Source organism: Streptomyces venezuelae, assembly GCF_008642275.1.
GTDB lineage: Bacteria > Actinomycetota > Actinomycetes > Streptomycetales > Streptomycetaceae > Streptomyces > Streptomyces venezuelae_E.
The window spans coordinates 4,419,339-4,645,627 of sequence record NZ_CP029189.1; the positions used below are offsets into that span (position 1 = coordinate 4,419,339).

Genomic DNA, 226,289 nt, shown 5'->3' on the forward strand with positions numbered 1-226,289 from the left:
TCCCGAAGCCGCTAAGGCGTACGGCTACCCCGATGTGATCGCTCCGCCGACTTTCGTGTTCGCGATCACCTTCAAGGCCGCCGGCCAGGTCATTGAAGACCCGCAGCTGGGACTCGACTACAGCCGCGTCGTGCACGGTGACCAGAAGTTCGCGTACGCGCGCCCGGTGCGAGCCGGTGACCGGCTGTCGGTGGTCTCCACCATCGAGGCCGTGAAGTCGCTCGCGGGCAATGACGTCATCGACATCCGCGGCGAGGTCCACGACGAGACAGGCGAGCACGTCGTGACGGCGTGGACGAAGCTCGTCTCCCGCGCCCCCGAGGAGGCCTGACCATGGCAGCGCAGATCCAGTACGCCGACGTCGAGGTCGGCACCGAGCTGCCGGCGGCGTCCTTCCCCGTGACGCGCGCGACGCTCGTCCAGTACGCGGGCGCCTCGGGCGACTTCAACCCGATCCACTGGAACGAGAAGTTCGCCAAGGAGGTCGGACTGCCGGACGTGATCGCGCACGGCATGTTCACCATGGCCGAGGCGATCCGCGTGGTCACCGACTGGGTCGGCGACCCGGGTGCGGTGGTCGAGTACGGCGTGCGCTTCACCCGGCCGGTCGTGGTCCCCAACGACGACCAGGGCGGGCTGATCGAGGTCACGGCGAAGGTCGCCGCGAAGCTGGACGACAACCGCGTCCGGGTCGACCTGACGGCCATGAGCGCGGGCCAGAAGGTCCTGGGCATGTCCCGAGCGGTGGTCGAACTGGCCTGAGCCGCCGAGGCGAGGCGGGCGGGGCGGGGGCACCTGGACGGTGCCTTCGCCCCGCCTTTTCGCTGGGCGGGGGCGGGGCGGCGGGGGCTGCGAGGGCCGGGGCCGTGAGGTGGGGCGGTGGCTTCGGGTGGGCGGGAGCCGCCGGGGCGGTGGTGGGTGATGCGGGTGGGGTTTCCCGGCAGTCCCATCGTCCCTCCGGGGCGGGCCGGTCCCTCAAGGGCGCTCCTCCTACGTCGTCGCGTCGCTACGCGATGGCCTTCGGCCACCCTTGACCGACCGACCCGCCCCGGAGAAACGAAAGACTGCCGGGAAGCCCCCAGAAGAACGGGCCGGACCATCAGGACAGGGACGGGGCGGTCGACGATGCCCGGCCTGGTCGGGCGCCGGGACGACCGAGAGACGGGCCCGTCCAGACCCGGGACCGGGGGTGGTGCCGGGGAGGCGCACCAGATCGCTACGCGCTTCTCATGGCTCGGCGTCCGACGACCGTCTTGGGCTGGGCATAGGCCGCCCACGAGCCCCACGCGCTTCTCGCCGACCGCGTCCGACGACCGTCTGGGGTTGGACATAGGCCGCCCACGGGGCGAGAGACTTCGCGTCGACCGCGTCCGACGACCGTTTGAGACCGGGCCTCCGGTGGGCCGCCCCCGATGTCGGTGCCACGCTCGACCCGCGTCCGACGATCGTCCGGAGCCGGGCACACCGAGCGGATCCCGCCCCCCGAAGCCTCCGCCCCACCCCCGCCCCGTCCCGTCCCTTGACATGGTTAGTGATTGAGCAATAACTTTGTCTCATGGTCAGGATGAGCGCAGATGAGCGGCGTGAGAGCGTCATTCGGGCGGCGATGCACGAGTTCGCGCGTGGGGGTTACCACGGGACCTCCACCGAGGCGATCGCCAAGCGGGTGGGCGTCTCGCAGCCGTACCTCTTCCGGCTCTTCCCCAACAAGCAGGCGATCTTTCTGGCCGCGTCCGAGCGCTGCCTGAAGGACACGCGCGAGCTCTTCGTCACCGCCGTCGACGGACTGCACGGCGAGGAGGCCCAGCAGGCCATCGCCAACGCGTACACCCGCCTGATCACCGAAGACCCCGACAAGCTCCAGATGCAGCTCCAGATGTACGTCGCGGTGGCGGCGGCCGAGGCGGCCGGTGACCACGAGTTCGGCGAGGTCGTCCGGGCCGGGTGGATGGAGCTGTGGGACACCGCCCACCTGCCGCTGGGGGCGGACCAGGGTGAGACCACGACCTTCATGGCCTACGGGATGCTGATCAATGTCCTGGCCGCCATGGGGTTCCCGCTGGACCACCGGGTCTGGGAGGGGTTCTATCCCTCGGCCCGTGCCACGGGCCGCCTGGAGAAGTAGCAGGGGTCGCGCGATCCGTTCGCGCGCTCTCGTATGGCCAAGAAAGTTAGTCATCAATAACTAACGAACCGCAGGGGGAAAACGTGCAGACGCAAGACACCAAGCTCCGCGGGCCCGCCGTCTGGGCCCTCGTCCTCACCGGCGTGGCCAGCTTCATGGCCGCACTCGACAACCTGGTCGTCACCACCGCCCTCCCCGCCATCCGCGAGGACCTCGGCGGCAAGCTGGAGGACCTGGAGTGGACGGTGAACGCGTACACGCTCACCTTCGCCGTCCTCCTCATGTTCGGTGCCGCCCTCGGGGACCGCTTCGGCCGCCGCCGGCTCTTCATCGCCGGCCTCGCGGTCTTCACCGGCGCCTCGGCCGCGGCCGCCCTCTCGCCCGGCATCGACGCGCTCATCGCCGCCCGCGCCGTGCAGGGCGTCGGCGCGGCGATCATGATGCCGCTCACCCTCACCCTGCTCACCGCCGCCGTCCCGGCCGCCCGCCGGGGCGTGGCCCTCGGGATCTACGGCGCCGTCACCGGCCTCGCCGTCGCCAGCGGCCCCCTCATCGGCGGCAGCCTCACCGAGCACATCTCCTGGCAGTGGATCTTCTGGCTCAACGTGCCCATAGGCCTCGCCCTGATCCCGCTCGCCCGCCTGCGCCTCGCCGAGTCCACCGCCCCCGGCGCGCGCCTCGACATCCCCGGCACCCTGCTCATCAGCGGCGGGCTCTTCGGCATCGTCTACGCCCTGGTCAACGCCAACTCCGAGGGCTGGACCAGCGCCACCGTCCTCACCGGCCTGATCGTCGGCGCCGCGCTCGTCGGCGGCTTCATCCACCACGGCTTCAACAACGCCAACCCCATGCTCCCCATGCGGCTCTTCCGTGACCGTGGCTTCCTCGGGATCAACCTCGCCAGCCTGCTGATGTTCCTCGGCATGTTCGGCTCGATCTTCCTGCTCAGCCAGTTCCTCCAGGGCGTCGCCGGCTACTCGCCCACCGAGGCCGGCCTGCGCATGCTCCCCTGGACCGGAATGCCGATGATCGTCGCCCCGCTGGCCGGGATCCTCTCCGACCGCATCGGCGGCCGCCCCGTCGTCGCCGCCGGGCTCGCCTTCCAGGCCCTCGGCCTCGGCTGGTTCGCGGCGATCCTGAGCGCGGACGTCTCGTACGCGGCCCAGCTCCCGCCGCTGATCCTCAGCGGGATCGGTATGGCCCTCTACTTCGCCCCCGCCGCCAACGTCCTGATGTCCACCGTCGGCCCGGCCGACCAGGGCAGGGCCTCCGGCGCCAACAACGCCCTGCGCGAGGTCGGCGGAGCCCTCGGCGTCGCGGTCCTGGCCTCGGTCTTCTCCGCCCAGGGCGGCTACGAATCCCCGCAGGCCTTCACCGACGGCACGGTCCCCGCCCTGTGGATCGGGGCCGGCGCGGTCGCCCTCGCCGCCGCCCTGGCCCTGCTCGTGCCCCGTAAGGCCAAGGCCACCCCGGTGCTCACGGGCCGGACCACCGCCGTCCCGGACAAGGTCTCCGCCGTCGGCTGAGCCGGCCCCGCCCAGGAACGCCCAGACCGCCAAGGAGTGCCCGTCATGCCCGACATCCCCTGGTCCACGCCCACCCAGGCCGCCCCCGGCGCCGAGGTCTACGTCATGGCCTCCCGCTTCGAGACCGCCACCCTCGCCGGTGCCGTCAGGTTCTTCCTCAAGGCGCCCGGCATCGTCCTCCAGATCCGCAAGGCCCCCGGAGCCCACGGCGTCGCGCTGCGCGCCCGTGTCCTGCGCCGTACCTTCCTCACCCTCTCCGCCTGGGAGGACCGCGACGCGCTCCACCGGTTCGCGCGCAGTGAGCCCCACCGCTCCAGTGCCCGCGCCGCCAGCGCGTACATGCAGGAATCGGCGTTCACGTACTGGACCGTGCGCGCCGAAGAGCTCCCCCTGAGCTGGGCCGAAGCCGAACGCCGCCTCGCCGCGCAGAAGGCGGGCCACTGACCCGGCCGGTACGGGGGACGAGTGAGTACGGTCCGTGGCCCCGCAGGGATGCGAGGGGCACGGACCGTACTCTTGTCCACGTGCAGGAACTCCACGATGCCCCCCTCGCCCCGCTGACCACCTTCCGTCTCGGTGGTCCCGCCGCCCGCCTGGTCACCGCGACCACCGACGCCGAGGTCGTCGCCACCGTGCGCGCCGCGGACGAGAGCGGCACGCCGCTCCTGGTCATCGGCGGCGGCAGCAACCTGGTCATCGGCGACCGCGGTTTCGACGGCACCGCCCTGCGCATCGCGACCACCGGTTTCGACCTGGACGGGACGCGGCTGGAGCTCGCCGCCGGCGAGAACTGGAGCGACGCCGTCGCCCGTACCGTCGAGGCCGGTCTCGCCGGCATCGAATGCCTCGCGGGAATCCCCGGATCGGCCGGCGCGACCCCGATCCAGAACGTCGGTGCGTACGGCCAGGAGGTCTGCGACACCATCACCGAGGTCGTCGCCTACGACCGCACCACAGGCGAAACGGTCACTCTGAGCGCCGCCGAGTGCGCCTTCCGGTACCGCAACAGCACCTTCAAGGACCAGCCCGACCGCTACGTCGTGCTGCGCGTGCGCTTCGCCCTGGAGGACGCCGGCGGCCTGTCCGCGCCGGTCAAGTACCCCGAGACCGCCCGCGCCCTCGGCGTCGAGGCCGGCGACCGGGTCCCCGCCGCGACCGCCCGTGAAACGGTGCTGCGGCTGCGCGCGGGCAAGGGCATGGTCCTCGACCCCGCCGACCACGACACCTGGTCGGCCGGCTCCTTCTTCCACAACCCGATCCTGACCGACGAGGCCTACGCCGCCTTCCTCGCCCGCGCACAGGACCGCCTCGGCCCCGACACGGCTCCGCCCGCCTACCCCGCCGGCGACGGCCGTACGAAGACCAGCGCGGCCTGGCTGATCGACAAGGCCGGCTTCACCAAGGGCTACGGCACCGGACCGGCGCGCATCTCCACCAAACACACCCTCGCCCTCACCAACCGCGGCGAGGCCACCACTGAGGACCTCCTCACCCTGGCCCGCGAGGTCGTCGCGGGCGTCCACGCGGCCTTCGGCGTCACCCTGGTCAACGAGCCGGTGACGGTCGGCGTCAGCATCTGAGGAGCCCCGGCCGCCCATGCTCTGTCCCCTGCACGGGGCCGGTACGGACCCCACCCGTCTCGTGGGGCGCACGCTCAGCCGAGTCGTCGCGTCCTGGCACGTCAGTGACGGCGAACGTTCCGAGGCGCCCCTCGACGTCTGGCTGATCGACAGCATCGGTGACACCATCCGGATCACCACCGGGTCCGACTGGTGCCTGATCGTCGAGTCCGCCACCCCGCACGCCGCCTACGACATGGGGGAGTGGGGCCGCATCGAGGTCGGCGAGGACCTCGGTGACCACCCCTTCCTGCGGCACCTCGGCGAGACCGTCGCCTCGGTCGCCGAGTTCGCCCTGCCCGAACAGGGCCGCACCCACCTGGAGATCGGCTTCCTGGACGGCGGGCGGGTACGCGCGGACTGCTACGAGGGGGACCTGCGGCTCACCCGGTGAGCCAGTGGTCGATCCCCGCGAGCAGCTTGGCCTGCACCTCCTCGGGCGCGGCGCTGCCGCGCACGGACTGGCGCGCCAGCTCGGCGAGCTCCGCGTCCGTGAAGGCGTGGTGAGCGCGGGCGATCTCGTACTGGGCCGCGAGCCGGGACCCGAAGAGGAGCGGGTCGTCGGCGCCCAGCGCCATGGGGACCCCGGCCTCGAAGAGGGTGCGCAGCGGGACGTCCTCGGGCCGCTCGTAGACGCCGAGGGCGACGTTGGAGGCCGGGCAGACCTCGCAGGTGATCTGCCGGTCGGCGAGCCGCTTGAGGAGCCGAGGGTCCTCGGCGGCCCGGACGCCGTGCCCGATGCGGGAGGCGTGCAGGTCGTCGAGGCAGTCGCGGACGGAGGACGGGCCGGTGAGCTCGCCGCCGTGCGGTGCAGCGAGGAGACCGCCCTCGCGGGCGATGGCGAAGGCCCGGTCGAAGTCGCGGGCCATGCCGCGGCGCTCGTCGTTGGAGAGTCCGAAGCCGACGATGCCGCGGTCGGCGTAGCGGACGGCGAGCCGGGCGAGGGTGCGGGCGTCGAGGGGGTGCTTCATGCGGTTGGCGGCGATGAGGACCCGCATGCCGAGGCCGGTCTCGCGGGAGGCGGCGTCGACGGCGTCGAGGATGATCTCGACGGCCGGGATCATCCCGCCGAGCAGCGGGGCGTACGAGGTGGGATCCACCTGGATCTCCAGCCAGCCGCTGCCGTCCTTGACGTCCTCCTCCGCGGCCTCACGGACCAGGCGCTGGATGTCCTCGGGCTCGCGCAGGCAGGAGCGGGCGGCGTCGTAGAGCCGCTGGAAGCGGAACCAGCCGCGCTCGTCGGTGGCGCGGAGCTTGGGGGGTTCGCCGGCGGTGAGGGCGTCCGGGAGCCGGACGCCGTACTTGTCGGCGAGCTCCAGCAGGGTCGATGGCCGCATCGACCCGGTGAAGTGCAGGTGGAGGTGGGCCTTGGGCAGAAGCGTGAGATCGCGTGCGTGCTCCATCTGGTGATCCTGCCGTACCGCTGCGCTCGGCGGGAGGGGGTTTTACCGATCGGGGGCTTGCGCGAACGTGTGAACGGGCGCGGATCCGCTGCGCGGGGGCCTTCCGGGCGCCGCCCGACCCCGCGCCTCAATCGCCGGCGGGGCCGGGAGAGCGGGGCTCCGCCCCGGACCCCCCGCCTCAAACTCCCCCAGCTACCGCTGGGAGGTGCCCCCTGGCGGGGCTGATCGTGCCGGCGGGGCCGGGAAATGCTTGGGCGGCGGCACCCCCGAGGGGGTGCCGCCGCCCAGGTCCGGCTGCGGGCCGCGTCAGGCCTTGGCCTCCGCGAGGAGCTTCTGGATGCGGGACACGCCCTCCACCAGGTCCTCGTCGCCCAGGGCGTAGGACAGGCGCAGGTAGCCCGGGGTGCCGAAGGCCTCGCCCGGGACGACCGCGACCTCGACCTCGTCCAGGATGAGGGCGGCGAGCTCGACGGAGCTCTGCGGGCGCTTGCCGCGGATCTCCTTGCCGATGAGCTCCTTGACCGACGGGTACGCGTAGAACGCGCCCTCGGGGGTCGGGCAGAAGACGCCGTCGATCTCGTTGAGCATCCTGACCATCGTCTGGCGACGGCGGTCGAAGGCCTTGCGCATCTCCGCGACCGCGTCGAGGTTGCCCGAGACGGCGGCCAGCGCGGCGACCTGGGCCACGTTGGAGACGTTGGAGGTGGCGTGCGACTGCAGGTTGGTCGCCGCCTTGATGACGTCCTGCGGGGCGATGACCCAGCCCACGCGCCAGCCGGTCATCGCGTACGTCTTGGCGACGCCGTTGACGATGATGCACTTGTCGCGCAGCGCCGGGACCAGGACCGGCAGCGACGTGAACTTCGCCTCGCCGTAGACCAGGTGCTCGTAGATCTCGTCCGTGAGCACCCACAGGCCGTGCTCGGCGGCCCACTCGCCGATCGCCTTCGCGTCGGCCTCGCTGTAGACCGAACCGGTCGGGTTGGACGGGGAGACGAACAGGACGACCTTGGTGCGCTCGGTGCGCGCGGCCTCCAGCTGCTCGACGGAGACGCGGTAGCCGGTGGTCTCGTCGGCGACGACCTCGACCGGGACACCGCCGGCGAGACGGATCGACTCCGGGTAGGTGGTCCAGTACGGAGCCGGGACGATGACCTCGTCACCCGGGTCCAGGATGGCCGCGAAGGCCTCGTAGATCGCCTGCTTGCCGCCGTTGGTCACCAGGACCTGCGACGCCTCGACCTCGTAGCCGGAGTCGCGCAGCGTCTTCGCGGCGATCGCGGCCTTCAGCTCGGGCAGGCCGCCGGCCGGCGTGTAGCGGTGGTACTTGGGGTTGCGGCAGGCCTCGACCGCGGCTTCGACGATGTAGTCCGGGGTCGGGAAGTCGGGCTCGCCCGCGCCGAAGCCGATCACCGGGCGCCCGGCGGCCTTGAGGGCCTTGGCCTTGGCGTCCACGGCGAGGGTGGCGGACTCGGAAATGGCGCCGATACGGGCGGACACCCGGCGCTCGGAGGAAGGCGTTGCAGAGGTCATACGGGCAATCGTCCCAGACGGCAAAGAAGCGCCGCACACCGTTTCAGTCAACGGACCGGTGCGTGCCAGGTCCGGGCGCTGTTCGACGTCAGGGCGCTGTTCACGTACACTCACCTGTCGTTGGACCTCACCAGCCGCTGCGAAGCGCGAGCACTCCGTGCACTCGCTCGGATGCGGTAGGTTGGGGGACGCAAAGGGTCGTAGCTCAATTGGTAGAGCACTGGTCTCCAAAACCAGCGGTTGGGGGTTCGAGTCCCTCCGGCCCTGCTCCACACTCCATCTCGGACGTGTGTGCGCAGGTACGTACTTATGCAACGCCGTGCGGCGCAACCGGGCGCGGTACGGCCACGACCCGGATTCAGGTGAGAGACGTGACGGACGCCCTGGGCTCCATCGACATGCCTGACGCCGAGGACGAGACGCGCGAGAAGAAGGCCCGCAAGGGCGGCAAGCGTGGCAAGAAGGGCCCTCTGGGCCGTCTCGCGCTTTTCTACCGCCAGATTGTCGCGGAACTCCGCAAGGTTGTTTGGCCGACTCGCAACCAGCTCACGACGTACACCACCGTGGTGATTGTCTTCGTGGTCATCATGATCGGTCTGGTGACCGTGATTGACTATGGGTTCCAGGAAGCCATCAAGTTCGTCTTCGGCTGATCCCCGCGGAGGGCGGCGCCTGATGGGTGCCGCCCGTTTTCGCATGTTCCACCACCTTTTGTATCCAGGAAGAAGCAGCCACCGTGTCTGACCCGAACCTGAACGCGAGCCACGACTCCGTCGAGTCCGTCGAGGACGAGCTCGACATCGTCGAGGCGGCAGACGCTGTGGACCCCGACGAGGCCGAGCTCGCCGACGTCGAGGCGGGTGCCGCCGCCGAAGAGGCCGCGCTGCACGTCGAGTCCGACGAGGACGAGGACGACACCGAGGTCGACGCCGAGCTCGATGCCGACCTCGAAGAGGCTGCTGACGACGCCGAGGCCGACGAGGAAGAGGCCGAGGAGGCCGCCCCGGTCGAGCCCGCCGAGCCCGTCGACCCCATCCAGGCCCTGCGCGACGAACTGCGCCTCCTGCCCGGCGAGTGGTACGTGATCCACACCTACGCCGGCTACGAGAAGCGCGTGAAGGCCAACCTGGAGCAGCGTGCCGTCTCGCTGAACGTCGAGGAGTTCATCTACCAGGCCGAGGTGCCCGAGGAAGAGATCGTCCAGATCAAGAACGGCGAGCGCAAGAACGTCCGGCAGAACAAGCTGCCCGGTTACGTTCTCGTCCGCATGGATCTGACGAACGAGTCCTGGGGCGTCGTCCGCAACACGCCCGGCGTCACCGGCTTCGTCGGCAACGCGTACGACCCGTACCCGCTGACCCTGGACGAGATCGTCAAGATGCTCGCTCCGGAGGCGCAGGAGAAGGCCGCCAAGGCCGCCGCGGAAGAGGCCGGTCTGCCCGCGCCCGCCGTCAAGCGCACCATCGAGGTCCTGGACTTCGAGGTCGGCGACTCGGTCACCGTCACCGACGGCCCGTTCGCCACGCTGCAGGCGACCATCAACGAGATCAACCCCGACTCGAAGAAGGTCAAGGGCCTCGTCGAGATCTTCGGCCGCGAGACCCCGGTCGAGCTCAGCTTCGACCAGATCCAGAAGAACTGATCTTCTGAGCGACAGCTTCCGGACAGGTCAGATCGCCCCCTTGAGGGCGGTCTGACCTGCTCGGTTTTTAGCCCCGCACCGATACCCGTTATCGTGGTGCGGTATGCCTCCATCCGGATGACCGGATCGGCGGCTGAAAACTCTCACTAGGACCCGGAGAGAGCAATGCCTCCCAAGAAGAAGAAGGTCACGGGGCTTATCAAGCTCCAGATCAAGGCCGGTGCGGCCAACCCGGCTCCGCCGGTCGGCCCCGCGCTCGGTCAGCACGGCGTCAACATCATGGAGTTCTGCAAGGCCTACAACGCCGCGACCGAGTCGCAGCGTGGCATGGTCGTGCCGGTGGAGATCACGGTCTACGACGACCGCTCCTTCACCTTCATCACCAAGACTCCGCCGGCCGCGCGCCTCATCCTGAAGCACGCGGGCATCGAGAAGGGCTCCGGCGAGCCCCACAAGACCAAGGTCGCCAAGCTCACGGCTGCCCAGGTCAAGGAGATCGCCGAGCTGAAGATGCCCGACCTGAACGCCAACGACATCGACGCCGCCGTCAAGATCATTGCCGGCACCGCGCGTTCGATGGGCGTCACCGTCGAAGGCTGATCCAGCCACCCCCCAGCACCATCAGTGGTAGGACCAAGCGCTGGTCCGCACCACGACTCCATGCCTGAAGCCGAAATACAGGAGCAGAAGTGAAGCGCAGCAAGACTCTCCGCGCTGCGGACGCCAAGGTCGACCGGGAGAAGCTGTACGCCCCGCTCGAGGCCGTCCGTCTCGCCAAGGAGACCTCCACGACCAAGTTCGACGGCACCGTCGAGGTCGCCTTCCGCCTGGGTGTCGACCCGCGCAAGGCCGACCAGATGGTCCGCGGCACCGTGAACCTCCCGCACGGCACCGGCAAGACCGCCCGGGTCCTGGTCTTCGCGACCGGTGACCGTGCTGCGGCCGCGGAAGCCGCCGGCGCCGACATTGTCGGCGACGACGAGCTGATCAACGAGATCGCCAAGGGCAACCGCCTGAACGAGTTCGACGCCGTTGTGGCCACCCCGGACCTCATGGGCAAGGTCGGCCGCCTCGGCCGCGTGCTCGGTCCCCGTGGCCTCATGCCGAACCCGAAGACCGGCACCGTCACGATGGACGTCGCGAAGGCTGTCACCGAGATCAAGGGTGGCAAGATCGAGTTCCGCGTCGACAAGCACTCGAACCTGCACTTCATCATCGGCAAGGTCTCCTTCTCCGATGACAAGCTGGTCGAGAACTACGGCGCGGCCCTGGACGAGATCCTTCGTCTGAAGCCGTCCGCCGCGAAGGGCCGCTACATCAAGAAGGCCGCCATCAGCACCACCATGGGCCCCGGCATCCAGCTGGACCCGAACCGCACCCGGAACCTCCTCGTCGAGGAAGACCCGGCCGCGGTCTGATCTGTTCGGGCCTGACGGCTCACTGATCTGCCGAACGGGCCCGTCGCCCCCTTCCCGGGGGCGGCGGGCCCGTTTTTCGTTTCCTGTGCGAACCCTGTGCGATTAGTGTCAGTCGCGAGACGTACAGTCAGTGCCGGCAGTGTCAAGGGTGGGACCGCCCCGGGCCTCACTGCCTCGCGCACACCCAGGGGTGGGGAACACATGGGGGAAACCATGCAGGCATACCGCAAGAAGACCGTCGGCGCCGTGCTGGCCGCGCTCCTGCTCGCAGGCGGCGCCACCGCGTGCGAGGACGGGAAGGACGCGAAGAAGGACAGCGGGGCGTCCGCGGCCCCGTCCCAGGCCGCGAAGAAGCCGGCGGAGGCCGCCCCGGCGGCGTTCCTGGAGAAGACGAAGAAGAAGTCCGAGGAGATCAACTCCGTCAGCTTCACCATGTCCGGCAAGGCCGGCGGCCAGAACATCACCGCCGAGGCCGCCATGCGCATGAAGCCCACGACGGCCATGTCCATGAAGATGGACTCGCCCGAGAAGCCGGGCGAGAAGGTGGAGATCCGCCTGCTCGACGGCGTCATGTACATGGGCAGCGACGGCAAGTGGCTGAAGTTCGACCTCAAGGCCCTGGCGCCGGAGCAGGCCAAGGAGCTGGACTCGCTCGGCTCCGCCCAGCAGGGCCAGAACCCGGGTGACACCGCCGACAGCCTGAGCGCCGCCAAGGACCTGAAGACCGTCGGCGAGGAGACCATCGACGGGCAGAAGACGACGCACCTGTCCGGCACCGTCTCGCTCGACGAGCTGAAGGCCCACAGCGCCGCCGCCCCGACCCCGGCGGCCAAGGAGCGTCAGGAGAAGAACATCAAGACGCTCGAGGAGCAGGGCGTCAAGAGCCTGACCATCGACCTCTGGATCGACGAGGCCGACCAGGCCAAGCAGGTCCGGACCCAGGGTCAGGCCACTTCCGGCCCGATGGACGTCACCATCAAGTTCAAGGACATCAACAAGCCGGTCGAGATCACCGCGCCGGCGGCCGACCAGGTCATGGACCTCGGCGAGATGATGAAGGACTCGGGCGGAGCGGGCGGCGCCTGACCACGCCCCGCGCACGCCTGACCTGGGCTCCTGAGGCGATTTGCCTCGGCTGCACCCCTTCACGTAGTCTTCCCCAGAAGCCAAAGACCGCTGGTCGTTGCCGTGCCCGCAAGGGTTCGGTGGCCGAAGGATCCGTTGAATGCGGACGACCCGCGTAGGTGACTGTGGAAGGTTCCCGGAATTCGTTCCGGTCGAGCCACGCCCTGGCGCCTGCGCCGGGGCGTTTCTTGTTTAGCCCCTTCTGAGCGGTCCTCATCACCCGGAAGGAGGCGAACGCACCATGCCGACGCCCAACAAGGCTGCATCGGTAGCCGAGCTCAAGGACGCGTTCCAGAGCTCGAACGCCGCCGTGCTGACCGAGTACCGGGGTCTCACCGTCGCGCAGCTCAAGACGCTGCGTCGCTCCCTCGGTGAGAACGCCCAGTACGCCGTGGTGAAGAACACGCTGACCAAGATTGCGGCCAACCAGGCCGGGATCACCGCGCTGGACGAGCACTTCGCTGGTCCGACCGCGGTCGCCTTCATCACCGGTGACCCGGTGGAGTCGGCGAAGAGCCTGCGTGACTTCGCCAAGGACAACCCCAACCTGATCATCAAGGCGGGTGTCCTTGATGGTAAGGCGCTCTCCGCCGATGACATCAAGAAGCTTGCGGACCTCGAGTCCCGCGAGGTTCTGCTCAGCAAGCTGGCCGGCGCGTTCAAGGGCAAGCAGTCCCAGGCTGCCTCGCTCTTCCAGGCGCTGCCGTCGAAGTTCGTCCGCACCGCGGAAGCGCTTCGCGTCAAGCTCGCCGAGCAGGGCGGTGCCGAGTAATTCGGCTCGCGCACTGATCCGCGCCGCCTAGTGCGCGGGTCGTAGCGGGCCGTTACGCCCGCCTCTATAGACATATCGGCACCTGCCGAATTAGTGGAAGGATCGCCCATCATGGCGAAGCTCTCTCAGGACGACCTCCTCGCCCAGTTCGAGGAGATGACCCTCATCGAGCTCTCTGAGTTCGTGAAGGCCTTCGAGGAGAAGTTCGACGTCACCGCCGCCGCGGCCGTCGCCGTTGCCCCCGCGGGTGTCGCCGGTGGCGACGCCGGTGCGGCCGCCGAGGAGCAGGACGAGTTCGACGTCGTCCTCACCGCCGCCGGTGACAAGAAGATCCAGGTCATCAAGGTCGTGCGCGAGCTGACCTCCCTGGGTCTGAAGGAGGCCAAGGACCTCGTTGACGGTGCGCCGAAGCCCGTCCTCGAGAAGGTCGCCAAGGAGGCCGCTGACAAGGCCGCCGAGGCCCTCAAGGGCGCCGGCGCCTCGGTCGAGGTCAAGTAACACCTCTGAGGCCCTCCTGAGGCCTCAACCAAGGGCGATCACCCGTAAGGGTGGTCGCCCTTTGGCGTACCCGCAGTGCCTGACTTGCCCTGGTCTCGTTGGGGAGTAGGGTGATCATCGTTGCTCCGACGCAGGGTCCGAAGATGATCCGCTCGGAGCAGGGGGCCTTGACGAACGGGACGCGGCGCGCAATTCTCAGTCCCGTCGAGAGGTCGACCACCTGGATCCGGGATCCTAGGCATGGATCGACTACGAAGAGGGCAGTACTGATACGCGCTCTGTGCACGTGTACGGGCGCCGCAGCGTTGGACACAGTGTTGGTTGAACGACATGGGGAAGGCCTGTTGCCGGTTTCCGGAAACGCGGTCTGGACATCAGTGAGCCAAGTGGCTACACTGACCCTTTGCGCTGCCTGTTAGCTGTCCCCTGCCCGTCGCCAGGGACATGCCCACGCTTGAGCACACTTGATTGATCCACCCTGACCTGGCCTTTTGGTTGGAATCGGGGGGCTTGTCTTCTGTGTCTGCTGGGACCGGTACGCGCGTAGTGAGTCCGAGCCCTCGGAAGGACCCCCTCTTGGCCGCCTCGCGCAACGCCTCGACCAATACGAACAACGGTGCCAGCACCGCCCCGCTGCGCATCTCCTTTGCAAAGATCAAGGAGCCCCTCGAGGTTCCGAACCTCCTGGCGCTGCAGACCGAGAGCTTTGACTGGCTTCTCGGCAACGCCGCCTGGAAGTCTCGCGTCGAGTCGGCGCTTGAGAGTGGACAGGACGTCCCCACCAAGTCCGGTCTGGAAGAGATCTTCGAGGAGATCTCGCCGATCGAGGACTTCTCCGGGTCGATGTCGCTGACCTTCCGCGACCACCGTTTCGAGCCGGCGAAGAACTCTGTCGACGAGTGCAAGGAGCGCGACTTCACGTACGCGGCTCCGCTGTTCGTCACGGCCGAGTTCACGAACAACGAGACCGGAGAGATCAAGTCTCAGACGGTCTTCATGGGCGACTTCCCGCTTATGACCAACAAGGGCACCTTCGTCATCAACGGCACCGAGCGTGTCGTCGTGTCGCAGCTTGTCCGCTCCCCCGGTGTCTACTTCGACTCCTCCATCGACAAGACGTCCGACAAGGACATCTTCTCCGCCAAGATCATCCCGTCCCGGGGTGCCTGGCTGGAGATGGAGATCGACAAGCGCGACATGGTCGGCGTCCGCATCGACCGCAAGCGCAAGCAGTCCGTCACCGTCCTCCTGAAGGCTCTCGGCTGGACCACCGAGCAGATCCTCGAGGAGTTCGGCGAGTACGAGTCCATGCGCGCCACCCTGGAGAAGGACCACACCCAGGGCCAGGACGACGCGCTGCTCGACATCTACCGCAAGCTGCGCCCGGGCGAGCCGCCGACCCGTGAGGCCGCTCAGACGCTGCTCGAGAACCTCTACTTCAACCCGAAGCGCTACGACCTCGCCAAGGTCGGCCGCTACAAGGTGAACAAGAAGCTCGGCGCCGACGAGCCGCTCGATGCCGGCGTGCTCACCACCGACGACGTCATCGCGACCATCAAGTACCTGGTCAAGCTGCACGCCGGCGAGACCGAGACCACCGGTGAGTCCGGCCGTTCGATCGTCGTCGAGACCGACGACATCGACCACTTCGGCAACCGTCGTCTGCGCAACGTCGGCGAGCTCATCCAGAACCAGGTCCGCACGGGTCTGGCTCGTATGGAGCGCGTCGTCCGCGAGCGCATGACCACGCAGGACGTCGAGGCCATCACGCCGCAGACCCTGATCAACATCCGGCCGGTCGTCGCCTCCATCAAGGAGTTCTTCGGCACCAGCCAGCTGTCGCAGTTCATGGACCAGAACAACCCGCTCTCGGGCCTGACCCACAAGCGCCGCCTGTCGGCGCTGGGCCCCGGCGGTCTGTCCCGTGAGCGGGCCGGCTTCGAGGTCCGAGACGTCCACCCGTCGCACTACGGCCGCATGTGCCCGATCGAGACCCCCGAAGGCCCGAACATCGGTCTGATCGGCTCGCTCGCCTCCTACGGCCGCGTCAACGCGTTCGGTTTCGTCGAGACCCCGTACCGCAAGGTCATCGACGGTGTCGTCACCGACGAGGTCGACTACCTCACGGCCGACGAGGAAGACCGCTTCGTCATCGCCCAGGCCAACGCCGGCCTGTCCGAGGACATGCGCTTCACCGAGAACCGCGTGCTGGTGCGCCGTCGTGGCGGCGAGATCGACTACATCGCCGGCGACGACGTCGACTACATGGACGTCTCCCCGCGCCAGATGGTGTCCGTCGCGACCGCGATGATCCCCTTCCTGGAGCACGACGACGCCAACCGTGCCCTCATGGGCGCGAACATGATGCGCCAGGCCGTTCCGCTCATCAAGGCGGAGGCCCCGCTCGTCGGCACCGGCATGGAGTACCGCTGTGCGGTCGACGCCGGTGACTCGATCCGTGCGGAGAAGGACGGTGTCGTCCAGGAGGTCTCGGCCGACTACATCACCGTCGCCAACGACGACGGCACGTACACCACGTACCGCGTCGCCAAGTTCTCCCGCTCGAACCAGGGCACCTCGGTCAACCAGAAGGTCATCGTCAACGAGGGCGACCGGATCATCGAGTCCCAGGTCCTCGCCGACGGTCCCGCGACCGAAGAGGGCGAAATGGCCCTCGGCAAGAACCTGCTCGTCGCGTTCATGCCCTGGGAAGGTCACAACTACGAGGACGCGATCATCCTGTCGCAGCGCCTCGTGCAGGACGACGTCCTCTCCTCGATCCACATCGAGGAGCACGAGGTCGACGCCCGTGACACCAAGCTGGGCCCCGAGGAGATCACCCGGGACATCCCGAACGTCTCCGAGGAGGTCCTCGCCGACCTCGACGAGCGCGGCATCATCCGCATCGGTGCGGACGTCGTCGCCGGCGACATCCTGGTCGGCAAGGTCACGCCCAAGGGTGAGACCGAGCTGACCCCCGAGGAGCGCCTGCTCCGCGCGATCTTCGGTGAGAAGGCCCGCGAGGTGCGTGACACCTCGCTCAAGGTCCCTCACGGTGAGATCGGCAAGGTCATCGGTGTCCGCGTCTTCGACCGCGAGGAGGGCGACGAGCTTCCTCCGGGCGTGAACCAGCTGGTCCGCGTCTACGTCGCCCAGAAGCGCAAGATCACCGACGGTGACAAGCTCGCCGGCCGTCACGGCAACAAGGGTGTCATCTCCAAGATCCTTCCGATCGAGGACATGCCCTTCCTGGAAGACGGCACGCCGGTCGACATCATCCTGAACCCGCTGGGTGTCCCGTCCCGAATGAACCCGGGACAGGTCCTGGAGATCCACCTCGGCTGGCTCGCCAGCCGCGGCTGGGACGTCTCCGGCCTGGCGGAGGAGTGGGCCGAGCGTCTGAAGGTCATCGGGGCCGACCGCGTCGAGCCCGGTACCAACGTCGCCACCCCCGTGTTCGACGGTGCCCGCGAGGACGAGCTCGCCGGCCTCTTCGAGCACACCATCCCGAACCGCGACGGTGACCGCCTGGTCCTCCCGTCCGGCAAGGCGCGCCTGTTCGACGGCCGCTCCGGCGAGCCGTTCCCGGACCCGATCTCGGTCGGGTACATGTACATCCTCAAGCTCCACCACCTGGTCGACGACAAGCTCCACGCCCGGTCGACCGGTCCGTACTCGATGATCACGCAGCAGCCGCTGGGTGGTAAGGCACAGTTCGGTGGCCAGCGCTTCGGTGAGATGGAGGTGTGGGCGCTCGAGGCTTACGGCGCCGCTTACGCCCTCCAGGAGCTGCTGACCATCAAGTCCGACGACGTCACCGGCCGCGTGAAGGTCTACGAGGCCATCGTCAAGGGCGAGAACATCCCCGAGCCGGGCATTCCCGAGTCCTTCAAGGTGCTCATCAAGGAAATGCAGTCGCTCTGCCTCAACGTGGAGGTGCTGTCCTCGGACGGCATGTCCATCGAGATGCGCGACACCGACGAGGACGTCTTCCGCGCGGCGGAGGAGCTCGGTATCGACCTGTCCCGGCGTGAGCCGAGCAGCGTCGAAGAGGTCTGACGGGCCTGACGGGGGGCTCGCTCAAGAGCCCCCCGTCATCCCCGGGACCGTTCAGACCATGATTGAGACTCGACCCCGAAAGAGGGATTGACGCACAGTGCTCGACGTCAACTTCTTCGACGAGCTGCGGATCGGCCTTGCCACCGCGGACGACATCCGAACCTGGTCGCACGGCGAGGTCAAGAAGCCGGAGACCATCAACTACCGCACCCTCAAGCCCGAGAAGGACGGACTCTTCTGCGAGAAGATCTTCGGTCCTACCCGGGACTGGGAGTGCTACTGCGGCAAGTACAAGCGTGTCCGCTTCAAGGGCATCATCTGTGAGCGCTGTGGCGTCGAGGTCACGCGCGCCAAGGTGCGCCGTGAGCGGATGGGCCACATCGAGCTTGCCGCTCCCGTCACCCACATCTGGTACTTCAAGGGCGTCCCGTCGCGCCTCGGATACCTGCTGGACCTCGCGCCGAAGGACCTCGAGAAGGTCATCTACTTCGCCGCGTACATGATCACGTTCGTCGACGACGAGCGTCGCACCCGCGACCTCCCGTCGCTGGAGGCGCACGTCTCCGTCGAGCGCCAGCAGATCGAGAACCGCCGTGACGCGGACCTCGAAGGCCGGGCCAAGAAGCTCGAGACCGACCTGGGCGAGCTGGAGGCCGAGGGCGCGAAGGCCGACGTACGCCGCAAGGTGCGCGAAGGTGCCGAGCGTGAGATGAAGCAGCTCCGTGACCGCGCCCAGCGCGAGATCGACCGCCTCGACGAGGTGTGGGCCCGCTTCAAGAACCTCAAGGTGCAGGACCTGGAGGGCGACGAGCTCCTCTACCGCGAGCTGCGTGACCGCTTCGGCACGTACTTCGACGGCTGCATGGGCGCCGCCGCGCTGCAGAAGCGCCTGGAGTCCTTCGACCTCGAGGAGGAGGCCGAGCGCCTCCGCGAGATCATCCGTACCGGCAAGGGCCAGAAGAAGACCCGTGCGCTCAAGCGCCTCAAGGTCGTCTCCGCGTTCCTGCAGACCAGCAACAAGCCCAAGGGCATGGTTCTGGACTGCGTGCCGGTGATCCCGCCGGACCTGCGTCCGATGGTGCAGCTGGACGGTGGCCGCTTCGCGACCTCCGACCTGAACGACCTGTACCGCCGCGTGATCAACCGCAACAACCGTCTGAAGCGTCTCCTCGACCTCGGTGCCCCCGAGATCATCGTGAACAACGAGAAGCGCATGCTTCAGGAGGCCGTGGACGCCCTCTTCGACAACGGTCGTCGTGGTCGTCCGGTGACCGGTCCCGGCAACCGTCCCCTGAAGTCCCTCAGCGACATGCTGAAGGGTAAGCAGGGTCGATTCCGTCAGAACCTTCTCGGTAAGCGTGTGGACTACTCCGCGCGTTCCGTGATCGTCGTCGGTCCGCAGCTGAAGCTGCACCAGTGCGGTCTGCCCAAGGCCATGGCGCTGGAGCTCTTCAAGCCGTTCGTGATGAAGCGCCTGGTCGACCTGAACCACGCGCAGAACATCAAGAGCGCCAAGCGGATGGTCGAGCGCGGCCGCACGGTCGTCTACGACGTCCTCGAAGAGGTCATCGCCGAGCACCCGGTTCTCCTGAACCGTGCGCCCACGCTGCACCGCCTCGGCATCCAGGCCTTCGAGCCCCAGCTGGTCGAAGGCAAGGCCATCCAGATCCACCCGCTCGTCTGCACCGCGTTCAACGCGGACTTCGACGGTGACCAGATGGCCGTGCACCTGCCGCTCTCCGCGGAGGCGCAGGCCGAGGCCCGCATCCTGATGCTGTCCTCGAACAACATCCTCAAGCCGGCCGACGGCCGTCCGGTCACGATGCCGACCCAGGACATGGTCCTCGGTCTGTTCTTCCTGACCACCGACGGTGAGCTCCGTGACACCAAGGGCGAGGGCCGCGCGTTCGGCTCGACGGCCGAGGCGACCATGGCGTTCGACAACGGCGAGCTGGCGCTCCAGTCGTCCGTCGACATCCGCTTCCCGGTGGGCACCATCCCGCCGCGCGGCTGGGTGGCGCCGGTCGCCGAGGAGGGCGAGCAGGAGTTCCAGCCGGGCGACAGCTTCCGTCTGAAGACGACCCTGGGTCGCGCGCTCTTCAACGAGCTGCTTCCCGAGGACTACCCGTTCGTCGACTACTCGGTGGGCAAGAAGCAGCTCTCCGAGATCGTCAACGACCTGGCGGAGCGCTACCCCAAGGTCATCGTGGCGGCGACGCTCGACAACCTGAAGGCGGCCGGCTTCCACTGGGCGACCCGTTCGGGCGTCACCGTGGCCATCTCCGACGTCGTCGTGCCCGAGGCCAAGAAGGCCATCGTCGCGGGCTACGAGGCGATGGACGAGAAGGTCCAGAAGCAGTACGAGCGCGGTCTGATCACCAAGGACGAGCGCACGCAGGAGCTCATCGCGATCTGGACCAAGGCGACCAACGAGGTTGCCGAGGCGATGAACGCGAACTTCCCCAAGACGAACCCCATCTTCATGATGGTTGACTCGGGTGCCCGAGGAAACATGATGCAGATGCGACAGATCGCCGGTATGCGTGGTCTGGTGTCGAACGCGAAGAACGAGACCATCCCGCGTCCGATCAAGGCGTCCTTCCGTGAGGGCCTCACCGTTCTGGAGTACTTCATCTCCACGCACGGTGCCCGTAAGGGTCTGGCGGACACCGCCCTGCGTACCGCCGACTCGGGTTACCTGACCCGTCGTCTGGTGGACGTCTCGCAGGACGTGATCATCCGCGAGGAGGACTGCGGCACCGAGCGCGGTCTGAAGCTGAAGATCGCCGTTCGCGGCGAGGACGGCGTGCTGCGCAAGGCCGACGACGTCGAGACCTCGATCTACGCCCGCATGCTGGCCGAGGACGTCGTCATCGACGGCAAGGTCATCGCGCCGGCCAACGTCGACCTCGGTGACGTCCTCATCGACGCCCTGGTCGCCAACGGCGTCGAGGAGGTCAAGACCCGCTCGGTCCTGACCTGTGAGTCCGCGGTCGGCACCTGTGCCTTCTGCTACGGACGCTCGCTCGCCACCGGCAAGCTGGTCGACATCGGTGAGGCGGTCGGCATCATCGCCGCCCAGTCCATCGGTGAGCCCGGTACCCAGCTGACGATGCGTACCTTCCACACCGGTGGTGTGGCCGGTGACGACATCACGCAGGGTCTGCCGCGTGTCGTCGAGCTCTTCGAGGCCCGTACCCCGAAGGGTGTCGCCCCGATCTCCGAGGCCGCCGGCCGCGTGCGGATCGAGGAGACCGAGAAGACGAAGAAGATCGTCATCACGCCCGACGACGGCAGCGACGAGACGGCGTTCCCGATCTCGAAGCGCGCCAAGGTCATCGTGCACGAGGGCGACCACGTCGAGGTGGGCCAGAAGCTCACCATGGGTGCCACCAACCCGCACGACGTGCTGCGCATCCTCGGCCAGCGTGCCGTCCAGGTCCACCTGGTCGGCGAAGTCCAGAAGGTCTACAACTCGCAGGGCGTGTCGATCCACGACAAGCACATCGAGATCATCATCCGGCAGATGCTGCGCCGCGTGACGATCATCGAGTCCGGCGACGCGGAGCTCCTGCCGGGCGAGCTGGTCGAGCGGTCGAAGTTCGAGACCGAGAACCGTCGTGTGGTCACCGAGGGCGGTCACCCCGCCTCCGGCCGTCCGCAGCTGATGGGTATCACCAAGGCCTCGCTGGCGACGGAGTCCTGGCTGTCGGCCGCCTCCTTCCAGGAGACGACCCGAGTCCTGACGGATGCGGCGATCAACGCCAAGTCCGACAGCCTCATCGGCCTCAAGGAGAACGTCATCATCGGTAAGCTCATCCCGGCCGGTACGGGCCTCGCCCGCTACCGCAACATCCGGGTCGAGCCCACCGAAGAGGCCAAGGCCGCGATGTACTCGGCCGTCGGTTACGACGACATCGACTACTCGCCCTTCGGCTCCGGCTCCGGCCAGGCAGTCCCGCTGGAGGACTACGACTACGGCCCGTACAACGGCTGAGTCGGACACGAGCAGTAACCGCAGGGCGGTCACCCGAGAGGGTGGCCGCCCTGCGGCGTTCCCGGCCCGTACGGCGTTCCCGGCCCGTACGGGGACGTCAGGAGCTCTTGCCGGCACCCCACAGGACGAACCCGTCGGTGCCGCCCACGGGCGTGATGCTCTCGCTGATCGACCCCGTCAGCGTCGGGCGCAGCTTCCAGTCGCCGTCCTCCCACACCGCGGACGCGGTGCCGGCGGCGTACCTCCCGTCCGGCAACCGCATCAGGATCATGGCCGTGACCTGGTCCTTCGAGGCGGTCAGGAACCTGAAGCCGAGGTAGGTGCCGTCGCTGCCGGGAGCGCCGGTCTTGTCGTCGTCCGGCAGCTCGCTGCGCTTGGCGACGAGCTGGTCCCGGCCCGGCCCGCGGGCCATCTGCTTCTCGGTGACGGCCTTCCAGTCGGAGCCGCCCATCTTGGCCCAGATGGCGTGGATGGCCAGCACTCCACCGAGCGGGGTGCGTGCGAAGCAGGACCAGACGGGGCCCTCGACCTTCAGGGGGCCGGCGGTCGGGGAGGCGGGCAGGAGGTCCGTCCGGTAGGTCATCCACCGGAGATCGGCGGGACTCCGCGTCGGCACGGCCTGGTCGGTGTCGTCGGTGCTGCAGCCTGCGGGGCGGCCCGCGGACGTACCGGACGGCTGCTGCGTCTGCTCCGCAGCGGCGGATGCGGTGCCGGTACCGGAGCCGGTGGCCGCCGGGGCGGACGGCCGGGCCTGCCCGTCGTCGCCGGTCCTGTCGTCATCGGTGTGCTGCGCGCACCCGCCGACCAGGAGCATCGACAGCAGGAACGCGGCCGGGGCCAGAGGGCCGCGCCGGTGCCGGGTCGACTGTGCCGTCATGCCGTCCGATGCGCGGACCTTGCTGAGCACGAGAACTCCCCCATGGTGGTGTCTGATCGGCCGGATCGCCGAAGGAAACGCGGCATTTGATCTTGTGTGCCGTCGACATCATGGCAGGCGACATCGAAAGGACGATCGATTCGCGTTCGCGTGCGGGTTTGCGTGCGGGGCGGACCGGCCGACCGGTCCGCCGACTGATCAGGATCCGGACGTGCGCCGCCGGCGCAGACGGGTGGCCGCGGGGACCGCGACGAGGGCCAGGAGGGACAGGGCGGCGCCTGCCAGGCCTGGGGTGAGGCCCTTCGGGGTGAAGGTGCAGGAGGCCTCGGTCGTGCCCGGGGGGAGGTCCACGGCCAGCAGGCCGTGGAAGGGCTTCAGGGGGGCCGTGCACTGCCAGCCCGGGACGGCGGTCGTGGCGATGACGGCCGTGCCTCCGGCGGCCGTGGGGAGGGTGGCCGTGATCGAGTGACCGCCGACCTCGACCGCGGTGGCGCCGGTGGCGGTGAGGTGCCGGACGGCCGCGTCGAGTGCGGTGCGGTCCAGGCAGCCGAGCGGGTACGCGCCCGCGTCCGTGCCCTGCGTACCGGTCTGCAGCGTGACCTCGACCAGGCCCGAGGCGGGCACGGTGCCCAGCGGGGTCACGCCGGTCATCCGGTCCTCCAGCAGCCGCCGGGGGCCGCCGCCGGAGCGGACCGTGCCGTAGACGGCGGGGGAGTACCAGTAGGCCTCGGAGCCGGGGGTGCACCGGGCCGAGTACGCCGGCTCGGTGGCGGACCCGCCGCGCGTGACGGGCGGGACCTGGTAGACGGTGGCGCCCAGGACGTTCTCCTGGCGGGCGTAGACGGTCTCCGCCGGGTTCGGGGAGGTGTACGGCGCGGTGCGGACGGTGACCAGCGGGGGCGCGGGGAACTTCGAGCCCGTCCAGGAGCTGGGGGTGGTGCCCGGGCGGACCCGCGCGCCGATGGAGAAGATCGCGTCGAGTACCGGGTTGTCGGCGCCGAAGAAGGTCCGGCCGTCGTTCTTGAAGCCGTAGCCGAGGGGCTCCAGGGCCTTGTAGGTGGCCTCGGGGAGGTAGCTGCTGTAGTACTGCGGACCCTCCGCGCGCAGTGCCAGGGCGTCGTTGTACGCGCTCTGGGGCGCACCCGAGTCGGTCCGGTAGGCGGGCCAGCCCGACACGGCGCGGACGGCCTCGAAGTGGTCGCCGATCGACCGGTTCGAGGTGGCGACGGGCTTGGCCCAGCGCTCGCGGGCCCGCCGGGCGTCGGCGCCGGCCGTCGCCACCGTGGACTCGGCGAACACGACGCCGATCATCAGGGCGGCGGCCACCGGGACCAGGAACCGGCGCTTCTCGCCGAGCCGCAGCAGGACCAGGGCCAGCAGGGAGACCGCGCCGCCGCCCAGCACGGCCGGCCAGGTCCAGCCGCCGAAGTCGTCGGCACGGCGCAGTACGCAGGTGGCCGCGACCAGGACGGCGGCCGACAGGGCCAGGTGGAGTGGGCGCGGCCGGTTGGCCAGCGCCAGCCAGGCGACGACCACGACCATCCCGCTGAAGACGAACGCCTCGCGGTACGGGTTGCCGTTCGGCACCGCCAGCCCGTGCCACACGTACTGGGTGGGCGGGAACTGGAAGGAGGCGGCCACGAGCAGGATCGCCGCCGACCACACCAGGCGGGTCCGCTTCGCGACCCTCGTGTTGAGGAGGAAGCTGCCGGCCAGGATCAGGCCCAGCGAGGCCACGTACAGCCGCGGACGCCCGCCCCACAGGTGGGTGGCCGGGAGCATGCCGGCGAGGAAGAGCTCGATCCGTACGGGGTCGAAGGCCGCGGCCCGGGTGGGCTGTGCGGCCCCGCTGGACAGGAACGACGGCAGGAGCAGCGGCAGGGTCAGCAGGATCCCGGTGCCGGTGGCCGTCGCGGCCCGCCACAGCGCGCGCAGCCGCTGCCGGCCCGTCATGTCCCGGGTGGTCATGCGGATGGCCAGCAGGACGCAGGCGGCCATCGTGGCCATCATGGCGGTGTAGAAGTTCCCGAACCAGGCGAGCGCGACCAGGAGGGCCACGCCCGGCCAGCGGCGTTCCTCCAGGCACCACTCGACGGCGATGCCGAGCAGTGGGAGCGCGACCAGGCCCCAGAGCCACATGGGGATGTACGAGGCGTCGCTCAGCGCCCAGCCGCACAGGCCGTACACCGCACCGAGCACACCCCGCTGCCACCACGGGCCGGGGTGCAGCTTGCCGAGGTACACCGTCATCACGGCGGCGGCGGTGCCCATGGTGATCGGGGTGATCGCGAAGACGGCGAGGTCGACGTGGGCGCGGGGGACGAGGACGGCCAGCCAGGAGAAGGGGTTGCCGAGGTAGGTGTGGTAGTCGGCGAGGAACTGCTGTCCGAAGCCGCCGCGCCAGGTGAAGAGGACGTCGCCGGCGGCCTGTCCGTGGGCCAGGTCCCACAGCGCGCGGTGGAAGGGCACGTACTGGTTGGCCTGGTCGTTCAGGGCCCGGCCGGTGTTCCCGAAGGGGTAGGTGCCGCGTGCCACCCAGGCGGCGCAGAAGGCGCCCGAGGTGATCAGGAAGGCCAGCAGGGGACCGCGGAAGCGGGTGATCCGGCGGATGGCGGCTCTGCGCGGGGCGGGTCTGTGCGGGGCGGTGGGACGGGCGTCGACTGTGGTCGGCTCGGGTGCCACGGTCCCCAATGTCCTGCTCCCTGCTGATCGACTGAGGGCGTGCCGCGCCCGGTCAAGCCTTCAGTTTAGGGCGCGGGGCGGGGCAGGGGGCCGATCGGCCCGCTGCCCGCTTGCGCGCGGCGGGTTTTCGTGCTGGGCATTTGTTTTGACCTACCTCTGTGAGGTAGGTACGCTCTGACCTTGTGCCTGGGGTGTGCCCTGGCCTCCGCGTGTGCTCATGACCCCGCGGAGGGCCGAGACGACCACACCGCAATCTGCGCCCGACTCACTTCGGTGAAAGCGTGCAGTGTTCGACACACCCGACCGCGTGGGTCGGGGAAAGTTCCAGGTTAGTTTCACTACACGGCACACAGAAACCGGAGAAGTAGTGCCTACGATCCAGCAGCTGGTCCGTAAGGGCCGGCAGGACAAGGTCGAGAAGACAAAGACCCCCGCGCTTGAGGCTTCGCCCCAGCGTCGCGGCGTCTGCACGCGTGTGTTCACGACCACCCCGAAGAAGCCGAACTCGGCGCTCCGTAAGGTCGCGCGTGTGCGTCTGACCTCCGGCATCGAGGTCACCGCTTACATTCCGGGTGAGGGACACAACCTGCAGGAGCACTCGATCGTGCTCGTGCGTGGTGGCCGTGTGAAGGACCTGCCGGGTGTTCGTTACAAGATCATCCGCGGTGCGCTTGACACCCAGGCTGTCAAGAACCGCAAGCAGGCCCGCAGCCGCTACGGCGCCAAGAAGGAGAAGTAAGAATGCCTCGTAAGGGCCCCGCCCCGAAGCGCCCGGTCATCATCGACCCGGTCTACGCATCTCCTCTGGTGACGTCGCTCATCAACAAGATCCTCCTGAACGGCAAGCGCTCCACCGCCGAGCGCATCGTCTACGGCGCCATGGAAGGCCTCCGCGAGAAGACCGGCAACGACCCGGTCATCACGCTGAAGCGCGCGCTGGAGAACGTCAAGCCGTCCCTCGAGGTCAAGTCCCGCCGTGTCGGTGGCGCGACCTACCAGGTCCCCGTCGAGGTCAAGCCGGGTCGCCAGTCGACCCTGGCCCTCCGCTGGCTCGTGGGTTACTCCCGCGCCCGTCGTGAGAAGACCATGACCGAGCGCCTCATGAACGAGCTGCTCGACGCCTCCAACGGTCTTGGCGCTGCCGTCAAGAAGCGCGAGGACACGCACAAGATGGCCGAGTCCAACAAGGCCTTCGCGCACTACCGCTGGTAGTCCCACCCCACATCGAGACCGAGAGAAGACCGAAGCCTTATGGCTACCACTTCGCTTGACCTGGCCAAGGTCCGCAACATCGGGATCATGGCCCACATCGACGCGGGCAAGACGACCACCACCGAGCGCATCCTGTTCTACACCGGTGTGTCGTACAAGATCGGTGAGGTCCACGACGGCGCTGCCACGATGGACTGGATGGAGCAGGAGCAGGAGCGTGGTATCACCATCACGTCTGCCGCGACGACCTGCCACTGGCCCCTCGAAGACGTTGACCACACGATCAACATCATCGACACCCCGGGTCACGTCGACTTCACCGTCGAGGTGGAGCGTTCGCTCCGCGTCCTCGACGGCGCCGTCACCGTCTTCGACGGTGTGGCCGGCGTCGAGCCGCAGTCCGAGACCGTTTGGCGTCAGGCGGACCGCTACGGCGTCCCGCGCATCTGCTTCGTCAACAAGCTCGACCGCACCGGCGCCGAGTTCCACCGCTGCGTCGAGATGATCAAGGACCGCCTCGGTGCGGTTCCGATCGTCATGCAGCTCCCCATCGGTGCCGAGGCCGACTTCCAGGGTGTCGTCGACCTCGTCACGATGAAGGCGTTCGTCTGGTCCGCCGAGGCGACCAAGGGCGAGATGTACGACATCGTCGACATCCCGGCCACGCACACCGAGGCTGCTGAAGAGTGGCGCGGCAAGCTGGTCGAGACCGTCGCCGAGAACGACGACGAGATCATGGAGCTGTTCCTGGAGGGCAACGAGCCCACCGTCGAGCAGCTGCACGCCGCCGTCCGTCGGATCATCCTGAACTCCGGCAAGGGCAAGGGCGAGCCCACGATCACCGCGGTGTTCTGTGGCACGGCGTTCAAGAACAAGGGTGTTCAGCCCCTGCTCGACGCCGTCGTCCGCTACCTGCCGTCGCCGCTGGACATCGAGGCCATCGAGGGCCACGACGTCCGCGACCCCGAGGTCGTCGTGAAGCGCAAGCCGTCCGACGAGGAGCCCCTCGCCGCGCTCGCGTTCAAGATCATGAGCGACCCGCACCTCGGCAAGCTCACCTTCGTCCGGGTTTACTCGGGCCGCCTGGAGGCCGGCACTGCGGTGCTGAACTCCGTCAAGGGCAAGAAGGAGCGCATCGGCAAGATCTACCGCATGCACGCCAACAAGCGTGAAGAGATCGACGCGGTGGGCGCCGGTGACATCGTCGCCGTCATGGGCCTGAAGCAGACCACCACCGGTGAGACGCTGTGTGACGACAAGAACCAGGTGATCCTGGAGTCCATGGACTTCCCGGCGCCGGTCATCCAGGTCGCCATCGAGCCCAAGTCCAAGGGTGACCAGGAGAAGCTGGGTGTCGCCATCCAGCGTCTCGCGGAGGAGGACCCCTCCTTCCACGTTCACTCGGACGAGGAGACGGGCCAGACCATCCTCGGCGGTATGGGCGAGCTGCACCTCGAGGTGCTGGTCGACCGTATGAAGCGCGAGTTCAAGGTCGAGGCCAACGTCGGCAAGCCGCAGGTCGCGTACCGCGAGACGATCCGCAAGGCCGTCGAGCGTCACGACTACACGCACAAGAAGCAGACCGGTGGTACCGGTCAGTTCGCCAAGGTGCAGATCGCGATCGAGCCCATCACCGAGACCGACGGTCCGGCGTACGAGTTCGTGAACAAGGTCACTGGTGGACGCGTCCCGAAGGAGTACATCCCTTCGGTCGACGCCGGTGCGCAGGAAGCCATGCAGTTCGGCATCCTGGCCGGCTACGAGATGACTGGCGTTCGCGTCACGCTTCTCGACGGTGGCTACCACGAGGTCGACTCCTCCGAGCTCGCCTTCAAGATCGCCGGTTCGCAGGCCTTCAAGGAGGCCGCGCGCAAGGCTTCTCCCGTGCTCCTTGAGCCGATGATGGCCGTCGAGGTCACCACGCCCGAGGACTACATGGGTGACGTCATCGGTGACATCAACTCCCGCCGTGGCCAGATCCAGGCCATGGAGGAGCGTCACGGTGCTCGCGTCGTGAAGGGCCTCGTGCCCCTTTCGGAGATGTTCGGCTACGTCGGAGACCTCCGCAGCAAGACCTCGGGTCGCGCCAGCTACTCGATGCAGTTCGACTCCTACGCCGAGGTTCCCCGGAACGTCGCCGAGGAGATCATCGCGAAGGCCAAGGGCGAGTAACTCTTCCGAGTACACGCTTTAGGCTTGTCACCGGAGCCTCTGGGGCAACAGGAGTCACCATCCGTTGCCCCGGGGGGCCGGCTTTCCAGCAAAGATCACCTGGCGCCGATCTGTAAGGCGTACAGAACCACTCTCCAGGAGGACCCCGTGGCGAAGGCGAAGTTCGAGCGGACTAAGCCGCACGTCAACATCGGCACCATCGGTCACATTGACCACGGTAAGACGACCCTCACGGCCGCCATTACCAAGGTGCTGCACGACGCGTACCCGGACCTGAACGAGGCCTCGGCCTTCGACCAGATCGACAAGGCTCCTGAGGAGCGCCAGCGCGGTATCACCATCTCGATCGCGCACGTCGAGTACCAGACCGAGGCGCGTCACTACGCCCACGTCGACTGCCCGGGTCACGCCGACTACATCAAGAACATGATCACCGGTGCCGCGCAGATGGACGGCGCGATCCTCGTGGTCGCCGCCACCGACGGCCCGATGCCGCAGACCAAGGAGCACGTGCTCCTGGCCCGCCAGGTCGGCGTCCCCTACATCGTCGTCGCCCTGAACAAGGCCGACATGGTGGACGACGAGGAGATCCTGGAGCTCGTCGAGCTCGAGGTCCGTGAGCTCCTCTCCGAGTACGAGTTCCCGGGCGACGACCTGCCGGTCGTCCGCGTCTCCGCGCTGAAGGCGCTCGAGGGCGACAAGGAGTGGGGCGAGAAGCTCCTCGGCCTCATGTCCGCCGTCGACGAGGCCATCCCGACCCCGCCGCGTGACACCGAGAAGCCGTTCCTCATGCCCGTCGAGGACGTCTTCACGATCACCGGTCGCGGTACCGTCGTCACCGGCCGTATCGAGCGTGGTGTCCTGAAGGTCAACGAGACCGTCGACATCATCGGTATCAAGGAGACCAAGACCACCACCACGGTCACCGGTATCGAGATGTTCCGCAAGCTCCTCGACGAGGGCCAGGCCGGTGAGAACGTCGGTCTGCTCCTCCGTGGCATCAAGCGCGAGGACGTCGAGCGCGGCCAGGTCATCATCAAGCCCGGTTCGGTCACCCCGCACACCGAGTTCGAGGCCCAGGCCTACATCCTGTCGAAGGACGAGGGTGGCCGTCACACCCCGTTCTTCAACAACTACCGTCCGCAGTTCTACTTCCGTACCACGGACGTCACGGGTGTCGTCACCCTGCCGGCCGGCACGGAGATGGTCATGCCGGGCGACAACACCGAGATGACGGTCGCGCTGATCCAGCCGGTCGCCATGGAGGAGGGCCTGAAGTTCGCCATCCGTGAGGGTGGTCGTACCGTGGGCGCCGGCCAGGTCACCAAGATCACGAAGTAATTTCGTGCTCTGACCTGGTAGCCCGTCCATCGGGCACCAAGTTGCACTGAAGGGCCCCGGCCCATCGCCTCGGCGGTGGGACGGGGCCCTTCGGCATGTCCCCGGGCACCGCTCGTACGAGTACGAGTACGGGTACGGGTACGAGTGCGAGTGCGAATACGGGGACGAATGCGGTGCCGGGCGGGTACGGATGAGGGCCGCACCCCGTCCGGGGTGCGGCCCTCATGTGCGGACGGCTGCGGGTCAGTTCACGCGCAGGGACTCGGTGAACTCGACGCAGGCGGCATGGTCGGGCAGCAGACCGGTCGCGAGGGCGTCGGCCAGCGAAGGGGCGGCCTCGTCGCGGGCGGACAGCAGCGGGACCTCGGCCGGCCACTCGATGCCCAGGTCCGGGTCGAGCGGGTGCACCGAGTGCTCACCGGTCGGGTTGTACGTCTCCGAGCAGAGGTACGACAGGGTCGCGTCGTCGCTCAGCGCGCAGAAGCCGTGGCCGAGGCCCTCGGGGATGTAGACCGCGCGGCGGTCCACGTCGTCGAGGCGGACACCCTCCCACTGGCCGAAGGTGGGGGAGCCGACCCGCAGGTCGACGATGACGTCGAGCACGGCGCCGCGTACGCAGGTCACGTACTTGGCCTGGCCGCGCGGTACGTCGGCGAAGTGGATGCCGCGGACCACGCCCGCGGACGAGACCGAGAGGTTCGCCTGCGCCAGGTTCAGCGGGTGGCCGACGACCTCGGCGAGCCGGTCGAAGCGGTACCACTCGGTGAACAGGCCGCGCGGGTCGCCGTGCAGCTGCGGGGTGACCTCGAAGGCGCCGGCGATGGAGAGCTCGCGGAACTTCATCGGGCGTCCTCCTCGGCGAGCAGCATCAGCAGGTAGTCGCCGTAGCCGCTCTTGGTCAGCGGCTCGGCGAGCGCGCGCAGCTGCGCGGAGTCGATGAGGCCGGCCCGCCAGGCCGCTTCCTCGATGCAACCTATCTTGAAGCCCTGGCGCTCCTCGATCACGCGGACGAACTCGGAGGCCTGCACCATCGAGACGAAGGTGCCGGTGTCCAGCCACGCCGTACCGCGGTCGAGGATGGTGACGTTGAGCTCGCCGGCCTGGAGGTAGGCGTCGTTGACGGCGGTGATCTCCAGCTCGCCGCGGGCGCTGGGCTTCAGGCCCCGGGCGATCTCGACGACCTGGTTGTCGTAGAAGTACAGACCCGGCACGGCGTAGCGGGACTTGGGCTTCTCCGGCTTCTCCTCGATGGAGATGGCCTGGCCGTTCTCGTCGAACTCGACCACGCCGTAGGCGGTGGGGTCCGCGACCGGGTACGCGAACACGCGGCCGCCCTTGGCGTCCGTGTGCTGGGCGAGGCGGGTGCCGAGGCCGCTGCCGTGGAAGATGTTGTCGCCGAGGATCAGAGCGACGGACTCGTCACCGATGAAGTCGGCGCCGAGGACGAACGCCTGGGCGATGCCCTCCGGGCGCTCCTGGACGGCGTATTCCAGCCGCAGGCCGAACTGCGAGCCGTCGCCGAGCAGTCGCTCGAACTGGTCGCGGTCGTCCGGGGTGGTGATGATCAGGATCTCGCTGATACCCGCCATCACGAGGGTGGAGAGAGGGTAGTAGATCATCGGCTTGTCGAAGACGGGCAGCAGCTGCTTCGAGACTGCCCGGGTCAGCGGCCAGAGTCGCGATCCGGTGCCACCGGCCAAGAGGATTCCACGCATGGGGAGAACCCTATGCGAGAGGGCGTGGGGGAGCGGAGCTGAGGCCGTGTGACGTTGGGCGGACCGCTAGACTCTTCGTATTATGCGCATCCTCGTGACCGGCGGCGCCGGCTTCATCGGTTCAGAATTCGTCCGCCAGCAGCTCGCTGCAGATGCCACGGCGCAGATCACTGTCTTCGACAAGCTGACGTACTCGGGCGTCGAGGCCAACCTCGCCCCGGTCGCCGGGCACTCCGGATACACCTTCGTCAAGGGTGACATCTGCGACGCGAACGCCGTCGACCAGGTCATGCCCGGTCATGACGTCGTCGTGCACTTCGCGGCCGAGTCCCACGTGGACCGCTCGATCGCCGGCGCGGGCCCGTTCGTGATGACCAACGTCGTCGGCACCCAGGTGCTGCTCGACTCCGCCCGCAAGCACGGCGTCGGCCGCTTCGTCCACATCTCCACCGACGAGGTCTACGGCTCGATCAGCGAGGGCTCCTGGACGGAGGAGTGGCCGCTGGTGCCGAACTCCCCGTACTCCGCCTCGAAGGCGTCCTCCGACCTGCTGGCGCTGGCCTACCACCGCACCCACGGCATGGACGTGGTGGTCACCCGCTGCTCCAACAACTACGGGCACTACCAGTTCCCGGAGAAGGTCATCCCGCTGTTCGTCTCGAACCTGATGGACGGCAAGAAGGTCCCGCTGTACGGCAACGGCGGCAACGTCCGCGACTGGCTGCACGTCTCCGACCACTGCCGCGGCATCGACCTGGCCATGCGCAAGGGCCGGGCCGGCGAGGTCTACAACATCGGCGGCGGCACCGAGCTCACCAACAAGGAGCTCACCGGTGTCCTGCTGGAGGCCGCCGGCCTCGGCTGGGACATGGTCGAGCAGGTCGAGGACCGCAAGGGCCACGACCTCCGCTACTCCATCGACATCAGCAAGATCGGCGCCGAGCTGGGTTACGCCCCGCAGGTCACCTTCGAGGACGGCATCAAGGCCACCATCGACTGGTACCGCGAGAACCGCGCCTGGTGGGAGCCGCTCAAGGTGAAGGCGGCCCTGCAGAAGTGACCGCGAACCCGGAAGCCGGCCGCTGGCTCGTCACCGGCGCCGCCGGAATGCTCGGCAAGGACGTCCTGGCCGTCCTGAAGGACGCCGGCATCGAGGCCACGGGCGCGGGCCGCGCCGACCTCGACATCACCGACCCGGCAGCCGTCCGGGCCGCCGTCGAGGGTGCCGCGGTCGTCGTCAACTGCGCGGCCTGGACCGACGTGGACGGTGCCGAGACCGCCGAGGAAGCCGCCACCGCCGTCAACGGCACCGGCGTACGCGTCCTCGCCGCGGCCTGCGCCGACGCCGGTGCGCGCCTGCTGCACGTCTCCACCGACTACGTGCTGCCCGGCGACGCCGCGCAGCCGTACCCGGAGGACGCCGAGACCGGTCCGGTCAACGCCTACGGGCGCTCGAAGCTGGTCGGCGAACGGGCCGTCGCCGAACTGCTCCCGCAGGACGGCTACGTCGTGCGGACCGCATGGCTGTACGGCGAGCACGGCGCGAACTTCGTCGCCACCATGCTGAAGCTGGCCGCCCAGCGGGACACCCTCGACGTGGTCGACGACCAGCACGGCCAGCCCACTTGGTCCTACGCGCTGGCCCGGCACCTGGTCGCCCTCGGCCTCGCCGCGCTGGCGGGCAAGGCCCCGGGCGGTATCTACCACGGCACGGCGAGCGGCCGTACGACGTGGATGGGACTGGCACGCGAGGCGTACCGGCTGAGCGGGCTCGACCCCGAGCGGATCCGGCCGACGACCTCCGAGGCGTTCGTACGTCCCGCCGTGCGGCCGGCCTTCAGTGTCCTTGCTCACGACGGCTGGTCGGCGGCCGGGCTGGAACCGCTGCCCGAGTGGCGGGCGCAGCTTGCCGAGGCGATCACCCGCCCGGCCTTCGCTGATCTGCTGGGACTCCCCTCCACCAGGTGAGCCGGCGCGGCTGATCGCCCGCACCCGCACGTTGCCGACGGGGCCCGGGACGCAACCTTTCGGGCCCCGTTGGCGTCCTGTCCGGTGCCATATGCTTCTCCTATAAAGATGTTGGCCCCTTCGCGCGAAAGGCGCCGTCCGCTGTGCGACTCTCCGTTCTGACCTCCATCACCGGTCTGCTGGTGCTGGGGTACATCCTCGAGCTGCTGCGCCGCCAGCAACTGCGGGAGAAGTACGCGGCGATATGGCTCGCGATCGGATTGCTGGTCGCCCCGCTCGGGTTCGTCCCCGACCTGCTCGACCCGGTCGCCAGGTCCCTCGGCGTGGCATCCGGCGTGAGCCTGGTGCTCTTCGTCGGATTCGTCCTGGTCCTGCTGGTGAGCCTGCACCTCAGCTGGGAGACCAGCCGCCTGGAGGCGGAGACCCGCACCCTCGCGGAGGACGTCGCGCTGATCCGCGCGCACCTCGTCCAGCAGGGCGGTTACCCCAGCACGTCGCCGCGCGCGGAGGAATCCGGCGCCATCGAGGCACAGGTGAACTCGTGAACGACGGTCGTCGCGTTCTGATCATTCTTCCCGCCTGGAACGAGCAGGACGGGCTGCCGTCCGTCCTGCGCGAGATCCAGCAGCAACTGCCGTACGTGGACACCCTGGTGGTCGACGACGGCTCGGCGGACAACACCGCCGAGGTGGCCCGGGCCGCCGGCTCCGCCGTCGCCCAGCTGCCGTTCAACCTCGGTGTCGGCGGCGCGATGCGGCTCGGCTACCGCTACGCGCAGCAGCACGGCTACGACGTGGCGATCCAGGTCGACGCGGACGGCCAGCACGACCCGGCGTACGTGCCGGCGCTGCTGGAGCGCCTCGCCGCCGGCGACGCCGACCTGGTCATCGGTGCCCGGTTCGCCGGCGACGGCGACTACACGGTGCGCGGCCCCCGCAAGTGGGCGATGTCGCTGCTGTCCGTGGTGCTGTCGCGGATCACCCGGACCAAGCTCACCGACACCACCTCGGGCTTCCGTGCCTGCAACCGGCCGCTCATCGAGTTCTTCGCCCGCTGGTACCCCGTGGAGTACCTCGGCGACACCATCGAGTCCATGGTCGGCGCGGCCCGCTCCGGCTTCACCGTGCGCCAGATACCCGTGGCGATGCGGGAGCGGACCACCGGCCGGCCGAGCGCCTCGCCGTTCCGGGCGATGGTCTACCTCACCCGGGCCGGCCTCGTGCTGTTGCTCGCGATGATCCGCCGGATGCCGGCCGAGCTCAAGACGTTTACCCCCGGCACCCCGGCGTACGCCGCCTCCCAGGAGCGCACCGCCGAGCTGGTCGCCCGCGAGCTGACCAGGGCGTAGGCGGAGAACATGTCGCGTTTCGAGATCCTCCTGCCGTACTACGGCGACGTCGCGCTGATGCAGGACGCCGTACGCAGCGTCCTGGCCCAGGACGGCGACGACTGGCGCCTCACCGTCGTCGACGACGGCACCGAGCCGGGTGTCCCGGAGTGGTTCGAGCAGCTCGCCGACCCCCGGGTCCGCTACCTCCGCAACGAGCGCAACCTCGGGGTGACCGGCAACTTCAACCGCTGCGTCGAACTCGCCGAGTACGAGTACCTGGTGCTCATGGGCTGCGACGACCTCATGAAGCCGAACTACCTCCAGGTCGTGCGGGCGACCGCCGACCGCGAGCCCACCGCGGCGATGATCCAGCCGGGCGTCCAGGTCATCGGCACCGACGGCCTCCCGTACGACACCCTGGCCGACCGGACCAAGCGCAAGCTGTACGCGCCCAAGGGCCCGGGCCGGGCCCTGCTCGGCGGCGAGGAGCTGGCCACCAGCCTGCTGCGCGGGAACTGGCTGTACTTCCCGTCGATCTGCTGGCGCACCGAGGCGATCAAGCGCTTCTCCTTCAGGGCCGACCTCGGCGTGATCCAGGACCTCGCCCTGGTCGTGGACCTGCTGGTGGCGGGGGAGACCCTGGCCACCACACCGGAGGTCTGCTTCAGCTACCGCCGGCACGCCGAGAGCGAGTCCTCGGCCAAGGCCTACACGGGCCATCGTTTCGAGGAGGCCAAGCGCTTCTTCGTCGAGACCGCCGACCGCCTGGACCGGCACGGCTGGCCGCGCGCCGCCAAGGTCTCCCGGCTGCACCTCTCCTCCCGGCTGCACGCGATCACCCTGCTGCCCGGCGCCGCGATGAAGGCCGGGCGGCCCGGTGTCAGCGCCATGCTCCGTCACGCCACGCGCTGAGCGTGCGGCCGATGAAAGCTGCTGGATGAACCCGATAGCAAGACTGCTCAAGGCCCTGCCCCCCGGGACCGCCATGGTCGCGGGGGGCACCGCTGTGCTCGGCGCCGCCTCCTACATCCACCTCGCGGTGGCCGGACACAGCCTCGCCAAGGCCGACATGGCCGGGGTCTCGGTGCTGTGGACGCTGGTGATGTCCGTCGGGATCGGCCTGTTCTTCCCGATCGAGCAGGAGCTCACGCGCATCGTCGCCGCCCGTGTGGTGCGCGGTGAGGGCTCCGCACCGGTGCTCCGGAAGGCGGGGCTGCTGACCGCGGGTGTCCTCGCCGTGGTCCTCGGCGCGCTCGCCCTGTTCGCCGGGCCGATCGCCGGCCGGCTGTTCCAGGGCGACCGGGCGATGGTCGCCGTACTCGGCGCCGCCTTCACGGGGATGGCCCTGTGCTACCTCACCCGGGGCGTCCTGGCCGGCACCGGCCGGTTCACCGCGTACGGCTCCCAGCTCGCGGTCGACGGCGGCCTGCGGATCGTCCTGGCCTTCGGCTGTGCCGCGGCCGGGCTGCACTCGGCGCTCGCCTTCGGCCTGATCCTCGTGGTGGCGCCGTTCGTCGCCCTGCTGCTCACGCTCTCCCCGACCCGGGATGCGACGCGGCCCGGCGGTCCGATCGCCACCCGGGAGCTGGTCCGCGGCCTCGGTCCGCTGACCGCCTCCACCCTGCTGGCCCAGGTGGTCGTCAACGCGGCGGTGATGAGCACCCAGCTGCTGGAGCCGACCCGCACCGAACTGATCGCGGGCCTGCTCAGCGCCCTGGTGCTGGCCCGGGTCCCGCTCTTCGTCTTCGGCTCGCTGCAGGCCTCGCTGCTGTCCGGACTGTCCACCGTGGTGGCCGGCGGAGACCACCAGGGATTCGCCCGGATGCTCCGCAAGGCCTGTCTGGTGGTGCTCGGCCTCGGCGCCGTCGGCGGTGTGCCGGCCGTGCTGCTCGGCCCCTGGCTGATCGAGGTGCTGTTCGGGGCCGCTCCCGGCCAGCTCGGCCGCCTCGACTTCCTCTGGTTCGCCATCGGGACGACCTGCTACATGCTGGCGATGGTGCTCGGCCAGGCCCAGATGGTGCTGCACAAGCACCGGGCCCAGCTGCTCTGCTGGGTGTTCGGCACCGCGGTCCTGCTCGGTGTCACCCTGCTCCCCGGCGACATCGCCCTGCGCGTCGGCCTCGCCTACGCGGTCGGCTCGCTCGCCACCGCGGCTGCGATGCTGCTGACGCTGCGCGGCGCCGTTCCGCGCCGTACCGACGCACCGGTACCTCTTGGACACCTCACGGAAGCCTGACCTCATGACGCGATTGGCCCCCAATCCCCCCGTCGACCCGGAGACGGAGCGGCCCGGCGGGGATTCCCCGGCGGACAGCCGTACTCCGTCGGCGTGGTGGCATGCCCGCTGGGTGGTGCCGCTGGCGCTGGCCGTCGGCTACGTGCTCAACGTGCTGTTCCGGCTGTCGCTGGTCAGGAAGCTGGACTACCCGACGGTCAACCCCGACGAGCCCATGTACCTGGTGATGGCCAGGATGCTGGCCGGTCGGTCGACCACCGAGATCCCCAGCGACCAGGTCATCCCGGCCGGCTACTCGCTGCTCATCTCGCCGGCCCTGCGCGTCACCGAGGACCCGGTCTTCGCCTACCACCTGATCCTGGGCATCAACGCACTGCTCAGCTGCCTCGTGCTGCCCCTCGCGTACTGGGCGCTGCGCAGGCTGGACGTCCCCCGGGCGGTGTCGTACATCGCGGCATGCGCGGTGACGCTGGTGCCGCCGGTGGTCTTCTACTCGCAGTTCGGCATGGCCGACACCCCGCTGCCGGGCCTCGTGCTGCTGTGGCTGATCGGCCTGCACGGCCTGCTCTTGGACGGGGGCCGGCGCCGCCGGACCTGGTTCGGTCTGATGGGCGCCTTCGCGGCCGGCTACTGCCTGCTCACCCATGACCGCGGCGGCGTGATCATCGCGCTCACCGGGCTGGTCCTGCTGGCCGCGCTGGTCCGCAACTGGGCTCCGCGGATCGCCTCCGCACTCTGCCTGGCCGTGCTGGCCGTCATGTTCGTCCTCAAGCAGCTGATGACGAGCTGGATGATGTCCAGGATCGACGGGGCGAAGCCGAGCGAGGTCGGCAACGCCGTCTTCCAGACCCTTGAGAACACCCGCCTGCTGCGGCGCACCATCATGCGCGTGGTCGGGCACATCTGGTACTTCCTGACCAGCACCTGGGGGCTGGGCGCACTGGCCCTGCTCGTCTGCGTGCTCGTGGTGTTCAGCGCCCGGTTCAGCCGGGCCGACCGGGTGGTGGCCTTCCTGATGGTCTCCCTGCTGGGCGGCATCGCCCTGGCGGCGGCCGCCGGCCTGCCCAACGACCACCGGATCGACACCATCACCTACGCCCGCTACCTGTCCCCGCTGGTCGCGGTGTACCTGGTGGTCGCGGTGGCGGTGCTGTACCGGGTCCGCAGCCGGAAGAAGCTCGTGATCCTCGGCGCCGGCACCGTGGCGGTGGTCGGGGCGTTCACGGCGGTGCTGCTCCACATGGCCCAGCACCAGTGGGCCAAGTCCTACTTCATCCTGTGGGGCCTGCCCGACGCGACCTTCCTCTCCAGCCTGTGGTCGGAGGACTGGAAGCACTTCCACGCGGCGCGCACCACCGTGGTCGCCCTGATCGTCTTCGTTGTCCTGCTGGCGCTGCGCCTGCTCGGTGGCAAGCGACGTGCGGCCCTCGCCACCGGTGCCGTCTCGGTGGCGATGGCGGCCCTCGCCGGCTGGGGGACCGTGGCGATCACCGACAACGTCGTCCAGCCGAACCACGACTGGCGCTACGCCGACGGCGCCGGCTTCCTGGAGAAGGCGGGCCTGCGGCCCGGCGACCAGCTGGTGATGGACCGGGCCTTCCGCTGGGAGACCCGGGTGACCCTGGGCTACGAGGTGCTCGACGGCCGGGTCTGGACCCGTGCGCTGATCGTGAACGAGGCGCCGCCCGCCGGAGCCAACGTGGCGGTGCTCGCCCTCGTCGACGACTCCGCCCCGCCCACCGACAGCTGGCGCAGGGTGCCGGCCGGCTGGCACGTCGACCGCCACGTCCCGGAGTACGATTTCGTGATCTGGCGACGCGACTAGTCGCAGAGGATCCGTGGCGAGAGGCCCCGCACCGCACGGTGCGGGGCCTCTCGTTCGTTGCGGGTCCCCACGCATGCATACGTACACACGGGGTGGGCCATGGGCGGGAAAGACGAGGACGCGCGCGGCGCGGGCATATCCGACGAGGAGCTGGCGGAGTTCCTGGAGCGGGCCTCCTCGGGCAGCGGACAGGCGCCGAGGGAGCCGTCGGCGCGGGCCCGGATGGTGACCGAGCGGCTGCGCGACCGGCAGGATCCGCCTCCTGGGTGGCGCACCGGCCCGGTCGGGCCGCGGACGCGGGGCGGGCGGGGCCGGGGCGGGCGGCGGATCAAGGCCACCCTGGCCGTCGTCTTCATCGCCGGGCTCGCGCTGGTCGCGCTGCGGCCCGAGCTGGTGATCGACCGGGTCACGGGCAAGGCCGGTGCCCGACAGGACGCGAAGGCCCCGCTGGCCGCCGAGACGGCCCGGCCGACCGCGCCCCCGCCGCCGGTGGATCCCGACCAGCCGACGCTGAAGGAGCCCTTCCGCGGCTCTCCGGCCCTCCAGTGGGCCGACGGGGCCGCCGGGATCGAGGTCCCCGAGGCCACCGCCGTGGGCTGGCTGCCGAAGGAGAAGGTCGCGGAAGCGCTGCAGCAGGTCAGGCAGTTCCTCGTCGCGGCCAACCTGGACCCGGCGACCCTGCGCGGCGAACGCCCCGCCACGGCCCTGGCGCTCCTCGATCCCCAGCAGCCGGACGTCCCGCAGCGGCTGGAGCAGTACCTGACGAGGCCCACGGCGCAGGACACCCCGGTGACGCTCTTCACCCGCTTCGATCCGGCCGCGGTCAAGCCGGTGGGCGACGTCGTCAAGGTGCGCGGCAGCATGCGCGTGGAGGAGGGGGAGCCCGGGGAGGTGCGCGTGGTGACGGACTACACCTTCGTCCACCCGATGAGCAAGGGGGGTACGAGCGTGCAGCGCACGATCGTGCGCCGGCAGATCACCCTGTCCCTGCTCGACCCTGCGCGCTGGAAGGCCACCGGGGACCGGCTCCAGCTGCATGAGCACCGTGCGGAGTGGTCGAACGTGGAATGCGGGACGGCCGACGGCTACCTGCATCCGCAGTTCCCGCAGGACGCGCCGACCGGTCCGACGCCCACCGGGCCCGCCACGGACCCGTACGACCGCAGCAAGGACATCAGCGGCGGGGAATGCGGGACGCTCACCCGCTCCTGACCGGGGGAGGGGCCCCGCCGCGCCAGGTGCGTGGTGCGGTTTGACCACGCAGCGTGGCGGGGTATTCTCTTCGGCCCGATTGGCCAGGTACGTGCCTCGTATGGCAGACTACTCAAGTTGCTCGGCTGAGTGCCGATGCTGCGCGCCTCCCGCCGGGAGGACCGGAAGCGAGTCCCACAGTACTCGTCGTCCTTAATCTGCCTCTCGGGGCAGCAATGGGGACGGACGTACGGGAATCTTCTGGGAAGTGTCAGCACGGTGCCCACCAGGCACTCGGTGGGTGTTTCTCCCCCGAATCGCGGTCACAGGGACCGTACCCCCTTGGACGAGGGAATTTCCGTATGGGAATTTTCTGTAGAGGGAGTGCGACACGCCCGACCGCGTGGGTCGGAGGAGAGGCCGCGGGATCCAGTCCCGCAGCCGACCGGGAGCCAGAGCGTTTCCACATAGAGACAGGACTACGGAGTAGCCATGGCGGGACAGAAGATCCGCATCCGGCTCAAGGCCTACGACCACGAGGTCATCGACTCCTCGGCGAAGAAGATCGTCGAGACGGTGACCCGCACTGGTGCGTCGGTCGCGGGCCCGGTGCCGCTGCCCACTGAGAAGAACGTGTACTGCGTCATCAAGTCGCCGCACAAGTACAAGGACTCGCGCGAGCACTTCGAGATGCGCACGCACAAGCGCCTGATCGACATCCTCGACCCGACCCCCAAGACCGTTGACTCGCTGATGCGCCTGGACCTTCCGGCCGGCGTTGACATCGAGATCAAGCTCTGAGAGGCGTCGAGAAGATGGCAAAGCAGATCAAGGGCGTCCTGGGCGAGAAGCTCGGCATGACCCAGGTCTGGGACGAGAACAACCGTGTCGTCCCGGTGACCGTGGTCAAGGCCGGACCCTGCGTCGTTACCCAGGTCCGTACGAACGACATCGACGGCTACGAGTCGGTCCAGATCGCCTTCGGCGAGATCGACCCGCGCAAGGTGAACAAGCCCCTCAAGGGCCACTTCGCCAAGGCCGACGTGACCCCCCGCCGCCACCTGGTGGAGCTCCGCACCTCCGACGCCAGCGAGTACACGCTCGGCCAGGAGATCACTGCTGAGGTGTTCGAGTCCGGCGTCAAGGTTGACGTCACGGGCAACAGCAAGGGCAAGGGCTTCGCCGGTGTCATGAAGCGGCACAACTTCCGGGGCCTCGGCGCCGGTCACGGTGTGCAGCGCAAGCACCGCTCCCCCGGTTCGATCGGTGGCTGCGCCACCCCTGGGCGTGTCTTCAAGGGCATGCGCATGGCCGGTCGCATGGGTAACGAGCGTGTCACCACCCAGAACCTGACCATCCACGCGGTTGACGCGGAGAAGGGTCTGCTCCTCATCAAGGGTGCGGTCCCCGGTCCGAACGGCGGCCTCGTCCTGGTCCGTACCGCGGCCAAGGGGGCTTGAGGTAATGAGCACCATTGACATCCTTTCGCCGGCAGGCGACAAGGCCGGTACCGTCGAGCTCCCCGCGGAGATCTTCGACGCGAAGACCAGCGTTCCGCTGATCCACCAGGTCGTTGTCGCTCAGCTGGCTGCTGCCCGTCAGGGCACGCACAAGACCAAGCGTCGCGGCGAAGTCCGTGGTGGTGGCCGCAAGCCGTACCGCCAGAAGGGCACCGGCCGCGCGCGCCAGGGTTCGACCCGTGCGCCGCAGTTCGTCGGCGGTGGCGTCGTCCACGGCCCGCAGCCGCGTGACTACTCCCAGCGGACCCCGAAGAAGATGAAGGCCGCCGCCCTCCGCGGTGCCCTCTCGGACCGTGCGCGTCACTCCCGCATCCACGTCGTCACCGGCGTGGTCGAGGGTGCCGCCTCCACGAAGGCCGCCAAGACGCTGTTCGGCAAGATCTCGGAGCGCAAGAACCTGCTCCTGGTCGTCGACCGCGCCGAAGAGGCCGCGTGGCTGTCCGCCCGCAACCTGCCCCAGGTTCACATCCTGGAGCCGGGCCAGCTGAACACGTACGACGTGATCGTCTCTGACGACGTGGTCTTCACCCAGGCCGCTTTCGAGTCCTTCGTGTCTGGCCCCAAGGCCGATGAGACCGAAGGGAGCGACGCCTGATGTCTGAGGCGACCGTTACCAGCAAGACCTTCACCGACCCGCGTGACCTGCTGATCAAGCCGGTTGTGTCGGAGAAGAGCTACGCGCTGCTGGACGAGAACAAGTACACGTTCATCGTCGCGCCCGGCGCCAACAAGACCCAGATCAAGCAGGCCGTGGAAGCGGTCTTCTCGGTCAAGGTCACCGGGGTCAACACGATCAACCGTCAGGGTAAGCGCAAGCGCACCAAGACCGGTTTCGGCAAGCGCGCCAACACCAAGCGCGCCATCGTGACCCTTGCCGAGGGCAACCGTATCGACATCTTCGGCGGCCAGGCCTCCTAACGGAGGTCTAGTCGTCCGGAATCGGACGAGGACTGAGAAATGGGTATCCGCAAGTACAAGCCGACGACCCCGGGCCGTCGTGGCTCCAGCGTCGCCGACTTTGTCGAGATCACGCGGTCCACGCCGGAGAAGTCGCTGGTTCGCCCCCTGCACAGCAAGGGCGGCCGTAACAACACCGGTCGGATCACCGTTCGCCACCAGGGTGGTGGACACAAGCGCGCCTACCGCGTGATCGACTTCCGTCGTCACGACAAGGACGGCGTGCCGGCCAAGGTCGCGCACATCGAGTACGACCCCAACCGCACCGCGCGCATCGCGCTCCTGCACTACGCGGACGGCGAGAAGCGCTACATCATCGCGCCGAAGGCTCTGAAGCAGGGCGACCGGATTGAGAACGGCCCCACGGCCGACATCAAGCCCGGTAACAACCTCGCGCTCCGCAACATCCCGGTCGGTACCACGATCCACGCGATCGAGCTCCGTCCCGGTGGTGGCGCCAAGTTCGCCCGTTCCGCGGGTGCCTCCGTGCAGCTGCTGGCGAAGGAGGGCACCATGGCCCACCTTCGTATGCCGTCCGGTGAGATCCGTCTCGTCGACGCGCGCTGCCGCGCCACGGTCGGCGAGGTCGGCAACGCCGAGCAGTCGAACATCAACTGGGGCAAGGCCGGCCGCATGCGCTGGAAGGGCGTTCGCCCGTCCGTCCGCGGTGTCGCGATGAACCCGGTTGACCACCCGCACGGTGGTGGTGAGGGCAAGACCAGTGGTGGTCGCCACCCGGTCTCCCCGTGGGGTCAGAAGGAGGGTCGTACTCGCTCGCCGAAGAAGGCTTCGAGCAAGTACATCGTCCGCCGCCGCAAGACGAACAAGAAGCGCTAGGAGCGGGTTTAGATGCCGCGCAGTCTCAAGAAGGGGCCCTTCGTCGACGACCACCTCGTAAAGAAGGTGGACGTCCAGAACGAAGCCGGCACCAAGAACGTCATCAAGACCTGGTCCCGTCGCTCGATGATCATCCCCAGCATGCTGGGTCACACCATCGCGGTGCACAACGGCAAGACCCACGTCCCGGTGTTCGTCACCGAGTCGATGGTCGGCCACAAGCTCGGCGAGTTCTCGCCGACTCGCACCTTCCGCGGCCACGTCAAGGACGACCGGAAGTCGAAGCGCCGCTAAAGGCGGGGTGGTTACGACTATGACTTACACCGAAGGGACAACCATGGAAGCCAGGGCCCAGGCGCGGTACATCCGCGTCACGCCCATGAAGGCCCGCCGCGTGGTGGACCTTATCCGTGGCATGGATGCCACGGAGGCTCAGGCGGTCCTGCGTTTCGCCCCGCAGGCCGCGAGCGTGCCGGTTGGCAAGGTGCTGGACAGCGCCATCGCCAACGCCGCACACAACTACAACCACCCGGACGCCTCCACGCTGGTCATCAGCGAGGCGTACGTGGACGAGGGCCCGACCCTGAAGCGGTTCCGTCCGCGTGCCCAGGGCCGTGCCTACCGGATCCGCAAGCGGACCAGCCACATCACCGTGGTCGTCAGCAGCAAGGAAGGTTCCCGGTAATGGGCCAGAAGGTAAACCCGCACGGGTTCCGACTCGGCATCACCACCGACTTCAAGTCGCGTTGGTACGCCGACAAGCTGTACAAGGACTACGTCAAGGAAGACGTCGCCATCCGTCGGATGATGACGTCCGGCATGGAGCGCGCCGGCATCTCGAAGGTTGAGATCGAGCGCACCCGTGACCGCGTGCGTGTGGACATCCACACCGCCCGTCCTGGCATCGTCATCGGCCGCCGCGGCGCCGAGGCGGACCGCATCCGCGGTGACCTGGAGAAGCTGACCGGCAAGCAGGTCCAGCTGAACATCCTCGAGGTCAAGAACCCGGAGCTCGACGCTCAGCTGGTGGCCCAGGCCGTCGCCGAGCAGCTCTCCTCCCGCGTCTCCTTCCGTCGCGCCATGCGTAAGAGCATGCAGGGCACGATGAAGGCCGGCGCCAAGGGCATCAAGATCCAGTGTGGCGGCCGTCTCGGCGGCGCCGAGATGTCCCGCTCCGAGTTCTACCGCGAGGGTCGTGTGCCGCTGCACACGCTGCGCGCGAACGTGGACTACGGCTTCTTCGAGGCCAAGACCACCTTCGGCCGTATCGGTGTGAAGGTCTGGATCTACAAGGGCGACGTCAAGAACATCGCCGAGGTTCGCGCCGAGAACGCTGCGGCCCGTGCGGGTAACCGCCCGGCCCGTGGCGCGCAGGGCGCTGGCGACCGTCCCGCCGGCCGTGGTGGCCGTGGTGGCGAGCGCGGCGGCCGTGGTGGCCGCAAGCCGCAGCAGGCTGCTGGTGCCGAGGCCCCCAAGGCCGACGCTCCCGCCGCCGCTCCGGCCGAGAGCACCGGAACGGAGGCCTGACCGTCATGCTGATCCCTCGTAGGGTCAAGCACCGCAAGCAGCACCACCCGAAGCGCAGCGGTATGGCCAAGGGCGGTACTGAGGTCTCGTTCGGCGAGTACGGCATCCAGGCGCTTACCCCCGCCTACGTGACGAACCGCCAGATCGAGTCCGCTCGTATCGCCATGACCCGCCACATCAAGCGTGGCGGCAAGGTCTGGATCAACATCTACCCGGACCGCCCGCTCACGAAGAAGCCGGCCGAGACCCGCATGGGTTCCGGTAAGGGTTCGCCGGAGTGGTGGATCGCGAACGTGCACCCGGGTCGGGTCATGTTCGAGCTGTCCTACCCGAACGAGAAGATTGCGCGTGAGGCCCTCACTCGTGCGGCTCACAAGCTGCCGATGAAGTGCCGGATCGTCAAGCGCGAGGCAGGTGAGTCGTGATGGCGGCCGGTACCAAGGCGTCCGAGCTGCGCGAGCTCGGCAACGAAGAGCTCGTTGGCAAGCTGCGCGAGGCCAAGGAGGAGCTGTTCAAGCTCCGCTTCCAGGCGGCCACGGGTCAGCTGGAGAACAACGGCCGGCTCAAGTCCGTCCGTAAGGACATCGCTCGCATCTACACCCTGATGCACGAGCGTGAGCTCGGTATCGAGACGGTGGAGAGCGCCTGATGAGCGAGAACAACGTGACTGAGAAGACCGAGCGCGGTTTCCGCAAGACCCGTGAGGGTCTGGTCGTCAGCGACAAGATGGACAAGACCGTCGTCGTCGCCGTCGAGGACCGCGTCAAGCACGCCCTGTACGGCAAGGTCATCCGCCGTACGAACAAGCTCAAGGCTCACGACGAGCAGAACGCTGCCGGTGTCGGCGACCGCGTCCTCATCATGGAGACGCGTCCGCTGTCGGCGAGCAAGCGCTGGCGCATCGTCGAGATCCTCGAGAAGGCCAAGTAATTCGTCCGGGGGGTTTCCCCCGGATTCGTTCCGCCAGGCTCGGTGGGGGCTGCGCTCTCCGGAGTGAAGCCCCCGCCGGGAACCGGCAGACAAACAGGAGATACACGTGATCCAGCAGGAGTCGCGACTGCGTATCGCCGACAACACTGGTGCGAAGGAGATCCTTTGCATCCGTGTTCTCGGTGGTTCCGGTCGCCGCTACGCGGGCATCGGTGACGTCATCGTCGCCACCGTCAAGGACGCGATCCCCGGTGGCAACGTGAAGAAGGGTGACGTCGTCAAGGCGGTCATCGTTCGCACCGTCAAGGAGCGTCGCCGCCAGGACGGCTCGTACATCCGCTTCGACGAGAACGCCGCCGTCATTCTGAAGAACGACGGCGACCCTCGCGGCACCCGTATCTTCGGCCCGGTGGGCCGTGAGCTGCGCGAGAAGAAGTTCATGAAGATCATCTCGCTCGCGCCGGAGGTGCTGTAAGCATGAAGATCAAGAAGGGCGACCTGGTTCAGGTCATCACCGGTAAGGACAAGGGCAAGCAGGGCAAGGTCATCGTCGCCTTCCCCGCCGAGAACCGCGTCCTGGTCGAGGGTGTCAACCGGGTCAAGAAGCACACCAAGGCTGCGCAGAACCAGGCCGGTGGCATTGTGATCACCGAGGCCCCGGTCCACGTCAGCAACGTTCAGCTGGTTGTGGAGAAGGACGGCAAGAAGGTCGTCACCCGCGTCGGCTACCGCTTCGACGACGAGGGCAACAAGATCCGCGTTGCCAAGCGGACGGGTGAGGACATCTGATGGCTACCACTCCGCGTCTCAAGACGAAGTACCGCGAGGACATCGCGGGCAAGCTGCGTGAGGAGTTCTCCTACGAGAACGTCATGCAGATCCCCGGCCTCGTGAAGATCGTGGTCAACATGGGTGTGGGCGACGCCGCCCGCGACTCCAAGCTGATCGACGGCGCCATCAAGGACCTGACGACGATCACCGGTCAGAAGCCGGCCGTCACGAAGGCCCGCAAGTCCATCGCGCAGTTCAAGCTGCGCGAGGGTCAGCCGATCGGCTGCCACGTCACCCTCCGTGGTGACCGTATGTGGGAGTTCCTGGACCGTACGCTGTCGCTCGCGCTGCCGCGTATCCGTGACTTCCGTGGTCTGTCGCCGAAGCAGTTCGACGGCCGCGGTAACTACACCTTCGGTCTCACGGAGCAGGTCATGTTCCACGAGATCGACCAGGACAAGATCGACCGTACCCGGGGTATGGACATCACCGTGGTCACCACGGCGACCAACGACGCTGAGGGCCGCGCGCTCCTTCGTCACCTCGGCTTCCCCTTCAAGGAGGCGTAAGCGAGATGGCGAAGAAGGCTCTCATCGCGAAGGCTGCCCGCAAGCCCAAGTTCGGTGTGCGTGCGTACACCCGCTGCCAGCGCTGCGGTCGTCCCCACTCCGTGTACCGCAAGTTCGGCCTGTGCCGCGTGTGCCTTCGTGAGATGGCTCACCGTGGCGAGCTGCCGGGCGTGACCAAGAGCTCCTGGTAATTCCCTTCCGTCCGTAAGGACTTGGGAAGTTCCAGAGACTCTCGGTAAGCATCTGGTCGGTGGGTGCCCAGCGCCGCATGCCGTAGGCTTGTGGGGTTGGGCGTCCGCCGCCCTATCGACTTACTACGCCGTAGGTCCCCGCACCGCACCCGTCCCGCCACTGAGTGGGGAGAGGGATGGCGCATACAGGAAACCCCGGCGAGAGAGGCCGAAGGCCACTTCATGACCATGACTGACCCGATCGCAGACATGCTGACCCGTCTGCGTAACGCTAACTCGGCGTACCACGACACCGTCGTGATGCCGCACAGCAAGATCAAGTCGCACATCGCAGAGATCCTCAAGCAGGAGGGTTTCATCACCGGCTGGAAGGTCGAGGACGCCGAGGTCGGCAAGAACCTCGTCCTCGAGCTGAAGTTCGGGCCGAACCGTGAGCGCTCCATCGCGGGCATCAAGCGGATCTCGAAGCCCGGTCTGCGCGTGTACGCGAAGTCCACCAACCTGCCGAAGGTGCTCGGCGGCCTGGGCGTGGCGATCATCTCCACGTCGCACGGTCTGCTCACCGGCCAGCAGGCAGGCAAGAAGGGCGTAGGTGGGGAAGTCCTCGCCTACGTCTGGTAGTCGGGAACGGAGGAAAAGCAATGTCGCGAATCGGCAAGCTCCCCATCCAGGTTCCCGCCGGTGTGGACGTCACCATCGATGGCAGCACGGTCTCGGTGAAGGGCCCCAAGGGTTCCCTGAGCCACACCGTTAAGGCTCCCATCGCCGTCGCCAAGGGCGAGGACGGCGTTCTGAACGTCACCCGTCCGAACGACGAGCGTCAGAACAAGGCCCTGCACGGCCTGTCCCGCACGCTGGTGGCGAACATGATCACCGGTGTGACCACGGGATACGTCAAGGCTCTCGAGATCAGCGGTGTCGGTTACCGTGTCCTGGCGAAGGGCTCCAACCTGGAGTTCCAGCTGGGTTACAGCCACCCGATCCTGGTGGAGGCGCCCGAGGGCATCTCCTTCAAGGTCGAGTCGCCGACCAAGTTCACGGTCGAGGGCATCGACAAGCAGAAGGTCGGCGAGGTCGCCGCCAACATCCGCAAGCTGCGGAAGCCCGACCCGTACAAGGCCAAGGGTGTCAAGTACGCCGGCGAGGTCATCCGCCGCAAGGTCGGAAAGGCTGGTAAGTAGCCATGGCATACGGTGTGAAGATCGCCAAGGGCGACGCGTACAAGCGCGCTGCCAAGGCTCGCCGCCACATCCGCATCCGCAAGAACGTCTCGGGTACGGCGGAGCGTCCGCGCCTCGTCGTGACGCGTTCGAACCGCAACATCGTTGCTCAGGTCATCGACGACCTCCAGGGCCACACCCTGGCGTCGGCGTCGACCCTGGACGCTTCGATCCGCGGTGGCGAAGGCGACAAGAGCTCGCAGGCCCAGGCTGTCGGCGCGCTCGTCGCCGAGCGTGCCAAGGCTGCGGGTGTCGAGACCGTCGTGTTCGACCGCGGTGGCAACCGATACGCCGGGCGCATTGCCGCTCTGGCTGACGCCGCCCGCGAAGCCGGGCTGAAGTTCTAAGCCCCGGTTCCGGGACTCACGGACGTAACAGAGAGAGGTAATCCAATGGCTGGACCCCAGCGCCGCGGAAGCGGTGCCGGTGGCGGCGAGCGGCGGGACCGGAAGGGTCGCGACGGTGGCCCTGCCGCCGAGAAGACCGCTTACGTTGAGCGCGTTGTCGCGATCAACCGCGTCGCCAAGGTTGTCAAGGGTGGTCGCCGCTTCAGCTTCACCGCGCTGGTCGTGGTGGGCGACGGTGACGGCACGGTAGGTGTCGGTTACGGCAAGGCCAAGGAAGTTCCCGCGGCCATCGCCAAGGGTGTCGAGGAAGCCAAGAAGAACTTCTTCAAGGTTCCGCGCATCCAGGGCACCATCCCTCACCCGATCCAGGGCGAGAAGGCTGCGGGCGTCGTCCTGCTGAAGCCTGCTTCCCCCGGTACCGGTGTTATCGCCGGTGGCCCGGTGCGCGCCGTTCTGGAGTGCGCCGGCGTTCACGACATCCTGTCGAAGTCCCTGGGCTCCGACAACGCGATCAACATCGTGCACGCGACCGTGGCGGCCCTCCAGGGCCTGCAGCGTCCCGAGGAGATCGCGGCTCGCCGTGGTCTGCCCCTCGAGGACGTCGCCCCCGCGGCTCTGCTTCGTGCACGTGCCGGGGCGGGTGCGTAATGGCTCGCCTCAAGATCACGCAGACGAAGTCGTACATCGGCAGCAAGCAGAACCACCGCGACACGCTGCGTTCGCTCGGGCTCAAGCGCCTGAACGACGTCGTCGTCAAGGAGGACCGCCCCGAGTTCCGCGGAATGGTTCACACCGTCCGCCACCTCGTGACGGTTGAGGAGGTTGACTAATCATGGCTGAGAACAGCCCGCTGAAGGCCCACAACCTCCGTCCCGCCCCCGGCGCCAAGACCGCGAAGACCCGTGTCGGTCGTGGTGAGGCGTCGAAGGGTAAGACGGCCGGTCGTGGTACGAAGGGCCAGAAGGCCCGTTACCAGATCCCGCAGCGCTTCGAGGGTGGGCAGATGCCCCTCCACATGCGCCTGCCGAAGCTCAAGGGCTTCAAGAACCCGTTCCGCACCGAGTTCCAGGTTGTCAACCTGGACAAGCTCGGCGCCCTCTACCCCGAGGGTGGAGAAGTCACGGTGGCCGACCTGGTCGCCAAGGGCGCGGTTCGCAAGAACAGCCTCGTCAAGGTCCTGGGCCAGGGCGAGATCTCCGTGGCGCTGCAGGTTTCGGTTGACGCCGTCTCCGCCTCCGCCAAGGAGAAGATTGCCGCTGCCGGCGGCACCGTCACCGAGCTCGTCTAAGACGATTTCAGTGGCTGAATAGCTCGAAACCCGACCGGGGATGCCTCACATATGGGGCATCCCCGGTCGGTCGTTCCACGGAAGGCACACTCGCCGGTAAGGTGGCGTGCACCTTTGCTTTGTCGTATTCGTCGATCCCTCAGACCGTCACCTCTGACGCAGTAGCGCGGGGGTCGCAGGAGGCACCGTGCTCACCGCGTTCGCCCGGGCGTTCAAGACGCCCGACCTGCGCAAGAAGCTGCTCTTCACGCTCGGCATCATCGTGCTGTTCCGGCTCGGGTCCCATGTTCCGGTACCCGGCGTGAGCTACAAGAACGTTCAGATCTGTGTCGAGCAGGCAGGCAGCAGCAATGGGCTGTTCGGCCTGGTCAACATGTTCAGCGGCGGCGCGCTGCTGCAGATCACGATCTTCGCGCTCGGCATCATGCCCTACATCACGGCGAGCATCATTCTGCAGCTGCTGACCGTGGTCATCCCGAAGCTGGAGACCCTCAAGAAAGAGGGCCAGTCCGGCACGGCGAAGATCACCCAGTACACGCGCTATCTGACGGTCGCGCTCGCGATCCTGCAGGGTACGGGCCTCGTCGCCACGGCCCGCACCGGTGCCCTGTTCCAGGGCTGCCAGGCCGCCAGCGAGATCGTTCCCGACCGCTCGATCTTCACGACGGTCGTCATGGTGGTCACCATGACCGCCGGTACCTGCGTCGTCATGTGGCTCGGTGAGCTCATCACCGACCGCGGCATCGGCAACGGCATGTCGATCCTCATGTTCATCTCGATCGCGGCCGGCTTCATCGGCGCCCTCTGGCAGATCAAGCTCCAGGGCAAGATCGCGGACGGCTGGGTCGAGTTCGGCGTGGTCATCCTGGTCGGCCTCGCGATGGTGTGCCTGGTGGTCTTCGTCGAGCAGGCGCAGCGCCGGATCCCGGTCCAGTACGCGAAGCGCATGATCGGTCGCCGTGCGTACGGCGGCACCTCGACCTACATCCCGCTCAAGGTGAACCAGGCGGGCATCATCCCCGTCATCTTCGCCTCGTCGCTGCTGTACATCCCGGCGCTGGTCGTGCAGTTCAGCGGGTCCCAGGCGGGCTGGGCCACCTGGATCCAGAAGCACTTCGTCAAGGGCGACCACCCGTACTACATCGCCGCCTACTTCCTCCTGATCGTCTTCTTCGCGTTCTTCTACGTGGCGATCTCGTTCAACCCCGAGGAAGTTGCAGACAACATGAAGAAGTATGGTGGGTTCATCCCGGGCATCCGCGCCGGTCGGCCCACCGCCGAGTACCTCAGCTACGTACTCAACCGGATCACCTGGCCGGGGTCGCTGTACCTGGGTCTCATCGCTCTTGTGCCGACGATGGCGTTGGCCGGCTTCGGAGCGAACCAGAACTTCCCGTTCGGCGGGACGAGCATCCTGATCATCGTGGGTGTGGGTCTGGAAACCGTGAAGCAGATCGAGAGCCAGCTCCAGCAGCGTAATTACGAAGGGTTCCTCCGCTGATGCGAATCGTCCTCGTTGGACCGCCCGGTGCGGGCAAGGGAACGCAGGCTGCGTTCCTTGCCAAGAACCTGTCGATTCCGCACATCTCCACGGGTGACCTGTTCCGGGCCAACATCAGCCAGGGCACCGAGCTGGGCAAGCAGGCGAAGGCGTACATGGACGCCGGCGACCTGGTTCCCGACGAGGTGACCATCGGCATGGCGAAGGACCGCATGGAACAGCCGGACGCCGTGAACGGCTTCCTGCTCGACGGTTTCCCGCGCAACGTCTCGCAGGCCGAGGCGCTCGACGTGATGCTCCAGGCCGAGGGCATGAAGCTCGACGCCGTCCTCGACCTGGAGGTCGAGGAGGAGGAGGTCGTCAAGCGGATCGCCGGTCGGCGGATCTGCCGCAACGACTCCTCGCACGTCTTCCACGTGACGTACGCCCCGGCCAAGGCCGAGGGCGTCTGCGACACCTGCGGTGGCGAGCTCTACCAGCGCGGCGACGACTCCGAGGCCACGGTCCGCAACCGGCTGGAGGTCTACCACACGCAGACCGAGCCGATCATCGACTACTACAAGGCCCAGGGCCTGCTGGTGACCATCCCCGCCCTCGGTGAGGTCGCGGACGTCACCAGGCGCGCGATGGACGCGCTCAAGAAGTAGTACGCGTTCGTGCCTACGGCCGCGGTGTCCTGGAGACGCCGCGGCCGTCTGCATGAGGCGTAGGACGGCGACCTCGGCCAATAATTGAGGAACCACAGCGGAGAGCAACCACCTCCGCGAGAGCGGCGGCGGTTCAGCCGCACGGAAGGGCAGGCATTTCCCATGGTCCAGATCAAGACCCCCGAGCAGATCGCGAAGATGCGCGAGGCAGGGCTGGTCGTCGCGGCGATCCACGCCGCGACCCGTGAGGCGGCCGTGCCGGGCGCCACGACGCGGGATCTGGACATGGTGGCCCGCAAGGTCATCGCGGACGCCGGGGCCAAGTCGAACTTCCTCGGCTACGGCGGCTTCCCCGCGACCATCTGCACCTCGGTGAACGAGGTCGTCGTCCACGGCATCCCGGACGACAAGACCGTCCTCAAGGACGGCGACATCATCTCGATCGACGCGGGTGCGATCGTGGACGGCTGGCACGGCGACGCCGCGTACACCGCGTTCGTGGGCACCGGTCACGCCCCCGAGCTCCTGGAGCTCTCCCGGGTGACCGAGGAGTCCATGTGGGCCGGCATCGCCGCGATGAAGCTCGGCAACCGCCTCGTGGACATCTCCAAGGCGATCGAGACGTACATCAAGCGCCAGCCCCGCCCCTCCACGGGTGAGCACAGCCTCGGCAAGTTCGGGATCATCGAGGACTACGGCGGCCACGGCATCGGGACCGAGATGCACATGGACCCCCACCTGCTGAACTACGTCTCGCGCAAGCGGGGCAAGGGGATCAAGCTGGTGCCGGGCCTGTGCCTGGCGATCGAGCCCATGGTCTCGCTGGGTACCGCCCAGACGGAGGTCCTTTCGGACGACTGGACGGTCATCACGACCGACGGCACCTGGTCCTCGCACTGGGAGCACTCCGTCGCGCTGACGGAGGCCGGTCCCATCGTCCTGACCAGCCCGGACTGCGGCAAGGCGAAGCTGGCGGAGTACGGAGTCACCACGGCCCCGGACCCCCTCGGTTAATGATCTAGACTCTGGGGCAAACTTTCCGGATTCGTCTTTCTGGGTGCCCTGACGTAGACTGACTCGTCGGCTCTCGTGCACTTCCATGTCTGCATGGCGCACGGAGCCGATCAAGGTAGCCGATTCGAAAGGCGAAGCGTGGCCAAGAAGCAAGGTGCCATCGAAATCGAGGGCACCGTGATCGAGTCCCTCCCGAACGCCATGTTCAAGGTGGAACTCCAGAACGGTCACAAGGTCCTCGCGCACATCAGCGGCAAGATGCGCATGCACTACATCCGCATCCTCCCCGATGACCGGGTCGTTGTGGAGCTGTCTCCGTACGACCTGACGCGTGGCCGGATCGTCTACCGATACAAGTAGATCTTGCTCTCACTCCTGCCTGGGCATCCGTCCCGGTGCGGGTGGTGGCACTGACCCGGAGAACCTCACCAACATGAAGGTCAAGCCGAGCGTCAAGAAGATCTGCGACAAGTGCAAGGTGATCCGCCGTCACGGCCGGGTCATGGTCATCTGCGACAACCTGCGCCACAAGCAGCGCCAGGGCTGACGCACGCCGACCGACCTGCCTTCCGCAGTTCTTCGCGCGACGTAAGAAAACGTACATACGCAGAACCCGCCCAGCCCTTCACGGGGCCGGCGGTACCTCCGGCGGGGGCCGGGGACCCGGGCGTACCATCACTCCACTTCGGGGTGGTCGGCGGTCGGGGTCGGTTCTGCTGAAGACCCCCGAACACACAGGAGCCATTGAATGGCACGCGTTTCCGGTGTTGACATCCCGCGCGAAAAGCGCGTGGAGATCGCACTCACCTACGTCTTCGGTATCGGGCGCACCCGGTCCAAGGAGATCCTCGCCTCCACCGGCGTGAACCCGAACACCCGCGTTCGTGACCTGGCCGAAGAGGACCTCGTCAAGATCCGCGAGTACGTGGACGCCAACCTCCGTACCGAGGGTGACCTCCGCCGCGAGATCCAGGGCGACATCCGCCGCAAGATCGAGATCCAGTGCTACCAGGGTATCCGCCACCGTCGCGGCCTCCCGGTGCACGGTCAGCGCACCAGCACCAACGCGCGTACCCGCAAGGGCCCGCGTCGCGCGATCGCCGGTAAGAAGAAGCCGGGCAAGAAGTAGTCCTGTTCAGCGGTCTTGCGCTGTAGGACCGACCACCTCCCGTAGGAGATTTAGATGCCCCCCAAGGGTCGTCAGGGCGCTGCCAAGAAGGTGCGCCGCAAGGAAAAGAAGAACGTCGCTCACGGGCACGCCCACATCAAGAGCACGTTCAACAACACCATCGTTTCGATCACCGACCCCTCGGGCAACGTGATCTCCTGGGCCTCCGCCGGCCACGTCGGCTTCAAGGGCTCGCGCAAGTCCACCCCCTTCGCCGCGCAGATGGCCGCCGAGTCGGCCGCCCGCCGCGCGCAGGAGCACGGCATGCGCAAGGTCGACGTCTTCGTCAAGGGTCCCGGCTCCGGCCGTGAGACCGCGATCCGCTCCCTCCAGGCCACCGGCCTCGAGGTCGGCTCGATCCAGGACGTCACCCCCACCCCGCACAACGGCTGCCGCCCGCCGAAGCGCCGCCGCGTCTGACGCAGCGGACGCACCTGTGCGTTCTTGAGTGTCCGGGCGGTACGACCCCTTCGGGGGACGTACCGCCCGTACCCTTGCAGTAGCCGTACCCCTGGTACGGCATCCCGTCGGGCGTCAAATAGTGGGCGTCCACGAATGAAGGAACACAGACATGCTTATCGCTCAGCGTCCTTCGCTGACCGAAGAGGTCGTCGACGAGTACCGCTCGCGGTTCGTGATCGAGCCGCTGGAGCCGGGCTTCGGCTACACCCTCGGCAACTCCCTGCGCCGTACCCTCCTGTCCTCCATCCCGGGTGCCGCTGTCACCAGCATCCGCGTGGACGGCGTCCTGCACGAGTTCACCACCGTGCCGGGCGTCAAGGAAGACGTCACGGACATCATCCTCAACATCAAGCAGCTGGTCGTCTCCTCGGAGCACGACGAGCCGGTCGTGATGTACCTGCGCAAGCAGGGTCCCGGCCTGGTCACCGCTGCCGACATCGCGCCCCCGGCCGGTGTCGAGGTGCACAACCCGGACCTGGTCCTCGCCACGCTCAACGGCAAGGGCAAGCTGGAGATGGAGCTGACCGTCGAGCGCGGTCGCGGCTACGTCTCCGCCGTCCAGAACAAGCAGCTGGGCCAGGAGATCGGCCGTATCCCGGTCGACTCCATCTACAGCCCGGTCCTCAAGGTCACCTACAAGGTCGAGGCGACCCGAGTCGAGCAGCGCACCGACTTCGACAAGCTGATCGTCGACGTCGAGACCAAGCAGGCCATGCGCCCGCGTGACGCCATGGCGTCCGCCGGTAAGACCCTGGTCGAGCTGTTCGGTCTGGCGCGCGAGCTCAACATCGACGCCGAGGGCATCGACATGGGCCCCTCGCCGACGGACGCGGCCCTGGCCGCCGACCTGGCGCTGCCGATCGAGGAGCTGGAGCTCACGGTCCGCTCGTACAACTGCCTCAAGCGCGAGGGCATCCACTCCGTGGGTGAGCTCGTCGCCCGCTCCGAGGCCGACCTGCTCGACATCCGCAACTTCGGTGCGAAGTCGATCGACGAGGTCAAGGCGAAGCTCGCCGGCATGGGCCTGGCCCTCAAGGACAGCCCGCCCGGATTCGACCCGACCGCCGCCGCCGACGCCTTCGGCGCCGACGACGACGCGGACGCCGGTTTCGTCGAGACCGAGCAGTACTGATTCACCCCGCAGCCGGCGGTCGGGGCCTTTGGCCCGGATCGCCGGCCGGGTCTGAACTGAAGACTTTCCCGCGGCATCCGCCTCGGGGGAACTGACACCGGTACCTGACACGGCCGGTGCAGATATGAAGGAGTAACACCATGCCGCGTCCCGCAAAGGGTGCCCGTCTGGGCGGCAGCGCCGCGCACGAGAAGCACCTCCTCGCGAACCTCGCGAAGGCGCTCTTCGAGCACGGCCGCATCACCACCACCGAGGCCAAGGCCCGCCGCCTGCGTCCCTACGCCGAGCGTCTGGTCACCAAGGCCAAGAAGGGCGACATCCACAACCGTCGCCTGGTGCTGCAGACGATCACGGACAAGAGCATCGTGCACACGCTGTTCACCGAGATCGCCCCGCGCTACGAGAACCGCCCCGGTGGTTACACGCGCATCACCAAGATCGGCAACCGTCGTGGCGACAACGCCCCGATGGCCGTGATCGAGCTGGTCGAGGCCCTCACGGTCGCCCAGCAGGCCACCGGTGAGGCCGAGGCCGCCACCAAGCGCGCGGTCAAGGAGGCGGAGGCTGTCGAGACCCCCGCCGAGGAGACCAAGGAGGCCTGATCCCCCGGGATCACGCTTGCTTGAACGGCTCTGAACGGGCCCGCCCCTTCCCGGGGCGGGCCCGTTCTGCATATGGGTGCTTCTGAGAGGATCGGTCACGTGAGTGACGAGGTGGAGCCCGGGCACGTCCGGGTGCGGCTGGACCTGAGCTACGACGGCAAGGACTTCTCCGGCTGGGCGAAGCAGCGCGTGCTGCGGACCGTCCAGGGAGAGCTGGAGAGCGCCCTGCAGACCGTGATGCGGCTGCCGGACCCGGTCGAGCTGACCGTGGCCGGACGGACCGACGCGGGCGTGCACGCCCGCGGCCAGGTCGCCCAGTTCGACCTCGCCGAGGAGGCGTGGGCCGAACACCACGACAAGCTGCTGCGCCGCCTCGCGGGCCGGCTGCCGCACGACGTACGGGTCTGGAAGGTCGCCGAGGCCCCCGAAGGCTTCAACGCGCGGTTCTCGGCCATCTGGCGCCGCTACGCCTACCGCGTCGGCGACCACCAGGGCGGCGTCGACCCGCTGCGCCGCGGGCACGTGCTCTGGCACCAGTGGCCGCTCGACGTGGACGCCATGAACGAGGCCGCCGCCCCGCTGCTCGGCGAGCACGACTTCGCCGCGTACTGCAAGAAGCGCGAGGGTGCCACGACCATCCGCACCCTCCAGCAGCTCAGCTGGGAGCGCGCCGAGGACGGGATCGTCACCGCGACCGTCCGCGCCGACGCCTTCTGCCACAACATGGTCCGCTCGCTCGTGGGAGCCCTGCTGCACGTGGGCGACGGGCACCGGCCCACCGACTGGCCCGGAAAGGTGCTGGCGGCCGCCGTACGGGACTCCTCGGTGCACGTGGTCAAGCCGCACGGCCTGACCCTGGAGGAGGTCGGCTACCCGGCGGACGAGCTGCTGGCCGCCCGCAGCAAGGAAGCACGGAACATGCGGACCCTGCCGGGCGCCGGCTGCTGCTGACCGCCGCCTCGGCGGCCGGCTAATCCGTTTGGGCGGATGGGCGCCGGACCTGGACAATGCCCGGCATGGGACATCTCGAAGCCAGCCACCTGGAGTACTACCTTCCCGACGGGCGGGTGCTGCTCCCTGACGTCTCCTTCCGCGTGGGGGAGGGGTCGGTCGTCGCGCTCGTCGGGGCGAACGGGGCCGGCAAGACCACCCTGCTGAAGATGATCTCCGGAGAGCTCAAGCCGCACGGCGGCGGGATCACCGTCTCCGGCGGCCTCGGCGTGATGTCGCAGTTCGTGGGCTCGGTGCGGGACGAGACGACCGTACGGGACCTGCTGGTCTCGGTGTCCCAGCCGCGCATCCGGGAGGCCGCGAAGGCCGTGGACCGCGCCGAGCAGCTGATCCTGACCGTGGACGACGAGGCCGCCCAGATGGCCTACGCGCAGGCGCTGAGCGACTGGGCGGACGTCCAGGGGTACGAGGCGGAGACGCTGTGGGACGTCTGCACCATGGCCGCGCTGGCGATTCCGTACGACTCCGCGCAGTTCCGCGAGGTGCGCACCCTGTCGGGCGGTGAGCAGAAGCGGCTCGTGCTGGAGGCGCTGCTGCGCGGGCCCGACGAGGTGCTGCTGCTCGACGAGCCGGACAACTACCTGGACGTCCCCGGCAAGCGCTGGCTGGAGGAGCAGCTGAAGGCCACCCGCAAGACGGTGCTCTTCGTCTCCCACGACCGGGAGCTGCTGACCCAGGCCGCCGAGAAGATCATCAGCCTGGAGGCGAGCCCGACCGGCTCCGACGTCTGGGTGCACGGCGCGGGCTTCGCCACGTACCACGACGCCCGCAAGGAGCGCTTCGCGCGCTTCGAGGAGCTCAAGCGGCGCTGGGACGAGGAGCACGCACGGCTGAAGGCGCTGGTGCTGCGGCTGCGCAACCAGGCCGCGATCAGCCCCGACATGGCCTCGCGCTACCACGCGATGCAGACCCGCTTCAAGAAGTTCGAGGACGCCGGCCCGCCGCCGGAGCCGCCGCGCGAGCAGGACATCAAGATGCGGCTCAAGGGCGGGCGCACGGGCGTGCGCGCCCTGACCGTGGAGAACCTGGAGCTGACCGGCCTGATGAAGCCCTTCTCCCTGGAGGTCTTCTACGGGGAGCGGGTCGCGGTCCTCGGCTCGAACGGCTCGGGCAAGTCGCACTTCCTGCGCCTGCTGGCGGGCGAGGACGTCAAGCACACGGGCACGTGGAAGCTGGGCGCGCGGGTGGTTCCCGGCCACTTCGCGCAGACCCACGCCCACCCGGAGCTCTTCGGACGGACCCTCGTCGACATCCTGTGGACGGAGGCGGCCAAGCCCCTGGGCCAGGCGATGGGCGCCCTGCGCCGGTACGAGCTGGAGCGCCAGGGCGACCAGCCCTTCGAGAAGCTCTCGGGCGGTCAGCAGGCTCGTTTCCAGATCCTGCTGCTGGAGCTCGCGGGCACCACGGCGCTGCTGCTGGACGAGCCGACGGACAACCTGGACCTGGAGTCGGCGGAAGCCCTGCAGGACGGACTGGAGGCGTACGACGGCACTGTGCTGTGCGTCACGCACGACCGCTGGTTCGCGCGCACATTTGACCGTTACCTGGTCTTCGGTTCGGACGGTGTTGTGCGGGAGACTCAGGAACCCGTCTGGGACGAACGTAGAGTCGAACGCAAGCGCTAGGGGGAGACCGTCACCGTCACCCCCTCGGTCGAGTGAGGGGCAGGCGTCGTGGGGCTGCGGCCTAGCATCTGGCTGTTGAAGTGGGAGAACCAGGGCGTCAGGAACCGGGATGCCGGGGACGGGGGCACCGGAGGCGGGGGGACCGGGAACAGGCTGATCGACTGGCTGCTGCAGCCGGCCGCCCGGTCCTGGCAGGTGCTCTCCCTCGCGGTACTCCTCGGGATCGCCGTCTCCACGAGCCTGCGGGCGAACTGGGGCTCCGACAACGCGTTCGTGGTCAAGGCCGCGGAGACGCTGCTGGCGGGCGGGTCCCCGTACGAGGACAAGCGCTTCCTCTACCTGCCCAGTGCCGTGATCATGGCGGTTCCCGAGGCCCTGCTGCCGCGCGAGGTGCTGCGGTGGCTGCTGCCGCTCGGGATGTCGGGGATGCTCGGCATCGGCTGGCTGGCCGCGCTGCGGATATTCGCGGTGCCGCTGCGCTCGCGCTTCGCGGTCGGCGGCTTCGCGGTCTTCGCCCTCGCCTGCAAGCCGTACGTGAACCTCGTGCTGATCGGCAACTGGACCGCCATCTCGGCGGCCGCCCTGCCGGTGGCGCTGCTGCTCGCGCTGCGGCACCGGTGGGGGTCGGCCGGGCTGGTGGTGGGGCTCGCGATCGCGTGCAAGCCGATGCTCGTACCCCTCGGGCTGCTCTTCCTGGTCGCCCGGCGGTGGCGGGGACTGGCCGCGGCCGTGCTGGTGCCGCTGGGGTTCTCGCTGGCCGGTGCGCTGGTGATGCCGAGTCCGTCGCTGTTCTTCACCAAGACCCTGCCCTTCCTGCTCCAGGGGCAGGACTCGTACGCGCTGCCGTGGGACGCCTCGCCGATCGCCGTGCTGCCGCGGCTGGGGGTGCCGGTGCCGCTGGCGGTGCTGGTGGCCTTCGCGGGGGCCGGGGCGGGCCTGTGGGCGGCCTGGGTGCGGTGGCGGCGGGAGGACACCGACGGGGGCGAGCTGCGCCTGGTGGAGACGGCCTGCATGGTGATGCTCGCCGCATTCCTGGTGTCGCGGCCGTCCTTCGACCACTACCTGCTGGTGGTCCTGCCGCTGCTGGTCGTCTCGGTGGTACGGCCGGACGCGGCGGCGCGTTCGCCCTGGTTCTGGGCGGTTCTGGGACCTCAGGTGGCGGGCGTTCCCTGGCCGTCCGAGCTGGAGGCCAAGCGGCGGGCGTTCAAGGACTGCGCCACCCTGTGCGGGCTCGTGATCGTGCTGGCGCGTCGTGCACTGCGCTCGGGTCGGGTTATTCTGGAGCCCGTAACAACTGCGGGGTCCCCATCCAGGACCGAACCGGAGTGCGCCGCGACGCCAGCAGAATCGGCATCGCGGACCGCGTTTTGACCCGTACGGGTCTGCTTGGGTATCCTGCTGGTTTGTTATGCGTATTGGCTTTCTCATTCTCACGTGAAAGGGCCTTGCGCCGGTCCACCGGACCGATGACCAGCAGTTCACACGGGTTGCGTCCCCGTTGTGATTGAGGGCTGTCGTGATCGTCCGTGGTGACCCTGTCAGGACCTTCCCGTGGGGCTTGCGCCCTTGGGATACCACCACCGAAGAAGCGAAGGCATACGCGTGCGTACGTTCAGCCCCAAGCCCGGCGACATCTCGCGCCAGTGGCTCGTCATCGACGCCCAGGACGTTGTCCTCGGCCGTCTGGCGACCCAGGCCGCTGCCCTCCTTAAGGGCAAGCACAAGCCGACCTACGCCCCCCACATGGACATGGGCGACTTCGTCATCATCGTCAACGCCGACAAGGTCCACCTGTCCGGCAACAAGGCGTCGCAGAAGATGGCGTACCGCCACTCCGGCTACCCGGGCGGTCTCCGTTCGGTGCGCTACGACGACCTCCTGGCGAACAACCCGGAGAAGGCCGTCGAGAAGGCCATCAAGGGCATGCTCCCCAAGAACACCCTGGGCCGTCAGATGCTCTCGAAGCTGAAGGTCTACTCGGGCGACCAGCACCCCCACGCTGCCCAGCAGCCGGTGCCGTTCGAGATCACCCAGGTCGCGCAGTAGTTCCGGCCACCCCCTAAGACGTAGAAAATTCTGAGGAGCATCGTGGCCGAGACCACCGCCGAGACGACCCCCGTCGACGAGTTCGAGGGCAACGTCGAGGAGTACACCAGCGAGTCTGAGGTCGTCGTCGAGGGCGACTACACCTCCGAGTCCCTTGCCGGCCGCTTCGGCGACCCCCAGCCGGCCGCCGGCCTGGGCCGTCGCAAGAACGCCATCGCCCGCGTCCGGATCGTTCCGGGCACCGGCAAGTGGAAGATCAACGGTCGCACCCTTGAGGACTACTTCCCCAACAAGGTGCACCAGCAGGAAGTCAACGAGCCCTTCAAGCTCCTGGAGCTTGACGGCCGCTACGACGTCATCGCCCGCATCTCGGGTGGCGGCGTCTCCGGTCAGGCCGGCGCCCTGCGCCTCGGCGTGGCCCGTGCGCTGAACGAGGCGGACGTGGACAACAACCGCCCGGCGCTGAAGAAGGCCGGCTTCCTCTCCCGCGACGACCGTGCGGTCGAGCGCAAGAAGGCCGGTCTCAAGAAGGCCCGTAAGGCTCCGCAGTACAGCAAGCGTTAATCTGCGCCTGCTGTTCTGCAACGAAACCGCCCCGGCAGCACTCTCTGTGCTGCCGGGGCGGTTCGTTTACCGCCACAAGCGGCAAATACCTGTCACAAGCGGTCATACGCGAAGCGCAAACTCGGGAGGACAACAGTGGGACGACTCTTCGGGACGGACGGTGTACGCGGCGTTGCCAACGCGGATCTGACGGCGGAGCTCGCGCTCGGCCTCTCCGTGGCGGCTGCCCACGTTCTCGCCGAGGCGGGGACCTTTGAGGGCCACCGGGCGACCGCCGTGGTGGGCCGGGACCCCCGCGCCTCCGGTGAATTCCTGGAGGCCGCGGTCGTGGCGGGCCTCGCGAGCGCGGGCGTGGACGTCCTGCGCGTCGGTGTGCTGCCCACCCCGGCGGTGGCGTATCTCACCGGTGCGCTGGGCGCCGACCTCGGCGTGATGCTCTCCGCCAGCCACAACGCCATGCCCGACAACGGCATCAAGTTCTTCGCGCGCGGCGGCCACAAGCTCGCCGACGAGCTGGAGGACCGCATCGAGTCGACCTACGAGCAGCACCGCACCGGCGCTCCCTGGGACCGGCCCACCGGCTCCGGCGTCGGCCGCGTCTCCGACTACACCGAGGGCTTCGACCGCTACGTCGCCCACCTCATCGGCGTCCTCCCGAACCGCCTCGACGGCCTCAAGGTCGTCCTCGACGAGGCCCACGGCGCGGCCGCGTACGTCTCGCCCGAGGCCTTCACCCGGGCCGGCGCGGAGATCGTCACGATCGGCGCCGAGCCGGACGGCCTCAACATCAACGACGGCTGCGGCTCCACCCACCTCGGCCTGCTCAAGGCGGCCGTGGTCGAGCACGGCGCCGACTTCGGCATCGCGCACGACGGCGACGCCGACCGCTGCCTGGCCGTGGACGGCTCCGGCGAGGAGGTCGACGGCGACCAGATCCTCGCCGTGCTGGCCCTGGCCATGCGCGAGGCCGGCCAGCTCCGCGAGAACACCGTGGTCGGCACCGTGATGTCGAACCTGGGCTTCAAGCTGGCCATGGAGGCCGAGGGCATCCAGGTCGTGCAGACCGGGGTCGGCGACCGGTACGTCCTGGAGTCGATGAAGGAGCACGGCTACGCGCTCGGTGGCGAGCAGTCCGGCCACGTGATCATCCTCGACCACGCGACGACCGGCGACGGCACCCTGACCGGCCTGCTGCTGGCGGCGCGCGTCGCGGCCACCGGCAAGTCCCTGGCCGAGCTGGCGGGCGTCATGCAGCGGCTGCCGCAGGTCCTCGTCAACGTTCCCGACGTGGACAAGTCCCGCGTCACCACCTCCGCCGAGCTGGCCGCGGCGGTCACCGACGCCGAGCGCGAGCTGGGCACCACCGGGCGGGTGCTGCTCCGCCCGTCCGGTACGGAGCCGCTCGTACGGGTGATGGTCGAGGCCGCCGACATCGAGCAGGCCCGCTCGATCGCCGGCCGCCTCGCGGACGTCGTGAAGTCCGCACTCGGCTAGGCCGTCTCCTTCCCGGTCGTGCCGGGCCCGCGGGCCCGGCACGCATCCGGTTCCCCCGTTTCCGGGGGCCCGTACGCCGTACCGCGCCCCGCTCAGGACCGGGACGCGGGCGGCGCGGGACGCCTCCAGCGGCCCCGCTGGGTGGACCACAGCAGCTTCCACCCGTAGAGCGTCAGCGTTCCGGCGACCATGATCCCGCCCAGGTTCAGCAGGAGCTGCTCCATCGAGCCCCACATCTGGGCGAAGTCCCCGTAGCTGAGGGCCACCGCGGCGTTCGCGCCCGCGGGGACGGTCGTCACCGAGATCGCCACGCCCACCAGCGCCCCGGACTTCGCCGAGGTCAGCGACAGCATCCCGACCACCCCCGCGAGCACCGCCACCACCAGTGAGAGCGGGTCCGGGTTCCAGATGAAGGCCGTGTTCGGCCGCGGGTCCTCCAGCATGCTCGCCTCGAACAGGCCGAGGGCATCCATCACCAGGCTGAACACGGTCGTCGCCGCGATCGCCGCGCCGAAACCGATCAGCAGGGCCGTCAGCGACCGCCAGGCCAGCCGCGGCCTGCGCTGCACCACACCGGTGCACACCCCCGCCAGCGGTCCGAACTCCGGGCCGACGGCCATGGCGCCCACGATCAGGATCGCGTTGTCGAGCACCACACCGCAGGCCGCGATCATCGTCGCGACGATCATGAACGCGGCGTAGGTGATGGTGAGGGTGGACTCCTCGTGGGTGGCCTCGGCCAGCTGCTCCCAGATCACCGCGTCCGCGGGCTCGCCGGGCGCCTCCTCCTCGGCCGCGTCGGCGCGCTCCGAGAGGGACAGGTCGATGTTCTCCACCGCGATCGAGCCGTCCCGGTCGATGCGCAGCTCCCGGAGCCCGTGCAGCAGCTGGTCCCCGGCCTCGCGGGCGACGTCGCACATCACCAGGTCGCCCCGCGGGTCCAGGGCGGCGCCGGGCAGCACCGCCAGGTGGGTCGTGCCCACGGTCGATCCGATGAGCCCGACCACGGCCTCCGTCCGCCCGGGCGGGACGATCAGCCTCAGATGCAGCATGTGCGCACCCTACGCACCCCGAGGTCAGAGCTTGCGCAGGCTCAGCTTCTGCACCTTGTGGTCCGGTCCCTTGCGGACGACGAGGGTGGCCCGGCCGCGGGTGGGCGCCACGTTCTCCAGCAGGTTGGGCCGGTTGATCGTCCGCCACATGGTCTGTGCGTACTCCAGCGCCTCCTCCTCGGAGACCTGGGTGTACTTGCGGAAGTAGGAGAAAGGATTCTGGAAGGCGGTCGCCCGCAGCTTCCGGAACCGGTTCAGGTACCAGCGCTCGATGTCCTCGGGGCGCGCGTCCACGTACACGCTGAAGTCGAAGTAGTCGGCGAGGGCGACGCGGGTACGGCCGTCCGTGCCCGGGAGGGCCGGCTGGAGGACGTTGAGGCCCTCGACGATGAGGATGTCCGGGCGGCGGACGACGAGTTCCTCGCCGGGCACGATGTCGTAGATCAGGTGCGAGTAGACCGGGGCCCGCACCTCGTCCTTGCCGGCCTTGATGTCGGCGACGAAGCGGGTGAGCGCGCGGCGGTCGTAGGACTCCGGGAACCCCTTGCGGGAGGTCAGCCCGCGCCGCTGGAGCTCCTTCATCGGGTACAGGAAGCCGTCGGTGGTGACCAGCTCCACGCGCGGGTGCTCGGGCCAGCGGGCCAGCAGGGCCTGCAGCAGACGTGCCACCGTGGACTTGCCGACGGCGACCGAACCGGCGACCCCTATGACGAAGGGGGTGCCCTGCTGGGCGCCGTGCCCGTTGCCCGCGTCGCCGAGGAAGGTGTTGAGGGTGCCGCGCAGGTTGCTGGTGGCGCCGACGTACAGGTTGAGGAGCCGGGACAGCGGCAGGTAGACGTCGCGGACCTCGTCGAGGTCGATGACGTCGCCGAGGCCGCGCAGCCGCTCCACCTCGTCGGCGGTCAGCGGCAGCGGGGTCCGCTCCCGCAGGGCGCTCCACTCGGCGCGGGTCAGATCGACGTAGGGCGAGGCCTCGGGGCCCCGGCGGTGTGCGGGGCGGGTGGGGTGCCCGTCCCGGCCGGTGCGCTCCGTTGCGTTGTCCGGCGTGTTGCTTCGTGGCGGCGAAGTGATCACACCGCCATTGTCGGGGCTCCGGGGCGGTTGTGGGTGGTGTGGTCGGTCACGTGTGGAGCGGGAGGGCGCACGGCCGGGCGGGGTCCGGCCGGTGCCGGGCCCGGTTGTACGCGGAGTGGTTTCGATTGGAAATTCTTGGGGTCTCGTCCGGGTCACGATCGGCCGCGAACGCGCCCTGTGGCGGCCGGCTGATCGTTTGACCCGTACATTGTTGATCACCGCAGTCATGTCCACGCCCCGTTCCGAGGGGCGCGGTCCGGGCTGCCCTGTCGCTGTCGTACTCCATGGGGGAGATCTTTCGTGCGTACCGCCCTTGTCCGTCGTACCGTCCTGACCGCGTCCGCGGTGTCCCTGGCCCTGCTGGCCACCGCCTGCGGCTCCGACAAGGCCGACAAGGCCGACTCGAAGGCGGACGCCAAGCCCTCCGCCGCCGAGAGCTCGGCGGCCCCCGCCGTCAAGGGCAAGACGGACGCCGAGCTGGCCAAGCTGATCGTGGTCCAGGCCGACCTCGCGGACCACACCTTCAAGGAGGCCACGCCCGCCGAGGCCGCCGCCGGTGCCACCGCCACCAGCGACAAGCCCGAGTGCAAGGTGCTCGTCCAGGCGCAGGCGTTCGTCGCGGCCGGCACCCCCTCCGGCACGGCCCGCACCAAGGCCGTGGCCACCCCGAAGCCCGCCGCCGCGGGTGCCGCACCGGAGGACGCGGCGAAGGCGATCATGGGCGCGCTCGGCTCCACGGCCACGGCCGTCACCCTCGCCTCGTACGAGGGCAAGGGCGCCGAGGAGGCGTTCGCCGCAGTGAAGACCGCGAGCGAGAAGTGCTCCGGCGGCTACTCGGCCACCCAGGACGGCGAGACCACCAAGATCACCAAGGTGGCCCCCGGTGCCGCCGTCACCGGCGGTGACGCGGCCCTGCCCCTGACGGTCGAGCTCGACGCCGACGGCCAGAAGCTGACGACCCAGCTGGTCTTCGTGCGCAAGGGCAACACGGTCGCGACCTTCTCCTCGCTGAGCCTGGCCGGCACCGCCGAGCAGCCGAAGGCCCTCGTCGACGCCCAGGTGAAGAAGCTCGGCTGACACCTGCCCGACACAACGTCAACCCGCTCCGGCGCATGCGCCGGAGCGGGTTTTTCGTCTTGTTCCGCTACGGGGCAGACGGACGACCACGGCGTACGCTGCGGCCTATGTGCGGAATTGTGGGTTACGTGGGAGCGCAGTCGGCGCTCGATGTGGTCATCGCCGGACTCAAGCGGCTGGAGTACCGCGGCTACGACTCGGCCGGGGTCGCCGTGCTCGCGGACGGCAGCCTGGCGGCCGCCAAGAAGGCCGGCAAGCTCGTCAATCTGGAGAAGGAGCTGGTCGGGCACCCGCTGCCGACCGGTTCCACGGGGCTCGGGCACACCCGGTGGGCGACCCACGGCGGGCCCACCGACGCCAACGCCCACCCGCACCTCGACAATTCGGGGCGCGTGGCCGTCGTGCACAACGGCATCATCGAGAACTTCGCCGCGCTCCGGGCCGAGCTGGCCGAACGCGGACACCGGCTGGAGTCCGAGACGGACACCGAGGTCGTGGCGCACCTGCTGGCGGAGCAGTTCTCGGCCACCGGCGATCTCGCGGAAGCCATGCGGCAGGTGTGCCGGCGCCTGGAGGGCGCCTTCACCCTGGTCGCCGTGCACGCCGACGAGCCGGACGTGGTGGTCGGCGCGCGCCGGAACTCGCCCCTGGTGGTGGGCGTCGGAGAGGGCGAGAACTTCCTCGCCTCGGACGTGGCCGCGTTCATCGCCCACACGCGGTCCGCGATCGAGCTGGGGCAGGACCAGGTCGTCGAGCTCCGCCGCGAGGGCGTCTCGGTGACCAACTTCGACGGTTCGGCCGCGACCGTGCGGGCGTACCACGTGGACTGGGACGCCTCGGCGGCCGAGAAGGGGGGCTACGACTACTTCATGCTCAAGGAGATCGCCGAGCAGCCGAAGGCCGTCGCCGACACCCTCCTGGGCAGGATCGACGCGAGCGGCTCGCTGACCCTGGACGAGGTGCGCATCCCCGTCTCGGTGCTCAGGGAGGTCGACAAGGTCGTGATCGTGGCGTGCGGTACGGCGTACCACGCGGGCATGATCGCGAAGCTGGCCATCGAGCACTGGACCCGCATCCCGTGCGAGACGGAGCTGGCGAGCGAGTTCCGCTACCGCGACCCGATCCTGGACCAGCGGACGCTGGTGGTCGCGATCTCGCAGTCCGGCGAGACCATGGACACCCTCATGGCGCTGCGGCACGCGCGCGAGCAGGGGGCCAAGGTACTGGCCATCTGCAACACGAACGGGTCGACGATCCCCCGCGAATCGGATGCGGTCCTCTACACGCACGCCGGTCCCGAGGTGGCCGTCGCCTCGACCAAGGCCTTCCTGACGCAGCTGGTGGCCTGCTACCTGGTCGCGCTCTACCTCGGACAGGTCCGGGGCACGAAGTGGGGCGACGAGATCCAGGCCGTCATCCGGGAGCTGTCCGACATCGCCGCCGCCGTGGACACCGTCCTGGAGACCATGGAGCCGGTACGGGCGCTGGCGCGCTCGCTCGCCGAGAAGAACACCGTGCTGTTCCTGGGCCGCCACGTCGGCTACCCGGTGGCGCTGGAGGGCGCGCTCAAGCTCAAGGAGCTGGCGTACATGCACGCCGAGGGCTTCGCGGCGGGCGAGCTCAAGCACGGGCCGATCGCGCTGATCGAGAAGGACCTGCCGGTGGTGGTGGTCGTCCCGTCGCCGCGCGGCCGGTCGGTGATCCACGACAAGATCGTGTCGAACATCCAGGAGATCCGGGCGCGGGGGGCGCGGACCATCGTGATCGCGGAGGAGGGCGACGAGGCGGTCGTCCCGTACGCGGACCACCTGATCCGGATCCCCGCGACGCCGACGCTGCTCCAGCCGCTCGTGGCGACGGTCCCGCTGCAGGTGTTCGCGTGCGAGCTGGCGACGGCGCGCGGCAACGAGGTGGACCAGCCGCGTAACCTCGCCAAGTCGGTGACGGTGGAGTAGGCAGTCGGCCAGTGGAGTTGTCGTTGTGATTATCGGCGTCGGGATCGACGTAGCGGAGATCGAGCGGTTCGGCGCGGCGCTGGAGCGCACGCCGAACCTGGCGGCGCGGTTGTTCGTCGACGCCGAGCTGACGCTGCCGAGCGGCGAGCGGCGCGGGATCGCCTCGCTCGCCGCCCGGTTCGCCGCCAAGGAGGCCCTCGCCAAGGCGCTCGGCGCGCCCGGCGGCCTGCTGTGGACCGACGCCGAGGTCTACGTCGAGACCACCGGGCAGCCGCGGCTGCGGGTGTCCGGGACGGTCGAGGCGCGGGCGCTGGAGCTGGGCGTGAAGTCCTGGCACATCTCGCTCAGCCACGACGCCGGCATCGCCTCCGCCGTGGTGATCGCAGAGAGTTAGGGGGCAGCCCATGCGGACTGCTTACAGCGTGGAGACCGTACGGGCCGCCGAGCGGGAGCTGATGGCCCGCCTCCCCGAGGGCGCCCTGATGCAGCGGGCGGCGGCCGGCCTGGCCGCCGCGTGCGCCGGGCTGCTGCGGCGGGCCCGCGGCGGGGTGTACGGGGCCCGGGTCGTCCTGCTCGTCGGCCCCGGGGACAACGGCGGTGACGCGCTGTACGCGGGCGCCCGGCTGGCCCGGCGCGGAGCCGGGGTGACGGCCGTGCCGATGGACCCCGAGCGGATGCACCCGGGCGGGCTGGCCGCGCTGCGGGCCGCCGGGGGACACCTCGCGGGAGCGGTCCCGCAGCGGGCGGACCTCGTACTGGACGGGCTGCTCGGGATCGGCGGGCGGGGCGGGCTGCGCCCCGCGGCCGCGGCCCTGGCGGAGCGGATCCCGCAGGGGGTCCCCGTGGTCGCGGTGGACCTGCCGAGCGGGGTGGACGCGGACACCGGGGAGGTGGCGGGTCCGGCCGTGACGGCCGATGTGACGGTGACCTTCGGGGCGTACAAGCCCGGCCTGCTGATCGACCCCGGGGCGTCCCGGGCGGGCGCGGTGCACCTCGTCGAGATCGGGCTGGAGCTGCCGTCGCCGCAGGTGGAGGCCCTGCAGCACGCGGACGTGGCGGGGCTGCTGCCGGAGCCGACGGCGACGAGCGACAAGTACCGGCGGGGCGTGGTCGGGATCGTCGCCGGGTCGGCGCGGTACCCGGGCGCTGCGGTGCTGGCGGTGGCGGGAGCGCTGCGGGGCGGCGCGGGCGCGGTGCGGTACGTGGGGCCGGCGGCCGAGGCGGTGCTCGCCCGCTACCCCGAGACGCTGATCGGGCCCGGCCGGGTGCAGGCGTGGGTGGTCGGCCCGGGGCTGGGCGAGGGGCGCGCCGGGGAGGTCGCGGAACTGCTGGCCGGCGACGCCGCGGTGCTGGTCGACGCGGACGGGCTGCGCGGGCTGGACCCGCAGGTGCTGCGGGCCAGGACGGCCCCGACCCTGCTGACCCCGCACGCGGGGGAGGCGGCGGCGCTGCTGGGGGTGTCGCGGGAGTCGGTGGAGGCGGGCCGGCTGGACGCCGTACGGCTGCTGGCGCAGCGGTACGGGGCGGCGGTGCTGCTGAAGGGCTCGACGACGCTGGTCGCCTCGGGCGGCGGTGCCGTTCGGGTGAACCCGACGGGCACCCCGTGGCTGGCCACCGCCGGCAGCGGGGACGTGCTGTCAGGCCTCGCGGGCTCCCTGCTGGCGGGCGGTCTGTCCGGGGCGGACGCGGGGGCGGCGGGCGCGTACCTCCACGGCCTGGCGGCCCGCCGCGCCGGGGGCCCGCTCCTGGCCCACCAGGTGGCGGAAGCCCTCCCCGCGGCCTGGCGGGACGTGGCCCGCCCCTGACCTGGGCTCGGGGTGCCGGCCGGGCTGAGGTGCCCGTGGCACCGACGGGGCGGGCATCGCGGCCTCTCCGGCGATCGAGGCGCGGGCCCCGGCGCGCAGCCCGCGCAGGTCCGGTCGGAGCCGGCGCGGATCAGGGCAGGGCCCGGCCGGGTCCGCCGGACGGAGGGACGCCGGGCGGACGGGAGCTCCGCGCAGCGGGCGCCCGCACCGGGTACCCGGCCGGGGTTCTGAGAGACTGTGGGCGATGAACGAGACAGCGACGCGCGTGTACGCCGAGATCGATCTTGACGCCGTACGGGAGAACGTGCGCGCACTGCGCGAGCGGGCGCCCCGGGCCGAGCTGATGGCCGTGGTCAAGGCGAATGCCTACGGGCACGGTGCCCTGGAGTGCGCCAAGGCCGCCCAGGAAGCCGGTGCCACCTGGCTCGGCACGGCCACGCCCGACGAGGCCCTCGCGCTCCGCGCCGCCGGGATCCGGGGGCGGCTGATGTGCTGGCTCTGGACCCCGGGCGGGCCCTGGCGGGAGGCCGTCGAGGCCGACATCGACGTCGCCGTCAGCGGAATGTGGGCCCTCGACGAGGTGCGCGAGGCCGCCCGCGCGGCGGGCCGCACCGCCCGCGTCCAGCTCAAGGCCGACACCGGCCTCGGCCGCAACGGCTGCCAGCCCGCCGACTGGGAGGCACTGGTCGGAGCGGCCGTCGCCGCCCAGGCCGAGGGGACCGTCCAGGTCACCGGTGTCTGGTCGCACTTCGCCTGCGCCGACGAGCCCGGGCACCCCTCGATCCAGCGCCAGCTGGCCGCGTTCCGCGACATGCTCGCGTACGCCGAGAAGGAGGGCGTCGAGCCCGAGGTCCGGCACATCGCCAACTCGCCGGCCACCCTCACGCTGCCCGAGTCCCACTTCGACCTGGTGCGCTGCGGACTGGCCGTCTACGGGGTCTCGCCCGCCCCCGAGCTCGGCACCCCGGCCGAGCTGGGCCTGCGGCCCGCGATGGCCCTGAAGGCCTCCCTCGCGCTGGTCAAGACGGTTCCCGCCGGGCACGGGGTGAGCTACGGCCACCACTACGTCACCGACGCCGAGACGACTCTCGCGCTGGTGCCGGCCGGCTACGCCGACGGCATCCCCCGGCAGGCGTCCGGCCTCGGCCCGGTGCTCGTCGGCGGCAAGGTCCGCCAGGTCGCCGGGCGCATCGCGATGGACCAGTTCGTGGTCGACTTGGGGGAGGACCACGCCCGCGCCGGTGACGAGGCCGTCATCTTCGGGGACGCGGAGCGCGGTGAACCGACCGCCGAGGACTGGGCACGAGCGGCACACACGATCGCGTATGAGATCGTCACCCGTATCGGTGCACGAGTGCCCCGGGTGTACCTGGGCGGCTGAGCGGAGTGAGGGCGGCGGCGTGAGCGAGAACTGGCGCAAGGCCGGCTGGGCCGGCGCCGCCATCGGCGTGATAGCCGCAGGAGCGGCGGCCGGTGTCGCGGTCGAGAGGATCACCGTCGGCCGCGGCATGCGGAGGAAGGCACGCCTCGCCCTCGACGCGGCCGGGGACTACGGGTCCCTGCGCGGCACCGAGGGGATCTGCCGGGCCGAGGACGCCACCGAGCTCTACTACGAGGTCGACGAGCTCCCCGAGGACGGCAAGCGGCGGCGCCTGCGGCGCAAGGCCGAACCCCAGGCCACCGTCGTCTTCTGCCACGGCTACTGCCTCGGCCAGGACTCCTGGCACTTCCAGCGCGCCGCCCTGCGCGGAGTGGTCCGCGCGGTCTACTGGGACCAGCGCAGCCACGGCCGCAGCGCCCGCGGCCTCGGCCACGCGGACGGCGAGCCGGTGAGCATCGACCAGCTCGGCCGGGACCTGAAGGCCGTCATCGACGCGACCGCCCCCGAGGGGCCGCTGATCCTGGTGGGTCACTCGATGGGCGGAATGACCATCATGGGATTCGCCGAGCAGTACCCCGAGCTCGTCCGCGACCGCGTCGTCGGCGTCGCCCTGGTCGGCACCTCCAGCGGCCGCCTCGACGAGGTGACCTACGGGCTCCCCGCCGCCGGCATGGGAGCGGTGCGCCGGCTCCTGCCGGGCGTGCTCAAGGCGCTCGGCTCCCAGGTGGAGCTGGTCGAGAAGGGCCGCCGGGCCACCGCCGACCTCTTCGCCGGGATGATCAAGATGTACTCGTTCGGCTCCCGGGACGTGGATCCCGGCGTCGCGCGGTTCGCCGAGCGGCTGATCGAGGCCACGCCCATCGACGTGGTCGCCGAGTTCTACCCGGCCTTCCAGACCCACGACAAGACCTCCGCCCTCCAGCTGTTCGCGGACCTGCCGGTCACGGTCATCGCCGGGGACAAGGACATGATCACCCCGCCCGCGCACAGCGTCGCCATCAAGGAGGCGCTGCCCGGCGCCGACCTCGTGGTCCTGGAGTCCACCGGGCACCTCATGATGCTGGAACGCCCGGAGACCGTGACGCGGCTGCTCACCGAGCTGCTGGCGCGCACCGGGGCGGTGGCCGTCCCCGCAGCGACTAACGTTGGCGGGCATGGAAGAAGTACCGCTGGAAGCACAGCGCAGCCAGGCGCCGGCACCTGAGGCCGCAGCCGGCGCGGAGACCCGGATCACGATCGACTCCCCGGACGCGATGCAGGAACTGGGCCGCAGGATCGCCGCCCTGCTGCGCCCCGGCGACCTCGTCCTGCTGACCGGCGAGCTGGGCGCGGGCAAGACCACGCTCACCCGGGGCCTCGGCGAGGGCCTGGGCGTGCGCGGGGCCGTGACCTCGCCGACCTTCGTGATCGCCCGGGTGCACCCCTCGCTGACCGGGGGACCGGCGCTGGTGCACGTGGACGCGTACCGCCTGGGCGGCGGGCTGGACGAGATGGAGGACCTGGACCTCGACGTCTCGCTGCCCGAGTCCGTGGTCGTCGTGGAGTGGGGCGACGGCAAGGTCGAGGAGCTCTCCGACGACCGGCTGCACGTGGTGATCGCCCGGGCGGTCGGCCACGAGGAGGTCCTGGACGACGTACGGGAGGTCCTGGTGCGCGGAGTCGGGGCGCGCTGGAGCGCCGGGGCCGGGCTGGACACCCTGGCCGGTGTCCTCTCCGAGTAAACGTACCGACAACTCGTCGGCAAGATATTGCGCTGTCGGCGGCCCTCGTGGTGACATGGTACCGAGAGTTTCTTAGGTATGCCTAAGTACGGTGTCCCGGGTCCAGGAGGCAGCCATGTCGGCACCAGCAGGAGCACATCGCGAACCCCGCCCGTCCACCGTCTCCATGTGGACGCTCCTCGCCGCCGGCGTGGCCGCCACCGCCGTCTCGACGCCCCCCGCACGGGAGTACGCCACGGACCAGGGCCGGCCGGCCGACACGGCACGCGAAGAGGCCGCTCCGGAATCCGAAGCGGCCTAGCTCTCTGACCGGGAGCGGTGCGGGGACGGAGCGGCCTCACCCGGTCGGGTGAAGCGAGGGCGATCCGTCAGGGAACGACGACGACCTTCGCGGCGATCGTCGCGAACGCCCACATGGCGTCGCCGTCGGCACGGGTCATGCGGATGCCGCCGGTCTTCTTGTTCGGGTCGGGCTCCGGCAGCGCGCCGTCCGTGCGGGCGCTGAAACCGACCGCCACACCCTCCGCGCTGGCGAACCGCACCACGTGCTCGATCGGCACGCCGTCCGAGCCGGTGACCGAACCCGAGCGCGACCCGACCGTGTAGGTGCCCGGCTTCGGGTGCACCGTGCTCGGCATCACCGTGAACGTCTTCGGCGGCTGCGCGGGGTCGCCGACCAGCCACACCCGCTTCTGGCCCACCGAGTACACGACGCGCACGCCGGTACCGGAACCCTCGGGCACGGCCGCCGGCTTCGCCGGGTCCTGCTTGGCGGCCGCGCTCGCGGCGGGGGCCGGCTCCTGCGCGGCGGCCTTCGGGGGACGCGCGGGCGCCGTGGCGGAAGCCTGGTAGCCGAGGAAGCCCACGACGGCCACCGCCGCGGCGGTGAGCCCGGCCACGATTCCCGAACTGCGTGCCACCTTGCTCCACCTCTCCGCGCCGACCGATACCACGTCCGGTACCCCGTCGAAAGGTAGCAGCCGCCCTGCTCCGAGACCGGCCGCAAGGGGTGCGGCCGCCGGAGTCGTAGGCTGTTCGCGTGCTCTTGCTCGCCGTAGATACCGCCACGCCCGCCGTCACCGTCGCCCTGCACGACGGTGAGTCCGTCGTCGCCGAGTCGAACCAGGTCGACGCCCGCCGCCACGGGGAGCTCCTGCTGCCCTCCGTGGACAAGGTCCTCGCCGAGGCCGGGGTCACGCTCGAAGCCGTCACCGGCGTCGTCGTCGGTGTCGGTCCCGGCCCCTACACCGGGCTGCGCGTCGGCCTCGTCACCGCCTCCACCTTCGCCGCAGTGCTGGGCGTACCCGTGCACGGCCTGTGCACGCTCGACGGCCTCGCGTACGCCGCCGGGACCGCCGGCGTCGAGGGCCCCTTCACCGTCGCCACCGACGCACGGCGCAAGGAGGTCTACTGGGCCCGGTACGAGGACCCGCGCACGCGCGTCGGCGAGCCCGCCGTGGACCGCCCGGCCGACATCGCCCAGCAGGTCGCGGGCCTGCCCGCGGTCGGCCAGGGCGCCCTCCTGTACCCCGAGGTGTTCACGGACGCCCGGAACCCCGAGCACCAGTCGGCCGCCGCGCTCGCCTCACTGGCAGCCGAACGACTGGCCGCCGGCCTGGAGTTCCTGCCTCCGACCCCGCTCTACCTGCGCCGGCCCGACGCCCAGGTACCCAAGAACTACAAGGTGGTCACCCCGCAGTGACCCCGGCGACCCCCCACACCCTGCGCGAGATGCGCTGGTGGGACATCGGACCCGTACTGGAACTGGAGCACGAGCTGTTCCCCGAGGACGCCTGGTCCGCCGGGATGTTCTGGTCCGAGCTCGCCCACGCCCGCGGCCCGCAGGCCACGCGCCACTACGTCGTCGCCGAGGACGCGGCCGGCCGGCTGGTGGGCTACGCGGGACTGGCCGCCGCCGGCGACCTGGCCGACGTACAGACCATCGCGGCCGCCCGCGACCAGTGGGGGACCGGGCTCGGCGCCCGGCTCCTGACCGACCTGCTGCGCGCCGCCACCGCGTTCGAATGCGCCGAGGTGCTCCTGGAGGTACGAGTGGACAACACCCGCGCCCAGAAGCTCTACGAGCGCTTCGGCTTCGAGCCCCTCGGCTTCCGGCGCGGCTACTACCAGCCCGGCAACGTCGACGCGCTCGTCATGCGACTGACCGACCCCGCACAAGCACGAACTGAGAGCAGTGAGAGCAATGGCTGACGAACCGCTCGTCCTCGGCATCGAGACCTCTTGCGACGAGACCGGCGTCGGCGTCGTCCGCGGCACCACCCTGCTCGCGGACGCGATCGCGTCGAGCGTCGACGAGCACGCCCGCTTCGGCGGCGTCGTGCCCGAGGTGGCCTCGCGGGCCCACCTGGAGGCGATGGTCCCCACGATCGAACGCGCGCTGAAGGAGGCCGGGGTCAGCGCCCGTGACCTCGACGGCATCGCGGTCACGGCCGGACCGGGTCTCGCGGGCGCGCTGCTCGTCGGCGTCTCGGCGGCCAAGGCCTACGCCTACGCGCTCGGCAAGCCCCTGTACGGCGTGAACCACCTGGCCTCCCACATCTGCGTGGACCAGCTGGAGCACGGGCCGCTGCCGGAGCCGACGATGGCGCTGCTGGTGTCCGGCGGGCACTCCTCGCTGCTGCTGGCCCCGGACATCACCTCCGACGTACGGCCGCTCGGCGCGACCATCGACGACGCGGCGGGCGAGGCCTTCGACAAGATCGCGCGCGTGCTCCAGCTGGGCTTCCCCGGAGGCCCGGTCATCGACCGCCTCGCACGCGAGGGCGACCCGAAGGCGATCAACTTCCCGCGCGGGCTGACGGGGCCGCGGGACGCCGCGTACGACTTCTCCTTCTCCGGGCTCAAGACGGCCGTCGCCCGCTGGATCGAGGCGAAGCGGAACGCGGGCGAGGACGTACCGGTGCGCGACGTGGCGGCGTCCTTCCAGGAGGCCGTGGTGGACGTGCTGACCCGCAAGGCGATCCGGGCGTGCAAGGACGAGGGCGTCGACCACCTGATGATCGGAGGCGGCGTCGCGGCCAACTCCCGGCTGCGGTCGCTGGCGCAGGAGCGGTGCGACGCGGCGGGCATCGTGCTGCGCGTGCCGCGGCCGAAGCTGTGCACGGACAACGGCGCGATGGTCGCGGCGCTGGGTGCGGAGATGGTCAAGCGGAACCGGCCCGCATCGGACTGGGACCTGTCGGCCGACTCCTCGCTGCCGGTGACGGACCCGCACGTGCCGGGTACCTCGGAGGCGGCCGGCCACGGTCACACCCACGGCCACGGCCACGATCACGACCACGTGCACGAACTGAGCAAGGACAACCTGTACTCGTGAGCACCGTCGCGCTGATGTGGGAGGCCCGGGCCGCCGACGGCCGGGGCAACGAGCTGCTGGAGTGGGCCCGCGCCCAGGTCCTGGCCCGGGAGCCGGTGCGCCGCGAGGTGTTCCGGGCCCCGCAGGACCGGGTCCTCGTGATCACCTGGTGGGAGGCCGCCGAGGGCGTGGCGGCCGACCTCCCGGAACTTCCCGAACCCGCGCCCGACCTGATCACACGGGCGGTACACCGCTGGCGCTTCGAGTCGGTGGAGGCCGACGGGGCCTGACCGTGCTGCGCCCGGCCGGCCAAGTCCGGCCCGGACGAGGCGCGGATCCGCGCCCGGTACGGCCGGGCCCCCGCAGCGGGAGCCATACGGCCGGGGCCCACAGCCGGACGCTACGACGCCGGCCCCCGCGGCCGAGCCCGCACGCCCCCGGCCCCCGCAGCGGGCGGCTGCGCGCCGGTCCCCGCGGCCGGGCTAGTACGGCCCGGCGTAGCGTTGCCCGGGCCGTCGCGGCCCGGGCAGCGGCGCCGGACCCGCCTCACCGGCCGGGCGTCGCCGCAGGCGGTACGGCAGGCGGGGCGGCCGGCGCGCCGATCAGCATCGAGGGGGCACCCGCCACCCGGGTCAGGAAGACGGTCGCGGAGTTCGGCCCCTGCGGCTTGACCTTCTTGCGCAGTTCCTCGGGCTCGATCGCCGAGCCGCGCTTCTTCACGGTCAGGATCCCGACCCCGCGCTCGCGCAGCAGCGCCTTCAGCTTCTTCAGGCCGAACGGCAGCACGTCGGTGATCTCGTACGCCGTCGCGTACGGCGTCGCGCGCAGTTCGTCGGCGGTGACGTAGGCGATCGTCGGGTCGATCAGCCGGCCGTCCAGCTGCTCCGCGACCTCGGCGACCAGGTGGGCGCGGATCACGGCCCCGTCGGGCTCGTAGAGCCAGCGGCCGACCGGCCCGGCCTGCGGATCGGGCAGCGGATCGGCGGTGTGCAGCGCGCGCGGCCCCGGGAGCAGGGTGGCGCGGACGGTTCCCGGCGCGGTCCCGAACCAGAGCACGGCCTCCTTGACGTCCCCCTGGTCGGAGATCCACTCCGCCTCGGCCTCCGCCGGCACGGCCTCGTGCGGGATCCCGGGTGCGATCTTGATGGCGGCGTACTTCGCCGCACGGGCCGTCTCCACGGCCCACGACAGCGGCGGTGAGTACGCCTCCGGGTCGAAGATCCGGCCGCGCCCCCCGCGCCGTGCCGGGTCGACGAAGACCGCGTCGTAGCCGGAGGCGTCCACCTCCGTCACGTCCGCCTCCCGGACCTCGATCAGGTCCGCCAGCCCCAGCGCCTCGGCGTTGGCCCGCGCGACGGCGACCGTGAGCGGGTCGTGGTCCACCGCGAGCACCCGGATGCCGAGCCGGGCCAGCGCGAGGGCGTCGCCGCCGATTCCGCAGCACAGGTCCGCCACGCTGCGCACGCCGAGGGCGGCGAGCCGCTCGGCCCGGTACGAGGCCACGGACGCCCGCGTGGCCATCTCGCCGCCGCCGGGCGTGAAGTACATCCGGAAGGCGTCCTCGGCGCCGAACTTCGCCACCGCCCGCTGCCGCAGCCGGGCCTGCCCGAGCGCGGCGGAGACCAGGGTGGCGGGGTGCTCACGGCGCAGCCGGGTTGCGACGGCCAGTTCCTGCGAGGGGTCGTGGTCGCGGAGCGAGTCCAGGAGGGCGCGGCCCTCGGGGGTGAGGAGGGCGGCGAAGTCTTCGGGGGTCACGGATCCATTGTCGGCGACGGGCCGGAGGCGGACGGTGTGGGCCAGTCGAAGGAAGGTGGGACCGCGTTCGCGGTGTCTTCCGGGGAGTCCGTGTGTCGGGTGCCAGGATGCGCTGCTATGCAGCTAGTACGACAAAAGGGAAATAAGTCGCAACAAGGTCACCGGTACGCGGCAGGTCCGCGCGGCCGGTTCGGCGTGGCCGTCGCAGCCCTGCTCGTCGCCGCCCTCGGGACGGCGTGCGGCTCCGGGGACTCCGGGCCGGACAGGGCCGCGAAGGAGAAGGCCGCCAAGGCTGCGGAAGCAGGCGCCGCGGGCGCGCTCAGCGCCGCCGAGAAGGCCAAGGCGGCCCAACAGGCTCGCGTCGTCGCGGCGAAGAAGTGGGGACTGCGCAAGACCCCGCTCGCCGCCCCGCCGGCACCCAAGGAGAAGCCCGAGATCCACACGCGCGACGGCTTCGAGGTGGAGGACCAGGAGGAGTACCCGAACGTCTTCACCACCGTCCCGACCGAGGACAAGGTCGTCTTCCTGACGATCGACGACGGCTCGGAGAAGGACCCCGAGTTCCTGAAGATGATGCAGGAGCTGAAGATCCCGTACACGGCCTTCCTCAGCGACTACGTCGTACGGGACAACTACCCGTACTTCAAGAAGATGCAGGACGCGGGCGTCACCCTGAACAACCACACGCTCAACCACCGCTACATGCCCGGCCTGTCGTACGAGCAGCAGCGCGAGGAGATCTGCGGCCAGCAGGACACGATCCAGAAGCAGTTCGGCAAGCGGCCGACCCTCTTCCGGCCGCCGTACGGCAACTACAACCAGGACACGCTGCGCGCGGCGAAGTCCTGCGGAATCAAGGCGGTCCCGCTGTGGAACGCGGAGGCGTTCACCAACCGGATGGACTACCGGGAATGGGACCGCGACCTGCACCCCGGTGACATCATCCTCACGCACTTCCGGGGCAAGGACGACTGGAAGGGAACGATGCCTGACATGATCCGTCATGTCATGAAGACCGTCACGGACAAGGGATACGCCGTGGCTCGCCTGGAGGACTATCTGTGAAGCACGCGCGCCGGTTGGTAGCCGGAACGCTGGCGGCCGGCGCGCTCGCGCTGTCCCTGACGGGGTGCGGGGACAGCGCGGCCCCCACCGAACGACTGGCCGGCAAGACGGCGCAGCCGACGCCGTCGACGCCGTCGACAGGGTCGGCGGCACCGTCGCCGGCGCCCGGGGGCGCCGGCGACGAGGCGTACAGGAAGTGGGGCCTGACGGCCCCCCTCCAGTACGCGCCCAAGCCGGCCCAGAAGCCGCAGATCCCGAAGCCGGGCGCGGGCAAGGTCCCGGTGATAGACCGAATACCCGTCCCGGCGGACGACAAGGTCGTCTTCCTGACCTTCGACGACGGCGCGGAGAAGGACCCCGAGTTCCTGAAGATGGCGGCCGACCTCAAGCTGCCGATCAGCATGTTCCTCACGGACAGCGTGGCCTCGTCGGACTACGGGCACTTCGAGAAGATCCGCGACAACGGCTCGGCGAGCACGATAAACAACCACACGCTGACGCACCCGAACCTGCGGACCCTCTCCTTCGAGGGGCAGAAGAAGGAGATATGCGGCCAGCAGGAACGCCTGGAGAAGCGCTTCGGCAAGCGCCCGCCGCTGTTCCGTCCGCCGTTCGGCAACTACAACGACGACACCCTCCGGGCGGCCTCGGAGTGCGGGGTCTCGTCCCTGGTGCTGTGGCGGGTCTCGATGCAGATCAACAACTTCCAGTACGCCGAGGGCTCCGCCCTCAAACCGGGCGACATCATCCTCGCCCACTTCCGCGGCCCGTCCGAACTCAAGGGCACGACGGAAACCCAGATGACGACGCGCATGCTCCAGCGCATCCAGGAACAGGGCTACCGCATAGGCCGCCTGGAGGACTACCTGTAGCCGGGCGGGGGCTTCGGGGGCGGGGGAGAGGCGCGAGCCGGCCGTTCCGGAGACGGCCACCGAGAGCGGGCTCCCAGGGCCGGGCTCGCGCGGCCGACGCGGGAAAGCCACCCGTTCGCAGGACCGGGCGCGGTCCCTTCCGGTGATTGGCGGGCGGGCGTGGGCCGACCACCTGCCGGTCGGGGTACGCCCTCTTCTCGACGACGACATCGAGCACCGTTTGAGGAGACCGACCATGTACGCAGCAGTCCGGCGGTACGAAGGCGTGACCGACCCGGCCGAGGCCGGGCGCATCGTCGACGAGGGGTTCGTGCCGATCATGCGCCAGGTCCCGGGATTCGTGGCGTACTTCTGGGTCGATGCCGGAGACGGGGTGATGGTGTCCACCAGCGTCTTCCGGGACCGTGCGGGCGCCGACGAGTCGATCGAGCGGGCGGCGCAGTTCGTGCGCGACAACCTGGCCCGGTTCCTGCCCAACCCCCCGCAGGTCACGGCCGGCGAGGTCGTCGCCTCCGCTTAGCCGTCCAACGGCCCGCAACGGCCCCTGACAGTCGTCGAGCGCCCTCAGTGAGAGGGTCCCGGTGCCCGGGCCCAAGACGGTCGTCGGACGCCGGGGGGCGAGGAGCGCGTAGCGATCTGATGCGCCTCCCCGGCACTGCCCCGGGCCCGGGTCTGGATGGGCCCGCCTCTCGGTCGTCCCGGCGCCCGACCAGGCCGGACATCGTCGACCGTCCCGTCCCTGGAAGTGTCGTCCGGCTCCTTCTTTTGGGGTTTCCCGCCAGTCTTCGGATGTCCGGGGCGGGTCGGTCGGTCAAGGGTGGCCGGAGGCCATCGCGTAGCGACGCGACGACGTAGGAGGAGCGTCCTTGAGGGGCCGGCCCGCCCCGGAGGGACGATGGGACTGACGGGAAACCCCGCCCGCATCACCCACCACCGGCCCGCCGGATCGGCCCTCCGGAGCCGCTGTCTCGCAGGCAACCGGCCTCCCCCGGAACGCCGACAGGGGCGGGTGGGCAGCCGCCGGGGCAGTGGGGCGGGGGCGAGGGGGAAAGGCGCCGGCTGCGCGAAGCCTCGTACCCCTACACCCGCACCACCGGCGTGATCGTCGTCTCCACCGGGCCGTGGGTGTCCGCCTCGCGCTGGCGTTCCGCGCTGTCGCTGATGCGCAGGAGCAGCGCGATCATGATCCAGTTGGCCAGGAGGGACGAGCCGCCCTTGGCCAGGAAGGGCAGGGCCTTGCCCGTGAGGGGGATCAGGCCCGTCACGCCGCCCGCGACCACGAAGACCTGCAGTGCCAGCGCCGCCGCCAGACCCACCGCGAGCAGTTTGCCGAACGGGTCGCGGGCGCCCAGTGCCATCCGCAGCCCCCGCTGTACGAGGAGCGCGTAGAGGATCAGCACGGCCATGACCCCGGCCAGGCCCAGTTCCTCGCCCACCGTGGTCAGGATGAAGTCGCTGCGCCCGGCGAACGCGATCAGCTCGGGGTGGCCCAGGCCGAGTCCCGTGCCGGAGACCCCGCCCGTGCCGAAGCTGAACAGTGCCTGCGCCGACTGGTCCGAGGTGACTCCCGCCGGCCGGTTCTCCCAGTAGTACGACAGCGGGTTGAGCCACGCGGCCACACGCGCCTTGACGTGCGGTTCCGTCGAGCCGACCACGAAGGCGCCCGCCGAGGCCATGAGCAGGCCGCAGACGATCCAGCTGGTGCGCTCGGTGGCGACGTACAGCATCACCACGAACACCCCGAAGAAGATCAGCGAGGTGCCGAGGTCGCGTTCGAAGACCAGGACCAGCATGGAGACGATCCACACGGTGACGATCGGGCCGAGCTGGCGCATCGGGGGCAGCCGCATGCCCAGGAACCTGCGGCCCGTCAGGGCCAGCGAGTCCCGGTGGATGACCAGGTATCCGGCGAAGAAGATCGCGATCATGATCTTCACGAACTCGCCGGGCTGCAGGGAGAAGCCGAAGAGTTTGATCCAGCGCTTCGCGCCGTAGGTGTCCGCACCGAAGAAGGCGGGTGCGATCAGCAGCACCAGCGCGACGGCCATGTTGATGTAGATGAACCGCTGCAGCAGCCGGTGGTCGCGCAGCAGCGCCAGTACCAGCAGGCAGGCGGCGATTCCGACCACCGTCCACATCAGCTGGCCGGGGGCGTTGGCGTCCGAGTTGTAGCGCTCGATGTAGCCCTGGTCGAGGCGGTGCAGCAGTACCAGTCCGAGGCCGGTCAGCAGCATGGCGAGCGGGAAGATCAGCGGGTCGGCGTAGGCGGCGAAACGGCGTACGCCCAGATGCCCCACCAGGGACAGCAGGGTCATGCTGACGGTGAAGTCGACGAACTTGGGCGGCAGCTCGCCGTTCATCGCGAGGCCCGCGGCGGCGTGACCGAAGACGGCGATGGCGGTCACGAAGACCAGGAGCAGCGCCTCGGTGCGGCGCCGGGAGACCGCTGGCGTCAGGGGTTTCAGCCCACGCACGGGACGCCGCCACCGACCTCGGGGGCGGACGGGGAGGGCGGTGGGGGTGAGGACGAGGCGCCCGGTACGCCGGGGTCAGCGGAATCGATGGGTCCGATCTGCTCGGCAATGAGGCGCTTTATCTTCATATCGTCTATGACGTTGATGTCCTCCCGATGGTTCCTTCGGGGGCGTTCCGCACCCTGCCGCAGCCCCGCGTCGCAGCGGTCACCGCGACGGCAGGGGCCCCCACGAGCCGGGGTCGGGGGCGACGGTGTCCGGGGGGTCGGCCCGGCGGCGCCTGCGGCGGTCGAGGGCGTCGCGGGTGGCTGCCGTCAGTGCCCAGGCGGGGAAGGCGAAGGCGGTCAGCCCCATGCCTATCGGCGCGAGCGAGCCGGCGAAGTCCATCTGCACGGCATGGTCGGCCGAGGGGCCGCTGGCGCGGGCGCTCACCGGCGCCTTCGGCCGCTCGTCGAACGTGCCGTCGCTCTTGACCCCGGCGAGGGTGAACGAGCCGTCGGCGGCGGTGAAGTCCCCCGTGCACCTCATCGCCCGTTCCCCGTCGGAGTCGGGCTCGCCCCACGCGCAGTGCTCGGCGCGGAATGTGCCTTCCACCCCGGTCAGTTGGGTGATGAGCCGCGGTACCGCCGCATGGCACATGTAGATCCCGACGGCGATACCGAGGGCGATCGGGACGGCGTGGATCCAGCGCACGCCGGAGTTCGTCCTGCCGGTACCGCCACCGGCACCGCTACCGGCACTGGTGGCCGTGGCCGTGGCGGCGGTGACAGGGGCCGCGTCCCCAGCCCCGGCCGCAGCCCCAGCCCCAGCCCTACCGACCCCCCGGCGGCGTCGGCGGCGGGTCAGGAGGTCGCGGGTGACCGCGATCAGGACCCACAGCGGGTACGCGAAGCCGATCGCCCCGATGCCCAGCAGGGGTGCCAGCGACATGAGCCCCGGCCGCACGGCCTCGGTCGCCGACGGTCCGGCGACGCGGGAGGGCACCGGCCCGGCCGGATCGGTGTCGAACAGGCCCTCGGCCGCGATCCGGTGGATGGTGAACGAGCCGTCGGCGGCGGTGAAGGAGCCGGTGCACGCCCGCTTCTCGACCCCGTCGTAGTCCTTCTGCCCCCCGCACTGCTCCGCGCGGAAGCTGCCCTCCACCCCCGTCAGCTTGGTCGTCAGCCGCGGTCCGGCCAACGCGAAGGCGGAAATCCCGATCACCAGGCCCACGGTGATCGAGATGATGTCGCGCCAGCGGAGCTCTGCGTTTCTCCAGGTCATGGGCCGGAGGGTAGCGATCCCCGAGGCCTGGGAGCCCCGTTGGGTGGCGTTCCGGTTCCCCTCCGCGCAACGCCCGGCGGTCGGGAATTGGCACTCCGCTTGACCGAGTGCTAATCGCCGGAATAGTCTCGCACCTGGCACTCACCCCGGGTGAGTGCCAACACAGCGACAGGCAGGTCCGGCACCCGCGACGACGGATCGACCTGGTCGCCACCTCAGACAGTTAACCCCGGATCTCCGAAGGGGGAGGTCGGATCGTGACGACCGCCAGCTCCAAGGTTGCCATCAAGCCGCTTGAGGACCGCATTGTGGTCCAGCCGCTCGACGCCGAGCAGACCACGGCCTCCGGCCTGGTCATCCCGGACACCGCGAAGGAGAAGCCCCAGGAGGGCGTCGTCCTCGCGGTGGGCCCGGGTCGCTTCGAGGACGGCCAGCGTCTCCCGCTGGACGTCACCGTCGGCGACATCGTGCTCTACAGCAAGTACGGCGGCACCGAAGTGAAGTACAGCGGCGAGGAGTACCTCGTCCTCTCGGCTCGCGACGTGCTCGCGATCGTCGAGAAGTAATTCTCTTCTTCAGTACTGCTTTGAGCTGCGCCCCTGGTCACCCCGCTGATTGCCGGGCGGCTAGGGGCGTAGCTCGTTAAACCCGAGTTTCCGAGAGGGCTGAACCGCTCCCATGGCGAAGATCCTGAAGTTCGACGAGGACGCCCGTCGCGCCCTCGAGCGCGGCGTCAACAAGCTTGCCGACACGGTCAAGGTGACGATCGGCCCCAAGGGCCGCAACGTCGTCATCGACAAGAAGTTCGGCGCCCCCACCATCACCAACGACGGTGTCACCATCGCTCGCGAGGTCGAGCTGGACGACCCGTACGAGAACCTGGGCGCGCAGCTCGTGAAGGAGGTGGCGACCAAGACCAACGACATCGCGGGTGACGGCACCACCACCGCCACCGTGCTGGCCCAGGCGCTGGTCCGCGAGGGTCTGCGCAACGTCGCCGCGGGTGCTTCCCCGGCCGCCCTGAAGAAGGGCATCGACGCCGCGGTCAAGGCCGTGTCCGAGGAGCTCCTCGCGACCGCCCGCCCGATCGAGGACAAGTCCGACATCGCCGCCGTGGCCGCGCTCTCCGCGCAGGACCAGCAGGTCGGCGAGCTCATCGCCGAGGCGATGGACAAGGTCGGCAAGGACGGTGTCATCACCGTCGAGGAGTCCAACACCTTCGGCCTGGAGCTGGAGTTCACCGAGGGCATGGCCTTCGACAAGGGCTACCTCTCGCCGTACATGGTCTCGGACCAGGAGCGTATGGAGGCCGTCCTCGACGACCCGTACATCCTGATCAACCAGGGCAAGATCTCCTCGATCCAGGACCTGCTGCCGCTGCTGGAGAAGGTCATCCAGGCCGGCGCCTCCAAGCCGCTCCTGATCATCGCCGAGGACGTCGAGGGCGAGGCGCTCTCCACCCTCGTCGTCAACAAGATCCGCGGCACCTTCAACGCGGTGGCCGTCAAGGCCCCCGGCTTCGGTGACCGCCGCAAGGCGATGCTCCAGGACATGGCCACCCTCACCGGTGCCACCGTCATCGCCGAGGAGGTCGGCCTCAAGCTCGACCAGGCCGGTCTGGACGTACTGGGCACGGCGCGCCGCGTGACCATCTCCAAGGACGACACCACCATCGTCGACGGTGGCGGCTCCTCCGACGAGGTCGTCGGCCGCGTCAACCAGATCAAGGCCGAGATCGAGTCGACCGACTCGGACTGGGACCGCGAGAAGCTGCAGGAGCGCCTGGCGAAGCTCGCCGGTGGCGTCTGCGTCATCAAGGTCGGCGCCGCCACCGAGGTGGAGCTCAAGGAGAAGAAGCACCGTCTTGAGGACGCCATCTCGGCGACCCGCGCCGCGGTCGAGGAGGGCATCGTCTCCGGCGGTGGCTCCGCGCTCGTCCACGCCGTCAAGGTCCTGGAGGGCAACCTCGGCCTGTCGGGCGACGAGGCCACCGGTGCCGCGGTCGTGCGCCGCGCCGCCGTCGAGCCGCTGCGCTGGATCGCCGAGAACGCCGGTCTCGAGGGTTACGTCATCACCTCGAAGGTCGCCGAGCTCGACAAGGGCCAGGGCTTCAACGCCGCCACCGGCGAGTACGGCGACCTGGTCAAGGCCGGCGTCATCGACCCGGTGAAGGTCACCCGTTCCGCGCTGGAGAACGCCGCCTCCATCGCCTCCCTGCTGCTCACGACCGAGACCCTGGTCGTCGAGAAGCCGGCGGAGGACGAGGGCGACGCCGGTCACGGCCACGGTCACGGCCACAGCCACTGATCGCACGCACCACGCCAGGAAGGCCCCGTTCCGCAGTCGCGGAACGGGGCCTTCCCGTTGTTTTCCCCGTGGTGAGGCGTCAGGTTCCGTACGGGGAACCCGTTGCGCCCATCTGCTGCTGCAGGGCGCCGGGGTTGTAGTGCCACCAGCCCTCGATGATCTCTCCGTCCAGGCACCGGAACGTGGTGCTCCCGGACATGTAGTACGTCTTCCCGGTCGGTGCGACTCCCATGAACGGGCCCTTGTGGATGCCGGTCCAGTTCCACACCGTCGTGACCATGTCGCCTTCGGCCAGCTGGGCCGTGGGCTCGAAGGTCATGTCGAAGCCCGCGCGCCACGCCTCCATGTCCGACCGCATGGCGTCGCGCCCGACGACGGTGGACTCGGCCTTGCTGACGTCGTGGTCGATGTAGTTCGTCGCGAAGCACTCGTCGAGGACGCTCATGTTCCCGCCCATGGCCGCTTCCTCGAACACCCGGTTGGCGAGCTGCTTGTTGAGGTGCTCGTCGCGGACCACGTCCAGGTTCATGAACTTCGGCATGCCTTCGCAGAGCGCCACCATCTCCTGGAACATCCGGTCCGTCTCGGGGAGGTGGGAGTTCTTCATGGCCTCCTCGTACGAGGCGAACTCCACCATGTCGACGTAGTGGTTCCGGGCCTCGCGGTCCTGGCCGATCATCGTGTGCGTGGCGGTGCGCCTGCCGCTGCTCTGCTCCGCCCAGCGGTCGATGAGCGCGTTCATCTCGTCGAACCGCCTGGTCTCGTAATCGATCACTTGTACGAATGTCATCGCGTCGCCTCCCGCGCTGGATGGGACAGGTCCAGTTTAGGGAGATTTCAGCCGGTCGGCCGCTTGTGGTGGGGCCCCCTCGGGGGCGCCCTCCGGCACCCTCCAGGGCTACTGAGGGCCGTACTTGCGGCCCGTGCGCGAGGACATCCCGCCCAGCAGCCCGCGCGGCGTCAGCTTCACCACGCCCATCAGCGCCTTGTACCGCGGGTCGGGAACCGACACCGTCTTCCCGCGGGCCAGGTCGGCCAGCGCCGTGGCCACCAGCTTGTCGGCGTCCAGCCACATCCAGCCGGGGATGTTGTCCGTGCCCATGCCGGCCCGCTGGTGGAACTCCGTCCGGACGAACCCGGGGCACAGCGCCATCAGCCGCACCCCGGACCCCGTCAGGTCCCGCGCCGCGCCCTGGGTGAACTGCACGACCCAGGCCTTGCTCGCCCCGTACGTGCCGCGCGGTACGAAGGCGGCGACCGAGGCCACGTTGATCACGCCGCCGCGGCCGCGCGAGCGCATCGACTCCGCGGCTGCCGAGGTCAGCCGCAGGACCGCCTCGACGTGCACCTTCAGCATGGTCAGCTCGTCGGCCATGGACACTTCGAGGTAGCGGCCCTTGTTGCCGAAACCGGCGTTGTTGACCAGCAGGTCCACCGGGTGGGTGCGGTCGCCGAGGCGCTGCTCGACCGCCGCGATGCCCTCCTCCGTGGAGAGGTCGGCGGCCAGCACGTCGGCCTCGATGCCGTGCCGGTCGTGCAGCTCGGTGGCCTGCTCGCCGAGCCGCTTCGTGTCCCGTGCCACCAGCACCAGATTGTGTCCCTGGGCGGCCAGCCGCCGGGCGAAGGCGGCGCCGATGCCCGCCGTGGATCCCGTGATCAACGCAGTCGTCATAGGCGCAACCTAGCTCCCCGGGGTGACGGTGTTACCTCGCCCCGGTCCCCGCCCCGTACTTCTCCACGTACAGGCGAACCCGTTCACGGGCGCCCGGCTCCATCGCCTCGCCCGCGGCCAGGGTGAGCGGCAGCAGTGCCCGCTCGGTGGTGAAGGCACGGAACCACAGCTGCACCGTCACCTCGTGGTCCGGCCGGTGGACGATCCGGATCGGGTCGCCGGGGGAGACCGAACCCTCCTCGATCACCCGGAGGTACGCACCCGGCCGGGCCTCCTGGGTGAACCGCCTGACCCAGCCCGCCTCACCCAGGGCTCCCTGGAAGGTCCGGCACGGGATGCGGGCCGAGGCCACTTCGAGGACGAGGTCCGTGCCGACCTGCCAGCGGTCGCCGATCCGTGCGGTGTTCAGGTCGATGCCGGAGGTGGTGAGGTTCTCGCCGAAGATCCCGCCGGGCAGCTCGCGGCCCAGCTCCCGCTCCCACAGGTCCAGGTCCTCGCGGGCGTACGCGTAGACGGCCTGGTGGTCGCCGCCGTGGTGGCGCCGGTCGCAGACGGCGTCCCCCACCAGGCCGCTGCCGAGGCCGGTGTCCCGGGGGCCCGGAGCGACGACGCGGACCGGTCCGGCGACGGGGCGCTTGCCGATGCCCGTCAGCCCGCCCTCCGAGTCCGTGTAGTCGACGGCCGTGGCGCGGCCGAGGTTCACCGAGATCAGTTGCATGGAACCCATGGGACCACGCCGACCGCGCCGGCTCAAAGTCACACCGCTCTATTCGCGCACGAATCAAAGCGGGGCTTATGCTCGAAAGGTGATCGAAGCACGCCATCTCCGGGTTCTGCGCGCCGTCGCCGGGACCGGGTCCTTCTCCGCCGCCGCCCGAGAGCTCGGCTGCACCCAGCCCGCCGTTTCCCAGCAGATGAAGGCCCTGGAGCAGTCGGCCGGCACTCCGCTGCTCATCCGCACCGGCCGCGAGATGCGGCTGACCCAGGCGGGCGAGGCCCTGGTCCGGCACGCCGCGGGGATCCTCGCCGGGCTGACCGCCGCCGAGGAGGAGGTCGCGGCCATCGCCGGGCTGCGCGCGGGCCGGGTCCGGCTCGTGTCCTTCCCCAGCGGCAGCTCCACGCTGGTGCCGACCGCGCTCGCGGCGATGCGCGCCGAGCACCCCGGGACCCGTATCTCGCTGGTCGAGGCGGAGCCGCCGCGTTCGGTGGAGATGCTGCGCGAGGGCGACTGCGACCTGGCGCTGGCCTTCCGCTACGGCGGGGCGGACCACTCCGCCGCGGAGTGGGACGACCTCGTGGTGCGGCCGCTGCTGACGGACCGGCTCGTCGGGCTGGTTCCGCAGGGGCACCGGCTGGCCGGGGCGGAGCGCGTGGGCATGGCGGAGCTGGCGGACGAGCCCTGGATCGCGGGCTGTCCGCGCTGCCGCCGCCATCTGGTGGACGTGTGCGAGGGTGCGGGCTTCACCCCACGCATCGACTTCGCCACCGACGACTACCCGGCGGTGGTCGGCCTCGTCGGCGCGGGGCTGGGCGTGGCCGTGCTGCCGGAGCTCGCGGTGGAGTCCGTACGCGCCAAGGGCGTGAGCACGGTGGCGGTGGAGCCGTCGGTCGAGCGGGAGATCGTCGCGCTGACCCTGCCCGACCTGGCCCGGGTGCCGGCCGTGGCCGCGACCCTGGCGGAGCTGGAACGGGCAGCCGCGCGCTGACCCGCGTCGCCCCCGGCGGCGGCCGGGGGCGCACACCGGACGGCCCGGTTGGGCCGAACGGGTGAAACGCGGGCCGGGCGGCGACACGCCCGGGTGTGCCGGTGATTCGAAGAAACGTTCCTTCGGACGCTTCGTCGGCCGGCTCTCAGTTCGGCGCGATCGGTCCGATCGCACTCGACGCGGGGATCAGGCGGTGCCGGGCGCGGCCCATCAGTTCCTCGCGCTCGTCCTCGGTGAGGCCGCCCCACACCCCGTAGGGCTCCCGGACGGCGAGTGCGTGCGCGGCGCATTCCGAACGCACCGGGCATCTCATGCAGACCTCTTTAGCCGAGGCCTCGCGCGCGCTCCTGGCCGCGCCCCGCTCGCCTTCCGGGTGGAAGAAGAGGGAGCTGTCGACCCCGCGGCAGGCGGCTAGCAGCTGCCAGTCCCACAGGTCGGCGTTCGGTCCGGGGAGGCGGGAGAAATCTGCCATTGGTAGTCCCTCTTGGTGCCGGTACTGAGGCGGATACGGTCCATGTCTCCAAGGGTCTCCACACCTACTGTCGGAGTAGATGTAAATATGACTCATTGGGAATCTAGCCTCAGACACGTGCCAAACGGAAGGAAAGCCGCCAAATAGGGCATAGCTCCAGATGGAGGACAAGCGGCTCGTGGCTCCTACGCCGTGATCGCTTCCTCACGTAGAGTGCTGAAGGTGTCCGTCCGACCCGTAACTCTTTCGAGTGACCATCGTTGAGAGTGCGAAGGCGGTTGAACCAATAAGTTCTCGGACAGGTGTCCGGGAGCATCGACCGCACAGGTGACGATACGTACCAGCCTGGAGGCTCAAGGTGACGCGCATCAGCAGCTGCGGAGGGCGGTCATGACATCCGTCCTCGTCTGCGACGACTCCCCGCTTGCCCGAGAGGCGCTCCGCCGCGCGGTTGCCACCGTGCCCGGCGTCGAGCGTGTGACGACGGCTGCCAACGGCGAGGAAGTCCTCCGCCGCTGGGGCGCCGACCGCTCCGACCTGATTCTGATGGATGTACGGATGCCCGGGCTGGGCGGTGTGGAGACGGTCCGCCGACTGCTCTCGGCCGACCCCGGCGCCCGCATCATCATGCTGACGGTCGCCGAGGACCTGGACGGCGTGGCCCTCGCGGTCGCCGCCGGCGCCCGCGGGTACCTGCACAAGGACGCCTCGCGCGCCGAGCTGCGGGCCACGGTCACCCAGGCCCTCGCCGACCCGACCTGGCGACTGGCCCCGCGCCGGCTCCGCTCGGCCGAGATGGGCGCCGCGCCCACGCTCACCGCGCGCGAGATCCAGGTGCTGGAGGGCATGAGCCACGGCCGGTCCAACGCGGAGATCGGGCGCGAGCTCTTCCTCTCCGAGGACACGGTCAAGACGCACGCCCGCCGGCTGTTCAAGAAGCTCGGCGCCTCGGACCGGGCGCACGCCGTGGCACTCGGCTTCCGCTGGGGTCTGGTCCGCTGACCCCCCGGTCGTGGCCGGGCCCGGCGCGGTCCGCCGCAGGCCGCCGATCGTCGAGAGCGGTCCCGTCCGCCACCCGCGGACGGGGCGGCGCGCCGCCCTCGACGGCTCCTGTTGTCGAGGGCATCCCTACCCCCGCCGTACCCGGTGCGCACCCGGGGGTTGGCGGGGCACAATCCGGGGGACGTCTCGCTTCGTGCGCGATGCCGCATCCTTGAGGGTGTGGAGTCTCTCGGGGACTATTCGGCCGAGCGGGAGGGGAGGGCGCAGACGATGGGTTCCGGCGCACCTGCTCATAACGCTTCGATGCACAACAAGGGCCATGGCGGCGCGGATGCTCCGGCGTCAAGGCACCATGGATTGATGCGCGACGACGAGGCCCTGGGGTCACCCGCGGCCACAGGCCCGACCGGCGCCGCCAAAGGCGGCAGTGCCGGGGGCGTCAGCGCGCTCGTGCGCAGAGCGGTGGAGGGTGACGAGCAGGCCACGCATGACCTGCTCGCCTTCGTGCACCCCCTTGCGATCCGCTACTGCCGCACCCGGCTCTCGCGTCTGCCGGGTGACGCTCGTCACTTCGTGGAAGACCTGGCGCAGGAGGTCTGCGTCGCCGTCCTGATGGCGCTGCCGCGCTACCGGGACACCGGGCGGCCGTTCGAGGCCTTCGTCTTCGCGATCGCCGCACACAAGGTCGCTGACCTGCAGCGGGCCGCCATGCGGCACCCGGGCAGCACGGCCGTGCCCTCCGACGAGATGCCGGAGCGGCCCGACGACTCGCTGGGTCCGGAGGAGCGCGCGCTGCTGAGCAGTGACGCCGCCTGGGCCAAGAAGCTGCTGGCCAACCTTCCGGAGAACCAGCGCGAGCTGCTCGTGCTGCGGGTGGCCGTCGGGCTGACCGCGGAGGAGACCGGGCAGATGCTCGGAATGTCCCCGGGGGCCGTGCGCGTGGCCCAGCACCGCGCGCTCAGCCGGCTGCGGGCGCTCGCGGAGCAGTAGGGCAGCAGGGCGGACGGGAGGACCCTCCGCGGTCGGAGCGGTCCTCGCGGTCCGACCGGCGAGTGGTCCGAGTGGTCCGAGTGAGTGGTTCGCGCGGTGCTCGCGGTCCGTGCGGTGCTCGCGGTCCGCGTGCTCGCGCGGGTCCGTGACGGTCCCCGCGGGTCCGCGAAGGTGGCGCGGTGTGGACCCCGGTCACAGGCTGCAGTCGTAGGAAACGACGAAAATTCTGCTTGACCTTGGTCGTGGAATGAGACGCCTCGGGATCCCGTTAGCATGGACATCCGCGCTGAGCAAGACCATTTGGGAAGGTGTCATGACCGCCGACGGAGTGCCCGACAAATTCGCCACGCTCGGACTGACCTACGACGACGTGCTGCTGCTGCCGGGCGCGTCGGACATGGCGCCTGACGCGATCGACACCTCTTCCCTCATCTCGCGCAACGTGCGCGTGAACGTGCCGCTGCTGTCCGCCGCCATGGACAAGGTCACCGAGTCCCGCATGGCCATCGCCATGGCCCGTCAGGGCGGCGTCGGCGTGCTGCACCGCAACCTCTCCATCGCCGACCAGGCCAACCAGGTCGACCTGGTCAAGCGCTCCGAGTCCGGCATGGTCACCGACCCGATCACGGTGCACCCGGACGCGACGCTGCGCGAGGCCGACGAACTCTGCGCGAAGTTCCGGATCTCCGGCGTTCCGGTCACCGACCCGGCCGGCAAGCTCCTCGGCATCGTCACCAACCGCGACATGGCCTTCGAGTCGGACCGCAGCCGCCAGGTGCGCGAGGTCATGACCCCGATGCCGCTGGTCACGGGCAAGGTCGGCATCTCGGGCGTGGACGCCATGGAGCTGCTGCGCCGCCACAAGATCGAGAAGCTTCCGCTGGTCGACGACGCGGGCATCCTCAAGGGCCTCATCACGGTCAAGGACTTCGTCAAGGCCGAGAAGTACCCGAACGCCGCCAAGGACAAGGACGGCCGGCTCCTCGTCGGCGCGGCCGTCGGCGTCGCCGGTGACGCGTACGAGCGCGCCCAGGCCCTGATCGAGGCGGGTGCCGACTTCATCGTCGTCGACACCGCCCACGGCCACTCCCGCCTGGTCGGCGACATGGTCGCCAAGATCAAGTCGAACTCCACCGTCGACGTCATCGGCGGCAACGTCGCCACGCGCGACGGCGCCCAGGCGCTGATCGACGCCGGCTGCGACGGCATCAAGGTCGGCGTCGGCCCCGGCTCCATCTGCACCACCCGCGTCGTCGCCGGCATCGGCGTCCCGCAGGTCACCGCGATCTACGAGGCCTCGCTCGCCGCCAAGGCGGCCGGCGTCCCGGTCATCGGCGACGGCGGTCTCCAGTACTCCGGTGACATCGCCAAGGCCCTGGTCGCGGGCGCCGACACGGTCATGCTCGGCTCGCTGCTCGCGGGCTGCGAGGAGTCCCCGGGCGAGCTGCTCTTCATCAACGGCAAGCAGTTCAAGTCGTACCGCGGCATGGGTTCGCTCGGCGCGATGCAGTCCCGTGGCGAGCAGAAGTCCTTCTCCAAGGACCGCTACTTCCAGGAGGGCGTGGGCGGCGACGACAAGCTCATCCCCGAGGGCATCGAGGGTCAGGTGCCCTACCGCGGCCCGCTCTCCGCGGTCGTCCACCAGCTCGTCGGCGGCCTGCGCCAGTCGATGTTCTACGTCGGCGGCCGCACGGTCCCCGAGCTGCAGGACCGCGGCCGGTTCGTCCGGATCACCTCGGCGGGTCTCAAGGAGAGCCACCCGCACGACATCCAGATGACGGTCGAGGCACCGAACTACTCCCGCAAGGGCTGAACGGTATGAGCCGAGGGGGCGGGTCCACAGGGCCCGCCCCCTTCGCCGTGCCGCACGGCCGTCCGTACAGCGGTCACCGGAACGCATGCCCCCGGCGTTCGGGGATACTGGACGGGCAGACCCAGAGGAAAGGCCACCACACGTGACTGAGATCGAGATCGGGCGCGGCAAGCGCGGCCGCAGGGCGTACGCGTTCGACGACATCGCCATCGTCCCGAGCCGGCGTACCCGGGACCCGAAGGAGGTCTCGATCGCCTGGCAGATCGACGCGTACCGCTTCGAGCTCCCCTTCCTGGCCGCCCCCATGGACTCGGTCGTCTCCCCGCAGACCGCCATCCGCATCGGCGAGCTCGGCGGCCTCGGCGTGCTGAACCTCGAAGGCCTGTGGACCCGGTACGAGGACCCGCAGCCGCTGCTCGACGAGATCACGGAGCTGGACGAGGAGGCGGCCACCCGCCGCCTCCAGGAGATCTACTCCGCGCCGATCCAGGCGGACCTGATCCGCCAGCGGATCAAGGAGGTGCGCGACTCCGGTGTCGTCACCGCCGCCGCGCTCTCCCCGCAGCGCACCGCCGAGTTCTCGAAGGCCGTCGTCGACGCGGGGGTGGACATCTTCGTGATCCGCGGCACCACCGTGTCCGCCGAGCACGTCTCGGGCGCCGCCGAGCCGCTGAACCTCAAGCAGTTCATCTACGAGCTCGACGTCCCGGTCATCGTCGGCGGCTGCGCCACCTACACCGCGGCCCTGCACCTGATGCGCACCGGCGCGGCCGGCGTCCTCGTCGGCTTCGGCGGCGGCGCCGCGCACACCACGCGCAACGTGCTCGGCATCCAGGTCCCGATGGCGACCGCCGTCGCGGACGTGGCCGCGGCCCGTCGCGACTACATGGACGAGTCCGGTGGCCGCTACGTGCACGTCATCGCCGACGGCGGCGTGGGCTGGTCCGGCGACATCCCGAAGGCCGTCGCCTGCGGCGCGGACGCCGTGATGATGGGCTCCCCGCTGGCCCGTGCCACCGACGCGCCCGGCAAGGGCAACCACTGGGGCATGGAGGCCGTCCACGAGGACGTGCCGCGCGGCAAGAAGGTCGACCTCGGCACCGTGGGTACCACCGAGGAGATCCTCACCGGTCCCTCGCACACCCCGGACGGCTCGATGAACATCTTCGGCGCGCTGCGCCGCTCGATGGCCACCACCGGCTACAGCGAGCTCAAGGAGTTCCAGCGGGTCGAGGTCACGATCGCGGACTCGCAGCACAGCCGCTGATCGCTTCGCGTACGCCGGAGGGCCGGTACCCCGCACGGGGTGCCGGCCCTCGTCCTCTTCGGGGGGCCGGAACCCCCTGGTCGTCGGTCAGAGGCGGTGGGCCGCGCCCGCCGGGCTGGCGCCGCGGGTGTCCAGGAGCAGCTGGGCCTTCACGGCGAGGCCCTGCAGGTCGTAGGTGCGGTGGTGCTGGAGCAGGATGGTCAGGTCCGCGTTCGCGGCGGCCTCGTAGAGCGACTCGGCGCGGGGGACCGGCTGGTCCCTGACCCGCCAGCCCGTGATGTACGGGTCGTGGTAGCTGATCAGCGCGCCCAGGTCGAGCAGGCGGCTGGCGATCTCGCGGGCCGGGGAGCCCTCCTGGTCGGCCAGGTCGGGCTTGTAGGTGACGCCGAGGAGCAGGACGCGGGCCCCGCGGGCGGACTTGCCGTGTTCGTTCAGCAGGGTGGCCGAGCGCTGGATGACGTACTGCGGCATCCGGTCGTTGATCTCCTGCGCCAGTCCGACCATGCGCAGGGGGTGGCCGGGGGTGCGGGTGGTGTGGGGGAGGTAGTTCGGGTCGAGGGGGACGCCGTGGCCGCCTACGCCGGGACCGGGGCGGAAGGCCTGGAATCCGTACGGCTTGGTCTCGGCGCAGCGGATGACGTCCCACAGGTCGACGCCGAGATCGTGGCAGAGCACCGCCATCTCGTTCATGAGGGCGATGTTGACGTGGCGGTAGTTCGTTTCGAGGAGCTGGACGGTCTCGGCCTCGCGCAGGCCCCGGGCGCGGACCACCTTCTCGGTGAGGCGGGCGTAGAAGGCGTGCGCGGACTCCGTGCAGGCGGGGGTGAGGCCGCCGATCACCTTGGGGGTGTTGGAGATGCCGTGGGTGCGGTTGCCGGGGTCGTGGCGGCTGGGGGAGTAGGCCAGATGGAAGTCCCGCCCCGCCCGCAGCCCGGAGCCGGCTTCGAGGATCGGGCGGAGGTAGTCCTCGGTGACGCCGGGGTGGGCGGCGGATTCGAGGATCACGGTGGTGTGGGGGCGCAGCCGGGCGGCGAGCGCGCGGCCGGCCTCACCGACGGCGGAGAGGTCCAGTGCGCGGTCCGCTCCGAGCTGGGTGGGCGCGCAGATGACGGCCGTGCGGACCCGGCCGAGCTCGGCGGGGTTGGTGGTGACGCGGAAGCCGGCCGCCGACATGCGGCGGATCTCGGCGGCGGTGAGGGTGGAGTCCGTGACCGGACCGCTGTCGTAGCCGACCGTCTCGATTCCGGCGGCGACGGCCGCCTGGGCGAGTGGGAGGCCGAGATGGCCGAGTCCGATGACGGCGAGATCTGCGGGCATGGGGGTGCCGTCCCTTCCCTGAATGCGGGGGCTGCCGCGCAAGTTCTCCGGAGGGCAGGGGAGCTGGCGCAATGTCAGACTAGGCTTATATATGACAGATATGTCGGATTCTGGGGTGAACGCCACCGTTGTGTTGTCCACAGGCGGTGGCTGATGTGGGTGCGGGCGGTCAGAATCGTGGAACGGGGCATGTGAGCGGGATCTCATCCGCACCAACGGGAGGCAGCCGTGAGGACAGCGACACTGGGGCCGGCACAGCGGGCCGAGGCCCTCACCCGGATGGCCGAGCGGGAACTGGACGTGCTGGTGGTGGGCGCGGGCGTGGTGGGCGCAGGCACCGCGCTCGACGCCGTGACGCGCGGCCTGTCGACCGGCCTGGTGGAGGCGCGGGACTGGGCCTCGGGTACCTCCAGCCGCTCCAGCAAGCTGATCCACGGCGGTCTGCGGTACCTGGAGATGCTCGACTTCGCCCTCGTGAGAGAGGCCCTCAAGGAGCGCGGCCTGCTGCTGGAGCGCCTCGCCCCGCACCTGGTGAAGCCGGTGCCCTTCCTGTACCCGCTGCAGCACAAGGGCTGGGAGCGGGTCTACGCCGGCGCGGGCGTCGCGCTGTACGACGCGATGTCGGTCTCCAGCGGCCACGGACGCGGACTGCCCGTGCACCGGCACCTGTCGCGGGGACGCGCACTGCGGGTGGCGCCGGCGCTGCGCAAGGACGCGCTGGTGGGCGCCCTGCAGTACTACGACGCCCAGATGGACGACGCGCGCTACGTCACCACGCTGGTGCGGACGGCCGCGGCGTACGGGGCGCACTGCGCCAATCGGGCGAGGGTCATCGGCTTTCTGCGCGAGGGCGAACGGGTGGTCGGCGCGCGGGTGCGCGACGTGGAGGCCGGCGGTGAGTACGAGATCCGGGCCAAGCAGGTCGTGAACGCGACGGGGGTGTGGACGGACGACACCCAGGCGCTGATCGGGGAGCGCGGCCAGTTCCACGTCCGGGCCTCGAAGGGCATCCATCTGGTCGTACCGAAGGACCGGATCCATTCGAGCACCGGACTGATCCTGCGGACCGAGAAGTCCGTGCTGTTCGTCATCCCGTGGGGCCGGCACTGGATCGTGGGAACGACGGACACCGACTGGGACCTGGACAAGGCGCACCCGGCGGCGTCGAGCGCGGACATCGACTACCTGCTGGAGCACGTCAACTCGGTGCTGGCGGTGCCGCTCACCCGCGACGACGTCCAGGGCGTGTACGCGGGCCTGCGCCCGTTGCTGGCCGGGGAGTCGGACGCGACGAGCAAGCTGTCGCGCGAGCACACGGTGGCGCACCCGGTGCCGGGGCTGGTGGTGGTCGCCGGGGGCAAGTACACGACGTACCGGGTCATGGCGAAGGACGCGGTCGACGAGGCCGTGCACGGGCTCGACCAGCGGGTGGCCGAATGCGTGACGGAGGACGTGCCGCTGGTGGGGGCGGAGGGGTACCGGGCGCTGTGGAACGGGCGGGCACGGATCGCGTCCCGGACGGGTCTTCATGTGGTGCGGGTGGAGCACCTGTTGAACCGGTTCGGGTCGCTGACGGAGGAACTGCTGGACCTGATGGCCGCCGACCCGGGGCTGCGTGAGCCGCTGACGGGGGCGGACGACTACCTGCGGGCGGAGATCGTGTACGCGGCCTCGCACGAGGGGGCCCGGCACCTGGACGACGTACTGACGCGGCGGACCCGGATCTCGATCGAGACCTTCGACCGGGGGACGCGGTCGGCGCGGGAGTGCGCGGAGTTGATGGCGCCGGTGCTGGGGTGGGACAAGCAGCAGATCGAGAAGGAAGTGGAGCACTACGAGAAGCGGGTCCAGGCGGAGCGGGAATCGCAGCGCCAGCCGGACGACCAGACGGCGGACGCGGCGCGGCTGGGCGCCCCCGACATCGTTCCGTTGTAACTCCGGGATGCGGAGGGGGGAACCGTGGACCCGGGGCGCCCGTCCGTTGCGGAGTGAGGAAGAATGAGGTTTCTGCCGGGGCGGGTTATCGCGGGCCCCGGCCGCCGGGTCGCTCAGCCGCTGGGGCAGGCGGAGCAGCGGCACGATCGCAGAGGGGACGCATGTCGAAGCCGGAGCACACCGAGTCGCCTGCCGGATCGCCTGCCGGGTCGCCTGCGGCGAAGCCCAGCAGCGAGAAGTCCGGGGCTGGCGCCACGGCTTCGGCTGCGGGGTCGCCTGCGGCGAAGCCCAGCAGGGGGAAGGCGGTGGCTGCGCCCGCGGACGCCGGGCCGGTGGCTGACGCCGTGCCTGCGGCGGAGCCGGCGGACCCCGACGCTGCCGGGTCGGATGCGGCGAAGCCCGCCGGGGCCGAGCGGGCTGACGCCGCGCCTGCGGCGAAGCCCGGCGGTGGGAAGTCCGTGGACGGTGCTGCGGTTTCCGGTGAGGCTGCGGATGCTGCGGCTGGGGTGAAGCCCGGCGGTGGGGAGTCCGTGGACGGTGCTGCGGTTTCCGGTGAGGCTGCGGATGCTGCGGCTGCGGTGAAGCCCGTGCTGAGCAAGGCCGCGGGGTCGTCCGGGGCGAAGCCCGGCGGGGACAAGACCACGGCGCCGAAGCCCGGTTCGGGCAAGGCCGCCGAGTCGGCCGCCGCGGAGCCCGCCGACGCCAAGCCGGCTGCGAAGCCGGGGCTGGACAAGGCCGAGGGCGGTAGGCCCGGCCGGGCCGTGCCCGAGGCCGGAAAGCCGGTGGTCAATCCGGTCGTCGAGAAGGCCGACGCCATGGCCGCAGCCGTCAAGGCCGCCGCGGCCAAGGCCGCCGCGAGCGGCGAGGACGAGGGACGGCTGCTGGCCGGGCGGTACCGGCTGGGCGCCGTGCTCGGCAAGGGTGGGATGGGTACCGTCTGGCGGGCCCAGGACGAGACCCTGGGCCGGACCGTCGCCGTCAAGGAACTCCGCTTCAGCACCGGGGTCGACGAGGACGAGAAGCGACGCCTCATCACCCGTACCCTCCGCGAGGCCAAGGCCATCGCCCGGATCCGCAGCGGCGGTGCCGTCACCGTCTACGACGTCGTCGACGAGGACGGCCGTCCGTGGATCGTCATGGAGCTCATCGAGGGCCCCTCGCTCGCCGAGTTCATACGGGAGAACGGCCCCCTCACCCCGCACCGCGCGGCCGAGGTCGGCCTCGCGGTGCTCGACGTGCTGCGCGCCGCGCACGGCCAGGGCATCCTGCACCGCGACGTGAAGCCCTCGAACGTGCTCATCGCCGGCAACGGCCGTGTCGTCCTCACCGACTTCGGCATTGCGCAGGTCGAGGGCGACCCCTCCGTCACCTCCACCGGCATGCTCGTCGGCGCCCCCTCCTACATCTCCCCCGAGCGCGCCCGCGGCCACAAGCCCGGCCCGCCCGCGGACATGTGGTCGCTCGGCGGTCTGCTGTACGCCTCCGTCGAGGGGGTGCCCCCGTACGACAAGGGGTCCGCGCTGGCCACCCTCACCGCGGTGATGACCGAGCCGGTGGACCCGCCGAAGAACGCCGGTCCGCTGGCCGAGGTCATCTACGGCCTGCTCGCCAAGGACCCGGTACACCGGCTCGACGAGACCCGCACCCGGGCGATGCTGAACGCCGTCCTCGCGGCGCCCGAGCCCGCGCCGGCCCCCGTGGCGGCTCCGGCGGCCGAGGAGACCCGCCAGATATCGCTGGCCGACGCCAAGGAGGCCGTGGAGAAGGCGGCCGCCGACAAGGCGGAGAAGGCGGCCGAGCGCGCGGCCAAGAAGGAACGCGAGCGCCGCGAACGCGAGCAGCGCGAGCGCGCCCGCGCCGCGCTGAAGGCTGCCCGCAAGGCGGCGACGGCCGCGGCCGCCACCACGGCCGTCTCGGCCGCGGAGCCGCCGAAGTCCAAGCCGTCCCCCGTCAAGGCTCCGCTCACGGACGTCATGCAGCGCCGCACCCTCGTGCTCGCCGCAGCGGCCGTGGTCGTGGTGCTGGCGGTCGTCGGCTCGCTCATCGCCTACGCCTTCAGTGGCGACGACGACCCCAAGGACGAGAGCAAGGGCGGCGACAAGCCCACTCCGGCGGCCTCGGCCCCGAAGGACCCGGGCAACGCGGGCAACGGCAGCGCCGGGACCGGGGAGACCTCCCCGAAGCCCTCGGGGAACACGGGCGAGGCGGCCGGTGGCGGCAGTGCCGGTACGGGAACCGCCACCGGTGGCCAGCCGGGCCAGGGGCAGCAGTCCCCGGCTACGGGCCAGGGCCAGGGCGCCACGTCCGGCGGTGCGGGCGGCGCCCTCCCCGCGGGCTACGCCCTGATCCAGGAGTTCGGGTTCCACTTCTCGATGGCGATGCCCGAGGGCTTCAAGCAGATAGCCATAGCGGGCGACAACTCCGGCGGCATATACGCCCGCGAGAACGGCGGCTTCCCGCGGATCCAGGTCGACTACACCGGCAAGCCCGGCGACGACGCGCGCCTCGCCTGGATCAAGTCGGTCCCCGGAGTGGCCAGCGACAGCAAGGGATACCGGCAGATCCGCATCGACGTGGTGGACTACCGGGGCTACCCGACCGTCGCCGACTGGGAGTTCGAGCGGGAGCAGAAGGGCATGAAGGTCCGGGTGCTCAACCGTGGCTTCAAGCTGGACGCGACGCACGGCTACGCGATCATGATCAGCTGCGCCGCCGACCAGTGGGACGCCCCCGAGTGCACGCAGATGCGCAACGTCGCCTTCGAGACCTTCCAGCCGCTCGGCTGACCCCGGGACGCGGGCGGCCCTGGCGACGTATCGTGTCAGAGGGGCCATGGGGAGCCCGCCGCACTCGGGGGAGGCGATGTGGAGGAGTACGCGGGCCGGATCCTGGCCGGCCGCTACCGCCTGCCGCTGCCGCCGTCCGACGAGTACGAACTGACGGAGACCCGCGCCTTCGACACGCGCAGCGGGCAGGAAGTCCTGGTACGGCAGGTGCCGTTACCGGAAGTCGTGGACGCGGAGCTGCTGGACGGGCCGCGGGCCGTCCCGGCCGCGCGCCGCACGTCCGCCGACCTGCCGGCCGTGCGCCGCGCCATCGAGGCGGCGCAGGCCGCGGCCTCGATTCCGGACCATCCGCGGCTGGACCAGGTCTTCGACGTGTTCGCCGAGGGCGAGTCGCTGTGGATAGTGAGCGAACTGGTCCCGGCCCGGCCGCTGGCCGCGCTGATTGCCGATGAACCGCTGAGCCCCTACCGGGCCGCCGAGGTGGCGTCGGACGTGCTGACCGCGCTGCGGGTGCTGCACGCGCACGGCTGGACGCACCGCAACATCACCGTCCGGACGGTGCTGGTGTGCGAGGACGGCCGTGTCGTGCTGACGGGCCTCGCGGCCGGTGCGGCGGAGGAGGCCCTGTGCGGGTACGACCCCGTCCCGGACGCGGAGGACACCGGCGGAGCAGGAGCGGGGTGGGGTACCGCGGCCGCCCCGGGCGCTCCCGCCGCCCCGGTCCTTCCCGTGGTCCCCGCCCCCGGTCCGGCCCGTGCCCCGGCTCAGCCCCAGCTCCCGGCTCGGGACCCGGAGCCGGGAGACCAGGGACCGGATCCCGCCGTCGCCGGCCCGCCGGACGTGGCGTACGCGCCGCTCGTGGCCCCCGGATACGACACCGGGCCCCGTTACACCGACCACATCACCCCCGGTCGCCCGCAGGACCGTCCCGAACTCCAGGCCGCCGCGCGGGCCGGGGTCGTCGCCGCCTACCGGGCCGGGGCGCGGGCGGCCGCCGCCCGGGTGATCGAGGAGCGCCGGGCCGGGCAGGCCGCCGAGATCGAGGCCGGTGCGCCGCCGGAGCACCGCCCCGAGGGATCGACCCTCCCGCAGGGGTACTCGTACCCGTACGGAGGCCCGGAAGCCGCCACCCCCTGGCACGGGGCGACCCCCCGGCGGGCGGAGCTCCCCGCGCCGGCCCCGGAACCGGAACCCGACCCGGCGCCCGACCCCGTGCCCGCCCCCGTGCCGCGGCCGGGTCCGGAGCCGGGTCCGGAGCCGGGTCCGGAGCCGGAGCGGGCAGCGCAGGCACCGCCCGAGCGCCCCGCCCTGCCGGCCCGACTCGCCCTTCCCCAGGGCTACCGCCAGGCCGAGGCCCCCGCCACGCACGCCCCCGGCCCGCCGCGGGCCACCGGCGACGGCTGGTCCGGCCCGCGGAGCGGCCTGGACGCCGAGCGCGCGCGGCAGACCCGGATGGCCGTCGTCGGAGCCGTCACCGAGCGGTGGGCCCCCGAGCAGGCCGGCCCCGTGCACGGGCACTGGCAGCTCGCGGCCCCCGTCGGGCCCGCCACCGACCTCTGGGCGCTCGGCGCGCTGCTCTACCGCGCGGTGCAGGGGCACGCCCCGTACCCGGAGGACAGCGTCGCCGAGCTGGTCGAGATGGTCTGCGCGGAGCCGCCCGCCTTCGCCGAGGAGTGCGGCGCGCTCCGCCCGGTCGTGGAGTCGCTGCTGCGCCAGGACCCCACCGAGCGGCCCGACTTCGAGGAACTCCGCGGCTGGCTGCGGTCGCTCGTACGGTCCGCGCCCGAGCCGGACGCCGGGTTCGGGGCGCTTCCGATGCCGGAGCCGGATCCGGCGCGGCTGCCGGTCGTACGCCGCCGCGGTGAGGTGCACGGGCGCCACCGCAATCCCGCGGGCCCCCGGAAGCCGCGCGCCCTCGGGCGGACCCTGCTCGTCGGGATCCTGGTCCTGCTCGCCGGCGGGGTGGCGTACGCGATGCTGTTCCTGCCCCGGGCCGCCGACCAGGAACCCGCGGGCGCTTCGCAGGGCGCTACCGCGCAGGCGCCGGCGAAGCCGAGCCCCTCCCGGGTTCCTTCGGGCGCGCCCGAGTCCACGCCCGCTCCGCAGACCACGGCGCCCGCCGGGTCCCCGGCCGCCCCGGCCCCCGCCCCGGCCGGTTACACCACCCAGCAGGACCCGGAGCACTTCGAGATCGTCGTGCCCGATGGCTGGGAGCGCCGCGGAATCAATGAGTCCGGTCAGGTCCGGTACACCGACGGGCAGTTCGTGCTGACCGTCGTCCCCGGCCGTGACAAGGTCTCGGGCAATCCGGATCCGGCGGCCTACCAGAAGGACAAGGAGCCGGAACTGACCCCCTACCGGACGTCCACCTGGTCGACCGTCGGCGACGTGAAGACCACCAAGGTGGGCCAGCAACTGCGCGCGACGGGCCGGTACACGTGGATCGACGGGACGGGCCGCAACGTCTTCGCCCGCAACTTCGTCGTGGCACTGGGCGGCAGCTACCACGTCGTCCTGGTCACCGGTCCGGAGGACGAGCAGTCCAAGGTCACCGAGGTCTTCGAGAAGGCCACGGCGAGTTACAAGGCGGGTGGTTGAGCGGATACTGACGACCGATCAGTACGGCGATTGCGTCACAGTGCCGTCTTTCGGCGCCCGGGCGGTTCCGGCAGCCCCTCCGGGCTCCGTAATCTGGCCTGAAGTGCAGAGAGCGGCGGGATTTCGTGGAACAGCAGACAGGTGGGGGCGCCGTGCTGGCGGGCCGGTACCGGCTCGTCGAGCCGATCGGCCGGGGCGGCATGGGCAAGGTGTGGCGTGCGCATGATGAACTGCTCCACAGGACCGTCGCCGTCAAGGAACTGACGGCGGGTCTGTACGTCGCCCAGGCCGACCGGGACGTCATGCACGCCCGGACGCAGAAGGAGGCCCGGGCCGCGGCCAGGATCCAGCACCCGGCGGTCGTCACCGTCCACGACGTCCTGGAGCACGACGACCGGCCGTGGATCGTCATGGAGTACATCGACGGGCCCTCCCTCGCGGACGCGGCCAAGGCGGCCGGGCGGATCGAGCCCCGCGAGGCGGCCCGGATCGGCCTGCACGTGCTGGGCGCGCTGCGCGCCGCGCACGCGGTCGGCGTACTGCACCGTGACGTGAAGCCGGGCAACGTGCTGCTCGCCAAGGACGGCCGGGTGCTGCTCACGGACTTCGGGATCGCCGCGATCGAGGGCGACTCGTCCATCACGCGTACCGGTGAGATCGTCGGCTCGATCGACTACCTGGCCCCCGAGCGGGTCACCGGTGGCGTCCCCGACCCGTCCTCCGACCTGTGGTCGCTGGGCGCCACGCTCTACACGGCGGTGGAGGCGCGCTCTCCGTTCCGCCGTACGTCGCCCATCTCCAGCCTGCAGGCCGTGGTCAACGACGAGCCTCCGGCACTGCGCCAGGCCGGGGTGCTGGGTCCGGTGATCACTTCGCTGCTGCGCAAGGATCCGACGGAGCGCCCCTCGGCCGAGGAGGCCGAGCGGATGCTGCTGGAGGCGATGGAGGGCCGGGAGCCGAAGTCCGCGCAGGCGTACGTGCCCACGCGTGCGGTGACCCCGGAGGAGCTGGCCCCGGCGCAGGAGCCGGCCGGGACGCCGACGCATCAGGGCGAGGCCGGGCGGACGACCGCGCTGCCGGAGCCCCCCACCCGCCCGCCCACGACGGCGACGGTGGCGACACCCGCTTCCCCGCCCGACCCGGCCCGGGGCTGGGGCGGGCGCGCCGTGGTCGTGGCCCTGGTGGCGGCGCTGCTCGGCGGCGGCGGGGTGTTCGGGGTGCTCAAGTACACCGGGGACCAGGGCAAGGAGGGCGACCCGGACAAGGTCGCCAGTTCGACCGGCGGACCGTCGGGCGACGACGGGAAGCCGCAGGCGGCGACCCCGCCGGCCGGCTACACCAGGGTCGTCGATCCGATCGTGGGCTTCACCCTGTTCGTTCCGGAGGGCTGGAAGCGCCAGGCGAACGGTGACCAGATCGACTACACCCCGGACGACGGCAAGCACCTCATCCGGATCGCGGCCGACCCCAGCCCGGACTACAAGGACCCGTACACGCACCTGCTGGACCTGGAGGCGCAGGTGGCGAAGCGGACGGACTACAAGAAGCACCAGCTGAACCAGAACACCTTCCGCGGCAGCACCCGGGGTGCGCTGTGGGACTTCAGCTGGACGGAGAAGCAGAGCCACCCCGGCCCGCGCCGGGCCAGGGAACAGATGTACGTCGCCGCGGACGAGACGGAGTACGCGATCTACATGGCGGGCCCGGTCGCCGACTGGGACAAGACCCGCCAGCAGTTCGACGTCGTGCTCAGCGGTTGGGAGCCGCCCGCCAAGAAGCCCTGATCGGCACCGATCCGGGCATCCTGCCAGCGATCACTGGCGGAAAAGGCAAAATCCGGTTACCGGCGGGTACCCAAAGGCTGTCCGGCGCAATACGCTCACCGGCATGACGGACTCGCAGGCCTCCGAAGCCCCCCTCCGCACCGCACCGCAGCCCACCAACCCGGTCGCCGCGGCCCCGGCCGGTGCCCGCACCGCGGCCGACGTGGTGACCCCCGACCTGGTCGCCCGGCTGACCCGCGGAGTGATCGGATCCGGCCGCACCGCCAACCACACCCCCTTCACCGGGGACCGGCTGGCGGAGCTCCCGGAGGCCACCCCCGAGGACGTGGCCGAGGCCTTCGACCGGGCCCGCGCCGCCCAGCCCGCCTGGGCCGCGGTCCCCGTCGCCAAGCGGGCGGCGGTCCTGCTGCGCTTCCACGACCTGGTCCTCGACCGGCAGGCCGAGGTCCTCGACCTGATCCAGCTGGAGACCGGCAAGGCCCGCCTGCACGCGCACGAGGAGGTCCAGGCCGTCGCCGTCTCGGCCCGCCACTACGGCCGCAAGGCCCCCGGCTACCTGCGCCCCAAGGGCCACACCGGCGCCATGCCCACCCTCACCAAGGTCACCGAGCTGCGCCAGCCGCGCGGGGTCGTCGGCCAGATCGCCCCCTGGAACTACCCGCTCGAACTGTCGGTCGGCGACGCCCTGCCCGCCTTCGTGGCGGGCAACGCGCTCGTCATGAAGCCCGACACCGAGACCGCGCTGACCGCCCTGTGGGCCCGCGACCTGCTGATCGAGGCCGGACTGCCCGCCGAGGTCTTCCAGATCGTGCTCGGCGAGGGCCCCGTCGTCGGCCCCGAGGTGGTGCGGCACGCGGACTACGTCTCCTTCACCGGATCCACCCGTACCGGCCGCGAGGTCGCCCGGGGCGCCGCCGACCGCCTCGTCGGGGTCACCCTCGAACTCGGCGGCAAGAACGCCATGCTCGTCCTGCACGACGCCGACATCGAGAAGGCCGCCGCGGGCGCCGTCCGCGCCTGCTTCTCCTCCGCCGGGCAGCTCTGCATCTCCATCGAGCGGCTCTACGTCCACGCCTCGATCGCCGACGCCTTCGTCGAGCGGTTCGCCGCCCGTACGAAGGCCATGCGGCTCGGCGCCTCCCTCGCGTACGGCGCCGACATGGGCTCCCTGGTCGGCGAGCGCCAGCTGGAGACCGTACAGCGGCACGTGGACGAGGCCGTGGCCAAGGGCGCCACCCTCGTGGCCGGCGGCACCGCCCGCCCCGACATCGGTCCGCTCTTCTACGAGCCCACCATCCTCGACGGCGTCGAGGCACCCATGGCGGTGTGCGGCGAGGAGACCTTCGGCCCCGTCGTCTCGATCTACCGCTTCACCGACGAGGACCAGGCGATCGCCGAGGCCAACGCCACCGCCTACGGCCTGAACTCCAGCGTCTGGACCAAGGACTCGCGCCGCGGCCACGCCGTCGCGGCCCGCCTGCGCACCGGCACCGTCAACATCAACGAGGGCTACGCCCCCGCCTACGGCAGCGCCCAGGCACCCATGGGCGGCATGAAGGACTCCGGCCTCGGCCGCCGCCACGGCTCCGAGGGCATCCTCAAGTACACCGAGGCCCAGACCGTCGCCCACCAGCGGCTGCTCCCGATGGCGCCCTCGCTGGGCATGGACGACGAGAAGTACGCGGCGTTCATGACCCGCAGCCTCAAGGTCATGAAGGCCCTCCGACTCCGCTAAGGGGCAGCACCGTGTCTGAGTCGTACGACTACGACGTCATCGTCATCGGATCGGGCTTCGGCGGATCGGTCTCGGCGCTGCGCCTGACCGAGAAGGGCTACCGGGTGGGCGTCCTGGAGGCCGGCCGCCGCTTCACCCGCGAGAGCCTGCCGAAGAACAGCTGGGACCTGCGGAACTACCTGTGGGCCCCGGCCCTCGGGCTCTACGGGATCCAGCGGATCCACCTGCTCGGCAACGTGATGGTGCTCGCGGGAGCCGGGGTCGGCGGCGGCTCGCTCAACTACGCCAACACGCTGTACGTGCCGCCCGCCGCCTTCTTCGAGGACCGGCAGTGGGCCTCCATCACCGACTGGCAGGGCGAGCTCGCCCCCTACTACGAGCAGGCCAAACGCATGCTCGGGGTGCGCCTCAACCCGACCATGACCCCCTCCGACGTCCACCTCAAGGCGGCCGCCGAGAAGATGGGCGTCGGGGACTCCTTCCACATGGCCCCGGTCGGCGTCTTCTTCGGTGACGGCGACGACGGCCAGGGCCAGGCGAAGGTCCGGGCGGGGGACGAGGTCCCCGACCCGTACTTCGGCGGCGCCGGCCCCGCCCGCAAGGCCTGCACCGAATGCGGCGAGTGCATGACCGGCTGCCGGCACGGCGCGAAGAACACCCTGAACGAGAACTACCTGCACCTCGCCGAGCGCGCCGGAGCCGTCATCCACCCGATGACCACCGTCACCGCGCTCTCCGACCACCCCGAGGGCGGCTACCGCGTCCGCACCGTCCCCACCGACGGCCGCCGGCGCGGCCGGGCGAAGGTCCTGCGCGCCCGGTACGTCGTCGTCGCGGCGGGCACGTACGGCACCCAGACCCTGCTGCACACGATGAAGGACCGCGGCGAGCTGCCCGGGATCTCGCCGCGCCTCGGCGACCTGACCCGGACCAACTCGGAGGGCATCATCGGCGCCCAGACCGACGACCGCCGCTACCGCAGACTGCACGGGGGCGACCGCCGGGCCGACTTCACCCGGGGCGTGGCGATCACCTCCTCGGTGCACCCCAACGCCGACACGCACATCGAGCCGGTCCGCTACGGCAAGGGCTCCAACGCCATGGGGTTCATGACCGTCCTGCAGGTGCCGTACAGCGCCCACCGGGTGCGTGCCTGGTTCGCGCGGAGCGCCAGGCACCCGCTGCAGTTCGTCCGCTCGCTGTCCAACCGGCGCTGGTCGGAGCGGACCATCATCGGCCTGGTCATGCAGTCGCTGGACAACTCGCTCACCACGTACCGCAGGCCCGGCGGGATCGGGAAGGGCCTGCTCACGGCCCGACAGGGCCACGGTGCCCCGAACCCGGTCCAGATCGCGGAGGCCACGCAGGCGGCGACCCTGCTGGCCGAGGAGATCAACGGCTTCCCGGGCAGCAACGTCGGCGAGCTGATGGGGACCCCGCTGACCGCGCACTTCCTGGGCGGCTGCCCGATCGGTGCCTCGCCGGAAGAGGGCGTGGTGGACCCGTACCACCGGCTCTACGGGCACCCGGGCATCTCGGTGGTGGACGGTTCGGCCGTATCCGCGAACCTCGGGGTGAACCCGTCGCTGACGATCACCGCGCAAGCGGAACGGGCGATGTCGTACTGGCCGAACAACGGTGAGCGCGACCCGCGGCCCGAGCAGGGGGGCGTGTATGTCCGCCTGGACGCGGTGGAGCCGGTCCGCGCGGCCGTCCCGAAGGACGCGTTCGGCGCGCTGCGGCTGCCCTTCCTGGCGGTCCCCGAAGTCCCCCCACGGGATCCGGAACCGGCCGGATGACAGCGGTGGGTACCGCGCTCCCCCTCCGAGCGCGGTACCCACCGCGGTACATACGTGACAGATGTTCAGCCTTGATGGTTGTACCGGAATCCGCGGTGCCGGGCTGTGGTGTCGATCACACAGTGAAGTGTGCAACTGCGACTGACGTTCGGCAGTCAACGGCTGCATGAGAAAGCGCATCTCGCTGCTGGCTGCCGGCGCCCTCGTGGCCCTGGGGCCGGCCATCACTCCCGCACACGCCGCGGACCCCGTCCTCACCCTGGCCGGACCGGCCGGGATCGGTCTGCGCCCGCACCCCGGGCAGAGCGGTGAGCCGCAGAAGACCTCGGTGGAGTTCCGGGTCGTCAACGACTCGGCCAGGACGTTCGACCGGCAGAGCACCTTCACGATCGACCTGAGCGCCCTCAAGGGCGTCGCCGACGTGGCGCTCGCCAAGGGCCGGGAGACGGACTGCAAGCTCACGGCCACGGCCGTGACCTGCAACCGCTGGGCGCTGTGGACGGGCGAGAGCACCGTCGTGAAGCTGGACGTCAGCGCGGCCAAGGACAGCAAGGCCGGTGCGACCGCGGACCTGACGCTCACCGGCACGGCGGACGGCGCCACCTTCAAGGCCGCCACCACCAAGGTGCGCGTCGGCGGCCCCGACCTGGTCCTGGAGCGGGCGAGGCTGAAGGCGGACCTGAAGCCGGGCGACGAGCAGAACCTGTCGATCGTCTTCGCCAACGAGGGCACGGACCCCGTCGACGGCGTGGTGCTCGAAATGCGCACCACGCACGGCATCGACCTGCTCGAACAGTACGACAACTGCTCCTACTCCGAGGACGCCACCGCGGGCCGGCCCTCGGGCTGGAGCACGGTGCAGTGCCTGCTGGAAGGCGAGTACGAGCCGGGCGCGCTCTACGGCGTGGACGGACCGCTGACGCTCAAGGCCGCCCCGCACGCCTTCATGGACGGCCTGACCTACGCGGTGTACGCGGCAGGCGACCAGCCGAAGGCACCGAAGGCGGCGAAGAACCGCGCGCCCGCGAGCGCCGACAAGCGGGCCGGCGGCAACAGGCTGGCCGCGGCGAAGCAGGCCCCCAAGGCCTCGGCCCGGTCCGCCGCCCCGCAGGCGAACGACCTCGACCCCAGGAACAACATCCAGGAGTTCGACTTCACGACGAGGAACACCGCCGACCTGGTGGCCACGGGCGTGTCACTGGGCGGCAAGGCCGGCGACACGGTCGACGCCGACTTCGGCTTCCGCAACAACGGTCCCGCGTGGGTCGCCCACCTGCGTTCCGGTGAGGACGTGGCCCGGACCGACATCGTGATCCCGGCGGGTACGAGGGTCACCAGGGTCCCGGCCGGCTGCAGGGGGGTCGACGCGGACGGCCGTGACCGCGAGCAGGCCCTGGGCGCGCCGCGCTACTTCTGCTCCACCGGCCACGTCGTCGGGGAACGGGAGGCGTTCGCCTACCCGTTCCAGCTGAAGATCGAGAAGGTCGTGGCGGACGCCAAGGGCTCGATCACGGTCGGCCGGGGGACGCCGCAGGGCACCACGGGCCAGCGCTGGGACCCGAACCACGCCAACGACACGGCGGCTCTCGTGATCAACGCGAAGGGCACCGGACCGTCCCCGACCCCGACCGCCACCACCACGGGCTCCCCGGCCCCGACCGGTTCCGCGACGCCCACTGCGACCGCGACGCCGAGCGCTTCGGCCACCGGTACGGGCGTCACGGCGGGCGGCGGCCTCGCCTCCACCGGCAGCTCCGCCCAGGCGATCGCGCTCGGCGGCGCCGTGCTCCTGGCGGTCGGCGGCGGGCTGTTCGTGGCGTTCCGCCGCAAGGCGGGCGGGCACGCGTAACGGCGTACGCGCGAGAACGCAGAACGACCGGCCCGGGGCGTCCCCTGGGCCGGTCGTCCTCTACGGGGTGACCGGGCTGCTGTCCCCTGCCGTCCGGTCACGCGAAGGAGCGAGGTCCCACGACGCACGCTCCACGGGGCGTGCGTCTCATCGCTCCAGCGGATCCACGCGTGGTGTTGCGGTCCCGCGGCTGGCTGTCGCGGACACCCTCACCAACGAAGGGCCCCGGGGCCGGTCACGGTCCGGACGGGTGACGAACAGCCGTCACACGCGCCCCCGGCACAGCTCCAGCAGGGTCATGGCGAGGGCGGTACCGGGCTTCCCGAGCGCATCGCTCCAGTGGGAGAGCACCTCCATCTCGCGCGACAGGTGCACCCGGCGCCCGCCCGAAGCGATCCGGGCGTCCTGGATGACGGTCGAGACCGCCATCCGCTCCTGGATCAGGCCGATGATCCGGTCGTCGAGTGCGTCGATGCGCGTGCGGGAGTCGGCGATCAGCTGCTCGGGGGTGGTGGTGATCGTGGTCATGGTCTCTCCTGGTGGTCTGTGCCGACAGGAGCGGAAACGCGAAGCGCCCCGGTCCTGTCGGACCGGGGCGCTTCGGGAAGTCAGTGGCTCAAGCGAGCATCACGAGGACCCATGGCGACCGGACCGACCGGTGCCATAGGTAAAGAGGAAGCTCAGCTGCTTGCGCATGGAAGGGATTATTGCCTTCCCCCGGCCCCGGGGCCAAGCCGATTCGGATGGTGAGACGAAAGGGGCCTGGCGTCCCCCGTTAGAATCGACAAAACAGCCACCTCTTCCGCCGGAAGGCCGCCCCGTGCCAGAAGCACCCTCCGCCGCCCACGACAGCGCCCCGGACACGGTTCTCGTCGTCGACTTCGGCGCCCAGTACGCCCAGCTCATCGCCCGCCGCGTCCGCGAGGCACGGGTCTACAGCGAGATCGTGCCGAGCTCGATGCCCGTCGACGAGATGCTGGCCAAGAACCCCAAGGCGATCATCCTCTCCGGCGGTCCGTCCTCCGTGTACGAGGAGGGTGCCCCCCAGCTCGACCGCGCGATCTTCGAGGCCGGCGTCCCCGTCTTCGGCATGTGCTACGGCTTCCAGCTGATGGCGGTCACCCTCGGTGGCCAGGTGGACAACACCGGCGCCCGTGAGTACGGCCGCACCCCGCTGGCCGTCTCCAAGGCCGGCTCCACCCTCTTCGAGGGCACCCCCGAGAACCAGTCCGTGTGGATGTCCCACGGCGACGCCTGCTCCGCCGCCCCCGAGGGCTTCACCGTCACCGCGTCGACGAACGTCGTCCCGGTCGCCGCCTTCGAGAACGACGAGAAGAAGCTGTACGGCGTGCAGTACCACCCCGAGGTGATGCACTCCACGCACGGCCAGCAGATCCTGGAGCACTTCCTCTACCGCGGCGCCGGCCTCGCCCCCACCTGGACCACCGGCAACATCGTCGAGGAGCAGATCGCGGCGATCCGCGAGCAGGTCGGCGACAAGCGCGCCATCTGCGGCCTCTCCGGCGGCGTGGACTCCGCGGTCGCCGCGGCCCTCGTGCAGAAGGCCATCGGCTCCCAGCTGACCTGCGTCTACGTCGACCACGGCCTGATGCGCAAGGGCGAGACCGAGCAGGTCGAGAAGGACTTCGTCGCCGCGACCGGCGTGCAGCTGAAGGTCGTCGACGCGCAGGAGCGCTTCCTGACCGCGCTGGCCGGCGTCTCCGACCCGGAGACCAAGCGCAAGATCATCGGCCGCGAGTTCATCCGCGTCTTCGAGCAGGCCCAGCTGGAGATCCTCCAGGAGGACGGCCCCGCGGTCGCCTTCCTCGTGCAGGGCACCCTGTACCCCGACGTCGTCGAGTCCGGCGGCGGCACCGGCACCGCCAACATCAAGTCCCACCACAACGTGGGCGGGCTCCCCGACGACATCGAGTTCGAGCTCGTCGAGCCGCTGCGCCAGCTGTTCAAGGACGAGGTCCGGATGGTCGGCCAGGAACTCGGCCTGCCCGAGGAGATCGTCCAGCGCCAGCCCTTCCCCGGCCCCGGCCTCGGCATCCGCATCGTCGGCGAGGTCACCAAGGAGCGCCTGGACCTGCTCCGCGAGGCCGACGCGATCGCCCGCCACGAGCTGACCGCGGCCGGTCTCGACCGTGAGATCTGGCAGTGCCCGGTCGTGCTGCTCGCGGACGTCCGCAGTGTCGGCGTCCAGGGCGACGGCCGCACCTACGGCCACCCGATCGTGCTGCGCCCCGTCTCCTCCGAGGACGCGATGACCGCGGACTGGACGCGCATGCCGTACGAGGTCCTCGCCCGGATCTCGACCCGCATCACCAACGAGGTGCCGGAGGTGAACCGGGTGGTCCTCGACTGCACGAGCAAGCCCCCGGGCACCATCGAGTGGGAGTAGTCCCCACCCGGATCGCCGTGAAGCCGCCGTCCCGCACCAGCGGGCGGCGGCTTCGCCGTTCCTCTGGCCACTTGGCGGGCCCCCGGGTACCTTGCGCGGCGAACCGAGCCGTTCGAAGGAGCACCCATGCCGGACCAGCCCGAACCCGTGCCCGTCGAGGGGCTCGCCTTCGAGATGCCGCCGGTGCACGACACCGTCGACGCGGCGCGCGCCCACCGCAAGGAGCGGCTCGCCGAGGCGCTGCGGCTCCTCGGGCGCCTCGGGTACGGGGACGGGGTGGCGGGGCAGATCACCGCACGGGACCCGGAGTTCGAGGACTGCTACTGGGTGAACCCCTTCGGCCGGGCCTTCACCGCGCTCACCGCCGGCGACCTGCTGCTGGTCGACGGGAACGGGCGGGTCGTCCGGGGCGGGCGCCGCGTCAACGAGCTGGCCTTCGCCGTGCACGCGGCGGTCCACCGAAGGCGGCCCGAGGTGGTCGCCGTGGTCCGCGCGCAGGGCCCGTACGGCCGGGCCCTCGCGGCCCTGGGCGAGCTGCTGGCCCCGATCACCGAGGAGGCCTGTGCCTTCTACGAGGACCACGCGCTCCTCGACGAGTACTACGGGGCCGGCGAGCCGGAGCGGACCGCGCTCGCGCTCGGCCCGTACAAGGCGCTGGTCCTGCGCAACCGCGGGCTGCTGACGGTAGGGGACTCGGTGGACGCCGCGGTCTGGTGGTTCATCGAGGCGGAACGGGCCGCACAGGTGCAGCTGATCGCCCGGGCCGCCGGGAAACCGGTGCCCATCGACCACCGCGCCGCGGTGCTGACCCGGGGGCGGTTCGGGTCCGATCTGGCCGCCTGGGTGAGCTACCAGCCACTCAGAGAGCTGGTGGCGTCAACATCATGAACCGTTAATCACCTGCTCTGACATCGTGCGCAATCCGGAGCACTGCCGCAGTGGTGCACAATTCGCTGGCATTGCCCCGTAGTTCAGAGAGGCGGCACGTACGTGGCTGTCCAAGAGATGTCCCGAGGTACCCATACCAGCGCCTGCGCCTGCGACGAGTGCGCCCGCGAAGGCCACCGCCGCGCGGTCACGGCGTTCGTGGAGAAGCGCGACGAGTTCGCCTCCGGGCAGGGCGTGCCGGCCGCCGTGGCCCACTCGCTCGGCGCCTCCCGCCAGTGGGTCTCCGACGAGCTGACCCTGTCGGCCCGTACCGTCGCCGACCGGGGCCGGGAAGCCGGGAACTCCTGGCTGTACCTGTTCTCCCGGCGGGCCGTCCTCGCCGTCTGGATCGCCGCCGGGGTCCTGCTGCTGGTCCAGGTCGCCGCCGCGCTCGGCACCGGCTGGTCCACGGCGCGCACCGCCGGGCTGCTGGCGGCCCTGGTGCTGGCCGGACTGCTCACGGTCGCGGCCCGCGCCCAGTCCGTACGCGGCGGCCTGCTGGCGCCGCTGGTCGGTGAGGACAACCGGCTGTCCACCTCGAAGGCGGTGCCCAGTGCCTGGGTGGTGCTGACGGCCTTCGCCACGCTGCTGCCCGCGCTGCGGCTGGCCGCCTCGGCGCCCGGCCCCGAGCGGCAGGCACTCTACGCGGGGCTGGCGCTGGACCGGGCCCTGCCGCTGCTGGCGGTGGTCTCGCTGACCTCGGCCGTGGCGGTGCTGGTGCGCCGGGTGGTCTGCGTACGGATCATGGGCCAGCGGCTGCAGAAGCTGCCGGCCGACCGGCCGCGCGGGGCGGACCTCCTGACGGACGACGCGGGCCGCGGGAGCTTCCCGGACGCGCAGTACGTGCTCGTCTCGACGGTGGTGCTCGCCTACGCGGCGGCCTCGCTGGCGCGCTTCCCCGACCGGCTGCCGCAGCTGCCCTGGGCCCTGGCCCTGCTGGTGGCCCTGTCGGCCGCCGTGTACCTGGCGGCGAAGTACGCGGAGGGCAGCCGTCCGCTGGTGCTGTCGGTGGTGCGCAGACGGGAGCCCGGGGATCTGGACGCGGCCGTCCGCCCCGGGGACGACATCGAGATCCGGGGCGTGGGATTCGTGCCGCCGGGGGCGCAGACGCCGGAGATGCTGGCCCGTCTGGTCGTACGGATCGGGGCGGTCCACGTGCACGTGCCGCTGGTCCCGGTGGCGGGCGGATTCACCAATCCTTCCGACGCCGTACTGACCGTACCGGTCCCGGCGGAGGTCGAGCCGGGGCGCGTGGAGATCCAGGTGGTCACGGCCGCAGGGGTGGAATCCAACCGCTGCACCATCGATGTTGCCGAGTGATCGGGGTACACATGTCCCGTGAACCGAACCGATGTTCTTGAAACCGACGCCCCCCGCGACGTCGTGGGGCTGCGTGAGCTGGCCTCCCGGCACGCGCTGCTGCCCCTGCGGCTCTTCCTCGGCGTGACCTTCGTGTACGCGGGGATCGACAAACTGACCGACCCGGCGTTCCTCTCCGCCTCCGGAGACGGCTCCATCGGCGACATGATGCGCGGGGTGCGCGACACCTCCGCGATCCCCGCCCTGGTGGACATGTCGCTCCACTCGCCCGTCGGTTTCGCCGTCGCCCTGGCCACCGGGGAGATCCTGGTCGGCCTCGGGACCCTGGCCGGCCTGCTGACCCGTGTCGCGGCCGTCGGCGGGGCGCTGATCGCGCTCAGCCTGTGGCTCACGGTGTCGTGGGCGGTGACCCCGTACTACTACGGCAACGACCTGATCTACATGGTGGCGTGGACCCCGCTGATCCTCGCCGGGGCGCCCTACCTGTCGCTGGACTCGGTGATCCGCTCGCGCCTGTCCCGGCGTACGGCGTAGGTCACCAGCCCGACCAGCGCGGCGAGGGTGAGCCCGCCCACGGTGATCGGGAGGACCGCGAACCAGGGCAGGTCCGCCCCGCCGGTGCTCTCCACCAGGTAGAGCCCGCCCGCCACCACCAGCACCAGTCCCGCGATCAGCCGTCCCGGCTGGAACTCATGACGCCGCACGGGCCACCTCCACCTGTCCGAAGTCCGCACCGAGGTGCAGCTCGATCGTCCCGCCGGCCTCGGTGCCGGCCGCCGGCGCGAGGGTCTCCGTACGGTTCTGCCCGCCGATCCGCTCGATCCGGTCCGCGCGGTCCCCGGGCATCTGTACGTCGCCCATCCGATGGATGGTGACATCGGCCAGCGCGGTGACCTCCCGCGGCAGGACCACCTTGAGCCGGCCCGCCTCGATGGACGCCTCGACGGCCACGGTGGTGCCCTTCGGGACGTCCAGCCGGCTCAGGTCCAGCGTGGCGAGCCCGGTGCGCGCCTCGTACACGGGCCTCACGTCGGCCACCGCGGCCGGACGCCATTCGACCTCCCGCCAGTCCGTGCCGATCTGCCGGGGCAGTGCGGCCGCGCCAGCGAGCAGGCACGCGGTGAACAGGGCCAGCACGATCGTGCCGAACCCGGTACGCCCCAGCAGGGAGCTGACCGCGAGGCCCAGGCCGAAGACGATCAGCGCGGCGGCCAGCCCGGTCTGCAGGGCCTCACCGAGCGGGTTGCCCTCCCAGACCGCCGCGGTCCCCGCGATCCCGGCCAGCAGCGCCAGCACGAACACCCGGCCGCCGATGCCGCCGCGCGGGCGGGCCGGGGCGACGGGAGCCTTCGCGGCCGCCGCCGGGGTGCCGCCGGTCACCACCGGATCCGCCGCGTCGTCGGGCCCCCACAGGTATCCCGTCCCGCCGACCGGACCCGTCGTACCGTCCTTGACCAGCGGGTCCCGCCACCAGGAGGGGCCGCCGGGGGTGGGCGGCGCCTGCGTCTCCGGCGGGGCGGGGGAGTGCGCGGCGCGCGGGGCGCCACCGGCCGGATCGGGCGCCGCCTGCGCCTCGGGCCGGTAGGTGTGCCGGTTGCGCTGCGACCAGTACGAGGCCCCGCCCAGCGCCAGGACGACCAGTACCGAGAAGGCCGCCAGCCCGCCGTTGTCCAGCATCGACAGGAACAGCGCGCAGCCCACCAGCGCGGCGAACACCGCCGCCAGCGTGGCCCCCTCGACCCGGCCGGTCAGCAGCTTCTTCGCCTCGCTGTCCTCCTCGCCCTCCAGGGGGAGCAGCAGCCACGCGAAGCCGTAGAAGATCAGACCGACGCCGCCGGTGACCGCGAGGACACCGAGGACGATCCGGAAGACCACCGGATCCAGGTCGAAGTACCGGCCGAGACCGCCGCACACGCCCGCGAGGACCTTGTCGCGCTTGCTGCGGCGCAGGGGCGGCCGGGCGTCGGCGGCCCGCGGGGCCCCGGGCTCGGCCGGCGGGGCGTCGTGTACTTCGGTCATGGGTCCATGGTGACGGCCCGCCGGAGCGACCGGCATCCGGCCCTACCCTGGTGCAACCCTGATATCCCCCCGGTACAAGTGGGGGGATGCCCTGATGACCGGCCCCCGCCGGGCGTGTGACCCTTGGTGACATGCCCGTAGCCGCCGCTCCCCGTACCCCGCACGCACCGGACGCCGACGAGGTGCCGCAGCGCAAGCTCTATCGCAGCGCCGACGGCCGGATGCTCGGCGGTGTGGCGCGCGGTCTCGCCGGGCACCTCGGGCTGCCGGTGGGCTGGGTCCGCCTGGCGTTCCTCCTGCTGTTCATGTGGGGCGACGGGCTGGGCGTGCTGCTGTACGCCGCGTTCTGGGTCTTCGTGCCGCTCGGCGTCGGCGGCCGGACCGGACACCGCTCCTTCTTCGAGACCCTCCCCGACGGCACCCGCCGGCTGCGCAAACCCGACCGCGGGCAGATCACCGCGCTGATCGCCCTGTTCATCGGTGCGGGCATCTTCATCTCCAAGGTCCAGATGGGCGGCGCGTCCGGCCGGTACGTGTGGCCGACGCTGCTGGTCGGAGCCGGGGTCGTGCTCGTGTGGCGGCAGGCCGACAACGCCCGCCGGGCCCACTGGTCCACGGCCGCCGGACGGCACGGACGCCTCTTCCAGGTCGCGCGGGCCCTGGCCGGCGTCGCCCTGGTCGGGGTGGGCCTGACCGTCTTCATCGTCGTACGGGGCTCCGCCGCACAGCTCGGCAACGTCCTCACCGCCACCCTCGCCGTCCTCGTCGGCGTGGCGCTGCTCGCCGGCCCCTGGCTGATCCGGATGACCCAGGACCTGTCCGAGGAACGGCTGATGCGCATCCGCGCCCAGGAGCGCGCCGAGGTCGCCGCCCACGTGCACGACTCGGTGCTGCACACGCTCACCCTGATCCAGCGCAACGCGGAGGACGTCTCCGAAGTGCGCCGCCTCGCCCGGGCGCAGGAACGCGAACTGCGGAACTGGCTCTACAAGCCGGAGGGCACCGGGAAGGACGAGGCGGAGGAGCCGGCCACCCTCGCGGAGGCGGTGAAGAAGACCGCCGCCGAGGTGGAGGACCACCACGGCGTCCCGATCGAGGTCGTGGTCGTCGGTGACTGCCCGCTCGACGAGCGGCTGGCCGCACAGATCCAGGCCGCGCGCGAGGCGATGGTCAACGCCGCCAAGTACGGTGGCGAGGGCGGCCCCGTACAGGTGTACGCGGAGGTGGAGGGGCAGACGGTGTTCGTGTCCGTACGGGACCGGGGCCCCGGTTTCGACATCGACGCGGTACCGGGCGACCGCATGGGCGTACGAGAATCGATCATCGGCCGGATGCAGCGCAACGGCGGGACCGCACGACTGCGGTCCGCGCCCGACGGCGGCACGGAAGTCGAGCTGGAGATGGAGAGGGCGGCGAACACAGCATGACCGAGGCCGGAGGAAGCGCAGGCGTGGGGGAGACCAGGCGGGTCCGGGTGGTGCTCGTCGACGACCACAGGATGTTCCGTACGGGGGTGCAGGCCGAGATCGGCGAGACGGGCCGGACGGGCGTCGAGGTCGTCGGCGAGGCGGCCGACGTCGACCAGGCCGTCGCCGTCATCACCGCCACCCGGCCCGAGGTGGTCCTGCTCGACGTCCACCTGCCCGGAGGCGGCGGCGTCGAGGTACTGCGGCGCTGCGCCCCGCTGATGGCGGCCGCCGAGAACCCGGTGCGGTTCCTGGCGCTGTCGGTGTCGGACGCGGCCGAGGACGTCATCGGGGTCATCCGGGGCGGTGCGCGCGGGTACGTCACCAAGACCATCACCGGTACCGACCTGGTGGACTCGGTCTTCCGCGTGCAGGACGGGGACGCGGTGTTCTCGCCGCGGCTGGCGGGCTTCGTGCTCGACGCGTTCGCCTCGACGGACGCGCCGCCGGTCGACGAGGACCTGGACCGGCTCACGCAGCGCGAGCGCGAGGTGCTGCGGCTGATCGCGCGCGGGTACGCCTACAAGGAGATCGCCAAGCAGCTCTTCATCTCGGTGAAGACGGTCGAGTCGCACGTCTCGGCCGTCCTGCGCAAGCTCCAGCTCTCCAACCGGCACGAGCTGACCCGCTGGGCGACGGCCCGCCGCCTGGTCTGATTCCGTCCCCGGTCCGACGTCTGACCTGCGGTGTGACCCACGCCGCAGGCCGACCTGGCAACCAGGAGCGCGCACGCCGCCCTCTAGGCTGGCGTGATGAGCTTGACCGGTACACCCTTCTTCGCGTCGGTGATCGCCCTCACGGTGATCGCCGTCGTCCTTCCGCTGGCCGTATGGAGCAAGGTGCGCGGCCCGGCCGCCGTACGCACGCTCCTGCGCGCGTTGATGGTGGTGTTCGCCCAGGTCACAGCCGTCGCCGTGGTGTTCGTCGCGGTCAACCGGGCCGAGCACTTCTACGCCTCCTGGAGTGACCTGCTCGGCACGGGCAAGTACGTCACGGCCGCACCCGACCTCGGCCCGGACGGGCTCGGCGGCAAGAAGGTCGAAGAGGCGCCGAAGGTCAGGCAGGAGTTCCAGCCCGTCGAGGGACTGGGCGGCCGGGTCAGGAAGACCGAGCTCGACGGCAAGATCTCCGGGGTCAAGGGCGATGTCATGGTGTGGCTGCCGCCGCAGTACGACGACCCGGCCTACAAGGACAAGAAGTTCCCGGTGGTCGAGCTCATACCCGGCATACCCGGGACGGGGAAGTCCTGGTTCCAGGGACTCAAGGCGCACGAGGTGCTGGAGCCGCTGATGAAGAGCGGCAAGGTACAGCCGTTCATCCTGGTCTCGCCGCGCGCCATGCTGGTCGGCAACGGCGACACCGGCTGCGCCAACATCCCCGGCAAGGTCAACGCGGACAGCTGGTTCAGCGTCGACGTCCGCAAGATGGTCGTCGACAACTTCCGGGCCTCGGACGAGGCCCGCACCTGGGGCGTGGCCGGCTACTCGGCGGGCGCCTACTGCGCGGCCAAGCTCGCGATCGCCCACCCCGACCGCTACAGCGCGGCCGTCTCGCTGTCGGGCTACAACGACCCGGGCCAGGAGCCCTCGTCGCTGGTCGCCAAGGACCCCGAACTGCGCCGCACGCACAACCTGAAGAACGTGCTCCAGGCCGCGCCCACCCCGCCCGCAGTGTCGCTGTGGATGTCGGGGGCCGAGCACGACGGCTACCTGTCCGGCACGGACCTCAAGGCGATCGCCAAGACCCCGACCGTGGTGCACGCGGAGAAGGTCGTCGGCGGCCACAACCTCGAATCGTGGACGAGGCAGCTGCCGCAGACCTTCGGCTGGCTGAGCGGCATCGTCAAGGCTCCCTAGGCGGGTACTTTTGCGGGACACGCCCCAGGGGTCACGCGGGGCGGGAGGCGCCGGCCCAGGGCATCGAGTCGATCGGCGCCAGCCGGACCGTGGACCCGGGGCGCGGGGCGTGGATCATCTGGCCGTTGCCGACGTAGAGGCCCACGTGGGTCACCCCGGAGTAGAAGAACACCAGGTCGCCGGGGGCCAGCTGGTCGCGGGACACGCGCCGGCCGGCGTTGATCTGGGTGTAGGTGGTGCGGGGCAGCGAGACCCCGGCCGAGCGCCAGGCCGCCTGCGTCAGGCCGGAGCAGTCGAAGGACCCCGGGCCGGTCGCTCCCCAGACGTACGGCTTGCCGATCGCCGTGTACGCGAAGGCCACGGCGCGGGCCGCGCGTGAGCCGTCGGACGGGGGCGGGGGCGCGGGCGTGCTGCCCCGGGAGCCGGCAGACGTGGCGGGTGCGGTGGCGGGACCGCCGGGCGACTGGGCCTCGTAGGCCGCCCGCTCCTCGGCGGTGAGCCGGGCCAGCAGGTTCTTGGCGGTGGTGAGCTTCTCCTCGATCACCGCCTTGTGCCCGGCGAGTTCGTCCTGCCGGGAACGCAGGTCCGCGAGCCGCCCGGCGGCCTGTTCGCGGAGCTTGCCGACCTCGTCGAGCCGGCGGCGCACGGTGGTGATCCCGGCGGCGTTGCGGTCCCCGGCGCGGGCGATGAAGGCGGCCTGGGAGAGGTACTCCTGCGGGTCGGAGGCCAGCGCGAGCTGGACCGCGGTGCCCAGGGACCCGCTGCGGTACTGGGAGGCGGCCAGCGTTCCGAGTGCGCTGCGGGCGGTGTTGAGCTGGTCGGTCTTGCGGGCGGTCTCCTCGCGCAGTCCGGTCAGCGCGCGTTCGGCCTCGTCCGCCTGTTCCTTCGCCCCGTTGTACTGCTCGGTCGCCGCCTCGGCCTCCTCGTAGAGCCGGTCCACCTCCGACTTGACCTGGTCGGGGGTGAGCCGGGGGTCGGCCTGGGAGGCGCCTTCGAAGACGGTGGCGGTGGCAGCGCCCGCGAGGGCGAGGGTGGCGGCGGTCGTCCGTACCGGGCCGCCGGAGAGCGGGCGCTGCCTGGGCTTTCGATGACTGGCCACGAGGGCCTCACGTCCTTCCTCTGTCGGTGCTTGGAGGAGGACGCTAGACCCGGAGGTAACGGGCGGATGACGGGATGACCGCAAGTGGTTCGATCCGACCGGAGCTGGCCGCCGAGGACCGGACTCGACTGTTCCGGTGTGGGTCAGTGCCAGAGAACGGCGATGAAGATGTTGATCACGGTCAGCCCGCCGACCGCGCCGAACAGCGCCTTGTCCACGTGCTCCTCGTCGCGCTTGACGTAGACGAGGCAGAGGATCACGAACAGGATCGCGAGCTTCACGCCGACCTTGACGTTGTTGACGGGGGTCCCGTCCATCTCGTTGAAGCCGACCAGGAGTACGCCGGTGACGAGCATGGTGAGTGCGCCGTGCAGCATGGCGGGCGTGAAACGGGCGGTGCCCGCGCTCATCGCCTTCATCTGGGTCAGGAAGCCGCCGAGGAGCGAGGCGATTCCGATGATGTGCAGGCCGACGAAGACATTGATGAGTACGTCCATGGCGTCGAGCGTACGAGGCGGCCCGGTCGGCCGGAGAAGCGGGTCAGCTCCCTCCGCAGCTGCTCGATTCGATGATTTCGTAGGGCTGGGCGAGAGGACTGTACGAGATCTTCGAACAATTGGGCGGGGTCCGTACGAGATCTGCGTACAGTGGGGGCATGCCTGCCGCCGCCGCCGAGCCGACCCACCCCGCCGCCGACCGCATCGAGCTGGTCGAGGTCCTGGCGGCGCTCGGACACCCCGTCCGGCTGGAGATCGTCCGCAAGCTGTCCTGCGGCGAGGAGGCCTTCTGCGGCGAGGTCGTCCCGGACCTGCCCCGGTCCAGCGTCACGCACCACCTCAGGACGCTGCGCGAGAGCGGTCTCATCCGCCAGCGGCCCCAGGGCCGCAAGCTCTTCCTCGCGCTGCGCCGCGAGGACCTGGAGCTGCGTTTCCCCGGTCTGCTCGAACTCGTGCTGGCCTGTCGGTCCCGCCCCCTAGACTCGGAATGCGATGAGCAGCCTCTTTGACGACAGTTTCCTGGCGGACCTCACCCCCTCCGACGAGGTCCCGCCGCCGCCCGAGGACCACGCCGCCCCCGAGGCCGGCGCGGACGACCTCTTCGGCGGGCGGTTCGACGTACCCATGACCGGGGACGCGTACTACCGGGACGGCGCCCCCAGGCCCGTCATCGACCCGGCGACGCTCCTCGACGGGCTCAACGAGCAGCAGCGCGCGGCCGTGGTGCACGCGGGATCCCCGCTGCTCATCGTGGCCGGCGCCGGCTCCGGCAAGACCAGGGTGCTGACCCACCGCATCGGACACCTGCTGTCCGCGCGGGGCGTCCACCCCGGCCAGATCCTCGCGATCACCTTCACCAACAAGGCCGCCGGTGAGATGAAGGAGCGCGTCGAGGGCCTCGTCGGCCCGCGCGCGGGCGCCATGTGGGTCTCCACCTTCCACAGCGCGTGCGTGCGGATCCTGCGCCGCGAATCCAAGCGGCTCGGGTTCACGTCCTCGTTCTCGATCTACGACGCGGCCGACTCGAAGCGCCTGATGGCGCTCGTCTGCCGCGACCTGGACCTCGACCCGAAGAAGTTCCCGCCGAAGGCCTTCAACGCCAAGATCTCGAACCTGAAGAACGAGCTGATCGACGAGGAAGCCTTCGCCGACCAGGCCGTGGACGGCTTCGAGAAGACCCTGGCCCAGGCGTACGCGATGTACCAGGGGCGGCTGCGCGAGGCCAACGCCCTCGACTTCGACGACATCATCATGACCACGGTCCACCTGCTCCAGGCGTTCCCGGACGTCGCCGAGCACTACCGGCGCCGCTTCCGGCACGTCCTCGTCGACGAGTACCAGGACACCAACCACGCCCAGTACACGCTGGTGCGCGAGCTCGTCGGCACCGGCTACCCGGACCTGCCCCCGGCCGAGCTGTGCGTGGTGGGTGACGCCGACCAGTCGATCTACGCCTTCCGCGGCGCGACCATCCGCAACATCCTCCAGTTCGAAGAGGACTACAAGGACGCGACCACGATCCTGCTGGAGCAGAACTACCGCTCCACGCAGACGATCCTCTCCGCGGCCAACGCGGTCATCGAGCGCAACGAGAACCGCCGCGCCAAGAACCTGTGGACGCAGGCCGGCACCGGCGCCGTCATCACCGGCTACGTCGCGGACACCGAGCACGACGAGGCCCAGTTCGCCGCCGACGAGATCGACCGGCTCACCGACGCCGGCGACGCCAAGGCCGGCGACGTGGCGATCTTCTACCGGACCAACGCGCAGTCCCGCGTGTTCGAGGAGATCTTCATCCGGGTCGGACTGCCCTACAAAGTCGTCGGCGGCGTCCGCTTCTACGAGCGCAAGGAGGTCCGCGACGTCCTCGCGTACCTGCGCGTCCTCGCGAACCCGGAGGACAACGTCCCGCTGCGGCGCATCCTGAACGTGCCCAAGCGCGGCATCGGCGAGCGCGCCGAGGCGATGATCGACGCCCTCGCGGCGCGCGAGAAGATCACCTTCCCGCAGGCGCTGCGCCGGGTGGACGAGGCCTTCGGCATGGCCGCGCGCTCCACCAACGCGGTGAAGCGGTTCAACGTGCTGATGGAGGAGCTGCGCACGATCGTCGACTCGGGCGCGGGCCCGGCGGTGGTGCTGGAAGCCGTCCTGGAGCGGACGGGGTACCTCGCCGAACTCCAGGCCTCGACCGACCCGCAGGACGAGACGCGCATCGAGAACCTGCAGGAGCTCGCGGCCGTGGCCCTGGAGTTCGAGCAGGCGCGGGAGGCCGCGGCGGCCGAGGCGGCGGAGACCGGTGCCCCGGCTCCCGGGTCCGGCACCCTGGCCGAGTTCCTGGAGCAGGTCGCCCTCGTGGCCGACTCCGACCAGATCCCGGACGAGGACACCGAGGGCACGGGCGTCATCACGCTGATGACCCTGCACACCGCCAAGGGCCTCGAATTCCCGGTGGTCTTCCTGACCGGCATGGAGGACGGGGTCTTCCCGCACATGCGGGCGCTGGGCCAGACCAAGGAACTGGAGGAGGAGCGCCGGCTCGCGTACGTCGGCATCACGCGGGCGCGCGAGCGCCTGTACCTGACCCGATCCAGCATGCGCAGCGCGTGGGGCACGCCCTCGTACAACCCGCCGTCGCGCTTCCTGGAGGAGATTCCGGCGGAGTACCTCCAGTGGAAGCGGACGGGCGCGACGCAGAAGCCGGCCGGTCCGATGCGGGGCTCGGGGTACGGGTCCTCGTACGGGTCGTCCTCGTCCGGATCGGGCAAGGCGACGTTCGGCACCTCGCCGGAGGCGTTCCTGTCCTCGTCGCGTACGAAGTCGGGCCCGTCCGGATTCGCGACGCGGCGGGCCGCCGACAAGCCGGTCATCGCCCTGGTGGTCGGGGACCGGGTCACGCACGACCAGTTCGGGCTCGGCACCGTCATGGAGGTCAAGGGGGCGGGTGCGGACGCGCAGGCCACCATCGACTTCGGGGACGACAAGCCCAAGCGGCTGCTGCTGCGTTACGCGCCGGTGCAGAAGCTGTAGGACGGGGGGCGGCCGCGCGGCCTTCGGGCCGCGCGGCATTCACGCCGGGGGAGACGCCGGCGGGTTGCGCCCGGCGGTCGCGTCGGACGGCTGTGCCCGGTGGTCAGGCCGGGCGGTTGCGGGCCTGAGGGGTTACGTCGGGTCCAGGCCGTGGCTGCGGAGCCAGGACAGGGGGTCGATCGCGGATCCGCCGCCGGGCCGGACCTCGAAGTGGAGGTGCGGGCCGGTGGAGTTGCCGGAGTTGCCCGAGTAGGCGATGACTTCGCCCGCCTTGACCTTGCCGCCGCGGATCTTGGTGGAGCTGAGGTGGCAGTACCACGTCTCGGTGCCGTCGGGCGCGGTCACTATCGCCATGTTCCCGTAGGCGCTGTTGTACTGCGTGCGCACGGTTCCGTCGGTGGCCGACATGACGGGGGTGCCGTAGGAGACCGGGAAGTCGATGCCGGTGTGCACCGACATCCACATGCCGCCGGCCTGGCCGAAGTTGGCGCTGAGCCCGTGCTGTGCGACGGGGATGGCGAACTTGGGGCGGGCGGCCTCCTTGGCCGCGGCCTCCTCCGCCTTCTTCTTCTTTTCCTCTTCCTGGCGCTCGCGCAGGTCGATGCGCTCCTGCGTGCGGCTCGCGCGGTCCGCGAAGTCGCCCGCGTCGGCGCTGAGCGCGACCAGTTGGGTGTCGAGCTTGGTGTTCGCCGCGACCGGCTTCACCGAGGCCGGGTCGGGCGCGGCCATGGTCGTGGGCTCCTCGGCCGGCCGGTCCGTGCCGGTGAGGCCGCCGACGGAGGCGGCCGCGACGCCCGCGACACCCATCACGCAGGCGGACGGGACGGCCACGGTCAGCAGGGCGGAACGCTTCGCCGGGTTGCGGCGACGGCTGGTGCCGCCGCCGGTGGAGCCGCTGCCCGCCTTGGCGCCGGCGCCGGTCTTGCCGTTGCCCTTGGCGGCGGTCCGGCGCGCGGAGCGCGGAGCCGAGGTCACCGGCATGGCCTGGGTGGGGAGGTCGTGGACCTCGGGCTGCTCGGGTGCCTCGTGGACCTGGGGCGTCTCGTCGGAGAGCACCTCGAAGACGGCGGTCTCGCTGTACGCGGCCGTCCCCGCCTCGACACCGTCCTCGACGGCGGTGTCGAATCCGCCCTCGAACCCGCCCTCGAACCCGTTCTGGTACCCGGGGTCGATGCCGACGGCCTGGGTGGCCTCGTAGGCGTAGCCCGTCGAGGTCGCCTGGTACGTGTACTCCTGCGCCGCGGCTGCGGGCGCGGGTGCGGGCTGGGGTTCGGGCTGGTACTCGTACTCGTACGCGTAGGCGGCCTCGGGCTGGGCCGGGGTCTCGGCGACGGTGTTCCAGGCGGTGGCGTCGTAGGCGCCGGTCTCGGTTCCGGTGGTGCCGTAGCCCGGCATCGCCCAGTGCCCGGTCTGCTCGCCGGAGGTGTCGTAGCCGAAGGAGGGCTGCTGGTACTGCGCATAGCCGGAGTAGTCCGCGCCCTGCGTGCTCCAGGCGCTCGCGTCCCAGCTCCCGGTGGTGTCCTCGGAGGCGGCCTGGGCCGGGATCGTGGACAGGTAACTGTCCTGCGAAGCCCACGCGGTGGTGTCGTAGGCGCCCGTGTCGTAGGAGCCGTAGGCGGCGTAGTTGACCCCCTGGCCCTGCGTTTCATAGGAAACGTAGGTCGAGTCACCAGCGAAAGCGGTGGTGGAAAGGCCGTCGTACCCGGCATCCGGATACTGGCCCGACGTGGGGCGGTCGTTCACCAACTTCTCTTTCGCCTCGGCAGTGGGGGCCTGGGTGGCCGGGAACTCAAGGTTCACCGGAGGAGAGCAGTGGCGTGACTGTACCCGGCGGTTACTCGCAACGACAATCTTCGCCGGGTCCCCAGATCTCCGGAACCGGGCATTCGGCCGTCTTTCGGTCGCCGAAATGCGGACCCTTGGCCTTGAGTTCGAAATCCGTTCGACTGTCGGTCGCTCGTCGGCTAGGCGACGGAGGCGGCGTCCGAGCCCGTGACGGCGGCCAGACCGGGCCCTTCGAGGGTGCGCCGGACCGCCGCGATCACGGCGGGATGGGCAGCCAGGGCAAGATGTCCGATACCGGTGACCTGCACGTTCTCCACACACAGATCCGGGTGTTCGATCCTCGCGGACTCGGCCGGGGTCGTTATCGCGTCGAACTCGCTCCAGAACGCCACGCATCGGGTGGAGCACCCGGGCGCGGGCGCGGCGAGCTCGGTCAGCACCTCGGAGTCCGGGCGGATCTGCCGTATCAGCGGGTGCGCGTCCATGAAGGGTGCGACCCGGGTGCCGGAGTGCGGGCTACCGAGGGTGACGAGGGTCCGGACCCGGGTGTCGCCGCCGAGCCTTTGCACGTAGTACCGGCCGACCAGCCCGCCCAGGCTGTGCCCGACCAGATCGACCCGCTCCTGTCCGGTGCGCTCGCAGAGCTCCTCGACACGCCGGGCGAGATGCCGGGCGGCCACGCGCAGATCGAGCGTGAAGGGGGAGTAGTTGTACGCCTCCACGTGCCGGCCACCTGCACCGAGGGCCCGGCGCAGCAGGACGAAGACGGACCGGTTGTCGGAGAACCCGTGGAGGAGGAGGACCGGAGGCCGTGTCGTGGGCGGGCGAGCGGTGACCTTCTCCTGGCACACTCCGGTGGGATACAGCAGAAGGTGCCCGCCGAACACCACCACCTCAAGGGCGCCGGCCCGCAGTGCGGCGCCGGACAAGGGTACGGACACGGGTATGGACAGCCCCATCGACGGCCTCCCCTGAGCCTCAGCGGGACCGCGGCGCTCGCACCACCGTGCCGTGCGGCTGCCGGCACGGTGGCGCAATGCCGTCCCACGTGTGATTTCCCCCTCGTGGTTGACCGCGAAACGGTGACGTGCGCGATGCTGTACTTAACGTTCGTTCACTCGGGAGGCAGTGCGATGGGTGTGACCGGTCCGATCCGTGTGGTGGTGGCCAAGCCGGGTCTCGACGGCCACGACCGCGGGGCCAAGGTGATCGCGCGGGCGCTGCGGGACGCGGGCATGGAGGTCATCTACACCGGCCTCCACCAGACCCCCGAGCAGATCGTGGACACCGCCATCCAGGAGGACGCCGACGCGATCGGCCTCTCGATCCTCTCCGGCGCCCACAACACGCTGTTCGCGCGCGTGCTGGAACTCCTGAAGGAGCGCGACGCGGAGGACATCAAGGTCTTCGGCGGAGGCATCATCCCGGAGGACGACATCGCCCCTCTGAAGGAGAAGGGCGTGGCCGAGATCTTCACGCCGGGCGCGACGACGACCGCCATCGTGGACTGGGTCCGCGCCCACGTCCGCCAGTAACCCCTCGGTTCGGCAGGGGCCGGGCAGCGTCACAGCCCGCACGGGCGGTACCGCGACGTGCGCGTGCGGTCATGCGGGCTGCGGCTACGGTCCTGCGATGCGCGCGGGCGGACTGCGACGTGCGTGTGCGGTCATGCGGGCTACGGCTACTGCTGCGGCTACGGTCCTGCGACCGGCGCGTCCGGTCCCGCGATGCGCGGCTGTGGTCTCCCGGCGTGCGCGGCGGGATCCGGGGCCGGCCGGGGCCGGGCTCCGGCCCGCCCCTGCCCGGCCACCCCGGCGCCTGCCCCTGCCCGGGCGGGCCAACCCGCGGGGGCTACGCCGGGGCCAGTTCGGCCAGCATCGCCGCGCGCAGCCGAAGGGTCGAGACCAGCCGCTGGAACGCCTCGGCCCAGTACGCGGCCGCACCGGGGGACCCGTCGGGCAGGTCCTCCGCAGCCGTGGTCAGGGCCTCCAGCCGGCTCGCTTCCGCGGGATCGAGGCAGCGTTCCGCCAGGCCCATCACCCCGCTGAAGCTCCACGGGTAACTGCCCGCGTCCCGGGCCGTGTCGAGTGCGTCCACGACCGCCCGGCCCAGCGCTCCCGCCCACGGGACCGCGCACACCCCGAGCAGCTGGAACGCCTCCGACAGCCCGTGGGCCCGTATGAACTCCGCGACCCATTCCGCCCGTTCCGCGTGCGGCAGGGTCTCCAGCAGCTTGGCCCGCTCCGCGAGGGAGGCGGTGCCCGGGCCCGCCGCGGGTGGCGCGGACGCCGGGCCGAGCAGGGCCCGCGACCACGGCGCGTCGCGCTGGCGCACGGCGGCCCGGCACCACGCCGCGTGCAGCTCCTCCGTCCAGCCGTCGCCCGCGGCCACCGGCAGCGCCACTATCTCCGCCGGGCCGAGCCCCCCGAACCGCTCCCGCCAGCACGACAGTGGCGCCGCCTCCACCAACTGCCCGAGCCACCAAGCCCGTTCCCCGCGTCCGGCGGGCGGCCGCTTGACCACCCCGTCGCGGAGCATCCCCGCGTCGCACTCGGCCGGCGGGGTCACCCCTTCGGGTCCCACGCAAGCCAGCGCGCGCTCCGCCATCCGTCCGGCCAGGGCCGAGGCCGGCAGCGCCGACAGCAGTTCGGCGGCCGTGGCGCGGACGTTGCGGCTGCGGTCACCCAGCGCGGCCTCCAGGAACGGCTCGTCCCCCTCCGACAGTCCCACCCTCAGTGAATCGAGGAACATCAGCCGGTCCTCGGCCCGTTCGGCGGCCCAGGTCGTCATGAGCAGCCGCGGCGCGGCCGCCGCCTCGTGGGCCCGGACGGCCCCGAGCAGGGCCACCCGCTCCGCGAACAGTCCCTCCTGCCACAGCTGTTCCACCGCCACCCGGTCCGTCACCTCCGGCAGTTCTCCGGCGCCGCCGGACCCGCCGCGCAGGGCGAACCGCCAGTCCGGATTCATCCGCGCCAGCCACAGCCCCCGCGTCCCGGCCAGGGCCAGCGCCTGCGGCCGCAGGTCCGTACGGGCCCGGGCCGCGTCCAGCAGCGCCGGTACGAGCGAGGCCGGAGAGCGGTAGCCGTGCCGCGCGGCGGCGGCCAGCCACTGCGGCAGGAGCTCCGTCAGGTCCGGGGCGGTTCCGCGCCGCCCGCCGCCGTTGACCGGGCCGCTGCGGCCGGCCAGCAGCTGAGCGAGCCTGCGGCCGGCCGCCTCCGGTGGCGCCGGCCGGGGGTCCCGGGGCGCCGGATCCGGGCGAGGCCCGGCCTCGGCCGGCAGCAGCCCGGCCCGGCGCCGTACGGTGTGCACGGCCGCCGCGTCCAGCAGCGCCTCCGGTGAGCCGGCCGGGCCCCCGCCCCCGCGCCCGCGTCGCTCGGTGCCCAGCAGTGCCCCGGCGACCAGCTCCTCCCACTCGCCGTATCCCTCGTCAGCCTTGCCCATCGGGCCCCTCCCTCGTCGCTCGTCGGTCGTCGGTCGGTCGTCGTCTCACGGGCTCCGGTCCCGCCCCCTCCGCGGGACCGGAGCTGTCGATGTCCCCGTCTGCCTGCCCGTCTTCAGCTGGCGTGGTTGTCGTTCATGCAAGCCCCCCGGCTCGTCGTCGTTTCCCGTGCGGCGCCCCCCGGCGCCGCACGCCTCCAGGCCGTCCTCGTGTGACGGCACAGGACCCCCCAGGCCCCCTGCGATGTGTCTTCTTGTTCCGGCTCCGGCTCCGGATCTGGCTCCGGCTTCTGGTCAGGTCAGGGCGACGGGCTCGTTCGAGTCCGGCTGCCAGGCCGTCAGAGGGGTGAAGCCGCGGTGGCCGCACTCGCCGAACACCGTCACCGGGCCCCCGCCCGACAACGCCGCCAGCTGCCAGAGCCCCCCGCGCGAGCGGCCGCCGCCCCCGGTGAGGGGCACCGGCAGGGCGGAGGTGCCCTCCGCGTCCGCCAGCTGCCAGCCGAGCTCTCCCGGTATCGGAACCACCGGACCGAGCACCACCGGCCAGGACTCCAGCCACGGGTCCTGCCGCAGCGCCGTCCCGTACGCCTCCAGAGCCGCCCCCGCGCTCACCCCGTCCGGAACCTCCGTGCAGGGCACCGCTGCCGCGAACCTCTCACCGAGGTCCGCCCGCAGCCCCGCAGACCCGGGCCGGAAGCGCATCTCCGCCTCCAGCACCAGCCCCACCGGCAGTGCCAGCCCCGGTGGCCGCCCCGGCGGTCCGAAGTCCAGCACCAGAGCGGGCCGCCCGCCCGCCAGCCCGCGCAGCCATATCCGGCGGGTGGTGAGCCGGCCGTCCGGCGACACCGTGTCGTACTGGGCGAGCACCAGCCAGCGGTCCCGTACGGCCTCCCCCTCCCCGGAGGCCGGCAGTCCCACGCGGCTGCGCACCGTCGCCGCGAGCTCGTCCGGCAGCCCGGCCACCCCCAGCCACGCCCGGTCGAGCAGGTGCAGCAGCCCCGCCTCCTCCAGCATCCGGGCGGGCCAGCCGGGTCCGCAACTGGGTATCGTCCCCAACTCCCTTACCCGCGCGGCCAGTCCGGGCGCCTGGGCGTCGACCATGCGGGCCGCCGTCTCCTCCCATCCCGCGTAACCCGCCTGCTCCTGGCCCGCGAGGCCGCCGCGCAGCAGATCGGCCAGCCGCTGCTCCAGCTCGGTGACGCCCGCCCCCACGCGCGCCGCCCGCCGTTCGGCACGCTTCCGGGCTCCCTCCTCGTCGGCCGGCGCGGCCCTCCCCCCGGACGGCCGCGCGGCTTTGGCGGCCAGGTCCGCCAGCCACTGCGCGGCCCACTCCGGAGCTTCGGCCGGCTCGCCGAACCCCTCGGCCGACCAGAGGAGGAGCAGCCCGAGGGCGTGCTTGCAGGGGAACTTCCGGCTCGGGCAGGAGCACTTGTAGGCCGGGCCCGTGAGGTCCACGACCGTGCGGTACGGCTTGCTGCCGCTGCCCTTGCACAACCCCCACACAGAACCGGAAGCGGAACCTCCGATCTGCAACCATGGCCCAGCCCCGCCGAGTCTGCCCCCCGCCTTGCGTGAGGCGTCGTCAGGAGCCAGATCCAGTACCTGTTCCGCTGTCCAGCGGTCCCCCTGATCAGTCATGTGAACCACCGTAGAGACCCCCACTGACAATCGCTCTGACCAGCAACAACGACATCGCGAAGGGCCGTTGTCAGTGGCGTGGTGCACCGTGGACACAGCAGTCGGGAGCGGCTGCCGAGCACTGGAGGGGGACCATGACCATGCCCGAGAACGAGCAGCGAGCAGAAGCTCTGCGGCCGCACGCCGAAGACGCCTTCGCACACGAACTGAAAGCCCTGGCGGCCGCCGACGACCGGCCCCGCCCGACCCGCTGGAAGCTCTCCCCGTGGGCCGTCGCCACCTACCTGCTCGGCGGCACCCTCGACGACGGCACGGTGATCACGCCCAAGTACGTGGGTCCGCGCCGCATCGTCGAAGTGGCCGTCACGACGCTGGCCACCGACCGCGCCCTGCTCCTGCTGGGCGTCCCCGGCACCGCGAAGACCTGGGTGTCGGAACACCTCGCGGCCGCCGTCAGCGGGGACTCCACCCTCCTCGTGCAGGGCACCGCCGGCACCCCCGAGGAAGCGATCCGGTACGGCTGGAACTACGCCCGGCTGCTCGCCCACGGCCCCAGCCGCGAGGCGCTCGTCCCCAGCCCCGTCATGCGGGCCATGGCCGAGGGCATGACCGCCCGCGTCGAGGAGCTCACCCGCATCCCCGCCGACGTCCAGGACACCCTCATCACCGTCCTGTCCGAGAAGACCCTGCCGATACCGGAGCTCGGCGAAGAGGTGCAGGCCGTGCGCGGCTTCAACCTCATCGCCACCGCCAACGACCGCGACCGCGGGGTCAACGAGCTCTCCAGCGCACTGCGCCGCCGCTTCAACACCGTCGTCCTGCCGCTGCCCGCCACCGCCGACGCCGAGGTCGACATCGTCGCCCGCCGCGTCGACCAGATGGGCCGTGCCCTCGACCTGCCGGCCGCACCCGAAGGCCTGGAGGAGATCCGCCGCGTCGTCACCGTCTTCCGCGAGCTGCGCGACGGCGTCACCGACGACGGCCGTACGAAGGTGAAGTCGCCCAGCGGCACCCTGTCCACCGCCGAGGCCATCTCCGTCGTCACCGGCGGCCTGGCGCTCGCCGCCCACTTCGGCGACGGCGTGCTGCGCCCCTCCGACGTGGCCGCCGGGATCCTCGGCGCCGTCGTCCGCGACCCGGCGGCCGACAAGGTGGTCTGGCAGGAGTATCTGGAGGCAGTGGTCCGCGAGCGCGACGGCTGGAAGGACTTCTACCGGGCCTGCCGGGAGGTGACCGTATGAGCCCGAGCCCGGTGCGAGGCCCACTGCTGCTGGGCGTACGGCACCACGGTCCCGGATCCGCCCGGGCCGTCCGGGCGGCACTGGACGCCGCCCGGCCCGAGGCGGTGCTGATCGAGGGCCCGCCCGAGGGGGACGCGCTGCTGCCGCTCGCAGCGGACGAGGGGATGCGGCCGCCCGTAGCGCTCCTCGCGCACGCGGCGGACGATCCGGGCCGGGCCGCGTTCTGGCCGCTGGCCGGGTTCTCGCCCGAGTGGGTGGCCATCCGCTGGGCCCAGGAGCACGACGTCCCGGTCCGGTTCATCGACCTTCCTGCGGCGCACTCGCTCGCCGCGGAAGGGGAGGGGGCGGAAGGGACCGGTTCCGACGCCGTCCGGCTGGACCCCCTCGCCGTGCTGGCCGAGACCGCCGGGTACGACGACCCCGAGCGCTGGTGGGAGGACGTGGTCGAGCACCGCGGCGCCGGAGGCGCGGGGGAGGACGTGCTCGGCGCGTTCGAGGCGCTCGGGGAGGCCATGGGAGCCCTGCGCGAGGCGTACGGCGACGGGGGCCACCGGCGCGACCTGGTGCGCGAGGCGTACATGCGCCAGCGGATGAGGGCCGCCCGCCGGGAGTTCGGCGACGCCTACGCCGTGGTGTGCGGAGCCTGGCACGTCCCCGCACTGCGGGCCAGGACCACCGTGGCCGCCGACAAGGCCCTGCTCGGCGGCCTGCCCAAGGTCAAGGTGGAGACCACCTGGGTGCCCTGGACCCACCGCAGGCTCGCCCGGGCCGGCGGGTACGGCGCGGGCATCTCCTCGCCCGGCTGGTACGCCCACCTCTTCGCCGCCCCGGACCGGCCCGTCGAGCGGTGGCTGACCAAGGTGGCGGGCCTGCTGCGCGAGGAGGACCGGCAGGTCTCCTCGGCGCACGTCATCGAGGCGGTCCGGCTGGCCGAGACCCTCGCCGCGATGCGGGGCCGGCCGCTGCCCGGCCTGACGGAGACCCTGGAAGCGGTCCGGGCGGTGATGTGCGACGGCTCCGACATACCGCTCGCACTGATCGAGGACCGCCTCGTCGTCGGAGACGTGCTCGGCGAGGTCCCGGACGGCGCCCCCGTCGTACCCCTGCAGCGCGACCTGACACGGCAGCAGCGCACCCTGCGGCTCAAGGCCGAAGCACAGGACCGCGAGCTGGAACTGGACCTGCGCAAGGACACCGACACGGCGAAGTCCCTGCTGCTGCACCGGCTGCGGCTGCTCGGTATCGGCTGGGGCACCCCGGCCGTCTCCCGGGCCGGGACCGGAACCTTCCGGGAGACCTGGCGGCTGCGGTGGGAGCCCGAGCTGTCGGTACGGATCGCCGAGGCCGGGATATGGGGGACCACCGTCCTCGGCGCGGCCACCGCCAAGGCCGAGGCGGACGCAGCCGGGGCCGGGGAACTGGGCGAGGTGACGGCCCTGGCGGAACAGTGCCTGCTCGCCGGGCTGGCGCAGGCGCTGCCCGCCGTGCTGCGGTCTCTCGCGGACCGGGCCGCGCTGGACACCGACGTGGCCCGGCTCGCCAAGGCCCTGCCGGCGCTGGCCCGTTCGCTGCGGTACGGGGACGTCCGGGGCACCGACGCGACGGCACTCGGCGCCGTGGCGGCCGGGCTCGCCGAGCGGATATGCGTGGCGCTGCCGACGGCCTGTGCGGCCGGACTGGACGCCGACGCGGCGGCGGAGATGCGCGGTCACGTGGACGGGGTGCACACGGCGATCGGCCTGCTCGCGGACGCCGCCGAGGGGCTGCGGGAGCGCTGGTCCGCGGTGCTCACCACGCTGGCCGGCCGGGACGCCGCGCCCGGCCTGATCCGCGGCCGGGCGACCCGGCTGCTCCTCGACGACGGGCGGCTGCCGGCGGAGGAGACGGCCCGGCTGATGGGGCTCGCCCTGTCCCCGGCGTCCTCCCCGGCCGATGCGGCGGGCTGGATCGAGGGATTCGCGGGCGGCAGCTCGGGCGGGGGCACGCTGCTGGTCCACGACGACCGGCTGCTGGGCCTGATCGACGCCTGGCTGGTGGGGGTGCCGGAGCGGGCGTTCACCGACGTGCTGCCGCTCCTGCGGCGGACGTTCGGCGCGTACGAGCCGGGGGTGAAGCGGACCCTGGGCGAGCTGGTGCGGCGCGGGCCGGGCGGTTCCGCTGCCGCGGTGCCCGGTGGGTCGGCGCCGGCGGGCTTCGCGCCGGAGCTGGATCCGGTGCGGGCGGATGCGGTGACGGAACTGGTGCGGATGTTGCTCGCGCCGGCGTGAGGGTGCCGGTGGCGGTGCCGGTGGTTGTGCCCGTGCCGTGGGTGCGGCGCCGTTGCCGGGGGCGCTGCCCCCGGACCCCCGCGCCTCAAACGCCGGCGGGGCTGGAAGAGAGCGCCTCAAACGCCGGCGGGGCTGGGTGGGTGCCTCAATCGCCGGCGGGCTGGTGGGGCGGTCGGGCTGGTGGGGTGGCCGGGCTGGTCGGGCTGGGATGGGTTGTGGTGACTGTGATCGGAGGAGGACGGGCAGATGAGCGGTACGGACGTGGTGGTGGAGGGGCAGGACGTCGCGGGCTCCGCCGGAGGCGAGCGGTTGCGGCGGTGGCGGATGGTGCTCGGCGGGGGCGAGGCTGATGGCACCGGGTGTGCGCTGACCGGGCGGGACGCGGCGATGGACGCCGCACTCGGCGCGCTGTACGGCGGGGGCGGCGAGGCGGGGTCCCGCAAGGCATCGGGGGCGCGGTCGGCCGGGCTCGGCGGGTCCGCGCCGAACGTGGCCCGCTGGCTCGGGGACATCCGTACGTACTTCCCGAGCTCCGTGGTCCAGGTCATGCAGCGCGATGCCATCGAGCGGCTGGGCCTGGCCGCCCTCCTGCTGGAACCGGAGATGCTGGAGGCCGTCGAACCCGACGTGCACCTCGTCGGCACGCTGCTCTCCCTGAACAAGGCGATGCCCGAGACGACCAAGGAGACGGCGCGGGCCGTGGTCCGCAAGGTGGTCGAGCAGTTGGAGAAGAAGCTCGCGGCGCGCACCCGGGCGACGCTGACCGGCGCCCTGGACCGGTCCGCACGGATCAGCCGTCCCCGCCACCACGACATCGACTGGGACCGCACGATCCGGGCCAATCTCAAGAACTACCTGCCCGAGTACCGCACCGTCGTCCCCGAGCGGCTGATCGGCTACGGCCGGGCGGCGCAATCGGTGAAGAAGGAGGTGATCCTCTGCATCGACCAGTCGGGTTCGATGGCGGCCTCCGTCGTCTACGCCTCCGTCTTCGGCGCCGTCCTCGCCTCGATGCGCTCGATCGCCACCCGTCTGGTCGTCTTCGACACCGCGATCGTCGACCTGACCGACCAGCTCGACGACCCGGTCGACGTGCTCTTCGGCACCCAACTGGGCGGTGGCACCGACATCAACCGCGCCCTCGCCTACTGCCAGTCGAAGATCACCCGGCCCGCCGACACCGTCGTCGTCCTGATCAGTGATCTCTACGAGGGCGGCATCCGCAACGAGATGCTCAAGCGGGTCGCCGCGATGAAGGCGGCGGGCGTCGAGTTCGTGACCCTGCTGGCCCTGTCCGACGAGGGAGCCCCGGCCTACGACCGCGAACACGCCGCAGCCCTTGCGGCACTTGGGGCGCCGGCCTTCGCCTGCACCCCCGACCTGTTCCCCGAGGTGATGGCCGCGGCGCTGGAGAAACGCCCCCTGCCGACACCCTGACGGCCGCGTCCCGCCCTTTGCTGTGAATCGGTGAATCCCACGAACTTCCAGTTCAACCGTGAGGCGATCTGTGACAGGTATCACCGCTCAGGTGTGATCTGCGATTTAGGGACCCACGTCCCTCGGGGATAACCTGCGGGACGGACATGCCGCGTCCACGGTCACCGTGTGCGCCTTCCTTGTGACAGAGCCGTCACGTTGCCCTCCGCGGCACGCCCACGCAGATAGCAGACAACCGCGAATCACTGCGAATCTTTAAAAAGACAAGGGACGGACGCGCGTGGACCTGTTCGAGTACCAGGCGAGGGACCTCTTCGCCAAGCACGGTGTACCGGTGCTGGCCGGTGAAGTCATCGACACGCCTGAGGCGGCTCGCGAGGCCACCGAGCGGCTGGGCGGCAAGTCGGTCGTCAAGGCGCAGGTGAAGGTCGGCGGCCGTGGCAAGGCCGGTGGCGTGAAGCTGGCCGCCACCCCGGACGAGGCCGTCGCCCGGGCGACGGACATCCTCGGCATGGACATCAAGGGCCACACGGTCCACAAGGTGATGATCGCCGAGACGGCTCCGGAGATCCTGGAGGAGTACTACGTCTCGTACCTCCTCGACCGGACCAACCGCACCTTCCTCGCCATGGCGTCCGTCGCGGGCGGCATGGACATCGAGCAGGTCGCCGAGGAGACCCCGGAGAAGCTCGCCAAGGTCCCGGTGAACGCCAACGAGGGCGTGACCATCGAGAAGGCCCGTGAGATCGTCGCGCTGGCGCAGTTCCCGGCCGAGGTCGCCGAGAAGGTCGCCGAGGTCCTGGTGACCCTGTGGGCGACCTTCATCGCCGAGGACGCGCTCCTCGTCGAGGTCAACCCGCTCGCGAAGGTCGCCTCCGGCGACGTCATCGCGCTCGACGGCAAGGTCTCGCTCGACGAGAACGCCGAGTTCCGCCAGCCGGGTCACGAGGAGTTCGTGGACCACGCGGCCGCGAACCCGCTTGAGGCCGCCGCCAAGGCGAAGAACCTCAACTACGTCAAGCTCGACGGTGAGGTCGGCATCATCGGCAACGGCGCGGGTCTCGTCATGAGCACCCTCGACGTGGTCGCCTACGCCGGTGAGAACCACGGTGGCGTCAAGCCCGCCAACTTCCTGGACATCGGCGGTGGCGCCTCCGCCGCCGTCATGGCCAACGGTCTCGAGATCATCCTCGGCGACCCGGACGTCAAGTCCGTCTTCGTCAACGTCTTCGGTGGCATCACCGCCTGTGACGAGGTCGCCAACGGCATCGTCCAGGCGCTGCAGCTGCTCGCGGACAAGGGCGAGGCGGTCACCAAGCCGCTGGTCGTCCGCCTCGACGGCAACAACGCCGAGCTGGGTCGCAAGATCCTCTCGGACGCCAACCACCCGCTGGTCCAGCGCGTGGACACCATGGACGGCGCGGCCGACAAGGCCGCCGAGCTCGCGGCTGCGAAGTAAGGGCAGAGGTCACAGACTCACATGGCTATCTTCCTCAACAAGGACAGCAAGGTCATCGTCCAGGGCATGACCGGTGCCACGGGCATGAAGCACACCAAGCTGATGCTGGCTGACGGCACCAACATCGTCGGCGGCGTGAACCCGCGCAAGGCCGGCACCACCGTCGACTTCGACGGCACCGAGGTCCCGGTCTTCGGCTCCGTCGCCGAGGCGATGGAGAAGACGGGCGCCAACGTCTCCGTGCTCTTCGTCCCGCCGGCCTTCGCCAAGGCCGCCGTGGTCGAGGCGATCGACGCCGAGATCCCGCTGGCCGTCGTCATCACCGAGGGCATCGCGGTGCACGACTCCGCCGCCTTCTGGGCGTACGCGACCGCCAAGGGCAACAAGACCCGGATCATCGGCCCGAACTGCCCGGGTCTGATCACCCCCGGCCAGTCCAACGCCGGCATCATCCCGGGCGACATCACCAAGCCCGGCAAGATCGGTCTCGTGTCCAAGTCGGGCACGCTGACCTACCAGATGATGTACGAGCTCCGTGACATCGGCTTCACCTCCGCCGTCGGCATCGGTGGCGACCCGGTCATCGGCACCACGCACATCGACGCCCTGGAGGCCTTCGAGGCCGACCCGGAGACCGAGCTCATCGTCATGATCGGCGAGATCGGCGGCGACGCCGAGGAGCGTGCGGCGGACTTCATCGCGAAGAACGTCACCAAGCCGGTCGTCGGCTACGTCGCGGGCTTCACCGCCCCCGAGGGCAAGACCATGGGCCACGCCGGCGCCATCGTCTCCGGCTCCTCCGGCACCGCGCAGGCCAAGAAGGAGGCCCTTGAGGCCGCCGGCGTCAAGGTCGGCAAGACGCCGACCGAGACCGCGAAGCTGGCGCGCGAGATCCTCTCCGCCAAGTAGCCGGTCGCCGTACGGATCCTCGTACGGACGCGCTGACGCACGGGCGTGGCCCGCACCCCCACCGGGGTGCGGGCCACGCCCGTTCTCGTGTCCGTCGGCCGTTCTCATTCGATCCGAGGGGCGATCCGCTCCGGTCCGGCCTCCGGGTCGGCGAGCAGCTTGTCGTGGAGCTGCCTGCTCCGTTCGGTGAGGTGCTGGGGGCCGGCGAGCGGGGGCACGCCGGCGACGCTCTCGCCGGGTGCCAGCGGGGGCTCGTACTGGGTGGGCGCGGTCATGAGCGTGTAGGCCGTCGAGACGGCGATCATCGCCGTCAGACTGAGGGTCGCGCGGGTCCACAGCCGGGTGCGCCGCTCGCCGCCGCCGCGGACGGCGGCCGCCGGGCGCGGGTCGAGTTCGACGGCCGGCCGTAGCGCGGTGAACAGGTCGCGCAGCAGCGCCGACTGCTTTTCCAGCGGTACGTCGGCCAGTTGGGGGATCCGGTCGGCGAGGTCGGCGTGCGCGTGCACGAGCCGGTGGCCGGCGGTGGGTGTGGTGGCCTCGGTCTCGGCGGCGGTGTCGGGGAGGTCGAGGCCGACGCCGTCGTAGAGCAGGACGGTACGGCGGTGCGCGGGGGACAGCGAGAGCAGGGCGTCGAGCAGGATCCGGTCGGCGGGCTCGGCCGGCGGCTTGTCGAGCTGGCGGTGGGCGCGCCGGAAGCGGTGCCAGGGGGAGAGCGCGTACTCGTACGTGACCGTGCGCACCCAGCCCACCGGGTCCGGGTCGACGGCCACCTCGGGCCAGCGGTCCCAGGCCTGGACGAAGGCCTTCTCCACGGCCTCCAGGGCGAGTGCCCGGCGGCCGGTGAGCAGGTAGGCCTGCCGGGCGAGGTCGCGGGCGGCGTGCGCGTAGAGGGCGTCGAAGGCCTCGGCAGGGCCCGGCACGGGGACCCTCGCGGGGGCCTCGGCGGGGATCTCGTCGGGCCCGGCCGGGGCGTCCGGGGCCGGTCCGTCCAGCCGGGGTCCGTCCAGCCCGGGTCCGTCCGGGTTCCGGCGGTCCGGGTTCCGGCCGTCCGGGTTCCGGCTGTCCGGGGCAGGTCCGTCCGGGGTTCGGCCGTCCGGGTTGGGACCGATGTCCGGGGTTCGGCCGTCCGGGGTTCGGCCGTCCGGGGCCGGTCCGTCCGTGGACGGCCGGTCCGGAGCGGGTGGGTCCGCGGCGGGTTCCTCCGCGGCCCGCGCCGTCTTCGCCTCCCCGGGTGTCCCCGCGGGCCCGGCGTCCTGCGGCGGGGCCGCCAGGCGCGCCAGGAACTGCGTGTACACCTCGCGCTTGCGCCCGCGGGGGGCCGTGCGGCCCGATTCCCAGGACCGGACGGTCGCCGCGGTGACGCCCAGGGCCGTGGCGACCTCATCGTGTGTCAGTTCCGCCGCCTCACGCAGTCTGCGGCGCTCCTTGGGGGAGGGCAGGCTCAGCTCCGAGTCCTCTGAGGAGGTCGTCTCGACGCTTCGTGTCATGCCACACTCCCCGCGAACCGGCCGCTCTGGGCGAAAAAGTACATAAACGTATATTGAGCGACACCACGGGCATTCGCCTGTTACCCGTCGACAGCGCGTGTCGTTGGCACCATGGCGGGGTGACCCAAGTGACCGAACGCGGGACCCCGTTGCCGGCGGCCCCGCGAGCCGGCGTGCGGCGCCGTTCACCGGCCGCCGCCGCATGCGTCGTGGGCGGCGCCGTGGCGGCCGGACTCGGGCTCGGCTTCCTGGCCGTGCTCGTCATCGTGCTGTGGATCAGTTCCCCCTACCCCGACAGCGGCCCGGGCGGGGCCCTGCACCTGGCGGCCGGCCTGTGGCTGCTCGCCCACGGGACGGAGCTCGTGCGCTACGACACCCTGTCCGGTGTCCCCGCGCCCGTCGGGCTGACGCCCCTGCTCCTCGTCGCGCTGCCGGTGCTCCTGATGCGGCGGGCCGCCCGGCTGGGGAGCGCCGCCGAGGAGGACGACGAGGAGGTGCTGCCCGCCGGAGCCGTCTTCTCGGCCGTGCTCTGCGGCTACCTCGCCGTCGGGGCCCTCGTCACCGCGTACGCCGCCGGCGGCCCCATGCCGGCCGACCCCATCAGCGCGGCCTGGCACATTCCGCTGGTGGCCGTACTCGCTGCCGCCGCCGGGGTGTGGGGAGCCAGGGGACGTCCGCTCGGGCCGCTGCCGTCCTGGCTGCCGAGGGGCGTGCGCCAGGCTGTCGTGCGCCCCCGCTACGCGCTGGCGCTCAGGGCGGGCGCCGGCGGAGCCCTGGTGCTCCTGGGTGGCGGCGCGCTCGTCGTCGGTGCCTCGCTCACGTGGCACGGCGCCGAGGTCCAGGCCTCCTTCCTGTCGCTGACCGGGGTCTGGTCGGGCCGCTTCGCCGTCCTGCTGCTCGCGTTCACCCTGATCCCCAACGCCATGGTCTGGGGAGCGGCCTACGCGCTCGGGCCCGGCTTCGCCCTGGGCGCCGACGTGACGGCCACCCCGCTCGGCTTCCCGGGCGCGCCCGGGCTGCCCCGCTTCCCGCTGCTGGCGGCGCTTCCGGCCGAGGGGCCCGGAACCCCGCTGACCTGGGCGGCCGTCGGGGTCCCGGTGGTCGCCGGGCTCGCGGTGGGCTGGTTCGCGGTACGCCGGGCGCGTGAGGTCTCGTACGGGGAGACCGCGCTCACGGCGGCCCTCGGCGCGGTGGTGTGCGGCCTGACGATGACCGGGCTGGCGGCGGCCTCGGCGGGGCCGCTGGGCTCGCGGAGGCTGTCGGAATTCGGGCCGGTGTGGTGGACCACCGGGGTGGCGGCCTTCGTCTGGACGGCGGTGCTGGCCGTGCCGGTCGCGGTGGCGGTGCACGCGTGGCGGACCCGCCCGGCCATCGGGCCGTCCGGCCCGGATGCCGATGACGCGGTGGGCCTGGACGACGGGTGGCACGACAGCGGGGTGCGGGAGATCCGGTGGGCGGCGATGCGGAAGGCTGCGGGCGCGCTGGTTCCGGACATGGCGGTGGCTCCCGGGCCCGTGCCGGTGCCTCCGGCGGTTTCCGAGGGGGAGCGGGTGCGGGGGCGGCGGGCCGTGACGGTGGTGTCCGGGCTGGAGCTGGATCTGGGGCCTGGCGTGCTGGCGGTGACGCCGGGCGGGTCGGGCCAGGTCGCGGAGGTCGCGGCGGTCGCGGAGGTCGCGGAGGTCGCGGAGGTCGCCGAGGCGGTGTCAGCGCCGTTGGCTCCGCCGGTGGTTGGGGCGCGGGTGCTGGCCCGGCGGAAGCCGCCGCCGGAGTAGGCCGTTCGGGTGGTGGGGCGGGTGCGGCGCCGTTGCCGGGGGCGCTGCCCCCGGACCCCCGCGCCTCAAACGCCGGCGGGGCTGTAGATGGCGCGGCAGGGCTGGAGGCGGGCCGGCAGGGCTGGAGGCGGGCCGGCAGGGCTGGAGACGGCGCGGCGGGGCCAGAGACGGGCGCGGGGCTGGGGACGGCGAGGCAGGGCCGGGGACGGGGCGGCGGGCTTGGATACGGGCCGGCGGGGCTGGAGGCGGCGCGGCGGGCTTATTGGCGGACCTTCAGGACGTCGCCCACCACGTTGTCCGGGAGGAGGGTGTTGCACTGGAGTTCCGCCGACTTGGTGAGGGCGTCGTCGCGGCAGACGTAGAAGTCCTTGTAGGCGAGCTGCAGGGCGTACGAGCCGAACGCCAGCAGGATCGCCAGTGAGGCCGTGACGAGGCCGCTCACCGCCGCGGTGCGCTGGGGGCGGGCCGCGGGGCCCAGGGCGTCCAGGCCGGTCGGCGCCGCCGGGGCGCCCTCGGTGGTCGCCGGTGCGGGCTTGCCGCGCAGCGCGCTGATCCCCCAGTAGAGGGCGAGCGCCCCGAGCAGCAGCCCCACGGACGGGATGCCGAAGATCCCGAAGAAGAAGCCCCACATGCCGGCCAGCAGCGCGTAGCGGGCGCGGCGCTGGATCGGGTCCGTCGGGTCCCAGCGCGCCGGACCCCGCCGGTCGTCCGAGTCCTTCGGGCCGTCGCCGTTCCCGCCGCCACCACCGCTGCGCGGCTGCCACGGCTGGTCGGGCCGGCCTTCCGGCGGAGCCGCGAAGGGGTTGTCGTCGGTGGGGGACTCGGGCTGACGGCGGTCCGGCATCGGGTGTGTTTCTTCCCCTGTGTCATGGACGTCGCGGGACGTCGTGGCGAGGTGAGGCCAGTTTGCGGCTTGTACGCCAGACGCTACCGCCCGGCCGTCCCCCCGTCCCTCGGGGGCTGTCCGGTGTACCGGTATCGTTGCAGGCGGTCGGTCGCTTCGTATGGTTCCCCATATATCGGTACCCCGAAGTTTCGTATGACCACACAAGACGAACACCGCAATCCCGCGAGAAAGGGCCTCCCATGGCCGCCTCCCGCCTGGTCGTGCTGGTCTCCGGTTCCGGCACCAACCTCCAGGCCCTGCTCGACGCCATCGACGCCCACCCCGGCGGATCCGAGGGCTTCGGCGCCGAAGTCGTCGCCGTGGGGGCCGACCGCGAGAACATCGCCGGCCTGGAGCGGGCCGAGAAGGCGGGGATCCCCACCTTCGTCTGCCCGGTCAAGGGCTACGGCAGCCGCGCGGAGTGGGACGTCGCCCTCACCGAGGCGACCGGCGCGTACCAGCCGGACCTCGTCGTGTCCGCAGGATTCATGAAGATCGTGGGCAAGGTGTTCATCGACCGCTTCGGCGGCCGGTTCATCAACACCCACCCCGCCCTCCTCCCCGCCTTCCCCGGTGCGCACGGCGTACGGGACGCCCTCGCCTACGGCGCGAAGGTCACCGGCTGCACGGTCCACTTCGTGGACAGCGGCGTGGACACCGGTCCGATCATCGCCCAGGGTGTGGTCGAGGTCCGGGACGAGGACGACGAAGCCGCTCTCCATGAGCGCATCAAGGAAGTCGAGCGCCAGCTGCTCGTCGATGTCGTGGGGCGTCTGGCCCGGCACGGCTACCGCATTGAGGGACGAAAGGTAACGATCCAGTGACCGCCGCAGACACCGCAGCGAGCAACGACCCGACCACGAACCAGCGGCCGATCCGGCGTGCGCTCATCAGCGTCTACGACAAGACGGGACTGGAAGAGCTGGCCCGCGGTCTGCACGAGGCGGGCGTCGCGCTCGTCTCGACCGGCTCCACCGCCTCGAAGATCGCCGCCGCCGGGGTGCCCGTCACCAAGGTGGAGGAGCTGACCGGATTCCCCGAGTGCCTGGACGGCCGGGTCAAGACCCTGCACCCGCGCGTGCACGCCGGCATCCTCGCCGACCTGCGCCTGGAGGACCACCGCAACCAGCTCGCCGAGCTGGGCGTCGAGCCCTTCGACCTGGTGGTCGTGAATCTGTACCCCTTCCTGGCGACCGTCCAGTCGGGTGCCACCCCTGACGAGTGCGTCGAGCAGATCGACATCGGCGGCCCGTCGATGGTCCGCGCCGCCGCCAAGAACCACCCCTCGGTCGCGGTCGTCACCAGCCCGGCCCGCTACGCCGACGTCATCGCGGCCGCCCAGGGCGGCGGCTTCGACCTCACCGCCCGCAAGCGGCTCGCCGCGGAGGCCTTCCAGCACACCGCCGCCTACGACGTGGCCGTCGCCTCCTGGTTCACGAACGCGTACGCCCCGGAGGGCGAGGAGGGCGCCCTGCCCGAGTTCCTCGCGGGCGCCTGGGAGCGCAAGTCGACCCTGCGCTACGGCGAGAACCCGCACCAGGCCGCCGCCCTCTACACGGACGGACAGCCGGGCGGAATCGCCAACGCCGAGCAGCTGCACGGCAAGGAGATGTCCTTCAACAACTACGTGGACACCGAGGCCGCGCGCCGCGCCGCCTACGACCACGACGAGCCCTGCGTCGCGATCATCAAGCACGCCAACCCGTGCGGCATCGCGGTCGGCGCGGACGTCGCCGCGGCGCACCGCAAGGCGCACGCCTGCGACCCGCTGTCGGCCTTCGGCGGCGTCATCGCCGTCAACCGCCCGGTGACCGTCGAGCTCGCCGAGCAGGTCGCGGAGATCTTCACCGAGGTCATCGCCGCCCCCGCCTACGAGGACGGCGCGGTCGAGGTCCTGGCCAAGAAGAAGAACATCCGCGTCCTGAAGGTGGACGGCACCCCGCACCAGCCGGGCGACCTCAAGCCCGTCTCCGGCGGTGCGCTGCTCCAGCAGAGCGACCTCTTCCAGGCCGAGGGCGACGACCCGGCCAACTGGACCCTGGCCACCGGCGACGCGCTGTCCCCGGCGGAGCTCGCCGAGCTGGCCTTCGCGTGGAAGGCCTGCCGGGCCGTCAAGTCCAACGCGATCCTGCTCGCCAAGGACGGCGCCTCGGTCGGCGTCGGCATGGGACAGGTCAACCGCGTCGACTCGGCGAAGCTCGCCGTCGAGCGGGCGGGCGCCGAGCGCGCCCAGGGCTCGTACGCCGCGTCCGACGCCTTCTTCCCGTTCCCGGACGGGCTGGAGATCCTGACGGCCGCGGGCATCAGGGCCGTGGTCCAGCCGGGCGGTTCGGTCCGTGACGAGCAGGTCGTCGAGGCCGCGAAGAAGGCCGGTGTGACCATGTACTTCACCGGGACCCGGCACTTCTTCCACTGAGTCCGGTCCACGGCGAAGGCCGCGCCCCGCACTGCGGGGCGCGGCCTTCGCCGGTTCTGCGGACGGGAGGGCTCAGTAGCTCGGGCGCTTGAAGTAGTCGCCGGCCTTCGCGAGGCCGATGACGATCGTGAGGCCGAGGGCGAGGGAGATCAGGGCGGGCAGCACGGCGACGGCGGTGGGACCGGTCGAGTGCTCGCTGGCGCCGATGGCCGCCAGGTTGACGAGCACGCTGATGCCGGCGAAGAGGGTCTGGATCGAGCCGTAGACGATGCCGGACACGCGCACGCCGTTGCGGCCCTTGCCCATCTTGGCGGCCGTCAGGAACGGCCACAGGGCCAGGCCGATCAGGACGAGACCGCCGATGACGAAGCCGATGCCGACGGCGGCCCCCGCCTCTTCCGCCGAGGCGCTGGAGGACCCCGAGAGGGCCGAGGCGAAGACGGCACCGCCGATGATGACGAGCAGGCCGAGCAGGGCCTGCAGGCTGCCCAGGATGAAGAGGATGACGCGGGCGGCCTTGGCACCGCCGGGCATCTCCATGTGGGCCCCGGGGTATCCGCCCGGACCGCCGGGGTAGCCCGGGTATCCGCCGGGACCGCCCGGGTAGCCCTGCGGCGGGGTCTGCTGCGGGTAGGCGTAGCCGCCCTGCGGCGGGACGCCCTGGGGTGCCTGCTGGGGGTAGCCGTAGCCGGGCTGGCCCTGGGGGGCCTGCGGCGGCTGCTGGCCGTACGGGTTGTGCGGTTCGCCGAAGCTCATGTTGGGGTGTTCCTCCGTGGAAGTGCGGGGACGCACGGCACGAGCACGGAGGAATCCTGCACGGTGCGGTCCCGCCCCCCGGCACTGCCCGCGGCACATCAGTCGATTCATCGTGGTCCGACGGGCCCGGGCTTGTCCAGCCGGTTCGTGTACGACCGGTGACTTGTTGTGCAAGTGCAATGAACCCTGAACCCCTGCGAGTGCCTTGAGTGGAACAGGGGCCACCTCATCCGGGAGGATGGGGTCATGACTGCCCAGATTCTCGATGGCAAGGCCACCGCCGCCGCGATCAAGTCCGAACTGACCGCCCGAGTGGCGGCCCTGAAGGCCCGGGGCGTCACCCCCGGCCTCGGCACCCTCCTGGTCGGTGACGATCCGGGCAGCCGCTGGTACGTGAACGGCAAGCACAAGGACTGTGCCGAGGTCGGCATCGCCTCCATCCAGCGCGAACTGCCCGCGACCGCCTCGCAGGAGGACATCGAGGCGGTCGTCCGGGAGCTCAACGCCAACCCGGAGTGCACCGGCTACATCGTCCAACTCCCGCTGCCCAAGGGCATCGACACCAACCGGGTCCTGGAGCTGATGGATCCGCTCAAGGACGCCGACGGCCTGCACCCCATGTCGCTCGGCCGGCTGGTGCTGAACGAGCCGGGCCCGCTGCCCTGCACCCCGTACGGGATCGTCGAACTGCTGCGCCACCACGGCGTCGGCATCAACGGCGCGCACGTCGTCGTCCTCGGCCGCGGGATCACCGTCGGGCGCTCCATCGGCCTGCTGCTGACCCGTAAGTCCGAGAACGCCACCGTGACGCTGTGCCACACCGGTACGCGCGACCTCTCCGCGCAGCTGCGCCAGGCGGACGTCATCGTCGCGGCGGCCGGTGTCCCGCACCTGGTCAAGCCGGAGGACGTGAAGCCGGGCGCGGCCGTGCTCGACGTGGGCGTCAGCCGGGACGGGGAGGGGAAGATCGTCGGCGACGTGCACCCCGGCGTGGCCGAGGTGGCCGCCTGGATCTCGCCGAACCCCGGCGGGGTCGGCCCGATGACCCGGGCCCAGCTGCTCGTCAACGTCGTCGAGGCGGCGGAACGGACCACCAGTGCGGGCTGAACCGGACGCGGACGGCACGGCGGGTGCGGGAGCGGCCCGGGCGAACGGCACCCCCGTCGCTCCGGTCGTGCCCGCGACGCCCGTCGTGCCCGGCGCGCAGGCCGGTCCCGCCGCGGCCGCGGACGGGGCCGAGCCGGCGGCCAGGTCCCGCCGCTTCCCCTCCATCACCCGGGACACGGCCCGTCCCGAGGGCAGCGGCCGGGCCGTTCCCGGGGCCGTGTCCACGCCGGCCCGTCAGTGGCCGATGCTGAGCGTGCTCACCGCGACCGCGGTCGGGCTGCTGGCCACGGCCTTCGGGCACCCGCGGGTCGGCTGCCTGGCCATCGGCGTGGCCCTGATCGCGGCCTCGGTGATGCGGCGCGTGCTGCCCTCGGTGGGGATGCTCGCGGTGCGCTCCCGTTTCACGGACATGATCACGTACGGGCTGCTGGGCGTGGCGATCACGCTGCTCGCGCTGGTGATGGCGGCGCCCAAGCCGTGGCTGGTGCTCCCGTTCATGGAGAGCGCGGTCCGCTTCACCGTGCGGTGAGCGGCGCGGGCGGTGCGAACGGCGCGGGCGGTGCGAGTGACGTCGGCGACGCGAGGGCGGCCAGGGTGGCCGCGACCGCCGGCTGGGTCTCCGTGCCCGCCCGCACCATGACGTCCACCGTCCGCCCCGGGCCCGGCAGCTCCCGCACGGCGACCCCGGGCGGCGGGGCGTCGCACAGCAGCTTCGGCAGGATCGACACGGCCTGCCCGGTGGCGACGAGCCAGAGTCCGGACCGCAGGTCCGCGCACTCGTGCGCGATGCGCGGGGTGAACCCGGCGTTCCGGCAGGCGTGCAGCAGCATCGCGCGGCAGCTGCTCGGGGCGGGGGCCGAAACCCAGGTGCGCTCCCGCAGGGAGGCGAGCCCGTCCCGCTCGTACGCGGGGAGCAGTGCCTGCGGCAGCGCCAGGCACAGCGGGTCGTCGAAGAGCGCCACCGTGGTGGTCCCGGCCGCGGGCGGGGCCCCGAGCAGCGGGTAGGCGTAGGTCACCGCCAGGTCCAGGCGGCGCTGCCGCAGCTGCGGCACGGCCTCCTCCGGGTCGGCTTGCACGATGCGCGGGCGCAGCCGGGGGTGGCGTAGGGCGAGCTCGGCGACGAGCGGTGCGGCCACCGTGGCCAGCGCGCTGGGGGCGCAGCCGATGGCCAGCTCCCCGCTCGGCTCGGCGTCGAGGGCGCGTACCGCTCCTTCGGCCCGTTCCAGGGCCGCGAGCACCGGTTCGCACGCGGCGGCCAGCGCCACTCCGGCCGGGGTGAGGCGCAGCCCGCGACCGTCCCGTTCGACCAGCGCCGCCCCGGCCTCGGCCTCCAGGGCGCGCAGCTGCTGGGAGACGGCGGAGGGGGTCACTCCGTGCAGGTCGGCGACGGCGGTCACCCGGGTGTGCTCGGCCAGGTCGCGGAGGATGACCATGCGCTTCACATCAAGCATGAGTTCATCTTAACGATTGCTGTAGCTGAGGTAGCTGGACTTAACTGTCCGGTCGCGCCGATGCTCGTGCCATGAACGCGAAGACGACGAACGCGATGACGGCGAACCCGAAGACGAAGAAGGTCGTGCTGATCGGCGCGCACGGGACCCTCGGCCGGGCGGTCCACGAGGCCCTGCGCGAGCGCGGCCACCAGGTCGTCACCGCCTCCCGCGACGGCGCCGACGTCCACGTCGACATCACCGACCCCGAGTCCATCCGCGCGATGTACGCACAAGTGGCGCGGCAGGTGGGTGAAATCGACGCGGTGGCGAGCGCCGCCGGGAGCGTGCCGTGGCGCCCGTTCGGCGAGCTGACGACGGACGACGTCCGTGCCGGTCTCGAAGGCAAGGCCGTCAGCCAGATCGAGCTGGTCCGCCAGGGAGCCCGGCACCTGCCGGCGCACGCCTCGTTCACGCTGGTCACCGGCATCCTGGCCCGCGAGCCCCTGCTCACCGGATCGGTTGCGGCCCTGGTCAACGGCGCCGTCGAGGCCTTCGTGCGCGCGGCCGCCGTCGAACTGCCCGGCCGCCAGCGGATCAACGCCGTCAGCCCCACCGTCTTCGAGGAGTCCCTCGACGCGTACGGGGACACCTTCGCGGGCTTCGACGCCGTGCCCGTGGCCCGCGCCGCGAACGCCTACGTCAAGTCGGTCGAGGGGCACCGGACGGGCCAGGTCTTCCTGGTCGAATAGCGGTCCGGGAGCCGGTCGGACCTTCGAACGCCGGGGTCCGTGTGCCGTGCACCACACGGACCCGGGGATTAGCCCGGTCCCGGGTCGGATAGCCTGACCGCGGATGTCTCTTCACGTCAAGATTTACTGGGGAGCGGCGTCCTCCAGCACATGGGGCAGGGACGCCCCACCGCCAGCTGTCTAACGGAGAAGGCCATGACCCGCACTCCCGTGAATGTCACCGTCACCGGCGCCGCCGGCCAGATCGGCTACGCGCTGCTCTTCCGCATCGCTTCCGGTCACCTGCTCGGCGCGGACGTGCCGGTCAAGCTCCGTCTTCTGGAGATCCCCCAGGGCATGAAGGCCGCTGAGGGCACCGCCATGGAGCTCGACGACTGCGCCTTCCCGCTGCTCAAGGGCATCGACATCTTCGACGACCCGAACGCGGGCTTCGACGGTGCGAACGTCGCCCTGCTCGTGGGCGCCCGCCCGCGCACCAAGGGCATGGAGCGCGGTGACCTGCTCGCCGCCAACGGCGGCATCTTCAAGCCGCAGGGCCAGGCCATCAACGCGCACGCCGCGGACGACATCAAGGTCCTGGTCGTGGGCAACCCGGCCAACACCAACGCGCTCATCGCTCAGGCCGCCGCCCCGGACGTACCGGCCGAGCGCTTCACCGCGATGACCCGCCTGGACCACAACCGCGCGATCTCGCAGCTCGCGGCCAAGACCGGCAGCGCCGTCTCCGACATCAAGCGCCTGACCATCTGGGGCAACCACTCGGCGACCCAGTACCCGGACATCTTCCACGCGGAGATCGCCGGCAAGAACGCCGCCGAGGTCGTCAATGACGAGCTGTGGCTGGCCGACACCTTCATCCCGACCGTCGCCAAGCGCGGCGCCGCGATCATCGAGGCCCGTGGCGCGTCCTCGGCCGCCTCGGCCGCCAACGCCGCCATCGACCACGTGCACACGTGGGTCAACGGCACCGCCGAGGGCGACTGGACCTCGATGGGCATCCCGTCGGACGGCTCCTACGGCGTCCCGGCCGGTCTGATCTCCTCCTTCCCCGTCACCTGCAAGGACGGCAAGTACGAGATCGTCCAGGGCCTGGACATCAACGAGTTCTCCCGCACCCGCATCGACGCCTCCGTCCAGGAGCTGGCGGAGGAGCGCGACGCGGTTCGCGAGCTCGGCCTGATCTGATCCGGTCGTCCGACCCGATCCGCTCTCACGGAAGGCCCCGGCGCATCGCGCCGGGGCCTTCCGGCGTTGCCGCGGAGTCGTCCAGGCCGCAATGACCGGTCCTACTTGTACATGCCCGGGGTGTAGTGGCCCGGCACCATGCGGGTGGTGACGCCGATGCGGTTCCAGACGTTGATCGTCGCGATGACGGCGATGAGCTGGGCGAGCTCGCGCTCCTCGAACTGCTCGGCGGCCCTCTCGTAGACCTCGTCGGGCACGAAACCGTCCGTGAGGACGGTGACGGCCTCGGTGAACTCGATCGCGGCGAGCTCCTTCTCGGTGTAGAAGTGCCGCGACTCCTCCCAGGCGCCCAGCTGGACGATGCGTTCGACGCTCTCGCCGGCGGCGATCGCGTCCTTGGTGTGCATGTCGAGGCAGAAGGCGCAGTGGTTGAGCTGGGAGGCCCGGATCTTGACGAGCTCGACCAGGGAGGGGTCCAGACCCTTCTTGGAGGCGATCTCCAGGGCGAGGACGGCCTTGTAGACCTCGGGGGCGAGCTTCGCCATGTGCATGCGCGGGGTGTGCTCGGGGGCGTGTTCGTGCGTGGTCGTCATGTGATCCACCCTAGGAGTCAGGCGGCCCACCGATATGGTCCATATCCATGACGGACTCGTGGGCCACTTTCGGCGCCGACCTGCACCTGCAGCTGGACCTGACCGCCGGACGCGGCCTGCGGGCCGGGCTCACCGAGGCCCTGCGCGAGGCCGCGCGCAGCGGCCGGCTGGCGGCCGGGACCCGGCTGCCGTCGTCCCGCACCCTCGCCGCCGACCTGGGCATCGCCCGGAACACGGTCGCCGAGGCGTACGCCGAGCTCGTCGCAGAGGGCTGGCTGACGGCCCGCCAGGGCTCCGGCACCCGCGTCGCCGAACGGGCCCGCCCGCGCCGCCCCGCGGATCCCGGCCCCGTACGGCGCCCCGCGCGCAGGGGGCCCGCGTACAGCCTGGTCCCCGGCTCCCCGGACCTGGGCGGCTTCCCCCGCGCGGCCTGGCTGTCGGCGGCCCGGCGGGCGCTGACCGGCGCGCCGAACGAGGCCTTCGGGTACGCGGCCGACCCGCGCGGCCGCGTCGAGCTGCGGCAGGCCCTGGCCGGGTACCTGGCACGGGCGCGCGGGGTGTACGCGGATCCCGAACGGATCGTGCTGTGCGCGGGCTTCCTGCACGGGCTGGCGCTGCTGGCGGGTGTACTGCGGGCGCGTCGTGTGCGGGAGGTGGCGGTGGAGGGCTACGGCCTGGACTTCCACCGGGACCTGCTGGTGCGGGAGGGGCTGCGGACGCACCCGCTGGGCGTGGACGCGGAGGGGGCCCGGACCGGTGAGCTGACCGCGGCGGCGGGTGCGGTGCTTCTGACCCCGGCGCACCAGTTCCCGACGGGCGTCGCCCTGACGCCGGCCCGTCGGGCGGCCGCGGTCGACTGGGCCCGGACCACGGGCGGGCTGATCCTGGAGGACGACTACGACGGGGAGTTCCGCTACGACCGCCAGTCGGTCGGCGCCCTGCAGGGCCTGGACCCCGACCGGGTGGTGTACCTCGGGACGGCCAGCAAGTCCCTGGCCCCCGGGCTGCGGATGGGCTGGATGGTGGTCCCGCCGGGGCTGCTGGAGGAGGTGCTGGCCGCCGGGGGGCCCACGGGCTGGGCGTGCGGCGCGCTGGACCAGCTGACCCTGGCGGAGTTCATCACCTCCGGGGCCTACGACCGGCACGTGCGCGGGATGCGGCTGCGGTACCGGCGGCGCCGGGACGAGCTGGTGGCGGCGGTGGGGGACCGGGTGGGCGTGTCGGGGATCGCGGCGGGGCTGCACGCGGTGCTGGACCTCCCGGTGGGGTTGGAGCGGGTGGTCCTGCAGTCCGCGGCCTGGCAGGACCTGGCGTTGCACGGGCTGGGGCGGTTCCGGCACCCCTCGGCGGTGGCGCTGCCCGCGCGGGATGCGGTGGTGGTGGGCTACGGGACGCCGTCGGACAGTGCGTGGTCGCCGACGCTGGCGGCCTTGTCCAGGGCGCTCCCGTGACCTGCGGCGCCGTTGCCGGGGGGCGCTGCCCCCGGGCCCCCGCGCCTCAAACGCCGGCGGGGCTGGGAGAAGTCAGCCGGTGGGGCTGGAAGAGGTCGGCTGGCGGGGCTGAAGGAGGTCGGCCGGTGGGGCTGGAAGAGGTCGGCCGGCGGGGCTGGGAGAAGTCAGCCGGTGGGGCTGGAAGAAGGCAGCCGGCGAGGCTGGAAGAGGTCAGTCGGCGGGGCTGGATTCGGGTGGGGGCGGGGGTTCGCCGAAGCGGGCCAGGGTCAGGGAGCCGGCCACCGCCACCGCGAAGCCCGTCACCGCCAGCCAGGTGAGGCCCTCGCGGGTGCTGTCGCCGAGCCAGACCACGCCCACCACCGCCGGGCCGATCGTCTCGCCGATGACCATGCCCGCCGTCGCCACGGTCACCGAGCCGCGCGCCAGGGCCGAGGTGAGGAGCAGGAAGGCCGCGCCACCGCCCAGCAGGAGGGCGTACAGGGCCGGGTTGCGCAGGTCCCAGGGGGAGTCGAGGAGCCGGACCGAGACCTCCACCACCCCGAAGCCCGTCCCCGCCGCGAGGCCGAGGACCAGCGCCCGCGGCCCGTCCGGGAGCCGGCCCGCGACCACGCCGACCAGCAGCACCAGCCCCGCCACCGCCAGCATCCCCAGCTCCAGCGCGAGGGAACCGGTCCCCGTGCCCTCCTCCCCGGCGGAGAGCCCGAGCATCAGCAGGCCCGCGCACACGACCGCCACCGCACCCCACTCGGTCCGGGACAGCCGCGCCCGCAGCAGCCGCGCCGCAACCACCGCCGTCACCGCCAGGCTGGCCGCCAGCGCCGCCCCCACCGCGTAGATCGGGATGTGCCGCAGGGCGATGATCTGGAGCACGAAGCCCGCTCCGTCGAGGCCCAGACCCGCCAGATACCGCCACTGCCGCACGGCCCGCAGGAACAGCGCCGTGTCCACTCCGGATCCGCTGCCGGGCTCCGCCGCCCGCGCCGCGACCGCCTGCAGGACCGAGGCCGTACCGAAGCAGACCGCCGCACCGAGCGCGCAAATCATCCCAATCAGCACGAACTGACTCTAGGTCACAGATCTCACGGCGGCCGGATTCCATCGGCCGGTGGCCCCGCTCTACTCTGTCGGCAGTACGCGAGGCCCCAGGGGGAGCAGCAGACATGGACAGCAGCAGCACAAACCAGCGCCGCATGCGCTCCGGCGCCGTCGCCCTCGGAGGCATGGGCCTGCTCGCGGCCACGCTCGTGGCCTGCGGCAGCAGCGACGAACCGGACAAGCGCTGCGCCTCCCGCTCCACGCTGCAGCACCTGAACAACAAGGAGTGCAAGACCGGCGGCACCGGCTCGTACTACTACGGCGGCTACGTCAGCGCCGGCAAGGTCTCCGGTGGCAGCTTCGACAAGTCGGCCGTCACCCGCGGCGGCATCGGCGGCCACTCCAGCTCCGGCTCCAGCGGCGGCTGACCGAAACCATGCAGCGGCACACCATCGAGCCCCGTACCGGCTGGCAGAAGACCGTCGAGGAGCAGGGTCTGATCTATCCCCTGACCCGCTACCCCGACGACTCCCTGCGCCCCTACTGGGACGAGAGCGCGTACTACTCCTTCTCGCTCCCCGAGGTCGAGGCCCTGGAGAACGTCGTCGAGGAGCTGCACGCCATGTGCCTGGCCGCGGCCGCGCACATCGTCGAGCACGACCGCTTCGCCGACCTCGGCATCACCGACCCGAAGCTGGCCGCGCTGATCGCCGAGTCCTGGCGGCGCCGCGCCGAACAGCCCTCCCTCTACGGCCGTTTCGACCTGTGCTACGACGGCAGCGGCAGCCCGGCCAAGATGCTGGAGTACAACGCCGACACCCCCACCTCCCTCGTGGAGGCGGCCAGTCCGCAGTGGTTCTGGATGGAGGAACGCTTCCCCGGGGCCGACCAGTGGAACTCCCTCCACGAGCGCCTCGTCGACGCCTGGCGGCGCCAGGCCGAGCTGCTGCCGCCCGGCCCGCTGCACTTCGCGCACTCCGAGACCGACGAGCTCGGCGAGGACCTGATGACCGTCGCCTACCTCCAGGAGACCGCCGAGCAGGCCGGCCTGGACACCCAGGCCCTCTCCGTCGAGCAGATCGGCTGGGACAGCCTGTCGGGCCGGTTCGTGGACGAGAAGCTCCGCTTCATCCGCTCCTGCTTCAAGCTCTACCCGTGGGAGTGGCTGGCCACGGACGAGTTCGGCCCGCAGGTCCTCGGCACCTACGACCACGGCGGCGGCTCCGGCTCCACCTGCTGGATCGAACCGCTGTGGAAGATGCTGCTGTCCAACAAGGCGCTGCTCGCGATCCTGTGGGAGCTCTTCCCGGAGCACCCCAACCTGCTGCCCGCCTACCTCGACGGCCCGCGCGAACTCGCCGGGCCCGGCTCCGCCGGCTACGTGGCCAAGCCCCTCCTCGGCCGGGAGGGCGCGGGGGTCACCCTGCACGAGGCGGGCGACGACGCCGAGCCGTTCGTACCGGAGGAGGGCGAGCGGTACTGCTTCCAGGGCCTGGCCCCGCTGCCCGACTTCGACGGCAACCGGGTGGTGCTCGGCGCGTGGGTCGTCGAGGACGAGGCGGCGGGGCTCGGCATCCGCGAATCGGCGGGGCCGGTCACGGACGAGTACGCCCGCTTCCTGCCCCACGTCATCCTCTGACCGGGCCGCTCCTCGGCCGGTGCTCGGCCGGTCCTACGCGCCGAGCACCGACCGGAGCTGGTCCAGGCCCCAGTCCAGGTCCTCCTTGCTGATCACCAGCGGCGGGGCGATCCGGATCGTCGACCCGTGGGTGTCCTTCACCAGCACCCCGAGCTCCATCAGCTTCTCGGAGATCTCCCGGCCGGTGCCCCGCGAGGGGTCGATGTCGACGCCCGCCCACAGCCCGCGGCCGCGTACGGCGGTCACGGCTCCGCCGCCGATCAGCAGGTTCAGCTCCCGGTGCAGGTGCTCGCCCAGCTCGGTGGCACGGCCCTGGAACTCGCCGGTCCGGAGCATCGCGATGACCTCCAGCCCGACCGCGCACGCCAGCGGGTTCCCGCCGAAGGTGGACCCGTGCTGCCCGGGGCGGAAGACCCCGAGCACGTCCCGGTCCGCGACCACGGCCGACACCGGCACCACGCCGCCGCCGAGCGCCTTGCCGAGGATGTAGACGTCCGGGACGACCCCCTCGTGCTCGCAGGCGAAGGTCCGGCCGGTCCGCCCGAGCCCCGACTGGATCTCGTCCGCCATGAAGAGCACGTTCCGCTCGCGGGTCAGTTCCCGTACGCCGCTCAGGTACCCGGCGGGCGGCACCAGCACCCCCGCCTCGCCCTGGATCGGCTCCAGCAGCACGGCCACGGTGTTCTCGGTGACGGCGTGGGCCAGCGCGGTGAGGTCCCCGTACGGGACGATCTCGAAGCCCGGCGTGTACGGGCCGAAGTGGTCGCGGGCGTCGTGGTCCGTGGAGAAGGAGACGACGGTCGTGGTCCGCCCGTGGAAGTTGTCGGCGGCGACCACGATCTTCGCGTGCCCGTCCGGGACGCCCTTGACCTCGTAGCCCCACTTGCGGGCGGTCTTCACCGCGGTCTCCACGGCCTCCGCCCCCGTGTTCATGGGGAGCACCATCTCCTTGCCGCACAGCGCGGCGAGCTCGCTGCAGAAGTCGGCGAAGCGGTCGTGGTGGAAGGCGCGCGAGGTGAGCGTGACCCGTTCCAGCTGGGCGCGGGCGGCGTCGAGCAGACGGCGGTTGCCGTGACCGAAGTTGAGGGCCGAGTACCCGGCGAGCATGTCGAGGTATCTGCGGCCCTCGACATCGGTCATCCACGCGCCTTCCGCTGACGCGACGACCAGGGGCAGCGGATGGTAGTTGTGCGCGCTGTGCGCGTCTGCGGAGCGGATGGCATCAGCAGTTGTCGACACGGGGTCTCCGATCGTCCGTCTGGCCGGGTTCTGCGCCGGGTGAAGCAGTGACGAGGGTGGCGTCACCTTCATATCGTCGCTCGTATCTCGTCGCTCGTATCCCGGACGCGGAAACCTCTTTCGCGGCGCGCCCGCTAAGGTGTCCCGTACGCACGGCGACTGGCGTACGGAGAACCAACTCCGGGGGAGTCGTGCGCGCTCGACCGCATACAGGGCCGCTCGCCTGGGCCTCGCGGGGTACCGATCGCATCGACCCCGGAGGAGCCCGCCATGTCCGCGAGCCGCCATCCCGCCCTTCTCGCCGCCGACCCCGAGCTGGCGTCGTTCGTCGCGGCGGAGGAAGTGCTGCAGGCGCAGACCCTGCGCCTGATCCCCAGCGAGAACTACGTGTCCGCGGCCGTCCTCGAAGCCTCCGGCACCGTGCTGCAGAACAAGTACAGCGAGGGCTACCCGGGCCGCCGCTACTACGAGGGCCAGCAGAACATCGACCGCGTGGAGGCGCTGGCGATCGAGCGGGCCAAGGGCCTGTTCGGCGTGGACCACGCCAACGTGCAGCCGTACTCCGGCTCGCCCGCCAACCTCGCCGTGTACCTGGCCTTCGCGAAGCCGGGCGACACCGTGATGGGCATGGCCCTGCCGATGGGCGGGCACCTCACCCACGGCTGGGGCGTCTCGGCGACCGGTTCCTGGTTCCGGGGCGTGCAGTACGGCGTCCGGGCCGACACCGGACTGATCGACTACGACGCGGTGCGCGACCTGGCCCTCGCCGAGCGGCCCAAGCTGATCTTCTGCGGTGGCACCGCCCTGCCGCGGACCATCGACTTCGCCGCCTTCGCGGAGATCGCCCGGGAGGCGGGCTCGGTCCTGGTCGCCGACGTCGCCCACATCGCGGGCCTGATCGCGGGCGGCGCGCACCCGTCCCCGGCCGACCACGTCGACGTCGTCTCCACCACCACGCACAAGACCCTGCGCGGTCCCCGGGGCGCGATGCTGATGTGCCGGGCGGAGCACGCGAAGGCCATCGACAAGGCGGTCTTCCCGGGCCTGCAGGGCGGCCCGCACAACCAGACGACGGCCGGTATCGCGGTGGCGCTGCACGAGGCGGCCCAGCCGTCCTTCACGGCGTACGCGCACCAGGTGGTCGCCAATGCCAAGGCGCTGGCCGCGGCGCTGCTGCAGAAGGGCTTCGACCTGGTCTCGGGCGGTACGGACAACCACCTGATCCTGATCGACCTCACGGGCAAGGACGTGCCGGGCAAGATCGCGGCCAAGGCGCTGGACCGGGCGGGCATCGTCGTGAACTACAACACGGTGCCGTTCGACCCGCGCAAGCCGTTCGATCCCTCGGGGGTGCGGATCGGTACGCCGTCGCTCACGTCGCGCGGGCTGTCGACGGAGCACATGCCGGTCGTGGCCGACTGGATCTCGCGGGCGGTGGACGCCGCCGCGAAGGGCGACGAGCAGGCGCTGTCCGTGATCCGGGCCGAGGTGACGGAGCTGATGGCGGCCTTCCCGGCCCCGGGCCTGCCGCTGTCCTGACCCGCGGCGCCGCCACCGCGGCGCCGCCCCGGACCCCGCGCCTCGAACGCCGGCGAGGCTGGATCTCCAGCCCGCCCGGCGTTCGGGGGGCGTCGGCGCGGTGCGGCCGGACCCGGAGGGATCCGGCCGGTGGCGGGCACGGGCCCGCCCCCGCACCTGAGAGAATGAAGCCATGGCTTCTGATCGTCCTCGCGCGCTCTCCGGCATCCAGCCCACCTCCGGCTCGTTCCACCTCGGGAACTACCTCGGAGCCATCCGCCAGTACGTCGCCCTGCAGGAGACGCACGACGCCTTCTACATGGTGGTCGACCTGCACGCGATCACCATGCCGCAGGATCCGAAGGACCTGCGCGCGAACACCCGGCTCTCCGCCGCCCAGCTGCTGGCCGCCGGCCTGGACCCCGAGCGGTGCACGCTCTTCGTCCAGAGCCACGTGCCCGAGCACGCGCAGCTCGGCTGGGTGATGAACTGCATCACCGGCTTCGGCGAGGCCAGCCGGATGACCCAGTTCAAGGACAAGTCCGCCAAGGGCGGTGTCAACAGCGCCAGCGTCGGCCTGTTCACGTACCCGATCCTGCAGGTCGCCGACATCCTGCTGTACCAGGCGAACGCCGTCCCGGTCGGCGAGGACCAGCGCCAGCACATCGAGCTGACCCGTGACCTCGCCGAGCGCTTCAACAGCCGGTTCGGCCGGACCTTCACCCTCCCCGCCGCGCACATCGTCAAGGAGGTCGCGAAGATCTACGACCTCCAGGACCCGGCGATCAAGATGTCGAAGTCCGCGTCGTCGCCCAAGGGCCTGATCAACCTCCTCGACGAGCCCAAGGTCACCGAGAAGAAGATCAAGAGCGCGGTCACCGACACCGAGGCCGAGATCCGCTTCGACACCGAGAAGAAGCCCGGCGTCAGCAACCTGCTCACGATCTACTCCACCCTCACGGGCGAGACGATCACCGAGCTGGAGGCCCGGTACGAGGGCAAGGGCTACGGCGCGCTGAAGACGGACCTGGCCGGTGTGATGGTCGACTTCGTCACACCGTTCAAGAAGCGGACCCAGGAATACCTGGACGACCCGGAAACGCTGGACTCCATCCTGGCCAAGGGCGCGGAGAAGGCCCGCGCGGTCGCCGCCGAGACCCTGGCGCAGGCGTACGACCGCCTCGGTCTGCTGCCCGCCAAGCACTGACGAACGCACCTGCGGAAAGACAGCCCTGGCACGAATGGGGGTGCTGCCGCCACACTGGGGCGGCAGCAGTCCACAGCGACAAGCGGAGGAGAGATACGTGGGGACCGTAACGCTCGGCGTTTCGATCGCGGTCCCGGAGCCGTACGGCAGCCAGCTCCAGGAGCTGCGCGCGGGCTTCGGGGACGCCGCCGCGCACGGCATCCCCACGCACGTCACCCTCGTCCCGCCCACCGAGGTGGAGGCGGACCGGCTCCCCGCGATCAGGGCCCACCTGGTCGAGGTCGCGGCCGCCTTCCGGGCCTTCCGGATGCGGCTGGCCGGGACGGGCACCTTCCGCCCCCTCTCGCCGGTCGTCTTCGTCACGATCGCCGAAGGGGTGGCGGGCTGCACCCGCCTCCAGAGCGAGGTCCGCGACCCCCAGGGACCGCTCGACCGCGAGCTGGCGTTCCCGTACCACCCGCACGTCACGGTCGCCCACGGGATCTCCGAGGAGGCGATGGACCTGGCGTTCACGACCCTCGCCGAGTACGCCGCCGAGTGGGTCTGCGACGGCTTCGCGCTCTACGAGCAGGGCTCGGACGGGGTCTGGCGCAAGCTGCGCGAGTACCCGTTCGGGAGCGGGCCGAACTGCGTCCCGGCGCAGGCCGGCTCACCCGCCGACCAGGCCGCGGAGGCGGCGGGGACGGCCGGGGCCGCCGGGGCGACCGTACCGCCGTCCTGACGGGGCGGCCGCGGGGCCACGGGCAGGCGCAGGGCCAGGGGGAGCCGGGCGATGCACCGGGCGCGGAATCTCAGCCTTCGCAGGACCAGGGTGTGGAACGGGCGACCCGTAGGGCGCGTTTCGGGAAAAGTCACAATCGACGACCGTAGCCGCCAGAAGCGACAATCCCGGCTATTTCCGGCGGCTGAATTACGGTGACCCCATGGACTGGCTGACGAAACTCCCGGTGATCGGGCCGCTCGTGTCCCGTCTGATGAGGACGCACGCATGGCGTTCGTACCAACGGCTCGACCGGGTGCACTGGACCCGCCTCGCCGCCGCCATCACCTTCATCAGCTTCCTGGCGCTCTTCCCGCTGATCACCGTGGCCGCGGCGATCGGCGCGGCGCTGCTCACCCCGGAGCAGCTGGACCGGCTGGAGAAGAACCTCTCCGAACAGGTCCCCGGCATCTCCGACCAGCTCAACATCGAGGGGCTCGTCGCCAACGCCGGCACGGTCGGTCTCGTCGCCGGCGCCCTCCTGCTCGTGACCGGTGTCAGCTGGGTGGGCTCCATGCGGGACTGCCTGCGCGCGGTCTGGGAGAAGGACGACGAGGACGACGGGAACCCGTTCGCCCGCAAGGGCAAGGACGGGCTCGTCCTCCTCGGCCTCGGCGGCGTGGGCCTGGCCTCCGCCGCCGCCTCCATCCTCGGATCCAGCGCGGTCGGGAAGACCGCGGACTGGCTGGACATCCCGCGCGAGGGCGCGGGCGGCGCGCTGCTGCGCTCCCTCGCCTTCCTCGTCGGCGTCGTGGCCGCCTTCCTGCTGCTGCTCTACGTGCTGACCCTGCTCCCGGGCGTCGAACCGCCGCGCGGCCGCCTGATCCAGGCGGCCCTCATCGGCGCGGCCGGTTTCGAACTGCTGAAACTGCTGCTCAGCGGCTATATGCGGGAGGTAGCCGCGAAGAGCATGTACGGGGCCTTCGGCGTACCGATCGCCCTGCTGCTCTGGATCAACTTCACGGCCAAGCTGTTGCTGTTCGTCGCGTCGTGGACGGCCACGCGCGACGACGAGGACGGCGACGGCGCGGAGGACCCCCCGGCGGCTCCTCCGGCCGCCGCGCCCGAGCCCTCGGGCGGCCGCTGAGGCGACGCGTGCGCGGGCGGCACACCATCGCGGCCGGGCGCGCCAGTGGCGCACCGGTGTGGGGCCCGGTGCGCCAATGGAGTACGGCGGGAACGCCCTACCAGGTGCCGTTGCCGCAGCCGTACACCCAGCGGTGCGAGGCGGCGTTGTCGTGGACCGCCTTCCCCTGACCGCTGGCGTCGCCGTTGCGGGTCCAGTTGAACGACTGCGCGTTGCCGCGCAGGTTCCATTCGGTGCCGTAGCCGATGCAGGCGTAGGCGCCGGTGTTGTTCTCGTTGTAGTAGATGTTGACGTGGTCGCGGCCGCCGGCGCTGCCGCTGTTGCGGACCCAGTCGACCTTGTTCTTGACCTGGTACGGCCAGTCGCCGGAGTTGCCGGCGTTCTGGTAGAGGTAGTTGTAATCGTCGGAGTAGGCACAGAAGTTCGTGTAACCGCAGCCGCCGTCGGCGTGCGCGGTGCTCGGAACGGCCACCACCGCCGCACCGGCGATCGCGAGCCCCGCGAGGAACGTCCTGAGCTTGTTCGGCTTGTGCGTCGTGTCCATCGGGTTCCCTCCCAGTCGTGCCGTGCGTGGTTCACCGCCGGGCGGCGGTACGCGATGTCAGCCCCCGGTGTGCCGGGCGACCACATCGCGAGCTGTGGGCAGGGCCGCCACCTGCATCCGCCGCATGGCGTCGAAGGCGGCCCGGTACTCGGCGCGGATCATGTCCGAATAGCGCCGGTGCAGGTCCTGTGCGGTGTCGGCGAGGCCGGTCGAGCGGGCGCACTCGGCCTGGGCCGTGGCCATCGGCACGTCCTGCGCCTCGGCGGCCGGGCCGGTCCGTGCCAGCTGCTCGTCGCGCTGCCGGACCGGGTGCGCGGCCGGGAAACCGCGCCGGCCGACGCACTCGCTCCACCCGGCCAGCGCCGTCCGGAAGGCGGGGTCCTGGTCGACCCGGCCGGTGCGTACCGCGCCGAGCTGCTTCACGGTCTCGCTGGCGCCGTACCAGAGGCGCGCGTCCCCGTAGAGCTGCCGCCACGACGCGGCGATGCAGCCCCGGTCGCTGTGGCTCAGCGTGCCGCCGCCCGGGTTCCCGACCGACAGCCCCTTCGCATCGGGCCCCATGAGGGCCACCCCGAGAGCCTCCAGCCGCTCCGCGGAGAGCCCGCTGCGGTACCGCGCGGCCGGGCCCGACGCGGCCTCCTCGTCCAGCTGCCGCTCGATCCGGCGCCCGAAGCCGTGGCCGCGGGCCCAGTCGACGTCGTCCACCCCGTACGGGAAGTCCCGCCAGTCCGGGTGCGGCAGGCGCGGGACAGGCCAGTACGAGAACCCCTGCGCCCGCACGCAGTCCTGTACGAGCAGCTCGCCCGCCGTGTGCAGCACGTCCAGCTCGGCGGCCTCCAGGGCGCGCGCCGGGGCCCGCTGTCCGGCGCCGTCCGCCGGGAGCGCGGTCCAGGCGGCCACGGCGAGCACCGCGCCGCACGCCGCCGTGACGACGGCCGGCCATCTCCTCCGCATACGAGGACCCCCTTCCCGACGGCGCCCTGCCGACGGGAGTGAGCAAACCCTGCGGAAGTCCTCGGGTGAACCTGTGAGTTGAGAGGTGGCGCGGGTCCGGGAACCGGGCTAGGCCAACGGCTCGGGCCGGCTCAGATCAGCTCCTCGCCCCGGCTCCGGCGGCCCCGGGGCCAGCGGCGGTTGACCGCGAACGCGCCGCCCGCCAGCACGGCGAGCACACCGCCCGCGACACCCAGCGCGGTGCCCGCACCGCCGCTCGCGTCCTTGCCGGCCGCCGAAGGGCCGTTCTCGTGCGACTGGGCCGGGGAGCCGTGCGAGGAGGTGTCCGCGCTCTTCGGCGGCACCAGCTCACCCACCGGCTTGACCTTCCCGGCCGCCGCGAAACCCCAGTCGAGGAGCGCGGCGGTCTGCTCGTACACCAGGTTCGCCCCGCCCCCGTCCGGGTTCATCACGGTGACCAGCAGCTTGCGCGAACCCTGTTGGGCGGCGCCGGTGAAGGTGGCACCGGCCATCGAGGTGTTGCCGTTCTTCACCCCTGCCATCCCTTTGTACGGGGTGATCCCGGCCGCGCCGGTCAGGAGCCGGTTGGTGTTCGCGATCTCGAAGTACTCGCGCGGCTTCCCGGGCTCCTGCAGCCCGGGGAACTTCGCGCTCACCGTGCCGCAGTACTCCCTGAAGTCCTGCTTCTGCAGCCCGGAGCGGGCGAACAGCGTGAGGTCGTACGCGCTCGACACCTGGCCCGGGGCGTCGTACCCGTCCGGGGACACCACATGGGTGTCCAGCGCCTGGAGCTCCTCGGCGTGCGCCTGCATGTCCTTGACGGTCTTCTCGATGCCGCCGTTCATGGCGGAGAGGACGTGCACGGCGTCGTTGCCGGACTTGAGGAACACGCCGAGCCACAGGTCGTGGACCGAGTACTCCAGGTGCTCCTTGACCCCGACCATGCTGCTGCCCGGGCCCACGCCCTCCATGTCCTTGTCGGTGACCTGGTGGATCCGGTCCTTGGGCAGGCTCGGCAGCAGGGTGTCCGCGAAGAGCATCTTCATGGTCGAGGCCGGGGGCAGCTGCCAGTGCGCGTTGTGCGCGGCCAGTACCTCACCGGACTCCGCGTCCGCCACGATCCACGACCGCCCGGTCAGGTTCGCCGGCAGCGCGGGCGCGCCCGGCAGCAGGTTCACCTGGGTGCCCGGCTGGCCGAGCAGCGTTCCGCCGACCGTGGACATGGTGACGGGCGGTGCGGGGGCCGGGGCCTTGGCGGGCTGGCCCTTCGCGTCGGCGGGCGGGGTCGGCGCGGCGTGCGCGGGGGCCACCAGCATGGTCGGGACCAGCAACGCGGCGGAAAGGACCGTCAGCGCGGTCGTCTTGGCAGACACGCAGGTGAAAGTACATCCCGATGAGCTGGAGGGCGCAGCGGACCGGCCAATTCGAGGCAACCACCCCCGGGACAGCCCACCCCGGCGCGTCCGTCCTGGGGACGAATCCGATACTGAAGGCATGAGACTCAGCCGTGCCGCTTCCTGGTTCCTGCTCGCCTTCGGAGTGTGGAGCTGGTTCATCTGGGTGTCTTTCGTCCGGAACCTGTGGAAGAACGGCAGTGGTCTGGCCTTCGATGCGGCGGGCGATCCGACTTCCTACTTCTGGGTGCACCTGACGCTCGCCGTGACGTCCTTTCTCCTGGGGACGGCGGTCGGTGTGCTCGGGTTGCGCAGCGTCCTCGTCCTGCGGCGTGAGTCACGCGCGGAGCGTCCGGATCCGGACACCTCGGCATGACGGTCCTGGTCTTCGCCCTCGTCGCCCTGGCGGTCTGCGCCCTGCTGGTCCTGGTCCACCGCTGGCTCTGGATCCGCCTGGTCCGCGACACCACCGCCCCCGGCGGCCGGACCCGGCGCATCGGCACGGCCTTGGCCATCGCCCTTCCCCTCCTCTCCCTGGCCGCGCTCACCACGGGCCGCGCGGGCGCCCCCTTCTGGCTCCAGCAGACGGTGGCCTGGCCCGGGTACCTCTGGCTCGCGGTACTCCTGTACCTGACCCTGACGATGCTGGTCGCGGAGCCGATCCGCGCGCTGTCGCTGCGCCGTCTGGCCCACCGCGACGCCGCCGGACCGGTGGCGGCGCGGCCCGAGCCCGTGGAGGTGCCCGCCGCGGTGGCCCCCGCGGCCGCCCCGGCCCCCGCGGAGCGGCCCGCCGGGGGTGACGGGCTGAGCCGCCGCCGGTTCGTCTCCCGCGCGGTCGGCGGGACGGCCGCCGCCGTGGCCCTCGGCACGGTCGGCGCCGGGACCTACGGGGTCCTGTGCGGGCCGAGCGTGAAGCGGGTGCGGGTCCCCCTCGCGAAGCTGCCGCGCGCCGCACACGGATTCCGGATCGCCGTCGTCAGCGACGTCCACCTCGGCCCGGTGCTCGGCCGCGCCCACACCCAGCGCATCGTCGACACCGTCAACCGCACCCAGCCCGACCTCATCGCCATCGTCGGCGACCTCGTCGACGGCAGCGTCCCGGACCTCGGATCGGCCGCCGAACCCCTGCGCCGGCTCGCCGCCCGCCACGGCTCGTACTTCGTCACGGGCAACCACGAGTACTTCTCGGGCGCCCAGCAGTGGATCGACCACGTCCGCGAGCTGGGGCTGAACCCGCTGGAGAACGCCCGCCGCGAGCTGCCGTACTTCGACCTCGCCGGGGTCAACGACATCCAGGGGGAGCTGGAGGGCAAGGGTCCGGACTTCGGCGCGGCCCTCGGGGACCGGGACCGGACGCGGGCCGCCGTCCTGCTCGCGCACCAGCCCGTCGTCATCCACGACGCCGTCCGCCACGGCGTCGACCTCCAGCTCTCCGGTCACACCCATGGCGGTCAGCTCTGGCCCGGCAACTACCTGGCGGAGCTCGCCAACCCCACCGTCGCCGGTCTGGAGCGCTACGGCGACACCCAGCTCTACGTGTCCCGCGGGGCCGGAGCGTGGGGTCCGCCGGTCCGGGTGGGGGCGCCGTCCGACATCACGGTCGTCGAACTCGCCTCATTTCAGGCCTGATCCGCCTCAAACGTCGAAGCGATCCTCCTCAACTCGCCTTCCGGTGGCTGATATTCCGTGATGGGATGACCGTTAATCGGACAGCGCGGCGCTGTCATCGGGACATGGGGTGGGGTTCAGGGGATGCGGTCTGTCCGCTCGAAGGTAATCGCGGCCGGGCTGGTCCTCGGCGTGGCCGGCGTCGGCGCCTGGCAGCTGCTGCCCGAGGACGGTCACGGCCGCGGTGCCGTCCGCGTCGGCACCAGTGACGTCGTCTCCTCCCTCGACCCCGCAGGGGCGTACGACGCCGGTTCCTGGGCCCTGTTCAGCAACATCTACCAGTCGCTGCTGACCATCAAGCCCGGTTCCGACGCCCCCGTACCGGACGCCGCCTCCTCCTGCGGTTTCGTGGGCCAGAAGCTCACCGTCTACCGGTGCGAGCTGCGCCCCGACGTGAAGTTCGCGAGCGGCCGCGCCATCACCGCGGAGGACGTCAAGCACTCCTTCGACCGCATCAAGGCGATCAACTCCGACCAGGGTCCGGCTCCCCTCTTCAACACCCTGGAGTCGGTCAAGGCCGAGGGGCGCACGGTCACCTTCAACCTGTCCGCGGGCGACTCCACCTTCCCGTTCAAGATCGCGACGGGTGCCGCCTCGATCGTCGACAAGGACAAGTACCCGGCGAAGTCCCTGCGCGAGGACGGCAAGGCCGACGGCTCCGGCCCGTACACGCTGGGCGGCTACAAGGCGGGTACGAGCGTCGAGCTCGAACCCAACGGCTCGTACAAGGGCCAGGGCAAGCCGGCCCACACGGCCGTCACCGTCAAGTACTTCAAGGACTCCGAGCAGCTCGACCAGGCCTGGAAGGCCCACCAGATCGACGTCGCCCACCGGGACATGCCGCCGGACGTGCTCGCCGGCCTCAACCCCGGCCTGAAGGACACCCGCTACCAGGCCTCCGGCGGCAGCGAGATCCGCTCGGTCGTCTTCAACGTCCGTCCCGGCTCCACCGCGGCCCCGCTCGCCGTCCGCCAGGCCGTCGCCGCCGTCCTCGACCGTTCCAAGGTGGCCGTCGAGGTCCACAAGGGGACCGTCACCCCGCTGTACTCCCTGGTCCCGGCGGGCATCGCCGGGCACAGCACGCCGTTCTTCGACGCCTACCCGGCCCCGAACACGGCCACCGCCAAGAAGCTGTTCAAGGACGCCGGGATCACCTCCGCCGTCCGCCTCAACCTCGGCGTGAACGTACGCGGCGCGAACCTGCCCGAGGCCGAGGAGATCAAGCGGCAGCTGGAGTCCACCGGCCTCTTCCAGGTGACGATCAAGCCGGTCGAGCAGTGGAACGACTTCCAGAAGGGGTACGCGGCGGGTGAGTTCGACGCCTACACCATCGGCTGGATCGCGGACTTCCCGGACGCGGACAACTTCCTCGCCCCGCTCGTCGGTACCGACTCGTCCATGAACAACGGCTTCTCCGACAAGCACGTCGACGAGCTGATCGCCCGCACCCAGTCCCACGCGGAGCGGAGCGAGGCGGCCGGCGAGTTCCGCGACCTCCAGAAGCTGGTCGCCCAGCAGGCGCCGATGGTGCCGATCTGGCAGAAGAAGGACTACGTGATGTCCCGCGAGGACGTCACCGGAGCCCAGTACCTGTCCGACGGCACCGGCGTCTGGCGCCTGTGGGAACTCGACTGGCTGTAGCCGCCGGGCTCCCTGCGCCAGGAGCCCGAGGGGAACGGCCTACGCGGGGTCCGTCTCCGGGTGCGGGTCCGAGGCCTTGCGCCGGCCGCCCGCCGTGGCCGTCTGTGCCATGCCCGGCAGGAAGTCCGCGAACAGCTCGTGCACTTCCCGCACCAGCGGCCGCAGCACCCGGAACCGGGCCAGGACGATGCCCCGCGTCGTCAGCTGCGCGCCGCGCTCGGCGAGCCGCCGCGTCTTCTCGCTGTTCGGGGAGCGGTCGAAGACCCAGTACAGGACCAGGCCCATCTGCGAGAGCCACATCAGCTCCGGCAGCACGTCGGCCAGTTCGGCGGGTACCTTCGTCTTCGCCCCGGCCAGCACCTCGCGGTGGATGTCGATCGCGGCCTTGCGCGCCGCCTCCGACTCCGGGGAGAACGGGCTGAGCGGGCTCTCCGGGTCCGCCGCGTTCTTGAAGAACTGCGAGGCGAACTCGTGGTACGGGGCGCCGATGTCCAGCCAGCTCGTCAGTACGCCCGCGAGCCGCTTCTGCAGGTCGGTCTCGTTGTCCAGGATGGGCCGGACCGCCGCTTGGTGGGCGGCGCCGATCCGGTCGTAGAACCCCTGGACCAGGTGTTCCTTCGATTCGAAGTAGTAGTAGGCGTTGCCGACCGAGACGCCGGCCTCCTTCGCGATACCCCGCATCGTCGTCTTGTCGAAGCCGCGCTCCTGGAAGAGGCGGAGCGCGGTTTCGAGGATGAGCGTGCGGGTCTGCTCGCTCTTGGGAGCCTTCTGTTCAGTCACGGTGCACGAGCCTATCGGGGGACGGCGCAGTGGTCGTCACAGGCCGGTCCCTCGGCGCCTTCGGGGTGACCGTCGGTACGCACGGCCTGCCGCCAGGCGGAGGCCGCGTACATCGCCGCCCGGGCGAAGGGGCGGCCGGCCGGGGTGGCGAGCCAGTTCGCCTTCGGCCGGTGCTCGGCCAGGGCCCACAGGCACACGACGAAGGCGTCGGTCCCGGTCCACACCTGCCCCGAGTCCCCGACGACGGTGATCTCCCGGAGCGTCGAGGTGTGATCGAGGCGGGGGAAGCGCCGGTGCGCCTCCCAGGAAGCGGCGGGGACCAGGGCGAGCGGGACCAGCCACCGCTGCCCGAGCAGCCAGTGCCGGATGTGCACGCAGAGCGGGCAGTCGGCGTCGTAGAGGACGGTCAGTCTGCGCACGGGCGCGGCGGCGGTCGTCACGGCTCAGGCCCCGACCGGTGCGGTCCACGCCTGCGGGGGGACGGGCGGGGTCTGCTGGCGCTCCATGATCCCGCGCCGGCGCATCTTGTTCAGCACCCACACGTTGCCGAGGTGCATGACACCGAGGACCAGCAGGACGACGCCGAGCTTGACCGAGAGCGCCTCGAAGAGGGCGCGGGGGGTCAGGATCTCCTCGCTCGACCGGAGGTAGAGGGTCACGAAGCCGATGTTCACGAGGTAGAAGCCGACCACGAGGAGCTGGTTGACGGCGTCCGCGAGCTTCTCGTTCCCGTGCAGGACGTCGCCGATGAAGACACGGCCGTTGCGGCTGAGCGTGCGGGCCACCCAGACGGTGAGGGCGATGCTGATGAGCAGGTAGATGACATACGTGACGACGGTGAGGTCCATTGTCCCCAGCCCCTTTGAACGTGTTCAACTGCTGACAGGCATGACTGTAGGACTATTTTTGAACAAGTTCAAGCGATGATTCGCGGCACCGCGGCGCGGTCGACGGCGAGGCCGTACCGGGGGTCCGGTGCGGGTGTCACGTGGCGGCGCGCGGGCGGCCCTCCGCGGCGTCGCGCCCGGCCGCCAGGCCGAGACGGCCGGCGCCCGCCAGGCCCGCGCGGTCGCCCAGCCGGGCGGTCACCACGTGCGGGACGGCCAGTCCGGTCGTCTGCCCGTCCAAGGCCTCGTGGAGCCGCGCGCGGACCCCGTCGCGGAACCACGGGTTGCGCAGCCAGACCCCGCCCCCGACGGCGATGGTGTGGGGGTCGCACAGGCCCGCGACGAAGCCGATCAGCAGCGCCGCGGCCTCCGTCGCGCCGGCCCGGGCCGCGTCGCACGCGGGCCCCCGCACGCAGCCCTCACCCACGAAGGGGGCGAGGGCCCTGCCCCCCGCCCGCTCGCCGAGCGTGCGGCCGTCGGGCGGCAGCGCCAGCGCGGAGACGAGCCCCAGCGACCCGTGCGCGCCGAGGTCCAGACGCCGGCCCGTGACGAGCGCGACGCCCACCCCCGTCCCGAAGTTGACGAAGGCGACGCGGTCGGCCTCGCCGTGGCCTCCGTACACGGCCTCGCCGAGTCCCTGGGCGCTGACGTCGTTGACCACGGTGACCGGCAGCCCCAGCCGTCCGGACAGCTGCCCGGCCATGTCGTAGTCCCGCAGGTAAGGGAGGCTGCCGCTGCTCACCACCGTGCCCGTGGCCGTGTCCACGGACCCGGTGGAGCCGATCCCCATACCCGTCACCCGGTCCCGCGGACCTGACCGCAGGAGGCCGTCGGCCGCCTTCACGACCGCCTCGGTGACGTCGGCGGACGACGTGAAGCCCCGCGAGTCCACCTCGTGCACGTGGTGCGTCCCGCCCCGGTCGTCCACCAGGGCCACGCGCAGCCTCGTCTTGCCGAAGTCCACGGCTACGGCGTACTCGCTCATGCGCGTCCTCTCGGCCGGGCCGGGGGTCCCGGTTCCCCTACATGCTCAGGGCGCGCGCCTGGTTCACCTGGGACATCACCCACTGGTAGGTGTACGCGTCCACGGCCGGGATCATCGTGGAGTGGTGGCGGCCGCCGCTGGTGACCGTGACCTGGATGTAGCCGGTGGTGGTCTTCTGCTTCATCAGCAGGAACAGCAGACCGAGCAGGCAGAAGAGGAAGAAGACGATCGCGAGCACGATCGCGTGCGGCGGGATCTTCTCCTCGGTGCGCGAGAAGTCGGTCGCGTTCCACATCGCGCCCCTCAGCGGCATGTTGCCCGAAGGGGTGATGATCTGGTCCCCGGCGATGGTGATGTCGCCCAGGGACAGACCGGCCGCGCCGACCGGGGCGGCGTGGTGGGCGGGGGCCGGGATGCCCGCGCCGGCGATGGTCGGCTGGTAGGCCGGGGGCGCCGGGTAGGGCTGCGGGTAGCCGTAACTGGCCTCACCGGGACCCCACTTGTAGTCACCCTGGCCGGGCGAGGCGGGCGTGCCGGGCTGACCGCCCTGGCCGGCGGGGTCGCTCGTGTACGGATTCGGCTGCTGCTCGCTCATGCAGCCGATCCTTCCACAGGGGCTTCCCCCCTGTACCCCCGGTCCCGCAACCAGGTCAGGACGCCGCGGCGAGCAGCTTCGAGAGGTGACCACGCGTCAACGTGCCGTGCCCGCTTGCCGGAAGGCGGGAGCGGCCGACCGTGCGGCGCCCGCCCCCGGTGGCGGACACCCCGCTCGTGGAGCGGCCCGTGCCTGAAGGGCCCCTGACCGCCGCCGCGGCCCGCACGGCCCGTTGATGCTCCTATTGACTGTCAAGCAGCGGTGAGCCAGTCCCGGTAGGCGTGGGCGAGGTCGTCGTCTCGACGGATTCCGCGTTCGAGGGTGGAGATGGTGGCCGGCCAGAGGCCGAAGTGGCGTGCGGCGGCGGTGAGTGTGATGTTCTTGGACTGCCGCAGAGGTCTCAGATCGGCGATGGCGGGGACGGTGACCGTGGTGGTCAGGCAGCGGAATATCTCCCGGGCGATGGCTCGCTTCAGGAGTCGGATGATCTCCCTCTTCGTGCGGCCGGCGGCGGTCTGGCGTGCCACGTACTCGCGGGTGCGGGAATCGCTGGACATGCGGACCAGGGCGATGCGGTAGAGGGCGGCGTTGGCGGCCCGGTCGCCTCCTCGTGAGAGGCGGTGCCGGTTCGTCCGGCCGCTGGACGCGGGGACCGGTGCGGCTCCGCAAAGGGCGGCGAAGGAGGCCTCGGTCCGCATGCGTTCGGGGTTGCCTCCCGCCGTGATCAGCAGTTGGGCCGCGGTGTCGGGGCCGACTCCGTAGGCGGCCCGCAGACCCGGGTTCTGGACGGTGGCCTCGCTGTCCAGGGCTTTGGTCAGGGTCGCGTGCTCGGCGGTCAGCTCTTTGACGCGCCGGGCGAGGATCTTGAGCGCGGCGAGGACTGCGGTGTGGACCGCGTCCCCGGCCGGTCGCAGCCGGGCCAGCGCATTGGTGCGGTCCGTTCCGCTGAGCTGCCCGTATTTGGCGCGGATGCTCTCGGGCGCGGTGAAGAGGATGTGGGTGATCTGGTTCAGGGCAGCGGTGCGGGCCTTGACTGCGGAGCGGGCGGCATTGTGCAGGGCGCGTATGCCGGCGACGGTGTCGTCCTTGGGCGCACTGGAGGCCCGTCCGGACATGACGGCGCGGGCGGCGGCGTAGGCGTCGATGGGGTCGGACTTGCCGATGCGACGGCGTTCGGCGCGGTCGGGACGGTTGACCTCGACGACCGCGTGCCCGTGTTTGCGTGCGGCGCGGGTGAAGCCGGCGCCGTATGAGGAGGTGCCTTCCACGCCGATCGTGATCACCTGGCCGTGGGCATCCAGGAACGCCAGGGCCGCGGCGTATCCGGCAGCGGTGGTGGTGAACTCGGCGTCTGCGAGGCGGCCGCCGTTGTCGCTGATGACCGCGACGTGGACGGTGTCGGCATGGGAGTCGACCCCGCCGAACACATCCTGGTCCGCGATGTCCTGCGCAGCCTCTGATGTCATGCTGATGATGCCTTCCCAACCGGAGGTGGGCACCGGCCGGGTGGCGCAGACAGGACATTGAGGGGGCTTCTGACCAAGCTCCTATCAGGTCATGTTCCGCCCGGCCGGAGCCGTGAGAACAGGTCCCGGCGGCCGGACAGAACAACCGGAGGACAACCCAGCAGGGCGTCAGTCAGTGCCCGAGCCACGACCACCGGAACCTGAGTATCAGCATCAATGTCAGTGCTCACCCCTACTGTCGGCCGTATGGGAACGGTGACCTTCGTCGACGAGACGACCGGCGGCAGCCGCGGGGACGGCTGGGTGCTCGATGTGGCCGAGGAGCGGCTCGCCCTGCGCGAACTGATCCGGCGCAGGGTCTTCCAGGAGGTCGCGGAGTACCACGCTCGGCACTCCGAGGTCTTCCAGGGGCTGGTGCGTCCGGAGGGCGCCGAGCGGAGTCCGAACGGGTACGCCCTGCGGACGCCGCGCCGCATCGACCCGCAGAAGCAGACCGAGCTGGCCCTGAGGGCGTTCGAGCGCAACGGCTTCCTCGTGCTGGTCGGCGACCGTCAGATCACCGGCCTGGACGAGGAGGTCCTCCTGCCACCCGGTGTCGAGGTCACCTTCCTGAAGCTCGTCGCGCTGGTGGGTGGCTGATGGCGCAGGACGTCGCGGTGACGGCCCGCGGGTTCCTCCGTACGGCCCTGGCCCGCAGCACCCCCCGCCGCGTCTACGAGCGGCACCTCGACGAGCTGCGCCGGCTTCCGGAGCCGGACCGGCGCCTGCTGCTGGAGGAGATCGCCGCCCGGTACCGGAGGCAGTGCGACACGGAGCCGGTGCAGGTGGAGCTGCTGACGCAGATCGTGCTCGTCGGCCAGGGCCTGGACGGTCTCCCGCTCGCCGGGGAGCGGGCCGCCCAGCTGGAGAACATCTCCCGGACCTACTGCTTCTGGTACGCGGACCGGTACGAGGCCTTCGCCATGGCCGAGATCGCCGCCGGGCACACGCTCGCACCGGCCGTCGTCGCGGCCGTCCGGCGCAGCGCCATGAGCGCGGACGGCACCGGCCCCCTCGCCGAGTTCGCCGCCCGGCTCACCGCGCCCGTGCTCAACGCCGGAGAGGAATGGGCGGAGCGGGCGATGGCGGACGAGCGGTGGCACGAACTGCTCGCGTACGCGCTGACCGCCAAGGCCGCCAAGCCCTCCGCCGCCTGGGAGAAGGGCGCCCGGGCGGTCCTCGGCCGCGTCGGCGGCGACGTCGCGCGCGAGGCCGTGGTGGCCTGGCTCGCCCTCGTCGGGCGCCCCCGGACCATCGAGCTGGAGCGAGGCCCGCACGAACCGGACGTCAACAACGCCTTCGACCCCTTCAACGCCAACGCCCTGCGCGGACTGGCCTGGATGCTGTCCTTCCTCCCGCCGCACCCCGACGCGGTCCGCGCACTCGGCGCACTGGCGGAGAGCGCGCTGCGCAAGGCCGCCGGCATGGGACCGCGCAACCCCAAGGTGGCCAACGCCGCCGTCAACTCCCTGGCCCGGATGGAGGGCGACGCCGCCCTCGCCGAACTGGCGCGCCTGGGAACCCGGGTGACGTACAAGGGCACCGCCAAGCTCGTCGACGCGGCCCTGGGCGCACGGGCCGCCTCTCTCGGCCTGAGCCGCGAGGAGATCGAGGAACTGGCCGTTCCCGCCCACGGGCTGACCGAGGTGGGCCGGGCCGGGTTCCGGCTGGGCGCGGCGACCGCACTGCTGGAGGTGCGCGGCACCAGGGCCGTGCTCGGCTGGCGCAACGGCGCGGGCAAGCAGCTCAAGAGCGTCCCCGCCGCCGTACGCCGGGACCACGCCGAGGAACTGGGGCAGCTCAAGGCCACCGTCAAGGACATCGACAGGACCCTGTCCGCGCAGGCCGAGCGGCTGGACGGACAGTTCCTGGCCATGCGCAGGTGGGCGTACGGGCAGTGGCGCGCGTGCTACCTCGACCACCCGCTGGTCGGGACCCTGGCACGGCGGCTGATCTGGACCGTGGACGGCACGGCCGTCGGATTCGCGGACGGCCGGCTGCGCACGCTGACGGGCGCACCCCTGGACCAGGACACCGCGCGGGCCACCGTCGAGCTGTGGCACCCGGTCGGCCGGGAGCCCGCGGAGGTGGTCGCCTGGCGGCACTGGCTGGAGCGGTACGAGGTGACGCAGCCCTTCAAGCAGGCCCACCGCGAGGTGTACCTGCTGACCGACGCCGAGCGGAGCACGGGCACCTACTCCAACCGCTTCGCCGCGCACGTCCTGCGCCAGCACCAGTTCCACTCGCTGGCGGCGGCCCGGGGCTGGCACAACAAGCTGCGCCTGTGCGTGAACGACGACGCCCCGCCGGCCACCCGCGAGCTGCCGCACTGGGGGCTGCGCGCCGAATACTGGATCGAGGGCGACGGGCACGAGTACGGGCTCGACACCACCGAGTCCGGGAGCTACCTGCGGCTGCGGACCGACCAGGTGCGCTTCTACCCGGTCGACGCCCCGCAGAACGAGGCGAGCGCGTACGGCGGCGAGTACCGGATGCACGTCGGCGACGGCCGGGACCCCGTCGACCCGCTGCCGCTCACCCGGATACCGGCGCTGGTGCTGAGCGAGGTGCTGCGGGACGTCGACCTCTTCGTCGGCGTGGCCGGCATCGCCAACGATCCGGCCTGGTCCGACGGCGGACCCGAGGGGCACCTGCGCGACTACTGGACCTCGCAGGGTCTGGGTGAGCTGAACCAGAGCGCCGAGACCAGGCGGGTGCTGCTGGAGCGGCTGGTGCCGCGGCTGGCCATCGCAGGCCGCTGCACCGTCGAGGGCCGCTTCCTGCACGTGCGGGGCGAACTGCGCACGTACAAGATCCACCTCGGCTCGGGCAACGTCCTGATGACGCCGAACGACCGGTACCTGTGCATCGTGCCGGGCGCCTCCGGCGGCGCCGTCCCCGAGACCGGCCATCTGCCCTTCGAGGGGGACCGCACCCTCGCCGTCATCCTCTCCAAGGCGATGCTCCTCGCGAAGGACACCGAGATCACCGATCCGACGATCACCAGCCAGATCCGCGGCTGACGGGCCCGGAGGGTACGGCGAGGGCCCCGCCCCCGGACGAACCGGGGACGGGGCCCTCGTACAGGCAGGGACCCGCAGGTCAGAAGCGGCGCGTGATCAGCGCACGCTTGACTTCCTGGATCGCCTTCGTGACCTCGATGCCACGCGGGCACGCGTCGGTGCAGTTGAAGGTCGTGCGGCAGCGCCACACGCCGTCCTTGTCGTTCAGGATCTCCAGCCGCTGCTCGCCGGCCTCGTCACGCGAGTCGAAGATGAAGCGGTGCGCGTTGACGATCGCCGCCGGGCCGAAGTACTGGCCGTCGTTCCAGAACACCGGGCACGAGGACGTGCACGCGGCGCACAGGATGCACTTGGTGGTGTCGTCGAAGCGCTCGCGGTCCTCGGCGGACTGCAGGCGCTCGCGCGTCGGCTCGTTGCCCTTGGTGACCAGGAACGGCATGACGTCGCGGTACGCCTGGAAGAAGGGCTCCATGTCGACGACGAGGTCCTTCATCACCGTGAGGCCCTTGATGGCCTCGATGGTGATCGGCTTCTCCGGGTTGATGTCCTTGATCAGCGTCTTGCAGGCGAGCCTGTTCTTGCCGTTGATCCGCATCGCGTCGGAGCCGCAGATGCCGTGCGCGCACGAGCGGCGGAAGGTCAGCGTGCCGTCGAGGTCCCACTTGATCTTGTGGAGACCGTCGAGCACGCGCTCCTTCGGGTCGATCTCGATCTGGAAGTCCTGCCAGATCGACTCTTCCGAGATCTCCGGGTTGAAGCGGCGGATCCGGAAGGTGACCGTGATGAAGGGCGAGGCCGCGGCCGCGGCCTCCATCTTGTCCAGGGTCGGGGTGGCCATCAGTACTTACGCTCCATCGGCTGGTAGCGGGTGACGACGACAGGCTTGTAGTCCAGCCGGACGGAGTCCTTGCCGTCATCGCCGACCTCGCGGTACGCCATGGTGTGGCGCATGAAGTTGACGTCGTCGCGGTTGGGGTAGTCCTCGCGGTAGTGACCGCCGCGGGACTCCTTGCGCGCCAGCGCGGACACGGCCATGACCTCGGCCAGGTCGAGCAGGTTGCCCAGCTCGATGGCCTCCAGCAGGTCCGTGTTGAAGCGCTTGCCCTTGTCCTGGACGGACACGTTCTTGTAGCGCTCGCGCAGTTCCGCGATCTTCTCGACCGCGGTCTTGATGGTCTGCTCCGTACGGAACACCATCACGCACGCGTCCATCGTCTCCTGGAGCTCCAGACGCAGGTCGGCGACCCGCTCGTTGCCCGTGGAGTTGCGCAGGCGCTCGACCTGGTCCGCGACGAGCTGTGCCGGGTTCTCCGGGAGCTCGACGAAGTCGTTCTCCTGGGAGTACTTGGCTGCGGCGATGCCGGAGCGCTTGCCGAAGACGTTGATGTCCAGCAGCGAGTTGGTGCCGAGGCGGTTGGCGCCGTGCACCGACACGCACGCGACCTCGCCGGCCGCGTACAGGCCCGGGACGACGGTGGTGTTGTCCGCCAGGACCTCACCCTCGACGTTGGTCGGGATGCCGCCCATGGCGTAGTGCGCGGTGGGCTGGATCGGGATCGGGTCCGTGTACGGCTCGATGCCCAGGTAGGTGCGCGCGAACTCGGTGATGTCCGGGAGCTTCGCGTCGAGCTGCTCCGGCGGGAGGTGCGTGAGGTCCAGGTACACGTGGTCACCGGCCGGACCGCAGCCGCGGCCCTCACGGATCTCGGTGTAGATGGAGCGCGAGACGACGTCACGGGACGCGAGGTCCTTCATGACCGGCGCGTACTTCTCCATGAAGCGCTCGCCGTCCTTGTTGCGGAGGATGCCGCCCTCACCGCGGGCGCCCTCCGTCAGCAGGATGCCCATGCGCCAGATGCCCGTCGGGTGGAACTGGAAGAACTCCATGTCCTCCAGCGGCAGGCCGCGGCGGTAGCAGGCCGCCTGGCCGTCACCCGTGAGGGTGTGCGCGTTGGAGGTCACCTTGAAGAACTTGCCGGTGCCGCCGGAGGCGTAGATGACGGCCTTGGCCTGGAACACGTGGATCTCGCCGGTGGCGAGCTCGTACGCGACCACACCGGCCGACTTCTTGACGCCGTCCTCCTCGACCAGGAGCTGGTCCAGGACGTAGAACTCGTTGAAGAACTCCACGCCCTCCTTGACGCAGTTCTGGTACAGCGTCTGGAGGATCATGTGACCGGTGCGGTCCGCGGCGTAGCAGGACCGGCGGACCGGCGCCTCGCCGTGGTTGCGCGAGTGGCCGCCGAAGCGGCGCTGGTCGATGGTGCCGTCCGGGGTGCGGTTGAACGGCAGGCCCATCTTCTCCAGGTCGAGGACCGCGTCGATGGCCTCCTTCGCCAGGATCTCGGCGGCGTCCTGGTCGACCAGGTAGTCACCACCCTTGACCGTGTCGAAGGTGTGCCACTCCCAGTTGTCCTCTTCCACGTTGGCCAGCGCGGCGGCCATGCCGCCCTGCGCGGCGCCCGTGTGGGAGCGGGTGGGGTAGAGCTTCGTCAGCACCGCGGTGCGGCTGCGCTTCGTCGACTCGATGGCGGCGCGCATGCCCGCGCCACCCGCGCCGACGATGACGGTGTCGTACTTGTGGATCTTCATTGGTTTCGCCTCAGCCCCGTTGCCTAGCGGATGTTCGGGTCGAAGGTGAAGATCACCAGCGTGCCCAGAAGGATGGTGAACACCGTGGCGGTGTAGAGCAGGCCCTTCAGCCACAGCCGCGTGTTGGCGCGCTCCGCGTAGTCGTTGATGACGGTACGCAGGCCGTTGGCGCCGTGCAGCATGGCCAGCCACAGCATCAGCAGGTCCCAGACCTGCCAGAACGGGGACGCCCAGCGGCCGGCCACGAAGGCGAAGCCGATCTTGGACACGCCGCCGTCGAGCACCAGCTGGATCAGCAGGTGGCCGATGACCAGGACGACGAGCACGATGCCCGAGAGGCGCATGAAGAGCCACGCGACCATCTCGAAGTTGCCGCGGGTCGAGCGCGGGGTCTTGCCGGTCCGCTTGCGCGGGGCCTCGATGTAAGGCGCCGGGTTGTCGACGTCGTAGAGGGACACGCCCTCGACGTCACCGATGCCCTTGTCGAAAGAAGTGTCAGAAGACATGCGTGTCACTTCCCGAACAGTTCAAGGTAGGCGTGGCCCAGGACGGGGTAGAGGGCCCCGCCCATCAGCACGATCCAGGTGATCACGACGGTCCAGAGCATCTGCTTCTGGTAGCGCGGTCCCTTGGACCAGAAGTCCACGGCGATGACACGGAGACCGTTGAGCGCGTGGAACAGGATGGCGGCGACGAGGCCGTACTCCAGCAGCGCGACGATCGGAGTCTTGTAGGTAGCCACGACATCGTCGTACGCCTCGGGGGAGACGCGGACGAGAGCGGTGTCGAGGACGTGTACGAACAGGAAGAAGAAGATGAGGACGCCGGTGACTCGATGAGCCACCCAGGACCACATTCCTTCCCGGCCGCGGTACAACGTTCCAGCCGGCACGGAAAACCCTCCGGAAGCGGGGCGGGGGCCAGCCGGCTTCTTTGTCGGTCGGGCCCGGCCGGGTACGGTCCACCGGCCCCGGACATCGTAGCGACGCTTTGTCGGTTCCCTTGCGCGGGGTCCATCGGTGTGATCAAACAGGCACGGACGGGCTATCCCACAGGGGCGAATAGCCCGATTTCCGTGGCAGTCAGCCCATCGGGCGAGGTCAGCCAGCGTGTCAGATCCCGCAGCCGGGCCTGCGCGACACGGCGCAGCTCGTCCGCGGAGATCGAGCGCTCCTCGTCGACCTCGTGGGCCATCCGGCGGCGGATCGCACCCAGCAGCTGGTCGGCCTGCTCCTCCGGCGGGTACCCGTCGAGGCAGATCACGAAGGCGTGGCCGAACTTCCGTTCGTACTCCGCGTGGGCCGCGTCGAGGGCCAGCAGCGCCGCGTACGGAGCCCCGTGGTCCAGCTCCGCCGAGCACTCCGCGGCCAGCGCCTCGCTGAGGTCGCCCTGCGAGAGGTCGTACGAGGCCTCGTCGGCGGCGGCGAGCAGGGCCCCGGGATCCGGGTAGGGGCGGTGCGCCGCCACCCGGTGGGCCCAGCGACGGCTCCCGCAGCAGTGCAGCAGGACGGCCCGGGCGGTTTCGGGGGACAGGGTGTTGAACCGAGCCAGTCCGAAGCCGTGCGGAGGGTCGGAGCTTCCCTGGGATCCGGTCCGGGAGGTGCGCCCCGGGGCCTGTGCCGGAAGGTGGCTGGACAGCGCGGGGCTCCTCGGGGCGCGGCGGGGGTGTACCGCAACGCTATCGACGCAGGGCAGGGTGTGTCGTACCGATTCGGGGATTTCACCCGGAAGTGAGCCGAAAGGATGACGTGAGCGCCACGGGCAGGCATGGTGAGGGGCCCGGGAAGGGGAGGGCGACCGAGGCCGCCACCCCCCACAGGAGAGGCCCCGGCCGCCATCCGTCACGGGCTCGTGCGACAAGCCCGTACCCCTCTCAGCGCCTCGGGTGCGTTTTGTGTCACACCTCGCTCCGCACAGGATTGGTTGCGCGTTGTATCACTCGTGGACGAGAGGTGCTTGAAAGCCGTAACGTGCTGATTTGCGCCACACGTACAGGACAGTGAACGGGTTGGGGACTTTGCTGGGGGACGACGCGGAGCTGACCGCCGCGGTGCTCGCGGCACAGGACGGCGACGAGAACGCGTTCCGTGCTGTGTACCGCGCCGTGCACCCACGGCTGCTGGGGTACGTACGCACGCTCGTCGGGGACGGCGACGCGGAGGACGTGACCTCGGAAGCCTGGCTGCAGATCGCCCGCGACCTCGACTCCTTCACCGGCGACGCCGACCGCTTCCGCGGCTGGGCGGCCCGTATCGCACGCAACCGCGCCCTCGACCACATACGGATGCGCGGCCGCCGGCCCGCCATCGGCGGCGACGACACCGAGCTGACGAGCTGGGCCGCCGAGTCCGACACAGCGGGCGCGGCCATGGAGTCCCTCTCCACCGGGCGGACCATGGCGCTCATCGCGCAGCTTCCGCAGGACCAGGCCGAGGCCGTCGTCCTGCGCGTCGTGGTGGGGCTGGACGCCAAGAGCGCGGCCGAGACCCTGGGCAAGCGGCCCGGCGCGGTACGGACCGCGGCCCACCGGGGCCTGAAGAAACTGGCCGAGCTGCTCGGTCCGGAGGGCGGCTTCGAGCCGGTCCCGGACACCGGCTCGGAACCGGGCCCGGTGGTCGGCCATAATGCCCGTGGCCAGGCATGGGGCGGCGGGGGCGGGAGGGATCTCGACGCCGTACCCGCGCAGCGTGGCCGGAGCGGGGGCTTCGCAGAACAAACCGGTGTGACGGATTCACGTTGGCGGACGCAGAAGGACATGTGATGGCCGACGAGCGCGACAGGTGGCTGGACGAAGTCGCGGCGGAAAAACTGCTGCGCGGCGAACCGGTGGAACCTGTGGGCCCCGCCGCCGGTCAGCGTGCCCGCGACGAGGCCGCCCGGCTGCGTGCCGCCCTGGACGCCCTGGGCGGCGTGACCTGCTCGCTGCCCGCGGGCGCGGAACTGCCCGGTGAGGCCGCGGCCCTGGCCGCCTTCCGCGCGGCGCGCGGTGGCGCGCGCCCTTCCACGGCGCCTTCCGAGGCTTCTTCCGTGGCTTCTTCCGTGGCGGCCGTGTCCACAGAACCCCTGGTCGACCTCGGCCATGCCGTCGTTCCCGCACCCGCCCGCCGGCGCGGCCGGGCCGTGGGCTTCGGCCTGGCGGCGGCCCTGGCCAGTGTCGCCGTCGGCGGACTGGCGGCCGCGGCAGGCGCCGGGCTGCTGGAGCGGTCCGGGCACGACAGCGCGGGACCCGGTCCGGCGATGTCCGTGAGCGCGGGCGAGGATCCGGCCCCGGGCGTCGGCAGCGGAGCTCCGAGCGCCACTCCGAAACCGACGCCCACCCCGCTGTCGAGTGGCTCGAATCCGACGGCCGCCGCGGGTACGGTGCAGCCGCCCGGTACGGACGGGCGTGCGGCGACACCCGGTTCCGGCGCGAGCGCCGGAACCTCCTCGGGCTCGTCGGCGACGGCCGGCTCGGGCAAGGACCTCCAGGGCGGCACGGCCGCCGTGGGCGGTACGGGTGCCAAGGACGGCGACCGGGACACCTTCGGCGGCGGCGACACGGGTGGCAGGGACCGCGACCGCGACGGCGAGAACCGTCTGGGGGTCGCCGACCTGTGCAAGGAGTTCAAGGCCGGCCGGCTCGACGAGACCCGCCGTGAGCGGCTCTCGCGCCTGGCCAACGGCCTCACCCGGATTCCGGACTACTGCAAGGCGGTGCTCGCCGACGGGGGCTCCGCCGGCGGCAAGCGCAGCGACACCCAGCTGGGCGGGACGCTCCGGGCGCCGACGCTGACGCCGGCGATTCCGCGGGGTTCCGTCGACCTGCGTACCGGCCGCTGACGCGCGTGCCGATCCATGCGCCGAGCTGCCTGTAACACTTTTCGAACCGGCGGCGCAGTACATATCGAGCCGACTGGTCATCGGCCGCGCATGAGCCGGGGTTCCCCCCGTACCCCTGGGCTCTGCGCAACCGGCGCGGGCGGGGCACGTTCCCCCGGCCCTGCCCGCGCCCATTACTTCCGACCTCTCGCCCCCGGGCGCAGGGGGCTCCGCGGGACCGGACACCGGTCCCGGCCCCGCCGCGGCGGCATCACCAGTAGACGACGACCTTGTCGCCGACCTGCACCTGGTCGAACAGCGCCGACAGCTTGCCCTTGTCCCGGACGTTGACGCAGCCGTGCGAGGCGCCGGCGTAGCCGCGGGCCGCGAAGTCGGCCGAGTAGTGCACGGCCTGGCCGCCGCTGAAGAACATCGCGTACGGCATCGGCGTGTGGTAGATCGTCGACGTCCACTCCTTGGCCTTCCAGCCCACGTTGAACACGCCCTCACGGGTCGGGGTGTTCTCGGAGCCGAAGCGCACGTCCATCGTCGAGACGATCTTGCCGTCGATCATCCAGGCGAGGGTGCGGCTCTCCTTGCTGATGCACATGACGCGGCCCGTCATGCAGCGCGGGTCCGGGGCGTCGACCTCGTTGACCGTCGACGGACGCAGCTCGTCGGCGGTGGGCTTCTTGCTGGCGCCCTGGATCTTCTTCCAGGTGGCCTCGTCGACCGAACCGGTCGGGTTCAGAGCGTTCTTCGACTGGAAGGACTTGACCGCGGCGGTCGTCTTGGAACCGTAGAAACCGGTCGGCGCGACCGACATCAGCTTGAGCTGGCGCAGCCGCGCCTGGAGCTCGCGCACCTGCTCGCTCTCGTCGCCGTTGGCCATGATCTGCTTCACCGAGGGCGAAGGGGAGGCCGACGCGGAAGCCGACGCGGAGGCGGAGGCGGAGGCGGAGGCGGACGGCGACGCCGAGGCCCCGCCGGGCTTGTCGTCGGTGGAGGGGGAGGCTTCGGGGGAGGTGCCCGCCGTGGGCGAGGACGAAACGGAGGAGGCGGAGGCCACGGGCTCCGTCTTCTGCGGTCCGCAGGCGGTCGCGGCGAGTGCGACGGCGGTTGCCACCCCGATCGTGCGGATTATGACTCTCTGGCGCTGCATTGCAGTCCCCCCGGTTTCTACGTCGTGTATCTAGGTGATGCTCCGCGTGCGTGGACAGTTGCACTCGGCTCCGGGATGTTGCGCCATTGTGACCGGCAGCCGTCCGCAGCCTTACGCGGCGATGCGCGGCCGGGGGCACCCCCGGCGGTGGCCCGGGGAGGTTCGACCGGTCCCGGGCCCGCTTGCTCCACGGAGGACTACGTCACATGGCACACACCGAGAGCGGAATCCCCGTCGAACCCGTCTACGGACCGGGTGACCTGACGGGGTGGGACCCGGCGGCCGAGCTCGGGCAGCCAGGTGAATTCCCCTACACACGGGGGATTTATCCCAACATGTACACCGGACGGCCGTGGACGATGCGGCAGTACGCCGGCTTCGGCACGGCCGCCGAGTCCAACGCCCGCTACCGGCAGCTCATCGAGGGCGGCGGCACCGGGCTGTCCGTGGCCTTCGACCTGCCGACCCAGATGGGACACGACTCCGACGCCCCCCTCGCACAGGGCGAGGTCGGCAAGGTCGGCGTCGCCGTCGACTCGCTCGACGACATGCGGACGCTGTTCGACGGGATCCCCCTCGACCGGGTCTCCACCTCGATGACGATCAACGCGCCCGCCGCACTGCTCCTGCTGCTGTACCAGCTGGTGGCGGAGGAACAGGGCATCCCGGGCACGGAGCTGACGGGGACGGTCCAGAACGACGTACTGAAGGAGTACATCGCGCGCGGGACGTACATCTTCCCGCCCGGCCCCTCCCTGCGGCTGACGGCCGACACCTTCCGCTACTGCCGGGCCGAGATGCCCCGGTGGAACACCATCTCCATCTCCGGCTACCACATGGCCGAAGCCGGCGCCTCGCCCGCGCAGGAGGTGGCCTTCACCCTCGCCGACGGCATCGCCTACGTCCGGACGGCCCTGGCGGCCGGGATGGCGGTGGACGAGTTCGCTCCCCGGCTCTCCTTCTTCTTCGTCGCCCGCACCACCCTGCTGGAGGAGGTCGCGAAGTTCCGCGCGGCCCGCCGCATCTGGGCCCGCGTCATGCGGGAGGAGTTCGGGGCCCGGGACCCGAAGTCGCTGATGCTGCGCTTCCACACCCAGACCGCGGGGGTCCAGCTCACCGCGCAGCAGCCGGAGCTGAATCTCGTACGGGTGGCCGTGCAGGCCCTGGCCGCCGTCCTCGGCGGCACGCAGTCGCTGCACACCAACTCCTTCGACGAGGCGATCGCGCTCCCGACCGAGAAGTCCGCCCGCCTCGCCCTGCGCACCCAGCAGGTCCTCGCGTACGAGACGGACGTGCCGCACACCGTCGACCCCTTCGCCGGGTCGTACGCGGTGGAGCGGATGACGGACGGTCTGGAGGCGGCGGCGCTCGCCCTGATGCGCCGGATCGAGGACCAGGGCGGGGCGGTGGCCGCGATCGAGGCCGGGTTCCAGAAGGCCGAGATCGAGCGGAACGCCTATCGCATCGCGCAGGAGACCGAGAACGGGGAGCGGGTGGTGGTCGGGGTCAACCGCTTCACCCTGGACCGCGAGGAACCGTACGAGCCGCTGCGCGTGGACCCGGCGATCGAGGCGCGGCAGTGCGCGGCACTGACCCGGCTGCGGGCGGAGCGCGACGGGGCTTCGGTGACGGCGGCCCTCGCGGCCCTGAAGGAGACGGCGGCGGGGACGGCGAACGTGCTGTACCCGATGAAGGCGGCGCTGCGCGCCCGGGCCACGGTGGGGGAGGTGTGCGGCGCGCTGAGGGAGGTCTGGGGGACCTACGAGCCGACCGGTTCCACCTGGTGAAACCGACTGGCGCGACAGGTGCAACCCTGTGCGACACTCCTGCGCATGCTGGGTGTGACAGATCTTCCGACTTATCTCGCCGGCCTGGTACTGATCATTCTGCTGCCGGGTCCGAACTCCCTCTACGTACTCTCCGTGGCCGCCCGCCGAGGCGTGCGCACCGGGTACAAGGCCGCCGCCGGGGTGTTCACCGGCGACGCCGTGCTCATGCTGCTGACCGCCGTGGGCGCCGGAGCGCTGCTGCGGGCGAGCCCGCTGGTGTTCACCGTGGTGAAGTTCCTCGGGGCCGGCTACCTGGCGTGGCTCGCGGTGGGCATGATGCGCGGGGCCTGGGCCCTGTGGCGCACGCGCGCGGAGCGGGCCGAGGCACGGGAGGCCGTCCCCGCCGACCCGGCCGAGAACGAGCGGCCCTACCGGCGGGCGCTGCTGATCAGCCTGCTCAACCCGAAGGCCATCCTCTTCCTGATGTCCTTCTTCGTGCAGTTCGTGGACCCGTCCTACGCCTACCCGGCCCTGTCCTTCCTGCTGCTGGGCGGGCTGCTGCAGACCGGCAGCTTCCTGTACCTGACGATGCTGATCTTCGGCGGGACCCGTCTCTCGGCGGCCTTCCGGCGCCGCAAGAGGCTGTCGGCCGGGGCCACCTCGGCCGCGGGCGTGCTCTTCCTCGGCTTCGCGGCCAAGCTCGCCGTCAGCTGAGACCCCTCAGCTGACCACGCGGCGCAGCCAGCCCATCCGCCGCACGGCCCGGCGCACCGCCCGGCTGCGCGGCAGGAACGACAGCTGCGCCGGGATGCCGCCCGGCAGGCCCAGGTAGGTCAGCCGGCGGCGCGTGAAGTACCGCCAGGTGCGCGGGGTCAGCCGCGCGGCCAGGTAGGCCTCGGCCGCCGGGCGCCGCGCGGCCAGGATCTGCGGCTGCATGGTGAATCCGACGGCGGTGAGCAGGGCGGCCGGCTCCGCCCGGACCTGCTCGGGGGTCGGGGGCGTCCAGCCGCGGACCGCCTCGGCGTCGGCGAGGTCCGGAAGCAGGGCGTCCACCAGGGCCAGCGGGACCCGGTTGCTGTTCGGGTACGGGGTCAGGGAGGCCAGCACCGCGTCCGTTCCGGTCCGGGCCACCGGGAGCCCGAACAGCGTGGCGGCGGTCAGCAGTCCGGTGGAGAAGCAGCCGACGACCAGCGCGGGTCGCAGCCGCTGGTAGAGGGTCTCGGCCAGGACCGGGGCGGCGCTCACGGTCAGCCGGGCGCCGAGCCGCTCGGCCTCCTCCTCAGCCCGGCGGCAGTACGCGGCCGGGGCGCCGGGGTGCGGCTTGAAGACCAGCTCGCGGTGGCCCAGGGCGTGCGCGCCCCGGACCATCGACACGTGCAGCTCCTCCTCCTCGGCCAGGGTCATCAGGTCGAGCGCGGAGAGGTACTGGCCCAGCAGGAGGGCCGGGCCCGGCCCGGCGGCCTCCACCTCGGTGGCGTCGGCGAGCTCGGCGAGGACCTTGAGGAACGGCTCCGTCGGCACCACCTCGACCCGCACCCCGAACTCCGTCAGCAGCAGGGGCTCCAGCCCGGGCACCAGGTCCAGGTGGAGCACCCGCCGGACCCGCATCCCGAGCTGCGGGTCGAGGCGGAAGCGGGTGGGTCCGTAGCTCATGAGCCCGTCGGCGTAGACGTCGACGGCCGCGCCCGCGAAGAGCCGGCACAGGCTCTGGGCCGGCGGGACCTGCAGGGACTCCACGATCAGCTCGACCCGGTCCTCGCCCAGGTTCCACAGCGTGCGCAGCTGCCGCTCCCAGAGCGGGACGTCCTCCGCGCGCGGCGCCCAGGTGCTCGGGTGCTGCGGCTCGATGACGCGGTTCCAGTCGAGGACCTCGTCGAAGCGGGAGCGCAGGGCGGCGAAACCCGGCATGTCCGTGACCCCCGGGGTGACCTCGGCGGTGACGGCGTGGTTGCTGGTCAGCAGGATGCGGCGGCCGGCGGGCGGGAAGGAGCCCGCGTCGATGCCGGCCGCGAGCGTGGCCGCACCGTAGAGGGTGGAGGCCAGGAAGATCTGGGTGGGCATCAGGCACCCGCTCCCGCGGGGGTGGCCCGGCGGCCGGTGCGCAGCCGGCGCAGCACGGTGGAGCGTTCGTCGTCCATCGAGTCCAGGACCTGGTCCAGTACGTCCTGCGGCATGCGGCCGAGCGCGGCCGAGCTCATCAGGCGGAGTTTCTTGGCCACGTCCGGCTCGAACCTTTCGATGGACCCGAAATGGTGGGCGATAATTGCACAATAGGTTCGGACGGCTTTGGGGAGCAGCCGGTCGGATTCCCGGTCGGCGATGACTTCCGCGAGCACCTGATCGAATGCGCGGATGAAATCGAGCTGCCGTTCGTCCCCCACCTGCGTCAATGAGGTGGAAACCCCGCGCCGGTAGAAGACGCCGGGCAGGCCGACCGCGGCGAAGGAGTCGGCCTCCCGGTGCAGCCGCCAGATCCACGGCCGGTCCTCCGCGGTCCGCAGCCCGTCGGTGAAGTGCAGCACCCCGCGGTCCAGCAGCCGCCGGTGGTACATCCCGGCCCACGCGTACGGATAGTCGACCGACGTGGCCCGGTCGGCGGGCAGGATCGCGGTGCGCGGGGCGGCGACCACCGACTCGGGGCCGAAGGGCACGCGCTGCACGCTCCGCGACCGCCCCGTGCACCGCACATGGTCGGTGCGGACGAAATCGCAGCTCAGAGCCTCTATGGCAGCCAGGGTCCGGGCCAGGTGGCCGGGTGCCAGCCAGTCGTCCCCGTCCAGGAACGTCAGGTATTCGCCGCGGGCCGCGTCCAGACCGGTGTTCCGCGCGGTGGCCAGGCCCCCGTTGCGCTCGTGTCTGAGGTGCACCGCCCCCGGCAGCTCGCGCGCCGCCCGTTCCAGCAGGCCGGACGTCCCGTCCGTCGAGCAGTCGTCGACGAGCAGGAACTCGAAATCCTCCCGGGCGTTGAGTTCGAGACTCTTCAGGGCGTCCGGTGCGTATGTCTGCACGTTGTAGAACGGCACGACAACAGAGAGCTTGGGCACCCGCGAGACATTAGGGCGCCGCCCGTCATTCACCGTGGCCCGGATGCGGATTCCATGTGAACGGCGCGGGGCGGGCGAGTTAACCCGTGCGCTTTCGCATTCAGTCGACGCGTTGTTAACCCGCTGTTGTGCGGTCGTTGGGCCGATCACCGAAATTGCGGAATAGCTTCTGCCGCGTGCCAGAACGCAAACGCGTCGCCGTACTCGCCGATTCCGACACGCGATGGAAATGGGGTGCGCTCACCGCCCGCCGTCTCGTGCCCGACCACCAGCTCACCGGATTCCTGCTGCGCGGCCGGGCCACCCCCACCGCCCGCCAGCTCGGAGAGGTGGGCGTACGGGCCGACCGGCTGTCCGAGGTGACCTGCGCCGAGTTCCTCGCGGAGATCGAACGCGAGCGCTACGACGTGGTCGTCCTCGCGCTCGTCGGCGGAGCCGTCCAGGCCGTCCTGCACGGGGCCCGCGCCCTGTGGCCCGCCCCGGCCCGGCGCCCCGTACTCGTCACCGGCTACGTGGGCGTCGTGTACGAGAAGCTCGCCGACGGGCTGCTGCTGCGCCACGGCGCCGACCTCGTCCTCGCCAACTCACGCCACGACGCGCAGCGGTTCCGCGCCGTGTACGAGGGCGTCGGCGCGGACGCCGCCGCCGTCACCGAGACCGCGCTGCCCTTCCTGGGCGGGGCGCCGTACGAGCCGGCCGGGAGCCGGGCCCACACCGTGGTCTTCGCCGTCCAGCCCTCCGTGCCCGAGAGCCGCGCCGACCGCGCCTACCTGCTGGAACGAGCCGCCGGACACGCCCGGCTGCACCCCGGCCGGGAGGTGCTGATCAAGCTGCGCAGCAAGCCCGGGGAGCACACCACGCACCTGGAGGAGCAGCCGTACCAGCGGCTCGCGGAGAAGATCCCCGGCGGACTGCCCGCCAACTGCCGCCTGGTGTACGGGAACATGGGCGAGGTCCTGGACGGCGCCGACCTGCTGGTCACCGTCTCCTCCACGGCCGCCCTGGAGTCCCTGCACCGCTCCATCCCGACGGCGATCCTCACCGACCTCGGCATCCGCGAGGCCCTCGGCAACCACCACTTCCTCGGCTCCGGCTGCCTGGCCTCCTGGGACCAGCTCGACTCCGGTCTCCTGCCGACCGGCGACCCGCTGTGGCTGGCGGCGCAGGGCGTGCTCCCGGCGCCGCCGAGCCCGGCACCGGGAGCGGCGCCGCCGAGCCCGGCACCGGCCGCCCAGGATCCGGCCGCCGGGCCCGCCGCGGGCGAGGCGCACGACCCCTACGCCGTCGCCCGGGCCAAGGTCGCCGGACTGCTCGCGGCGACCCGGCTGCCCCCGCCCGCCCCGTACTACACGCGCACCACCGCCCCCGGGTACCTCCCCGGGATCCTCGCCCGCCACCACCTCGCGCCCGACGGCACCCCGCTGCCCGGCGCGGTGCGCCCGGCCCGGGGCGAGTCCCGGCTGCGCCGCACCCTCCGCGCCCACCTGCGCGAGGCCGCACGCGGGGCCTACCGGCACGGCGTGCAGCGCGTGGCCCCGGTGATCCGCAGGCTGGGGGAGCTGTGAGGGTCCTCGCCGTCATCCCGGCCCGCGGCGGCTCCAAGGGGGTGCCGGGCAAGAACCTCGCCGAGGTCGCCGGCACCCCGCTCGTCGCCCGCGCCGTGCTGGCCTGCCGGGCCGCGCCGACCGTCACCGACGTGGTGGTCTCCACCGACTCCGAGGCCATCGCCGAGGCCGCCCGCACCGCCGGAGCCGACGTCATCGCCCGCCCCGCCGCGATCTCCGGCGACACCGCGAGCAGCGAGGCCGCCGTCCTGCACGCGCTCGCCGCCTTCGAGGAACTGCACTCGCTCACCGTGGACGTGGTCCTCCTCGTCCAGTGCACCAGCCCCTTCCTCGCCACCTCCGACGTCGAGTCGGTCGCCGTGGCCGTCGCCTCCGGGGCGGCCGACTCGGCCCTGACCGTGGCCCCGTTCCACGGATTCCTCTGGCGGGAGGGGCCCGAGGGCTCCGCGGCCGGCGTCAACCACGACGCGTCGTACCGGCCCCGGCGCCAGGACCGGCCGCAGGACCTGCTGGAGACGGGCGCCGCCTACGCCATGGACGCCGCGGGCTTCCGTACCGCCCGGCACCGGTTCTTCGGCCGCACCCTCCCCGTCGCCACCGACCCCGCCCGGGTCCTGGAGATCGACGACCCGCACGACCTGGCCCGCGCCCGCCTGCTCGCCCCCCTGCTCGACCCGCGCCCCGGAGCGCACCCCGCGGCCCCCGTACCGCAGGCCCCGGACCGGGACACCCACCCCGACCCGCAGCTCACACCCCGTACCCCCCGTACACCCCCGCACCGAAGGACGCCCCCTGCCATGACGACCACTCCCGACCCCCGCCTGCGTACCTTCGGCTCCCGCACCGCGGGCCCCGGCCGCCCCGTCTACGTCGTCGGCGAGATCGGCATCAACCACAACGGCGACCTCGGCAACGCCTTCGCCCTCATCGACGCCGCAGCCGATGCCGGCTGCGACGCCGTGAAGTTCCAGAAGCGCACCCCGGAGATCTGCACCCCGCGCGACCAGTGGGACATCGAACGCGACACCCCCTGGGGCCGGATGACCTACATCGACTACCGCCACAAGGTCGAGTTCGGCGAGGACGAGTACCGCGCCATCGACGAGCACTGCGCCAAGCGCGGCATCGACTGGTTCGCCTCCCCGTGGGACACCGAGGCCGTCGCCTTCCTGGAGAAGTTCGACGTCCCCGCCCACAAGGTGGCCTCCGCCTCGCTCACCGACGACGAGCTGCTGCGCGCCCTGCGCGCCACCGGCCGCACCGTCGTCCTGTCCACGGGCATGTCCACCCCGCAGCAGATCCGGCACGCGGTGGAGGTGCTCGGCAGTGCCAACATCCTTCTCTGCCACGCCACTTCGACGTACCCGGCCAAGGCCGAGGAGCTCAACCTGCGGGTGATCAACACCCTCCGGGAGGAGTACCCGAACGTTCCGATCGGCTACTCCGGCCACGAGACGGGCCTGCAGACCACCCTCGCCGCCGTCGCCCTCGGCGCCACCTTCGTCGAGCGGCACATCACCCTCGACCGCGCGATGTGGGGTTCGGACCAGGCGGCCTCCGTCGAGCCCGGCGGCCTCACCCGTCTCGTCCGCGACATCCGCACCATCGAGACCGCCCTCGGCGACGGCGTCAAGCGCGTCTACGAGTCCGAGCTCGGCCCCATGAAGAAGCTCCGCCGCGTGCAGGGCGAGCTGGCAGCCGTCTGAACCCCGGGGGGCGTCCCGCCGACCGGGCCCGCGGGGCCGGCGGGACACCCCCCACGTCCGGCGCGTACGAGATCCGCCCCCGACAAGGAGTACGTGGTGACCCCCTCCGCCCCCGCCGCCCCTTCCGCCTCCGCCCTGGCGTTCGTCGAGAGTCCGGTCCAGCTCCTGAACGTGCTGGAGTGGGCGTACGCGCGCCCCGGAGCGCAGCCGCAGCTGGACGGCGTCCCGCGCCAGCGGGGGCGCCGGGCCGGCGGCGGGGACCCGCCCCCCGCCCCCCGCCCCGCGGGCGCGGACTCCCCGCTGCGGATCGTCGTCCTGCCGCCCACCGACCCGATGTCCCGCGGCCAGCTGCGCCGGGTGGCCGCGCTGGCCCGGGACGAGGGGCACGAGGTCCGGTGGCAGGAGGCGCGCGGCAGCCGGCTCGCGCCGCTGAAGGCGCTCGCCGCGCTCGCGCGCGACGTACGTGCCGCGCGTACGGTCGTCGTCGGCGACCCGTTCTCGCGCTACGTCCAGCTGCTGCTCACCCTCGTGCGGGCCGAGGAGCTCGTGGTGGTCGACGACGGCACCGCCACCATGGAGTTCATGGCCCAGACCGCCCGCGGTGAACGCCTCGTACGGTGGCACCGGGCCGGCGGCGGCGGTCTGCCCGGCCGGGTCCGCGAGCTGGCGTACGCACCCGTCTCGGCGACCGCGCGCCGCCGCTTCACCCCGGCGGCGCACCACGGCCACCGCGTCGAGGTGTTCAGCTCGATGCCCGTCACCGCCCACGGCGGGATGACGCTGCGGGTCAACGACTTCGCCTGGACCCGCGCCCGGTTCGGCCCGCCCCGGCTGACCAAGGGCACCGACCTGGTCGGCACCTCGCTCGTGGAGACCGGGGTGGTGGACCCGGACCGCTATCTGGACGCCGTGCGCGCCCTGACCCTGGAGTACGGAGCCACCCGCTACTTCGCCCACCGCCGCGAGTCCCCGGAGAAGCTGCGCGCCCTGAGCCGCGTGACGGGGCTGGAGATCGTGCGTCCGGACCTGCCGCTGGAGCTGATCGCCCGGCGCGGTCCGGTCGGCCGGACGATCGTCAGCTTTCCGTCCACCGTCGTCCACACGCTGCCGTACGCCCTGACCGGCACCGGCGTCACGGTCGCCGTGTGCGATGTGGACCCCGCCTGGCTCACCGGGTCCGCCCCCCCGCGCGCCCGCACCTTCCTCGCGGGGGTCACCGACACCGCCCGTGATGTGCGCAGACTGCCTGCGCAGGCGGCTCCCACGGCCTGATGAGCGCGCGAGTTTACCCCCGGGCGCATCCGGTCATGCGTCCAGAGGTCGGGTTTCTTTCCCCTAACGGCATGAACTTTTCGTGATCCCCGGCCAGTTGACCCGTCCGTGGGCCTACCCTTCAACGGGTGAACCAGTTGATGTCCCGCGAGTCCCAGACCGCCCAGCCCGCCGCGTCCGACCGGCCCGAGCTGCCCGGCAAGCTTCCGGACCACCTGCGTACCGAACTGATCGCCTTCCGCCGGGACTTGCACATGCACCCGGAGCTCGGACACCAGGAATTCCGGACCACCGCGGCGATCAAGGCCCGGTTGGAGAAAGCCGGCCTGCGACCACGGGTGCTGAAGTCCGGCACGGGCCTGATCTGTGACGTGGGCACGTGGGACGGGGGCCGGCCGATGCTGGCCCTGCGCGCGGACATCGACGCCCTGCCCATCCCGGATGCCAAGACGCACGTCTCGTACCGATCGACCTTCGCGGACCGCGCCCACGCCTGCGGCCACGACGTGCACACCTCGGTGGTCCTCGGCGCCGGCCTGGTCCTCGCCGAGCTCGACCGGCAGGGGCTGCTGCCCCGCCCCGTGCGGCTGCTCTTCCAGCCCGCGGAGGAGGTGCTCCCGGGCGGCGCCACCGACGCCATCGAGTCCGGCGTCCTGGACGGGGTCGGCCGGATCGTCGCCGTGCACTGCGACCCCCGGGTCGACGCGGGGCGCATCGGGCTGCGGGCCGGCCCCATCACCTCGGCCTGTGACCGGCTGGAGGTCACCCTCTCCGGCGCCGGCGGGCACACCGCGCGGCCGCATCTGACCACCGACCTGGTGACGGCCGCCGCCCGGGTGGCCGTCGACGCCCCGGCCCTGCTGGCCCGCCGGATGGACGCCCGCTCGGGCATGTCCGTCACGTGGGGCCGGATCGAGGCCGGGCACGCGTGCAACGTCATCCCGATGCACGCCGAGCTCTCGGGAACCGTGCGCTGCCTGGACCTGAACGCCTGGCACGAGGCGCCGGACATGATCCACGCGGCGATCGACGAGATCGCGACCATGCACGGGGCCAAGTTCGAGATCAACCACGTGCGCGGGGTGCCCCCGGTGGTCAACGACCCGGTGATCACGGAGCTGCTGCGCGAGGCGATGGGGGTCCGCTGCGGAGCGGACTCGGTCGAGGACACGGAGCAGAGCCTGGGCGGGGAGGACTTCTCCTGGTACCTGGAGCACGTTCCGGGCGCGATGGCCCGGCTCGGGGTCCGCAAGCCCGGTGACACCGCCAAGCGTGATCTGCACCGCGGTGACTTCGACGTGGACGAGTCCGCGATCGGCGTCGGCGTGGAGTTCTTCACGGCCGCCGCACTGATCGACGGGCGTCGGGCCGTGGCCGGAAGATAGCCGTCAGGACCGCACTCCTTACAGCATCCGCGGGACTCCCGGCGGGCGTGTCCAGCCCTTGGTACACAAGGGCTGGGCACGGAAGGAGTTACCAATCGGTCACTGTCCGGTTCGCGACGATCCGATAACGACTCATGAACGGGCCTTTAACTGACATCTACGCGCGTTACGATCGCCGCGAAACCAGCGCCGGTCGTGGCGCTTCGGTCAGGTTTTGAAGGAGCCTCCCCTTGCGCCGGATCACCAGGATCGCCACCGTGGGCATCGCGTCCGCGGCGCTGGCCCTCTCGGCCACCGCCTGTGGCGGAAAGAAGTCGTCGGACGCCTCGGCCTCCCCCTCGGAGTCGGGTCAGAAGTCCGCAGCCATCGCGTACGACATCGGTGGCCGCGGCGACCAGTCGTTCAACGACGCCGCCTACGCCGGCCTGAAGAAGGCCGAAACGGACCTGAAGGTCAAGACCGCCGAGGCGGAGCCCACCGACGGTGAGGGCGAGGCCGACAAGGTCCAGCGCCTCACCGAGCTGGCCCGTAAGGGCAACAACCCGGTCATCGGCGTCGGCTTCGCCTACGCCCCGGCCATCAAGAAGGTCGCGCCGAAGTTCCCGAACACCACGTTCGGCATCATCGACGACACCTCGGTGACCGGCCCGAACATCGCCAACCTCGTCTTCAACGAGGAGCAGGGCTCCTACCTGGCCGGCGTCGCCGCCGCCAAGGCGTCCAAGACCGGCACGGTCGGCTTCATCGGCGGTGTCGAGGTTCCGCTGATCAAGAAGTTCGAGGCGGGCTTCACCCAGGGCGTCAAGGACACCAACCCGAACGCCAAGGTGCTCTCCGCGTACCTGACGCAGCCGCCGAACTTCGACGGTTTCGCCAAGCCCGACCTCGGCAAGGCCGCCGCGCTGGGCCAGCTCGACGCGGGCGGCGCCGACGTGGTCTACGCCGCTGCCGGTCTCGCCGGTTCGGGTGCCATCGAGGCCGCTTCCTCCAAGGGCAAGTGGGCCATCGGCGTCGACTCCGACCAGTACAACCAGGCCGGTCTGGCGAAGTACAAGGACTCGATCCTGACCTCGGTCACCAAGGACGTCGAGGACTCGGTCTTCAACCTGATCAAGTCGGTCGAGGACGGCAAGCCGACCACCGGTGAGATCCGCTACGGCCTGGACAAGGACGGCGTCGGCCTGGCCGACTCCAACCCGAAGTACAAGGAGATGGCTGACGTCGTCGCCGCGGTGGAGAAGGCCAAGGCCGACATCATCGCCAAGAAGATCACCGTCAAGACCGCGCCGTAAGGCCGTTCCTGACATGTAGTCCTGGTCTACGGGGTCCGGGAAGCGGTCGACATCGCTCCCGGGCCCCGAGCCTCGTTCTGTGATCGTTAGTCTGTGACCACGTGGCCGCCTGGCCGCAAGTTTTCACTTCCGACAGTGCTACGCGCGTAGAAGCATCGTGGACGCGATACTTTCTCTCCCCGCCCTGTCCCCCCTGCCTTCCGCTCCTTCCGCGCCAAGGAGAGTGCGTCATCAACGCGTCCAGCCCGCCCCTCGCCGTAGAACTGCACGGCATCACAAAGCGCTTCCCCGGCGTCGTCGCCAACAAGGACATCGCGATCACCGTCCGCAAGGGCACGGTCCATGCCCTGATCGGTGAGAACGGCGCCGGCAAGTCGACTCTGATGAAGATCCTCTACGGCATGCAGAAGCCGGACGAGGGCACCATCGCCATCGACGGGGAGCAGGTCACCTTCAGCACCCCCGGCGACGCCATCGCCCGCGGCATCGGCATGGTGCACCAGCACTTCATGCTCGCCGACAACCTCACCGTCCTGGAGAACATCGTTCTCGGCGGCGAGAAGCTGTACGGCATCGGTGCCAAGGCCCGCAAGAAGATCATGGAGATCTCGGACGCGTACGGCCTCGGCGTGCGTCCCGACGCCCTCGTCGAGGACCTCGGTGTCGCCGACCGCCAGCGCGTGGAGATCCTCAAGGTCCTCTACCGCGGCGCGAAGATCCTCATCCTCGACGAGCCGACCGCCGTGCTCGTGCCGCAGGAGGTGGACGCACTCTTCGACAACCTGCGCGAGCTCAAGTCCGAGGGCCTGACCGTCATCTTCATCTCGCACAAGCTGGGCGAGGTCCTGAAGGTCGCCGACGACATCACCGTCATCCGCCGCGGCACCACGGTCGGCACCGCCGACCCGAAGACCGCCACCCCCAAGCAGCTCGCCGAGCTGATGGTCGGTGCGGAGCTGCCGTCGCCGGAGACCCGGGAGTCGACCGTCACGGACGTTCCGATGCTGAAGGTGGAGGGCCTGACCGTCCTTGAGACCGGAGTCGTCGCTCTCGCCCCCGAGACCTCGGCGCGGTTCGTCATGCCGACGGACTCCGTCGTGCGCGAGGGCGCCGAGGTCGGCCGTCGGCTGCTCGACGACATCAGCCTCACCATCCACAAGGGCGAGATCCTCGGCATCGCCGGTGTCGAGGGCAACGGCCAGACGGAACTGATCGAGGCCCTCATGGGCATGATCCACCCCGCTGCGGGCGTGATCACCCTGGACGGCGCGGACATCACCAAGACCTCCGTGCGCAAGCGCCGCGAGGGCGGAATCGGCTACATCCCCGAGGACCGCCACCGTCACGGCCTGCTGCTGGAGTCCCCGCTCTGGGAGAACCGGATCCTCGGCCACGTCACCGAGGCGCCCAACTCCAAGAAGGGCATCCTCGACCCGAAGGCGGCCCGCAAGGACACCGAGCGGATCGTGCGCGAGTACGACGTCCGCACGCCCGGCATCGACGTCACCGCGGCCTCGCTCTCCGGCGGCAACCAGCAGAAGCTGATCGTCGGCCGCGAGATGAGCCACAACCCGAAGTTCCTCATCGCCGCCCACCCCACCCGCGGTGTGGACGTCGGCGCGCAGGCGCAGATCTGGGACGCGATCCGCGAGGCCCGTCGTGAGGGACTGGCCGTGCTGCTGATCTCCGCCGACCTGGACGAGCTCATCGGCCTGTCCGACACCCTGCGCGTGATCTACCGAGGCCGCCTGGTCGCGGACGCCGACCCCGCGACCGTCACCCCCGAGGAGCTCGGTACCGCCATGACGGGCGCCGCTTCGGGGCACCTGGAAGCAACCGACAACCACTCCGCCGCTGCCGACGGTGACACGACGGAGGACGAGGCCCGATGAAGACATTCGACAAGGACCGGCTGATGATCGCCATCGCCGGGCCCCTGCTCGCGCTGGTCAGCGCGTTCGCACTGACCATGATCGTGCTGGCGGCGACGGGCATCAACCCGATCGAGCCGCTGCGCATCATGGTCGAGAACGGCGGCTACGAGGACATCCAGGTCCTCATCGTCAACCAGGCCGGCACCTACTACCTGGCAGCCCTGGCCGTAGCCATCGGCTTCCGGATGAACCTCTTCAACATCGGCGTCGACGGCCAATACCGCCTCGCCGCGATGATCTCCGCCGTGGTCGGTGGCGCCATCGCGCTGCCCGGCCCGCTGCACATCCTGCTGATCGTGCTCGTCGCGATGCTGACGGGCGCCGCCTGGGCCGGTATCGCGGGCGTCCTGAAGGCCAAGCGCGGGGTCAGCGAGGTCGTCTCGACGATCATGCTGAACGCCATCGCGACCAGCCTCATCGCCTGGCTGCTCCTGCCGAAGAACCTCGGCGTCCAGGTCGAGGGGTCCAACGACCTCACCACCGGCGAGATCGCCCAGTCCGGCTGGTTCCCGGCGCTCTCCATGGGCGACTCGGGCGAGATCTACGGCTTCACCTTCATCGCCTTCGCCCTCGGCGTCGTCTACTGGTTCGTGCTCAACCGCACCCGCTTCGGCTTCGACCTGCGCGCCAGCGGCGCGAGCGAGTCCGCCGCGGCGGCCTCCGGTGTCGACTCCAAGAAGATGATCATCACCGCGATGCTCATCTCCGGTGCCGTCGCCGGTCTCTCCGGCATGCCGGTGCTGCTCGGCGAGAGCCACACGTACACCCTCGTCTTCCCCCTGGGCGTCGGCTTCACCGGCATCACCATCGCCCTGCTCGGTCGTAACAGCCCCGTAGGCATGCTCTTCGCCGCCCTCCTGATGGCCTTCATCGACAAGGCGTCCGCCGGTCTCGACACGGCCGGCTACGCCAAGGAGATCGGCACGATCATGAAGGGCCTGATCGTGATCGCCGTGGTCGTCTCCTACGAGCTCATCCGCCGCTACGGCATCCGCCGCCAGCAGCAGAAGGTCGGCGAGGAACTGGCCGCGGGCCACGCCATGAAGACCGAGAAGGAGGTCGCGGCGTGAGCGCCAGCACCGTATCCACGAAGAAGACGGCACCCGCGCCGGGCGGCCGCAAGAAGCTCACCCTTCCCTGGATCCTGCTGATCATCGCGGGCGCCCTCGCGCTCGTCTCCGTGGTCCGCCTGATCTCCGGGGCCAACGACCTGACCTCCGTCGGCCAGGTCTCCGGCGCCCTCTCCCTCGCCGTGCCGATCGGCCTCGCCGGCCTCGGCGGCCTGTGGGCCGAGCGCGCCGGTGTGGTCAACATCGGCCTCGAAGGCATGATGATCCTCGGCACCTGGTTCGGTGCCTGGGCCGGCTACCAGTGGGGCCCGTGGACCGGTGTGCTCGTCGGCATCGCCGGCGGCGCCGTCGGCGGCCTGCTGCACGCGATCATCACGGTCACCTTCAACGTCAACCACATCGTCTCCGGTGTGGCCATCAACATCCTGGCGCTCGGTTTCACCCAGTACCTGTCGAACTTCACGTTCGCCGACGCCCCGGGCGGCTCCTCCAAGCAGTCCCCGCAGGTCGAGCCGATCACCAAGATCACCATTCCTGGCCTGTCGGACTGGATGGCCGACCTCCAGGGCAAGCACTGGTTCTTCGTGTCGGACCTCGCCGGCGTCATCGGCGGTCTGGTCACCGAGATCTCGCTGCTGACCATCGTGGCCCTGCTGCTGATCCCCGCCACCTGGTGGGTGCTGTGGCGGACCTCCTTCGGTCTGCGCCTGCGCTCCTGCGGTGAGAACCCGATCGCCGCCGAGTCGCTCGGCGTCAACGTCTACAAGTACAAGTACATCGCCGTGATCGTCTCGGGCGCCCTCGCGGGCCTCGGTGGCGTGTACCTGTCCGAGGTCGCCAGCCCCATCTACCAGGAGGGCCAGACCGGCGGCCGCGGCTACATCGGTCTCGCCGCGATGATCTTCGGTAACTGGATGCCGGGCGGCATGGCGATGGGCGCCGGCCTCTTCGGCTTCATCGACAGCCTCAAGCTGCGCGGTGGTGCCGAGAACGTCCACGCGATGCTGCTGCTGATCGCGATCCTGCTGGTCATCGTCTGCGTCTGGCAGCTGTACAAGAAGAAGTACATCCAGGCCGGTGTCGCGGCCGCCTTCGCGGCGCTGCTGTTCCTCTGGTACGCGACGACGGACTCGGTGCCGAGCCAGTTCGTGGACGCAGCCCCGTACCTGACCACGCTGCTCGTGCTCGCCCTGTCGGCGCAGCGCCTGCGGATGCCCAAGGCGGACGGCATGCCGTACCGCAAGGGTCAGGGCAAGTGACCTCCGGCCCGACGGTGGACTGGGAAGTCCTGCGGACGTCCGCCCGGGAAGCGATGACCCGGGCGTACGCCCCGTACTCGGGCTTCCCGGTCGGAGTCGCCGCCCTCGTGGACGACGGCCGCGTCGTGACCGGCTGCAACGTCGAGAACGCCAGCTACGGGCTGGGCCTGTGCGCCGAGTGCGGGCTGGTCTCCTCCCTCCAGGCCACGGGCGGAGGCCGCCTCACGCACTTCACGTGCGTGGACGGCAAGGGCGAGATCCTCGTCCCGTGCGGCCGCTGCCGCCAGCTGCTCTACGAGTTCGGCGGCGAAGAGCTGCTGGTGGAGACCCCGGACGGGATCCTCCCCCTGGCGGCGATGCTGCCGCAGGCCTTCGGGCCCGGTCACCTGAGATAGCCGTGCCGACGGCCCTTCGCCCCTGCCGGGGCGGAGGGCCGTCTCACTTCCGTTCCCTGATCCCCTCTCCTCCCTCTCTCTATGCGCGTAGAAGGAAGCACCTCATGGACGTCATCTCCGTCATCCGGACCAAGCGGGACCGCGGTGAGCTGAGCCCCGAGCAGATCGACTGGGTCATCGACGCCTACACCCGCGGTGTCGTGGCCGACGAGCAGATGTCGGCGCTGGCGATGGCCATCCTGCTCAACGGCATGAACCGGACCGAGATCGCCCGCTGGACCGCGGCGATGATCGCCTCCGGCGAGCGCATGAACTTCGACTCCCTGGCCCGCCCGACCGCCGACAAGCACTCCACCGGCGGCGTCGGCGACAAGATCACCCTCCCGCTCGCGCCGCTCGTCGCCGCGTGCGGCGCGGCCGTGCCCCAGCTGTCGGGCCGCGGCCTCGGCCACACCGGCGGCACCCTCGACAAGCTGGAGTCCATCCCCGGCTGGCGCGCGCTGCTCTCCAACGAGGAGATGCTGCACGTCCTGGACACCACCGGCGCGGTCATCTGCGCGGCCGGCGACGGCCTGGCCCCCGCGGACAAGAAGCTCTACGCGCTGCGCGACGTCACCGGCACGGTCGAGGCCATCCCGCTGATCGCCTCCTCGATCATGTCGAAGAAGATCGCCGAGGGCACCGGCTCGCTCGTCCTGGACGTCAAGGTCGGCACCGGCGCCTTCATGAAGAACATCGAGGACGCCCGCGAGCTGGCCCGCACCATGGTCGGCCTCGGCACCGACTCGGGCGTCAAGACCGTCGCGCTGCTCACCGACATGTCCACCCCGCTCGGCCTGACCGCCGGCAACGCCCTCGAAGTCCGCGAGTCGGTCGAGGTCCTCGCCGGCGGAGGCCCCGCCGACGTGGTCGAGCTGACCATCGCGCTGGCCAAGGAGATGCTGGACGCGGCGGGCATCAAGGACGCCGACCCGGCGAAGGCCCTCGCCGACGGTTCCGCGATGGACCACTGGCGCCGGATGATCGCGGCCCAGGGCGGCGACCCGGACGCGACCCTCCCGGTCGCCCGCGAGCAGCACGTGGTGACGGCCCCCGAGTCGGGCGTCCTGACCCGCCTGGACGCGTACGGGGTCGGCGTCGCCGCCTGGCGCCTGGGCGCCGGCCGCGCACGCAAGGAGGACCCGGTGCAGGCGGGCGCGGGCGTCGAGCTCCACGCCAAGCCGGGCGACACCGTCACGGCCGGCCAGCCGCTGATGACCCTGCACACGGACACCCCGGAGAAGTTCGACTACGCCCTCGCCTCCCTGGCGGGCACGTACGACGTCGCTCCGGCGGGCACGGCCTTCTCCGCCACGCCGATCGTCCTGGACCGCATCGCCTGACCTGCGGCTTCCCCTTCGGGTGAACGGGACCGGTGGACCCCCGCCGGTCCCGTTCGGCATGCTGGGATCGGTGACGAACCGATTGAGGAGCACACCATGAGCGCACTCACCGTCCAGCAGGCGCCGCGGGGTGGCGACAGCTGGGAGGGCCTCGTCCGCCTCTGGGAGGAGACGGACTGGCCCGAGGGCTGCAAGGTGGAGATCATCGAGGGGATCGTCACCGTGGCACCACCGCTCGTCAACGACCACAACTTGATTGCGGAGTCCGTGCAGCGCTGCCTGTACACCGTGATCCCTGACGACTGGGACGTCTTCCAAACCCTCAACGTGGCCGTGCCCAGCCGTAGCGGACTCTACGTCCCGGACCTCGTGGTCGTTCCCAGGGAAGACGTTCCGGGAGGTGAGAACTTCGTTCCCGCAGCCGCCGCCGAGCTCGTCGTCGAAGTCACCTCCAAGTCGAACGCCGTCAACGACCGCGTGTCCAAACTCAAGGGATACGCCGCGGCGGGCATCCCGCTGTACCTGCTCATCGACCCGCACACGAAGGGCAGTCCCACCATCTACCTGTACGGCGAGCCGAGCGGTGGCCAGTACCGCCTTCTGCACGAGGGCAAGTTCGGCGAGGCCGTCCACCTTCCCGAGCCGTTCGACCTCGTCCTCGACACCTTCGGCTACCCCCGCCCCTGACCCGGCTCAGAGCACCGGCAGGGCCTCGCCCGGCTGCGGTTCACGCCGCTGCTCCAGCCAGAACAGGTAGCCGCGCAGGTAGGACTCCAGGCCGTCGTCGATGTGGGCGATGAAGTCCCGGTGGGGGGCGTCCAAGCGCCCGAGGGCCATCTCGTCGGTCGCGCCGGCGTAGAACGGGCCGGGCACGTTGCGCCAGTTCCGGTCCTCCCAGCGGCCGCCGAGTATCCGGCGCTCCAAGTAGGGGGTGGTCTCCATGAGCCGCCGTGCGGTGGGCATCGGGTCCCAGTAGGCGGGCCGGTTCGTGTGCGTCATCGCGTCATTGTGGGGGCCCGCGATGACTTCCGGTGGCCGGGGGAGTCACCCTCTCGTGGAGATCCAACGACTTGTGCTTCCCGGACCCGCACCGACCGCCCACGACGCAGCGGGGCTGTGCGAGCGCCTGGCCCGGCTGTACGAGGGCGGGGCGCGCGCGGTGGAGTGCGACGCGCGGGCCGTGACCGCGCCGGGGCTGGGCGCCGTCGAGGTGCTGGCCCGGCTGCGGCTGGCCGCCCGGGGGCGGCCGCTGTCGGTGAGCGGGGCCGGGCCCACCCTACGCGCCCTGCTGGACCTCGTCGGCCTCGTCGAGCTGCTCGGGGAGGCCGAACAGCGGGAACCACCGCGCGGTGTCCAGGAAGGCGTTGAGCCCGACGATCTTTCCGTCTGAGATCTCCAGCACCTGCAGGGCCCACGGGGTGTGCCCCGGCTTCCCGTCCTCGCGCGGGCGGTACTGGCCGAAGGCCGGCATGCCGTTCGCCGTCGTCGGGACCAGGCGGGAGCCCTTGCAGCCGATGCCCTGGTTGAGGTGCCAGGCCGCGATGTCCTCGTGGCCCCGGAGCCACAGGTCGAAGGGCGGCATCGAGAGCACCGCGTCCTCGTGGAGCAGGGTGGTGAGCCGCGAGATGTCGTAGGCCTCGAAGGCGGAGAGGTACTGCTCCAGCAGCTTGGCCTGGTCCGCGTCCAGCGGATCGGCCGGGTCGCTGTCGCGCAGCGACTGCCCGGCGAGCGTGGCCCGCGCCCGCTGGAGGGCGCTGTTCACCGAGGCCGTCGTGGTCTCCAGGAGCCGGGCCACCTCGTCGGCCTTCCAGGCCAGCACCTCGCGCAGGATGAGCACCGCCCGCTGCTTGGCCGGCAGGTGCTGGAGCGCGGCCACGAAGGCCAGCCGTACGGACTCCTTCGCCAGCGCCATCTCCGCCGGGTCGGCGGTCTGCGGCAGCACCCGCCCGTCGGGGACCGGCTCCAGCCAGGTCACCTCGGGGCGCTCGTTGAGCACGGCGGAGGCCTGGTGCTGCGGGGCGCTCAGGTCCATCGGGCGGGCCCGCTTGTTCCCGGCGTTCAGCAGGTCCAGGCAGACGTTGGTGGCGATCCGGTACAGCCACGAACGCAGCGAGGAGCGGCCCTCGAACTTCTCGTAGCTGCGCCAGGCGCGGACGTACGTGTCCTGCACCGCGTCCTCGGCGTCGAAGGACGAGCCGAGCATCCGGTAGCAGTAGCCGGTGAGCTCGACCCGGTACCGGTCCATGGCCGTGTCGAGGTCCATGTCCGTGGTGGTGAGATCGCTCATGTCCGTCCGTCCCCCTGCTCGTTCCACTCCTTCGGAACCTACCGGAGGGGTCTGACAACGGCAGCCGGAAGCGCTGAGCGCCCACATATGTCGTCATCAAGTTTCTTGACGTCAAGATTAATCTCCGGCAGTCTTCCGTCATGTATCTCGACGTCGAGATACATGACGGTGGGCGCGGTCGACGGGGGACTGGGATGCGGTACGGCGGGCGGATCCGGACAGCAGGGCAGGGGGACGGCGGTCTGCTGGCGCAACTGCGCCGGCCGCCCGGCGGCCGTGACGCACGGATCATGCTGCTCACCCAGGCGCTGGACCGGGCGGGCACCGGCGTGTGGGCCGCGTCCTCCGTCCTCTACTTCACCTTCGTCGTCGGTCTCGACGCCGGGCGGCTGGGCCTGCTGCTGGGCGCGGCCGCAGTGGCGGGCATCGCCGGTTCGCCGCTGGCGGGCCACCTCGCCGACCGCTTCCAGGTGCGCACCCTGCTGATCGGCTGCCACCTGATCCGCCTCGGAGCCCTGTGCGTGCTGCTGGTGGTCACCGACTTCGCCCTGCTGCTGCTCCTGTTCGCCGTCACCCACCTGGGAGACCGGGCGGCCAAGACGCTGGAGATGCTCTTCGCCACCAGGGTCGCGGGCGAACGGCGCTCCACCTACCAGGCGCTGTCGCGCAGCGCCGCGAACGCCGGATACGCCCTCGGCGCGGGCCTGGCCGCCGTCGGCCTCGCCGTCGGCACCCGGGGTGCCTACCAGGTGCTGATCCTGGCGAACGCGCTGTCGTTCCTCGTGGCCGCGGCCCTGGTGTGGCGCACCCGGGAGCCCCGCGGCCGCGGGCTCGTGGCCGCCCGGCCCGGGGCGCAGGAAGGCCCCGCGAAGGCCGGGCCCAGCCCCTGGCGGGACCGCGGCTACCTGCGCTTCGTCCTGCTGGACGTCCCGATGAACCTGGACGACTCGATCCTCGCCGTCGGCCTGCCGCTGTGGCTGGTCGGCCACACCGCGGCCCCGCACGCCCTGATCCCGGCCTTCCTGGTCCTCAACACCGTGCTCGTCGTCGCCCTGCAGCTCCGGGTGTCGGCGCGGGTCCGCGACGCCCGTCAGGCCGCGGGCGCCGTCGCCCTGTACGGCCTCACGACGCTCGCCTGCTGCGCCTTCCTGGCCGCCGCCCCCGCGGGCGGGGCCTGGGCCGCCGCACTGGCCCTGCTCGCCGCCGCCGTGCTGGCCACCGCGGCGGAGCTGATGCGCTCGGTGAGCTCCTGGGAACTGGCGGTCTCCCTCGCGCCGCAGGAGGCGCGCGCCTCGTACCTCGGGGTGGCCGGCATGGCCCAGTCCGTCCAGAAGTCCGCGGGCCCGCTGCTGCTCACCGGCGCGGTCATGGCGGCCGGCCCGGCCGGCTGGCTGGCCCTCGGCGCCGCGGTGACGGGTCTGGCCCTCGTGCAACGCCGCTCCGCCCTGCGCCGGTTGGACCACCTCGCCGCCCCGCCCGTACCCGCCGCCACGCGCTAGGTCCCGGCCTAGGTCCCGGGCTTGCGGCCGTACACGTAGACGTCCTCGCCCTGCCCCAGCAGGTTCCAGTACGCCTTCGCGTCGGCGGAGCGCATGTTCACGCAGCCGCCCGAACCGGGCGGGTTCCACATGCTCTTGGTGGTCGAGTGGAAGGCGATGCCGCCGTCGAAGAACTGCGCGTACGGCATCGAGACGTCGTAGAGCGTCGACCAGTGGTCGATGTTCCGGTAGTAGATCTTCTTCAGGCCGGTCCGGGTCTCCGTGCCGTCCTTGCCGGTGCGGACCGGCACGGGCCCGTACGTCAGGGTGGCGCCGTCCTGGATCCAGCTGAGCTGCCGCGTCAGGTCGACGCAGGCGATCCGCCCCCGGTTCACCGGGCAGTCGCCCGACCGGTTCGGGGTGGTGCCGGCCGCCCGCTGGGCGAGCATCGTGCTCATCGTCTGCCAGGTCAGCGGGCCGGCGTAGCCCTGCGTCGGGGTGATGCCGTGGCTCGCCTGGAAGGAGCGGATCGCCGTGCAGTCCGCCGCCGACTGCCTGCCGTCCACCGGCCGCCCCAGGAACTGTTCGACCTGCCGCTGGTACGGCCCGGTGGTGAGGTTGCAGGAGGCGGCGGCCTGCGCCGCCCCGCCTCCCGCGACCACCACCGGCAGCGCCAGCGCGAACGCCCCGCCCAGCACCGCCGCCCGCACCCCGATCCTCGTACCCATCCGGTCCTCCCCTGCTCGCACGGCATCGTGCATCGTCCTCCGTGTTGAATGCCCGGAAAACCAGCAGGGGTTGCTCGTAGGCGGAGCGTAGATTTCGTCAGCGCGCGCCCACGGCCGACGCCGGCATCCGCCGCTCGGCACGCGCCGCGTGCGACCCGTACAGGGTGATCGACACGACGCCCAGCACTGCCAGCAGTGCGATGCCGACCGTGGCCGCCCAGCCCGCCGAGTGGTAGGCGAGGGCGCCCAGGGTGCCGCCCGCGCTGGAGCCGAGGTAGTACGCCGACTGGTAGAGCGCCGAGGCCTGCGCCCGGCCGGTCTTCGCCGTCCGGCTCACCGCGGCCGAAGCCACCGCGTGCCCCGCGAAGAAGCCCGCGGTGATCAGGACCAGCCCGAGCACGATCGCGACCAGGGAGTCGGACAGCGACAGCAGCAGTCCGAGCGCCGTGGTCGTCACGGCCAGGTACAGCGCGCCGCGCCGTCCGGTACGGGCCACCAGCTTGCCCGCGGCGGCCGAGGAGACCGTACCGACCAGGTAGATCAGGAAGATCGACCCGACCACTCCCTGCCCGAGCGAGAACGGCTCGTCCACCAGGCGGTAGCCGATCACGGTGTAGACCGCCCCGAAGACCGTCATGAACAGCGCGCCGATCCCGTACAGGCGCAGCAGCAGCGGATCACGCAGATGACCGGCGACGGTACGGCCCACCGCGCGCGGGTTCAGCGACGCCGGGCGGAAGAACCGCGCCCTCGGCAGCAGCACCAGGAAGGCCACGGCGCACGCCAGCGCCATCAGGGCGACGGCCAGCAGGCCCGCCCGCCAGCCCCACAGCTGTGCGGCCCAGCCGGTCACGAGGCGACCGCTCATGCCGCCGATCGAGTTCCCCGCCACGAACAGGCCGATCGCCGCCACCAGGGCCTTCGGCTTCACTTCCTCCGCCAGGTACGCCATCGCGGAGGCCGGGATCCCGGCGATCGCCGCACCCTGCACGGCGCGCAGCGCCACCAGCCACTCGACGTTCGGCGCGAACGGCACCAGCAGGCCGACGCCGACGGCGATCACCATCGAGTACGTCATCATCCGGGTGCGGCCGAAGCGCTCGGACAGGGCGCTCAGCGGGAGGACGAACAGCGCGAGCGCGCCGGTGGCCGCGGACACCGTCCAGCTGGCCTGGCCCGCCGTCACCCCGAAGCCGGCGGAGATCGCGGGCAACAGCGCCTGGGTGGAGTAGAGGAGGGCGAAGGTCGCGAGTCCGGCGGCGAAGAGCGCGAGGCTCATCCGGCGGTAGCCGGGGCGGCCGGGGGAGAGGGGCTGCGGTGCGGGGGACGACGGGGTGGAGGCACCCGGGATGACGGGTGCCCCGGTATGAACGGGAGGCATGCTTCGACGTTAGGCCCGTCTTTTTCATGCGTCCAATGCACGGAATCGTGATAATCGATCCACTGATGCATCAACCCAGCTCAGAGGCGTGGATGTCGATGAACCGTTACGTAGAAGACATGGCAGTGACAACTCTGCTGGCGCCGCGGCTGGCGTATTTCGTCGCCGTCGCCCGCCACGAGCACGTCACCCGCGCCGCCCACGAGCTGGGCGTCCCGCAGTCCACCCTGTCCCGCGCCATGGTCCGGCTCGAACAGGACCTCGGCGTCACGCTGTTCGCCCGCAAGGGCCGTACGGTCGCGCTCACCACGGCCGGCCGCACCTTCCTGGCCTCGGCGGAGCACGCCCTGACGGAGATCGACCGCGCCGCCGAATCCGTGCAGCAGGACGCCGATCCGGCGGCCGGCAAGGTGGCCTTCGGCTTCCTGCACACCCTCGGGTCCGAGACGGTACCCGGCCTCATCCGCGCCTTCCGCGCCGACCACCCGCGCATCCGCTTCTCCCTCGTACAGAACTACGGCGAGGCCATGCTGGAGAAGCTCCGGGCCGGCGAACTCGACCTGTGCCTGACCTCCCCGCTGCCGGACGCCCCCGACCTGGTCGCCCGGCGCCTCGACGAACAGCGGCTGCGGCTGGTGGTCCCGGACGACCACCGGCTCGCCACCCGTAAGCGCATCCGCCTCGCCGAGGCCGCCGAGGAAACCTTCGTCACCCTGGAGCCCGGCTACGGCATGCGCCGGATCACCGACGACCTGTGCGCGGAGGCCGGGTTCACCCCGAAGGTCGCCTTCGAGGGCGAGGAGGCCGAGACCCTGCGCGGCCTGGTCGCCGCCGGCCTGGGCGTCGCCCTCCTGCCGCCCCCGGCCGTGCCCCGCCCAGGCGTGGTCGAGCTGACGGTCACCGCCCCGCGAGCCGTCCGCGAGATCGGCCTCGCCTGGCTCGACGGCCACCCCGACACCCCGCCCGTGGCGGAGTTCAAGCGCTTCCTCCTCTCCCGCCGTGGCCGCCTGATCCCCGAACTGGACCCGTCTGTCGGGTGATCGGGTCCCCGGCAGGTCCGGAAGCGACCGTCCGCGGCGTGTCCTGCCGGCCGGGCGGCGGGGCTGCCGCCGCCGCGAGCAAGTAGCCCGCCTGGAAGCGGGACTTGGCGCCCACCGCGCGCATGATCTCGGCGATGTGCCGCTGGCAGGTCCGCTCCGACATGCCCAGGCGGCGGGCGATCACCTTGTCCTCCAGTCCCTCCGACAGCAGCCGGACGATCATCTGCCGCAGCTCGTCCGAGATCGACCGGGCCGCCTCCGGGCTCACCGACGTCGGGAAGGGCTCCGCGCCCACCCAGGAGCGCTCGAAGGCCGCCGTCATGAAGTGCACGACGCTCGGCTCCCGCACCACCAGCGCGGCCCCGCTGCGGTCCGGCACCGCCATCAGGCCCGTGTGCTCGTCGAAGACCAGCATCCGCATCAGCCCGTCGCCCAGGGTGCGTACCTGCGCGCCCAGCGCCGTCACCCGCTCGACGTACGCCGCCGTCGGCCGGGAGTAGCGTGCCGTGTGCTGGTAGATCGTGCGCATCCGGACCCCGCGCGTCAGCAGCGACTCGTCCCGCCCGATCGACTCTTCCAGCGTCTCCAGCGGGCGGCCCCCGCCCGGCTGGGAGGTCAGCAGCTCCCGTTCGCACGTCGCGACCAGCTCGGCGATCAGCCCCCGTACCGCTCCGAGGTCCGTGACCAGCTCCAGCCGGCCCGACCCGCTGAGGTCCCGGTGCGCGGTCCCCGCCTCGTACGCGGGCACCAGCGCCTCCAGCCGCCCGCGCAGCCGGTCCATCTCGTCGTGGGTCTCCCGTACGAGCAGGGCCAGCGGAGCCAGCGCCCGGGCCGCGGCGGCCCGGGGGGCCACCGCGCTCCAGCGGTCCGGGGCGTCACCCGGGGCGCGCTGGAGCAGGTGCGCGGCGGCCAGCTCGGTGATGGCGGCCGCCGCGCGTACGCCGAGAGCCCCGGTGGCCTCACAGGTGTCAAAGGCGTGCCGCTCGACGGCGTACGCGTAAAGGCGCCGGGCGGCGGGGCTCAGCTCCCCGGCCGCTCCGGCGGACCCGGGCCCGGATTCCTCGGCACGCATACGCCTATCCGTCCCGGGTTGTACCTGTTTGTAAACCCCTCGTGTTCCCGCAAGGCGGCAAGACGACGCCTGGACGGTCGTCATCGGCACAGGCTGAAGGGGCACAGTGGCAGGACGGCGTGAGGGGGAAGCGCGGTATGCGGCAGCGGACACCCAGGCGAGCACGGGGGCCCGTGTCCTGCTGAGCCCGCGGCCTGCCGTGGTGGTCGCGCCAGATCCATCGGTGCCGTCCGACCGTGAGGGGGCGGAGCGGCCGGTACGGACGGACTGGCGCGACCCCGAAACGCGGCACCGGAAGGTGTCCCGGGAACGAGCCCGCGCGAGGTGTCGCCGCCGGGCGTCACCCGAGGGGCGTCACCCGAGGGGCGTCACCCGAGGGGCGCCGGCGAGAGCGCGGGCCCTCAGCCGGAGTCCGGCTTCGCGTAGTCGACGTAGCCCGTCCAGTCGAGCGCGACGCACGGCTCGTCACCCAGGACCCAGGCGTCGTGTCCGGGCGCGATCTGGATGAAGTCGCCAGGGCCGATCTCGCCGCTCTCCCCGTCGTCCATGACGATCTTCATCCGGCCGCTCACCACGTACCCGGTGTGGGCGGAGCGGCAGCTGTCCGTGCCGGCCAGCGGCTTGATGTGCAGCGACCAGCGCCAGCCCGGCTCGAAGACCGCGCGCCCCACCGCCCCGCCCTCGGTGTTGAACAGGTCCAGCCTGCCCGTACCGGCTTCAAAGGGACGTGTCTCGTCGGGCTTGTCGAAGTTCCTGTGGACCAATCCGCCCATGGCCGGTCGCCTCCGGGAGTCGAGCAGCACCCCGAGTCCGCTTCCCACGCTACGCGCACCGCGCGGGGCCCGTGGATCACCGCCTCAGGGACCTCCCGAACCCCGAGGCCAGCGGCATCCGCAGGCCCAGCGGCGGGGGTGCGGCCAGGGCGTCCGTCACCGGCCGCGAGTACCGTCCCGAGGAGACCGCGCCCAGGATGAAGTCCACGGCCAGCGCCACGACTTCCGGCTGGTGCTCGTGCAGCCCGTGCCCGTCGGAATGCACCTCGAAGCGGCACGTCGTCCGGTTCGCCTTCTTCGCGCGCGCCGCCAGCCGGAAGGAGTCCTCCGGGTCGCTGCGCGCGTCGTTGGTGCCGTGCACGATCAACACCTGCCGTCCCGACAGCTGTTTCACCGGTTCAGGGGAGTCGGCCCGCTCCGTCGCCGCCAGACAAGGGGCGATCGCCACGACCGAGTTGACGGCCCCGTGCCCCGCCGCCCGCAGTGCGGCCAGACCGCCGGTGTCGTAGCCGGCCAGGCACACCGGCACGTCCCCGTACCGGCGTACCGCCTCGTCCGCGGCCCACGCCGCCTGCTCCTCGCGGGCGGTGTCCCCGCCGTGGATCACCATGTGCGTGACCAGGCCTTCCGGCCCGCCCGCCCGGGCCAGCGCCCGCGCGAGCGGACGCATGGGACCCGGCGAGAATCTGGAGGCCCCCGGAAGCAGGAGCACCACCCCGTTGACCGCACTGTCCGTCGAACCCGAGCCGGTTCTCGCGCCGGCCGCCCGCCCCAGGCGGGCCCCGCGCGCCGGCGGCGCATGCTGTGCCATGGCGGAACAGTCTCAGACCTTCGGGTGTACGCCATCCGTCCGCGCGGTCTCTGTTACATATCGACGCCCGCCGGGGACATTCCGCTCTACGCGCGTAGGAGTAGAGTGCGCAGATGACGAGCGAGACCCCCAACCTGCCGACCCCGGACCAGATCCGTCGTTCCCCGAAGGTGCTCCTGCACGATCACCTCGACGGTGGACTGCGCCCCGGGACCATCATCGAGCTGGCCCGCGAGGTCGGCTACGAGAACCTCCCCGAGACCGACGCCGACAAGCTCGGCATCTGGTTCCGCGAGGCCGCCGACTCCGGCTCCCTGCCCCGCTACCTGGAGACCTTCGCGCACACCTGCGCGGTCATGCAGACGAAGGCCGCCCTCTTCCGGGTCGCCGCCGAGTGCGCCGAGGACCTGGCCGAGGACGGCGTCGTCTACGCCGAGATCCGCTACGCCCCCGAACAGCACCTCGAAGCCGGCCTGACCCTCGAAGAGGTCGTCGAGGCCGTGAACGACGGCTTCCGCGAGGGCGAGCGCCGCGCGAAGGCGAACGGCCACCGCATCCGCGTGGGCGCCCTGCTGACCGCGATGCGCCACGCCGCCCGCGCGCTGGAGATCGCCGAACTGGCGAACCGCTACCGCGACAACGGTGTGGTCGGCTTCGACATCGCCGGCGCAGAGGCCGGGTTCCCTCCCACCCGCCACCTCGACGCCTTCGAGTACCTCAAGCGCGAGAACAACCACTTCACCATCCACGCGGGCGAGGCCTTCGGTCTGCCGTCGATCTGGCAGGCACTGCAGTGGTGCGGCGCCGACCGCCTCGGCCACGGCGTGAAGATCATCGACGACATCGAGGTCGCCGAGGACGGTTCCGTGACGCTGGGCCGCCTGGCCTCGTACGTCCGGGACAAGCGCATCCCCCTGGAGATGTGCCCGACCTCGAACCTGCAGACCGCGGCGGCCGCCTCGTACGCCGAGCACCCGATCGGTCTGCTGCGCAAGCTGCACTTCAGGCTCACGGTCAACACGGACAACCGCCTGATGAGCGGCACCAGCATGAGCCGCGAGTTCGAGCACCTGGTCGACACCTTCGGCTACACCCTCGAAGACATGCAGTGGTTCACCGTCAATGCGATGAAGTCCGCGTTCATTCCTTTCGATGAACGACTGGCCATGATCAATGAAGTGATCAAGCCCGGCTACGCGGAGCTGAAGTCGGAGTGGCTGTTCCAGCAGACCGCTTCCACCAGGGGTTCTGTCTCGGCCTAGGTCATGGCATGACGTAGAGGAAGCGCCCGGGAGGGATAATTCCCGGGCGCTTTCTCGTATTTAAGGATGTTTGCGGACGGGGGTTTGAAGTGACTAGTTTGCGGAGCCGCTCAATTCCCCGTCGCAAGGACAACTTTTCATGAAGAAGTCAGCTGCCAAGACCCTCGGTACCGCCGTTCTCGGTGTCGCCTTCGCCGCCGTCGCCGCCGGCACCGCCTCCGCCGCCGTTCCGGCGGTCGGCCTCACCGACGCGCTGGGCACCGCCACGGGCATGCTCCAGGGCGCCACCAGCCAGCAGCAGGTGGGCGGCGAGGCTCAGCAGTCGAGCGACCCCACCTCTCAGGTCACCGGAGCCCTGGCCCCGCTGACCGGCGCCCTGAACGGCCTCGGCAGCTGATCCTGCCACCGCCGTGACCCGTACACGTGTGCGGTGGGTGCATGCTCCTCGATCGGGCATGTGTCCCGCCGCGCCGTGTGCCACGATCGCCACCAACTGCCCGCCGACGTCTTGGGTACGAGGTTCTCGGTCATGCGCATGAAGGCACGAGCGACGATGGTCGCGCTGCTCCCCACCCTGCTGGTCGCGACGGTGGGGTGCAGTACTACGAACACCCCAGCGACGGGCAAGGCCCCCGACCCCAAGGGCTCCGCGGGCAGCGTCTCCGCCGCGCCCGGAGCCCCCGCGCCGTCCGCCGCGGCGAAGGCACCGGCCGCGTCGAAGACCGGTGGCAGCAGGCTTGAGCGGTCCGCGCTGGCACAGGGCGACCTGCCCGGCTACCAGGTCTCCGCCCAGGGCAAGAACCCGGCCGCCCCGGACGGCCAGCCGCAGGCCGACAAGAAAGCCTGCCAGCCGCTGGCCGACGTCATGGGCGACAAGCCGGACCCGTCCGCGCGCGAGACCCTCAGCCGGGGGGTCGGCTCCCAGAAGCAGGTCGGGCTGGCCGTCTCCGCCTCCGTCAGCTCCTACTCCGAGAGCGACGCCAAGGCGCTGATCGCCCGGCTCAAGGCCGCCGTCGCGGCCTGCGGTACGGGCTTCTCGGCCACGGTCGAGAAGCAGACCGGCGCCTACCGCGAGGTGCGCCCCGCCGACTACCGCACGGGCGGCGACGAGAGCGTCAGCTGGACCATGACCGCCGCCGCCGAGGGCGTCTCGGCGCAGGTCCACCTGGTCGTCGTACGGGAGGGCGACACCGTCGTGCGGCTGATGGCCCTCGACGTGGTGTCGGCCCAGCAGAAGGCGCGGGTGCCGCAGGAAGTGGCCGACAAGCAGCTGGAGAAGGTCCGGCAGGCCGGCTGACCGGACGACGACCGGACGACCCGCCGGCCGCCGGACTACCAGGCGGCCGAAGCGGACTTCTCGTTCGGCAGCAGGACCCACAGCGCTATGTAGATCAGGAACTGCGGGCCGGGCAGCAGGCACGAGACGACAAAAATGGCGCGCATCGCGTTCGTCGAAATTCCGAAACGCCGCGCCAGTCCGGCGCAGACCCCGCCGATCCAGCGGCCGTCACGGGGGCGGACCAGGGCGCTCATGGGATTCTCCTTCGTCGGTATCGCTTTCTGCGATGACTCAATACTCCCGCTGGACCGCCGACAGAACGTCGGTCCAGGGGCCGAGCCCGACCCTGGAAATCTTCGGGGTGTCCCCCTGATAAACGGTGTGTGAGCGCCTCAGCCGGGCCCGCAGCGCCGGTACGACGGCCACGTGCGCGAGCACCACACCGGCCGTGTTCAGCAGCACCGAGTCCACGTCCACGACCTGCCCAGGAACCGCGGTCTGCAGCATCTCGATGCATACCGAGACCAGAGCGCCCGCGGCGGCCGTCCGGGCCAGCGAGGACCACGCGGACAGGGCCGACGGCGCGAGCCGGCCACTGATCAGCGGCACCAGCACCCCGAGCGGAGCCAGCAGCGCGAGCCCCTCGCCGATCTGCCGGGCGGCCTCCAGCGGCCCGAGGGCCAGATCCGCGGTGATCCCCTCCAGCGGGCTCAGATTGGCCGCCGCGGCCCAGGGCACGTCCAGCGGCCGCAGAGTCAGCCAGCCGACGACCGCGAAATGGGCGGCGAGCAGGACCCCGGCCAGGAGTCGGAGACGGAGGTGGATCGCGGTGGCGGCGCTTTCGCCGGCCTCATGACGCTGCACACCTGCGAGGACGCATCACCCGGTAGCCCCGGTTCCGGCCGGGAGGGGGGTGTGGCGGGGAGCACCCGGCCGGGCCGGGCCGGCGTCCTGGCCGGTCAGCGCGTGGCGATGAGGACGATCAGCAGCAGCGCGCCGACCACGGCCGGCGCGATGATCTCGTAGGACCAGCGCACACGCACACTGCCCTGCGCGCCCGGCCGCGCGGCGTTCAGCTCGGCCAGCCCCTGCAGCTCGTCGACGATCTTGTCGGCGCTGGCCCGCATCGGTTCGGAGGCGGCGGCCGAGGTGCGGGCGCGCGAGGTGGCGCCCGAGCTGCCCGGGTCGCGGCGGTCGATCGCGTTGCGGCGCATCTGCTGCCGGTTGGCCTTCTTCCGCTCCCGCAGCGAGACGGGCACCGACCAGAGCTGGTACTTCGATCCCTCGGCCAGCACCTCGGCCGAGTACCCGGCGCGCACCGCGTCCACGGCCGCCCAGGGCAGTTCGATGATCCGGAAGGGGTTCCGCACGCGCATCCGGTCCTCGTTGGCGAAGACGGCCGGGCGGATCGTGAACGCGACGATCAGCGGTACGACGCACAGCGCCACCGCCAGTCCGATCCACGGGGTGTCGCCGGAGCCCCGTAGCACGGCGTCGCCGCAGAGCCAGGCCGTCAGCGCGAGCAGCAGGACCCCCGAGACGATACCCATGGAGGATCGGTAGACCCGGTCTGCGTACACCGGCTCGTCGCTCGGCTGCTGGCTGCTCATGGGGTCGATTCTGCCCCACGGCGCCGCGTGGGTGGATCAGCCGACGAGATCGGCGTACAGGATGATGTTGTCGGGCCGGTGGCCGTCGGTGAGTTCGCCGCCGCAGGTGATGACGCGCAGCTCGGGGCGGGTGGTGTCGCCGTACACCTTGGCGGTCGGGAACGCGTCCTTCCCGACCTGCTCCAGCTCCCGCACGCGGAAGACGGCGGTGGTGCCGTCCGCCCGGGAGACGGTGATCTCCTCGCCGGTGCGCACGCGCGAGACGTCCTTGAGTACGGCCGGGCCGCGTGCGGTGTCGAAGTGGCCGATCAGCACGGCGGGGCCGGTCTGGCCGGGCGTGACGCCCTTGGTGTACCAGCCGATCTTGTCGGCGTCGGCCACCGAGGGCACCTCGACGGTGCCGTCGGCTGCCAGTCCCAGCCCCAGCACCGGGGAGGCGTCCACCCCGGCCGAGGGGATCCGGACGCGCACCGGCGCGGACGCGGGCATCGCGGTGGCGGTCGGGGCGACGGCCGGTTCGGCGGACGCCGGGGTGATGTGCGGAGCCGGAACGGCCGGCGCCGGGTCCGCGGCGGGGGAGCCGCCGCAGCCGGTCAGGGCGGCGAGGGCGAGCGGGGCGAGCAGTGCGGTGGCGCGGAGGGCGGCGCGGGACATGCGGGGGCTCCTGGAAACGGGGACCGGCGGGCCACCACGAGGGTGGCCCGCCTGGAGGTCGGGCGGTGCGGGGCGGCCGTGCGTCAGCCGTGGCTGCGGCGACGGCGCAGGACGGTCGCGCCGACCGCGGCGACGACCGCGAGCAGGCCCGCGCCGGCGGCGAGGGTGATGCTGTCGTCGGTGTCCTCGGAGGCGATCTCGGCGCCCGCGGCGACGGATCCCTGCGGGACGACGGTGGTCTGGCCCGTGGTCTGGGCGGAGACGTTCGTGCCGGTCACCGGCTTCGTGGCGGAGGGCTCGGGCTTCGGGGCCGGGGTCTCCTCGGTGACCCGGTAGTCGGGGGTGCAGCCCTTGGGGAGGGCGGGGAAGGTCTCGAAGCCGGAGGGCACGTTCGGGCCGCCCTGGGTCTTCCACTCGAAGACGGGCTTGGCGCCGCTGGGGTTGTTGATGCGGGCGAAGTAGGCGTCGGAGCCCTTGGGGTTGGTTCGGGTCAGGGTCTGGGACCAGGTCGAGCTCGGGTCGGCGCTGTGCATGACGACCTGGGGGCCCTTGGGGGAGGTGGTGAGGTCGGCCAGGATGCCTGCGCCGAGGTCCACCTTCTTGACGTCGGAGACGCACGAGGCGGGCTTGTCGTCGTGGACCGGGTACCCCGGGGTGCAGCCCTTGGGGAGGGCGGGGAAGGTCTCGAAGCCGGAGGGCACGTTCGGGCCGCCCTGGGTCTTCCACTCGAAGACGGGCTTGGCGCCGCTGGGGTTGTTGATGCGGGCGAAGTAGGCGTCGGAGCCCTTGGGGTTGGTTCGGGTCAGGGTCTGGGACCAGGTCGAGCTCGGGTCGGCGCTGTGCATGACGACCTGGGGGCCCTTGGGGGAGATGGTGAGGTCGGCCAGGATGCCGGCGCCCAGGTCCACCTTCTTGACGTCGGAGACGCAGTCGGCCGGGCCCGTCGTTCCCTCCGGCAGCGGGAAGGACTGGGTCTTGCCGTCCTTGGTCGCGGTCAGGACGTGGCCCTTGCCGCTCGTGACCAGCTTCAGCTCCAGCCCGTTGGCCGAGATGGAGGGCCCGCCCGGGGTCAGCACACCGAGGGAGCGGGTCGGGAAGGTGTCCGGCTGCCCCGACCCGAGGGCCAGGATCTCCGCCTCCGGCCCGCCGGCGGTGTGCCGCACCACCGCGACGAACCCTGGTGCGATGTTGATCCGCGTTCCCGCTTCGTGGTCGCTGCCCGCGACGGACGCGGCCGGACCGGCCTTCGGGGCCGTGGCCGCGTAGGCGGTGCCCGCGACCGGGGCGAGGAGGGCACCGGCGAGGACGGCGGTGGCGACGGAGGCACGGAGGGCGGTACGCATAACGACTCCTTGAAGCTTGTGGCTCGGGAAGGTGGAGGAGAGTCGCATGCCGCGGTTTTCTCTTTCGGTGTGAGCCGGGTGAGTGTCTGGCGGGCTGCTGAGAACAAACTTACGGATCTTGTTCGCGCGGAAGATCCTGCTCCTGTCATGGACGTGTAACGGAGAGTGGAGGTGTCGATTCCATAGCGGAACCGGGGACGGGGGTGACAGGTCGCTACGCGCGTAGATATGCTCATCTGGTGACCATGCCCACCACCCTCACCGCATTCGCTGACGTGACGACGTCCGACAGCGCGCTGCGCCGCTTCCTGCACGGGCTGCCCGGCGTCGACGCTGTCGGCCTGGAGGCCCGCGCGGCCTCCCTCGGCACCCGTTCGATCAAAACGACGGCCAAGGCGTACGCCATCGACCTGGCCATCTCGATGATCGACCTGACGACGCTGGAAGGCGCGGACACCCCGGGCAAGGTCCGGGCGCTCTCCGCCAAGGCCGTCAACCCCGATCCGACCGACCGTACGACCCCGATGACGGCCGCCGTCTGTGTCTACCCCGACATGGTGGCCACGGCGAAGGCGGCGCTGAACGGCGCCGACGTCAAGATCGCCTCCGTCGCGACCGCCTTCCCGGCCGGCCGCGCCGCCCTGCCCGTCAAGCTCGCCGACACCCGTGACGCCGTCGCCGCCGGCGCCGACGAGATCGACATGGTCATCGACCGTGGCGCCTTCCTCGCCGGCCGCTACCTGGAGACGTACGAGCTGATCAAGGCCGTCAAGGAGGCCTGCGTCCGCGAGGACGGCAGCGCCGCACGCCTGAAGGTCATCTTCGAGACCGGCGAACTGTCGACCTACGACAACATCCGCCGCGCCTCCTGGATCGGCATGCTCGCGGGCGCCGACTTCATCAAGACGTCGACCGGCAAGGTCGGGGTCAACGCCACTCCGGCGAACACCCTGCTCATGCTCGAAGCCGTACGCGACTTCCGCGCGCAGACTGGAATCCAGATCGGCGTGAAGCCGGCCGGCGGCATCCGCACCACCAAGGACGCCATCAAGTTCCTGGTCCTGGTCAACGAGACCGCGGGCGAGGACTGGCTGAGCAACACCTGGTTCCGCTTCGGCGCCTCCAGCCTGCTCAACGACCTGCTGATGCAGCGCCAGAAGCTGAGCACCGGCCGTTACTCCGGTCCCGACTACGTGACGGTGGACTGATCACCATGGCATCTGTATTCGAGTACGCACCGGCTCCCGAGTCCCGCTCGGTCGTCGACATCGCCCCCTCCTACGGGCTCTTCATCGACGGTGAGTTCACCGACGCCGCCGACGGCAAGGTCTTCAAGACCGTCTCGCCGAGCAGCGAGGAGGTCCTCGCCGAGGTCGCCCAGGCGGGCGCCGCCGACGTGGACCGCGCCGTGAAGGCCGCCCGCAAGGCCTTCGCCTCCTGGTCCGCGCTGCCCGGCTCCGAGCGCGCCAAGTACCTCTTCCGCATCGCCCGGATCATCCAGGAGCGCAGCCGCGAGCTCGCCGTCCTGGAGACCCTGGACAACGGCAAGCCGATCAAGGAGACCCGCGACGCGGACCTCCCGCTGGTCGCCGCGCACTTCTTCTACTACGCGGGCTGGGCCGACAAGCTCGACCACGCGGGCTACGGCCCGAACCCGCGCCCGCTCGGCGTGGCCGGCCAGGTCATCCCGTGGAACTTCCCGCTGCTGATGCTGGCCTGGAAGATCGCCCCGGCGCTCGCCACCGGCAACACCGTCGTGCTGAAGCCCGCCGAGACGACCCCGCTCTCCGCGCTGTTCTTCGCGGACATCTGCCGCCAGGCGGGCCTGCCCAAGGGCGTCGTCAACATCCTCACCGGCTACGGCGACGCGGGCGCGGCCCTCGTCGAGCACCCGGACGTCAACAAGGTCGCCTTCACCGGCTCGACCGCCGTGGGCAAGAAGATCGCCCGCCACGTCGCCGGCACCGACAAGAAGGTCACCCTGGAGCTGGGCGGCAAGGGCGCCAACATCGTCTTCGACGACGCCCCGATCGACCAGGCCGTCGAGGGCATCGTCAACGGCATCTTCTTCAACCAGGGCCAGGTCTGCTGCGCGGGCTCCCGCCTGCTGGTCCAGGAGTCGATCCACGACGAGCTGCTGGACTCCCTCAAGCGCCGCCTGTCCACGCTGCGCCTGGGCGACCCGCTCGACAAGAACACCGACATCGGCGCGATCAACTCCGCCGAGCAGCTCGCCCGGATCACCGCGCTCGCGGAGACCGGTGAGGCCGAGGGTGCCGAGCGCTGGTCCCCGGCGTGCGAGCTGCCGTCCTCCGGCTACTGGTTCGCCCCGACGCTCTTCACGAACGTCACCCAGGCGCACACCGTCGCCCGCGACGAGATCTTCGGCCCGGTGCTGTCCGTGCTGACCTTCCGTACGCCCGACGAGGCCGTCGCCAAGGCCAACAACAGCCAGTACGGCCTGTCCGCCGGCATCTGGACGGAGAAGGGCTCGCGCATCCTCGCGGTCGCGAACCAGCTCCGCGCGGGCGTCGTCTGGGCCAACACGTTCAACAAGTTCGACCCGACCTCGCCCTTCGGCGGCTACAAGGAGTCGGGCTTCGGCCGCGAGGGCGGCCGCCACGGCCTGGAGGGCTACCTCGATGTCTGAGTCTTCTGCGACCCGCCTGAACGTCTTCAAGACCTACAAGCTGTACGTCGGGGGCAAGTTCCCCCGCTCCGAGAGCGGCCGGGTGTACGAGGTGTCCGACTCCAAGGGCAAGTGGCTGGCCAACGCTCCGCTGTCCTCCCGCAAGGACGCCCGTGACGCGGTCGTCGCGGCCCGCAAGGCCTTCGGCGGCTGGTCCGGCGCGACCGCCTACAACCGCGGACAGATCCTCTACCGCATCGCCGAGATGCTGGAGGGCCGCCGCGACCAGTTCGTCCGCGAGGTCGGCGAGGCCGAGGGCCTGTCCAAGTCGAAGGCCGGCGCGGTCGTCGACGCGGCCATCGACCGCTGGGTCTGGTACGCGGGCTGGACCGACAAGATCGGCCAGATCGTGGGCGGGGCCAACCCGGTCGCGGGCCCGTTCTTCAACCTCTCCACCCCGGAGCCGACCGGTGTCGTCACGGTCGTCGCCCCGCAGGAGTCGTCCTTCCTGGGCCTGGTCTCGGTGATCGCCCCGGTGATCGCGACGGGCAACACCGCCGTCGTCATCGCCAGCGAGAAGTCCCCGCTGCCGGCCCTCTCCCTGGGCGAGGTGCTCGCGACCTCCGACCTGCCCGGCGGCGTGGTCAACATCCTGTCCGGCAAGGCCGGCGAGATGGGCCCGCACCTGGCGTCCCACCAGGACGTCAACGCGATCGACCTGGCGGGCGCCGATCCGGCGCTGGCCAAGGAGCTGGAGATCGCCGCGGCCGACAACCTCAAGCGCGTCCTGCGTCCACAGCCTGTGGACGACTGGAGCGCCGACCCGGGCACGTCGCGCATGACGGCGTTCCTGGAGACCAAGACCGTCTGGCACCCCACCGGGTCGCTGGGCGCGGGCGGCTCGTCCTACTAGTCCCCCGGGACAGGACAGGCCCCGTACGAGACCGGCCCCGGCAGCGTCCCCCGCGCTGCCGGGGTCTCGCTTTTTCGGCTCGGTTCGCCTCCGGCGGCGCTCGTGTCGGCTCCAGGCGGACGTACGTCCTCGAAACCGCTCGTGCCTCGCGGTTCCTCCGGGCGCTCGCCCGCCTTCGCCGCCGCGCCGCCTTCGGCTCATTCGCCGGGGGCGCGGCGCGGGGTCAGCGGGGGGTCAGGGGGCCCAGAAGGGACGAGGCCGCCGCCGTCGGCAGCTCGCCGACCGAGGGCCCCTGGGTCAGGATGCCGGTGACCATGCCGGTGCCGACGGACGGGAAATCGGCGACCTTGGTGGCGACGCCGTTGTCCAGCGGGTCCACGCCGGTGTGGGCGAGCGGGTTCACCTTGAGGTTCGCGATCGGGTCGGTGACTCCGGCCACGGCTGCCGGGAGGTCGAGCTCGCCGGCCTGCGCACCGCCCGCGGCCATCGCCAGGGCCGCACCGGCCATCGAGACCGTCAGGCCGGCGCTGCGGAGCCGGTTCGGAAGGGAAGGGGCTGCGTGACGTGCCATGGGGATCCCGCCTGAGGTCGTGGTCGCGTGCGCACGCAGCGTAGTCGAGGTGTGTTCCTGGACACCAACCGGTCACCGGGAGGATCCCCTACCCGGGGGAATGGTTCAGACTGGTGTCCCGTGAGCTCCCCCTCTTCTTCGCCGACCCGAGTCGTCCTGCTGACCGGTCCGTCGGGCTCCGGAAAATCCTCGCTGGCCGCCCGCTCAGGGCTGCCCGTGCTGCGCCTCGACGACTTCTACAAGGAGGGCGTCGACCCCACCCTCCCGCTCGTCGACGGCAGTTCCGACATCGACTGGGACTCCCCGCTGTCCTGGGACGCGGACGCGGCGGTCGCCGCGATCGCCGAACTGTGCGCGGCGGGGCGGACCGACGTACCCGTCTACGACATCGCGACGAGCTCCCGGACGGGCACCGAGAGCCTCGACATCGACCGCACCCCGCTGTTCATCGCGGAAGGTATCTTCGCCGCCGACGTGGCCGCCCGCTGCCAGGAGCTCGGTCTCCTCGCGGACGCCATCTGCCTGCGCGGACGCCCCTCGACGACCTTCCGCCGCCGGCTGGCCCGCGACCTGCGGGAAGGCCGCAAGTCGGTGCCGTTCCTGCTGCGCAGGGGCCTGCGGCTGATGCGCGCCGAACGCGGCATCGTGGCCCGCCACGTGGCCCTGGGCGCGCACGCCTGCGCCGGTGACGAGGCGCTCGGCCGCCTGGCCGCGGCCGCGGCGGGCCGTCACCGCACCGCGACCCCGGCGTAGGCCCTCACCGGCGGGACCAGCCCTCCGTCAGGGTGGTGATCGCGGCCGCGGCCCGGTCGAGGCCGCGGTCGTCGCCGCGGAGCGTCTTGTTCAGCTCGACGTGCAGGAAGCGGGACCGCCGGTCGGCGGCGGTCCGGCCCTGCTCGTTCTCCCGGCCGGCCAGCTTGCAGCGCGCGGAGTACGCCGTGCAGACCTCCAGGCCGTCCTGCCGCAGCGCGGCGGTCAGCCGTTCCGCGTCGGCCCGGGCGCTGTCGCCGGCTCCCGTGGAGACCACCGCGTCGCGCCCGCGGAACGACTCGTCCGCGAAGCCGTGCAGCTGGATCCCCGGCAGGTTCCGCCGTGCCAGCTCCTCCACGACCGCGTGGAAGACCGAGTCGTCGCGGTGCGCCACGTCCGCCGCCCCGTCCTCCCCCGCATCGCGGTGGGCGCCCGCGAGCACCAGTACCCCGCCGGGCGCCCCGCGCAGCACCCGGGCGCCCAGGAGCTCGGTGCGGGCGTCGGCGACGGGGTGGGGGACCTGGACCGACCAGCGTGCGGGCCGGTCCAGGTCGACGTAGATCCGGCCCCAGCCGCGGCTGGTGTGGCCCGATTCACTCACCGCGTCCGCCACCTCGGCGTACCGGCGTCCGCCGGGGGCGTCCGTGACGGTGCGCAGCGCGAAGTCGATCTCGGCCAGGCCGGTCCGCGCCGCTTCCGCATCCCCGTCGAGCAGGTGGGCGAACGCCTTGGTGAACGCGAGTCGTTCCTGGTCCGTGGGGGTGCGGTAGCCGCCGCGCTCGCCGAAGCCGGCGGTGAAGCCGGCGATCCGCTGCTCCAGGCCGGTGTCGGCGGTGCGCTGGGGAGCGGGGCCGGACGGGCGGGTCGGCGGTGCGCTGGGCGGGCTCGTCGACCGAACGGCCAAAACGGCACAAAGGGCGATGAAGGCTCCGCACAGAACCGCAATCGTTACTCGCCTGGTCAGTGGAGCGCTCATAGTCATACGAAAATAACGGAGTGATGTGCTCCGCTTGCCGTTCCTCCGCTCTTCGCCCCGGCCCGCCCGCCACCCGGCCCCGCCGGCGGACCGGCCCGCGCTGACCGGACCGACCGAGGTCCTCGCCGCACCGCCCGAGAACCCGTAAGCCCAGATCATCACACTCCCCAGGCCGCACCGGCTCCAGGACAGAACGAAGAGGAGCCCGCGTTGGCCGCGTCGCGATGGTATCGGCGGCACCGGAGCCGCCGTCGAGCCGACATGTCGCTGCTGGGCGGCGTCCGTCCGCCGATCGCGGCCCTGTCCGCCGTGCTGCTGGCGCTCGCCGCCCTCACCGCGTTCCAGCTCGGACACGTGGGCCGGGAGACCGTGCCGCCCGCCGTCCTCACCTCGCAGCAGTACTTCGCGGAAGACGGCGCCATCGCCCTGCGCGCCTCCCTGGACGAGAGCATCACGGACATCGGCAGGACCGCCTCCCTCTTCAGCTCCGGCGAACCGGTCTCGCCCGACTCCGTGCTCGACAAGCTCGGCAGCGTCTACCAGAAGTGGCGCGGCACGGCCGTGATCGAGATCAAGTCGGGCCGTCTGGAGGCGCAGCGCGGCGAGAACCTCCCGCTGACCGCCCTCGACCTGACCGCGCTCGACGGGGAGAACGGCCTCGCCCCCCGCATGGTCCGGCTGGAGAACGGCGAGACCCGCCTGCTCACCCTCGCCCTGCTGTCCTGGCCCGACCGCCCCCAGCAGCTCCTCGTCGCCTCCAGCAGCCTCAAGGTCCCGGGCATCAGCCTGGGCAGGTCCCGCGCCATCGCCGTCCTCGACTCCTCCGGGCAGGTCCTCGGCAGCGACGGCATCGGCGGTTCAGGGCAGGAGAAGAAGCAGCTCGCGAAGTTCGCGAAGACCGTCGCCCAGAAGGCCGGACGCCACCCCCTCCAGGCCAAGGAACCCGGCTCCGGCGGCTTCGCGGGCGTCAGCGGCAGCCTGCTCGGGGACTCCAGGGACGGCCACCGCTCCGTGGCCGGCTACGCGAAGCTCACCGGTTCGCAGCCCGGCGTGGGCACCGACGCGACCGCCCTCGGCCTCACCGTCGTCTCGTTCGTCGGCGTCGCCGAGGAGCGCTCCGCCGCCGTCGACTCCTTCTTCTGGATCGCCGCGTCCGCCGCCCTGCTGGTGCTCGGCGCACTGGCCGTGGCCCTGCTCGTGACCACCGTGCAGCGCCCGCTGCTCCGGCTGTTCCTGGAGAGCCGCCGGATCGGCCGCGGCGACCTGCACCGGCCGGTCACGGTGCCGAAGTACGGCGAGGCCGCCCGCATCGGCGCCGCCCTCGACCGGCTGCGCCGGCAGCTCCTCGGCGAGCCCGGAACGCAGACCGGGACTCCCCGCGGGGGCCGCCGCTCCCGGATCGGGACCCGCGCCCTCCTCGGGGTGTGCGCGGTCCTGCTCCTGGTGTGGTCGGCACCGCTCCTGCTGACGCTCAACCGGGCCGGCGCCTCCGTCGACGTACCCCGGACGATCGTCGACGACCAGCGCGAACGCACCGACACCCTCGCCGACCGGGTACGCCGGGCCCTCAACGAGGGACACGCCGACCTCACCTCCGTGGCCTCCGTCATCAGCGACAAGAGCACCCCCGCCGAGCTGACCAAGCTGCTGGAGCGCACCCGCAGCCAGCACGGGCGCTACGAGTCCCTCTACGTCCTGAACGCCGACGGAACCGTCCTGGCGCGGGCCGGCGGCAAACCCCACCACCCCGCCGGCCAGGGCCCCTCGAAACAGCCCGTGACCCTGTCCGACAGCGGCAACCGGCCCGTCATCACCGAATTCGCCGAGGCACCCGGCCTGGCCGGCGCCGCCGTGGTCGGCGAGCTGCGCATCGACTTCCTCAACGCCCTGCTCAAGCGGCCCGGTCTGGGCGAGGTCCGCATCGTCGACGGCCGGCACCGGGTGATCGGCGGCAACGAGGGCTACCTGGCCTTCACACCGCTGTCGGACGCCAAGCTCGACGCCCTGGTCCGAGCCGCCCGCGCGAAGGGCGACGCCGACGCGAAGGGCGACGCCGACGCCAAGGCGGACAAGGGCCCGCGCGCCAGGAGCACCCTGCTCCGCGACGGCGGCGTCTCCATCGCCGCCGCGGCGCCCATGACCGGCGGAGGCGTCGCCCAGCCGCTGGACTGGACCGTCGTCACCCGGCAGCCGGCCAAGGGCCTGGAGATCCCCGCGTACACCGCGCAGAACCGCACCGTCCTGGCCGGACTGCTCGGTCTCACCGGAGCCGTGGCCTGCCTCGGCTGGATCCACATCATCGTGGTGCGGCCGCTGCGCGACCTCGCCGACCGGGCGGAGGCCCTGGCCGACGGCGACCGCCGCACCGTCCTCTACCCGACCCACCACGACGAGGTCGGCGCCGTCACCCGCAGCCTCGAAGTCATCCGCCTGCAGCTGCAGGAGCAGCGCAAGCGGGACGCCGCCGGCGGCACCACCGGCCGGACGC

The 226,289-nt window shown here is 71.1% G+C and carries 217 protein-coding genes, 1 tRNA gene, 1 pseudogene and 1 riboswitch (2 of these 220 cut by a window edge); of the genes and pseudogenes, 155 read left to right on the forward strand and 64 right to left on the reverse strand.

Annotated features, from left to right (window positions below; all coding sequences use genetic code 11):
- The 7 genes from DEJ51_RS19650 to DEJ51_RS19680 form a co-directional block, all read left to right on the forward strand.
- Positions 1–331 carry the 3' portion of a MaoC family dehydratase N-terminal domain-containing protein gene (locus DEJ51_RS19650; RefSeq protein WP_150258755.1) on the forward strand. 122 nt of this gene lie to the left of the window's left edge, so 331 of the gene's 453 nt are visible here — the last part of the coding sequence; its start codon lies beyond the left edge, outside the window; its stop codon occupies positions 329–331.
- 2 nt (positions 332–333) lie between these two features.
- Entirely contained in the window at positions 334–762 is a 429-nt protein-coding gene (locus DEJ51_RS19655; RefSeq protein ID WP_030758157.1) for a MaoC family dehydratase, read from the forward strand.
- Positions 763–1,555: 793 nt separating this feature from the next.
- A complete protein-coding gene (locus DEJ51_RS19660; RefSeq protein WP_150258756.1) occupies positions 1,556–2,125 on the forward strand; it encodes a TetR/AcrR family transcriptional regulator in 570 nt (189 codons plus the stop codon).
- A gap of 83 nt (positions 2,126–2,208) precedes the next feature.
- On the forward strand, positions 2,209–3,651 hold the full coding sequence (locus DEJ51_RS19665; RefSeq protein WP_150258757.1) for a DHA2 family efflux MFS transporter permease subunit: 1,443 nt from the start codon (positions 2,209–2,211) through the stop codon (positions 3,649–3,651).
- 45 nt (positions 3,652–3,696) lie between these two features.
- The gene (locus tag DEJ51_RS19670) at positions 3,697–4,095 is read left to right on the forward strand and encodes a DUF3291 domain-containing protein (RefSeq protein WP_150258758.1); all 399 of its coding nucleotides are present in this window, start codon (positions 3,697–3,699) and stop codon (positions 4,093–4,095) included.
- Positions 4,092–5,231 carry a UDP-N-acetylmuramate dehydrogenase gene (locus DEJ51_RS19675; RefSeq protein ID WP_263411737.1) on the forward strand — a complete coding sequence of 380 codons (1,140 nt, stop codon included), beginning with the start codon at positions 4,092–4,094 and terminating at the stop codon, positions 5,229–5,231. Before DEJ51_RS19670 ends, DEJ51_RS19675 begins: the two co-directional genes overlap by 4 nt.
- Positions 5,232–5,247: 16 nt before the next feature.
- Positions 5,248–5,664 carry a hypothetical protein gene (locus tag DEJ51_RS19680; protein WP_150258760.1) on the forward strand — a complete coding sequence of 139 codons (417 nt, stop codon included), beginning with the start codon at positions 5,248–5,250 and terminating at the stop codon, positions 5,662–5,664.
- Here the strand turns inward: DEJ51_RS19680 and DEJ51_RS19685 are convergent.
- Together DEJ51_RS19685 and DEJ51_RS19690 are read right to left on the reverse strand one after the other, a co-directional pair.
- Entirely contained in the window at positions 5,654–6,673 is a 1,020-nt protein-coding gene (locus tag DEJ51_RS19685; RefSeq protein WP_150258761.1) for an adenosine deaminase, read from the reverse strand. The two genes, DEJ51_RS19680 and DEJ51_RS19685, sit on opposite strands and share 11 nt — an antisense overlap.
- A gap of 306 nt (positions 6,674–6,979) precedes the next feature.
- Complete coding sequence (locus tag DEJ51_RS19690) at positions 6,980–8,206, reverse strand: pyridoxal phosphate-dependent aminotransferase (protein ID WP_150258762.1); 1,227 nt, start codon at positions 8,204–8,206, stop codon at positions 6,980–6,982.
- Positions 8,207–8,400: 194 nt separating this feature from the next.
- On the opposite strand from DEJ51_RS19690, the gene DEJ51_RS19695 reads away from it, so the two are divergent.
- The 10 genes from DEJ51_RS19695 to DEJ51_RS19745 all read left to right on the forward strand — a co-directional run bounded on the left by DEJ51_RS19695 (position 8,401) and on the right by DEJ51_RS19745 (position 21,717).
- Positions 8,401–8,473, forward strand: a tRNA-Trp gene (locus tag DEJ51_RS19695).
- A gap of 104 nt (positions 8,474–8,577) precedes the next feature.
- Positions 8,578–8,859 (forward strand): preprotein translocase subunit SecE, encoded by a 282-nt coding sequence (gene secE / locus DEJ51_RS19700; protein WP_030825982.1) that lies wholly within the window; start codon positions 8,578–8,580, stop codon positions 8,857–8,859.
- A gap of 83 nt (positions 8,860–8,942) precedes the next feature.
- Positions 8,943–9,848, forward strand: coding sequence for a transcription termination/antitermination protein NusG (gene nusG, locus DEJ51_RS19705; RefSeq protein ID WP_150258763.1), 906 nt, complete (start codon positions 8,943–8,945; stop codon positions 9,846–9,848).
- A gap of 165 nt (positions 9,849–10,013) precedes the next feature.
- Positions 10,014–10,448, forward strand: coding sequence for a 50S ribosomal protein L11 (gene rplK / locus DEJ51_RS19710; RefSeq protein ID WP_030008445.1), 435 nt, complete (start codon positions 10,014–10,016; stop codon positions 10,446–10,448).
- A gap of 89 nt (positions 10,449–10,537) precedes the next feature.
- Entirely contained in the window at positions 10,538–11,266 is a 729-nt protein-coding gene (gene rplA / locus DEJ51_RS19715) for a 50S ribosomal protein L1 (protein ID WP_150258764.1), read from the forward strand.
- Positions 11,267–11,479: 213 nt separating this feature from the next.
- A complete protein-coding gene (locus tag DEJ51_RS19720) occupies positions 11,480–12,352 on the forward strand; it encodes an LppX_LprAFG lipoprotein (protein ID WP_150258765.1) in 873 nt (290 codons plus the stop codon).
- A gap of 280 nt (positions 12,353–12,632) precedes the next feature.
- On the forward strand, positions 12,633–13,163 hold the full coding sequence (gene rplJ, locus DEJ51_RS19725) for a 50S ribosomal protein L10 (protein ID WP_030653597.1): 531 nt from the start codon (positions 12,633–12,635) through the stop codon (positions 13,161–13,163).
- Between the two features lie 111 nt (positions 13,164–13,274).
- On the forward strand, positions 13,275–13,661 hold the full coding sequence (rplL, locus tag DEJ51_RS19730; protein WP_150258766.1) for a 50S ribosomal protein L7/L12: 387 nt from the start codon (positions 13,275–13,277) through the stop codon (positions 13,659–13,661).
- A gap of 576 nt (positions 13,662–14,237) precedes the next feature.
- The gene (rpoB, locus tag DEJ51_RS19740; RefSeq protein WP_079405829.1) at positions 14,238–17,720 is read left to right on the forward strand and encodes a DNA-directed RNA polymerase subunit beta; all 3,483 of its coding nucleotides are present in this window, start codon (positions 14,238–14,240) and stop codon (positions 17,718–17,720) included.
- 97 nt (positions 17,721–17,817) lie between these two features.
- Positions 17,818–21,717, forward strand: coding sequence for a DNA-directed RNA polymerase subunit beta' (locus DEJ51_RS19745; protein WP_030725970.1), 3,900 nt, complete (start codon positions 17,818–17,820; stop codon positions 21,715–21,717).
- 97 nt (positions 21,718–21,814) lie between these two features.
- Here DEJ51_RS19745 and DEJ51_RS19750 read toward each other — a convergent pair whose 3' ends face one another.
- Together DEJ51_RS19750 and DEJ51_RS19755 are read right to left on the reverse strand one after the other, a co-directional pair.
- Positions 21,815–22,624 carry a hypothetical protein gene (locus tag DEJ51_RS19750; RefSeq protein ID WP_150258767.1) on the reverse strand — a complete coding sequence of 270 codons (810 nt, stop codon included), beginning with the start codon at positions 22,622–22,624 and terminating at the stop codon, positions 21,815–21,817.
- Positions 22,625–22,792: 168 nt separating this feature from the next.
- Complete coding sequence (locus DEJ51_RS19755) at positions 22,793–25,276, reverse strand: YfhO family protein (protein WP_223835888.1); 2,484 nt, start codon at positions 25,274–25,276, stop codon at positions 22,793–22,795.
- A 367-nt stretch (positions 25,277–25,643) separates the two neighbouring features.
- Between DEJ51_RS19755 and rpsL the strand changes: the two genes are divergently transcribed.
- The 4 genes from rpsL to tuf all read left to right on the forward strand — a co-directional run bounded on the left by rpsL (position 25,644) and on the right by tuf (position 30,001).
- Entirely contained in the window at positions 25,644–26,015 is a 372-nt protein-coding gene (gene rpsL, locus DEJ51_RS19760; RefSeq protein WP_007265893.1) for a 30S ribosomal protein S12, read from the forward strand.
- Positions 26,016–26,017: 2 nt separating this feature from the next.
- Positions 26,018–26,488: a 30S ribosomal protein S7 gene (gene rpsG / locus DEJ51_RS19765; protein ID WP_007265894.1), complete on the forward strand. Its 471-nt coding sequence runs from the start codon at positions 26,018–26,020 to the stop codon at positions 26,486–26,488.
- Positions 26,489–26,527: 39 nt separating this feature from the next.
- The gene (gene fusA / locus DEJ51_RS19770) at positions 26,528–28,660 is read left to right on the forward strand and encodes an elongation factor G (protein ID WP_150258769.1); all 2,133 of its coding nucleotides are present in this window, start codon (positions 26,528–26,530) and stop codon (positions 28,658–28,660) included.
- A gap of 147 nt (positions 28,661–28,807) precedes the next feature.
- Entirely contained in the window at positions 28,808–30,001 is a 1,194-nt protein-coding gene (gene tuf, locus DEJ51_RS19775) for an elongation factor Tu (RefSeq protein WP_030008455.1), read from the forward strand.
- A 243-nt stretch (positions 30,002–30,244) separates the two neighbouring features.
- On the opposite strand, the gene rfbC is transcribed toward tuf, so the two are convergent.
- Together rfbC and rfbA are read right to left on the reverse strand one after the other, a co-directional pair.
- Positions 30,245–30,844, reverse strand: a complete 600-nt coding sequence (gene rfbC / locus DEJ51_RS19780) for a dTDP-4-dehydrorhamnose 3,5-epimerase (protein ID WP_150258770.1) — start codon at positions 30,842–30,844, stop codon at positions 30,245–30,247.
- The gene (gene rfbA / locus DEJ51_RS19785) at positions 30,841–31,716 is read right to left on the reverse strand and encodes a glucose-1-phosphate thymidylyltransferase RfbA (protein WP_150258771.1); all 876 of its coding nucleotides are present in this window, start codon (positions 31,714–31,716) and stop codon (positions 30,841–30,843) included. Before rfbA ends, rfbC begins: the two co-directional genes overlap by 4 nt.
- A gap of 82 nt (positions 31,717–31,798) precedes the next feature.
- Here rfbA and rfbB point away from each other — a divergent pair, with 82 nt between their 5' ends.
- From rfbB to glmM, 44 genes are all read left to right on the forward strand, one after another.
- A complete protein-coding gene (gene rfbB / locus DEJ51_RS19790; protein ID WP_150258772.1) occupies positions 31,799–32,776 on the forward strand; it encodes a dTDP-glucose 4,6-dehydratase in 978 nt (325 codons plus the stop codon).
- Entirely contained in the window at positions 32,773–33,684 is a 912-nt protein-coding gene (gene rfbD / locus DEJ51_RS19795; protein ID WP_150258773.1) for a dTDP-4-dehydrorhamnose reductase, read from the forward strand. Before rfbB ends, rfbD begins: the two co-directional genes overlap by 4 nt.
- A gap of 143 nt (positions 33,685–33,827) precedes the next feature.
- Positions 33,828–34,229: a DUF2304 domain-containing protein gene (locus DEJ51_RS19800; RefSeq protein WP_150258774.1), complete on the forward strand. Its 402-nt coding sequence runs from the start codon at positions 33,828–33,830 to the stop codon at positions 34,227–34,229.
- The gene (locus DEJ51_RS19805) at positions 34,226–35,032 is read left to right on the forward strand and encodes a glycosyltransferase family 2 protein (protein WP_150258775.1); all 807 of its coding nucleotides are present in this window, start codon (positions 34,226–34,228) and stop codon (positions 35,030–35,032) included. The genes DEJ51_RS19800 and DEJ51_RS19805 overlap by 4 nt, the downstream gene beginning before the upstream one ends.
- 9 nt (positions 35,033–35,041) lie before the next feature.
- On the forward strand, positions 35,042–35,926 hold the full coding sequence (locus DEJ51_RS19810; RefSeq protein ID WP_150258776.1) for a glycosyltransferase family 2 protein: 885 nt from the start codon (positions 35,042–35,044) through the stop codon (positions 35,924–35,926).
- Between the two features lie 25 nt (positions 35,927–35,951).
- Entirely contained in the window at positions 35,952–37,250 is a 1,299-nt protein-coding gene (locus tag DEJ51_RS19815; protein ID WP_150258777.1) for a lipopolysaccharide biosynthesis protein, read from the forward strand.
- Between the two features lie 4 nt (positions 37,251–37,254).
- Complete coding sequence (locus DEJ51_RS19820) at positions 37,255–39,075, forward strand: hypothetical protein (RefSeq protein WP_150258778.1); 1,821 nt, start codon at positions 37,255–37,257, stop codon at positions 39,073–39,075.
- A gap of 99 nt (positions 39,076–39,174) precedes the next feature.
- Entirely contained in the window at positions 39,175–40,287 is a 1,113-nt protein-coding gene (locus tag DEJ51_RS19825) for a hypothetical protein (RefSeq protein ID WP_150258779.1), read from the forward strand.
- Positions 40,288–40,758: 471 nt separating this feature from the next.
- Positions 40,759–41,067, forward strand: coding sequence for a 30S ribosomal protein S10 (gene rpsJ, locus DEJ51_RS19830; RefSeq protein ID WP_003948644.1), 309 nt, complete (start codon positions 40,759–40,761; stop codon positions 41,065–41,067).
- Between the two features lie 14 nt (positions 41,068–41,081).
- Complete coding sequence (rplC, locus tag DEJ51_RS19835; RefSeq protein WP_007265899.1) at positions 41,082–41,726, forward strand: 50S ribosomal protein L3; 645 nt, start codon at positions 41,082–41,084, stop codon at positions 41,724–41,726.
- A gap of 4 nt (positions 41,727–41,730) precedes the next feature.
- The gene (gene rplD, locus DEJ51_RS19840) at positions 41,731–42,381 is read left to right on the forward strand and encodes a 50S ribosomal protein L4 (RefSeq protein WP_030388861.1); all 651 of its coding nucleotides are present in this window, start codon (positions 41,731–41,733) and stop codon (positions 42,379–42,381) included.
- The gene (gene rplW, locus DEJ51_RS19845) at positions 42,381–42,704 is read left to right on the forward strand and encodes a 50S ribosomal protein L23 (RefSeq protein WP_007265901.1); all 324 of its coding nucleotides are present in this window, start codon (positions 42,381–42,383) and stop codon (positions 42,702–42,704) included. The genes rplD and rplW overlap by 1 nt, the downstream gene beginning before the upstream one ends.
- 39 nt (positions 42,705–42,743) lie before the next feature.
- Positions 42,744–43,580: a 50S ribosomal protein L2 gene (gene rplB / locus DEJ51_RS19850; RefSeq protein WP_008739715.1), complete on the forward strand. Its 837-nt coding sequence runs from the start codon at positions 42,744–42,746 to the stop codon at positions 43,578–43,580.
- Positions 43,581–43,592: 12 nt separating this feature from the next.
- Positions 43,593–43,874: a 30S ribosomal protein S19 gene (gene rpsS / locus DEJ51_RS19855; protein WP_008739713.1), complete on the forward strand. Its 282-nt coding sequence runs from the start codon at positions 43,593–43,595 to the stop codon at positions 43,872–43,874.
- A 43-nt stretch (positions 43,875–43,917) separates the two neighbouring features.
- Positions 43,918–44,265: a 50S ribosomal protein L22 gene (gene rplV, locus DEJ51_RS19860; RefSeq protein WP_007265904.1), complete on the forward strand. Its 348-nt coding sequence runs from the start codon at positions 43,918–43,920 to the stop codon at positions 44,263–44,265.
- Positions 44,265–45,107 (forward strand): 30S ribosomal protein S3, encoded by an 843-nt coding sequence (gene rpsC / locus DEJ51_RS19865; RefSeq protein ID WP_008739710.1) that lies wholly within the window; start codon positions 44,265–44,267, stop codon positions 45,105–45,107. The genes rplV and rpsC overlap by 1 nt, the downstream gene beginning before the upstream one ends.
- Before the next feature lie 5 nt (positions 45,108–45,112).
- Positions 45,113–45,532: a 50S ribosomal protein L16 gene (rplP, locus tag DEJ51_RS19870; RefSeq protein ID WP_150258780.1), complete on the forward strand. Its 420-nt coding sequence runs from the start codon at positions 45,113–45,115 to the stop codon at positions 45,530–45,532.
- Positions 45,532–45,756, forward strand: coding sequence for a 50S ribosomal protein L29 (gene rpmC / locus DEJ51_RS19875; protein WP_150258781.1), 225 nt, complete (start codon positions 45,532–45,534; stop codon positions 45,754–45,756). The genes rplP and rpmC overlap by 1 nt, the downstream gene beginning before the upstream one ends.
- Complete coding sequence (gene rpsQ / locus DEJ51_RS19880; RefSeq protein WP_030008467.1) at positions 45,756–46,037, forward strand: 30S ribosomal protein S17; 282 nt, start codon at positions 45,756–45,758, stop codon at positions 46,035–46,037. The genes rpmC and rpsQ overlap by 1 nt, the downstream gene beginning before the upstream one ends.
- A gap of 106 nt (positions 46,038–46,143) precedes the next feature.
- A complete protein-coding gene (gene rplN, locus DEJ51_RS19885) occupies positions 46,144–46,512 on the forward strand; it encodes a 50S ribosomal protein L14 (RefSeq protein ID WP_008739701.1) in 369 nt (122 codons plus the stop codon).
- 2 nt (positions 46,513–46,514) lie between these two features.
- A complete protein-coding gene (gene rplX, locus DEJ51_RS19890) occupies positions 46,515–46,826 on the forward strand; it encodes a 50S ribosomal protein L24 (protein ID WP_150258782.1) in 312 nt (103 codons plus the stop codon).
- On the forward strand, positions 46,826–47,377 hold the full coding sequence (gene rplE, locus DEJ51_RS19895) for a 50S ribosomal protein L5 (RefSeq protein WP_030008469.1): 552 nt from the start codon (positions 46,826–46,828) through the stop codon (positions 47,375–47,377). The genes rplX and rplE overlap by 1 nt, the downstream gene beginning before the upstream one ends.
- A gap of 5 nt (positions 47,378–47,382) precedes the next feature.
- On the forward strand, positions 47,383–47,568 hold the full coding sequence (locus tag DEJ51_RS19900) for a type Z 30S ribosomal protein S14 (RefSeq protein ID WP_003956452.1): 186 nt from the start codon (positions 47,383–47,385) through the stop codon (positions 47,566–47,568).
- A 222-nt stretch (positions 47,569–47,790) separates the two neighbouring features.
- The gene (rpsH, locus tag DEJ51_RS19910; protein WP_007265911.1) at positions 47,791–48,189 is read left to right on the forward strand and encodes a 30S ribosomal protein S8; all 399 of its coding nucleotides are present in this window, start codon (positions 47,791–47,793) and stop codon (positions 48,187–48,189) included.
- Positions 48,190–48,209: 20 nt separating this feature from the next.
- A complete protein-coding gene (gene rplF / locus DEJ51_RS19915) occupies positions 48,210–48,749 on the forward strand; it encodes a 50S ribosomal protein L6 (protein ID WP_150258783.1) in 540 nt (179 codons plus the stop codon).
- A 2-nt stretch (positions 48,750–48,751) separates the two neighbouring features.
- Positions 48,752–49,135 carry a 50S ribosomal protein L18 gene (gene rplR / locus DEJ51_RS19920; protein ID WP_030008471.1) on the forward strand — a complete coding sequence of 128 codons (384 nt, stop codon included), beginning with the start codon at positions 48,752–48,754 and terminating at the stop codon, positions 49,133–49,135.
- A gap of 45 nt (positions 49,136–49,180) precedes the next feature.
- Positions 49,181–49,783, forward strand: coding sequence for a 30S ribosomal protein S5 (gene rpsE / locus DEJ51_RS19925; protein ID WP_030388857.1), 603 nt, complete (start codon positions 49,181–49,183; stop codon positions 49,781–49,783).
- Positions 49,783–49,965, forward strand: a complete 183-nt coding sequence (gene rpmD, locus DEJ51_RS19930; RefSeq protein WP_005313525.1) for a 50S ribosomal protein L30 — start codon at positions 49,783–49,785, stop codon at positions 49,963–49,965. The genes rpsE and rpmD overlap by 1 nt, the downstream gene beginning before the upstream one ends.
- A 2-nt stretch (positions 49,966–49,967) precedes the next feature.
- Positions 49,968–50,423 (forward strand): 50S ribosomal protein L15, encoded by a 456-nt coding sequence (rplO, locus tag DEJ51_RS19935; RefSeq protein ID WP_030008473.1) that lies wholly within the window; start codon positions 49,968–49,970, stop codon positions 50,421–50,423.
- Positions 50,424–50,610: 187 nt separating this feature from the next.
- Positions 50,611–51,924 (forward strand): preprotein translocase subunit SecY, encoded by a 1,314-nt coding sequence (secY, locus tag DEJ51_RS19940; protein WP_030008474.1) that lies wholly within the window; start codon positions 50,611–50,613, stop codon positions 51,922–51,924.
- Positions 51,924–52,571, forward strand: a complete 648-nt coding sequence (locus DEJ51_RS19945) for an adenylate kinase (RefSeq protein WP_150258784.1) — start codon at positions 51,924–51,926, stop codon at positions 52,569–52,571. The genes secY and DEJ51_RS19945 overlap by 1 nt, the downstream gene beginning before the upstream one ends.
- Before the next feature lie 162 nt (positions 52,572–52,733).
- Entirely contained in the window at positions 52,734–53,585 is an 852-nt protein-coding gene (map, locus tag DEJ51_RS19950; RefSeq protein ID WP_150258785.1) for a type I methionyl aminopeptidase, read from the forward strand.
- Positions 53,586–53,723: 138 nt separating this feature from the next.
- A complete protein-coding gene (gene infA / locus DEJ51_RS19955) occupies positions 53,724–53,945 on the forward strand; it encodes a translation initiation factor IF-1 (RefSeq protein ID WP_003956442.1) in 222 nt (73 codons plus the stop codon).
- A 73-nt stretch (positions 53,946–54,018) separates the two neighbouring features.
- Positions 54,019–54,132: a 50S ribosomal protein L36 gene (rpmJ, locus tag DEJ51_RS19960; RefSeq protein WP_003956441.1), complete on the forward strand. Its 114-nt coding sequence runs from the start codon at positions 54,019–54,021 to the stop codon at positions 54,130–54,132.
- 201 nt (positions 54,133–54,333) lie between these two features.
- Positions 54,334–54,714, forward strand: coding sequence for a 30S ribosomal protein S13 (rpsM, locus tag DEJ51_RS19965; protein ID WP_007265919.1), 381 nt, complete (start codon positions 54,334–54,336; stop codon positions 54,712–54,714).
- Positions 54,715–54,768: 54 nt separating this feature from the next.
- Entirely contained in the window at positions 54,769–55,173 is a 405-nt protein-coding gene (gene rpsK, locus DEJ51_RS19970) for a 30S ribosomal protein S11 (RefSeq protein WP_003956432.1), read from the forward strand.
- Between the two features lie 151 nt (positions 55,174–55,324).
- On the forward strand, positions 55,325–56,347 hold the full coding sequence (locus DEJ51_RS19975; protein WP_007265920.1) for a DNA-directed RNA polymerase subunit alpha: 1,023 nt from the start codon (positions 55,325–55,327) through the stop codon (positions 56,345–56,347).
- Between the two features lie 140 nt (positions 56,348–56,487).
- The gene (rplQ, locus tag DEJ51_RS19980; RefSeq protein WP_030154710.1) at positions 56,488–56,949 is read left to right on the forward strand and encodes a 50S ribosomal protein L17; all 462 of its coding nucleotides are present in this window, start codon (positions 56,488–56,490) and stop codon (positions 56,947–56,949) included.
- A gap of 99 nt (positions 56,950–57,048) precedes the next feature.
- Positions 57,049–57,900, forward strand: a complete 852-nt coding sequence (truA, locus tag DEJ51_RS19985) for a tRNA pseudouridine(38-40) synthase TruA (RefSeq protein WP_150258786.1) — start codon at positions 57,049–57,051, stop codon at positions 57,898–57,900.
- A gap of 56 nt (positions 57,901–57,956) precedes the next feature.
- Complete coding sequence (locus DEJ51_RS19990; RefSeq protein ID WP_150258787.1) at positions 57,957–59,585, forward strand: ABC-F family ATP-binding cassette domain-containing protein; 1,629 nt, start codon at positions 57,957–57,959, stop codon at positions 59,583–59,585.
- Positions 59,586–59,633: 48 nt separating this feature from the next.
- A complete protein-coding gene (locus DEJ51_RS19995; RefSeq protein ID WP_223835889.1) occupies positions 59,634–60,956 on the forward strand; it encodes a glycosyltransferase family 87 protein in 1,323 nt (440 codons plus the stop codon).
- Between the two features lie 231 nt (positions 60,957–61,187).
- The gene (gene rplM / locus DEJ51_RS20000; protein WP_150258788.1) at positions 61,188–61,631 is read left to right on the forward strand and encodes a 50S ribosomal protein L13; all 444 of its coding nucleotides are present in this window, start codon (positions 61,188–61,190) and stop codon (positions 61,629–61,631) included.
- A 42-nt stretch (positions 61,632–61,673) separates the two neighbouring features.
- Complete coding sequence (gene rpsI, locus DEJ51_RS20005) at positions 61,674–62,195, forward strand: 30S ribosomal protein S9 (RefSeq protein WP_150258789.1); 522 nt, start codon at positions 61,674–61,676, stop codon at positions 62,193–62,195.
- 135 nt (positions 62,196–62,330) lie between these two features.
- The gene (glmM, locus tag DEJ51_RS20010) at positions 62,331–63,689 is read left to right on the forward strand and encodes a phosphoglucosamine mutase (protein WP_150258790.1); all 1,359 of its coding nucleotides are present in this window, start codon (positions 62,331–62,333) and stop codon (positions 63,687–63,689) included.
- A 92-nt stretch (positions 63,690–63,781) separates the two neighbouring features.
- Here the strand turns inward: glmM and DEJ51_RS20015 are convergent, their stop codons facing one another.
- Both DEJ51_RS20015 and coaA read right to left on the reverse strand, forming a co-directional pair.
- Positions 63,782–64,741, reverse strand: coding sequence for a DUF389 domain-containing protein (locus tag DEJ51_RS20015; protein ID WP_150258791.1), 960 nt, complete (start codon positions 64,739–64,741; stop codon positions 63,782–63,784).
- 24 nt (positions 64,742–64,765) lie between these two features.
- The gene (coaA, locus tag DEJ51_RS20020; protein WP_411757393.1) at positions 64,766–65,695 is read right to left on the reverse strand and encodes a type I pantothenate kinase; all 930 of its coding nucleotides are present in this window, start codon (positions 65,693–65,695) and stop codon (positions 64,766–64,768) included.
- A 420-nt stretch (positions 65,696–66,115) separates the two neighbouring features.
- On the opposite strand from coaA, the gene DEJ51_RS20025 reads away from it, so the two are divergent.
- From DEJ51_RS20025 to DEJ51_RS20060, 8 genes are all read left to right on the forward strand, one after another.
- Complete coding sequence (locus tag DEJ51_RS20025) at positions 66,116–66,892, forward strand: hypothetical protein (protein WP_150258793.1); 777 nt, start codon at positions 66,116–66,118, stop codon at positions 66,890–66,892.
- Positions 66,893–66,999: 107 nt separating this feature from the next.
- On the forward strand, positions 67,000–68,847 hold the full coding sequence (glmS, locus tag DEJ51_RS20030; protein ID WP_150258794.1) for a glutamine--fructose-6-phosphate transaminase (isomerizing): 1,848 nt from the start codon (positions 67,000–67,002) through the stop codon (positions 68,845–68,847).
- 25 nt (positions 68,848–68,872) lie between these two features.
- Positions 68,873–69,241: a holo-ACP synthase gene (locus DEJ51_RS20035; protein ID WP_150258795.1), complete on the forward strand. Its 369-nt coding sequence runs from the start codon at positions 68,873–68,875 to the stop codon at positions 69,239–69,241.
- 10 nt (positions 69,242–69,251) lie between these two features.
- Positions 69,252–70,652 (forward strand): NAD(P)H-hydrate dehydratase, encoded by a 1,401-nt coding sequence (locus DEJ51_RS20040; RefSeq protein WP_150258796.1) that lies wholly within the window; start codon positions 69,252–69,254, stop codon positions 70,650–70,652.
- A gap of 244 nt (positions 70,653–70,896) precedes the next feature.
- The gene (gene alr, locus DEJ51_RS20045) at positions 70,897–72,033 is read left to right on the forward strand and encodes an alanine racemase (RefSeq protein ID WP_150258797.1); all 1,137 of its coding nucleotides are present in this window, start codon (positions 70,897–70,899) and stop codon (positions 72,031–72,033) included.
- Positions 71,978–73,237, forward strand: a complete 1,260-nt coding sequence (locus DEJ51_RS20050; protein ID WP_150258798.1) for an alpha/beta fold hydrolase — start codon at positions 71,978–71,980, stop codon at positions 73,235–73,237. The genes alr and DEJ51_RS20050 overlap by 56 nt, the downstream gene beginning before the upstream one ends.
- On the forward strand, positions 73,188–73,754 hold the full coding sequence (tsaE, locus tag DEJ51_RS20055) for a tRNA (adenosine(37)-N6)-threonylcarbamoyltransferase complex ATPase subunit type 1 TsaE (RefSeq protein WP_263411710.1): 567 nt from the start codon (positions 73,188–73,190) through the stop codon (positions 73,752–73,754). Before DEJ51_RS20050 ends, tsaE begins: the two co-directional genes overlap by 50 nt.
- Positions 73,755–73,869: 115 nt before the next feature.
- Positions 73,870–74,055, forward strand: a complete 186-nt coding sequence (locus tag DEJ51_RS20060; protein WP_150258799.1) for a hypothetical protein — start codon at positions 73,870–73,872, stop codon at positions 74,053–74,055.
- 67 nt (positions 74,056–74,122) lie between these two features.
- Here the strand turns inward: DEJ51_RS20060 and DEJ51_RS20065 are convergent, their stop codons facing one another.
- On the reverse strand, positions 74,123–74,674 hold the full coding sequence (locus DEJ51_RS20065; protein WP_223835891.1) for a hypothetical protein: 552 nt from the start codon (positions 74,672–74,674) through the stop codon (positions 74,123–74,125).
- Between the two features lie 119 nt (positions 74,675–74,793).
- Here DEJ51_RS20065 and tsaB point away from each other — a divergent pair, with 119 nt between their 5' ends.
- Genes tsaB through DEJ51_RS20085 form a run of 4 tightly spaced genes read left to right on the forward strand, consistent with a single transcriptional unit; the run spans position 74,794 to position 77,360 of the window.
- On the forward strand, positions 74,794–75,456 hold the full coding sequence (gene tsaB, locus DEJ51_RS20070; RefSeq protein WP_150258800.1) for a tRNA (adenosine(37)-N6)-threonylcarbamoyltransferase complex dimerization subunit type 1 TsaB: 663 nt from the start codon (positions 74,794–74,796) through the stop codon (positions 75,454–75,456).
- 29 nt (positions 75,457–75,485) lie between these two features.
- Positions 75,486–75,965 carry a ribosomal protein S18-alanine N-acetyltransferase gene (gene rimI, locus DEJ51_RS20075; RefSeq protein ID WP_150262036.1) on the forward strand — a complete coding sequence of 160 codons (480 nt, stop codon included), beginning with the start codon at positions 75,486–75,488 and terminating at the stop codon, positions 75,963–75,965.
- Positions 75,958–77,091 carry a tRNA (adenosine(37)-N6)-threonylcarbamoyltransferase complex transferase subunit TsaD gene (gene tsaD, locus DEJ51_RS20080; protein ID WP_150258801.1) on the forward strand — a complete coding sequence of 378 codons (1,134 nt, stop codon included), beginning with the start codon at positions 75,958–75,960 and terminating at the stop codon, positions 77,089–77,091. Before rimI ends, tsaD begins: the two co-directional genes overlap by 8 nt.
- Complete coding sequence (locus DEJ51_RS20085) at positions 77,088–77,360, forward strand: hypothetical protein (protein WP_223835892.1); 273 nt, start codon at positions 77,088–77,090, stop codon at positions 77,358–77,360. The genes tsaD and DEJ51_RS20085 overlap by 4 nt, the downstream gene beginning before the upstream one ends.
- A 256-nt stretch (positions 77,361–77,616) precedes the next feature.
- Here DEJ51_RS20085 and DEJ51_RS20090 read toward each other — a convergent pair whose 3' ends face one another.
- Complete coding sequence (locus tag DEJ51_RS20090) at positions 77,617–78,825, reverse strand: THUMP-like domain-containing protein (RefSeq protein ID WP_223835893.1); 1,209 nt, start codon at positions 78,823–78,825, stop codon at positions 77,617–77,619.
- Positions 78,826–79,020: 195 nt separating this feature from the next.
- Between DEJ51_RS20090 and DEJ51_RS20095 the strand changes: the two genes are divergently transcribed.
- From DEJ51_RS20095 to DEJ51_RS20105, 3 genes are all read left to right on the forward strand, one after another.
- Positions 79,021–79,890 (forward strand): polysaccharide deacetylase family protein, encoded by an 870-nt coding sequence (locus tag DEJ51_RS20095; protein WP_223835894.1) that lies wholly within the window; start codon positions 79,021–79,023, stop codon positions 79,888–79,890.
- Positions 79,887–80,762 (forward strand): polysaccharide deacetylase family protein, encoded by an 876-nt coding sequence (locus tag DEJ51_RS20100; protein WP_223835895.1) that lies wholly within the window; start codon positions 79,887–79,889, stop codon positions 80,760–80,762. The genes DEJ51_RS20095 and DEJ51_RS20100 overlap by 4 nt, the downstream gene beginning before the upstream one ends.
- A gap of 235 nt (positions 80,763–80,997) precedes the next feature.
- Positions 80,998–81,282, forward strand: a complete 285-nt coding sequence (locus DEJ51_RS20105; protein ID WP_150258804.1) for a hypothetical protein — start codon at positions 80,998–81,000, stop codon at positions 81,280–81,282.
- Between the two features lie 559 nt (positions 81,283–81,841).
- On the opposite strand, the gene DEJ51_RS20110 is transcribed toward DEJ51_RS20105, so the two are convergent.
- Both DEJ51_RS20110 and DEJ51_RS20115 read right to left on the reverse strand, forming a co-directional pair.
- Positions 81,842–83,236, reverse strand: coding sequence for an FtsW/RodA/SpoVE family cell cycle protein (locus DEJ51_RS20110; RefSeq protein ID WP_150258805.1), 1,395 nt, complete (start codon positions 83,234–83,236; stop codon positions 81,842–81,844).
- Positions 83,237–83,443: 207 nt separating this feature from the next.
- On the reverse strand, positions 83,444–84,499 hold the full coding sequence (locus tag DEJ51_RS20115) for a hypothetical protein (RefSeq protein WP_150258806.1): 1,056 nt from the start codon (positions 84,497–84,499) through the stop codon (positions 83,444–83,446).
- Between the two features lie 257 nt (positions 84,500–84,756).
- Here DEJ51_RS20115 and groES point away from each other — a divergent pair, with 257 nt between their 5' ends.
- Both groES and groL read left to right on the forward strand, forming a co-directional pair.
- Positions 84,757–85,065 (forward strand): co-chaperone GroES, encoded by a 309-nt coding sequence (gene groES / locus DEJ51_RS20120; protein ID WP_030011064.1) that lies wholly within the window; start codon positions 84,757–84,759, stop codon positions 85,063–85,065.
- Positions 85,066–85,177: 112 nt separating this feature from the next.
- Complete coding sequence (gene groL / locus DEJ51_RS20125) at positions 85,178–86,806, forward strand: chaperonin GroEL (RefSeq protein WP_150258807.1); 1,629 nt, start codon at positions 85,178–85,180, stop codon at positions 86,804–86,806.
- Between the two features lie 79 nt (positions 86,807–86,885).
- On the opposite strand, the gene DEJ51_RS20130 is transcribed toward groL, so the two are convergent.
- From DEJ51_RS20130 to DEJ51_RS20140, 3 genes are all read right to left on the reverse strand, one after another.
- Complete coding sequence (locus DEJ51_RS20130; RefSeq protein ID WP_150258808.1) at positions 86,886–87,596, reverse strand: ester cyclase; 711 nt, start codon at positions 87,594–87,596, stop codon at positions 86,886–86,888.
- Positions 87,597–87,704: 108 nt separating this feature from the next.
- Complete coding sequence (locus DEJ51_RS20135) at positions 87,705–88,478, reverse strand: SDR family NAD(P)-dependent oxidoreductase (RefSeq protein ID WP_150258809.1); 774 nt, start codon at positions 88,476–88,478, stop codon at positions 87,705–87,707.
- Between the two features lie 31 nt (positions 88,479–88,509).
- Entirely contained in the window at positions 88,510–89,196 is a 687-nt protein-coding gene (locus DEJ51_RS20140; RefSeq protein ID WP_150258810.1) for an MOSC domain-containing protein, read from the reverse strand.
- Between the two features lie 88 nt (positions 89,197–89,284).
- On the opposite strand from DEJ51_RS20140, the gene DEJ51_RS20145 reads away from it, so the two are divergent.
- On the forward strand, positions 89,285–90,184 hold the full coding sequence (locus tag DEJ51_RS20145; protein ID WP_150258811.1) for a LysR family transcriptional regulator: 900 nt from the start codon (positions 89,285–89,287) through the stop codon (positions 90,182–90,184).
- Positions 90,185–90,329: 145 nt separating this feature from the next.
- On the opposite strand, the gene DEJ51_RS20150 is transcribed toward DEJ51_RS20145, so the two are convergent.
- Entirely contained in the window at positions 90,330–90,656 is a 327-nt protein-coding gene (locus DEJ51_RS20150; protein ID WP_030011164.1) for a WhiB family transcriptional regulator, read from the reverse strand.
- Positions 90,657–91,046: 390 nt separating this feature from the next.
- Between DEJ51_RS20150 and DEJ51_RS20155 the strand changes: the two genes are divergently transcribed.
- The 4 genes from DEJ51_RS20155 to DEJ51_RS20170 all read left to right on the forward strand — a co-directional run bounded on the left by DEJ51_RS20155 (position 91,047) and on the right by DEJ51_RS20170 (position 95,728).
- Positions 91,047–91,658: a response regulator transcription factor gene (locus DEJ51_RS20155; protein WP_003948568.1), complete on the forward strand. Its 612-nt coding sequence runs from the start codon at positions 91,047–91,049 to the stop codon at positions 91,656–91,658.
- A 360-nt stretch (positions 91,659–92,018) separates the two neighbouring features.
- A complete protein-coding gene (locus DEJ51_RS20160; protein ID WP_030389108.1) occupies positions 92,019–92,648 on the forward strand; it encodes a sigma-70 family RNA polymerase sigma factor in 630 nt (209 codons plus the stop codon).
- A 313-nt stretch (positions 92,649–92,961) separates the two neighbouring features.
- Positions 92,962–94,461, forward strand: coding sequence for an IMP dehydrogenase (gene guaB, locus DEJ51_RS20165; protein ID WP_150258812.1), 1,500 nt, complete (start codon positions 92,962–92,964; stop codon positions 94,459–94,461).
- Positions 94,462–94,603: 142 nt separating this feature from the next.
- Positions 94,604–95,728 carry a GuaB3 family IMP dehydrogenase-related protein gene (locus tag DEJ51_RS20170; protein ID WP_030767410.1) on the forward strand — a complete coding sequence of 375 codons (1,125 nt, stop codon included), beginning with the start codon at positions 94,604–94,606 and terminating at the stop codon, positions 95,726–95,728.
- 87 nt (positions 95,729–95,815) lie between these two features.
- Here the strand turns inward: DEJ51_RS20170 and DEJ51_RS20175 are convergent, their stop codons facing one another.
- The gene (locus tag DEJ51_RS20175; RefSeq protein WP_150258813.1) at positions 95,816–97,045 is read right to left on the reverse strand and encodes a nucleotide sugar dehydrogenase; all 1,230 of its coding nucleotides are present in this window, start codon (positions 97,043–97,045) and stop codon (positions 95,816–95,818) included.
- Between the two features lie 228 nt (positions 97,046–97,273).
- On the opposite strand from DEJ51_RS20175, the gene DEJ51_RS20180 reads away from it, so the two are divergent.
- From DEJ51_RS20180 to DEJ51_RS20210, 7 genes are all read left to right on the forward strand, one after another.
- Complete coding sequence (locus DEJ51_RS20180; protein WP_150258814.1) at positions 97,274–98,980, forward strand: glycerol-3-phosphate dehydrogenase/oxidase; 1,707 nt, start codon at positions 97,274–97,276, stop codon at positions 98,978–98,980.
- Between the two features lie 161 nt (positions 98,981–99,141).
- Positions 99,142–101,766 carry a serine/threonine-protein kinase gene (locus DEJ51_RS20185; protein WP_411757330.1) on the forward strand — a complete coding sequence of 875 codons (2,625 nt, stop codon included), beginning with the start codon at positions 99,142–99,144 and terminating at the stop codon, positions 101,764–101,766.
- A 78-nt stretch (positions 101,767–101,844) separates the two neighbouring features.
- Positions 101,845–104,364: a protein kinase gene (locus tag DEJ51_RS20190; protein WP_150258815.1), complete on the forward strand. Its 2,520-nt coding sequence runs from the start codon at positions 101,845–101,847 to the stop codon at positions 104,362–104,364.
- A gap of 125 nt (positions 104,365–104,489) precedes the next feature.
- Positions 104,490–106,148, forward strand: coding sequence for a serine/threonine-protein kinase (locus tag DEJ51_RS20195; RefSeq protein WP_150258816.1), 1,659 nt, complete (start codon positions 104,490–104,492; stop codon positions 106,146–106,148).
- 103 nt (positions 106,149–106,251) lie between these two features.
- Positions 106,252–107,883 (forward strand): succinic semialdehyde dehydrogenase, encoded by a 1,632-nt coding sequence (locus DEJ51_RS20200; protein ID WP_150258817.1) that lies wholly within the window; start codon positions 106,252–106,254, stop codon positions 107,881–107,883.
- Between the two features lie 11 nt (positions 107,884–107,894).
- Positions 107,895–109,682: a GMC oxidoreductase gene (locus tag DEJ51_RS20205; protein ID WP_150258818.1), complete on the forward strand. Its 1,788-nt coding sequence runs from the start codon at positions 107,895–107,897 to the stop codon at positions 109,680–109,682.
- 166 nt (positions 109,683–109,848) lie between these two features.
- Entirely contained in the window at positions 109,849–111,531 is a 1,683-nt protein-coding gene (locus DEJ51_RS20210) for an LPXTG cell wall anchor domain-containing protein (protein ID WP_150258819.1), read from the forward strand.
- 264 nt (positions 111,532–111,795) lie between these two features.
- Here DEJ51_RS20210 and DEJ51_RS20215 read toward each other — a convergent pair whose 3' ends face one another.
- Positions 111,796–112,059 (reverse strand): chorismate mutase, encoded by a 264-nt coding sequence (locus tag DEJ51_RS20215; protein WP_030763088.1) that lies wholly within the window; start codon positions 112,057–112,059, stop codon positions 111,796–111,798.
- A gap of 292 nt (positions 112,060–112,351) precedes the next feature.
- Between DEJ51_RS20215 and guaA the strand changes: the two genes are divergently transcribed.
- The 4 genes from guaA to DEJ51_RS20235 all read left to right on the forward strand — a co-directional run bounded on the left by guaA (position 112,352) and on the right by DEJ51_RS20235 (position 116,719).
- The gene (guaA, locus tag DEJ51_RS20220) at positions 112,352–113,938 is read left to right on the forward strand and encodes a glutamine-hydrolyzing GMP synthase (RefSeq protein ID WP_150258820.1); all 1,587 of its coding nucleotides are present in this window, start codon (positions 112,352–112,354) and stop codon (positions 113,936–113,938) included.
- A gap of 126 nt (positions 113,939–114,064) precedes the next feature.
- A complete protein-coding gene (locus DEJ51_RS20225) occupies positions 114,065–114,826 on the forward strand; it encodes a class II aldolase/adducin family protein (RefSeq protein WP_150258821.1) in 762 nt (253 codons plus the stop codon).
- Between the two features lie 102 nt (positions 114,827–114,928).
- Positions 114,929–116,185, forward strand: a complete 1,257-nt coding sequence (locus DEJ51_RS20230; protein WP_190620505.1) for a hypothetical protein — start codon at positions 114,929–114,931, stop codon at positions 116,183–116,185.
- A gap of 18 nt (positions 116,186–116,203) precedes the next feature.
- Entirely contained in the window at positions 116,204–116,719 is a 516-nt protein-coding gene (locus DEJ51_RS20235) for a TQO small subunit DoxD (RefSeq protein WP_150258823.1), read from the forward strand.
- Here the strand turns inward: DEJ51_RS20235 and DEJ51_RS20240 are convergent.
- Positions 116,665–116,889: a hypothetical protein gene (locus DEJ51_RS20240; protein WP_150258824.1), complete on the reverse strand. Its 225-nt coding sequence runs from the start codon at positions 116,887–116,889 to the stop codon at positions 116,665–116,667. The genes DEJ51_RS20235 and DEJ51_RS20240 overlap by 55 nt on opposite strands.
- Complete coding sequence (locus DEJ51_RS20245; protein ID WP_150258825.1) at positions 116,876–118,204, reverse strand: PspC domain-containing protein; 1,329 nt, start codon at positions 118,202–118,204, stop codon at positions 116,876–116,878. Before DEJ51_RS20245 ends, DEJ51_RS20240 begins: the two co-directional genes overlap by 14 nt.
- A 131-nt stretch (positions 118,205–118,335) precedes the next feature.
- On the opposite strand from DEJ51_RS20245, the gene DEJ51_RS20250 reads away from it, so the two are divergent.
- From DEJ51_RS20250 to DEJ51_RS20260, 3 genes are all read left to right on the forward strand, one after another.
- Complete coding sequence (locus DEJ51_RS20250; RefSeq protein ID WP_150258826.1) at positions 118,336–119,631, forward strand: ATP-binding protein; 1,296 nt, start codon at positions 118,336–118,338, stop codon at positions 119,629–119,631.
- A complete protein-coding gene (locus DEJ51_RS20255) occupies positions 119,628–120,326 on the forward strand; it encodes a LuxR C-terminal-related transcriptional regulator (protein ID WP_150258827.1) in 699 nt (232 codons plus the stop codon). Before DEJ51_RS20250 ends, DEJ51_RS20255 begins: the two co-directional genes overlap by 4 nt.
- A gap of 96 nt (positions 120,327–120,422) precedes the next feature.
- Positions 120,423–121,526, forward strand: coding sequence for an alpha/beta hydrolase (locus tag DEJ51_RS20260; protein WP_150258828.1), 1,104 nt, complete (start codon positions 120,423–120,425; stop codon positions 121,524–121,526).
- 31 nt (positions 121,527–121,557) lie between these two features.
- Here the strand turns inward: DEJ51_RS20260 and DEJ51_RS20265 are convergent, their stop codons facing one another.
- Both DEJ51_RS20265 and DEJ51_RS20270 read right to left on the reverse strand, forming a co-directional pair.
- A complete protein-coding gene (locus DEJ51_RS20265; RefSeq protein WP_150258829.1) occupies positions 121,558–122,625 on the reverse strand; it encodes a C40 family peptidase in 1,068 nt (355 codons plus the stop codon).
- Between the two features lie 143 nt (positions 122,626–122,768).
- A complete protein-coding gene (locus DEJ51_RS20270) occupies positions 122,769–123,122 on the reverse strand; it encodes a hypothetical protein (protein ID WP_150258830.1) in 354 nt (117 codons plus the stop codon).
- A 158-nt stretch (positions 123,123–123,280) separates the two neighbouring features.
- Here DEJ51_RS20270 and DEJ51_RS20275 point away from each other — a divergent pair, with 158 nt between their 5' ends.
- Both DEJ51_RS20275 and pcrA read left to right on the forward strand, forming a co-directional pair.
- The gene (locus DEJ51_RS20275) at positions 123,281–123,631 is read left to right on the forward strand and encodes an ArsR/SmtB family transcription factor (protein ID WP_150258831.1); all 351 of its coding nucleotides are present in this window, start codon (positions 123,281–123,283) and stop codon (positions 123,629–123,631) included.
- Positions 123,615–126,149 carry a DNA helicase PcrA gene (gene pcrA, locus DEJ51_RS20280; protein WP_150258832.1) on the forward strand — a complete coding sequence of 845 codons (2,535 nt, stop codon included), beginning with the start codon at positions 123,615–123,617 and terminating at the stop codon, positions 126,147–126,149. Before DEJ51_RS20275 ends, pcrA begins: the two co-directional genes overlap by 17 nt.
- Before the next feature lie 132 nt (positions 126,150–126,281).
- Here the strand turns inward: pcrA and DEJ51_RS20285 are convergent, their stop codons facing one another.
- A complete protein-coding gene (locus DEJ51_RS20285; RefSeq protein ID WP_411757331.1) occupies positions 126,282–127,949 on the reverse strand; it encodes a M23 family metallopeptidase in 1,668 nt (555 codons plus the stop codon).
- A gap of 164 nt (positions 127,950–128,113) precedes the next feature.
- Complete coding sequence (locus DEJ51_RS20290; protein ID WP_150258833.1) at positions 128,114–128,893, reverse strand: esterase/lipase family protein; 780 nt, start codon at positions 128,891–128,893, stop codon at positions 128,114–128,116.
- Between the two features lie 174 nt (positions 128,894–129,067).
- On the opposite strand from DEJ51_RS20290, the gene DEJ51_RS20295 reads away from it, so the two are divergent.
- Positions 129,068–129,469, forward strand: a complete 402-nt coding sequence (locus tag DEJ51_RS20295) for a cobalamin B12-binding domain-containing protein (protein ID WP_150258834.1) — start codon at positions 129,068–129,070, stop codon at positions 129,467–129,469.
- Between the two features lie 316 nt (positions 129,470–129,785).
- Here DEJ51_RS20295 and DEJ51_RS20300 read toward each other — a convergent pair whose 3' ends face one another.
- Positions 129,786–131,375 (reverse strand): DUF5691 domain-containing protein, encoded by a 1,590-nt coding sequence (locus tag DEJ51_RS20300; RefSeq protein ID WP_150258835.1) that lies wholly within the window; start codon positions 131,373–131,375, stop codon positions 129,786–129,788.
- A gap of 291 nt (positions 131,376–131,666) precedes the next feature.
- Positions 131,667–133,010, reverse strand: a complete 1,344-nt coding sequence (locus DEJ51_RS20305; protein WP_150258836.1) for an SWIM zinc finger domain-containing protein — start codon at positions 133,008–133,010, stop codon at positions 131,667–131,669.
- A 134-nt stretch (positions 133,011–133,144) separates the two neighbouring features.
- On the opposite strand from DEJ51_RS20305, the gene DEJ51_RS20310 reads away from it, so the two are divergent.
- From DEJ51_RS20310 to sucD, 5 genes are all read left to right on the forward strand, one after another.
- Positions 133,145–134,251 carry an ATP-binding protein gene (locus DEJ51_RS20310; RefSeq protein WP_150258837.1) on the forward strand — a complete coding sequence of 369 codons (1,107 nt, stop codon included), beginning with the start codon at positions 133,145–133,147 and terminating at the stop codon, positions 134,249–134,251.
- Positions 134,248–136,518, forward strand: a complete 2,271-nt coding sequence (locus tag DEJ51_RS20315; protein ID WP_150258838.1) for a DUF5682 family protein — start codon at positions 134,248–134,250, stop codon at positions 136,516–136,518. The genes DEJ51_RS20310 and DEJ51_RS20315 overlap by 4 nt, the downstream gene beginning before the upstream one ends.
- A 246-nt stretch (positions 136,519–136,764) precedes the next feature.
- Positions 136,765–137,955 (forward strand): VWA domain-containing protein, encoded by a 1,191-nt coding sequence (locus DEJ51_RS20320; protein WP_150258839.1) that lies wholly within the window; start codon positions 136,765–136,767, stop codon positions 137,953–137,955.
- 280 nt (positions 137,956–138,235) lie between these two features.
- Complete coding sequence (gene sucC / locus DEJ51_RS20325; protein WP_030011549.1) at positions 138,236–139,414, forward strand: ADP-forming succinate--CoA ligase subunit beta; 1,179 nt, start codon at positions 138,236–138,238, stop codon at positions 139,412–139,414.
- Between the two features lie 21 nt (positions 139,415–139,435).
- The gene (gene sucD / locus DEJ51_RS20330) at positions 139,436–140,323 is read left to right on the forward strand and encodes a succinate--CoA ligase subunit alpha (protein WP_150258840.1); all 888 of its coding nucleotides are present in this window, start codon (positions 139,436–139,438) and stop codon (positions 140,321–140,323) included.
- Between the two features lie 104 nt (positions 140,324–140,427).
- Here sucD and DEJ51_RS35580 read toward each other — a convergent pair whose 3' ends face one another.
- On the reverse strand, positions 140,428–141,810 hold the full coding sequence (locus DEJ51_RS35580) for a helix-turn-helix domain-containing protein (protein WP_150258841.1): 1,383 nt from the start codon (positions 141,808–141,810) through the stop codon (positions 140,428–140,430).
- Positions 141,811–141,929: 119 nt separating this feature from the next.
- Here DEJ51_RS35580 and DEJ51_RS20340 point away from each other — a divergent pair, with 119 nt between their 5' ends.
- The gene (locus tag DEJ51_RS20340) at positions 141,930–143,582 is read left to right on the forward strand and encodes a DUF6350 family protein (RefSeq protein ID WP_150258842.1); all 1,653 of its coding nucleotides are present in this window, start codon (positions 141,930–141,932) and stop codon (positions 143,580–143,582) included.
- Between the two features lie 259 nt (positions 143,583–143,841).
- Here the strand turns inward: DEJ51_RS20340 and DEJ51_RS20345 are convergent, their stop codons facing one another.
- The gene (locus DEJ51_RS20345) at positions 143,842–144,426 is read right to left on the reverse strand and encodes a hypothetical protein (RefSeq protein WP_150258843.1); all 585 of its coding nucleotides are present in this window, start codon (positions 144,424–144,426) and stop codon (positions 143,842–143,844) included.
- 242 nt (positions 144,427–144,668) lie between these two features.
- On the opposite strand from DEJ51_RS20345, the gene purN reads away from it, so the two are divergent.
- Together purN and purH are read left to right on the forward strand one after the other, a co-directional pair.
- Complete coding sequence (purN, locus tag DEJ51_RS20350) at positions 144,669–145,292, forward strand: phosphoribosylglycinamide formyltransferase (protein WP_150258844.1); 624 nt, start codon at positions 144,669–144,671, stop codon at positions 145,290–145,292.
- Positions 145,289–146,884 (forward strand): bifunctional phosphoribosylaminoimidazolecarboxamide formyltransferase/IMP cyclohydrolase, encoded by a 1,596-nt coding sequence (gene purH / locus DEJ51_RS20355; protein WP_150258845.1) that lies wholly within the window; start codon positions 145,289–145,291, stop codon positions 146,882–146,884. Before purN ends, purH begins: the two co-directional genes overlap by 4 nt.
- 72 nt (positions 146,885–146,956) lie before the next feature.
- On the opposite strand, the gene DEJ51_RS20360 is transcribed toward purH, so the two are convergent.
- Complete coding sequence (locus tag DEJ51_RS20360; RefSeq protein WP_150258846.1) at positions 146,957–147,640, reverse strand: hypothetical protein; 684 nt, start codon at positions 147,638–147,640, stop codon at positions 146,957–146,959.
- 246 nt (positions 147,641–147,886) lie between these two features.
- Here DEJ51_RS20360 and DEJ51_RS20365 point away from each other — a divergent pair, with 246 nt between their 5' ends.
- Complete coding sequence (locus DEJ51_RS20365; protein ID WP_150258847.1) at positions 147,887–148,747, forward strand: bifunctional methylenetetrahydrofolate dehydrogenase/methenyltetrahydrofolate cyclohydrolase; 861 nt, start codon at positions 147,887–147,889, stop codon at positions 148,745–148,747.
- Positions 148,737–149,276, forward strand: a complete 540-nt coding sequence (locus DEJ51_RS20370) for a DUF3017 domain-containing protein (protein WP_150258848.1) — start codon at positions 148,737–148,739, stop codon at positions 149,274–149,276. The genes DEJ51_RS20365 and DEJ51_RS20370 overlap by 11 nt, the downstream gene beginning before the upstream one ends.
- Here DEJ51_RS20370 and DEJ51_RS20375 read toward each other — a convergent pair.
- A complete protein-coding gene (locus DEJ51_RS20375) occupies positions 149,263–150,198 on the reverse strand; it encodes a LysR family transcriptional regulator (RefSeq protein WP_150258849.1) in 936 nt (311 codons plus the stop codon). The two genes, DEJ51_RS20370 and DEJ51_RS20375, sit on opposite strands and share 14 nt — an antisense overlap.
- A gap of 71 nt (positions 150,199–150,269) precedes the next feature.
- Here DEJ51_RS20375 and DEJ51_RS20380 point away from each other — a divergent pair, with 71 nt between their 5' ends.
- Both DEJ51_RS20380 and DEJ51_RS20385 read left to right on the forward strand, forming a co-directional pair.
- Positions 150,270–150,929: a short chain dehydrogenase gene (locus tag DEJ51_RS20380; RefSeq protein WP_223835896.1), complete on the forward strand. Its 660-nt coding sequence runs from the start codon at positions 150,270–150,272 to the stop codon at positions 150,927–150,929.
- 195 nt (positions 150,930–151,124) lie between these two features.
- Positions 151,125–152,114, forward strand: a complete 990-nt coding sequence (locus DEJ51_RS20385) for a malate dehydrogenase (protein ID WP_150258850.1) — start codon at positions 151,125–151,127, stop codon at positions 152,112–152,114.
- A 101-nt stretch (positions 152,115–152,215) separates the two neighbouring features.
- On the opposite strand, the gene DEJ51_RS20390 is transcribed toward DEJ51_RS20385, so the two are convergent.
- Positions 152,216–152,707 carry a carboxymuconolactone decarboxylase family protein gene (locus DEJ51_RS20390; RefSeq protein WP_150258851.1) on the reverse strand — a complete coding sequence of 164 codons (492 nt, stop codon included), beginning with the start codon at positions 152,705–152,707 and terminating at the stop codon, positions 152,216–152,218.
- A gap of 47 nt (positions 152,708–152,754) precedes the next feature.
- Here DEJ51_RS20390 and DEJ51_RS20395 point away from each other — a divergent pair, with 47 nt between their 5' ends.
- The gene (locus DEJ51_RS20395; RefSeq protein WP_150258852.1) at positions 152,755–154,158 is read left to right on the forward strand and encodes a PLP-dependent aminotransferase family protein; all 1,404 of its coding nucleotides are present in this window, start codon (positions 152,755–152,757) and stop codon (positions 154,156–154,158) included.
- A gap of 210 nt (positions 154,159–154,368) precedes the next feature.
- Here DEJ51_RS20395 and DEJ51_RS20400 read toward each other — a convergent pair whose 3' ends face one another.
- On the reverse strand, positions 154,369–155,202 hold the full coding sequence (locus tag DEJ51_RS20400) for a hypothetical protein (RefSeq protein ID WP_150262042.1): 834 nt from the start codon (positions 155,200–155,202) through the stop codon (positions 154,369–154,371).
- A 116-nt stretch (positions 155,203–155,318) separates the two neighbouring features.
- Here DEJ51_RS20400 and DEJ51_RS20405 point away from each other — a divergent pair, with 116 nt between their 5' ends.
- Positions 155,319–155,621 (forward strand): hypothetical protein, encoded by a 303-nt coding sequence (locus DEJ51_RS20405; protein WP_150258853.1) that lies wholly within the window; start codon positions 155,319–155,321, stop codon positions 155,619–155,621.
- 8 nt (positions 155,622–155,629) lie between these two features.
- Positions 155,630–156,832: a glutathionylspermidine synthase family protein gene (locus tag DEJ51_RS20410; protein ID WP_150258854.1), complete on the forward strand. Its 1,203-nt coding sequence runs from the start codon at positions 155,630–155,632 to the stop codon at positions 156,830–156,832.
- Between the two features lie 33 nt (positions 156,833–156,865).
- Here DEJ51_RS20410 and rocD read toward each other — a convergent pair whose 3' ends face one another.
- Positions 156,866–158,071 carry an ornithine--oxo-acid transaminase gene (gene rocD, locus DEJ51_RS20415; protein ID WP_150258855.1) on the reverse strand — a complete coding sequence of 402 codons (1,206 nt, stop codon included), beginning with the start codon at positions 158,069–158,071 and terminating at the stop codon, positions 156,866–156,868.
- 145 nt (positions 158,072–158,216) lie between these two features.
- A riboswitch (ZMP/ZTP riboswitch) is annotated at positions 158,217–158,307 on the forward strand.
- A 34-nt stretch (positions 158,308–158,341) separates the two neighbouring features.
- Between rocD and glyA the strand changes: the two genes are divergently transcribed.
- From glyA to DEJ51_RS20435, 4 genes are all read left to right on the forward strand, one after another.
- The gene (gene glyA / locus DEJ51_RS20420; RefSeq protein WP_150258856.1) at positions 158,342–159,610 is read left to right on the forward strand and encodes a serine hydroxymethyltransferase; all 1,269 of its coding nucleotides are present in this window, start codon (positions 158,342–158,344) and stop codon (positions 159,608–159,610) included.
- Between the two features lie 172 nt (positions 159,611–159,782).
- Complete coding sequence (gene trpS, locus DEJ51_RS20425; protein ID WP_150258857.1) at positions 159,783–160,796, forward strand: tryptophan--tRNA ligase; 1,014 nt, start codon at positions 159,783–159,785, stop codon at positions 160,794–160,796.
- 97 nt (positions 160,797–160,893) lie between these two features.
- Entirely contained in the window at positions 160,894–161,517 is a 624-nt protein-coding gene (locus tag DEJ51_RS20430; protein ID WP_190620507.1) for a 2'-5' RNA ligase family protein, read from the forward strand.
- Positions 161,518–161,719: 202 nt separating this feature from the next.
- On the forward strand, positions 161,720–162,643 hold the full coding sequence (locus DEJ51_RS20435) for a YihY/virulence factor BrkB family protein (RefSeq protein WP_150258859.1): 924 nt from the start codon (positions 161,720–161,722) through the stop codon (positions 162,641–162,643).
- Positions 162,644–162,740: 97 nt separating this feature from the next.
- Here DEJ51_RS20435 and DEJ51_RS20440 read toward each other — a convergent pair whose 3' ends face one another.
- The 3 genes from DEJ51_RS20440 to DEJ51_RS20450 form a co-directional block, all read right to left on the reverse strand.
- Positions 162,741–163,187, reverse strand: coding sequence for a hypothetical protein (locus tag DEJ51_RS20440; protein ID WP_150258860.1), 447 nt, complete (start codon positions 163,185–163,187; stop codon positions 162,741–162,743).
- Between the two features lie 57 nt (positions 163,188–163,244).
- Positions 163,245–164,141 (reverse strand): hypothetical protein, encoded by an 897-nt coding sequence (locus DEJ51_RS20445; protein ID WP_150258861.1) that lies wholly within the window; start codon positions 164,139–164,141, stop codon positions 163,245–163,247.
- 131 nt (positions 164,142–164,272) lie between these two features.
- On the reverse strand, positions 164,273–165,514 hold the full coding sequence (locus tag DEJ51_RS20450) for a D-alanyl-D-alanine carboxypeptidase family protein (RefSeq protein WP_223835897.1): 1,242 nt from the start codon (positions 165,512–165,514) through the stop codon (positions 164,273–164,275).
- A 121-nt stretch (positions 165,515–165,635) separates the two neighbouring features.
- Here DEJ51_RS20450 and DEJ51_RS20455 point away from each other — a divergent pair, with 121 nt between their 5' ends.
- The 3 genes from DEJ51_RS20455 to DEJ51_RS20465 all read left to right on the forward strand — a co-directional run bounded on the left by DEJ51_RS20455 (position 165,636) and on the right by DEJ51_RS20465 (position 168,844).
- Entirely contained in the window at positions 165,636–165,911 is a 276-nt protein-coding gene (locus DEJ51_RS20455) for an SCO4848 family membrane protein (protein ID WP_150258863.1), read from the forward strand.
- Entirely contained in the window at positions 165,908–167,164 is a 1,257-nt protein-coding gene (locus tag DEJ51_RS20460; protein WP_150258864.1) for a metallophosphoesterase, read from the forward strand. Before DEJ51_RS20455 ends, DEJ51_RS20460 begins: the two co-directional genes overlap by 4 nt.
- A 123-nt stretch (positions 167,165–167,287) precedes the next feature.
- On the forward strand, positions 167,288–168,844 hold the full coding sequence (locus DEJ51_RS20465; RefSeq protein WP_150258865.1) for an ABC transporter substrate-binding protein: 1,557 nt from the start codon (positions 167,288–167,290) through the stop codon (positions 168,842–168,844).
- A 39-nt stretch (positions 168,845–168,883) separates the two neighbouring features.
- Here DEJ51_RS20465 and DEJ51_RS20470 read toward each other — a convergent pair whose 3' ends face one another.
- From DEJ51_RS20470 to DEJ51_RS20495, 6 genes are all read right to left on the reverse strand, one after another.
- The gene (locus DEJ51_RS20470) at positions 168,884–169,624 is read right to left on the reverse strand and encodes a TetR family transcriptional regulator (RefSeq protein WP_190620508.1); all 741 of its coding nucleotides are present in this window, start codon (positions 169,622–169,624) and stop codon (positions 168,884–168,886) included.
- An 11-nt stretch (positions 169,625–169,635) separates the two neighbouring features.
- Positions 169,636–170,064 carry a thiol-disulfide oxidoreductase DCC family protein gene (locus tag DEJ51_RS20475; RefSeq protein WP_223835898.1) on the reverse strand — a complete coding sequence of 143 codons (429 nt, stop codon included), beginning with the start codon at positions 170,062–170,064 and terminating at the stop codon, positions 169,636–169,638.
- 3 nt (positions 170,065–170,067) lie between these two features.
- On the reverse strand, positions 170,068–170,472 hold the full coding sequence (locus tag DEJ51_RS20480) for a hypothetical protein (RefSeq protein ID WP_150258867.1): 405 nt from the start codon (positions 170,470–170,472) through the stop codon (positions 170,068–170,070).
- 136 nt (positions 170,473–170,608) lie between these two features.
- Positions 170,609–171,496 carry an ROK family protein gene (locus tag DEJ51_RS20485; RefSeq protein ID WP_150258868.1) on the reverse strand — a complete coding sequence of 296 codons (888 nt, stop codon included), beginning with the start codon at positions 171,494–171,496 and terminating at the stop codon, positions 170,609–170,611.
- A gap of 37 nt (positions 171,497–171,533) precedes the next feature.
- Entirely contained in the window at positions 171,534–172,091 is a 558-nt protein-coding gene (locus DEJ51_RS20490; protein WP_150258869.1) for a hypothetical protein, read from the reverse strand.
- A 251-nt stretch (positions 172,092–172,342) separates the two neighbouring features.
- A complete protein-coding gene (locus tag DEJ51_RS20495) occupies positions 172,343–173,557 on the reverse strand; it encodes an IS110 family transposase (RefSeq protein ID WP_150257863.1) in 1,215 nt (404 codons plus the stop codon).
- A gap of 246 nt (positions 173,558–173,803) precedes the next feature.
- Here DEJ51_RS20495 and DEJ51_RS20500 point away from each other — a divergent pair, with 246 nt between their 5' ends.
- Entirely contained in the window at positions 173,804–174,196 is a 393-nt protein-coding gene (locus DEJ51_RS20500) for a hypothetical protein (RefSeq protein ID WP_150258870.1), read from the forward strand.
- Positions 174,196–176,619: a DUF4132 domain-containing protein gene (locus tag DEJ51_RS20505; protein ID WP_150258871.1), complete on the forward strand. Its 2,424-nt coding sequence runs from the start codon at positions 174,196–174,198 to the stop codon at positions 176,617–176,619. The genes DEJ51_RS20500 and DEJ51_RS20505 overlap by 1 nt, the downstream gene beginning before the upstream one ends.
- Positions 176,620–176,698: 79 nt before the next feature.
- Here DEJ51_RS20505 and DEJ51_RS20510 read toward each other — a convergent pair whose 3' ends face one another.
- From DEJ51_RS20510 to DEJ51_RS20530, 5 genes are all read right to left on the reverse strand, one after another.
- Entirely contained in the window at positions 176,699–177,457 is a 759-nt protein-coding gene (locus DEJ51_RS20510) for a succinate dehydrogenase iron-sulfur subunit (RefSeq protein WP_150258872.1), read from the reverse strand.
- Positions 177,457–179,211 carry a succinate dehydrogenase flavoprotein subunit gene (gene sdhA / locus DEJ51_RS20515; RefSeq protein ID WP_150258873.1) on the reverse strand — a complete coding sequence of 585 codons (1,755 nt, stop codon included), beginning with the start codon at positions 179,209–179,211 and terminating at the stop codon, positions 177,457–177,459. The genes DEJ51_RS20510 and sdhA overlap by 1 nt, the downstream gene beginning before the upstream one ends.
- A 23-nt stretch (positions 179,212–179,234) precedes the next feature.
- A complete protein-coding gene (locus DEJ51_RS20520) occupies positions 179,235–179,717 on the reverse strand; it encodes a succinate dehydrogenase hydrophobic membrane anchor subunit (protein WP_150258874.1) in 483 nt (160 codons plus the stop codon).
- 5 nt (positions 179,718–179,722) lie between these two features.
- Positions 179,723–180,103: a succinate dehydrogenase, cytochrome b556 subunit gene (sdhC, locus tag DEJ51_RS20525; protein ID WP_078909238.1), complete on the reverse strand. Its 381-nt coding sequence runs from the start codon at positions 180,101–180,103 to the stop codon at positions 179,723–179,725.
- 152 nt (positions 180,104–180,255) lie between these two features.
- The gene (locus DEJ51_RS20530) at positions 180,256–180,762 is read right to left on the reverse strand and encodes a 2-oxo-4-hydroxy-4-carboxy-5-ureidoimidazoline decarboxylase (protein ID WP_223836193.1); all 507 of its coding nucleotides are present in this window, start codon (positions 180,760–180,762) and stop codon (positions 180,256–180,258) included.
- Between the two features lie 466 nt (positions 180,763–181,228).
- On the opposite strand from DEJ51_RS20530, the gene DEJ51_RS20535 reads away from it, so the two are divergent.
- Together DEJ51_RS20535 and DEJ51_RS35585 are read left to right on the forward strand one after the other, a co-directional pair.
- Positions 181,229–181,972 carry an RNA polymerase sigma factor gene (locus DEJ51_RS20535; protein WP_150262045.1) on the forward strand — a complete coding sequence of 248 codons (744 nt, stop codon included), beginning with the start codon at positions 181,229–181,231 and terminating at the stop codon, positions 181,970–181,972.
- Positions 181,972–183,030 carry a hypothetical protein gene (locus DEJ51_RS35585; RefSeq protein ID WP_150258875.1) on the forward strand — a complete coding sequence of 353 codons (1,059 nt, stop codon included), beginning with the start codon at positions 181,972–181,974 and terminating at the stop codon, positions 183,028–183,030. Before DEJ51_RS20535 ends, DEJ51_RS35585 begins: the two co-directional genes overlap by 1 nt.
- A gap of 250 nt (positions 183,031–183,280) precedes the next feature.
- On the opposite strand, the gene DEJ51_RS20545 is transcribed toward DEJ51_RS35585, so the two are convergent.
- Positions 183,281–184,171 (reverse strand): L,D-transpeptidase family protein, encoded by an 891-nt coding sequence (locus DEJ51_RS20545; protein WP_150258876.1) that lies wholly within the window; start codon positions 184,169–184,171, stop codon positions 183,281–183,283.
- A 206-nt stretch (positions 184,172–184,377) separates the two neighbouring features.
- Here DEJ51_RS20545 and DEJ51_RS20550 point away from each other — a divergent pair, with 206 nt between their 5' ends.
- A complete protein-coding gene (locus DEJ51_RS20550) occupies positions 184,378–185,958 on the forward strand; it encodes a methylmalonyl-CoA mutase (protein WP_150258877.1) in 1,581 nt (526 codons plus the stop codon).
- Positions 185,959–186,003: 45 nt separating this feature from the next.
- The gene (leuE, locus tag DEJ51_RS20555) at positions 186,004–186,654 is read left to right on the forward strand and encodes a leucine efflux protein LeuE (RefSeq protein WP_150258878.1); all 651 of its coding nucleotides are present in this window, start codon (positions 186,004–186,006) and stop codon (positions 186,652–186,654) included.
- 6 nt (positions 186,655–186,660) lie between these two features.
- Here leuE and DEJ51_RS20560 read toward each other — a convergent pair whose 3' ends face one another.
- Both DEJ51_RS20560 and DEJ51_RS20565 read right to left on the reverse strand, forming a co-directional pair.
- A complete protein-coding gene (locus tag DEJ51_RS20560) occupies positions 186,661–188,001 on the reverse strand; it encodes a polysialyltransferase family glycosyltransferase (protein WP_150258879.1) in 1,341 nt (446 codons plus the stop codon).
- Complete coding sequence (locus DEJ51_RS20565) at positions 188,001–188,984, reverse strand: glycosyltransferase family 2 protein (RefSeq protein WP_150258880.1); 984 nt, start codon at positions 188,982–188,984, stop codon at positions 188,001–188,003. The genes DEJ51_RS20560 and DEJ51_RS20565 overlap by 1 nt, the downstream gene beginning before the upstream one ends.
- 176 nt (positions 188,985–189,160) lie before the next feature.
- On the opposite strand from DEJ51_RS20565, the gene DEJ51_RS20570 reads away from it, so the two are divergent.
- The 12 genes and pseudogenes from DEJ51_RS20570 to DEJ51_RS20620 all read left to right on the forward strand — a co-directional run bounded on the left by DEJ51_RS20570 (position 189,161) and on the right by DEJ51_RS20620 (position 202,931).
- Positions 189,161–190,549 carry a DUF6716 putative glycosyltransferase gene (locus tag DEJ51_RS20570; protein ID WP_150258881.1) on the forward strand — a complete coding sequence of 463 codons (1,389 nt, stop codon included), beginning with the start codon at positions 189,161–189,163 and terminating at the stop codon, positions 190,547–190,549.
- Positions 190,546–190,911 (forward strand): annotated as a pseudogene (locus tag DEJ51_RS35150) (cytidylyltransferase domain-containing protein); the annotation flags it as partial. The gene DEJ51_RS20570 and the pseudogene DEJ51_RS35150, both read left to right, overlap by 4 nt.
- Before the next feature lie 435 nt (positions 190,912–191,346).
- Complete coding sequence (locus DEJ51_RS35155; RefSeq protein WP_223836194.1) at positions 191,347–192,255, forward strand: N-acetylneuraminate synthase family protein; 909 nt, start codon at positions 191,347–191,349, stop codon at positions 192,253–192,255.
- A 96-nt stretch (positions 192,256–192,351) separates the two neighbouring features.
- A complete protein-coding gene (locus DEJ51_RS20580) occupies positions 192,352–193,527 on the forward strand; it encodes a hypothetical protein (RefSeq protein ID WP_150258883.1) in 1,176 nt (391 codons plus the stop codon).
- Between the two features lie 140 nt (positions 193,528–193,667).
- Positions 193,668–194,912 (forward strand): amidohydrolase, encoded by a 1,245-nt coding sequence (locus tag DEJ51_RS20585; protein WP_150262046.1) that lies wholly within the window; start codon positions 193,668–193,670, stop codon positions 194,910–194,912.
- A 230-nt stretch (positions 194,913–195,142) separates the two neighbouring features.
- Entirely contained in the window at positions 195,143–196,204 is a 1,062-nt protein-coding gene (locus DEJ51_RS20590) for a BMP family protein (protein ID WP_150258884.1), read from the forward strand.
- Positions 196,205–196,434: 230 nt separating this feature from the next.
- Positions 196,435–198,096, forward strand: coding sequence for an ABC transporter ATP-binding protein (locus tag DEJ51_RS20595; protein ID WP_150262047.1), 1,662 nt, complete (start codon positions 196,435–196,437; stop codon positions 198,094–198,096).
- On the forward strand, positions 198,093–199,208 hold the full coding sequence (locus tag DEJ51_RS20600) for an ABC transporter permease (RefSeq protein WP_150258885.1): 1,116 nt from the start codon (positions 198,093–198,095) through the stop codon (positions 199,206–199,208). Before DEJ51_RS20595 ends, DEJ51_RS20600 begins: the two co-directional genes overlap by 4 nt.
- Entirely contained in the window at positions 199,205–200,467 is a 1,263-nt protein-coding gene (locus DEJ51_RS20605; protein WP_150258886.1) for an ABC transporter permease, read from the forward strand. Before DEJ51_RS20600 ends, DEJ51_RS20605 begins: the two co-directional genes overlap by 4 nt.
- Positions 200,464–200,862: a cytidine deaminase gene (locus tag DEJ51_RS20610; protein ID WP_150258887.1), complete on the forward strand. Its 399-nt coding sequence runs from the start codon at positions 200,464–200,466 to the stop codon at positions 200,860–200,862. Before DEJ51_RS20605 ends, DEJ51_RS20610 begins: the two co-directional genes overlap by 4 nt.
- A 104-nt stretch (positions 200,863–200,966) precedes the next feature.
- Positions 200,967–202,244 (forward strand): thymidine phosphorylase, encoded by a 1,278-nt coding sequence (locus DEJ51_RS20615; protein ID WP_150258888.1) that lies wholly within the window; start codon positions 200,967–200,969, stop codon positions 202,242–202,244.
- 96 nt (positions 202,245–202,340) lie between these two features.
- Entirely contained in the window at positions 202,341–202,931 is a 591-nt protein-coding gene (locus DEJ51_RS20620) for a Uma2 family endonuclease (protein WP_150258889.1), read from the forward strand.
- A 6-nt stretch (positions 202,932–202,937) separates the two neighbouring features.
- Here the strand turns inward: DEJ51_RS20620 and DEJ51_RS20625 are convergent, their stop codons facing one another.
- A complete protein-coding gene (locus DEJ51_RS20625) occupies positions 202,938–203,243 on the reverse strand; it encodes a hypothetical protein (RefSeq protein WP_223835900.1) in 306 nt (101 codons plus the stop codon).
- 55 nt (positions 203,244–203,298) lie between these two features.
- Between DEJ51_RS20625 and DEJ51_RS20630 the strand changes: the two genes are divergently transcribed.
- Positions 203,299–203,634: an STAS domain-containing protein gene (locus DEJ51_RS20630; protein ID WP_223835901.1), complete on the forward strand. Its 336-nt coding sequence runs from the start codon at positions 203,299–203,301 to the stop codon at positions 203,632–203,634.
- On the opposite strand, the gene DEJ51_RS20635 is transcribed toward DEJ51_RS20630, so the two are convergent.
- Complete coding sequence (locus DEJ51_RS20635; protein WP_150258891.1) at positions 203,521–204,531, reverse strand: sigma-70 family RNA polymerase sigma factor; 1,011 nt, start codon at positions 204,529–204,531, stop codon at positions 203,521–203,523. The genes DEJ51_RS20630 and DEJ51_RS20635 overlap by 114 nt on opposite strands.
- A gap of 290 nt (positions 204,532–204,821) precedes the next feature.
- On the opposite strand from DEJ51_RS20635, the gene DEJ51_RS20640 reads away from it, so the two are divergent.
- Positions 204,822–206,030: an MFS transporter gene (locus DEJ51_RS20640; RefSeq protein WP_352338167.1), complete on the forward strand. Its 1,209-nt coding sequence runs from the start codon at positions 204,822–204,824 to the stop codon at positions 206,028–206,030.
- 8 nt (positions 206,031–206,038) lie between these two features.
- Here the strand turns inward: DEJ51_RS20640 and DEJ51_RS20645 are convergent, their stop codons facing one another.
- Both DEJ51_RS20645 and DEJ51_RS20650 read right to left on the reverse strand, forming a co-directional pair.
- Entirely contained in the window at positions 206,039–206,737 is a 699-nt protein-coding gene (locus DEJ51_RS20645; protein ID WP_190620510.1) for a L,D-transpeptidase family protein, read from the reverse strand.
- 97 nt (positions 206,738–206,834) lie between these two features.
- On the reverse strand, positions 206,835–208,118 hold the full coding sequence (locus tag DEJ51_RS20650; protein ID WP_150258894.1) for an MFS transporter: 1,284 nt from the start codon (positions 208,116–208,118) through the stop codon (positions 206,835–206,837).
- 62 nt (positions 208,119–208,180) lie between these two features.
- On the opposite strand from DEJ51_RS20650, the gene DEJ51_RS20655 reads away from it, so the two are divergent.
- Entirely contained in the window at positions 208,181–209,158 is a 978-nt protein-coding gene (locus tag DEJ51_RS20655; RefSeq protein ID WP_190620963.1) for a LysR family transcriptional regulator, read from the forward strand.
- Here the strand turns inward: DEJ51_RS20655 and DEJ51_RS20660 are convergent.
- The 3 genes from DEJ51_RS20660 to DEJ51_RS20670 all read right to left on the reverse strand — a co-directional run bounded on the left by DEJ51_RS20660 (position 209,094) and on the right by DEJ51_RS20670 (position 211,814).
- Positions 209,094–210,230, reverse strand: a complete 1,137-nt coding sequence (locus tag DEJ51_RS20660) for a helix-turn-helix transcriptional regulator (protein WP_223835902.1) — start codon at positions 210,228–210,230, stop codon at positions 209,094–209,096. The two genes, DEJ51_RS20655 and DEJ51_RS20660, sit on opposite strands and share 65 nt — an antisense overlap.
- A gap of 401 nt (positions 210,231–210,631) precedes the next feature.
- A complete protein-coding gene (locus tag DEJ51_RS20665; protein ID WP_150258896.1) occupies positions 210,632–211,003 on the reverse strand; it encodes a cupin domain-containing protein in 372 nt (123 codons plus the stop codon).
- Between the two features lie 76 nt (positions 211,004–211,079).
- Positions 211,080–211,814, reverse strand: a complete 735-nt coding sequence (locus DEJ51_RS20670; RefSeq protein ID WP_150258897.1) for an alpha/beta hydrolase — start codon at positions 211,812–211,814, stop codon at positions 211,080–211,082.
- Positions 211,815–211,927: 113 nt separating this feature from the next.
- On the opposite strand from DEJ51_RS20670, the gene DEJ51_RS20675 reads away from it, so the two are divergent.
- The 3 genes from DEJ51_RS20675 (at position 211,928) to DEJ51_RS20685 (ending at position 214,373) form a co-directional block, all read left to right on the forward strand.
- Positions 211,928–213,076, forward strand: coding sequence for an adenosine deaminase (locus DEJ51_RS20675; protein ID WP_150258898.1), 1,149 nt, complete (start codon positions 211,928–211,930; stop codon positions 213,074–213,076).
- 139 nt (positions 213,077–213,215) lie between these two features.
- Entirely contained in the window at positions 213,216–213,473 is a 258-nt protein-coding gene (locus DEJ51_RS20680) for a hypothetical protein (RefSeq protein ID WP_150258899.1), read from the forward strand.
- Between the two features lie 132 nt (positions 213,474–213,605).
- Entirely contained in the window at positions 213,606–214,373 is a 768-nt protein-coding gene (locus DEJ51_RS20685) for a hypothetical protein (protein ID WP_150258900.1), read from the forward strand.
- 35 nt (positions 214,374–214,408) lie between these two features.
- Here DEJ51_RS20685 and DEJ51_RS20690 read toward each other — a convergent pair whose 3' ends face one another.
- The 5 genes from DEJ51_RS20690 to DEJ51_RS20710 all read right to left on the reverse strand — a co-directional run bounded on the left by DEJ51_RS20690 (position 214,409) and on the right by DEJ51_RS20710 (position 217,962).
- Positions 214,409–214,609 carry a PspC domain-containing protein gene (locus DEJ51_RS20690; RefSeq protein ID WP_030012491.1) on the reverse strand — a complete coding sequence of 67 codons (201 nt, stop codon included), beginning with the start codon at positions 214,607–214,609 and terminating at the stop codon, positions 214,409–214,411.
- A gap of 37 nt (positions 214,610–214,646) precedes the next feature.
- A complete protein-coding gene (locus tag DEJ51_RS20695) occupies positions 214,647–215,219 on the reverse strand; it encodes a VanZ family protein (protein WP_150258901.1) in 573 nt (190 codons plus the stop codon).
- A gap of 95 nt (positions 215,220–215,314) precedes the next feature.
- Complete coding sequence (locus DEJ51_RS20700) at positions 215,315–215,965, reverse strand: PH domain-containing protein (RefSeq protein WP_150258902.1); 651 nt, start codon at positions 215,963–215,965, stop codon at positions 215,315–215,317.
- 36 nt (positions 215,966–216,001) lie between these two features.
- On the reverse strand, positions 216,002–216,619 hold the full coding sequence (locus tag DEJ51_RS20705; RefSeq protein WP_150258903.1) for a class F sortase: 618 nt from the start codon (positions 216,617–216,619) through the stop codon (positions 216,002–216,004).
- An 83-nt stretch (positions 216,620–216,702) separates the two neighbouring features.
- A complete protein-coding gene (locus tag DEJ51_RS20710) occupies positions 216,703–217,962 on the reverse strand; it encodes a hypothetical protein (protein ID WP_150258904.1) in 1,260 nt (419 codons plus the stop codon).
- A gap of 245 nt (positions 217,963–218,207) precedes the next feature.
- On the opposite strand from DEJ51_RS20710, the gene deoC reads away from it, so the two are divergent.
- The 3 genes from deoC to DEJ51_RS20725 are packed head-to-tail and all read left to right on the forward strand — an operon-like array spanning position 218,208 to position 221,504.
- The gene (deoC, locus tag DEJ51_RS20715; protein WP_150262049.1) at positions 218,208–219,170 is read left to right on the forward strand and encodes a deoxyribose-phosphate aldolase; all 963 of its coding nucleotides are present in this window, start codon (positions 218,208–218,210) and stop codon (positions 219,168–219,170) included.
- Positions 219,171–219,175: 5 nt separating this feature from the next.
- The gene (locus tag DEJ51_RS20720) at positions 219,176–220,612 is read left to right on the forward strand and encodes an aldehyde dehydrogenase family protein (RefSeq protein WP_033219643.1); all 1,437 of its coding nucleotides are present in this window, start codon (positions 219,176–219,178) and stop codon (positions 220,610–220,612) included.
- Positions 220,605–221,504 carry an aldehyde dehydrogenase family protein gene (locus tag DEJ51_RS20725; protein WP_150258905.1) on the forward strand — a complete coding sequence of 300 codons (900 nt, stop codon included), beginning with the start codon at positions 220,605–220,607 and terminating at the stop codon, positions 221,502–221,504. Before DEJ51_RS20720 ends, DEJ51_RS20725 begins: the two co-directional genes overlap by 8 nt.
- A gap of 223 nt (positions 221,505–221,727) precedes the next feature.
- Here DEJ51_RS20725 and DEJ51_RS20730 read toward each other — a convergent pair whose 3' ends face one another.
- Positions 221,728–222,075 (reverse strand): hypothetical protein, encoded by a 348-nt coding sequence (locus DEJ51_RS20730; protein ID WP_150258906.1) that lies wholly within the window; start codon positions 222,073–222,075, stop codon positions 221,728–221,730.
- 51 nt (positions 222,076–222,126) lie between these two features.
- On the opposite strand from DEJ51_RS20730, the gene DEJ51_RS20735 reads away from it, so the two are divergent.
- Positions 222,127–222,828, forward strand: coding sequence for a uridine kinase (locus DEJ51_RS20735; RefSeq protein ID WP_150262050.1), 702 nt, complete (start codon positions 222,127–222,129; stop codon positions 222,826–222,828).
- A 4-nt stretch (positions 222,829–222,832) separates the two neighbouring features.
- Here the strand turns inward: DEJ51_RS20735 and DEJ51_RS20740 are convergent, their stop codons facing one another.
- Positions 222,833–223,729 carry a hypothetical protein gene (locus DEJ51_RS20740; protein WP_223835903.1) on the reverse strand — a complete coding sequence of 299 codons (897 nt, stop codon included), beginning with the start codon at positions 223,727–223,729 and terminating at the stop codon, positions 222,833–222,835.
- Between the two features lie 333 nt (positions 223,730–224,062).
- On the opposite strand from DEJ51_RS20740, the gene DEJ51_RS20745 reads away from it, so the two are divergent.
- Positions 224,063–226,289: the 5' portion of a HAMP domain-containing protein gene (locus DEJ51_RS20745; protein WP_150258907.1), read on the forward strand. Its footprint extends 32 nt past the window's final position; 2,227 of the gene's 2,259 nt are visible here — the first part of the coding sequence; its start codon is at positions 224,063–224,065; the stop codon falls past the right edge of the window.

Bases quoted from the DNA above. Each gene is read 5' to 3' on its own strand.
- DEJ51_RS19655 (WP_030758157.1), top strand. From the start codon at position 334: ATGGCAGCGCAGATCCAGTACGCCGACGTCGAGGTCGGCACCGAGCTG.
- DEJ51_RS19660 (WP_150258756.1), top strand. From the start codon at position 1,556: ATGGTCAGGATGAGCGCAGATGAGCGGCGTGAGAGCGTCATTCGGGCG.
- DEJ51_RS19670 (WP_150258758.1), top strand. From the start codon at position 3,697: ATGCCCGACATCCCCTGGTCCACGCCCACCCAGGCCGCCCCCGGCGCC.
- DEJ51_RS19680 (WP_150258760.1), top strand. From the start codon at position 5,248: ATGCTCTGTCCCCTGCACGGGGCCGGTACGGACCCCACCCGTCTCGTG.
- DEJ51_RS19685 (WP_150258761.1), bottom strand. From the start codon at position 6,673: ATGGAGCACGCACGCGATCTCACGCTTCTGCCCAAGGCCCACCTCCAC.
- DEJ51_RS19690 (WP_150258762.1), bottom strand. From the start codon at position 8,206: ATGACCTCTGCAACGCCTTCCTCCGAGCGCCGGGTGTCCGCCCGTATC.
- rplK (WP_030008445.1), top strand. From the start codon at position 10,014: ATGCCTCCCAAGAAGAAGAAGGTCACGGGGCTTATCAAGCTCCAGATC.
- DEJ51_RS19720 (WP_150258765.1), top strand. From the start codon at position 11,480: ATGCAGGCATACCGCAAGAAGACCGTCGGCGCCGTGCTGGCCGCGCTC.
- rplJ (WP_030653597.1), top strand. From the start codon at position 12,633: ATGCCGACGCCCAACAAGGCTGCATCGGTAGCCGAGCTCAAGGACGCG.
- rplL (WP_150258766.1), top strand. From the start codon at position 13,275: ATGGCGAAGCTCTCTCAGGACGACCTCCTCGCCCAGTTCGAGGAGATG.
- rpsG (WP_007265894.1), top strand. From the start codon at position 26,018: ATGCCTCGTAAGGGCCCCGCCCCGAAGCGCCCGGTCATCATCGACCCG.
- fusA (WP_150258769.1), top strand. From the start codon at position 26,528: ATGGCTACCACTTCGCTTGACCTGGCCAAGGTCCGCAACATCGGGATC.
- rfbC (WP_150258770.1), bottom strand. From the start codon at position 30,844: ATGAAGTTCCGCGAGCTCTCCATCGCCGGCGCCTTCGAGGTCACCCCG.
- rfbA (WP_150258771.1), bottom strand. From the start codon at position 31,716: ATGCGTGGAATCCTCTTGGCCGGTGGCACCGGATCGCGACTCTGGCCG.
- rfbB (WP_150258772.1), top strand. From the start codon at position 31,799: ATGCGCATCCTCGTGACCGGCGGCGCCGGCTTCATCGGTTCAGAATTC.
- DEJ51_RS19810 (WP_150258776.1), top strand. From the start codon at position 35,042: ATGTCGCGTTTCGAGATCCTCCTGCCGTACTACGGCGACGTCGCGCTG.
- DEJ51_RS19815 (WP_150258777.1), top strand. From the start codon at position 35,952: ATGAACCCGATAGCAAGACTGCTCAAGGCCCTGCCCCCCGGGACCGCC.
- DEJ51_RS19820 (WP_150258778.1), top strand. From the start codon at position 37,255: ATGACGCGATTGGCCCCCAATCCCCCCGTCGACCCGGAGACGGAGCGG.
- DEJ51_RS19825 (WP_150258779.1), top strand. From the start codon at position 39,175: ATGGGCGGGAAAGACGAGGACGCGCGCGGCGCGGGCATATCCGACGAG.
- rpsJ (WP_003948644.1), top strand. From the start codon at position 40,759: ATGGCGGGACAGAAGATCCGCATCCGGCTCAAGGCCTACGACCACGAG.
- rplC (WP_007265899.1), top strand. From the start codon at position 41,082: ATGGCAAAGCAGATCAAGGGCGTCCTGGGCGAGAAGCTCGGCATGACC.
- rplD (WP_030388861.1), top strand. From the start codon at position 41,731: ATGAGCACCATTGACATCCTTTCGCCGGCAGGCGACAAGGCCGGTACC.
- rplW (WP_007265901.1), top strand. From the start codon at position 42,381: ATGTCTGAGGCGACCGTTACCAGCAAGACCTTCACCGACCCGCGTGAC.
- rplB (WP_008739715.1), top strand. From the start codon at position 42,744: ATGGGTATCCGCAAGTACAAGCCGACGACCCCGGGCCGTCGTGGCTCC.
- rpsS (WP_008739713.1), top strand. From the start codon at position 43,593: ATGCCGCGCAGTCTCAAGAAGGGGCCCTTCGTCGACGACCACCTCGTA.
- rplV (WP_007265904.1), top strand. From the start codon at position 43,918: ATGGAAGCCAGGGCCCAGGCGCGGTACATCCGCGTCACGCCCATGAAG.
- rpsC (WP_008739710.1), top strand. From the start codon at position 44,265: ATGGGCCAGAAGGTAAACCCGCACGGGTTCCGACTCGGCATCACCACC.
- rplP (WP_150258780.1), top strand. From the start codon at position 45,113: ATGCTGATCCCTCGTAGGGTCAAGCACCGCAAGCAGCACCACCCGAAG.
- rpmC (WP_150258781.1), top strand. From the start codon at position 45,532: ATGGCGGCCGGTACCAAGGCGTCCGAGCTGCGCGAGCTCGGCAACGAA.
- rpsQ (WP_030008467.1), top strand. From the start codon at position 45,756: ATGAGCGAGAACAACGTGACTGAGAAGACCGAGCGCGGTTTCCGCAAG.
- rplX (WP_150258782.1), top strand. From the start codon at position 46,515: ATGAAGATCAAGAAGGGCGACCTGGTTCAGGTCATCACCGGTAAGGAC.
- rplE (WP_030008469.1), top strand. From the start codon at position 46,826: ATGGCTACCACTCCGCGTCTCAAGACGAAGTACCGCGAGGACATCGCG.
- DEJ51_RS19900 (WP_003956452.1), top strand. From the start codon at position 47,383: ATGGCGAAGAAGGCTCTCATCGCGAAGGCTGCCCGCAAGCCCAAGTTC.
- rpsH (WP_007265911.1), top strand. From the start codon at position 47,791: ATGACCATGACTGACCCGATCGCAGACATGCTGACCCGTCTGCGTAAC.
- rplF (WP_150258783.1), top strand. From the start codon at position 48,210: ATGTCGCGAATCGGCAAGCTCCCCATCCAGGTTCCCGCCGGTGTGGAC.
- rplR (WP_030008471.1), top strand. From the start codon at position 48,752: ATGGCATACGGTGTGAAGATCGCCAAGGGCGACGCGTACAAGCGCGCT.
- rpsE (WP_030388857.1), top strand. From the start codon at position 49,181: ATGGCTGGACCCCAGCGCCGCGGAAGCGGTGCCGGTGGCGGCGAGCGG.
- rpmD (WP_005313525.1), top strand. From the start codon at position 49,783: ATGGCTCGCCTCAAGATCACGCAGACGAAGTCGTACATCGGCAGCAAG.
- rplO (WP_030008473.1), top strand. From the start codon at position 49,968: ATGGCTGAGAACAGCCCGCTGAAGGCCCACAACCTCCGTCCCGCCCCC.
- DEJ51_RS19945 (WP_150258784.1), top strand. From the start codon at position 51,924: ATGCGAATCGTCCTCGTTGGACCGCCCGGTGCGGGCAAGGGAACGCAG.
- map (WP_150258785.1), top strand. From the start codon at position 52,734: ATGGTCCAGATCAAGACCCCCGAGCAGATCGCGAAGATGCGCGAGGCA.
- rpmJ (WP_003956441.1), top strand. From the start codon at position 54,019: ATGAAGGTCAAGCCGAGCGTCAAGAAGATCTGCGACAAGTGCAAGGTG.
- rpsM (WP_007265919.1), top strand. From the start codon at position 54,334: ATGGCACGCGTTTCCGGTGTTGACATCCCGCGCGAAAAGCGCGTGGAG.
- rpsK (WP_003956432.1), top strand. From the start codon at position 54,769: ATGCCCCCCAAGGGTCGTCAGGGCGCTGCCAAGAAGGTGCGCCGCAAG.
- DEJ51_RS19975 (WP_007265920.1), top strand. From the start codon at position 55,325: ATGCTTATCGCTCAGCGTCCTTCGCTGACCGAAGAGGTCGTCGACGAG.
- rplQ (WP_030154710.1), top strand. From the start codon at position 56,488: ATGCCGCGTCCCGCAAAGGGTGCCCGTCTGGGCGGCAGCGCCGCGCAC.
- DEJ51_RS19990 (WP_150258787.1), top strand. From the start codon at position 57,957: ATGCCCGGCATGGGACATCTCGAAGCCAGCCACCTGGAGTACTACCTT.
- DEJ51_RS20015 (WP_150258791.1), bottom strand. From the start codon at position 64,741: ATGCTGCATCTGAGGCTGATCGTCCCGCCCGGGCGGACGGAGGCCGTG.
- glmS (WP_150258794.1), top strand. From the start codon at position 67,000: ATGTGCGGAATTGTGGGTTACGTGGGAGCGCAGTCGGCGCTCGATGTG.
- DEJ51_RS20040 (WP_150258796.1), top strand. From the start codon at position 69,252: ATGCGGACTGCTTACAGCGTGGAGACCGTACGGGCCGCCGAGCGGGAG.
- alr (WP_150258797.1), top strand. From the start codon at position 70,897: ATGAACGAGACAGCGACGCGCGTGTACGCCGAGATCGATCTTGACGCC.
- DEJ51_RS20050 (WP_150258798.1), top strand. From the start codon at position 71,978: ATGAGATCGTCACCCGTATCGGTGCACGAGTGCCCCGGGTGTACCTGG.
- tsaE (WP_263411710.1), top strand. From the start codon at position 73,188: ATGGAAGAAGTACCGCTGGAAGCACAGCGCAGCCAGGCGCCGGCACCT.
- DEJ51_RS20060 (WP_150258799.1), top strand. From the start codon at position 73,870: ATGTCGGCACCAGCAGGAGCACATCGCGAACCCCGCCCGTCCACCGTC.
- rimI (WP_150262036.1), top strand. From the start codon at position 75,486: ATGCGCTGGTGGGACATCGGACCCGTACTGGAACTGGAGCACGAGCTG.
- tsaD (WP_150258801.1), top strand. From the start codon at position 75,958: ATGGCTGACGAACCGCTCGTCCTCGGCATCGAGACCTCTTGCGACGAG.
- DEJ51_RS20105 (WP_150258804.1), top strand. From the start codon at position 80,998: ATGTACGCAGCAGTCCGGCGGTACGAAGGCGTGACCGACCCGGCCGAG.
- DEJ51_RS20115 (WP_150258806.1), bottom strand. From the start codon at position 84,499: ATGACCTGGAGAAACGCAGAGCTCCGCTGGCGCGACATCATCTCGATC.
- groL (WP_150258807.1), top strand. From the start codon at position 85,178: ATGGCGAAGATCCTGAAGTTCGACGAGGACGCCCGTCGCGCCCTCGAG.
- DEJ51_RS20130 (WP_150258808.1), bottom strand. From the start codon at position 87,596: ATGACATTCGTACAAGTGATCGATTACGAGACCAGGCGGTTCGACGAG.
- DEJ51_RS20135 (WP_150258809.1), bottom strand. From the start codon at position 88,478: ATGACGACTGCGTTGATCACGGGATCCACGGCGGGCATCGGCGCCGCC.
- DEJ51_RS20140 (WP_150258810.1), bottom strand. From the start codon at position 89,196: ATGCAACTGATCTCGGTGAACCTCGGCCGCGCCACGGCCGTCGACTAC.
- DEJ51_RS20150 (WP_030011164.1), bottom strand. From the start codon at position 90,656: ATGGCAGATTTCTCCCGCCTCCCCGGACCGAACGCCGACCTGTGGGAC.
- DEJ51_RS20155 (WP_003948568.1), top strand. From the start codon at position 91,047: ATGACATCCGTCCTCGTCTGCGACGACTCCCCGCTTGCCCGAGAGGCG.
- DEJ51_RS20160 (WP_030389108.1), top strand. From the start codon at position 92,019: ATGCGCGACGACGAGGCCCTGGGGTCACCCGCGGCCACAGGCCCGACC.
- guaB (WP_150258812.1), top strand. From the start codon at position 92,962: ATGACCGCCGACGGAGTGCCCGACAAATTCGCCACGCTCGGACTGACC.
- DEJ51_RS20175 (WP_150258813.1), bottom strand. From the start codon at position 97,045: ATGCCCGCAGATCTCGCCGTCATCGGACTCGGCCATCTCGGCCTCCCA.
- DEJ51_RS20185 (WP_411757330.1), top strand. From the start codon at position 99,142: ATGTCGAAGCCGGAGCACACCGAGTCGCCTGCCGGATCGCCTGCCGGG.
- DEJ51_RS20200 (WP_150258817.1), top strand. From the start codon at position 106,252: ATGACGGACTCGCAGGCCTCCGAAGCCCCCCTCCGCACCGCACCGCAG.
- DEJ51_RS20210 (WP_150258819.1), top strand. From the start codon at position 109,849: ATGAGAAAGCGCATCTCGCTGCTGGCTGCCGGCGCCCTCGTGGCCCTG.
- DEJ51_RS20215 (WP_030763088.1), bottom strand. From the start codon at position 112,059: ATGACCACGATCACCACCACCCCCGAGCAGCTGATCGCCGACTCCCGC.
- DEJ51_RS20225 (WP_150258821.1), top strand. From the start codon at position 114,065: ATGCCGGACCAGCCCGAACCCGTGCCCGTCGAGGGGCTCGCCTTCGAG.
- DEJ51_RS20245 (WP_150258825.1), bottom strand. From the start codon at position 118,204: ATGACCGAAGTACACGACGCCCCGCCGGCCGAGCCCGGGGCCCCGCGG.
- DEJ51_RS20250 (WP_150258826.1), top strand. From the start codon at position 118,336: ATGCCCGTAGCCGCCGCTCCCCGTACCCCGCACGCACCGGACGCCGAC.
- DEJ51_RS20255 (WP_150258827.1), top strand. From the start codon at position 119,628: ATGACCGAGGCCGGAGGAAGCGCAGGCGTGGGGGAGACCAGGCGGGTC.
- DEJ51_RS20260 (WP_150258828.1), top strand. From the start codon at position 120,423: ATGAGCTTGACCGGTACACCCTTCTTCGCGTCGGTGATCGCCCTCACG.
- DEJ51_RS20270 (WP_150258830.1), bottom strand. From the start codon at position 123,122: ATGGACGTACTCATCAATGTCTTCGTCGGCCTGCACATCATCGGAATC.
- DEJ51_RS20275 (WP_150258831.1), top strand. From the start codon at position 123,281: ATGCCTGCCGCCGCCGCCGAGCCGACCCACCCCGCCGCCGACCGCATC.
- pcrA (WP_150258832.1), top strand. From the start codon at position 123,615: ATGAGCAGCCTCTTTGACGACAGTTTCCTGGCGGACCTCACCCCCTCC.
- DEJ51_RS20290 (WP_150258833.1), bottom strand. From the start codon at position 128,893: ATGGGGCTGTCCATACCCGTGTCCGTACCCTTGTCCGGCGCCGCACTG.
- DEJ51_RS20295 (WP_150258834.1), top strand. From the start codon at position 129,068: ATGGGTGTGACCGGTCCGATCCGTGTGGTGGTGGCCAAGCCGGGTCTC.
- DEJ51_RS20300 (WP_150258835.1), bottom strand. From the start codon at position 131,375: ATGGGCAAGGCTGACGAGGGATACGGCGAGTGGGAGGAGCTGGTCGCC.
- DEJ51_RS20305 (WP_150258836.1), bottom strand. From the start codon at position 133,010: ATGACTGATCAGGGGGACCGCTGGACAGCGGAACAGGTACTGGATCTG.
- DEJ51_RS20310 (WP_150258837.1), top strand. From the start codon at position 133,145: ATGACCATGCCCGAGAACGAGCAGCGAGCAGAAGCTCTGCGGCCGCAC.
- DEJ51_RS20315 (WP_150258838.1), top strand. From the start codon at position 134,248: ATGAGCCCGAGCCCGGTGCGAGGCCCACTGCTGCTGGGCGTACGGCAC.
- DEJ51_RS20320 (WP_150258839.1), top strand. From the start codon at position 136,765: ATGAGCGGTACGGACGTGGTGGTGGAGGGGCAGGACGTCGCGGGCTCC.
- sucD (WP_150258840.1), top strand. From the start codon at position 139,436: ATGGCTATCTTCCTCAACAAGGACAGCAAGGTCATCGTCCAGGGCATG.
- DEJ51_RS35580 (WP_150258841.1), bottom strand. From the start codon at position 141,810: ATGACACGAAGCGTCGAGACGACCTCCTCAGAGGACTCGGAGCTGAGC.
- DEJ51_RS20345 (WP_150258843.1), bottom strand. From the start codon at position 144,426: ATGCCGGACCGCCGTCAGCCCGAGTCCCCCACCGACGACAACCCCTTC.
- purN (WP_150258844.1), top strand. From the start codon at position 144,669: ATGGCCGCCTCCCGCCTGGTCGTGCTGGTCTCCGGTTCCGGCACCAAC.
- DEJ51_RS20360 (WP_150258846.1), bottom strand. From the start codon at position 147,640: ATGAGCTTCGGCGAACCGCACAACCCGTACGGCCAGCAGCCGCCGCAG.
- DEJ51_RS20365 (WP_150258847.1), top strand. From the start codon at position 147,887: ATGACTGCCCAGATTCTCGATGGCAAGGCCACCGCCGCCGCGATCAAG.
- DEJ51_RS20375 (WP_150258849.1), bottom strand. From the start codon at position 150,198: ATGCTTGATGTGAAGCGCATGGTCATCCTCCGCGACCTGGCCGAGCAC.
- DEJ51_RS20380 (WP_223835896.1), top strand. From the start codon at position 150,270: ATGAACGCGAAGACGACGAACGCGATGACGGCGAACCCGAAGACGAAG.
- DEJ51_RS20385 (WP_150258850.1), top strand. From the start codon at position 151,125: ATGACCCGCACTCCCGTGAATGTCACCGTCACCGGCGCCGCCGGCCAG.
- DEJ51_RS20390 (WP_150258851.1), bottom strand. From the start codon at position 152,707: ATGACGACCACGCACGAACACGCCCCCGAGCACACCCCGCGCATGCAC.
- DEJ51_RS20395 (WP_150258852.1), top strand. From the start codon at position 152,755: ATGACGGACTCGTGGGCCACTTTCGGCGCCGACCTGCACCTGCAGCTG.
- DEJ51_RS20400 (WP_150262042.1), bottom strand. From the start codon at position 155,202: ATGATTTGCGCGCTCGGTGCGGCGGTCTGCTTCGGTACGGCCTCGGTC.
- DEJ51_RS20405 (WP_150258853.1), top strand. From the start codon at position 155,319: ATGGACAGCAGCAGCACAAACCAGCGCCGCATGCGCTCCGGCGCCGTC.
- DEJ51_RS20410 (WP_150258854.1), top strand. From the start codon at position 155,630: ATGCAGCGGCACACCATCGAGCCCCGTACCGGCTGGCAGAAGACCGTC.
- glyA (WP_150258856.1), top strand. From the start codon at position 158,342: ATGTCCGCGAGCCGCCATCCCGCCCTTCTCGCCGCCGACCCCGAGCTG.
- trpS (WP_150258857.1), top strand. From the start codon at position 159,783: ATGGCTTCTGATCGTCCTCGCGCGCTCTCCGGCATCCAGCCCACCTCC.
- DEJ51_RS20435 (WP_150258859.1), top strand. From the start codon at position 161,720: ATGGACTGGCTGACGAAACTCCCGGTGATCGGGCCGCTCGTGTCCCGT.
- DEJ51_RS20440 (WP_150258860.1), bottom strand. From the start codon at position 163,187: ATGGACACGACGCACAAGCCGAACAAGCTCAGGACGTTCCTCGCGGGG.
- DEJ51_RS20445 (WP_150258861.1), bottom strand. From the start codon at position 164,141: ATGCGGAGGAGATGGCCGGCCGTCGTCACGGCGGCGTGCGGCGCGGTG.
- DEJ51_RS20455 (WP_150258863.1), top strand. From the start codon at position 165,636: ATGAGACTCAGCCGTGCCGCTTCCTGGTTCCTGCTCGCCTTCGGAGTG.
- DEJ51_RS20460 (WP_150258864.1), top strand. From the start codon at position 165,908: ATGACGGTCCTGGTCTTCGCCCTCGTCGCCCTGGCGGTCTGCGCCCTG.
- DEJ51_RS20465 (WP_150258865.1), top strand. From the start codon at position 167,288: ATGCGGTCTGTCCGCTCGAAGGTAATCGCGGCCGGGCTGGTCCTCGGC.
- DEJ51_RS20480 (WP_150258867.1), bottom strand. From the start codon at position 170,472: ATGGACCTCACCGTCGTCACGTATGTCATCTACCTGCTCATCAGCATC.
- DEJ51_RS20485 (WP_150258868.1), bottom strand. From the start codon at position 171,496: ATGAGCGAGTACGCCGTAGCCGTGGACTTCGGCAAGACGAGGCTGCGC.
- DEJ51_RS20490 (WP_150258869.1), bottom strand. From the start codon at position 172,091: ATGAGCGAGCAGCAGCCGAATCCGTACACGAGCGACCCCGCCGGCCAG.
- DEJ51_RS20495 (WP_150257863.1), bottom strand. From the start codon at position 173,557: ATGACATCAGAGGCTGCGCAGGACATCGCGGACCAGGATGTGTTCGGC.
- DEJ51_RS20500 (WP_150258870.1), top strand. From the start codon at position 173,804: ATGGGAACGGTGACCTTCGTCGACGAGACGACCGGCGGCAGCCGCGGG.
- DEJ51_RS20505 (WP_150258871.1), top strand. From the start codon at position 174,196: ATGGCGCAGGACGTCGCGGTGACGGCCCGCGGGTTCCTCCGTACGGCC.
- DEJ51_RS20510 (WP_150258872.1), bottom strand. From the start codon at position 177,457: ATGGCCACCCCGACCCTGGACAAGATGGAGGCCGCGGCCGCGGCCTCG.
- sdhA (WP_150258873.1), bottom strand. From the start codon at position 179,211: ATGAAGATCCACAAGTACGACACCGTCATCGTCGGCGCGGGTGGCGCG.
- DEJ51_RS20520 (WP_150258874.1), bottom strand. From the start codon at position 179,717: ATGTCTTCTGACACTTCTTTCGACAAGGGCATCGGTGACGTCGAGGGC.
- DEJ51_RS35585 (WP_150258875.1), top strand. From the start codon at position 181,972: ATGGCCGACGAGCGCGACAGGTGGCTGGACGAAGTCGCGGCGGAAAAA.
- DEJ51_RS20545 (WP_150258876.1), bottom strand. From the start codon at position 184,171: ATGCAGCGCCAGAGAGTCATAATCCGCACGATCGGGGTGGCAACCGCC.
- DEJ51_RS20550 (WP_150258877.1), top strand. From the start codon at position 184,378: ATGGCACACACCGAGAGCGGAATCCCCGTCGAACCCGTCTACGGACCG.
- leuE (WP_150258878.1), top strand. From the start codon at position 186,004: ATGCTGGGTGTGACAGATCTTCCGACTTATCTCGCCGGCCTGGTACTG.
- DEJ51_RS20560 (WP_150258879.1), bottom strand. From the start codon at position 188,001: ATGCCCACCCAGATCTTCCTGGCCTCCACCCTCTACGGTGCGGCCACG.
- DEJ51_RS35155 (WP_223836194.1), top strand. From the start codon at position 191,347: ATGACGACCACTCCCGACCCCCGCCTGCGTACCTTCGGCTCCCGCACC.
- DEJ51_RS20585 (WP_150262046.1), top strand. From the start codon at position 193,668: ATGTCCCGCGAGTCCCAGACCGCCCAGCCCGCCGCGTCCGACCGGCCC.
- DEJ51_RS20600 (WP_150258885.1), top strand. From the start codon at position 198,093: ATGAAGACATTCGACAAGGACCGGCTGATGATCGCCATCGCCGGGCCC.
- DEJ51_RS20615 (WP_150258888.1), top strand. From the start codon at position 200,967: ATGGACGTCATCTCCGTCATCCGGACCAAGCGGGACCGCGGTGAGCTG.
- DEJ51_RS20620 (WP_150258889.1), top strand. From the start codon at position 202,341: ATGAGCGCACTCACCGTCCAGCAGGCGCCGCGGGGTGGCGACAGCTGG.
- DEJ51_RS20625 (WP_223835900.1), bottom strand. From the start codon at position 203,243: ATGACGCACACGAACCGGCCCGCCTACTGGGACCCGATGCCCACCGCA.
- DEJ51_RS20635 (WP_150258891.1), bottom strand. From the start codon at position 204,531: ATGAGCGATCTCACCACCACGGACATGGACCTCGACACGGCCATGGAC.
- DEJ51_RS20640 (WP_352338167.1), top strand. From the start codon at position 204,822: ATGCTGCTCACCCAGGCGCTGGACCGGGCGGGCACCGGCGTGTGGGCC.
- DEJ51_RS20645 (WP_190620510.1), bottom strand. From the start codon at position 206,737: ATGGGTACGAGGATCGGGGTGCGGGCGGCGGTGCTGGGCGGGGCGTTC.
- DEJ51_RS20650 (WP_150258894.1), bottom strand. From the start codon at position 208,118: ATGCCTCCCGTTCATACCGGGGCACCCGTCATCCCGGGTGCCTCCACC.
- DEJ51_RS20660 (WP_223835902.1), bottom strand. From the start codon at position 210,230: ATGCGTGCCGAGGAATCCGGGCCCGGGTCCGCCGGAGCGGCCGGGGAG.
- DEJ51_RS20665 (WP_150258896.1), bottom strand. From the start codon at position 211,003: ATGGGCGGATTGGTCCACAGGAACTTCGACAAGCCCGACGAGACACGT.
- DEJ51_RS20670 (WP_150258897.1), bottom strand. From the start codon at position 211,814: ATGGCACAGCATGCGCCGCCGGCGCGCGGGGCCCGCCTGGGGCGGGCG.
- DEJ51_RS20675 (WP_150258898.1), top strand. From the start codon at position 211,928: ATGACGAGCGAGACCCCCAACCTGCCGACCCCGGACCAGATCCGTCGT.
- DEJ51_RS20680 (WP_150258899.1), top strand. From the start codon at position 213,216: ATGAAGAAGTCAGCTGCCAAGACCCTCGGTACCGCCGTTCTCGGTGTC.
- DEJ51_RS20685 (WP_150258900.1), top strand. From the start codon at position 213,606: ATGCGCATGAAGGCACGAGCGACGATGGTCGCGCTGCTCCCCACCCTG.
- DEJ51_RS20690 (WP_030012491.1), bottom strand. From the start codon at position 214,609: ATGAGCGCCCTGGTCCGCCCCCGTGACGGCCGCTGGATCGGCGGGGTC.
- DEJ51_RS20700 (WP_150258902.1), bottom strand. From the start codon at position 215,965: ATGAGCAGCCAGCAGCCGAGCGACGAGCCGGTGTACGCAGACCGGGTC.
- DEJ51_RS20705 (WP_150258903.1), bottom strand. From the start codon at position 216,619: ATGTCCCGCGCCGCCCTCCGCGCCACCGCACTGCTCGCCCCGCTCGCC.
- DEJ51_RS20710 (WP_150258904.1), bottom strand. From the start codon at position 217,962: ATGCGTACCGCCCTCCGTGCCTCCGTCGCCACCGCCGTCCTCGCCGGT.
- deoC (WP_150262049.1), top strand. From the start codon at position 218,208: ATGCCCACCACCCTCACCGCATTCGCTGACGTGACGACGTCCGACAGC.
- DEJ51_RS20720 (WP_033219643.1), top strand. From the start codon at position 219,176: ATGGCATCTGTATTCGAGTACGCACCGGCTCCCGAGTCCCGCTCGGTC.
- DEJ51_RS20725 (WP_150258905.1), top strand. From the start codon at position 220,605: ATGTCTGAGTCTTCTGCGACCCGCCTGAACGTCTTCAAGACCTACAAG.
- DEJ51_RS20730 (WP_150258906.1), bottom strand. From the start codon at position 222,075: ATGGCACGTCACGCAGCCCCTTCCCTTCCGAACCGGCTCCGCAGCGCC.